Annotated in this window: 119 protein-coding genes and 1 pseudogene (2 of these 120 only partly in view); 38 read left to right on the plus strand and 82 right to left on the minus strand. The window is 39.6% G+C overall.

The genetic code is table 11. The features are described 5' to 3' along the window. The 5 genes from AY601_RS10610 to AY601_RS10630 form a co-directional block, all read right to left on the minus strand. Positions 1-1211 carry the start of a non-ribosomal peptide synthetase gene (locus AY601_RS10610; RefSeq protein WP_068400407.1) on the minus strand. Its footprint begins 6247 nt before the window's first position, so only the first 1211 of its 7458 coding nucleotides appear in the window; it begins with the start codon at positions 1209-1211; its stop codon lies beyond the left edge, outside the window. A 25-nt stretch (positions 1212-1236) separates the two neighbouring features. After that, a complete protein-coding gene (locus AY601_RS10615; protein ID WP_084359206.1) occupies positions 1237-10857 on the minus strand; it encodes a non-ribosomal peptide synthetase in 9621 nt (3206 codons plus the stop codon). A gap of 86 nt (positions 10858-10943) precedes the next feature. Continuing rightward, the gene (locus tag AY601_RS10620) at positions 10944-12542 is read right to left on the minus strand and encodes an MBL fold metallo-hydrolase (protein ID WP_068400414.1); all 1599 of its coding nucleotides are present in this window, start codon (positions 12540-12542) and stop codon (positions 10944-10946) included. Between the two features lie 562 nt (positions 12543-13104). Then, positions 13105-13800 (minus strand): GNAT family N-acetyltransferase, encoded by a 696-nt coding sequence (locus AY601_RS10625; protein ID WP_068400418.1) that lies wholly within the window; start codon positions 13798-13800, stop codon positions 13105-13107. 30 nt (positions 13801-13830) lie between these two features. Next, positions 13831-14325 carry a MarR family winged helix-turn-helix transcriptional regulator gene (locus AY601_RS10630; RefSeq protein ID WP_068400419.1) on the minus strand — a complete coding sequence of 165 codons (495 nt, stop codon included), beginning with the start codon at positions 14323-14325 and terminating at the stop codon, positions 13831-13833. A 300-nt stretch (positions 14326-14625) separates the two neighbouring features. On the opposite strand from AY601_RS10630, the gene AY601_RS10635 reads away from it, so the two are divergent. The 3 genes from AY601_RS10635 (at position 14626) to AY601_RS10645 (ending at position 16355) form a co-directional block, all read left to right on the plus strand. Next, complete coding sequence (locus AY601_RS10635; RefSeq protein ID WP_068400425.1) at positions 14626-15210, plus strand: Crp/Fnr family transcriptional regulator; 585 nt, start codon at positions 14626-14628, stop codon at positions 15208-15210. A gap of 194 nt (positions 15211-15404) precedes the next feature. Then, positions 15405-15842 (plus strand): MauE/DoxX family redox-associated membrane protein, encoded by a 438-nt coding sequence (locus AY601_RS10640; RefSeq protein WP_068400426.1) that lies wholly within the window; start codon positions 15405-15407, stop codon positions 15840-15842. Positions 15843-16025: 183 nt separating this feature from the next. Then, complete coding sequence (locus AY601_RS10645) at positions 16026-16355, plus strand: hypothetical protein (RefSeq protein WP_068400429.1); 330 nt, start codon at positions 16026-16028, stop codon at positions 16353-16355. A 54-nt stretch (positions 16356-16409) separates the two neighbouring features. Here the strand turns inward: AY601_RS10645 and AY601_RS10650 are convergent, their stop codons facing one another. Genes AY601_RS10650 through AY601_RS10660 form a run of 3 tightly spaced genes read right to left on the minus strand, consistent with a single transcriptional unit; the run spans position 16410 to position 22289 of the window. Next, positions 16410-17786, minus strand: coding sequence for a RagB/SusD family nutrient uptake outer membrane protein (locus AY601_RS10650; RefSeq protein ID WP_068400432.1), 1377 nt, complete (start codon positions 17784-17786; stop codon positions 16410-16412). A 7-nt stretch (positions 17787-17793) separates the two neighbouring features. Then, entirely contained in the window at positions 17794-20988 is a 3195-nt protein-coding gene (locus AY601_RS10655; protein WP_084359208.1) for a SusC/RagA family TonB-linked outer membrane protein, read from the minus strand. Between the two features lie 5 nt (positions 20989-20993). Continuing rightward, positions 20994-22289, minus strand: a complete 1296-nt coding sequence (locus AY601_RS10660; protein ID WP_068400437.1) for a TlpA family protein disulfide reductase — start codon at positions 22287-22289, stop codon at positions 20994-20996. 326 nt (positions 22290-22615) lie between these two features. Here AY601_RS10660 and AY601_RS10665 point away from each other — a divergent pair, with 326 nt between their 5' ends. The 3 genes from AY601_RS10665 (at position 22616) to AY601_RS25925 (ending at position 25050) form a co-directional block, all read left to right on the plus strand. Then, complete coding sequence (locus AY601_RS10665) at positions 22616-23164, plus strand: helix-turn-helix transcriptional regulator (RefSeq protein WP_068400438.1); 549 nt, start codon at positions 22616-22618, stop codon at positions 23162-23164. A gap of 365 nt (positions 23165-23529) precedes the next feature. After that, positions 23530-24402 carry a DUF6892 domain-containing protein gene (locus AY601_RS10675; RefSeq protein WP_068400440.1) on the plus strand — a complete coding sequence of 291 codons (873 nt, stop codon included), beginning with the start codon at positions 23530-23532 and terminating at the stop codon, positions 24400-24402. Positions 24403-24813: 411 nt separating this feature from the next. Then, entirely contained in the window at positions 24814-25050 is a 237-nt protein-coding gene (locus AY601_RS25925; RefSeq protein WP_068400441.1) for a hypothetical protein, read from the plus strand. Positions 25051-25349: 299 nt separating this feature from the next. Here the strand turns inward: AY601_RS25925 and AY601_RS10685 are convergent, their stop codons facing one another. Continuing rightward, positions 25350-25562 carry a hypothetical protein gene (locus tag AY601_RS10685; RefSeq protein ID WP_198163667.1) on the minus strand — a complete coding sequence of 71 codons (213 nt, stop codon included), beginning with the start codon at positions 25560-25562 and terminating at the stop codon, positions 25350-25352. Between the two features lie 233 nt (positions 25563-25795). Here AY601_RS10685 and AY601_RS10690 point away from each other — a divergent pair, with 233 nt between their 5' ends. Continuing rightward, on the plus strand, positions 25796-26887 hold the full coding sequence (locus AY601_RS10690; RefSeq protein ID WP_084359210.1) for a TIM barrel protein: 1092 nt from the start codon (positions 25796-25798) through the stop codon (positions 26885-26887). On the opposite strand, the gene AY601_RS25315 is transcribed toward AY601_RS10690, so the two are convergent. Continuing rightward, positions 26798-27250 (minus strand): PA2169 family four-helix-bundle protein, encoded by a 453-nt coding sequence (locus tag AY601_RS25315; protein WP_084359543.1) that lies wholly within the window; start codon positions 27248-27250, stop codon positions 26798-26800. The two genes, AY601_RS10690 and AY601_RS25315, sit on opposite strands and share 90 nt — an antisense overlap. 175 nt (positions 27251-27425) lie before the next feature. Here AY601_RS25315 and AY601_RS10695 point away from each other — a divergent pair, with 175 nt between their 5' ends. The 5 genes from AY601_RS10695 to AY601_RS10715 are packed head-to-tail and all read left to right on the plus strand — an operon-like array spanning position 27426 to position 31199. Then, positions 27426-28034, plus strand: coding sequence for a Crp/Fnr family transcriptional regulator (locus AY601_RS10695; protein WP_068400443.1), 609 nt, complete (start codon positions 27426-27428; stop codon positions 28032-28034). Between the two features lie 49 nt (positions 28035-28083). Beyond that, the gene (locus tag AY601_RS10700; protein WP_232324732.1) at positions 28084-28881 is read left to right on the plus strand and encodes a sulfite exporter TauE/SafE family protein; all 798 of its coding nucleotides are present in this window, start codon (positions 28084-28086) and stop codon (positions 28879-28881) included. 1 nt (position 28882) lies between these two features. Next, on the plus strand, positions 28883-29443 hold the full coding sequence (locus tag AY601_RS10705; RefSeq protein ID WP_068400445.1) for a YeeE/YedE family protein: 561 nt from the start codon (positions 28883-28885) through the stop codon (positions 29441-29443). Continuing rightward, positions 29440-29850 carry a DUF6691 family protein gene (locus AY601_RS10710; protein WP_198163668.1) on the plus strand — a complete coding sequence of 137 codons (411 nt, stop codon included), beginning with the start codon at positions 29440-29442 and terminating at the stop codon, positions 29848-29850. The genes AY601_RS10705 and AY601_RS10710 overlap by 4 nt, the downstream gene beginning before the upstream one ends. A 2-nt stretch (positions 29851-29852) precedes the next feature. After that, complete coding sequence (locus AY601_RS10715; protein ID WP_068400448.1) at positions 29853-31199, plus strand: MBL fold metallo-hydrolase; 1347 nt, start codon at positions 29853-29855, stop codon at positions 31197-31199. Positions 31200-31334: 135 nt separating this feature from the next. Here AY601_RS10715 and AY601_RS10720 read toward each other — a convergent pair whose 3' ends face one another. Then, the gene (locus tag AY601_RS10720; RefSeq protein ID WP_068400451.1) at positions 31335-31754 is read right to left on the minus strand and encodes a hypothetical protein; all 420 of its coding nucleotides are present in this window, start codon (positions 31752-31754) and stop codon (positions 31335-31337) included. Between the two features lie 651 nt (positions 31755-32405). On the opposite strand from AY601_RS10720, the gene AY601_RS10725 reads away from it, so the two are divergent. Further along, positions 32406-32780 carry a putative quinol monooxygenase gene (locus AY601_RS10725; RefSeq protein ID WP_232324733.1) on the plus strand — a complete coding sequence of 125 codons (375 nt, stop codon included), beginning with the start codon at positions 32406-32408 and terminating at the stop codon, positions 32778-32780. A 90-nt stretch (positions 32781-32870) separates the two neighbouring features. Here the strand turns inward: AY601_RS10725 and AY601_RS10730 are convergent, their stop codons facing one another. The 5 genes from AY601_RS10730 to AY601_RS10750 all read right to left on the minus strand — a co-directional run bounded on the left by AY601_RS10730 (position 32871) and on the right by AY601_RS10750 (position 35609). After that, complete coding sequence (locus tag AY601_RS10730; RefSeq protein ID WP_068400458.1) at positions 32871-33560, minus strand: hypothetical protein; 690 nt, start codon at positions 33558-33560, stop codon at positions 32871-32873. A 67-nt stretch (positions 33561-33627) separates the two neighbouring features. Continuing rightward, positions 33628-33921: a hypothetical protein gene (locus tag AY601_RS25930; protein WP_198163669.1), complete on the minus strand. Its 294-nt coding sequence runs from the start codon at positions 33919-33921 to the stop codon at positions 33628-33630. Between the two features lie 76 nt (positions 33922-33997). Beyond that, positions 33998-34495 carry an SRPBCC family protein gene (locus AY601_RS10740; protein ID WP_068400464.1) on the minus strand — a complete coding sequence of 166 codons (498 nt, stop codon included), beginning with the start codon at positions 34493-34495 and terminating at the stop codon, positions 33998-34000. 165 nt (positions 34496-34660) lie between these two features. Continuing rightward, on the minus strand, positions 34661-34738 hold the full coding sequence (locus tag AY601_RS26255; protein WP_335340592.1) for a hypothetical protein: 78 nt from the start codon (positions 34736-34738) through the stop codon (positions 34661-34663). A gap of 295 nt (positions 34739-35033) precedes the next feature. Continuing rightward, the gene (locus AY601_RS10750) at positions 35034-35609 is read right to left on the minus strand and encodes a hypothetical protein (protein ID WP_068400467.1); all 576 of its coding nucleotides are present in this window, start codon (positions 35607-35609) and stop codon (positions 35034-35036) included. A gap of 105 nt (positions 35610-35714) precedes the next feature. On the opposite strand from AY601_RS10750, the gene AY601_RS10755 reads away from it, so the two are divergent. Further along, the gene (locus tag AY601_RS10755) at positions 35715-36860 is read left to right on the plus strand and encodes a DUF4932 domain-containing protein (RefSeq protein WP_068400470.1); all 1146 of its coding nucleotides are present in this window, start codon (positions 35715-35717) and stop codon (positions 36858-36860) included. A 23-nt stretch (positions 36861-36883) separates the two neighbouring features. Here AY601_RS10755 and AY601_RS10760 read toward each other — a convergent pair whose 3' ends face one another. The 3 genes from AY601_RS10760 to AY601_RS10770 all read right to left on the minus strand — a co-directional run bounded on the left by AY601_RS10760 (position 36884) and on the right by AY601_RS10770 (position 38478). Further along, positions 36884-37297 (minus strand): hypothetical protein, encoded by a 414-nt coding sequence (locus AY601_RS10760; RefSeq protein WP_068400472.1) that lies wholly within the window; start codon positions 37295-37297, stop codon positions 36884-36886. Between the two features lie 119 nt (positions 37298-37416). Continuing rightward, entirely contained in the window at positions 37417-37860 is a 444-nt protein-coding gene (locus AY601_RS10765; RefSeq protein ID WP_068400473.1) for an acyl-CoA thioesterase, read from the minus strand. A 66-nt stretch (positions 37861-37926) separates the two neighbouring features. Then, positions 37927-38478 carry a Crp/Fnr family transcriptional regulator gene (locus AY601_RS10770; RefSeq protein ID WP_068400475.1) on the minus strand — a complete coding sequence of 184 codons (552 nt, stop codon included), beginning with the start codon at positions 38476-38478 and terminating at the stop codon, positions 37927-37929. Positions 38479-38631: 153 nt separating this feature from the next. Between AY601_RS10770 and AY601_RS10775 the strand changes: the two genes are divergently transcribed. Continuing rightward, complete coding sequence (locus AY601_RS10775; RefSeq protein ID WP_068400484.1) at positions 38632-39129, plus strand: ankyrin repeat domain-containing protein; 498 nt, start codon at positions 38632-38634, stop codon at positions 39127-39129. An 80-nt stretch (positions 39130-39209) separates the two neighbouring features. Here the strand turns inward: AY601_RS10775 and katE are convergent, their stop codons facing one another. Next, positions 39210-41357 carry a catalase HPII gene (gene katE, locus AY601_RS10780; RefSeq protein WP_068400485.1) on the minus strand — a complete coding sequence of 716 codons (2148 nt, stop codon included), beginning with the start codon at positions 41355-41357 and terminating at the stop codon, positions 39210-39212. A 224-nt stretch (positions 41358-41581) separates the two neighbouring features. Here katE and efp point away from each other — a divergent pair, with 224 nt between their 5' ends. Further along, positions 41582-42142: an elongation factor P gene (gene efp, locus AY601_RS10785; protein WP_068400487.1), complete on the plus strand. Its 561-nt coding sequence runs from the start codon at positions 41582-41584 to the stop codon at positions 42140-42142. Positions 42143-42214: 72 nt separating this feature from the next. On the opposite strand, the gene AY601_RS10790 is transcribed toward efp, so the two are convergent. From AY601_RS10790 to AY601_RS10800, 3 genes are all read right to left on the minus strand, one after another. After that, positions 42215-43153 (minus strand): carbohydrate kinase family protein, encoded by a 939-nt coding sequence (locus tag AY601_RS10790; protein ID WP_068400488.1) that lies wholly within the window; start codon positions 43151-43153, stop codon positions 42215-42217. A 48-nt stretch (positions 43154-43201) separates the two neighbouring features. Further along, positions 43202-44224, minus strand: a complete 1023-nt coding sequence (locus AY601_RS10795) for a LacI family DNA-binding transcriptional regulator (RefSeq protein WP_068400492.1) — start codon at positions 44222-44224, stop codon at positions 43202-43204. A 312-nt stretch (positions 44225-44536) separates the two neighbouring features. Further along, the gene (locus tag AY601_RS10800) at positions 44537-45238 is read right to left on the minus strand and encodes a toxin-antitoxin system YwqK family antitoxin (RefSeq protein ID WP_068400495.1); all 702 of its coding nucleotides are present in this window, start codon (positions 45236-45238) and stop codon (positions 44537-44539) included. 187 nt (positions 45239-45425) lie between these two features. Between AY601_RS10800 and AY601_RS10805 the strand changes: the two genes are divergently transcribed. Continuing rightward, the gene (locus AY601_RS10805) at positions 45426-46802 is read left to right on the plus strand and encodes an aspartate kinase (protein WP_068400502.1); all 1377 of its coding nucleotides are present in this window, start codon (positions 45426-45428) and stop codon (positions 46800-46802) included. 48 nt (positions 46803-46850) lie between these two features. Here AY601_RS10805 and AY601_RS26215 read toward each other — a convergent pair whose 3' ends face one another. Both AY601_RS26215 and AY601_RS10810 read right to left on the minus strand, forming a co-directional pair. After that, entirely contained in the window at positions 46851-46979 is a 129-nt protein-coding gene (locus tag AY601_RS26215) for a hypothetical protein (RefSeq protein WP_257722241.1), read from the minus strand. A gap of 270 nt (positions 46980-47249) precedes the next feature. Then, positions 47250-48851, minus strand: coding sequence for a glycoside hydrolase family 71/99-like protein (locus AY601_RS10810; RefSeq protein WP_157287854.1), 1602 nt, complete (start codon positions 48849-48851; stop codon positions 47250-47252). A gap of 250 nt (positions 48852-49101) precedes the next feature. Here AY601_RS10810 and AY601_RS10815 point away from each other — a divergent pair, with 250 nt between their 5' ends. Then, positions 49102-50700, plus strand: a complete 1599-nt coding sequence (locus tag AY601_RS10815) for a DUF6377 domain-containing protein (RefSeq protein ID WP_232324734.1) — start codon at positions 49102-49104, stop codon at positions 50698-50700. Between the two features lie 238 nt (positions 50701-50938). Beyond that, positions 50939-51697: a rhamnogalacturonan acetylesterase gene (locus AY601_RS10820; protein WP_068400514.1), complete on the plus strand. Its 759-nt coding sequence runs from the start codon at positions 50939-50941 to the stop codon at positions 51695-51697. 189 nt (positions 51698-51886) lie between these two features. On the opposite strand, the gene AY601_RS10825 is transcribed toward AY601_RS10820, so the two are convergent. Beyond that, on the minus strand, positions 51887-53311 hold the full coding sequence (locus AY601_RS10825; protein WP_068400517.1) for a hypothetical protein: 1425 nt from the start codon (positions 53309-53311) through the stop codon (positions 51887-51889). A gap of 723 nt (positions 53312-54034) precedes the next feature. Here AY601_RS10825 and AY601_RS10830 point away from each other — a divergent pair. Beyond that, entirely contained in the window at positions 54035-54913 is an 879-nt protein-coding gene (locus AY601_RS10830; protein WP_068400520.1) for an Rpn family recombination-promoting nuclease/putative transposase, read from the plus strand. A 119-nt stretch (positions 54914-55032) separates the two neighbouring features. On the opposite strand, the gene AY601_RS10835 is transcribed toward AY601_RS10830, so the two are convergent. The 8 genes from AY601_RS10835 to AY601_RS10870 form a co-directional block, all read right to left on the minus strand. Further along, positions 55033-55935 (minus strand): NmrA family NAD(P)-binding protein, encoded by a 903-nt coding sequence (locus AY601_RS10835; RefSeq protein WP_068400524.1) that lies wholly within the window; start codon positions 55933-55935, stop codon positions 55033-55035. Between the two features lie 126 nt (positions 55936-56061). Further along, entirely contained in the window at positions 56062-56478 is a 417-nt protein-coding gene (locus tag AY601_RS10840; protein ID WP_068400526.1) for a winged helix-turn-helix transcriptional regulator, read from the minus strand. Between the two features lie 193 nt (positions 56479-56671). Next, complete coding sequence (locus AY601_RS10845) at positions 56672-57829, minus strand: aldose epimerase family protein (RefSeq protein WP_068400527.1); 1158 nt, start codon at positions 57827-57829, stop codon at positions 56672-56674. Positions 57830-57902: 73 nt separating this feature from the next. After that, entirely contained in the window at positions 57903-60395 is a 2493-nt protein-coding gene (locus tag AY601_RS10850; protein ID WP_068400532.1) for a glutaminase family protein, read from the minus strand. A gap of 29 nt (positions 60396-60424) precedes the next feature. Then, a complete protein-coding gene (locus AY601_RS10855; RefSeq protein ID WP_232324735.1) occupies positions 60425-62266 on the minus strand; it encodes a glycoside hydrolase family 2 protein in 1842 nt (613 codons plus the stop codon). A 94-nt stretch (positions 62267-62360) separates the two neighbouring features. Next, positions 62361-63056 carry a DUF3823 domain-containing protein gene (locus AY601_RS10860; protein WP_068400535.1) on the minus strand — a complete coding sequence of 232 codons (696 nt, stop codon included), beginning with the start codon at positions 63054-63056 and terminating at the stop codon, positions 62361-62363. A gap of 23 nt (positions 63057-63079) precedes the next feature. Then, a complete protein-coding gene (locus AY601_RS10865) occupies positions 63080-64981 on the minus strand; it encodes a RagB/SusD family nutrient uptake outer membrane protein (RefSeq protein WP_232324736.1) in 1902 nt (633 codons plus the stop codon). Between the two features lie 4 nt (positions 64982-64985). Continuing rightward, a complete protein-coding gene (locus AY601_RS10870) occupies positions 64986-68165 on the minus strand; it encodes a SusC/RagA family TonB-linked outer membrane protein (RefSeq protein WP_068400537.1) in 3180 nt (1059 codons plus the stop codon). 200 nt (positions 68166-68365) lie between these two features. Between AY601_RS10870 and AY601_RS10875 the strand changes: the two genes are divergently transcribed. Next, positions 68366-71554, plus strand: coding sequence for a ligand-binding sensor domain-containing protein (locus AY601_RS10875; RefSeq protein WP_068400539.1), 3189 nt, complete (start codon positions 68366-68368; stop codon positions 71552-71554). Further along, a complete protein-coding gene (locus AY601_RS10880) occupies positions 71539-72366 on the plus strand; it encodes a response regulator (RefSeq protein ID WP_068400542.1) in 828 nt (275 codons plus the stop codon). Before AY601_RS10875 ends, AY601_RS10880 begins: the two co-directional genes overlap by 16 nt. 94 nt (positions 72367-72460) lie before the next feature. Here AY601_RS10880 and AY601_RS10885 read toward each other — a convergent pair whose 3' ends face one another. Further along, on the minus strand, positions 72461-74473 hold the full coding sequence (locus AY601_RS10885) for a GxGYxYP domain-containing protein (RefSeq protein ID WP_068400549.1): 2013 nt from the start codon (positions 74471-74473) through the stop codon (positions 72461-72463). A gap of 388 nt (positions 74474-74861) precedes the next feature. On the opposite strand from AY601_RS10885, the gene AY601_RS10890 reads away from it, so the two are divergent. After that, entirely contained in the window at positions 74862-75512 is a 651-nt protein-coding gene (locus AY601_RS10890; RefSeq protein WP_068400552.1) for a DUF6266 family protein, read from the plus strand. Between the two features lie 10 nt (positions 75513-75522). Here the strand turns inward: AY601_RS10890 and AY601_RS10895 are convergent, their stop codons facing one another. The 3 genes from AY601_RS10895 to AY601_RS10905 form a co-directional block, all read right to left on the minus strand. Further along, positions 75523-75732, minus strand: coding sequence for a hypothetical protein (locus AY601_RS10895; RefSeq protein WP_068400558.1), 210 nt, complete (start codon positions 75730-75732; stop codon positions 75523-75525). A 346-nt stretch (positions 75733-76078) separates the two neighbouring features. Further along, positions 76079-76744: a response regulator gene (locus AY601_RS10900; protein ID WP_068400560.1), complete on the minus strand. Its 666-nt coding sequence runs from the start codon at positions 76742-76744 to the stop codon at positions 76079-76081. Between the two features lie 12 nt (positions 76745-76756). Further along, the gene (locus AY601_RS10905) at positions 76757-78424 is read right to left on the minus strand and encodes a tetratricopeptide repeat-containing sensor histidine kinase (protein ID WP_198163670.1); all 1668 of its coding nucleotides are present in this window, start codon (positions 78422-78424) and stop codon (positions 76757-76759) included. A 727-nt stretch (positions 78425-79151) separates the two neighbouring features. Here AY601_RS10905 and AY601_RS10910 point away from each other — a divergent pair. Beyond that, complete coding sequence (locus AY601_RS10910) at positions 79152-80255, plus strand: hypothetical protein (protein ID WP_068400568.1); 1104 nt, start codon at positions 79152-79154, stop codon at positions 80253-80255. 228 nt (positions 80256-80483) lie between these two features. Here the strand turns inward: AY601_RS10910 and AY601_RS10915 are convergent, their stop codons facing one another. The 15 genes from AY601_RS10915 to AY601_RS10985 form a co-directional block, all read right to left on the minus strand. Next, positions 80484-84896, minus strand: coding sequence for a non-ribosomal peptide synthetase (locus AY601_RS10915; protein ID WP_068400570.1), 4413 nt, complete (start codon positions 84894-84896; stop codon positions 80484-80486). Positions 84897-84948: 52 nt separating this feature from the next. Next, complete coding sequence (locus AY601_RS10920; protein ID WP_068400572.1) at positions 84949-86334, minus strand: FAD-binding oxidoreductase; 1386 nt, start codon at positions 86332-86334, stop codon at positions 84949-84951. Positions 86335-86339: 5 nt separating this feature from the next. Continuing rightward, on the minus strand, positions 86340-87452 hold the full coding sequence (locus AY601_RS10925) for a VOC family protein (RefSeq protein WP_068400574.1): 1113 nt from the start codon (positions 87450-87452) through the stop codon (positions 86340-86342). Positions 87453-87503: 51 nt separating this feature from the next. Further along, on the minus strand, positions 87504-89372 hold the full coding sequence (locus AY601_RS10930) for a CocE/NonD family hydrolase (protein ID WP_068400576.1): 1869 nt from the start codon (positions 89370-89372) through the stop codon (positions 87504-87506). A gap of 172 nt (positions 89373-89544) precedes the next feature. Then, positions 89545-90840, minus strand: a complete 1296-nt coding sequence (locus AY601_RS10935; RefSeq protein ID WP_068400579.1) for a PLP-dependent aminotransferase family protein — start codon at positions 90838-90840, stop codon at positions 89545-89547. Continuing rightward, on the minus strand, positions 90840-95087 hold the full coding sequence (locus AY601_RS10940; protein WP_068400582.1) for a non-ribosomal peptide synthetase: 4248 nt from the start codon (positions 95085-95087) through the stop codon (positions 90840-90842). Before AY601_RS10940 ends, AY601_RS10935 begins: the two co-directional genes overlap by 1 nt. Next, positions 95084-102973 carry a non-ribosomal peptide synthetase gene (locus AY601_RS10945; protein ID WP_068400584.1) on the minus strand — a complete coding sequence of 2630 codons (7890 nt, stop codon included), beginning with the start codon at positions 102971-102973 and terminating at the stop codon, positions 95084-95086. The genes AY601_RS10940 and AY601_RS10945 overlap by 4 nt, the downstream gene beginning before the upstream one ends. Before the next feature lie 2 nt (positions 102974-102975). Continuing rightward, positions 102976-104808, minus strand: coding sequence for a non-ribosomal peptide synthetase (locus AY601_RS10950; RefSeq protein ID WP_068400590.1), 1833 nt, complete (start codon positions 104806-104808; stop codon positions 102976-102978). Then, positions 104801-112756, minus strand: a complete 7956-nt coding sequence (locus AY601_RS10955; RefSeq protein WP_198163671.1) for a non-ribosomal peptide synthetase — start codon at positions 112754-112756, stop codon at positions 104801-104803. Before AY601_RS10955 ends, AY601_RS10950 begins: the two co-directional genes overlap by 8 nt. A gap of 16 nt (positions 112757-112772) precedes the next feature. Further along, positions 112773-113720 carry a TauD/TfdA family dioxygenase gene (locus AY601_RS10960; RefSeq protein ID WP_068400603.1) on the minus strand — a complete coding sequence of 316 codons (948 nt, stop codon included), beginning with the start codon at positions 113718-113720 and terminating at the stop codon, positions 112773-112775. Positions 113721-113722: 2 nt separating this feature from the next. Next, entirely contained in the window at positions 113723-118378 is a 4656-nt protein-coding gene (locus AY601_RS10965; protein ID WP_068400605.1) for a non-ribosomal peptide synthetase, read from the minus strand. Positions 118379-118407: 29 nt separating this feature from the next. Further along, complete coding sequence (locus tag AY601_RS10970; RefSeq protein ID WP_068400607.1) at positions 118408-119265, minus strand: hypothetical protein; 858 nt, start codon at positions 119263-119265, stop codon at positions 118408-118410. Between the two features lie 36 nt (positions 119266-119301). Continuing rightward, on the minus strand, positions 119302-121041 hold the full coding sequence (locus AY601_RS10975) for a carbamoyltransferase N-terminal domain-containing protein (RefSeq protein ID WP_068400608.1): 1740 nt from the start codon (positions 121039-121041) through the stop codon (positions 119302-119304). A gap of 11 nt (positions 121042-121052) precedes the next feature. Beyond that, the gene (locus tag AY601_RS10980) at positions 121053-130052 is read right to left on the minus strand and encodes a non-ribosomal peptide synthetase (protein ID WP_068400609.1); all 9000 of its coding nucleotides are present in this window, start codon (positions 130050-130052) and stop codon (positions 121053-121055) included. A 282-nt stretch (positions 130053-130334) separates the two neighbouring features. After that, positions 130335-132200 (minus strand): aminoglycoside 6-adenylyltransferase, encoded by a 1866-nt coding sequence (locus AY601_RS10985; RefSeq protein WP_068400610.1) that lies wholly within the window; start codon positions 132198-132200, stop codon positions 130335-130337. A 256-nt stretch (positions 132201-132456) separates the two neighbouring features. Between AY601_RS10985 and AY601_RS10990 the strand changes: the two genes are divergently transcribed. Continuing rightward, positions 132457-134901, plus strand: coding sequence for an outer membrane beta-barrel family protein (locus AY601_RS10990; protein ID WP_068400612.1), 2445 nt, complete (start codon positions 132457-132459; stop codon positions 134899-134901). Between the two features lie 74 nt (positions 134902-134975). Here the strand turns inward: AY601_RS10990 and AY601_RS10995 are convergent, their stop codons facing one another. The 7 genes from AY601_RS10995 to AY601_RS11025 all read right to left on the minus strand — a co-directional run bounded on the left by AY601_RS10995 (position 134976) and on the right by AY601_RS11025 (position 191998). Continuing rightward, the gene (locus AY601_RS10995; RefSeq protein ID WP_068400615.1) at positions 134976-136745 is read right to left on the minus strand and encodes an ABC transporter ATP-binding protein; all 1770 of its coding nucleotides are present in this window, start codon (positions 136743-136745) and stop codon (positions 134976-134978) included. A gap of 59 nt (positions 136746-136804) precedes the next feature. Then, positions 136805-154735: a non-ribosomal peptide synthetase gene (locus tag AY601_RS11000; protein WP_068400619.1), complete on the minus strand. Its 17931-nt coding sequence runs from the start codon at positions 154733-154735 to the stop codon at positions 136805-136807. Between the two features lie 32 nt (positions 154736-154767). Then, complete coding sequence (locus AY601_RS11005) at positions 154768-188472, minus strand: non-ribosomal peptide synthetase (protein ID WP_068400621.1); 33705 nt, start codon at positions 188470-188472, stop codon at positions 154768-154770. Positions 188473-188706: 234 nt separating this feature from the next. Next, complete coding sequence (locus tag AY601_RS11010; RefSeq protein WP_068400625.1) at positions 188707-189684, minus strand: pyridoxal-phosphate dependent enzyme; 978 nt, start codon at positions 189682-189684, stop codon at positions 188707-188709. A 48-nt stretch (positions 189685-189732) separates the two neighbouring features. After that, positions 189733-190236, minus strand: a complete 504-nt coding sequence (locus AY601_RS11015; protein ID WP_068400628.1) for a hypothetical protein — start codon at positions 190234-190236, stop codon at positions 189733-189735. Positions 190237-190282: 46 nt separating this feature from the next. Beyond that, the gene (locus AY601_RS11020) at positions 190283-190909 is read right to left on the minus strand and encodes an RNA polymerase sigma factor (RefSeq protein WP_068400630.1); all 627 of its coding nucleotides are present in this window, start codon (positions 190907-190909) and stop codon (positions 190283-190285) included. A 702-nt stretch (positions 190910-191611) separates the two neighbouring features. Then, the gene (locus AY601_RS11025) at positions 191612-191998 is read right to left on the minus strand and encodes a hypothetical protein (RefSeq protein ID WP_068400633.1); all 387 of its coding nucleotides are present in this window, start codon (positions 191996-191998) and stop codon (positions 191612-191614) included. Positions 191999-192454: 456 nt separating this feature from the next. Here AY601_RS11025 and AY601_RS11030 point away from each other — a divergent pair, with 456 nt between their 5' ends. From AY601_RS11030 to AY601_RS11040, 3 genes and pseudogenes are all read left to right on the plus strand, one after another. Continuing rightward, positions 192455-194227 (plus strand): tetratricopeptide repeat-containing sensor histidine kinase, encoded by a 1773-nt coding sequence (locus tag AY601_RS11030; protein ID WP_198163672.1) that lies wholly within the window; start codon positions 192455-192457, stop codon positions 194225-194227. 248 nt (positions 194228-194475) lie between these two features. Next, positions 194476-196011: pseudogene (locus AY601_RS11035) on the plus strand (DNA translocase FtsK); the annotation flags it as partial. Between the two features lie 212 nt (positions 196012-196223). Beyond that, a complete protein-coding gene (locus tag AY601_RS11040; RefSeq protein ID WP_068400641.1) occupies positions 196224-196880 on the plus strand; it encodes a potassium channel family protein in 657 nt (218 codons plus the stop codon). A gap of 393 nt (positions 196881-197273) precedes the next feature. On the opposite strand, the gene AY601_RS11045 is transcribed toward AY601_RS11040, so the two are convergent. From AY601_RS11045 to AY601_RS11055, 3 genes are all read right to left on the minus strand, one after another. Beyond that, positions 197274-197720, minus strand: coding sequence for a GNAT family N-acetyltransferase (locus AY601_RS11045; RefSeq protein WP_068400646.1), 447 nt, complete (start codon positions 197718-197720; stop codon positions 197274-197276). Positions 197721-198173: 453 nt separating this feature from the next. After that, the gene (locus AY601_RS11050; protein WP_068400650.1) at positions 198174-199073 is read right to left on the minus strand and encodes a dihydrodipicolinate synthase family protein; all 900 of its coding nucleotides are present in this window, start codon (positions 199071-199073) and stop codon (positions 198174-198176) included. A 20-nt stretch (positions 199074-199093) separates the two neighbouring features. Continuing rightward, the gene (locus tag AY601_RS11055) at positions 199094-199582 is read right to left on the minus strand and encodes a cupin domain-containing protein (protein WP_068400653.1); all 489 of its coding nucleotides are present in this window, start codon (positions 199580-199582) and stop codon (positions 199094-199096) included. A gap of 99 nt (positions 199583-199681) precedes the next feature. Between AY601_RS11055 and AY601_RS11060 the strand changes: the two genes are divergently transcribed. Continuing rightward, a complete protein-coding gene (locus AY601_RS11060) occupies positions 199682-201103 on the plus strand; it encodes a PLP-dependent aminotransferase family protein (RefSeq protein ID WP_068400656.1) in 1422 nt (473 codons plus the stop codon). Between the two features lie 154 nt (positions 201104-201257). On the opposite strand, the gene AY601_RS26050 is transcribed toward AY601_RS11060, so the two are convergent. The 3 genes from AY601_RS26050 to mnmE form a co-directional block, all read right to left on the minus strand. Beyond that, entirely contained in the window at positions 201258-201755 is a 498-nt protein-coding gene (locus tag AY601_RS26050; protein WP_084359214.1) for a PDDEXK nuclease domain-containing protein, read from the minus strand. A 3-nt stretch (positions 201756-201758) separates the two neighbouring features. Continuing rightward, a complete protein-coding gene (locus tag AY601_RS26055; RefSeq protein ID WP_157287856.1) occupies positions 201759-202070 on the minus strand; it encodes a helix-turn-helix domain-containing protein in 312 nt (103 codons plus the stop codon). Between the two features lie 318 nt (positions 202071-202388). After that, entirely contained in the window at positions 202389-203759 is a 1371-nt protein-coding gene (gene mnmE / locus AY601_RS11070; protein ID WP_068400661.1) for a tRNA uridine-5-carboxymethylaminomethyl(34) synthesis GTPase MnmE, read from the minus strand. Between the two features lie 95 nt (positions 203760-203854). Here mnmE and AY601_RS11075 point away from each other — a divergent pair, with 95 nt between their 5' ends. Beyond that, the gene (locus AY601_RS11075) at positions 203855-204976 is read left to right on the plus strand and encodes an AI-2E family transporter (protein WP_068400665.1); all 1122 of its coding nucleotides are present in this window, start codon (positions 203855-203857) and stop codon (positions 204974-204976) included. 75 nt (positions 204977-205051) lie between these two features. Here the strand turns inward: AY601_RS11075 and AY601_RS11080 are convergent, their stop codons facing one another. The 3 genes from AY601_RS11080 to rocF all read right to left on the minus strand — a co-directional run bounded on the left by AY601_RS11080 (position 205052) and on the right by rocF (position 209269). After that, a complete protein-coding gene (locus AY601_RS11080) occupies positions 205052-206395 on the minus strand; it encodes a deoxyguanosinetriphosphate triphosphohydrolase (RefSeq protein ID WP_068400668.1) in 1344 nt (447 codons plus the stop codon). 137 nt (positions 206396-206532) lie between these two features. Beyond that, on the minus strand, positions 206533-208314 hold the full coding sequence (gene argS / locus AY601_RS11085) for an arginine--tRNA ligase (RefSeq protein ID WP_068407423.1): 1782 nt from the start codon (positions 208312-208314) through the stop codon (positions 206533-206535). A gap of 4 nt (positions 208315-208318) precedes the next feature. Beyond that, on the minus strand, positions 208319-209269 hold the full coding sequence (rocF, locus tag AY601_RS11090; RefSeq protein WP_068400671.1) for an arginase: 951 nt from the start codon (positions 209267-209269) through the stop codon (positions 208319-208321). A 102-nt stretch (positions 209270-209371) separates the two neighbouring features. Here rocF and AY601_RS11095 point away from each other — a divergent pair, with 102 nt between their 5' ends. Beyond that, on the plus strand, positions 209372-210763 hold the full coding sequence (locus AY601_RS11095) for an arginine decarboxylase (protein ID WP_041885712.1): 1392 nt from the start codon (positions 209372-209374) through the stop codon (positions 210761-210763). A 390-nt stretch (positions 210764-211153) separates the two neighbouring features. On the opposite strand, the gene AY601_RS11100 is transcribed toward AY601_RS11095, so the two are convergent. After that, positions 211154-211588, minus strand: a complete 435-nt coding sequence (locus AY601_RS11100) for an Hsp20/alpha crystallin family protein (protein ID WP_068400673.1) — start codon at positions 211586-211588, stop codon at positions 211154-211156. A gap of 76 nt (positions 211589-211664) precedes the next feature. On the opposite strand from AY601_RS11100, the gene AY601_RS11105 reads away from it, so the two are divergent. Beyond that, a complete protein-coding gene (locus tag AY601_RS11105; protein ID WP_068400678.1) occupies positions 211665-212147 on the plus strand; it encodes an acyl-CoA thioesterase in 483 nt (160 codons plus the stop codon). An 86-nt stretch (positions 212148-212233) separates the two neighbouring features. On the opposite strand, the gene AY601_RS11110 is transcribed toward AY601_RS11105, so the two are convergent. Then, entirely contained in the window at positions 212234-213643 is a 1410-nt protein-coding gene (locus AY601_RS11110; protein WP_068400681.1) for an FAD-binding oxidoreductase, read from the minus strand. A 21-nt stretch (positions 213644-213664) separates the two neighbouring features. Then, entirely contained in the window at positions 213665-214033 is a 369-nt protein-coding gene (locus AY601_RS11115; RefSeq protein WP_068400684.1) for a dihydroneopterin aldolase, read from the minus strand. Positions 214034-214191: 158 nt separating this feature from the next. Here AY601_RS11115 and AY601_RS11120 point away from each other — a divergent pair, with 158 nt between their 5' ends. From AY601_RS11120 to AY601_RS11135, 4 genes are all read left to right on the plus strand, one after another. Further along, positions 214192-215382 (plus strand): acyl-CoA dehydrogenase family protein, encoded by a 1191-nt coding sequence (locus tag AY601_RS11120; protein WP_068400687.1) that lies wholly within the window; start codon positions 214192-214194, stop codon positions 215380-215382. Between the two features lie 53 nt (positions 215383-215435). Beyond that, positions 215436-215819, plus strand: coding sequence for an SRPBCC domain-containing protein (locus tag AY601_RS11125; protein ID WP_068400689.1), 384 nt, complete (start codon positions 215436-215438; stop codon positions 215817-215819). Positions 215820-215987: 168 nt separating this feature from the next. Further along, positions 215988-216440 (plus strand): GNAT family N-acetyltransferase, encoded by a 453-nt coding sequence (locus AY601_RS11130; protein ID WP_068400696.1) that lies wholly within the window; start codon positions 215988-215990, stop codon positions 216438-216440. A 48-nt stretch (positions 216441-216488) separates the two neighbouring features. Further along, positions 216489-217316, plus strand: coding sequence for an ion transporter (locus AY601_RS11135; protein ID WP_068400699.1), 828 nt, complete (start codon positions 216489-216491; stop codon positions 217314-217316). Positions 217317-217614: 298 nt separating this feature from the next. On the opposite strand, the gene AY601_RS11140 is transcribed toward AY601_RS11135, so the two are convergent. The 6 genes from AY601_RS11140 to AY601_RS25670 all read right to left on the minus strand — a co-directional run bounded on the left by AY601_RS11140 (position 217615) and on the right by AY601_RS25670 (position 222385). Then, entirely contained in the window at positions 217615-218688 is a 1074-nt protein-coding gene (locus AY601_RS11140) for a type I restriction endonuclease (RefSeq protein ID WP_068400702.1), read from the minus strand. 287 nt (positions 218689-218975) lie between these two features. Beyond that, complete coding sequence (gene yidD / locus AY601_RS26345) at positions 218976-219293, minus strand: membrane protein insertion efficiency factor YidD (RefSeq protein WP_068400708.1); 318 nt, start codon at positions 219291-219293, stop codon at positions 218976-218978. Between the two features lie 2 nt (positions 219294-219295). After that, positions 219296-219526 carry a hypothetical protein gene (locus tag AY601_RS11155; protein ID WP_068400711.1) on the minus strand — a complete coding sequence of 77 codons (231 nt, stop codon included), beginning with the start codon at positions 219524-219526 and terminating at the stop codon, positions 219296-219298. A 276-nt stretch (positions 219527-219802) separates the two neighbouring features. After that, entirely contained in the window at positions 219803-220468 is a 666-nt protein-coding gene (locus AY601_RS11160) for a response regulator (RefSeq protein ID WP_068400715.1), read from the minus strand. 11 nt (positions 220469-220479) lie between these two features. Continuing rightward, entirely contained in the window at positions 220480-221964 is a 1485-nt protein-coding gene (locus AY601_RS11165) for a tetratricopeptide repeat-containing sensor histidine kinase (protein WP_157287860.1), read from the minus strand. Positions 221965-222238: 274 nt separating this feature from the next. Beyond that, complete coding sequence (locus tag AY601_RS25670) at positions 222239-222385, minus strand: hypothetical protein (RefSeq protein WP_157287863.1); 147 nt, start codon at positions 222383-222385, stop codon at positions 222239-222241. Positions 222386-222803: 418 nt separating this feature from the next. Between AY601_RS25670 and AY601_RS11170 the strand changes: the two genes are divergently transcribed. Beyond that, positions 222804-224033, plus strand: a complete 1230-nt coding sequence (locus tag AY601_RS11170; RefSeq protein ID WP_068400719.1) for a hypothetical protein — start codon at positions 222804-222806, stop codon at positions 224031-224033. A 141-nt stretch (positions 224034-224174) separates the two neighbouring features. On the opposite strand, the gene AY601_RS11175 is transcribed toward AY601_RS11170, so the two are convergent. The 4 genes from AY601_RS11175 to AY601_RS11190 form a co-directional block, all read right to left on the minus strand. Then, positions 224175-224630, minus strand: a complete 456-nt coding sequence (locus AY601_RS11175) for an NTF2 fold immunity protein (RefSeq protein WP_068400722.1) — start codon at positions 224628-224630, stop codon at positions 224175-224177. A 27-nt stretch (positions 224631-224657) separates the two neighbouring features. Beyond that, complete coding sequence (locus AY601_RS11180) at positions 224658-225563, minus strand: PD40 domain-containing protein (RefSeq protein ID WP_068400726.1); 906 nt, start codon at positions 225561-225563, stop codon at positions 224658-224660. Positions 225564-226638: 1075 nt separating this feature from the next. Then, positions 226639-227793, minus strand: a complete 1155-nt coding sequence (gene lysA / locus AY601_RS11185; RefSeq protein WP_068400729.1) for a diaminopimelate decarboxylase — start codon at positions 227791-227793, stop codon at positions 226639-226641. A 186-nt stretch (positions 227794-227979) separates the two neighbouring features. Continuing rightward, positions 227980-229293, minus strand: a complete 1314-nt coding sequence (locus AY601_RS11190; protein WP_068400731.1) for an aspartate kinase — start codon at positions 229291-229293, stop codon at positions 227980-227982. Between the two features lie 248 nt (positions 229294-229541). Here AY601_RS11190 and AY601_RS11195 point away from each other — a divergent pair, with 248 nt between their 5' ends. Then, on the plus strand, positions 229542-230686 hold the 5' portion of the coding sequence (locus AY601_RS11195) for a phospho-sugar mutase (protein WP_068400734.1). Its footprint extends 589 nt past the window's final position; only the first 1145 of its 1734 coding nucleotides appear in the window; its start codon is at positions 229542-229544; its stop codon lies beyond the right edge, outside the window.

Raw genomic sequence — 230686 nt, forward strand, 5'->3', positions numbered from 1 at the left:
CGTTCAAAAGGTACATCCTGATTTTCATAGGCACCCAAAGTCGTCTCTTTGACTTGCTGTAGCAAGTCCAGAAAAGAAGGATTACCACTCAGATTACTTCTCAAAGCCAGTGTATTGGCAAAAAAGCCAATTAAATCTTCTAATTCCTGACGTGTCCGTCCTGCAATCACACTGCCTACACAAATATCATCCTGCCCGCTGTAACGGTAAAACAAAACTTTAATGGCAGCTAACATCACCATATGCAGTGTAGCACCTTGCTGGCGGGACAATAATTGTAAGCCCGCAGAAAGTTTTGCTCCAAGCGGGAATACTGCCATCGCGCCCCTTGTACTTTGTATGGCTGGCCGCGGATAATCACCAGGCAGTTCCAGTGGACTGATACCTACCAGACGATCCTTCCAATAAGCGATCCGGCGGCCCCAGTGTAACTCTTCTTGCGCACGCTGCCAGATGGAATAATCTCCATATTGCAATCCTGGTGCAGGAAGTATGGTTTTTTCACCTCCTGTATTCATTTGGTAAAGAGAAACCAGTTCCCTGATCAGTATCGAAAGAGACCAGCCATCTGCTGCAATATGATGCAGAAGAATGACCAGCACATGTTCCTGATCCGAGATGCGGATCAAATGTCCGCGCAGCATATGATCTGTCCGGAGATCTATACGGGCTGCCGTTATCGAAGCCAGCAGTGTAGTGAGCCCCGCATCTCCTCCCTGATAATCGGCTATCCTGTTTAAAGACCAGCGATCTTCCTCTAAAATAACCTGAAGAGGATGACCTGCAGCATTCTGCCGGATTACCGTCCGCAAAATTTCATGGCGGTTCACCACTTCTTTAATGGCCAGCTCCAGTGCATCTGCATTAAATTTCCCTGACAAGCGGAAGTACATTGGCATGTGATAATGCGTACTTCCATTGAGCTGGTCAATCATCCAGAGGCCCTTTTGGCCATAAGACAATGGAATCTCCTCATGCCCCGCTCTGACTGGAATTGGTGAATGATCAAAATCATCAACAGCAGACAGGTCATTACGTAAAAACTCAATGATATCCTGTTTATGTTTTTTTATTTCCTCCAGCAGTTCAGGATCAATCTGCGTCTGCTCCCCTAAGTCAAGTTTAAGATTATCTTGTTCAAGAAAAACAGAAACACCGTTATTTCTTGCTTTTTTCAACACACCGACAACCTCGTTAAAATCCGTATTCATAGCTATTTATTTAGGTTATATTGGTTTAAAGGCTAATTACATTGACTCCAAGCCGAACAGTTTTGTTCTGGAGTTCTTCTATATAGGCTGCTAGTTTAGCTATGCTTTTGCATTGAAATATACTTTTCACCGGAACATTGACCTCCAGCTCTTTTTGTATACTACTGCTTACCCGCATTGCCAGTAAAGAGTGCCCGCCCAGTTCAAAGAAACTGTCATGGATTCCTATAGGAGAGAGCTGAAGCAGCTCTTCCCAAATACCGACAAGAGCAGATTCCAGCGCTGTATCAGCAGGGACATAATTCCTGCTCAGCTGTCCTTTAGTATCTGCTGAAGGCAACGCCTTTTTATCCAGTTTACCATGGGAAGTCAATGGAATCGATTCCATCTCTATAAATACACGGGGCACCATATATTCCGGTAATTGAGTTTCCAGGTAAGCCATCAGATTCTCTCTTAAAAAAACACCTGAAGAAACCACATAACAAATCAATTGATGATGACCCGCATCCTCTGCTTGCGCCATCACAATACACTGGCTCACTAAACCGCTTTGCTGAATGGCACTTTCTATCTCTCCGAGCTCAATACGATACCCACGTACCTTAACCTGATCATCTATACGGCCTATAAATTCGATGTTCCCATCTGGAAGCCACCTGCCTGTATCACCTGTTTTATACAAACGGCCTTCACCAAAAGTATTGGCAACGAAACGTCCCGCAGTTAATTCTTCGCGGTTCAGATAACCACGGGCAACTCCCGCGCCTGCAATACAAATCTCTCCCGGTACACCTGCAGGCAACAAATTACCCCCGTTATCCAGGATATGTATTTGCACATTTCCAACCGGCTTACCAATAGAAAGGTATTCGCCGTCTTTTCTGTTTTTATCGTAAGCATAGACCGTAGCCGTGATCGTACATTCCGTTGGGCCGTAAGCATTATAAAAATCTAATGCTGCATCCTGCGTCCAGCGCTGTGCAAGCGAAGTGGCACAACGTTCGCCTCCGGCAATCACATGTTTTAAATCTTTTAATCCCTCATCCCGGTTTAACCCACTTAAGAAACTTGGCGTTACATCCAAATAGGTAATCTTTTCAGCCGCAACAACTTCCATCAGTTTATTGGCATCCATTTGTACTTCTTTGGATATAATGACTAATCCTGCGCCATTTAGTAAAGCCATAAAAAGCTGTTCAACAAATGGATCAAAAGTGTAATTGGAGAATAAAAGTACCCGGTCGCTGGTCTTGAATTTCAACGACCGCTGGCGGTCACAGATTAAGTTAACCACGCCTCGATGTTCTATCAATACGCCTTTGGGCTGACCGGTAGATCCTGAGGTATAAATCACATAACATAAATGAGCAGGATGAAGCGCAGTCGGTACAGGTGTAGTGGACTCCTTTTGGATTAATTCCAGTTCTTCATCCAGTGAAATCACTAAAACTCCCTGTTCATCCAGTAGTTCACGGTGTTGTGCACTGCTCAAAGCAATACTTGCCCTGAGATCCGAAAGCATATAGTTAATCCTTTCCTGTGGATATTCCGGATCTATTGGTACATAAGCACCTCCTGCTTTCAAAATCCCCAGTATACCAATAATCATGTCCATAGAACGCGCGATACAAATTGGCACCAGGGTATCTTCCTGAACTCCTGCCGAACGTAAATAATGTCCCAGCTGGTTACTCTTGATATCGAGTTCTTTATAAGTTAAATGCTGATCATCCTCAATCAGCGCTACTGCATCTGGGTATTGAGCGGCCTGAGTGGCAAATAGATCAACGAGTGTCTGCTGATCAGGATAAGCTGCTGTTGTTGCATTAAATGCACTTAATAAGTCAAGCTCCTGTGCAGGTAATATCGGAACATCAGCAATGCGCTGCTCGTCATGCTCCAGGTAAGCTTCGAGTACACGATCAAAATAAGCGTGAATGTCAGCCAGTGTTTTACCACTTTTGAGGTCTCTGGTGCGATGATAACTGACTACCAGGATATCACCGGTCACACTAACCGAACAATCCAGGTAGGTATTCGTAGCTTCATAGCCGCCAGAAGCATTTTTCTCTTCCTCTTCTTCTAACTGAAAATGCCCTTGCTTTGCAAATAAGCCTTCTTCTGTATCCATCTGACCATATACATGGAAATTAATATAGTTGAACAGCGTATCAAAGAATGGATTACCACTGGAAGATTGTTCGCCGGTTAACTGGGCAATTTCCATTAAAGGCATCCTGTCCCGCTCTTTGAGTGAAGTCAGCTGTTGCTCAATACGTTCAAAATACGCTTTCCAGGTGAGCTCAGTGTCACCACCGATAAAGCGGAAAGGAATAGTATTTAAAAAGCAACCCAGTACTTTATCTCCATCTTCAGTAAGCGGACGTCCATTGGTTACCACGCCCAGGGTTACTTCCTGTTCTGCAGTCAACATATTCAGCATATACTGATAAGCGCCAAGGAACATCCCTTTCAAACTTAATCCATCTGCTTTGGTCTTGTCTTTTAAGCGTTGCAGATAATCCAGCTCATAGGCTTTTGCCCAATTGTCATCCGCAACCGTTTCTGTAAACATATCCAACCGTTTATAATCGGTTAATGACTCTGCCCAGTAAGTCCGGTTATCCTGATTGCGTTTTTCTGAGATACTCTCGATCACAAAATCACGATAGCTCGCTTTTAGCGGAGTTACCTGAATTTGCGGTCCATTGGCCAGGATCGCCAAATACAGATTATTCAACTCGGTTGTAAATGAAGCAACGCTCCAGCCATCAAACATGGCATGATGAAACTGAAACACCAGGATATAATCTTTCAATGTCTGTAATAAACTGATCCGCCATAACTTACCCCGATGTGCAACAAAAGGAATAGCGCGTTCTGCTGTCAGATAATTATTTAAATAAGCGCCAGACCCATTTTCAGTAAATGAACGAATATCGCGGAATACCAATTCAGGATCTCCTTGCTTATAAACAACTTGTACATCTCCAGTATAAACATCCAGATCAAACCTGGTCCGCAAAATGGAATGTTTGGCAACCAGTAATTTTAAAGCTTGTTCAAAAATATCTCTGTTCAGTGTTAATGGCATTTTAAAAGTCAACTGATCATGATAAACGGCTTGCTCAGGGTTTAGCTGAGAGGCATAAATCATTCCGCTTTGAATATCGCTCATCGGATAAACGTCTTCTATCTCTGATTCATCTTCAAACTCTGGCAGCAAACGTGAGCGCAGAGATTCCAGCTCAGCAACTACCGCATCACGAACTGTATGTCCTTTATCTTCAGCAACAACCTCATGTCCTGAATCGATCAACGCTGATAAACGGTTGATCGTTGAACATTCATACAGGTCATATAAGCGAATACTATCATTAAATGCTTTGCGCAAGCGGCTGATGACCCCAATGGCAATGATAGAATCACCACCAAGCTTAAAGAAATCATCATGGATTCCTAAATCTTCAAGTTCAAGGGACAGCGCCCAGATATCTTTTACTTTTTGTTCAGTTTCTGTGAGTAAATCCTCGGAATCCACTCTGCTCAAGTGAATAGCATTTGCGTCTGGCAAAGCTTTTTTATCCAGTTTACCATTCGCAGTTAACGGAAAAACTTCCATCTCCATGAATACATGCGGCACCATATAATCTGGTAACCGCGTTTCCAGATACGTGACCAATCCGTCTCTGTCAAATCTCTGTTCACCAGGAATCACATAACCTACCAGGTGTTTCTGCCCGGATTCATCGGCTGGTGCCAGCACTACGCATTGCCCTGCAAAACCACTTTGCTGAATAGTACTTTCAATCTCTCCCAGTTCGATACGGTAACCCCTGATTTTCACCTGGTCATCTACCCGGCCTATAAACTCTATATTTCCATTGGAAAGCCATCTGCCAATGTCACCTGTTTTATACAAACGGTTACCAATGACAAAAGGATCTTTGATAAATCGTGCCAGGGTCAGTTCTTCCTGATTCAGATAACCACGTGCGACTCCTGCCCCGCCTACATAAATCTCCCCGGCTACCCCAATTGGTACTGGCTGTGCGAAATTATCCAGTATATAAGCCTGGCGGTTATTCAGCGGACGACCCAAAGGAATACTTCCTGTTGACTCCATCTCCTGGATAGGGTAACAAATAGAGAAAGTTGTATTTTCAGTTGGGCCATAGCCATTGATAATAGTTTTATCCGGATAGCATTCCCTGAAACGATTGATATGTGCAACTGATAGTTTTTCGCCACCAACCATAACTGCTGATAAGCCTTCAAATAAATCGATATCCACATCAACAAGCAGGTTAAACCAACCTGCTGTAAACCACATCACCGTGATTTTATTTTCTTGCAATACTTCTTTGAATAAATTGTTATCCAGCAAACTATCAGCAGGACATAAGACCAGACGCCCGCCATTCAGCAACATGCTCCAATACTCAAATGTTGTGGCATCAAAAGAGGCAGAGCCGGCAGATAATAATGCATCACGGGAACTTAGCTTAATATAATTTGCACCTGAAATCAAACTGGTCACATTGCGATGGGTAACCAGAACGCCTTTCGGCTGCCCGGTAGAGCCAGAGGTATACATGACATAGCATAAATGAGCTGGACGAAGAGTTGCAGGCACAGCCGATGCTGGCTCTTTTGTAATAGCTTCATGTTCTCCGTCTAATGAAATAACGCGGATATGGGTATGCTGCGTAAAAAGCAATGGTTTGCTGAGCTCATTGCTTACCACGATAGCTGCCTGGGTATCAGTTAAGATATAACGAATACGCTCTTGTGGATATTCCGGATCAATTGGCACATAAGCACCACCAGATTTCAGGATACCTAATATTCCAACCATCATCTCTATAGAGCGTGTGATACAGATTGGAACCAGTGTATCTTCTCTGACCCCTGCACTGCGCAGATAATGCCCAAGCTGATTACTTTGTTCGTCAAGCGCTTTATAAGTTAAAGTCTGATCCAGATAAACCAATGCAATTGCATCAGGAGTCTGAGCTGCCTGCCAGCTAAATAAATCTATTAAAGTCTGTTCGTGCGGATAAGCAACTGCCGTATTGTTGAAATCAAAAAGCAGTTCTTGCAGTTCTGGTTTACGCAACATGGGCAACTGCGCTATTGTTTGTGCCGGAGCGGCTAAAATAGATTCAAGCAGTTGTTGATAATTACCGAACATGCGGTCTATTGTTTCTTCTTTAAACAAATCAGTACAGTATTCTACACTGATTTCAATTCCTGCTGCAGCGGCTACGACAGAAACATTCAGGTCAAACTGACTGGTTGTACGCCCTGTTTTCTGCGCTTTAAAAACAGCTTCTCCCAAGCGGAACTCTGGTACCTCCGGAATATTCTGTACTGTAAAAATGACCTGGTATAAAGGGTTACGGCTTTTATCTCTTTCCTGGCCAACAGCTTCTACAACACGTTCAAAAGGAACATCCTGATATTCATATGCGCTCATTGCAGTTTCTTTTAGCTGCTGCAGCAAATCCAGAAATGAAGGATTGCCGCCAAGGTTACTTCTCAAAGCCAGTGTATTGGCAAAAAAGCCGATTAACCCTTCCAATTCCTGACGTGTCCGTCCTGCAATCACGCTTCCGACACAAATATCATCCTGACCACTGTAGCGGTGCAGCAGAATCTTGAATGCCGACAATAGGGTCATGTGTAAGGTAGCTCCATGCGCTGTTGCTAAAAATTGCAATCCTGCCGATAGTTCTGAATTCAATGTAAATACAGCTATGGCGCCTTTTGTACTTTGTATTAATGGACGTGGATAATCTGCAGGCAATTCCAGCTGACTAGTCCCCTCCAGTTGGTTTTTCCAGTAGGTAATACCACCACCCCATTGAGATTCTTCTTGTGCACGCTGCCAGATGGAATAATCTCCATATTGTAAAGGAAGTGCAGGTAGTGCTGCTGTTGAGCTTGTGGTCTGCATTTGATAGAAAGAAACCAGCTCCCAGATCAATACCGAAACCGACCAGCCGTCGGCTGCGATGTGGTGAAGTATCATTACCAGTACCTGGTCCTGGTCCGAAATCCGGATCAGATGGCCACGCAGCATATGATCTGTATGTAGCGCTATGGCTGCTGAGGAAAGCTCAGATAGCAAATCATCCAGTGCGCTTTCGCTATCCGGAACATCATTTATTCTATCCAGTGACCAGGTATCTTTTTCTAAAACGAACTGGAAAGGTTGCCCTTCGGCATCCTGACGGATCACTGTTCTTAAAATTTCGTGACGGTTCACGACTTCATTGATTGCTTGTTCAAGTGCAGCTGTATTTAGTGTTCCCGACAAACGGAAATACATTGGCATATGATACTGCTTACTTCCACTAAGCTGGTCTATCCGCCAAAGGCCTTCCTGACCATAAGACAATGGAACTCGCCCATTTCTTTGCGTCATTGGAATAGCAGAATGCGTTGGACTACTGCCTTTATGTTCAGCCACATAGGCTGCAAGTTGTGCTATATTTTTACATTGGAAGATCTTTTTTACCGGAACATTTACACCAAATTCCTTGTGTATACAACCACTTACCCGCATGGCTTGCAGAGAATGTCCGCCCAGTTCGAAGAAATTATCATGGATTCCTATAGGATTAAGCTGAAGCAACTCTTCCCAGATACTGACTAGTCTTAACTCTAATTCGTTGCCTGCTGCTACATAATCTCTACTCAATTGCTTTTTAATATCTGCTGCAGGCAATGCTTTTTTATCCAGTTTACCATGAGCAGTGAGTGGAAAAGCAGCCATTTCTACAAAAACATGGGGTACCATATAGGCTGGCAACTGAGTTTCCAGATAAGAGATCAGACTTTGTTTGTCAAAATCCTCTTTTGGGATTAAATAACAAACCAGTTGATTGTTGCCAGATTCATCTTCTATAGCGCGCATAACAGTCTGGGCTGCCTGACCACTTTGCTGAACGGCATTTTCAATCTCTCCGAGTTCAATACGGTAACCACGCACCTTAACCTGGTCATCTTTACGGCCAACAAATTCAATGTTCCCATCCGGAAGCCAATACCCGATATCACCCGTTTTATATAAACGACCTCCATTTGTGTTTCCGAAAATATCCGGAATAAATTGCTCAGCTGTTAATTCTTCACGGTTCAGATAACCCCGGGCTACACCGGCACCTCCTATCCAAATTTCCCCCGGTTCACCTAAAGGAAGTAAATTACCATTAGCATCTACGATATGTATTTGTTGATTCCGTGTGGGTTTACCGATAGGAAGGTATTTTCCTTCTTCGTAATCTTTAGTATATAAATAGATAGTAGAAGTTACCGTACATTCGGTAGGGCCATAAGCGACATAAAACCGCAAATCAGGAAGCTGTCCGGTCCATTGTTGTGCCAATAAGGTTGTACAGCGCTCTCCGCCAACCATTACCGCTTTTAAACTCCGGAGTGCTTTGTCAAAAGGTACATTCCTTAAAACCCCCGGGGTATTCAATATATAAGTAACTTGTTCCTTATTCAGCACGGCAATTAGCGCCTCGGCATCCAGTTGTACTTCTTTTGAAATCAATACCAATCCTGCACCATTTAGTAAAGCCATAAATAACTGTTCTACAAAAGGGTCAAAAGTATAACTGGTAAATGAAGCTACCCGGTCATTATTGTCAAGCTTTAAAAGCTCCTGACGATCATAAAATAAGTTCACGACATTCCGGTGTTCCACCATTACACCCTTAGGCTGGCCAGTAGAACCAGAAGTATAAATTACATAGCATAATTGCTCAGGACGCAGCTCATTGGCTAAGGAAGAAACAGGTTGCTGCGCAATTTCTTCCCAGTCTGCATCCATTGAAATGACACGAATATCCGCATGATGTTCAAACAGTTTCTGTTGTGCTGTACTGCTCACTACAATGGTAGCTTCGGTATCTGTCAGCAGAAAGTTCACTCTTTCTTGTGGATATTCCGGATCAATAGGAACATAGGCCCCTCCTGCTTTCAAAATACCCAGTATGCCAATTATCATCTCTGCTGAACGGTCTATACAAATTGGCACCAGCGTATTTTCCTGCACCCCTGCATGACGCAAATAATGTCCGAGCTGATTACTTTTTTGATCCAGCTCACTATAAGTTAATTGCTCATCTTGCGCTAGCACGGCGATCGCATCCGGATGAAGGTTTGCTTGTGTAGTAAATAGCTGTACAAGATGCTCGTCCAATGGATAATCTGCTGCTGTAGCATTGAAAATTTCCAGGGTTGCCAATTCCTCTGCTGTAATCTCTACCTTATTTTTCTCTTTTACAAATGCAGGTATCCCTGCCTCAGTATCCACCTCAATTTCTTCAACATTAAGCTGAAGAGCTGGTGTAAACTGTTTCATGATGGCTAATAACTGTTCAGTAAATAAGGCGATTTCTGTTTCCCGGAAGTATTCATGCCGGAATCCAATGACCAGTTGTAAAGGTTGATCTTCTCCGTGATCAAGCCACATAATTTCCAGTGGAGTTTGTTGATGTGTGCTAAACCTCACCTCATGAGCGGTTTGAATACCTGCTCCTAAATTAAATGATAAATCAAACACGATATGATTAATCACAAAATCAAAGAAAGGCCCTGCCAAAGGATCATGCTTAAAATGTCTGCTCAAATCTCCGGCGATGTAATCAAGATGCCGGTAATCTTCTTTTTGAGATTGGGCTATAGCCTGAATGAAATCAATTAATTTATTGCCCGGCTGATAATTACCTTCAAATGGAGCAACCCCGGAAAACATTCCTAATATTTCCCGCTGCTTTTTTTGATTTCGTTTATGGGCAGCTGTACCAAAAAGAGAACGTTCTAACCCATACATTTTAGCCAGGTAAATCACCATTGCGGCCATAGTTAAATGTTGCAAACGCGCTTGGCTGGCCGTGGCCAATTGAGACAACTGTATTTGCTCCTCTTTTTCCAAAATGCGTGTATAGCACTTGCTTTCTTTCCCCAATTCATCCAATGCATCGTAAACTGGCTGAAGAACAGAAGCTGGCTTCGTCTTTATTTTTGCTTCCCAGTAGGCAGCACTAACCTGATAGGCGTCAGATCCATGATTTGCCACTGCTTTTTCCACCTCCTGCAAATAAGAAGGTGAAACAAAAACTTCCTGATCATTATTTAATAAGCTTTTATATTTACTGGAAATATAATTCGCCCACACCCGGACACTGTATCCATCAAAAATCAGGTGATGAAACTTAAAATAATAATAATGCGCATTGTCAGCTGCTTTAAGGATATACTGTTCTACAGGCAAGCTTGATTTTTCTAATAAAATCGGCTTGTCTTTCTGATTTTCTATCCACTGGAGAATCAGCTCTGCTGGATGGTCGTCCCTGCTAAAATCTATAAACTGAACAGCGAGTTCGCGTTCGTGCTCAGTAATCTGGTAACCGGGATTAAAATCAGCTGTAGCAATCGCCATTTTAAAAACATCAAAAACCGCAGCAGAGGAAACGATAGCACTGACAAATTTATCAATGTCTAATGCGCCTGTAATTTTGAAATAGTTATTGATATTGTAATGGGGACTGTTGATATTAATCAGCTGATCAATAAAGACATCCTGTTGTGCAGGATGCATAGGAAAGGTGTTGGATGAGAGTTTCATGCAAGGTTAGATTAGTTACTCTTATACGATTTACGCATAGGAGTAAGTAGTAAGAAAGCTATAAGGTGATTGTTAATTTTAATCAGTTATTTATTATAGAGTATTTCTCTTTCACCAAATAGACGTTCTGCGGCAATTCCTTTTTCCCTGCACTCTTCTATTAGCCTGTTGGACTGAACAATAGGATTTGACTCATCGGTATATTTAATACTGCTGATAAATTCAACCCAGGGCTCTTGTCCCATGGCATAAACATAAACTTCTTTAGGATGGAAGATATCAACTAAGGACATACCTTTTTTACAGTCAGATCCTGATAACCTGCGGCTGTTGTCCTGATCTCTTGGTAATTTCTGAGGCAATAGCTGTCCATATAACCAGGATAAAGGAGCTCCATCACATTCCATTCCCAGAAAAACAACGTCTACATCCCCTATTTTTCGCTGGATATGTGCGTATAGTTCCGGTTCCATTATTCTTGAATCTGCAAAAAATGCCAGTTTAAAATCCCCTATCTGTACAAAATAGCAAGACTTTGTTAAAATATTCAGATCACTGTGTTCTCCTGTGAATGGTACTCCGGTAATCATGGCATCCGCAAATTTCACCGATTCCATTTCATTGATCGAGATCACATTGTTAAAACCAATATGATTGAACATCAGCTTTAAATCAGGGTCCTGAAGCTTACCGCTGCAGGTATTGGGCACAATAATATTTTTGATTTTATGGCGTAAGGGCAATAAGGTCTCAAATAGAATATGATCCTGATGGTTGTGCGTGATCAAAACATAATCGATGGTATCAGGAAGATCCACATCCGAAAAATGATCTACTTCTGAGGCATAGCCGTAATAACTGATCAGCGGATCAACCAGGATACTGATGTCTTTGGTTTCAATTAAAATACAGGCATGGCCGAAATAGCGCATACGGATTTTATCGCCTGCGTACTTTTCATAAGCAGGAGGAACATCAGTCGTAAAAAATGTTTCAAAAAGTGCCGATTGATCTTCGGTTATGCCCAGTTTTTCTTTGATATAATCAAGGGTCTGTGGTACTCTTTTCATTCTGGCCAGTTCATCAATGCCAGGATGATCAAAGGGGATCTCTAAATGCAGTGTATTTTCATCATTCAGCTTCGGCGTACTCAGGCAAAATGGTCTGTGGTCATTGTCAGTAATCCATAAAGCTAAACTTTGAGAATTTTTGTTATAGTAAGCACTATCATATAAAAGAGGTTCAAAGAATCTGAATCCACCGTTGTTGTTGCGGTCATAATAGAGTTCGACATAACCTTTAAGTTCTTCAGGTACACGTGCGTATATTTCTTCCATCGCAAAACCTTTCGCATCGGCTTTCAGCAGCTTATCTAATTTATTCACTGCTTTTGAAAATTCCAATACTGGCTGTTGCTTCAACAGCGTATCTTCATAAATTGCTTTGACTTCACCCGCTCTTTCTACGGGTATATCCATAAAGGGGCCTCCCCTTAACTTTGGATTCAGGACAGCTTCTGCATGAAGCTCTGGTGCCATTAAATAGGATTCCATGATCGTCATATGTCGCCCAACAATATTCATTGCAGCTGTTGCAGGAGAGATCAAATGGCTCCAGGCATACCATTTATCGACTAAGGGTTCCATGACTAAATTCGGCTTCAGGTATACTTCAGTGTTTTTCATTGGTATATTAATTGTAGGTTAATTTCACTTTAAGATAAACTATATGACATTTATTTATATTTATGCACTTATTTGACTAATAAAACCATCTTCACATTCTTTAAAATGGTTTTATTTACATTATTTATATTTATAATAGCAAATCGATAAATACAATTTCAGCACGAAAAATCAAAAAAACAAATTTTAATTACACATAATTAAAGTTTATTCAAAAAACGGCGTTTAAACCATTATTTATAGGAAAAATGAATATCTATTTATTTTCATTTAAATACTAAAAATCGTTAATTTTAACCTAAAAGAAATCAAAAGAATAATCATGTTACCATAAGAATGGTTTTAGCGTAACAGAAATTCTTTGCTAATTGATGTTGTTGATCAGAAGATAAGCTGGAGCTAAAGAAGAACTCTTCAGCTAGTAGAAGTAGTCGGTGTTGAGAAGGGGTTGGTAAGGCCATTGGCCTTACCAACCCCTTCTCAACACCGACCACAATATGATGCAGGATAAACCTTGCAAAGGTTTGTTTTATTTAGTGCGGTATGAATCGGGGTTTTGTAATTAAACCTTGCCCAGGTATCTCAATTTGATCAGCGGGAAATCTATTCTGGTTTTAAAGTCTAAGTGCTCATAAATTTTTATAGCTCTTGTATTTGTATCAACAACATGCAAAAAGGGGGTATTTCCCTGTATTAAGTTTTTGCTGCACAATACATTTAATAACCTCTGTGCGTAGCTGTTACCGGTATGATCGGGATGTGTGCAAACCGCACTTAATTCGGTAAAACCTGTTAACTTAAATCGCTCTCCAGCCACTGCAACTAATTTATTGTCTTTTTTAATTCCATAATAATTTCCCAGTGAGGAAGTTCTTTCTTTAAAAAAGCCAGGTTGTACCAGATTAACCAGGTCTGATAATTCCAAGGCATCATGCACAGAAAGCTTGACTATTCCTTCCATATTCACCGCTTTAGGCAGTGCAGGTATATAGATCATCTGCAAGCAGTTTAACCGGGTCACCAATGCCCATTCTTTCGGAATATCCTCCACTTCATCCTTTAAAAACACTTCTTCGTTCACTTTAAAATAAGGTGCTATTTGAGTTAATAATTTGCCATTTGGATGAGCCATTCCCATAAATGGAATTGTGCCTTCGTTATATCTTTTGATGACCTGATTACCAGTTGAGAAATCCTGATGAACTGTTTCCAATGCATTCCAGATTGGGTTATCCAATAGAGATGAATACTTTTCCATTTATCTTGTAATTTTATACTATTCTTTTTTTTAATCTATCTTTTTTGAAGCTTGCAGACTATGATATCTTTGATAATAGGTTTTCTCTTTCAGCATTTCTTCCAGCTTTTGAATATGCTGTAAAAGCTGTACCTCCTGCTCAAATAGCTCTTGATTCAAAGCCATAATGTCAGCCCAGAGTATCCGGTATTTCGCCAAATCTTTCTGCCCCTTTTTTGTTAATTTCAAGAGGCGTTTTCTGCTGTCACTAACTGATTTTTCAGATTCGATATACCCTATTCTTTCTAGACTCTTTGCAATATGGATCACAGCAGGATGAGTTAAGTTCAGTTCTTTTGCAATCTCTGAAATACTTATGCTACTGCGTTTACTCACTAAATAATAAAGAATAAAATCCTTTGTTTCCAGCGGTAAGCCTTGTTCCTGATAAATCAGCGTCATATCACTAGTTAGTGATTCATACAATCTGCGTAATCTGGCACCAATAGCAAAAGAGCCGGATTCATTAATAATATTTGATATCATTGTATATATTTACGTAAAAGTTTACGTAAATATATACAATGATTGGATTATTCCATAAATATTTCAATTCTGAGAAATCATTGGGTTTAATCCGGAAGTAAATACGAGCAGAACAAGTATGATTGTAAAATAAAAGAAGCAGGAGCGAGATACTTCATAATAAATTAAAAAAATAAACTTATTAACACAAATATTAAACTTAATAATAATTAGTTATATTAGTAAATAACTACCTGAAGCGTTCATCTCCTCTTATTGTAGCCGGATCTTAAACTTCACGATTAGTCCAATCAAAAGATAATGGCGGTAAGTTCTCCTATATTTCAGCAGTTGATTCAAGTATTAGAAAAAATAATGCCGCTTTCTTCTGTGGTCAAAATGATGCTGATGGAGATGGTGTTTGAAGAATTTGGCAAAAAAGGAACCCGAATTCTCTATCAGAGGGAAATACAAGGGAGATTGTGGTTCATCATTGAAGGCTCTGCAAGGGAATTTAAAGAAGATAAGAATGCTGATATTCAGGAGCAAACTTCATGGTTCTTATTTAGTGGAGATTTACTTTACACCATTCCAGGTTTTTTCAGCCAAACCCCGGCGCCAAGTTCTATTGAACTTTTAGAGGACAGCCATTTAGTATATCTGAACGTTGAAGATTACTTAAGATTGGAACAAGAAATGAATTTCTTGTTCACGAAAATCCGGGATCACTATGATGCGGTAAGACAGAACTATGAGTTCAATCGACTTCATTTAAGTGGTCGACAGAAGTATCTGCAATTGTTCACTGCGCATCCTTCTCTGTTTAACAGTGCAAAAATGAAGGATATTGCCTGCTTTTTAGGAATAAGCCCTAATTCCTTATCAAGGTTTAGAAAAGATAACTGATTAATTTTTAATGCCCATTGACAATTGGAATCTCATGAAATGACAATTCTCATCTCACCAAATGACAATTCTCATCTCACCAAATGTATATTATGAATGTAACATTTGGTAGATACGAATCCACTAAAAAGCAACAGTAACAGCATCCGATCCTTCCGACATTTAATTTATACTCCATAAGGAGACCAGTCAGGATGAGAAGAGAAATTATATTACAAGGAATTGCGACTGCAATTGCTTTGTTATTTTGTTATGCAGCTTTGAGTAAGTTAACAAACTTTGCAACAAGCAGATCGGAAATGCTTAACCAGGTATTTCCTGAATCTATTGCATTGATTTTGGTATGGGTGGTACCTATCACTGAGCTTTTTATCGTGGCGCTGTTACTTTATAAGCCATTAAGATTAATGGGATTTTATGCTTCTTTAATTTTGCTTAGCTTATTTACTATTTATATCGCGATCACGATGACAGGTGTGTTTGGCAGAATTCCTTGCAGTTGTGGTGGTATACTTAAGCACATGAGCTACAGTGTACATCTGATTTTCAATGTCTTTTTCCTTTTACTTGCGCTTGCGGGCATCCTCCTGAAAAGAAATATGACTATAAATAGTCATATTTCTCTTAATTAATAGAATGTTGAACGATCAAAAAGAAAGGAGAACCGCCGGAGGTTGAAGAAATATCAATTACAGCAAATAAGCTCAGCTGCAGAAAAATAAGTTAAGATTTAGCCCGAAGGAATGGAGCTTCCAGGTTTCTGAACGGTAATCAAGGCGGGGCATTATGAATGCCCAGTCGTCATACGCATAACGATGAATAAATTCTTTAAAAATGTAAATACATTCGGATTAACCGTAGTAGTGATAGCAGGCGGATTAATATTTACGCAGAGTGCTTTTAAAAGTGCAAATCCGAACCGGTTTGACACGTCCTATTTTTTCAATGGTGCTGACAACACAATGTTAAAAAATCCAGCAAAATGGAGCACACAATTAGATGATGAATTTGTATGCGCAGGCCAAACAAAAACACCCTGCGAACTTATTGTCCCAGCAGGTCAAACATTAGATAGCTATCTTTTTAATCACACTCCGCAACAGATTAACAATGCTGCTGTTAAAAGGAGATCTATTAAACTATAATTAAAAACTCCATGGATAAGCCTTAAAAAGCAATTATCCATGGAGTTCTTATAATCATCTTTTATTCTGAATCATTCCAGATAAAGCAATTACATCTTCAGGAATAGGTAAAGCAAACCTCAAATCATTTGGTTGAAGTTTATAGGTCTGACCCTTCAACGTTCTGGTCAACATAATATTTCCTCCTTCCTTATTCAAACGTTTAATATCCATCCACCTTAATCCTGTCATCAATAATTCTTTTCTCCGTTCTTGCAAAACTATATTTAAAGCTTCATTAGCGTCCGCAGCAAAATAGGGTGTATAAACTTTAGTTTTATCCCAGCGTTCAGCTAATAATGCATTCAATACTTTTATACTTTCAGTAATCTTACCCGCTCTTGCAAGACATTCTGCTTTGATTAAAAAAATCTCATTTGTAGCGACCCCACAAAATAATCCCAATCTTCCTCCATAGCTCCCGCTAAACCAATAAGTTTCGTCTTCTTCATTCTTTTTAAAAAATGCTTGTTTTCTCAAGTCATTAGCATTATAGGAGCCGTATGTTTCAGGGATTACAATAGGCATAGTTTCATAAATAATATCTGTTGCATTCATAAACCTGAAGTATATTACTTCAGTATTATTAGCAACGGTGAAGGGATAATTACTTTCGAGTTTAAGTGTATTATAATCCAATAGGGTGGAATTTAAAGACAAACAAGAATCTGCATAGACATAAGCATTATCATAATCCCGCATTGATAAGTAGGTTCTGGCTAATAATCCATAGGCAGCAGATTTTGAAGGACGAAATTTAGATAGCGGCACGAGTGGTAATAAAGCTACCGAGCTTTTAACATCTTCAATAATCTGTTCATAAGTCTGCTGAACGCTGGATCTGACAGAAACTTCACTAAAATTTGTATTCAAACGCAATGGCAAACCTAAATCTGATGATGAACTTTGCTTATCATAAGCCAGGCTCCAGATAATTACAGCATCCAGATAATTATTTCCTCTGCAATAAAGGGCCTGACCTTTTACATTATTCCATTCTGTCGCATTTGATCCGGTTCTGGTTAATTTATCTACCCCTGCTACGACAGTGTTACAGAAATAAATTGCCTGATAAATATCGGCCCATTCATTAGAATCCGCAGCGAATAAGTTATCTTTTGCCCAGATATACTTCCTTCGTTCATTTTCATCTGCCAATGATTCCCATTTTTCATCAGTCAGATAGTAACTATCTGAACTTATTTCACCAGCACTGGGTGAGTTATAATTTATCTTTAATGGATTATCAAGCAAAGCCTGGAAATCCATTAAAGTATTAGGAACAGCCAGTTTTCTACTTGTTTTTTCATCAAGAAATTTCTTACATCCTACTGCGTTTGTCAAGCAGCCTATTACCAGAACCGCTGCTATAATTTTATATAATTTATTCATCGTCCGTTTAGTTTAAATTAGCACGCACTCCAAGGGAAAAAGTTTTTGAAGGCTTAAATACATTTGGCAATTGGTAATCAGGATCAAGATGATCTTTATTGGCCGTCCATATCAAGCCCAAATTGGCTGCATTGATATAGATGGACATACTTTTAAAAGGCAAAAATTTCATTTTATCCTGACGTAAATCATAAGATAGATTCACAAATTGCAGGCGAATATGATCTGCCCTATCTACCAACACTTCTGACCCCGTGTAAAAGACATCTCTTAAAGTATTATTTGGATAAGCTAAAGAAGGAACGTTAGTGGACAACTCGTCTCCAGACTTCTGCCATCGCGCTCCATAATCAGCATGTCCAACGAAATTATTAATCAGATCTCCATAATTGATTGAAGATTTCCTGAAATAATACCCCAGTTTATAGGTGAATCTCACAGCAAGACTAATCCCTTTATAAGTAAAAGTATTACCAAGAGACCCATAAAATACAGGTATAGCAGAACCATGATAATTCAGGTCTTTTAGCTTGATACTACTTCCTGTTAGTAAGTTGTAATCATCACTTATAGCTCCATTTACGTAACCTCTTGGATTACCGTTCAAAGGATCAAGGCCGGCCCATTTATAAGAATAAATTGCAAGAACTGGTTTACCAGCAATACCAGATATTGAAGGTGTTAAACTGACATAATTACTTGCCTGCATATCAGGCAAATAATAATTCACTACCTGATCTTTATAGAAACTAGCATTCAGATTACTTGTCCAGCTAAAACTACCAGCAGCAAGATTAAAACTATTCAACTCCAGGTCCATACCGTTTCCTTTTGTACTTGCTGCATTTTTTAGAATCATAGACCCAATTCCGCCAGTATAATCAATCAGCTCGTTCCCAAAAAGATTAGTTCCTTTTTTATTAAAATATTCAATACTGCCAGAAAGCCTGTTTCCTTTAAATCTAAAATCAAGCGCCATATTCAACATTGCTGAACGTTCCCAAGTCAAATCCGGATTATAGAAATTACGAAACTGTGCCGTGGGCGATGGCGTGTATTCTGAGTTTCCAAAATAAGCAATTGTAGTTACAGCAGTCATATAAGGGTCTACATTGCCACTAACACCATAAGTTGATCTCAATCTTAGATAAGGAAGCAACGGCAAATGATAAAAGTCTTCTTTACTGATTTCCCACGAAACTCCTGCAGACCATAAAGGATTCCACTTATCATTGGTTTTTAGCCCAAACAAATTTGAAGCATCGCTCCTTGCACTCATAGATGCGGTATACTTACCATCATAAGTGTATGAACCATTCGCGTAAACAGAAACAAAGCGGTTTACAATTTCATCCAGACTCCTGTTGTCAGAAATATAGCTTCTTGCACCAGTTTTAAAATCAGGAAAAGAAGTCAGATAATCCACATTCCCATAATTCATCAAGAGGTCATCATATCCATAAACCCGGCTCTGATCAGACAAAGTCTTTGAATCTCTGCGTTCACCACCAGCAATAATATTGACTTCGTTTTTACCCCAATTATTATTATAATTCAACTGCCCTCTTAAATTATGTGACTGCAATATGCTATTAGCTAAATCCAGTATACCTCCTTTTGGAACCTTATAAATTACCTCATTTGCGTTTGGGAGTTGTGTGTAAGTATTCACCAGGTTTCTTGCAAAATAGCTATCCTTATCACTCAGGTTTCTTCCATTTGTTTGCTGCCTTTCAAACTGATACTTAATATCCAGAGATAAACCATTTATCAACCGATAATTCAATCCGGTACTAATCAGCAGATCATTGACAGATATTGTATTGATTAAGTGTTTATAATCATCCAGCGGATAATACTTCCAATCCAATAACCTACCCCTACCAGCCGTATCAATGTATCCTATACGATTATTCTTCATAATAGACAGTGGATTCCCCTGATCATCAGCAAAACGCGCATAGGGGTACAGATCTGAACCAGACCTGATCCTCCCATACGCTGGTCTACCAGAACTACTTTTACTCTGCGTATAGAAAATTGCATTAGTTATTTCTAATTTTTTAACAGGACGGATTGTATTTTGGAAGCGCATATTAAATCTGTTATACTTTTCATCCAATACAGAAGAATTCTGATCATATCCTGTAGATAAGTTCCAGCCCTGATTGGCTGTCCCACCATTTAAACTTAAGGCATATTGCTGATTTAAACCCTGTTTGTAGATATACCTGGCATACTGATCCCTTATATCAATTTTTTCTAAATCAGCTTTTATTGAATTGTATACATTATTAGATATTTCGCCCTTATCTTTCCTGATCAATAGCTCCACAATTGGTGTAAGTCCTCTTTTACTGATGGAATTAATATCATTCTTATACCTTCCTTTCGTATATAATAATTCTTCAACAGCTATAAAATCGGGCGAAGACATCTGTCTCAGATAACCAAAATCAGGTTTGGTTATAATTGTACTATTTACATTAAAATCTATAGCTAAAGGCTGATTAAATTTCCCTCTTTTCGTGGTAATGACAATAACTCCATTTCCAGCTCTCGCTCCCCAGATAGAAGTTGCTGCTGCATCCTTTAGCACAGTGATATTTTCAATATCATTTGGATTCAGGTTATCCAAATCACCTTCGTAGGGAAAATTATCCAATACAATTAATGCACCTTTAGGTCCACGGATTGTACTCGGCCCTCTTACAACCAGATTACTACTACCTCCTATGCTACTTCTATCTGCAAAAACACCATTTGCTACAGCTTCTAATCTGCTTAAAACAGTTGTTCCCACTTGCTGATTGAAAGTTTTCTCACCGATAAAACTAAAAGAACCCGTCGCCCTTTCTTTAGATAACTTCTGATAACCAGATGAAACAATACTCACTTCTTCCAAAACTTGTTCTACAGGTTCCATCTTTATCAATAGAGGTTCACCATGATAGACACGCATTCTTTTTTTTCTATAACCTAAATGAGAACATTCGAGCGTATCCTTTTCAGAATTTAACTGAAGCAAAAACAAACCATTCTCATCTGTATAAACAGTAAGATTTGTACTACTAATTTTGACCGTCACCCCACTTAAAGTTTCACCAGTCACAGCAGATATCACTTTACCGTTAACATGTTGCTGGCCATTCACACTAAGTGTAAAAAAAGTCAGCACTATTATTATGACTAAGTTTCTCATTTTCTTTATTTCTTATCCCGTAATACGAACATATCAAGCTCTCTGACCGCTTCAACCAGCTCGAGGTTATAAATTTTAAGCTCCTCTCTTAAAGTTGGAAGACTGGTCTTTTCAGACAAAGAAATATCAACATTAAAAGTATACCCGGTTTCATCCAATAAAGGGACTTTGATGAAGGGCAGCCCCATCAGACTTACAAAAAAATATTTAAAAGGATAATTAATTATTTTAGAGTCTGTATTTAGAAAAAGAGTATTCTGAGAGGCACCACCTTTGGTTTTCATCTTATCAACACGCCCCCGACGTCTCAATAGCAGACACTTAACTTTAGTTTTTTCTATACTTCCTATGTAATCAGTATATCGGTTCAGATCTTCCAGTACGTATTCGTACAGTGGGGATTTTTTAAGTTCAGGTACATTGCACCCATAGGTATAGCGTTCAACCTTATTATGATCAGCATAGCCACTATCCATAAACAAAGCAGTATCCTTTAGGAGAATAATATTCCTGCTCTCAGAATATCTCTGACCCATTTGGTCGAATTTAGTATACATGATATAACTATACATATCATATAATGATATATTAGTCATTGCTAATCCCTTTTGAACACCAGCCTCATTCTTTAAAAGAGAGACTCCTGAACCCAGGCCATCATACGGACCTTTTAAAAAAATTGAATAATGTTTTAACTCATTATTTTTCAAAAGTTCATTAGTCAAAAAAAGCGGTTTAGAATCATCTAAATCAATTTTTGTGCGCATGTTTCCAATACTATCATTGCTTAAAAACCGGTCAATATTTGCTACAGTGAGCTGATCACCATTAGTTGTGGCAAGCACATTACCAGACTGATCCAACCACACATAGTGAGGAATATAGAGGTGAGGAAACAACTCATGCAATATCTTGTCATCAGTAACTACAGGAATCACTGAAGGCTTATCCTTATGGAATTTCTCCAGAAAAGGTAATACCAGGGCCTTCGGCTGATAAGCTACTTTAATAAACTGGACCTCTTCTCCATATTTCTTTTGCAGTTCTTCTATTTTTGGAAAATTAGCCAGACAGGATGTACACCAGGTCGCCCAGAAATCAAGAATAATCAGTTTAGCCTTAAAATCAGAAAGATTAGTTTGAGTAGTCTTATAATTATAAATATTAGTCAACGTTACATCAGGGATTCTATCCCCTATTTTAACAGGTTTATAAGTTGGTTTCGTTACCTGAACCTGAGCCTTTACACTTAAAAAAAGGCAAAGCGTGGCCATAGCGATTATTGAGATCGTTTTTTTCATGTTTATTCGTTAGTGATGATTAAAAATTAATGAGCAATACCAATTCTTATCAGAATGGATTGATCGGCACTCAAAAAGGATTTAGGTTACGGTTTTAGGTTTCTGTGCATATAGAATGCATCACGACAATTGTCGGAAGGAAGGATAAATAATCTTAAAGTATAGGAATAAGCCGCTGTTTAATAAACATATGATAAATAAAACCATCATACAATATTTCTCTGATTGAGATATCTATTAAACCATAGTGTAAATATATAATTCTGAATTCAGAATAACAACTATTTCATTAATAATGAAGACAGATTTATATCTCTTTTTGATTTATGACCAAAGAGAATGAACATCTGAGTGCTGAACTGGTAGGAAAACAACTTGCATCTTTACTTGATCAGAGTGGCATTAGTGTAACTGGATTAGCCAGTGCTACAGAAATCTCGGTGAATCATCTGCGAACTATAAAGAATGGGAAGGCCTCTATTTCAAGCAAAACAGCCGGAAAAATAGCGAAATTCTTTGGAGTAGAAATTGATGTGATTTTCTCAGCTAAACTCTTTAAGCTAAAAAAATGGGAGATGATAGAAACTATCAAAAATTTCTATGATGAAAATGTCAATAATCCTCAGTTTTTCATCGCCAGACAAGGAGAAGAAAGCATCGCGTATTTTATAAAAAAGGAATTAATTCCAACAATGTTCTTTGCTGAACACAGAGAAGTTAATTATGTCAGAAAATATATTAAAAAAGAGTACAAGCGGGATTTCAGCAGCAAAGAAATATCAAGGCAGCTCAATAGGTTAACAGAGTCGGGCGTTTTATCTAAAAAAGATAAAACAGGAAATAAAAGTATATACTTATATAAGATTAAATCGTAAAAAGAGCTGTTAATAAGATTTTCAAATTTATTCAACCAGTCATCTTCAAACTCTCAATTAAGTGTGAGTTTGAAGACCAGTGATAAAATGGTTTCCAACTACGAAATTAATTGCCAATTCTCCAACTAAATCATATTTTATCAAACAAGTAGAATGACTTTATAAAAAATTTCAAAGGTACCTTAACGCTATCCTGAATTGCACTGTTAAGTACCAGCTCTTTCTCTTTCAAGTCCCTTAAAATTTCGGAAACAAATACAGTTATCAGTATTTCAAATTTTAGCCTTCCTGTATTAAAATCTTTATCCAATTCATTTAAACACAAAAAACAATCATATTTTTGGCAATCATAAAAATAAGATGACATGGGAGCTGATGCTAAAAATATAATTGTTCAATGCGACAGAGACAACGTAACCATCAACGGAATTTCAATTGTATTTCCAATAAATATGGAAACACTTGTCAAAATATTAGGTGAGCCATCCTTTCAAATATATGACAATGGATGGAATGTTCGCTGGGACCAATATGGTGTTTATGTTGAATATTTTTCATCAGATAATATATTAGATTTAAGGTTCTTGATTAGAAAAGAGCCTGACTTAAAACATTTACCACAAAATATTTTTACAGGAAATTTATACGTTAACGGTCAAAACATAACTGAGCTTGACAATAATGTTTTTGTGCTAGAACGCTTACAGCTCATAAAAATGAGATATGGAAAAGAAGAAGATGTCTACGCTTATGTGCTTATGAAAAACTATAGTTTCAAAGAAGAAACTTCCGGATACAGCACATCAGTACCGGTAAAAAATGCTATTGATTTTAAAGATTTCAACTTTAAGCTGTTAGTCATTGAAGAATTGATGTTTAACAAAGAATTACTGAAACCTAAATTTGATGTTTATGAATTTGCCACACTTTACGATAAACGGAAAATAGACATTGAAGAAGAAGGTTACAACATCATTCCAGAAGTTATCTCCTATTTTGAAAGCCTTAAAATAGACATTGAATTTGCCGGAACAATAACTGAATTGTATCAGGATGGAGGAAATTCAATTTACGGACAACTTTATCCATTTTGGGATGGTGAGGACAATACCTTTGAAATTGAATCTTTTGAAGATATCAATTATTTCGCTAATTTAAAAAAAATGACGTTGTTCAATTCAGACCCTAAAGTATATGATGAGTTGAAGTCAAAGGGAATACATGCAGAAAGGCTATAAACATACAGATTACCCTATCTGGCAACCTGTATGTTTTAACTTTATTTTACCGCAGGCAAATCAACTTGCTCAATAACAGGATCGGTGGCTTAGAAATTCAGGAGCTTTAGCCATGAGAGTGGCAAGTTGATTAGATAGAAATTATTGTTATGCAGGATAGTACAGGACGTAGTTTCAGTAAGTTTAGCAGATATTTACTACTTATGAAACACAAGATTTGTATTAACTTCATCATTATATTCACAGCAATTTTCTGTAACTCATTGTGTATAGGACAGACTAGAAAAATATAAAGGCAATTCCGAGCCAAAAATAATTAACATCGTAAATTTTATTCGTGATATTGAACCGCGTGAGGCCAATGTAACAAAGGACGTACTCTATCAAACAGTGGTGAAGCAAATAGAATTGATGAAAAAAAATCATCTTGGTGGCACCTTTTTATTGCAATACGATGCTTTGATTGATCCCCGGTATCAGGCATTATTGAAAGCTTTACCTAAAAATAAATTTGAGATTGGTGCCTGGTGGGAACTTCCGCAACAGTTGATAGAAAAGGCTGGTATAATCCAGGTCTTCAAACTGCTGAAGTACTCTGGCCATCTGATTCAGGAACTTTCCAGATTGAACTTAAAGAGAAAACGCTAAAAATAACCTGTAATAATAATTTAAATAGTGACTGGTTTTTGGATTTAAATATTGCTCAGTCTGCTCAAACCCCTATAAAAAGTATAACTAGTGAAAGCGTCATTTATGAATTTGACGGGCACACCTACAAGTTAAGTGCATCAAAAGGCGTTTTCGAGAAACCTCGCAAGGGGGCTGCCTATCGTTTAAGGCCTAAGGGCCAGACTATCTTATTGTCAATGAACGAGCAATAATTATCTGGTAATCAATAGGCATATCCTCTATTTTAAAAGTGAAACAATTGATGGTATAAAACGCCATCATATTTGTCCTCCCAGATGCGCTTTGCGTCCATCCTCAGTCTCAAATGTATCAAAGATTCCAAAAGTAGACGGACCAAGCTTTAACGCATACCAATTGATAGTTTGCTCTTCCCCCTGTGCCAAAGGCAATGCACCTTTAATAAAGTCTGCAACTTCGTTTTCCTTCCTTGGTTTTACCTCAAGGCGTATCAGCAATGCCAATTTTTCCATATGTATTTGTTTATTGTAAGGGTAATAATCAATGAGATAATATCTGCTACAGACCTGGTCGTTATTTAATTAAATGTACGAATATTTGTATAGGATGTAAGGGAAACTTACAGTGGCCAGCAAGTAAACAATGCTGCTCCCAGCTTCAAATCAACCACTGTAACAATTTTGTTGCTTAATTGATTTATCTGTTCAATGCATTAGATTTAGTTAAACAACTAATCTATTAACCAATGACATCAAGAAGATCATTCCTGAAAAGCAGTGCTGTGCTATCAGCAGGTTTGTTAATGGCTCCCAAATTATTTGCAGCCCCTAAAAAAAGATATATAGGCGTACAACTTTACACTGTACGTGATGCTATGGCTAAAGACCCGGTTGGCACTCTTGCTAAGGTAGCTAAAGTAGGTTTCAATTCGGTTGAAGGGGCTACCTATACAGGCAGCCAGAAATTCTACGGAATGGCTCCCGCCGAGTTTAAAAAAGTATTAAATGATAATGGCCTGATTATGCCGAGTGCCCACTTTATGCTCGGAGAAGGAATGCCAGATACCAAAGGAACTATTATCAACGATTGGCAAAAAGCAGTTGACGATGCAAGTGAGGCAGGTATTAAATATATGGTTTGTGCCTATTTACTTGACAGTGAACGCGGAACACTTGACCATTATAAACAAACTGCAGAGAAGCTAAACAAAGCCGGCGAAATTACCAGGAAAGCAGGTATACAACTTTGCTACCATAACCACGATTTTGAATTCAAATCGGAAGATGGTCATTATCCATATGATATATTACTTAACAGTACTGATGCCGGCCTTGTGAAAATGGAAATGGATATTTATTGGATGTATAAAGCCAAACAAGACCCTATCGCGATGTTTAAGAAGCATCCCGGACGTTTCCCGCTATGGCATGTAAAAGATATGGATAACACCCCAAAACAAATGTTTACAGAGGTTGGTAATGGCGTTATCCCGTTCAAGAAAGTTTTTGCACATGCTGAAACAGCTGGTTTAAAGTATTTCTTTAATGAGCAGGATATTTGTCCGGGAGATCCGTTTGTGAGTATCACTAAAAGTTACATTATATCAAAGCAAATAATTTGCACGTATAAATCCTCAAGTAATTTGAAATGTATAGCCAGCTCTATCAAAAAAGAGCTGGCTATATTCCTCCTGAAAATCTGTTGCCAGTTTTTCAGGTTCAGACAGCTTTTTATATTAAAGAATAAGTTATTTATACTTTTGCCCGAGTACTTCAATTTCTTTCAAAGCATCAGCAATTCCGTTTCTTTGTTCTGTCAGCATATTCAAATGGTCTGAATGAAGCTTATGGTCATGGATTGCCTGATCATATTTTGCAAGGGCAGCATTTTCTCCGGTAACCACAGCACCAAGCAGTGCAGTTTCACTTTTGCCAGTCAATGTCTCTTTAATGTCAATCCAGGTTCGGTGTATGGCACCAAGTATCCCCCCATCATCATTATCAGATTCCCCGCCATGCTTAGCAATATGAGCTTTCAGAGCAACTTCATAGACTTTACGTTCTGCTGCATATTTTAAAAATACAGCCTTCAATTCAAGGTTGTCTGTAGCTTCAGATGCAGAAAGATACCCTTCTTTTCCATCATTAATTATGTGGATTAAACCTTTAAGGTCTGAAATAATCTCTTTATTATTTTCCATAGTTATTTTTTTATAAATACTATAACCTAAAAATGCCTGCATAAGTTTTAACTTTAATAGTTATGACTTTAAACCCGTATTATTCTCCATTCATTGATGGTAAATGATCTACTGCATTTTCATCAAATTATTAAAATGAGCAGTGGGGTATCTTCCATCATTGTATCTTAGTGAAATGAAATTATTCAGTCCATTACTGGAAGAAGAACTGCAAGCGATCAGCCAACGCAGAACGCTAACTGCTGGCACGGTCATGATGCCTTCAAATAGTTATGTTCGTTCCATTCCTATTGTTCTTAAGGGTAGTATGCGGGTAATACGTGAGGATAATGACGGCCGTGAAGTATTGCTCTATTATATCAAACCTGGAGAAAGCTGTATCATGTCCTTCCTTGCTGGCATACACGAGGATACGAGTAAGGTTAAACTCGTTGTTGAAGAAGATTCAGAAGTTTTAATGATCCCCATATCCAAAGCCAGCGAATGGATAAAAGTATACCCGGAATGGGCAGATTTCATCTTTAAACTGTACCACATTCGTTTTGAAGAGCTACTGGATGTGATCAATGCAGTTTCATTTCAGAAATTAGATGACCGCATCGTTTCTCTGCTAAAAAGAAAGGCAAGCATTTATCAATCCAATGATCTTAGTATAACTCACCAGCAACTTGCCGAAGAATTAGGAACTACCCCCGAAGTTATTTCCAGGCTCCTGAAGCAGATGGAAAAACAAAAAATGGTCATCCTTTCCCGCAATAAGATTACACTAAATCCCACTACGTAACATAGGTCACCAACTGCTTGCTTTTTAGCCAATACCTTTGTTTCTTAATATGAATATTTTGGAAATAGCAGGGTACATGGCTTCGGTTTTAATTGGTTTGTCTTTGGGGTTAATTGGTGGTGGTGGATCTATACTTACCGTACCTATTTTGGTTTATTTTTTTAAACTTGACACCATACTGGCAACTACCTATTCCTTATTTACTGTGGGTTTAACCAGTTCTGTGGGCGCAGTAATCCATTATCAAAAAGGTAATGTGAATTTTAAAATTGCATTAATATTTGGTATCCCTTCACTGGTAGCTGTATTTGTAATGCGTAAATGGGTAATGCCAGCCATTCCTCCTCATTTGTTAACTATCGGGCATTTTGAACTCACCAGAAGTATCTTGCTAATGCTGTTATTCGCTATTTTAATGTTGGCAGCGTCAATAGCCATGATCCGTAAAAAAAAGGCACATTCAGCAAAGGAACAGCAGATAAATTATACCAAACTGGTTCTTCAAAGTATTGCTATGGGTCTGGTTACAGGTTTAGTGGGTGTTGGTGGTGGGTTCCTTATCATTCCTTCTTTGCTGATGTTTGCAGGACTAGAGATGAAAAAAGCGATAGCTACCTCACTAATGATAATGACTACCAGTTCATTATTAGGCGTCTTAGGCGATGTATCCAGCCAGATAATGATCGATTATTCTTTTCTGTTCACGTTCTCGGCCTTTACTATAGCCGGTATTATTGCCGGAAGCTATCTCACTAAATATATAAATGACGCTAAACTAAAGCCAGCATTTGGTTGGTTCGTTTTGATCATGGGCTTATTTGTACTACTAAACACTTTAAATAGATAATATGGAAATCATCAAACAACCATGGCCCTGGTATATAGCTGGCCCATTGATTGGACTGGTCATACCAGCTTTGCTGATATTAGGCAATAGAGCTTTCGGTATTTCCTCAGCGCTTCGTCATATCTGCGCCGCATGTTTGCCTGGCACTATCCCTTTTTTCAACTACGACTGGAAAAAAGAGAGCTGGAACTTGTTTTTTACCGCAGGTATAGTCATTGGTGGATTTATCGCTAGTTATTGGTTAGCTACATCCGAAGCAGTCAGTATTAACCCACACACCATTACCTCACTAAAAAGGCAGGGAGTTAAGGATTTCAGCAGTTTATTGCCAGGAGATGTTTTCAGTTTCAGCCAGCTTTTCACTTTACGTGGCGCTGTGTTCATGGTATTAGGCGGGTTCCTGGTAGGTTTTGGCAGCCGTTATGCTGGTGGTTGTACATCGGGTCACGCTATTATGGGCATATCATCCCTGCAATGGCCATCGCTGGTAGCTACTTGTTGTTTTATGATCGGGGGCTTTACCATGACCTGGCTCATTTTACCTTACTTATTACAGTTATGAGAAATATCAAATTTTTAATCACCGGTGTTTTGTTCGGAATCATACTGGTCAAATCGCAGGTGGTATCCTGGTTCCGGATACAGGAAATGTTCCGCTTTGAGGCATTTCATATGTACGGTGTGATTGGCAGCGCCATTGTAGTTGGAATGAGCTCAGTTTGGTTTATTAAACGTTTTGAGCTTAAAACTATTAGCCATGAGCCGATCGTAATTTCCGAAAAAAAATTCCATTGGGGCAATGTCTTCGGCGGGCTGATATTTGGATTGGGCTGGGCTATCACAGGTGCCTGTCCAGGCCCTTTATTCGCACAAATTGGGAGCGGCTACCTGGTCGTACTGGTTACCTTACTGAGCGCTATTGCCGGTACCTGGGTATATGGTTTATTACGTAAAAAATTACCTCATTAATTATGAAAATTGAACAATTTAAAGACAACGGACTTTCGCATTATTCATTCGCGATACTAAGTGAGTGTGAAAATAAAATAGTGCTTATTGACCCGGCCAGGGATATTGCACCTTATCTTTCTTACGCTAAAAAACATGCGGCTACAATTATCGGTGTAATCGAAACGCACCCGCATGCTGATTTTGTAAGTGGTCACCTCGAACTGCATCAACAAACTGGGGCTACGATTTATTGTTCTCAATTATCAGGTGCACTATACCCCCATCAAACATTTGACAGCGGTGATACGATTGAATTTGGCAACATCAAACTCAAAGCGCTGAACACGCCGGGGCATTCAATGGATAGCATCAGTATCGTATTGGAGCATCAGGGAAAAGATAAGGTGGTATTTACGGGCGATACTTTATTTATCGGAGATTGCGGCAGACCAGACCTGCGTGAAAAAGCTGGTAACCAGACCGCTAAGCGAGAGGAACAAGCTAAACAAATGTACCATTCGCTACGCGAAAAATTAATGTTACTCGATGATGAGGTATGGGTTTATCCCGCACACGGCGCCGGAACCTTATGTGGCAAGGCTTTGAGCGAAGCTGATCGCAGCACGATAGGTGCAGAAAAAAGGAGTAATTGGTCTTTACAGGAAATGACTGAGGAACAATTCGTTAAAACCTTATTGAAAGAGCAGCCTTTTATACCTTCATATTTTGCTTATGATGTTGAGCTCAATAGACATGGAGCGAAGAATTTGCAAGCTTCGTTTAACAACTTTCCGATTGGGCTACCCTATAAAATCAATACTAATATATTTATTGTTGACACCCGTCCCGAAAAAGATTTTAAGAATGGTCATTTGCCGAAGTCGGTCAATATTCAGAATGGTGGTAAATTTGAGACCTGGCTAGGGAGTATTTTCGTGCCCGAAGAATTCTTTTACCTGGTTGCAGAGAGTGACGAGATGTTAAAGGAGGTGATTGGTAAAACTGCCAAAATCGGTTACGAGTTATTTATCGAAGCGGCTTTTGTGATTGAAACAGGAAATGAAAAAGCAGCACAGCTGGATTTAGATAACTTTAAAATTCAACAAGAAAATTATACCATCATAGATGTGCGCAATAAGGGCGAAGTGCAGGCATATCCTTACTTTGATCAGGCGATTAATATTCCTTTATATGAGCTAAGAACCAGGCTAGCCGAAATACCTTCCAATAAACCTATTTTGGTACATTGCGCAGGAGGTTACCGCAGTGCTGCCGGCAGTAGTATTATTGAGAATGCGTTCGACGGTAAAACTGAAGTATACAATCTAGGTGAGGCTATAAGCAATTCATTTAGGCAGGATTTATAAAGAAACATGTTAGAAATACAGTTAACCTGATTGGTTACTTATCTCTAACATGTGATTGGAAATGCTTTTTCATACAAACGGCGTTGTATTGATTTTTCTTTTAAAAGATGATACAGGATTTTTGGAATCAAGGAACTAATTCACCCTGATAAAAGAAACTTTTCCGTCTAAGTTGCCATTTTTAAATTTTTGAACTTTTACTTCATTGTCCTCAAATGAGGTTTCAAATGATCCGATAACCTTATGTGAAACTAATTGTTTTACAGTAATTACACAATAGTCATCACTTGCATCCCCATTTGGTGAATCATAAACTGTTAAAACAGCTCCGACCCTAACATTTTCCATTACAACAGACCTCGCTTCGTCATTTTTACCAATACTATTTCTATCTTTTAGATTGTATGCCTGCCCAGGGGCATCTGTAATATTAGCTACAATGTTTTGAGAGCCATTATTACCTTCTCTAAAAATCAGAGTGCCTGATTGTGCATTCGCTTTGGCTGCAAACGAAAATAACGCTGCTACCATTAATGTTCTTAAGAGTGCTTTCATAATCTTTAATTTTGTTTCTACAAGTTATAGATAGAATACCAAAAAAAACAAAATAAATTACGAATCTATAAAAAAAATACCCGCTTTATCAGTTATCACCTCTATTTGTAGAGTAGCTTCAAGAACTAAAAGTTTTTTTTAAACTTTCATCAAGTTTAATATACACTTGATTATCCGAGCCCCTTACCATTTAAAAAAATTGGATTTGTCCTCTTATTACATTTGCCATGCCCACATTATCCTTAGCCTGATTTTTTTTTATTCTTATATTTCTTTCTGAAAAATTCGCTTGTTCTGTCATAACCATAACGCTCCTAATAATAGAGATCAATTTTCAATCCATCAATGAATTTTCTCGAAACATTGGGATGTTTATTTACTACCAGTCCAGTGACAAGTTGCTTGAGACTATCTCTTTTTAATCGGACTTTTTGTTCATTGATTATAAACCCCTGCTCCTGAATAATCCGTCGAATCTCTTAAAAAAAAGATGATTCATTTTGATAAACATGATGAAGAGATGAGAACGTAATATCATCTGCATATCTAGAATATTCAGCCCAAAACGCCTACATGTGCCTGGTCTATGCTGTGAAAAAATCTTTTAAGTCAATATTGCAGATGTAATAATTTCCGGAATGAAAAGCCGAATTGTCAATAATTGACGGAGGACTTCCACTTCTTGCAAGCGTTGACAAAGACATGATGGTGCGCATTTCTGAGATCGAAATCATACCCGAATATTTATCAGCGCACAATACCATACTGAAAGAAGAAGCCGCCGCTTCGTTTAACATTGAACCCGGGGTATTGGCAATTTCCCCAATGTACTTAAAGGAAAATCCAAACCAGATCAGGATTATAAAAATCTATGCCAACAAGCTGGCCTATCAATTGCATTTAACAACGCCTCATTTTCAGCATTATAAAACCACCACACTTAAAATGGTTAAGGATTTAAAACTGGTAGATATGGAAAGTCTGGATAGGGAAACAATGGTAGGGATTTTTAAAAAGCTGAAATAATGAAGACAAGAATGCGAGGACGTTAAAACTTACAAGGCCGCGATACCAGCAAATCAATGAATGTATTGGTGATCGATGGTATATCAAGGATTAAAAACTACACGGTTCCTTTTGTTTCATCCATTTATTTCCTACCTGGATTTTACGGGTCAAACGGTAGATCGCATAGATACCTGGGATCATCGGCAAAATAGCAGTATACATACCAGCAAAGTAGTAATGCCCGGTGGTCTTGACGTAATAATTGGGCATGTCTGCAATCCTGGTTCCATTGATTGTCCTTGTAATTGCGTGGAAATTTTCAGGATCAAGTTTGGGCTCAATCAATGGAAATATAAAGTGGGTAAACTCCATCACACCCGGTCCAATAAAGATAAACCAGGCTATAAAGCCTGCAATTGGTATCCGGTAATAAAGGCCAAGTGAGGTCAGGGTATAGATAGTTGGGCCGACCAGAGCAAATACCATCAAAAAACTCTTTTCGCTCCATGGAATATCAAAAAGCCTGCTCATTGCCGGACCAAAGCCACTTTGGTACTCCTCAATGATATGGATCTGCAAAAGTGCCACAGTAAAGACGAACAAAGGCAGGATGATCCTGGGATCTGCCGGTTTTTTAAGGTAGGTAAAGTACCAGAAGAAAAAACCGATAATAGCCGAACTACCAACAATAATCACGGGCGGTAATCCGATCTTCAAATAGCCTGCTGTCGGCGCAATTACACAAAAGGCAATAACGGGGATCAGGTTCAGTACCCTGGTCTTTTTTGATGTTTCCATAAGTATGATTTTTTATAGGCTAAGTTCCAAAAATCCAGGTAGAATATTTTTTACAAATGTTAAAAAATCAACCTTTCGCCCGAATCCGGCTAAGTGTCACCTGGCTGATGCCAAGATAACTTGCCACATCTCCCAAACTCACCCTTTGCAGCAGGGATTGGTTTTCCTTAACAAAACTATGGTAATGCGCAGTCGCATCCTCTTCCAGCATATCGCTTACCCGCCGGGTCAGGCAATTCGCATTCGACCAACCTAATATTGCTTTATTATATTTCCCTTTTGTATGGCTGCCTTGCTGCATAGTGCCCATTGTATTACTGTCACATCTGGTAGCGATAAAACGACTGATCAATCGCGCCATTTAATTTGATATACCCTGAACATTTTAATATTTAAGGCTTTGAGAGTGCCAAATTAAATGCTCAGGGTATATTCAATTATAAATTTTCCAGATATTCATCAAGGTTATTCAATCCTGCAGTAAAGCCGCCTTCAAAGCCCATTTTCAGAAGCAACTCCATATTAGTTGTTTGCTCAAAAGTGATTTCAACATCTACTTGGGTAAGCTTACTATCCTGCTGGCTGAATTCCTTTTTCCAGTTTACTTTGGGAAAGTCCGGATTTTCATTGCCCTGTGCATCACAAAACACCACCATACTGGTGATACTCTTTTGTGGATCAATAGTATGATAATCAACCCTGCACCAGGTTTTATCACCTTCTGGCCCCACCATACAATAAAGCCATTGTCCGCCTTCGCGAAAATCCATATGCCCGGTTTCCGCTTTGTAAGGTTTGGGAGCCCACCACTGATCAAGGATTTCTGCTGTTGTCCAGGCTTTCCATACTTGCGCCAGCGGAGCATCAAATAACCTGACTACGCTAACTTTTTTGTTTTCCATGTCCTTTGAAAAGACCGCTTCTCTTTTTGTCATGATTGTTTATGGTTTTGGTTTTTCAATAGTTCATCCAATTGGTCAAAACGGCTTTCCTATTGTACACGTAATTGTGCTACCCAGGTATCCACTTCTTTCATCTTTTGAGGATTAAAATGACAGTGTATTTCATGACCGGACTGCTCCTGATTAACGAGCTGACATTCAGTAAGTATTATTAATGTGTTTGGATATCGCTTGCCTGCTGCTGTCAAAATGCTCAGCAATAGCATTGGGAGTCATCGCATGAAGGGCTAATAAAGCCAGGATAATTCTGCGGCTAGGATCGGCAATAGCCTGAAATACATCTCTTCTCCTAATAATTTACGCAATCGATCAGTTGCAAATATACATGCAACCGATCAATTGCGTAAATTATTTATTAGATTTTTATTTCTTGACCAGACGGAACAGGTTGGTTTCATGCGAATTAATATTATCCTTCCAGCTTTTCCTTGTTCCGATAACTTTCACCGGAATAAAACTATAAGTGAACTGGTAGAAATAGAATGGGGAATCCGTTAATTTACGTAACAGGTTAGCTATATTTTAATGAACTGTCATAAGTATCATCAATCACTTTGTCTTTCCACTCTTCCTTTCTTTCCGCCAGTAATTCGGCAATTCTTTCTGCGCTTAAGCCTGCCGCGCTGTTATAGCTAGCAATATAAACTGATAATTTTTCTTCTATTGCTTTGATACTGTTGGTAAAATCTACAAAATCTTTGATCATGCGTTTACGTCCACCGTGCGAAGAGAACAATACATCGTTAAATCTGAAGTACCGATGTGCAAGATTATTTCTCAATAACAACACTTCTCTAAACTCTTCCATATCAATATCACTAATCTGATAGGCCTCTTGTAATAACGTAGTCATTACCCCTACCATCATTTTACTGTGGTCATATTTAGCCCAGATAGCCTCATAGGAATCTTGTGAATCAGGTTTAGTTTTAACGATATCATCTATAGCTAACATATTGATGGTTTGCTGTTCCAAGACCTGCCCCATATAGATTGCTCTGCCATAATGTGCATAAAGCAATAAAGCCTGTTCATTTTCTTTTAACTCGTATTCTTCGATCGCTTCCTGATAGGTTGTATGCTTCATTTTACTGTTTTTATAGGTTTTTAATCGTTATAACGCTTATGATGGGGATTATGTTCTGTTTTATTTTTTTATAACTTCGGTTATTCAGATTTTAACGCGTATCGAATGAAATTAACTATTACTTTTCTGCTGCTATTGACTTTTTCTTTTACAAATACAAAAGCTTTTCCAAAACAACACACTATTCTTAACTCAAATAAGATTGTTGAATCAACAGTAGATAGAAGAGTAGAGTTACTAAGTATTGTCTTCAGGCTTGCGGGCAATCCTGAATATAATATGAATTTTGCCAGGCAATATGTGAAAGATATTAATGCCTATTTTGGAAAATATAAGGAGCAGCCGGTGGTTAGTTTTGCAAAGAAGCTCAGCGCAGAAAAAGGAATGGGTTTTTCAAGAGTTATGTTCCTTGCTGCAAATCTTGAATTCAAAAATAATCAATTCTCTTTGATTAAGGTTTCAAAAAGCAGTATAGCTGGCAAGTGGGAAATGGAAGATGCGCTAAAATTTATTGAGCTGCTGAATAAATTTCATAAAATTTCTGCATTTGAAGTATTCTTTAAAAATCATCAGGAGGTTTATAAGGTAGCCACATCCCGGTTTAATCAAGCGGCGGCAACCTTCGATTCTGACTGGTATTTAGCTTATTATGGTGATCATAGTGTAGTTTACAAAACTGTTGTAGGGCTTGCAAATGGCGGTGCTAATTATGGTCCAAGTGCATTTCCTGCCGGGCAGAAAAAAATTGTTTATGCAATTATGGGTTCCTGGACTTATGACGGGGCTGGTCAACCGCTATTCTCCACTGCAGATTATTTGCCGACCTTAATTCACGAGTTTAACCATTCATTTGTGAATCATATTCTGGAAGAGGATGGCAATGAAAAATTACTCGAAACCAGTGGTGAAATCTTGCTGGATTCACAGCGGATTGAGATGGAGCGCGAAGCTTATGAGGATTGGCAAACTGTAATTAACGAATCTTTGGTAAGAGCCTGTGTAGTAAGATATTTAATTGACCATCAAAGTGATGATCAGGTTGTAAAAGCTGAAATTCAGGAACAGATAAATAAGGGTTTCCTCTGGACTAATGAATTAGTTTCACTGTTAGGGGAATACGAATCTTCAAGGGCTCAGTATCCTGCATTCAAAAGTTTTTACCCAAAAATTATTACTTTTTTCAATCAAACGGCAGAAAATATCAAAGAAATCAAGGCCTCTCATACTACTAAAAAATTGCATAAAAATTGATTCTTAACAATTTTCCAAACAGGCTATTTTTTTCGCCATGCTGTCCAGGCTCCTGTACTCCACAATGCCCAGATCACCAGTACAGGTTGAAATAATAACCTGATGCCACGCAGTAAATCTGTATTCAGCCCAAAAGCAGCTGTATGCGTGATCAGTTGAGAAATATTGCCAGGAAAAACGAGTACAAAAAACAAGGCAGCAATCCAGCCAATCTTGATGCGCTGACTGGTCCAGAATACTAAAGAAAGCCCCATGGAAATCTCCACAATTCCAGACAGAATAACAACAAGATCTTTATCAACCGGGACCCAATCCGGCACTTGTGCAAGGAATTCTACTCTTGCCCAGCTCAGGTGGCCAATTCCTGCAATTAGCAGAATCAGACCTAAGATGATACGACCTATATTTTGTGTCTTGCTGGTTTGATGTAATCTCATTTCTTTATTCGCTTAATAACAACTGGAGAACAGCAAGGCTGTCAAAAAGTTTCGTTTGCTCAGCTATTAGCTTAAGCCTTGCTCCTTTTCATTTCTTTGCTTTGTAATACTGGTATAAACTAAAAACTATCGTTTAATGTCTTTTCTATTTTCGGCAACAGGTTAAAAGCATCCTGAGCAACCTGAGGTACAGGTCTGGCCAATTTTCGTAATTTGGTATCTATCCAGGAACCTTCGACGGTAAGAATAGCTCTCACCTTATTTTGCTCGTCAGTAAATTCTTGTAAGATGGACCATTTTGAGCCATCAGCACTCATCTTCTCGACTTTAATATTGATGTTGATCTGGTCTTCCGATTTGATTTCTCTGATAAATGTGCAGGATTCTTTGAAGATTACGGGACCAAAATGCTGTTCTTGCATCACGATCATTGTCAGGCCAAGTTCGCCCAGAATTTCTAACCGGGACTGAGCGGCAAGGTCGTAATAACTACTATGTCTGAGGTGAAAGTTGGGATCTAAATCGGCCCAGCGTAATGCTAATCTTTTTTGAAAATGTACCATGATCTCTACGGATTATTTATAGCGACAAAGGTAAACGATAGTGCTTTTCGAATATACTGATCTATGTTAGGAAATTGTTTTACGGAGTCTGCTCAGGCTTTCGGGATGGATTCCCAGGTACCTGGCAATACGGTGAACAGGTATTTCTTTGATCATTTCGGGCCTGTATTTAATCAGCTCCAGATATCTTTGTTCCGCATTTTTAGTAAGTGCATCTTTTTCTTTCCGTACTCTTTTCATGTAAAGTCCTTCGGTTGCCAGCCTGCCAAATTGATTAGCCAGCAATGAGGTTTTATAGGCCTCATTTAACTGTGCATAGGGCACAATTTCCACGATACAATCTGTTAAACAGTAGAGATATACGTCTGATGTCTCTTGCGCTAAAAAGGAGGTATAAGAAGAAACCAGATCGTTAGAAAAACAGAAGTCTATGATTTTATTTCCGATTTCGGTTTCCATACCTATTTCTATAATTCCTTCTTTCAGGAAATAGATATTTCTTTCTACCTGCCCTATACTGGTCATGACAGATTTTCTGGAATACGCTGCAGTAACGGTAGGAAATGGCAAAGTTCCAGCTGTACACAGCATTTCAGCAATGTATTCATTCAATGTCATAGCTTGTTTTTCCTGGTGATCTTCAAAACTAATAATTTTCTGGCGAAGGGCCGCAATAAGAGAATCTTAAACGGTTTTGAGCTTTTTAATAAACCATTTCTGGATTCTGGTGTTCCTATTACTCATTAATACGGAACTTAATCAGATCAACAAATGGATAATCAAACTAATACGCTTATCAATGCTGCAAGAACAGGTGACCTTGAGCAATTAAAAACATTGCTGCAAGACAATCCCGATTTAAATGGTCAGGATGAAAAGGGTTATTCCCCGCTTATTATCGCAGCTTATAATAACAAGTATGAGGCTGTAAAATTATTAGTGGATGCGGGTGCTGACGTGAATGCCCAGGATTTTGGTGGAAATACGGCGTTAATGGGCGTATCATTTAAGGGTTATCCTGATATTGCTGAGCTGTTGATTAACAATGGGGCCGATCTGAATCTTCAGCATGGAAATGGTGGAACTGCTTTGATGTTTGCAGCCATGTTCGGAAGGAATGAACTGGTCAGATTGCTGTTAAGTTATGGGGCGGATAAGACGATATTGGATTCCAGAGGTTTATCTGTTTTTGATCTGGCAGCGCAGCAGGGAAATGAGGCTGGGATTGCATTGCTGGAACAAGAAGACCTAAGTGGTCAAACAAATTGAGTTTAAAAACTGCTTTTAGTCTATATTAAAAAAGGCGTGATCAATAATATGACCACGCCTTTTTCATGCTTCAAAAGAAATTAAGCTGGTATCTTCCCTTTTTTCTCCCGTTCCCAGAAACGGTGTTGTTGTATTGCTTTTTCAAACTCTTTAGCTGTTTGGTTGAGCAATAATCCTTCAACCGATTCTTTTTCATCTTTAACAGGGATGTTAGAAAGCAGAATGAAATCCACACCTTCTTCATTAGCAGCGATAGCTTTGCAGTGTCTGAAAGCTTCTTCCACAAAATGAACTGCATCAGCTTCTGCCGTTAAGGCTTCAATTGATTTTTCACCGCCCGGTACATATACCGCATCAAATAAAACAGATGCAGTGGTCAGGAAAGTAAAATCTACTTTAACTAATTTCCCGGAATCATCTTTAATATGTCCGTCGTGAGTAGCCACGATTTTTGTTACTGCTCCAGCGGCTTCCAGTACTTTTTTATACGCATCAAGCTGGTTCCCATTTACACCGTCAGTAGCGAGAATAGCTATTTTCCTGGTTTTAATAGTGTCTTTCGGCGTATCTTTCATGCTCAGTGCTGCACTCGATTTCAACGTACTTTTCACAATTTTGGGTTCGTAACTTTGTTGATCGGCATCTGCAGGAACACCATGGTTAACTGGCTTTTCAGGGCCTGAAGGTACTTCCAAACCTAAACCATCGGCTACGCGTTTGGCAAGTGTAAGGTCTACTTGTGTTAAAATACCCACCATACGTTTTCTAATATCCTCAATTTCCACTTTCCCAAGTTCAAATTTTAATGCATCAACGAGGTGATTCTTTTCTGTTTCAGACTGACTGTTATAGAAAAGTGTAGCCTGAGAAAAATGATCAAAGAAACTATCACTGCGTGCCCTGATTTTTTTGGCATCAATTCTTTCCTGATAAGAGCTGAAACCACCTTCTGAAACCTTAGCCTGCAATGGTGAATTATCATTGATACTATTAGGCTGATAACTGGTACGTCCGGTATTGATCGTTTGACGCATGTGCCCGTCTCTTTGATTGTTGTGTACTGGTGAGACTGGCCTGTTAATTGGAATCTCATGAAAATTCGGGCCTCCTAACCTTGAAAGCTGCGTATCGGTATAAGAAAACAGACGCCCTTGTAAAAGCGGGTCATTGGTAAAATCAATACCCGGGACCAAATGACCAGGGTGAAAAGCAACTTGCTCTGTTTCTGCAAAAAAGTTATCAGGATTCCTGTTCAGCGTCATCTTTCCAATTCTTTGTACAGGTACCAACTCTTCTGGAACTAATTTAGTTGGATCAAGCAAGTCAAATTCGAATTTATGTTCATCTTCTTCCGGGATTACCTGAATCCCTAATTCCCATTCAGGAAATGCGCCTGCTTCAATGGCTTCCCAAAGGTCACGTCTGTGAAAATCCGGATCATTTCCTGAGATCTTCAAAGCTTCATTCCAGACTACTGAATGTACGCCAAGCAGTGGTTTCCAGTGGAATTTAACAAAGTGCGATTTTCCTTCTTCATTAATCAGGCGGAAAGTATGTACACCAAATCCCTCCATCATTCTGTAACTGCGTGGAATTGCACGGTCTGACATGAGCCACATAATCATATGGGACGATTCTGGCATCAGTGAAATGAAATCCCAAAAAGTATCATGCGCAGATGCTGCCTGTGGCATTTCATGGTGCGGCTCAGGTTTTACAGCATGGATAAGGTCTGGAAATTTAATCGCATCCTGAATAAAGAAAACAGGCATGTTGTTACCAACGAAATCATAAATACCTTCCTGCGTATAAAATTTAACAGAAAAACCCCTTACATCTCTGGCCAGGTCTGTAGAACCTCTGGAACCAGCAACAGTCGAAAATCTGACGAAAACAGGAGTTTGTATGGTCGTATCATTTAAAAATCCGGCCTTTGTATATTCTGCCTGAGATTTATACAATTCAAATACACCATGTGCGCCCGATCCTCTGGCATGTACAATACGCTCAGGAATTCTTTCATGGTCAAAATGAGTGATCTTTTCTCTGAGAATAAAGTCTTCCAGCAGTGTAGCCCCACGCTCACCTGCTTTCAATGAATTTTGATCATCGTTGACTTTTAATCCCTGATTAGTGGTCAGCAATTGACCTGACCCGTCTTCCCTATTGGTTTGAAGGTCTTCATTCTTTGAAATTACTTTCGATGGAGATACTGCTGGTTTTTTCATAATCCGATATTTTATCTTTAGTAGTTACACCCTTTTAAGGATAAGAGTCAACTCATTTTTAGTTGATTCGCAACCAGAACAAACCGTTTTATGAAATGTTTTAAATTAAAATATACTATTAAATGCGGCTTTTGTGAGTAAGAAAGGATAAGATGTTATGAATTGAACTATAAATACACAAAAAAAGCACATATATTTGAACTCAAATTTTACAACTATATTTTATGGCAAAGGCATCCGAAATCAAAGTAGGAAATATTTTACGTTTCAACGGCGAATTGGTAACAGTTACAGAAATCCTGCATCGTACACCAGGTAAAGGTGGAGCTTTCTACTTAGGAAAGTTTCGTAATATTAAAACCGGGAAAATTGTAGAGGCCCGTTTAGCAACTGACGAGCAGGTTGAAATTTGCCGCGTAGAAACTAGTGATTTCCAATATTTATATGAAGAAGGTGACTACTTTGTAGTGATGGATAATGTTACTTTTGAGCAATTCAGTGTGGCTAAAGCATTGTTCGGCCCAGCGGCTAAGTTTATCAAAGAAGGAATGGATGTTATCGTTTCTTTTGAAAGTGAAGAACCGATTATGGCTCAGGCACCAAACTTTGTTGAATTAGCAATTACTTATGCTGAACCAGCTGTTAAAGGAGATACTTCTTCTGGTGCATTAAAATATGCAACTACAGAAATTGGCTTTGAAATCAAAGTCCCTTTATTTGTAAATGAAGGTGATAAAGTAAAAATCGACACACGTACAGGTGAATACGTTGAACGTGTAAAATAAGGTAATTGTGCCATCCCATGGCTTATCATATTCTTTTGAATAAAAAAGCAGCTTATAAGCTGCTTTTTTATGTTATACAGGATTTGCCCAACGGGCAACACTCCACTCCTTTTTATAAGTTCTGATAAATTTATTCACATCTGCTATTTTGTAAGGAGGGCAAGCCCCCTCTTTTGTAGTGATGAAAGCGCTTAACCCTACTGCAAAATCTAAAGTATCATTAATGTATTCGTTTGATAATTTCATAGCCAGTAAGCCCGCTAAGAAAGAATCTCCGCTACCTACAGTATCTGCAACCTCAATTGCATAAGCCGACCAGTGATGTTCGGTTTGATCTCCATAGTAAGAAGCTCCTTTACTACCTTTTGTGACCACAATCTCCGGAATACTAAATTTGTTTCTAAGGAGTTCTATACGCGCCGTTTCTGTTTGACAATCCTGGCTGAACCAATCACTGATAATCGTTAATTCTTCCAGATTTAATTTAAGCAAATCCGTTTGATACAGCAGCGTCGAAATATAATCCGGATCATAATCGGGTGCACGCAGGTTAACATCCATCACTTTATAAGAAGCCAGTGCTAACAATTGTGCCAGCGTCGCTCTGCTGGTTTCACAGCGACCAGACAGACTTCCATAAACCAACGCATCGGCCTGTGCTACCAAACGGATATGCGGGTTTTCAAATGCGATATAATCCCAGGCAACTGGCTTCACAATCTCATAACGGACTTCATTATCCTGATCGGTAGTGACTTCCACAGTGGAAGTTTTATGTTCCTGATCCAACTGAACAAATGTAGTGTCTACACCTGAATCTTTCATCACCGCCAGGAGTTCTGTCCCATTCTGATCAGCACCAACGCTACTGATTAAATGACTGTTCACACCCAGAGTCTTTAAATGATAGGCTACATTCATGACTGCACCACCGGGCTTTTTACCAGAGGGAAAGTTGTCCCACAATACTTCCCCAAAACATACTACCTGAAGACTATTTTTCCTATTCATATCTTGTTAATATTGATCAATTATACTGATTAATTTGCCAGACCTTATTTAAATATATTTTTGAGATGATTTTTGAATGATCAGTTCTGCTTCGAGTGTAATGTTATTTGTACTCCGCTCCTGATTTCCGATGCTTTCAATTAATAATTTAACTGCTGCCTGCCCCAATTTGGCAAGTGGCTGCCGGATATAAGTGATCGGGCAATAAAATAGATTGTAGGCATTCGACTCATCAAAGCATACAATAGCTAAATCTTCAGGAATACGGATATTCAAACTCCGGATATGAATCAATCCTTCAATCGCTAAGTTATTGTTGCCAAAAAAGATTGCCTGGATTGGTTCCGGCTGGTTTAAAAGTTCATTGATAGCCTGATGAACTTCTGCAATCATATTTTTTTCCTCTACTTCTTTAAGATTTTTTCCTTCTTTTTTCTGGCCAGCCTGAGTAAGTGCCGCCTTATATCCTCTGGAACGCTCTGTCAAGTGGAAAAGATCTGCTTTTAAATTAATCATTCCGATTTCACTAAACCCTTGTTCCAACAAATGATTGGTAGCCTCAGCGGAGGCTTGAAAATTATTGATAGTTACGGTATTCACGTGCAGCTCCGGAAAATAGCGATCAATCAGAACAAATGGAATATCCTGTTTTTTAAGCGAACTTAAAAGCTCTTCTGAGCCCTCGGGGGCAGCAATAATAAAACCATCCACACGTCTGCTCATCAAAGTACGGATCAGGTCTTCTGACTTGTGAGCACTTTCATCGGCACTGCCAAAAATCACTGTATATTTATGTTTCTTTGCTTCATCTTCAATAATCCTGGCCAGGCTCGCAGCGAAAGGATTTGAAATATCAGCAAGAATTAAACCGATAGTCAGCGTTTTATTGATCTTTAGACTTTTAGCTACGTGGTTAGGCCGGTAACCCAATTCTTCAGCTAAGCTTTTAATCTTTTGCGCAGTGTCTTTATTGATTCTGTCTTCTAACTGGCCATTAAGAACATAGGATACCAATGCTGTTGAAACTCCCAATCGCTGGGCAATATCTTTCATTGAAACGTTCTTTTTCATTCGAATATATTTGTTTTTTCCTGAAGTATTTATTTCAAATACAGGTTTGGAACTGCTAATATTCTATTTAAACGTTTAAATCACAAATTATTTAACATATATTTTTCTTAAACCGGCGTGTCCTATTGATAGATTTCGGTTATTTATCGCCTTTTAAGACCTAATAAAGCGCTATTTAAGTATAATTATACTTTTTTTAACCTACTAAAACACCCTATTGTATTTTCCATACAATAGGGTGCAAATAGCTTATTTTCAGCATTAATTGTTTAAACGTTTAAACTAAACTTGAATTGTTTAATAAACGGCTGATCAGAGCTGTTTATTCTCCTGTTCCTGACCATCTATGAAAAAACGCGTAGCAGAAACTCTCATTGGATTAAATTCAAATTCGATCATGGTCCCGTTGTTGGGATTGCCATATAAATCAAAGACCAATTCTCCCAAAAGTTTCCCATCAGCACCATAATACTTAGCAGTACCTTCGTTTAAAAAGGACTCCTGCCGCATCCCTTTTGGATTACCATCATAGATAATCTGTTTAACGCGTTCCTCTTTTTCAAAAATGGTAATCAGATCATATACGGAAGGAACACCTTCTATTTCAGTCCCTTTATAGGTGTAAAGTGTAGCCGTTTGCTCTTCTCCGTTTTTGTATAGCGCATCTTGCCGCAGTCTTCCGTCTTCAAAGAATGTTTTCACCGAGCCATTTAAAACTCCATTTTTAAACACAGATGTTCCGCTGATTTTACCGTTTTCTCCGTAATATTTAACTTCTCCTTCAAATTTCTCTTCGGTTTTAGATAAGGAGTAGCCTGTAAATTGAGGCTTACCTGATTTGTAATAATCCTTGAAAAGATATTTTCCATTTACAGCTTTAGGCTCGGGCCTGTAATAGACCATATCTTCTTTAGCAACTGGAATCCAGTTTTCATCAAAGTATTGTGTTTTTACCTGTGCAAAGGTAGTAGTGAACGCGAATAGCAAAGCGAGCAAAATGGTATTCTTTTTCATCTGACAGCGATTTAATTAACCTTGTAAATTTATGAAAATAATTATTATGTAGCTTAAGGATGGTTTGAATAACCGTTTCCTTGATTCTATTGAACTGGGAGTAGAAAAACTATCAAAATAATCCTGTATTTTAGGCCGGAAACTAAACAAAAGAACCAGCACAATCCTGGTATAATTAATATATTAGATGTTAACAGTAGAAAAAATTGGCGGCACTTCTATGAGTGCCTTGCAGGATGTCATTAAAAATATAGTTCTATTTGAACGTACAGGTGATCAGTTATATAACAGGATATTTGTAGTATCAGCTTTCTCGGGTGTTACAGACTTGTTGCTTGAAAACAAGAAAACAGGAGCTCCGGGTGTCTATCACCGCATTGCTAAACACCAGAATTTCCATCGCCCGCTCAAAGATTTAATTGTCAAATTAAAAGCTATTAATAAAAAATACGTTGATCTGGGGTTAGATCTTGCTATTGCAGATCAGTTCATTGAAAATCATGTCAATCAGGCTCAGAAATATCTCGAGAATTTAGCGAATATCCTGGCTTCTGGTTATGTCAGTAAAGAAGGGATATTGCAAGCGGCACGTGAAATACTAGCTTCTATTGGGGAGAGCCATTCAGCATTTAACTTTACCAATATCCTGCAGAACATGAATATCAATACTGCACTGGTTGACCTGAGTGGTTTTAATGATCACCGCGCTTTTACGATTGATCAGCGGATCAAACATGCTTTTAAAGATATAGAACTCAAAAAGACACTCTGCATTGTGACCGGTTATGCGAAGGGTACTGAGGGGATTATGCGTGAGTTTGACAGAGGTTATTCTGAGGTTACTTTTAGTAAAATTGCCGAGTTTTTAAAACCTGCAGAAGCTATTATTCACAAGGAGTATCATTTGTCTACTGCCGATCCTGCGCTAGTAGGACTGGAAAACTGTACACCAGTTGGGTATACGAATTATGATATTGCTGATCAGCTGGCAGATGTAGGTATGGAAGCGATCCATCCAAAGGCTTCAAAACCACTGGAGGTTAGCGGTATCAATCTGCGGATTAAAAACACATTTGAACCATCCCATCCGGGTACATTAATTACCCGCGAGTTTGTTTGTGAACATAAACGCGTAGAGGTCATTACCGGAACGGATAAGTTATTAATGATTGATGTTTATGATCCTTCTATGGTTGGCAATGTTGGGAGTGATTTACAGATCATGCAGGCATTTTATGATCATAAGGTAAGTTATACTTTTAAAGCAACCAGCGCAAACAGTATTTCTATTGTAATATGGGCGCGCGACTTTAATAAAAAACTGATCAGTAAACTCGAAGATGATTTTGAGAAGGTTACGATAGAGAAAGTAGCTATGGTTTGCTTGCTGGGCACAAATATGGATCAGCCTGGCTTATTGGCTAAAAGCGCTAATGCATTAACCGAAAACAATATAAATATCAAAAGTGCAGGCTTTGCATTAAGAAAAGTAAATATTCAGTTTCTGATTGCACCAGAACAATTTAAACTAGCTATCATCGCCTTGAATAAAGCGATGAAGTAAAACTGGTAAAGACTAAAAAGTCTCTCCATAAGGAGAGACTTTTTAGTCTTAAGCTTCTTTTTCATCAAAAGAAACGATACCAAAATTCTTTTTGTTTAATTTTTTCAATTTACGTGGTATACGAACTACATCACCACCTTTTACAACTTTATCCTGTGCTTTTACTGCTTTACTCATGATTTCAATTTACTATTGTTCAGTCTTGAATTAGACATCCCGTTTCTATTTTCGGCAATTTAAACATATTCTGCCGCAATGCGACATTCTTCATTGATAAAAGGTATTAAATCAGCAAATGGTACTCCCATTTTTTGGTTAACATGTAAATTTATAGTATCCAGCGCTCTTTTCCAGCACATCTTTCTCTATCGTTAAAGGCGAAAGCATTTTGATCACTTTATCTTGAGCTATAATTTATTCCTATTCCTAAAGAATACTGTTAAAATATTAATTTATCGTCCACTGGCTGCTCTCAGCAGTAGCATTAATAGCCGTAGCCTGGGCAAACCCGCTCTTATTTTCTAAATTCAGATAAGTGTTTTTCCATTCACTTTTTATCCTTTTAAAGCCATTGTAATCTTCGATTACCCAATAACTGCTATAAAAAGTATCAGGGACTACAGAACTTTCTGCATAGCTGTACAAATGTTCAATATTCAGGTAATGATTGGTACTTACATTTTTAATCCTGGTATGCCCATTTACCTGTTCCAAAACCCATTTTGAACGGGCATCAGTATTAGCAGTACCATATTTAACCTGCCCATTTTCTTCAAACAGAAAAGTATTCAACCATTTATTTTTAATAGTGATACCTGTTCCTGTTGGCGGCGGTGTAGTTCCTCCTCCAATACTATTCAATAAGCCCTCAGCATTGCTAACCTGCTGCGCAGCAAAGTAACTAAAAACCTGGTTTAGTTGCTGCTGAACGCCAGAATTACCTCTATACTGTTTGCGATATTGATATAAACGATAAATCAATTCCAATTCATGCTGCCCATAAGACACGCCCAGTTTTTGCTGCATGATCGTCAAAAATCCGTAGCCGAATTCAGCAGTAGGCTCAATCATCGTTCCCTCTCCGTAATCATTCCAGGTTGCAAACTGAATAATCCCTACACTGGAAGCCAATGCCTTATCCAGCAAAGTTGAAAAAGTGCCAGTTCCATTATAGGCAATTTGCCAGGTAGGCCCATCAGCTCCACCAGCCTGATAAAAAGAATTGAAACCAGGATAAACCACACCGATTGAAATCGGGAAATTAGCAGCCTGTGCATAATAGTTATTCACCACGGTAGGATGGTCTTGATAAATCCATGGAAACTCTCCTCCGGCATTATTTGACCCCACCTGGTTTGTATTCCCATATAATGGAATCACCTTGGGTTTTGGATTAAGACCTGCAAGGATCTGGTCCCATTCTGAAGGCTGATGGAAAGTAATAGGGCCAAAGTTTAAAACTACAGGCACATTATTCACCTTCAAGTAATTACTCTGATTAAAATAATTATTCTGCATATAAACGAAATCACCATTTGCTCCGCTGGTTTGTCCGGCGTCCCAATTCCGGTCTTCATGCACAATACTGAATTGTAATCCAAGCGCATTTAATTTTGAAATCAGCGCGTTAGCGTTTGCCAGATTATCCGGATAATCATAACGTGCCCTTGTACCCGGCCAATCAATCATCACCCCATCAACACCCGAATACTTCATCAGTAATAACTGATATTCGATAATATCAGGATCTCCTGAGGCATATGGGCCTGTTTTCGGATAAGCATAAGCCGCAATCTGACGTTTACCGTTTGTGATTACATCCGGATTCTGCGTGTTCATTTTCCAATGATAACCCCAAGCCCCTCTTGAATCCGGCGTTTCAAACCAGGGCATCCAGTGCATAAAAATTTTCTTGGAGGTTGATTTTGAGATTGCATTCGCTGCAGTAAGCGATTTGGATGTACCCAGCTCCTCATGTTGCGGGGTCACTGACTTCTTACAGCCCAGGCAAGCGATGGCTATAAGTAAGTAAATAGTTAAGTGTTTCATAAGTAGAATATTTGGTTATCTGCCCTACGCTTTGTGCATCGGGTATTTCTACAAATGACAGCAGTATATTCAGCTAATTAAAGCAATCTCAGTTCTGGGAGAAATAATATAAACTCATTTTCGCAAACAAAACACACAACAAACTAACAGACAACTATTTAAGAAAACAAAAATACGAATACCTTTCAGAAGAATATAAACCAGAATTTAATTAGTAGCTTAATTAAGTTCAAAATTCCATTCAAATACTATGAAATTCCTGGTGCTTAATCTTCTCTTGTTATTTATCGGTTGTCTTAACTGTACCGCCCAATCTCCTATAAGGGAGCTGGAAAAACTTAAACTTGTTTTAAAAGAAAAATCAAAGCTGGATGCTCAAAAACACAGGCGTATAGATTTCCTGAAAGCTTCACTGGCACAAAAGGACTTGAATTTAAAGGATGAATATCTTATTTACCTGAAATTATATAACGAATATAAATCTTTCCAGTACGACAAAGCATTTTATTACGCCCATCAGTTACAACGGATCAGTGGCCAACTAAAAGATCCAGCCAAAATTGCTTATGCTAAATTAAAGCTGGGCTTCATCTTACTTTCTTCAGGAATGTTTAAAGAGACATTCGATTCCTTAAGCACCTTAAAAATCAAGCACCTTCCTGATTCGGTAAAAAGAGAATATTATTTGCTGAATGCCAGAACTTATTATGATCTGGCAGATTTTGATCAGGATGATTATTACACCAGGATCTATACGACAAAAGCCAGCTTTTATGTAGACTCAGCGCTTAAACTCTGCGATATCCATTCTTTTGAATACTCCTATTATAGCGGATTGAAATTAATTAAAGTTGGTGATCTTGGACATGCTATCCCTAAGCTCAAATCACTGATCAACAGCAAACGGCTATCTTACCATCAATATGCTATCACAGCCTCTACTTTAAGTGATATATATATTCGGCATCAGCAAAACCATATTGCTGTAAGACTGCTTATTAATGCTTCTATCGCTGACATAAAATCAGCTACAAAAGAAGCTGCGGCGATGTTAAATTTAGCACAGCTATTAAATAAAAATAACAATACAGAAGATGCTTATCTTTTTATCAAAGCAGCCATGGATGATGCAGTTAATTATGGCGCGAGACAGCGGAAAGTACAAGTAAGCGCTATTTTACTGGTCATTGCCAGTGCCAAAATCTTAAGGGAGCAGGAGCAAAAACAAATGTTGTTTTTTTACTCCGCACTGCTGACTATCTTATCGATCATAATTATTGTTTTTGCCATTATCGTTTACAAACAACTCAAAAGGATCAAAGCAGCTGACAAACTGGTTTTAGAGGCAAATGCAAGACTGAGAAATACGATAGAAAAGCTGAACGAGGCAGAAAAGATCAAAGAAGAATATATAGGATACTATCTTCATATCATTTCTGATTACCTGAATAAACTGGAAAAGATTAAAAGTTCCATTACACAAAGGCTTACGACCAAAAAATTTGATGAAATCAAGGTATTGGTAGGCAATATCAATCTAAAAAAAGAACGCGAAGAATTATTCAGCAACTTTGATAAAGCATTCCTAAAACTCTTCCCGAACTTCCTTACTGAATTCAATACCCTTTTCCCGGTTGAATATCAGGTCAGACTGCTCCCCCATCAGTTATTAAACACAGATTTAAGAATATTTGCCCTTATTCGTTTGGGCGTGAATGACCCGGATAAACTGGCCCGTATACTGGAATATTCGCTAAATACAATTTATAATTACCGGACAAGGATTAAGAATAAATCGAATAATCCAGAAGGATTTGAGGTTGCTATTTTGAATATAAGGGCTATATAAATTGATCAGAACATCAGTTCGATTCCACTCCTTACGTCTAAGCAGCAGCGAGCTGATCTGGCTTATGCTTTTTTCCATGTATTATTACATTTGATTCTTAAAGGTTATCTCTCAGATAACCTTTAAATAAATCCATTTGGCAACGATTGCACATTTTTAAGATCCACATCTTTCGATTACCCTGTCTGCTAATCGTAATTTCATTTTCTGAAACCTAATATTTAGCAACTTAAACTGTATGAAAAGATTACTACAGCCCATAATTTATCTGCTGACCATTACTTCGTTAATGTTAATGATGTCTTTTTACTGGCCTGCTAAAAACATCACTATTTATCTTGCAGGGGATTCGACAATGTCTGAAAAAAATATAAGAACCTATCCTGAAACTGGCTGGGGTATGCCTTTTGCGTTATTCTTTGATTCCACGGTTACCGTAAAAAATATCGCCAAAAATGGCAGAAGCACTAAAACTTTCATCACTGAAGGTTTATGGAAGCAAATTACAAATCAGTTAAAAGCAGATGATTATGTATTTATTCAATTTGGGCATAACGATGAATCGCCAACAAAAGCCAGCTATACCCCTGAAGCGGCTTATAAAAATAACCTGCGGCTGTTTATTAAAGAAACAAGGGAAAAAAATGCAATTCCAATATTAATTACGCCTGTATCTCGACGTAGATTTAATGCCGCTGGCCAAATTGAAGAAACCCATGAAGTTTATTCTGGATTAGTACGCACTGTTGCACAAGAACAAAACGTAAAGTTAATTGATCTTGACAATGAAAGCCGGGCACTATTTCAGGAATTAGGTCCAGAGAATTCAAAAATGCTTTTTAATCAGTTAAAAGCTGGAGAGAACCCCAATTACCCGGAAGGAAAAACGGATAATACACACTTCAACGAAATGGGTGCCCGTAAGATTGCAGAAATTATCTTACGTGAAATCAAAAAACAGAAGCTAAGTTTGGCAGACCGGATTTATAAAAAATAGCCACCCCAGAAAGAGGCAGCTATAAGAGAGACGCTATTTAAAATTTTAAGACCAGATTGTACCGGTTTGACTGTTGCTCAGCCATGGTTTACCCCTGCAACTTGTCCCTGGATGCGCTTTAAGACAAGCTTTCACAAATGCAGCACCAATTGCATGACTTTTTAGTTTTTCTGAACATTGGAAATTACTTTAAACAGCCCCCGGATAACTGGTTTCTGCACCAAGAACCCATGCTCTTGAACTTTCGTTCGTACCAGCAACCTTATCAGCAGGAGGATCCAATTTGATAGTCACTGTTGAGGATGAACTGCTTGAACTGGCGGCGTGCAAATAAGCAGACTCAGATCCACCGCCTAAAGGTATGCCAAGGAATGAAACCCCTAAAGAAACTGTTTGTTCAATAGTTTTTTCAATGTTCTCATAAGATTCACTATGTACAGTGATTTCAATAGATGGATAATTACTAATCGCAACTCCTGTTAAAAAGCTGAAAGGACCGCCTTCAGAGAAATCAATATTAGGTTTCGGAGAGAATACAAAACCTGAAACATCTGTAGAACCATTTCTGATCGCATCAGTGATCGGGTTCATCCATGACCAATTTAAACCAGTAGCGATATTAAATAAAGCAGGGCCATAATTAACCAGGGTAACACCGGTAAAAGTCATACTCACGCTAATCGTATTCGAAGAAGCCGCAATAATATCTGAAAAATAATTCTCGCTCGCATCTACTGATAAAGTGAGAAAAGAAGCAATAGGAATTTCAAAACTTGCCCCACCTTCAATACTTATTTTCACTTCAATGTCACTGGAACGGGTAACGGTCATGTTTAACTCAATCTTATTATTGGTTGCACTTAAACCATTAATGATATCGGATAATGGCGTACTTACAGCATAAGCTGGGTTATAAGTAGTAGCACTATTATCTAATAACATCCCACCGTTAGCAGCAGCAGCATTCTGTACATTATGTAATGCTGTGCTCAAATACCCGGTGTTCATTGTGATTGCATTTTGCAAAGAGATACTGCCGCCCAGTGCAATCAGATAATTGGCGAGAGCCGGTAATACAGGCTGACCACTTGCCGGTGTATGATTTAACAATTGAAATAAATTTTCAGCTCTTTGAGCCATATAAAGATCGATAGCAGGTACTGCCCAGGTTGTTGCAATAGTACTCATAATAATATCTATTGGCCGTTGTTTACTCGTTGCTGCTACCGGACCATAAATGACTGTCCAAATATTCAAGAGTTCCATTTGCTGATTGGCTGCCTCTAGCTGTGCGCTGTTAAGTATTGCCTGATCTGCATTTGACAGCCTATAAGTTACGTTGGCTAATGCTTCAGTATAAATATGAACAAATGGCTCGCCAAGTGTCACAGGAGTTGCATCTGCTGTTAAAGCATTACTGATCCATCCATAAGTCGTTGCATTGAATTGCAGATTATCAGGATTCAGGTAGTAATAAGGAAAGTTTCCTAAAGCGGTTACGCCAAAATCTGTTAAAGGCTCTTTTAATACGGATGATAAAAGTGCTGAAGCCTGTTCTTTTAAAGAATCGATAATTTCTGATGCTGCTGAAGCAACGTTTAATTCGGTATTCATGGTCGTAAAGTTTTTAAAGGAGCTGTTTACCTACTCTGTTAAGGCTTTTCGGTTTCTGCCTTTATCGTTTTAAATCAGTCAGGGTCAGAATTTCTTTCCTGTTCAGGGAAATAATGGAGGCAAATTGTCCCATTGTAATATTTGATTTAGATTAAAATACCTACTCTTTTATGGCTTTTCAGTTTATGCCTTATTGTTATTGAGAATGGCTAATTTATTCCAAAAAAATGAGTTGTAACGAGATAGAAATACCCGATTATTTAGGGTGTTTTCGCCTTTTTATCTTTAACTGTTTTTCAGTATAAAAGACAAGGTTTCGTGCGTATGAGATTAAACGCTGATCGCTTTGATGACATCATTGACAATCCTTACCGTTTGGTATAAGGGGATAAGCTCTTCCAGGAGTGGTGGAAAAGCAATGAGCTGATCTTAATAAGATGGTCGTAAAAACCTCTTCAACAACCATATTCTACTGTTTTTAAGAATTAAATATATGCAGATCAAATATTTACAACAGGAAAAAACACAACTAAAATCAACTTTTAGAACTAGATTTTGGCTATAGATAAAAAATAATATATTAAAAAGAGCCCGTTCATGGTTTATGATATAAACTATTTTCTTTGGCTATTTTTACTATTTAAGATTATTTATTCACAAAAACGATATTTATTACCTTTTATATATAAAATGGGAGTAGCTTGACCTAAATCATTAAGAATTATGTCAGCTAATACAAATAAATACATTGATCCATTATCAGATTTTGGATTCAAACATCTTTTCGGCGGTGAACCTAATAAAGAGATTATGATTGCCTTTTTAAACGCCTTGTTTGAGGGGGAAAAATACATTACCGATCTTATCTACAATCCAACTGAACTTGCCGGGGATGACAGTAAGCATAAAAAGGTCAGTTTCGATTTGTTGTGTACCGGAGACAAAGGCGAGCAATTCATTGTAGAAATGCAGCGGGCAGATCATGATAATTTTGAGGACCGCTGTATTTTTTACCTGAGCAGGCTGATCCATCAGCAAAAGCTAAAAAGTAACCGGCACTGGGAAGTAAAATTGAAAGAAGTTTTCCTGGTTGCAATCCTGGATTTTAACATGAAAAATTGCCTGAGTGACCATTATTTGCAAAGTATTTCACTGGTCAATACCGGTACAGGTAAAATATTCCACAATGGACTGGGATTTAAGTTTTTGGAACTGCCTAAATTTGACAAGAAAGAAGATGAACTGGAAAATGAGCTGGACAAATGGGTGTATATGCTTAAACACATGCACAGCCTGGATCAGATTCCTAAGTATCTGGATAAACGTGTTTTTGAAAAAATATTTAATATCGCTGAAATGGGCAGACTATCACCAGAACAACAATTTGTATATGATTCGATTTTACAGCGGGAAGAAGACGATTACAGCCGGCTTAAATCTGCAGAACGCAGAGGAATAAAGGAAGGGATAGAAAAGGGTTTAGAAAAAGGTAAACATGAAACTGCGCTGGCCATCGCAAGAAAAATGAAGGAAGAGAATTTTGATAATGATAAAATTGCCGGTTTTACTACACTTTCAATTGAAGAAATAGAAAGCCTGTAAATTGAAGAAGGCTGAGTCAATATGAAGTGCCTCCAAATAGCGTCTAACCATTTGGAAGTACTTCATATTGACTCAGCCTCTTATCAAGAGGCTATAATACGGTTTTTATTTTTCACACCTCACTCCTGCAACCGGTCATAGGCCGGTACAAAAGATTCTTCCAGGAAATTCTCAAAAGAAGTTGAGGTTGTAGATGCTATTGTCCGTTTTTGCGAGGTAGTGATATGTTTGCTATTTATACCAATAACGACCTCCTCCATTAATGCGACAACATTTGCCGAAAATCCAGCAGCTATCAAATCTGATTTAAATCCCTGAATTGTATTTTGCTGATAAACCAACCCGGGTTTTCCAATTGCATTGCCAATCATTGCTGTTGCTTCACGTATACTCAAATCACGCTGACCATGCAATTCCTGCACAAGTTTCCCTTTAAAAGTAAGGTTAATCAAAGCCTTCGCAGCCATATATCCAACATCTTTAGTCGCGATAAATGGCAAAAGTATATTCTGATCAAAAGGCCCTGAAACCTTTCCATTTTTCAGAATAGATGGCAGATAAGAAAGCGTATTTTCCATAAAATAACCAGCTCTTAAATGAAGTAGATTTTGAATAGACAACGTATTCATGACTTGTTCCATTTGATGTAAACCAAGAACAGGACCGGAACCACTTTCCAGATCAGCACCCCAGCTACTTAATGTAACGGCATACTCGAGAGGATTTGCTGTAATGGCCTGCGCAATAGCATCCGTAACCTGGGCCTGATATCCCGTAAAATCAGCACTGTCAGCAATGTAATTTGGCTGAAGCATTATCCAGGCAGCCTTTGCGCCTTTAAAAGCCTGAATTAAAGCTTGCGCATCGGTAGGCCCGGCAACGAAAGCTTCTGCTCCCCTGTTAAGGAAAGGGGCCATTTTTTCTAAACTCCGGCCAATCACCCTAACCTTTTTTCCTGCGTCTAACAATTGATGTGCAACAACACTTCCAGTGTTGCTGGTAGAACCTGTAACTATATACATATGCTTTTAAATTTTTCTCAAACCTATAAAGTATAGTATTGAAAAAAGATAAGGCACCTGCTGGCTCCCTACTAACCATCAGGATACAATCCTGACAATCAACCAGTTTAATTATCCTTATTAGATTTAGATTACAATTGGTTTTTTAGCTTTCTCATCAAAAACACTACGTGCCATTTTGAAATCGTCCGACTGATCCAGTACCCATGTCCATAGCGGAAGAATCTGGATTAGCAATCCACGCCCCAATTCAGTCAGTTCATATTCCACCCTTGGCGGAACTTCCAGGAACATAGTTCTGGTAATTAACCCATCTCTTTCCAGATCCCGAAGACTTTTCGTTAGCATTTTCTGACTTATTCCTTTCACCTGCTCCTGCAAACGGGAGAAACGGAGCTTACCATTAACGCCAAGCATCTGGATAATCAAAAGCGACCAGGTATTACCTAAATGGCCTAAAACATCTCTTTTAAGGCCATCTTCTTCTGCTGAAAGGGCATCACAAATGGCCTGTGATGCTTTAATAATTTCGGTATCGGTCATGTATTATTCGTCTGATTTTACAAATTAATCAAATAATCATCATTTCCCCGATATACTTATGGATAAATAACAATCCTTCAAAACACATAAAATGCCCCAATGTTAGCTGAACTGTCTACATAAGGTGTCTAACATTTTGTGGCAGTCCAGGACAAACCTGGGGCATTCTATGGCATAAAAAGTAATTTATATTTTAAAGACCCGAAAACTTATAAATTGAACTCGTTTTATAAGTTTGTCCGGGCTTAAGTACCGTCGAAGGAAAAGCAGCCTGATTAGGAGAATCCGGAAAATGCTGTGTTTCCAATGCTATTGCCGTTCTAAAATCATCTCTTGAACCACCTTTAAAGGTATTTTTACCTTGCATGAAGTTACCGCTATAAAACTGCAATCCAGGTTCAGTGGTATAAACATCCATGACAATACCTGATTTATCTCCTCTGACAGTAGCTGCATGGAACATGCCCATTCCTTTCGTTTTATTCAACACAAAGTTATGGTCATAACCTTTACCATAATCTAACTGCTGGTTTTTGTCATTAATCCTTGAACCTATAGTTAATGATTTAGAGAAATCAAACGGAGTTCCAGCCACCTTTTCGATCTTACCAGTGGGGATCAAAGTAGAATCAACAGGGGTATATCCATCTGCATAAATCTGTAACTGATGGCCTAAAATCGTACCGCTTCCTTCTCCATTCAGGTTAAAGAAAGCATGGTTGGTTAAATTCACTACAGTTGGTTGATCAGTTGTAGCCACATAATCCATTTTCAATTCATTTTCCTCTGTTAATGTATAAGTTACCGTAACAGCTAAATTACCCGGAAACCCCTCTTCCATATCTTTTGATATATATTTAAATTCCACCTGATGTGCATCCGGTTGCTTTGCATCCCAAACTACAGATTGATAGCCCTTTTTACCACCATGCAAAGTATTCTGACCATTGTTAGTAAATAAAGTATAGGACTTACCGTCCAAACTAAATTTACCCTTGGCAATCCGGTTACCATAACGTCCGATTGTTGCTCCGAAATAAGGTTCTGTAGACTTTTCATACGCATTCACACTATTAAAACCGACCACTACATCTGTTAATTTTCCTGATTTATCCGGAATCAGCAAACTAACCAGCCGCCCGCCATAATTGGTAAATACAGCTTCTGCGTTTTTAGAATTCTTCAGGATATAAAGCCCAGTTTCCCGGCCATCTGTAGTCCTTTTAAAAGAATCTGCAGCAAGCTTAACCGTTTGCGCGCTATCTGATACCTGCGTTGATTTAGTTTCTGAATTACAGGAAGCAAAAGCTGTCCCTGCAATTGCTAAAATAGTGATGTAATTAACCTTCATATGCTTCTATAATCAATTGGAAGTCTTGCCTGACAATCCATCAGGACAAGACGCACCAAACCAAATTTAACTTTTATTTACCATGTAGCTTATAGTCCAGCAATTTCATCGCATAGCCCGCTACTACACTTCGCGCCTGGAAGCCCACCTGTTTACCATCCGTTGTTTCATGCCAGTCGTTTAGCGGAACTCTGCTTGGCGTTTCTATCGCAAACTTATATATCGGATCTATAAACTTTTCAAAATCAGCACGGTTATCCGTCAACGTTGCTGTCCACATAATCCAATCTGATTTGGTATAACTGCGGCGGCTATCCAGTGGCAAACCAAAAGCATTTTGCTTGGTCAGATAATACTTAATTTCTTTTTTGAAAACCTCCTTTGGAAAGATATCCATATCCAGTACTTTATCCCAAACCATGTTATATTTCTGGCTCCACGTATTTTTCTGATCAAAAGTTAATGCATAATGATCTCCATCGTTTGCCATTTCCATCCATTTAACCGACATCTGTTTAGCCATCTGTTTATATTTCACGGCCTCAGCTTTCATTCCAAGTTTATCCGCAAGCATTCCATATCCACCCAGCGCAACAATTGCTTTAACGGATAAGTTAGCATTGCGCGCCATATGGCCGGCAAAATCATCTGTACAAAGCTGATTAGCCGGATCAAATCCTTCTTTACTCAAGTAATCTGCCCAAATAGAAAGTGTTTTCCAATGTTTTTTAGCATAATCTGCATTGCCCTCCACCCTGGCGATTGCTGCAGCCAGAATAATCATATTACCAGCTTCTTCAACCGGCATATCTTCTCCGTAAGTCTGTCCGTTGGCTAAAGGATAAGTTCCCAGATCGTGCGCAGGAAACGGTTTTTTCCATTTGCCACTTTCACTATAATAAAAGATCCCGTTTAACATCCCTTTTAGTAAATCAGGGTTATACACAAGAAATAGTGGTGCCGAAGGATAAGTTATATCCACCGTATTGATAGAACCATTACTAAAGTTTTCTTTAGAAAGAAAAAGAAGTTCTCCTTGCGGACTTTCTACCAATTTATGCGCAGAGATGGCCTGACGGTAAGAAAGATCTAAAAGATCAGCATATTTTGCTCCCCCTGCTTTGAGATTATCGGCATGAAACCTTTGATCAAAATCATTACTTTTTTTCAATACAGTTGTGTATTCTGTATTTGCCATTTCCAGTTGCTTTTCTATCGTCTGGTCATTTTTCCGGTTCCACCAGGGTTTTAAATTCTGACCAAAATATTGAACGGAATACAAATCATCATAACCTATTAAAATATGTTTTTCAACTGCCGATGCCCCTACCTGATTAAAAGGCAGCACCGTAGAGAGCACTAGTTTTTTCCCATCCATACTGGTCTTCCCTGTTGTTTTACCTGTTGTAAATGCAGTTAAAGCTTCCTCAGCAGCGCCAGTGTACTGCTTTGCCTGGGCGTTCTGTGGAGCAGCGACATATAAATACCCCCAATCAATACGAACATCGTCACCTTTCTTTTTCAATATGGCCTGCTCTTTTGTACCCGCTTTCAAAACTGACAATTGCCCTGTTTTATACTGTTTAGCAGTCACTTCCTGAAATTCTGTATTGACCACTAACCCGGTGCTTGCTCCAAAATAAACTTCAGCATTATGCTTTTTACCATCTTTAGCTTTCACCTTAAAGGATACATAAGAAACCGGACGGGACAATAGATTCAAATCATTCATTAGCAGTGGTGAAGTAAAGTCCACATCCAGATTTACCTTACCACATTCAAAACTATAAGAAGTTTGAGTTGCAGTGATTCCAACCTTAGTTTGTTTAGCCAGCAAAACAGTTGAATTGCCCGCAACAGGTTTATCGTATACCAGCCCTGCATCCAGCCATTGACCACCCACATTATTTTTAACATGTACCGCTAATAGATTTTGTCCTTTTTTCAAAAGCTTAGTATCTACCGGCACATAAATAAACTTACCATTGAAACACTCACAGGCAAAAATCCGGGTTCCGTTTAAATAGACCTCGGCATCATCATCATTCATCAATTTAAGTTTCAAACCTTTAAAATCTGTTTGTTCCAAATTAAATGTCCTGCGCATCCAAAGGTCTTTAGTTCTCCATTGCGTGGTTGCAGCACCGTCTCCAAAAGGAGCTGTTCCGGTTTTCCAGCTGGTTTCTGTAAACCCTGCCTGATTCCAACCCTTTTCAGGCTCAGATTCTACATATTTTGCAGTATATACTTTTTCATCAGAAGCAGGCAGTAACGTCTGGTAGCTTTCCTCCTGTCCACCCAAAAAGCGGTAAACCTGTCCATCTACTTTTAACAAACCTGTCAGTGACTGATTTGCTCCGGTCCAGTGTTTGGTCGCTGAAGTATTTAATCCGTCTGTAAATGACCAGACACTAAAATAAGGATCGTGCGTAAGCAATGGATATGCCGGAGCAATACGCTGCTGCTGAACTGAAGAATGTTGCTGCTGAACTGAAGAGTGCTGTTGCTGGGCTGAAGCTTTGAGCAGCAAACCCGCTAAAGCTAAAGAGATAAATAATCGTTTCATGCTATGTATATTGTGTTAAAATGCTATAATTAAGGAGCAGGTATCAAATAAAGTTTACCGTTAACGCGTTTCAAATCTTCTACTGGCATCTTAATTACTTTCCTATCGTAAGTCATGAAGCCATTTATTTCACCTTCTACGTCAGTTGTCTGCGTATATACCGCAGCCGACAGCCCTAATGGGATTAATTCCTCTATCCTTTTAGTGAAAGCTGCATATTTGGCAAACAGCTCACCAGGAGTTTTGAAAGACTGATAACCCCAGTTATTTTTTTGCTGCCAGGTATGTCCATCAACTGGTAAACCCAATCCACCGAACTCACCCAAAACAAGGATATGATCCTTACCAAATAAATCTGGTCTTGGCATAGCCGGATGCGGATAATTGTGCAGATCGACCATATGTCCAGTGATATAAAAATTACCGCCGCTTGCACTATTGACTAAACGGGAAGGATCTTTTTTCATCGTCCATTCTGTAATTTCAACAGTTTTAAATTGTCCCCAGGCTTCATTAAACGGCACCCAAACCACAATTGAAGGGAAATTATGTAAGCTGTTCATGATCGCATCCCATTCTTTACGGTAATATCCTTCAGATTCAGCTGTTCTGTTTTTGTCTGTAGCACGATCTAATACTCCAGGATTGTTTTCCCATCCATTGCCCAGATCGCCACTTGGCATATCCTGCCACAATAACATTCCAACTTTGTCACAATAGTTGTAATACCTTGCCGGCTCCACTTTAATATGTTTGCGGATCATGTTAAACCCCATTTTTTTGAGTTCGTCAATATCGTATACCATCGCCTCTTCTGTAGGTGCTGTATATAAACCATCCGGCCACCAACCCTGATCCAGCGGGCCATATTGAAATACAAATTTGTTGTTCAGCAACATCCGTTGAATACCTTTGGAATCCGGCCCCATAGAAATTTTACGCATAGCGAAATAGCTTTTTATTTCATCTACAGGCTTCCCATTTCGCAGCAGCGTGATCTTCAGTTCATATAAAAACGGATGTTCCGGAGACCATAACTTTTCATTTTTAACCGGAATCTCAACTGTAGCATTCACAGCGACCTTTTCCTCGGCAACTACAGTAATACCATCTAATATACTGATTTTCAACTGATCACCAGGCTGACTATTTTGAACTGCCGCACTTACAGAAATATGGTGTGCATCAATATCGGGTGTTTGTCTGGTAGATAGAATATAAGATTTTGGCACAGCTTCCAACCAAACCGTTTGCCAGATGCCCGTTACCGGAGTATACCAGATATTTTCAGGCTTTTTCACCTGCTTACCCCTTGGTTGAGGCCCCTGATCGGTTGGATCCCATACCCGCACTTTAATTTCCTGCTTATTCCCTTTTTTGAGCAATGAGGTAATATTCAAAGAAAAAGGATCAAACCCGCCTTCATGTTTACCTGCACTTTTGCCGTTGACAAAAATCTCTGCCTGCCAGTCAACTGCTCCAAAATGCAGTAACACATCTTTACCGTTCACTGCTACCGGCATTGTAATCGTATTTTTATACCACAATACACTGTCTTTACCTACGGTTTTACCAACTCCCGATAAAGCCGATTCTATAGCAAATGGCACCAGGATATTGCCCTGATATTTAGCAGGTTCTTGCTGGTCTTTTGGTATAATCGCATATTCCCAAAGCCCGTTCAGGTTTTTCCAGTTATCATTACGCACAAGCTGCGGTCTCGGATATTCCGGCAAAGGGGCAGCTGGGTTTACCTTTTCTGCCCATGGAGAAACAATTTTGTCTTTTATTAAAGCCCATTTTGCCTGCTGTGCATTTGCAGAATAGCTTAATATTAAAAGCATTGTTCCCGTTAGAATTTTCTTCATCATCTTATTAATTTATGGTTACAATTGGTATTTCGTATTTAAAACTGGTATTCGTAGTTACAATTGATATTGAGTGGTTACAACTTGTATTTTGTAGTTACAACTGGATTTTTTGAAGAGGCGAAAATACCATATCCTCGACTCCTTCTATTTTCACCCCTATACGTGCGAAAACATAATGCTGAACCGGAACAATTGCCGGGACAGTAACTTTAAGTGTTAATGCAGTGGGATCAGTTATAGCCCCACCTGATAGTTCTGAACTGGCAATATTGTCCGAACCGGATACAAACTGAGTTTTATTGACGTATAAATTAATACGTTCAATATTTTTAGCAGTATTCCCTGTGATAATCTGATCTGCACGGAATGTAGCAGTCAGGTCAGTTCCGGACACTTTATAAACAGCATTCCTGATCAGGTAATAAGGAATCGCCTGCAAGTCCAGCGTCTGATTCCCATTCACCGTCACTGCTAAAGTATCATTGACACCAGCTGCATTTTGATGCCATTTAAAAGGTCCTTGTCCGTTAGGGATAATCAGTTTATAATTACCATCAGAAAAAAGCACCGAATAACTTCCATCCTGAGCGAAACTCGCTGTCATCGCCCCCTTTTTTCCAAAACCCGTTTGATAAAATTCCAGCGGGACACGGTCATATTCCAATCCGATTTCTTCAGTGTTATAAAGGATCCTGCCTTTTAAGGTAGTGGAGGGCTCCTTATAATTATCCTTTTTACAGGAGAAAACCGGAAGGAAAAGTAACAGGATATATATAGGTTTTAATTTCATAATTGCTTGTTTGAAAACCAGGACTACTGGTTTGGTTGTTTAACAATTTTCGGGTTCGCAGCTAAAACATTATTGTCGATATTCGAATAATAATTCCCCATCTGGAACATGTTTGCTCCTGTAACTGCTGTAGGCAGTACCTCTTTAAAGAGCCATTTACCATGATTTGGATTTCCGGGATTGTAGTACTTATATGGCCAGAGTCCATAAGGCTGGGTATTTTTCTTCGTAGACAACCCGATATTACTGACCAACTGGCTCACAGACATTTGACTTCCGTCCCAAACGATATGCGCTAAACGCCATCTTTTCATATCAAATAAAGTATGGCCTTCAAAAACCAACTCTACCCGGCGTTCATGAACAATCTGATCAAACGTAACTCCTTGTATAGCTTTGGTTAAGCCGGCCCTTGCACGAACCTGGTTAATGTACCCATCGGCAACACCACCCATCCCCAGCTCGAAAGCAGCTTCGGCAGCATTCAATAAAACCTCTGCATAACGGTAACGGATAAAAGCGACATCACTCTGTCTTCCTCTTCTTCCGGAACCTACCTGAGGATCTAAATATTTACGGATATAAAAACCTGTTTGTGATCTGAATTCCTGTCCGTTGACCGGTCCATCTTTCCCGACTACCTGCACAGCAACATCAGTTCCGGGTAGTTTAGCCAGATGACTGGCGTCATCACTCGTTAAAATACTACCATCGGCTAATTGATAACCAGCCCATACGTCAACATTCTTACCTTTGAAAGCCCCGTTAGGAAGCAAGATAGTCCCTGCTAACCTGGCATCCCTGCCCGCAAATGCATCCAGTTGATTGGTGTAATAGACAGGATTGCCTTGTCCATCTTTCGTAGCAATTGGTGCATAAGTATTATCCAGTTTTTCAAAAGCCTGTACCAGATTTAAAGAAGGGTTCAGACGGCCGGCATCCAGCCCTTCATCAGAAATAGAAAATGGCTGATTATTGGTCGTAAAACCATGAACCTTCGCAGAATTTACTTTAAAATCTTCAATAAAAATAGATTCCTGATTGACACTGCTTTTATCCAGGAACACTGCTGCAAAGTTATCTGAAAGATCAGGTAAAACTTTATACAGCTGATAAGCCCCGGCCTGCCCATTGATGATTTCTTGTGCTGCTGAGAGGGCTTTTTGGTAATAACCGCCAGCCAAACCAGCAGCTATCCCCACTTCAGCACCTGGTAAAGTAACCTGCGGAGTTTTAAAACCATATTTAGCAATAGACCCTGCATATAAGGCCGCCCGTGCTTCCATCGCCAGTGCAGCCCCTTTAGATGCTCTCGATTTCTGGTTCACATCTTTTGGTAATATATCTTTTATGGCTTCGGCCTCACTGATCACAAAATCATAAATCTCCGATTCTTTTGACCTTGGAACCTGTAAATTAGTTACATTACCCGAATAATCATATTGCATTGGCTCTGTAATCAGGGGCACTCCCCCCATCCGCTTAACCAGCTCAAAATAAAAATTAGCTCTGAGAAAACGGGCTTCCGCAATAAACCTGGCCTTATCTGTTTCGGTAAGTTTGGTCGCTGCAGTGGCCCGCTTTATAAAAAGATTCATATCGCGGATATAGCCATAATCCCAGTTCCCCCATTCTCCATAACCCCAGCCTGTACGCTGAACAATATTATAACTTCCATTTTCAGAAGGAAAAGCTTCACTAAAATCAACGAATGACCGCCAGCCATCTCCATCCAGACTTGAAAAATCCAGTTGCCGGTTATATAAATCCCCTAAAACAGAAAGTACTAAAGCCGGATCCGAAAAAGCAACTTCTTCGGGAATGATCTGTTTAGGAGGTACATCTAAAAATGCACTGTCTTTTTTACAAGCCCCGGTAAGTAAAAGGGCAGCAAAGGTGAGTACTGTATATATGTTCTTCATCATGTTGTTAAAAGGTTAAATTAAGACCTACGTTAACCACCTTATTCTGTGGAAATTGAAGACCATTGTCATCCGCAACTTCCGGGTCAACGTTATACTGTTTCATATTATCTATAGAGAACAGGTTGTATCCGTTCACATAGAACCTTGCGCGCTTGACCTTGATTTTGGCTAGCATTGCAGCTGGTAAACTGTACCCAAACTCTATCGTTCTTGCCCTGATATATTTGACGCTGTGCAGCCAGAATGTAGAGTTACGATTGTTGCTATGTCCACCATCATTATACCGGTTCGCGGGATACTTGCCCGGAATCCATTCACTATTTAAATCAAATGGATCAGCCCTGTGCCACCTGTCTTCAAAAATGCTGTTCAGGTTGCCATTGTTCTGAAAGGCCCACCTGGTCTCATAATTCTGGAACCAGGTATAGCCCGCACCTCCAGAAAAATCTGCGTGAAAATCAAAAGATTTATAACTTGCGCCAAAGCTTAAACCAAAATTAATATTAGGCTGCTTGCCATAACCAAAGCCAATTGGCCGTTCGTCGTACCCATCTATTTTACCATCTCCATTCTGGTCCTTATAGATCAGATCGCCGGGCAAAAGGGTCCTGTTTCCTTTACCATCAATATTTACCGGATAATTGTTGATCTGTTCCTGAGAAGTAAACTGGCCAATAACCACCTGCCCCCAATCGATATTGGTATACCTGTTTTCGGACGAGTTGCGGTATTGATCCCAGGAATTAAAGAATAATGGGTTATAAGATTGCAAGTTTTCAGAACGGGTATAGGAGAAATTACCCCCGATATTAAAGTTAACCTGTCCAACTTTACTGCTATAATTTAAAGAGATCTCCTGACCATACTGCGCGTCACTGTTCACATTTTCATCTGGCAGTTTGTAACCCAATTCAACAGGAATAATGATGTCATTTCTTCCACCCAGTAATCCGGTACGTTTTCTATAGAAATAGTCTACCGTACCCGATAGCTTATTGTTGAACATACTGAAATCTGCACCTACATCAAAAGTCCGGCTCTTCAACCAAGATATCCTGTTTAAAGGAATCCCTTTATCTCTGGAAACAATCACCGGGTTTCCGTCCAGGATAACTGTTCCCTGATTGTAGTTATAGCCTGGAAGATAGGCATATGGAGATACAATAGGCTGATTGGGATCATTAGGATTCCGGTCATCTCCGAGTATCCCATAAGAAGCACGGAACTTCAGATCACCCAGGATCTTTTTATCTCCCACAATATTTTTCATAAACCCTTCCTCCGTAATTCTCCATCCCGCAGAAACTCCGGGAAAATAACCTACACGTTTATCAGGCGCAAATAAATAAGAGGCATCCCGTCTTGCAGAAGCTTCCAGGTAATATTTATTGTTGTAATTATAATTTAACCTGGCAATATAACCGATACGCGCTTCGTCATCATCAACGTCATCATACCTGTCGGCAGTTGGAAAATAGATTAAAGGCAGGTTATTGGAAATTGGTGAAGAGTGTATATAATTCCGCTGATGCTTCAGGTTAATCCTTTCTGCAACCAGCGTAGCACCCACCGTATGTTTACCAAAAGTGTTGTTATAATTTAACTGACCCTGAAAAGTAGTCGCAAATTCTTTTTTCTGCTCCCGTTCCCGGTATGGGTTATTACTCCCACCTGTAATATTGTAAGCACCAGTAGCAGGACGGTAAGTATAGGTGTTATAAGTATACTCATGATTGTTAAGTACATAATCAGCTACATAATAAGAATATACGGCTTTGGCAACCAGCCCTTTTATACCCGGGATCTGGTATTCGGCATTGAAATTGGTTTGTAAAACACGCCAGTCGTTACGGTATATGCCTGAAAGTTTCTTGTTTAAAAAGGCATAATTGGTTTCCGTATGCCCGATATCATTCAGATAGTCTGGATTATCATTGGCATATGGGCGTTCCAAAGGATTGTTCCGCAGCACCGCCAAACGGGCCAGCAAATAATCATCTGTACCCGGAACCCCAGGATTCTCACGGCTTTCAATCCTTCCATTAATGTTTACCCCTACTTTAAGGCCACTGGCTACTGTTGCCGTAATGTTAGATTGGATGTTAGTTCGTTTAAATTCATATTCTTTTCCCAAGACAGAATTCTGATACAGATTTGTCGCGGAAACATAATAACTCATTTTATCCGTTCCGCCTGTAAAGTTCACATTGACCGAATTCTGAGGGGCATTGTTATTACTTTTCAGGATATAATCCCGCCAATCAAAACTCCTATAAGCCGGATCGGTCCCGAGTTTGTATTTCTCCAGTTCTGCCGGTGTGATACTCGTACTCCCATTCTTGTTAATCTCCGCATCTGCCTTATAACGCATATAATCATAAGAAGTACGCACTACATCAGGGAACCTCGACCAGTTCTGGAACCCAAGGTAAGCGTCTACATTAATCCGGCTTTCACCAGTTGTTCCTTTTTTAGTCGTCACGACCACTACCCCATTCGCTGCACGTACGCCATAAATAGCTGCAGAAGCATCTTTTAGTACAGATATACTTTCAATATCGTTCGGTGCAATGTTGTTAAACTGCGCTTCGTCCTGCTGAATTCCGTCAATAACATAAAGCGGACGCCCCATATTACGGATTTGTATACTTGCACTGGCGCCTGGCCGGCCATCTGTCATCCGGAAAGTAACCCCGGGAATCTTTCCTGCCAGGGCTGTACTTACCGTTGATCCTCCATGTACCCGCTCTATATCCTTGCTGGTTACAGAAGAAATAGCCCCGGTAATTGATTCTCTTTTTTGCGAACCGTAACCTGTAACCACAATTTCCTGCAGGTCATTGTCGTAATCTTTTAGTTTTACGGTTAGTTCAGTTTGCCCGTTTAAAGGGACTTCCTGCGTAGTGTATCCGATGTAAGCAAATACTAAAATGGCATTTTTATCCAGAACGGTAATTTTAAATTTTCCGTTTGCATCAGACATTCCGCCGCTTTTTGTGTTTTTAATTTTTACTGTGACACCGATCAGTGTCTGTCCTTTATCGTCCGTTACGGTTCCACTGACAGTGCTCGTTTGCGCGGTACTGGTTAGGGACAAAAGAAGGAAAATGCAAAAGGTAAAAGCTTTAAGCATATACTGCTTTAAGCGCACACTTCTGCAATAAGCAGGTAGACTTTTTTCCATAAAGATTTATATTTGGTTAGGTATACCCGGATGATCAGCTCGTTCTATCCAGGTATAATCAAATATTAGTTTTTTAGCTTTTGGTTGTTGCACGCGTTTGTATCAATAATTCTTCAATTTGTCTCTATTTTTTATTCAGGACAGTTAGAGAAGGTTTAGTTATAAAATCGATTCAGCTTTATAATTATTGATATATTTGAATGAACGATACAACCAAATTGAGAATTCTAACCTTATTTTTTTTATTGCTGTCTGCTACAGTATTGCAGGCACAGCCGTACTACTTTAAGCACTACCAGGTAGAGAATGCCCTCTCCAACAATAGTGTCTTTTGCAGTACTCAGGACCGTAGTGGTTTTATGTGGATGGGGACAAAAGATGGGCTGAACAGATTTGACGGTTATTCTTTCAAAACCTACCGTCATGACCCTGCGAATCAAAAAAGCCTGGGCAATGACAAGGTACATTCCCTGGTCAGCGACAAACCAGCCAGCTTATGGATAGGCACAGATCAGGGCTTATACCACTACAACGCAGTCAACGAATCTTTTACGCTGGTTGAAGAAACAAAAAATATGGGTATAGCTGTGCTCACGCTCGATCATGAGGGTAAGCTATGGATCCTCTCTTCTGGAAAAGTTTATACGTATAATCCGGTTCAGAAAAAGTTTGCTCTGGTATTGCAGGACAAGTCATTTACACCCACTTATATTTATTGCCGTCCAAATGGCGAAATTCTGGTGAGCAGCCCTGATGGCTATATTGCCAGATACGACAAGACATCCGAGACTTTTAAAACCCTTTATTTAACAGCTAAAAAAAAGCCTGTAGCCATTGGCTGGATCTCCTCAATCGAAGAAACCAGTGATCAGCAGCTCATTATTGGAACCACCAACCAGGGAATCAAATTATTTGATCTTAAAACAAATGTTTTGACAGATCTGATCGTAATGAACAAAGACAAAACCCACATTTTTGTCCGGGCTATAAAAAAGCTGAATGATCAGGAGTATTGGATCGGCACAGAGTCCGGGCTGTATATTTATAACCATCAAAGCAGGAAACTGGTTCACTTGCAAAAGCAAAATAGCAACCCCTATTCCCTATCTGACAACGCTATTTATTCAATTTGCCGCGATACAGAAGGTGGCATGTGGGCCGGAACTTATTTTGGTGGAATGAATTATTATGCTCCCCAATCTTCCATTTTCACCAAATACTTTCCTACGGAACAGGAAAATTCTATCAGCGGAAATGATATCAGGGAAATCTGTAAAGATCAGAACGGTAATTTGTGGATTGGAACCGAAGATGCAGGATTGAATAAATTAACGCCCGGAAGTGGCAAATTCAACTCTTATTTTCCTGATGGCAGTAAACAGACCATCGCCCATTATAACATTCATGGCCTGCTTGCTGATGGCGATAAACTTTGGATCGGTACTTTTGAACATGGGCTGGATGTGATGAACATCAATACAGGTTTAATCACCAAACATTACCATATGCGTAAGGGAAGTTTACTCCGGTCAGATTTCATTTTAAGTTTGTATAAGACCAGGGCTGGTGATCTGCTGATTGCAACTACAGCAGGCATTTATACTTATAACCGCAAAAGAGATGACTTTGATCCTGTTCCTGGTTTACCCTTTCTGTTCTTTAACACGATCAAAGAAGATGCGGACGGAACAATATGGGCAGGTACTTTCAACGATGGATTGTTCAGCTTCGGGCTCGGTAACAGCAATTATAAGAATTACAGGAATATTGGTGAGGATGGTCATAGTCTACCTAACAACACTGTAAACTGTATTTTTCAGGATAGTAAAAAGAGGATGTGGGTGACGACAGATGGTGGTGGCTTATCTCTTTTCGACAAAAAAACAGGTGGTTTTAAATCCTATACTGTAAAAAATGGAATGCCCAGTAATTTCCTTTTTAATATCCTGGAAGATAATCAGTATAAATTATGGATCAGCAGTACCCGCGGATTGGTGAGCTTTGACCCGCTTAAAAAGACTGTTAAGGTTTACACAAAAACTGATGGTTTACTCACCGATCAGTTCAACTATAGCTCTTCTTATAAAGATACTGATGGCAGGATGTATTTCGGAAGTGTAAAAGGCTTGATCAGCTTTCTCCCAAATCAACTACATACCAATGCTAAGACAGCCCCTTTATTTTTAACGGGTTTTAAGATTGACAATACAGAACTACAGCCGAAAAAGGAAGATTCGGTACTCCAGCAATCCATCTCCTACACGGATCAAATTATATTGAATAACAGTCAATCTTCTTTTAATATTGATTTTGCTGCATTAAGTTATTTTTCTCCGGAAAAAACTGAATATGCTTATAAAATAAGCGGGCTATATAACAACTGGCAATACCTAAAGACTAACCGGAAAATATACTTCACAAAACTTGCTCCGGGAGAATATGTATTTGAAGCGAAAGCAATGATCCAGGGCAGTAAAAAATGGAGTAAAAACAACATCAAGCTATTTATTGTTGTACTGCCACCATTTTGGAAAAGTCCGGTTGCCTGGTTACTCTACGCCATGCTCTTTATTGGTTTAACAGCCTTGCTCATCAGACAATACCATCAAACTATCCAGCGTAAAAACAAAAGGCGTATGGAAATCTTTGAACATAAAAAGGAAAAGGAAATTTATCAGGCAAAAATTGAATTCTTTACGAATGTCGCTCACGAGATAAGAACACCGCTTACCTTGATTAAAGGGCCTATGGAAAAAATGATCAAAGCCGCTGGAGAAGTTCCTGCCATGGAGAAAAATCTGAAGATTATGGACCGCAATACTGACCGTTTGCTGAACCTGACTAATCAACTTCTGGATTTCAGAAAAACGGAGGTCCATGGTTTTTCTTTAAACTTTGTTAAAGCAAATATCTCTGAAATCCTCCATGATGTGAATTTACAATTCCTGCTGGCTGCTGAACAGAAAGAGCTTGTTTACGAAACCTTTTTACCCGCAGAACCGCTGTATGCTTATATCGACCTGGAGGCCTTTTATAAAATAATGAGTAATTTGGTGGATAACGCCATTAAATACGGAAAACAGATTGTGAAGGTGACACTGACTGTAAATGAACAACAGGATCAGTTTATTGTGGCTATTCTGAATGATGGAAATAAAATTACACCCGAACTGAAACATAAGATTTTCGAACCTTTTTTCCGGACAAAAGAAGCCGAAATGAAACAGGGAACGGGCATCGGCTTGTCTATTGCAAAATCACTTGCTGAACTACATAAAGGTTCTCTTAAACTAGAAGATAGTCATAGTGATTATAATATACTCGTAGCTACATTCCCTATTCATCACATGATAGAGTTCAACTTAAAAGGAAAATGGAAAAAGATTTAAACTTCGGACCAAATATAGTAACTGATATGCAGGAGAAACCGGTTATTCTTGTGGTAGACGATCATGAAGAAATTCTTGATTTTATTGCAGACGACCTGAGCGAAAAGTTTAAAGTCCTGATGGCATCGAATGGACTTGAAGGCCTTGCAATTTTAGAGAAAGAGATTGTTCATCTGGTTATCAGTGATGTGATGATGCCGAAAATGGACGGTTTTGAATTTTGCAGAAGGATCAAATCAGGCATAGAATTCAGCCATATACCGGTTATCCTGCTAACGGCTAAAAATAGCTTGCAGTCTAAGATTGAAGGATTGGAGCTTGGTGCAGATGTTTATATTGAAAAACCATTTTCCCCGGAATTTTTACAAGTACAGGCTGCGAGCTTAATTGCCAACCGCAATAAAATTAAAGCCTATTTTTCAAGTTCTCCACTGCTTCATATCAAGAGCCTCGCCTACTCTAAGGCAGATGAATTATTCTTAAAGAAAATACAGGTAATTATAGATCAGGAGATTAGTAACCCACAATTAGACGTTGATCTTTTAACAGATCACATGAATATGAGCAGGCCAACCCTGTACCGGAAAATAAAATCGATTTCCAATCTTTCCCCGAATGAATTGATTAACCTGGCCCGGTTAAAAAAAGCAGCAGAGTTGCTGAATGAAGGGATCCTTAAAATCTACGAGATCGCAGAAATGGTTGGTTATAGTTCTCAAACTCATTTTGGCCGGGTGTTCGCTAAACAGTTTGGAATGTCACCGACCGATTATGCAGCCAGTATGCATGCAAATCAGAAAAAGAAGGTTTAAATGATTTAAAAAAGCCATGCAAAAAGGATAACCTTTTTGCATGGCAATGCTGTTTAATCAAGTTTAGGTATGAACTCAATTATAATTTATCAGCTCAATGAGATTTCGCAGGCAAACCGGTTGAAAGACCTTTTGATTCACGGATAAGCTGAAAAATATGATCCGGACGCACCACCACATAATCTGCGTTAAGGGAACTAGCGACATTCTTAAAACTTGTTGGCCTCGCATTATTCCAGGGTTGCGCTTGTATAATCACAAAACGCGGTGAATTATGATCCCACCCTGCGGCGGCAGAAGCAATATGATCTTTCATATTCTGTTCATCGCTGCAGTAGTTACAGGAAAGTGCCATCCCAGGAAGGCTGTTATTGTAAATAGTTAATCCTCCGCCAGTATTCTGGCCCGTTAATCCAAGTAAAGTTGGTGCGTGGCTGGCAAAGGTTTGTCCAACATTCTGACTGATATCACCAGTGATTGTATTCCAAATTGTAATGACCCGCAAGCCAGCACGTTTATTGTAATCTTCGGTTTTAGCAACGAATTGTTCCAGTGCATTTTGATTCGTCCAGCTGTTCGGATAGGTATAGCCATAACCCGATGGGCCGGAAATCAGGTTATCATTATCGGTAGCAGTTTGCCAGAAGTAATTGAGTGCCCCGGGCATAGCATCGAGCATTGCAGGTGATAACGTCCATCCTATGGGAACTGAACCGCGATCGGGGTTAGACCAAAGTTTGCGCATCAAATGTTCGACGTATTGTAAATTGTCACCATCACTTAAAATGAAAGCCACATAAATCTTATTTTGTAATGCGGGTTTAGGTGGTATGGGTTTAATATTTACTGTTCTGGATGTGCCGCTATGTACGGTCAGATTAGTACACCAGTCACTCGCAATAGTTGTCAGTCCATATTTTGAGGCCCTTTCTACACCTGCTGCCTCTTCAGGCCACCATCCCATGAAGTTTGCACCAGCTGGCATGGAGGATAAAAAGCTGTTTAGCAATTCACTTTCACCGGCAATATCAGGATCGAGCCAGACAACCGCTGCCCCTAGTGCCGTCGCATATTCTCTTAAAGCAGCTTTATGTGCTTCAGGATTTAATCCGATTAATAACCGGTGATCAATGGTCGGCCAATAGGTATTATATAAAGTTTGGTACACTTGCAGCTTACTGGTGAATTGTCCGCGCATATCAACCAAAATAGGCAGATTATATGGAGCGGAGGTTAAGCGGGATAACAGTAATGGAGAGACGATCAGGGCTTGTTTGTTTTTTGCAAGCATCGTGGCCAAATTAACGGTATGTATTTGTGCAGGGTCGTAAACGATTAAACCGGATATTTCACTACGGTATTTGGTAATCAGATCCCATTTGTCTGCTGGTTCAGACCAGCCCAAACCTAAAGATTGCAACCAGGTATAGGGCCCTTCTGCAAATGCATCACCTTCATAAGAGAAAATACGGGGCTTTGTTTTGTTAATAATCCCTTTTAAGGATGCAAAAAGGTACATTTCTGCGGAGGAACTATTTTGATCTACACTCACCCAGTCTACTTTGATGTAACTGGTTCCCCGCCAGAATATACGCAATTCAATGGATTGGTTATCTGCTGGCATAGTAAAGGGTAACCTAAAACTGGTATAGTTTGCAGCTATAGCAAACTGCTGACGGGTAATTGTTTGTGTGGTCAGCAACTGTCCTGTGGTAGCATTGACGACTTCAAGATCTACTATCGGATCGTTGTTGACAGTATTGTTATCAATTTTCATCCGAAACTCAGCTACGTTAGGCCCTGCTGGAATGGTTTTGTCATAAGGTCCATAAACCATATGGAGATTGGGAAGGTCAATCCCGGTCTGGCAGAGCCAGCCATCGGTTTCTGGTCTTCCGGTCTTGTGACTGATTGCTGAACCTTCAGCTTCCCAACGGGAAGATGTTTCGCGAAGCGTAATTAAATCCTGTGTTTGTGCTGGAGAAGCAAATGAAGGAAGAAGTTGATTAGCCGGCCAGGTAATCTGAGCCTTGGCGTGCAGCGTGTAAAACTGTAGTAAAAGTAAGAGCTTTAACACGTTTTTAATTGAATTAAACGATTTAGTCATCGGTAAGAGTTTAATTTATAAAGGTTTAATATTTGGTTATATACAGGAAGTTATCATATTTATTGCGTCCGTCCAAAATATTTAAGAAATAAGATGGTGAAAATAAGGTTTTCAATAACGAAAATGAAGGGTTGATATTGCCCGCAAAACAATAGATAATGAGATGAAAAAAGAGGTAAAAATGATATCCACAATACCCTGACAATCAATGTAGTTTACCTATCTTGTTCAGATGATGTCCAGAGACCACTCACAAGCTCTTCAAACTTCAGTCAACCGGTATAGAAAAACAACTAAACTTAAGGTGAATTATTTTTTTAAATAAAAAACAATTACTACACTATTCATTAATATTTATGTATAGTTTTGAAACTAACCAGACAAGATTATGGCAATTTTACAGGAAGGCTCTTTATTAGCAGGTATCAGAGGAAGAATAGGAAACATTGTGATCTATCAATGGAAAAACAAGGTATGTGCCCGCACATTACCAGCAAAGCCCCATAAAAAAAGGGCCAGAACAATTCCTCAGCAGGCGCAGAATGCTAAAATGAAGGTATTGACCCCTTTCTTAAAACAGGTTAAACCCTTCCTGAGAACAGGATTTAAACATATAGCCGAAGAACGGAACATCACTGCAAACAATGCCGCTAAATCTGTTAACCTGCTGCATGCAGTTAAGGGAGAATTTCCAAACCAGGAGATTAATTGGGATGCTGTGTTAGTGGCAGACGGAGGGTTGCTTAAACCTGAAAATGTAAAGGTTATTATATCTGAAAACGCCTTTAACTTTACCTGGGATAAGGATATTACAGCTATAGGTAATCCAACTGACCGGGTTATTATTTTATTGTATAACAAAAATTTTGGGCGTGTACATGCCAATTACAGCGGTGCACAAAGAGAAGAACTCAGCCATACTTTCCCCATGAAACCTGGTTACATCAAGAATAACACTTATGAAGTATTCATCGCTTTTAAAGACATCATGAATGATGAAGTCTCCAAAAGCGTGTATTGCGGGAGGTTTACAAATTAAAAACCTTTCCTTATTTTTCCCATTTGCATAAAGTTTTGCCCTCTTTTACAGCTTTATCCAGGCTAATTTTCAAGAGCTTATACTGGCAATTTTTTAATCCGCGGCAATCTTGTTTATAGTGGTATTTTTTTGAAGTACCACTGCTACAGATATATACTGCATTTGGTTGTGAGAAATTCGTCTGTGTAAAAAAAATGATTAAGAGTAAAAGTGTTTTCATTCATTTAGATTTTATGTGAAGGATTTAATTATATCAGATAATTTATGTGGTGTGACATAAATTCGAACAAATCTTACAGCCGTTTGTAGTAGTATATATATTTTTTGCTGTAATTACTGCCCCAATACAAGAAGAGAATTCGCCCAGGTAGGTCCTGTTATCGACTTTCGGCAGATATATACAGTCTTCGGCGTGAACTTCATGATCGCCGTTACCCTAGGCATTTTTGTTTACATAGTACTTTTTCATAATCCAATTTTTAGTGAATAGATATGACAAAAGTATCCAGCCCGAAAGTCTTTATATTACGGATAACCGTAAAGTGTTTATTTTTGATCCTGAGCTATCAGATAATCTTTTTATCCTTACAATAAGCAACCAGCTGTTCATTACTGGAAATATTCAATGTGGTTTTGATCGCATTTAATCGTTTTTCAACGCTGCTCAGACCAGATGGTTTAATATTATTTTCCTGCAAATAACCTGGGATATTTTTTTGCGGCATTCCACTGCAGAGTAACTTGATAATCTCGATATCAAAAGCTTTAAAATCATAAGAATTCTCTATTCTTTTATTGTGCATTAAACTGGCAGAACGGTATTTTTTATTACTGGAAACTGCATCTATCGCTTTCCTGAGGTCTTCTGCATCATGGCGGGCTTTACGTACGTAAGCGTCAATGCCATGGTCATCAAACAATTCATCAACCATGTTGATATTATTTTCAAGGGAGAAAACGATTATTTTCAAACTCGGTTGTAATTGTCTTACTGCTTTAATAAGCTCCCTGCCTCCTGCAATTTGCTGTATGTTTTTGTCTTCTTCAAAGGAAAGATCAGTAATCAATAAATCAAAGGGCTGCTCCTGACGCATTGCGGCCTGCAGGAGTGTGAGCGCATCATCACAATAATATCTAAACTCTTTCTGGATTGTACCGAGATCTTCAAGGGTTTTGCGCACGGAAATATTAACGTGTTCGTGGTCTTCTGCTATAAGTACTTTTTTGAACATTATTCTTAAGTTTTACGAAAAAGGGAATGAGAGCTGAATTTCAAGTTCTTTCTCCTGTCTATTGTCAAATGTAATCGTACCGCGGATACTTTTTATACGGTTTTCCGTATTCGTTAAACCGTTTTTCTGAATAGCATCTTTCATTCCGATTCCATCGTCCGAATACGAGATATTGATATCCATTTCGTTCCGGTTAAATTTCAAGACCACAGTTTCCGCCTGGCTATGCTTTTTCATATTGGTCATCAGTTCTTGCATGATATAAAAAACCTCAGCCTTTGCTTCTGGATTTACGCCTTCCCATAATTCTTGTTCGTTCCCGATAATAAAAATTTGCCTGGTTTCGCCCGAATAGGATTTTAGCATTTTCGCCAGCTCCTGGTCATAGTTTTTTCCCATATTCAATTCCTTACTATCGTAAGAAATATCTCTTGAAATATTATAAAGGCTTTCCAGTTTGTCCAGCAAAGTATCCCTGTCAACTTCCGGGATGTTTTCTACTTCTGACATTAACTGGTACACTTTATTCGCTACCCGGTCATGAATTTTCTTTACATATTTGATCTCTGTATTTTTGACTTCTATTACTTTTTCCTGCTCCAATCCTTTTTTTCTCTTTCTATACCACCAATAACCAGCTAATAAGAGTAAGAAGAGAATGCCAAGGGCGAAATTCTTTCGTAGAATATTATTCTGTTTCTGAATATTTTCAGACTGAACTTTTAGAAAATCTGCCTTAATTTTCTCGGTTTCAAAGCGAATAAGCGCAAACCGATTTGTAGACATATTACGTGTAGTTTGCACGCTGTCACCCAAACTTTGATAGGCCGCAAAATATTGCTGAGTTGCTTTGGGCGGACTTACCTGAATCAATCTTCTGAGCGCTGATAATCTGTCATCAACGCTATTTAACTGGGTAGCTACCTGGTACATTTTCTGCGCATAAAAGAAGGCAGAATCTTTTGTTTTTCTTGCATAAAAATCAGAAAGGTGTGAAAAACTGGAATTCAGACCTAAGAGATCTTTTTCTCTTTCTCGAATATGTAACGCTTTTAAGTAATCCGGCAAGGCATTATAGTTGGGGTTCTGCAGCCATTTGGTGGCAGAAATGTTAGTTAGTGCCTTGGCATATGTTTTACTATTTATATTTACATCTTTTAAGATGTGGTCATATATTTTCAAAGCAGCATTGTAATCACCAACCTTCTGATAAATTGTAGCTTTATTGTTCAGATAAAGACTAATATGCGAAGAATCTGTTGAAAATTTGATTGCATTGTTATAAAATTTCAATGCTTCTTCATAATTTCCCAATTGAGCAGTTACAATCCCAAGATTATTATAATTGGAATTAATGTAAGCGTATTGATCTTTCTTTTTCTGATCAAAATAAGAGATAGCATTTAAAGAGAACTCTTGTGCTCCGTAATAATCTCCCTTGCCTGCTAAAAAAATTGCCATGTTGATTAAACACTTTCCTGCATTCAGTGTATCTTTTTGTTGCAAGAATAGGTCTTTAGCTTTAATGAAGTAAAAAAAGGCACTGTCAGGCATATTTTTTTCCCGGAATTCAAAAGCCTTATCATAAAACAAATTGTCTGCTTTCTTTTTTTTCTCTGCATGGTTCATACAGGAGTAAAGAAACATAATGGAAATGGAGAGTAAATAGAGATATTTCAAGAGCTTATTTTTATCCAAAATAAAGAAAAAATTCATCTCTTTTACCAAAAAAAAAATATTATTATATATTTTAAAGAAAAAGAATTGATCAATTAATAACATAGACCAATAGCTTTATATAAAAAGGCAGGGCGAAATGAGAGCGCCCCCACCCTGTTTTTTGGGACGCTGCATTTCTGCCCTGCCGGATTGTTGTGATTTAATTAGTCCTATTTTGGTGGAGGATTCTGGCCTGTATCACCTCCTGTAATAGGCTCCGTTTCGCCTTGTGTGATCGTAGTATCACCTTGTGTATGATAAGTTGTGTTTGTATTTGATGGGCATACCAATCCCAGGAACATAGTTATTAAAAAATGGAAAAACATGACTCAAAAATTTAGAATATGATTACTATGTAGTCCCCCACGAACCATTCGTGGGGACTGCTACGGTTGTTAATCAGAAGGCCTTCTGAAATTTTTGGGAAGTGTGAGAATCAAACGCGGAAACTAATAACTGCTTCCCAAACCGGTCATTAACCACCGCGCTTTCCTCTCTTTATGAAATCTGTTTTGTACATTTAAACTCTGATAGCAAATCAAAGTCTGAACTGATTTCTGATACAAACATACAGGGATGTAACCGACTAGCTATCAAAGGATTCCGAAGATTCCAATGATTCTGTTAGAATTCCGAAAATTCCTTAGAGATTCCGAAAATTCCATTTAATAATTATCAGTTAGTTGATTTGAAAAGGATTGAAGATTATAAGCAAGAAGTAATTCTGGCTTATAAAAAGAGAAAAGATGAGGGATCATTACCTCTTAATTTGCAATATCATACACCTGCAAATCTGAGAAAGGAATGTCTGGCTGTTTTTCATAAGCGATATTCCAAAAAGGATGAAGAGACTTTCAAGTTATTACTCGATGAGGAAAGGAATAGTGCAGAAGAATATTTTAAAAAGATCCAAATAACGAGTGCTGATAAGTTCAAACCGTTAGACAACTTTTTAAAAGGAAATACAGGTGATACAAAAGTTAAGAATATTGAGCTTTTAGCCTGGCTCATAGATTTTCAGCCAAGACCACATGTCTATGCAGATATGTATGATCTGGTGAATATTGATAGAGAATTATCAGTTCAGAAGGAGAAAGAATTAAGTGGAGAGGGATCAGTTACCACAGAAATCGTGGCTAAAACAGCAGGCACTATTGGCATACTACAGCCGGAATTTCCGGAATCTGCGTCAATTCCGGCAGATAACAACCTGTTAAACAGCACAGAACAGAAAGAAGCAAACAAAACAATAAAAGAAGATTTTTCACAATCGTCCACTGTACCACTACCTAATGGATTTTCAGGTAACAGTCCATTAGGTAGCGATTCACCAGATAACAGTTCATTAGTTAGCGGTTCACCAGGTAACAGTTCATTGGATAATGTCCAAAAAATTGGCAAAGGAAAATTTGGCATTCCTTCTAAATTCAATACAGCAGTTCTTTCATTTATCGCTGTCCTGATTATTGTTGGTGGGTCCTATTTCTTTTATGATACCAATACCCAGTGTATGTACTGGAATGGCGATGAATATCAATCCGTAACTTGTACTCAAAATATACAAGGAGCTCATATTATTCCGAAGGATGCTTCCAGATTAAAGCTGGTAAAAAGAATAAAAAATATTGCAGAGATCACCCGGGAGGACATTGGAAAAGTTCATTATTCAAAAGTGAATGGTCAGGTTGAATTCTATACCGCTGGGGGTGAAAATCCTGCAGATAGCCGTAAGAGGTTATTGCCAATGTCTGAACATATGTTTATTGAATATATTGAGGGCAACAAGCAATAAAAGACTTCAGAGGAAAACTTTCGGCAGACTCGCCAAAAGCTATCAGATTTTGCGAAATTGTAAGCCCTTCGACTGACAATCGAACACAAGTTACCGACATTCGGATACGTTTATGCTTATCGTATTCCCAATCTTTTGTAGTCTAACTTATCACGTATGTAAAGATGAAAGTAACACTAATAACAGGTGCATCAGGGGAATTGGAGAAGCCATTGCAGTAAGATTTAACTAAAAATCAAAGTCTATGTCAATACCTTTGTTTTTTTCAATCTCCAGTACAATATCATAAGTGCTGATAAACTGATCAGGATTGCTGGTAAGCTGAGGAATCAGCATTAAAAACTTTTCCCAAATCAGGTGGATAGTTTCAGGTTCGTACAAACTGGCATCATAATCAACTTCACAGCTTATTTTTCCAGGTCCTTCATAAAAATTAAAGGTCATCGGTAATCTGGCCACAATTTCTTCCTGCGCAAGCAATTGCAGGGAAAAATCACCATACTGGATGTGCTCCTGGATTAAGAACCCCGGATCCTGGAAAACCAGGACAATATCAAAATAACTATTGCCGGTTACTTCAGGAATTACGTCCTGATGCTCATCAATCAGTAATAAAGTATGGTGTGTATTTTCAACCAGCGCTCTAAAATTATACTCAGGGGCTATAACTGTACGGACAGGTAAGGTTTTAACGAACATCCCAATTTTCTGGTCCAGTTCAAATACGTTTCTTCCACTAAAAACTGTTCCAACACAAAAATCCTGTAAACCTGTATCTTTAAAAATCAGCAGGTTAAAAGTCGCAAACAACATGGAAAAAATTGTTGAATTATAAGTGGCTGCACTCTTTTTTAAATCGTCCAGTACATTTCCTGAAAGCTCATAGGTCACCCTTCTCCCCTTTGAACTGCCATTTTCCAAAAAGTCTTTTTGAAAAATCCCTTTTCTTTGATAACCTGACAAATAATCATTCCAGAACTCCTGATGATCAAGTTGCGTTGTAATCCTGTTATTGTACCATTCAGCATAATCTTTAAATTGAATTTCAGGCTCAACAGGCGTAATACCATTCAGGGCATGGAGAAAATCCTTCACAAAAAACTTAAAGGAGATACCATCCATAATCAGATGGTGAGTAAGAAATATTAAACCGCTTTCCCCTGTCACTTTATTTACTACACCAATTTTTAACAGTAAATCATTAGCAAGATCAAATTCATATTCTACATAGGCTTTGATCAGCATTGCCGCCTCTTCTGCCGATACAGCATCATTTACATGAACTTCAAATTTCAGCCTGTCTATATCCTGTATATTTTGATACACTTCCCCATTAATTTCTTTGAAATTAGTTCTTAGGATTTCATGCTTGCCGATTAAACTGAGTATTGCCTGCTCAATTTTTACTTTATCCGGAATTCCATTAATCTTAAAAATGGCGCTCATATTATAGGCCACCAGCAAATCTGTGTTCAAACAGGCCTGCCAGATACTCTGTTGTGCAGGAGTTGATTTATAATATGTCTTCTCTGATGCCTTTTCTATGCTATGGATTATTGCAGGATTTAAACTATCAATATATTTTCCCAGTAAAGAAATACTGGGCTTCGTAAAAACATCCTTCATGGTAAGCCGGATGTTAAATATCCGGTAGATAGCGGATGTCATTTGCACAGCCATCAGAGAATGTCCGCCCAAAGAAAAGAAGTTATCATGGATATTCATCAGCCGATCAAGATTCAATTCTTCCTTCCAGATTTTTAAAAGCTTTTCCTCCGTGGCTGTTTTGATACCAGTATCAATTATGGCTGTAGCAGGCAGCTCAAACTTCATCGCTAACAGCGCTTTTCTATCTATTTTCTGATTAGCTGTGAGCGGGAAGCTTTCCACCTGAACAAATACCTCAGGTATCATATAGCCTGGCAGATAATTTTGTAAAAATTCTTTAGCCAGGGGAACGATATTGTCAGCTGTCTGTTTTGGGATATAAGCAACCAGTACACCTGTTGAACTATTCAGTTCAGCGCTTAAGATAACGGTATTATCACATTTCAAAAATCTGTTCAGCTGAGTTTCAATCTCTCCTGGCTCAATTCTGTAACCTCTTATTTTTAACTGGTAATCATTTCTTCCACAAAATTCAATTTCTCCTTCAGTAGTCCATTTGCCCAGGTCTCCGGTTTCATAAAGCTGATCGCCTGGAATAAATGGACTCGATATAAATTTAGCTGCGGTCAATTCTTCATTTTGACAATAACCTTTACTCAAGCCGGGGCCTCCGATAAAAATCCTGCCAATAGTTCCTGCAGGTACAATTTGCAGCTCATGGTCTACAATATAAAACCGCATATTAGAGATAGGCCTTCCAATATTCGAAGCTTGGTCAGGCCGTTCAATTTTTTTCAGGGCAGACCAGACAGTTGTTTCTGTAGGGCCATACATATTCCACAATTCCGCAACGTTTGAAAGTAGTTTTTCAACCAGCGCTTTGCTTAATTGATCACCGCCACAAAGAATTCTTACCGCTTTATCGCCTTCCCAGCCTGCATTAAAAATCAATTGGAAAAAGCCAGGCGTAGCCTGAAGAACCGTTGGTTTTACCCTCCTTATTTCTGCCAGTAATTTTTGAGGTTCAGCAAGAACCTCTTTTTTCACCACATAAGCTGTTCCACCTGAAATTAAAGGGCCAAAAAATTCAAGAATTGAGATATCAAAGGAAATTGTCGTGATTGAGAATACCAGGTCAGCAGGAGATAAACCAGGTTTTCTACGCATGCTTATTAAAAAATTCGCTAAAGAGTTATGCCTGATTTCTACCCCTTTAGGACGACCAGTAGATCCGGAAGTATAAATAATATAAGCACTGTCTGCAGCTTTCGCCCGATTGATCTTTAATTGTTCTGGCGTAGTATAGGCAAAAACATCAGCGATATGAATCCGCTTGACATCCGCTATAGTTATCGCATCATTTTCACAAATAATTGTTTTTGCTTTACAATTTTCTACAATAAATGCAATCCTGTCTTCGGGGAAATCAGGATCAATGGGAACATATGATTTACCTGCTTTGAATATACCCATCAATAATACCGGCAAGTCAGCAGAGCGGTTCACTAAAATGGCAATAGCTTCATTGCCCTCTCCCAATTGCGCCAGAAGCCAGGCAGCAATAGCATTTGATTTTTGTGAAGCTTCGAGGTAGGTATATTCTTTCAATGAATCTCTTACTACAACATGATCCGGATCATTTTCGACTTGCTCTTCAAAGAGATCCACAACTGTCTGAGCTGAAGGATAGGGATAAGCCGTCTGATTCAGCCCGGTAATCAAAAATTCCTTTTCCGCAATACCAAGAAAATCAAGCTTGCTCAGTTTTTTATGGGGATTTGCTAAAATGTCTTCAAGCAGGAATTGAAAATGAGTTATAAAATTTGTGACTTGTGTGCCTTCAAAATATTCAAGGCTATAATCAAAGTCAATCCTCACATCTTCTGCATTGTCAAATTCACGGACATATAAAGCCAGCGCTACTCTTTCTGCCTGGTGAGTTAATGGAACGACATGTGTAAGGGTATGCTTAAAATGTACAGAATAGTCCTGTTTTTCATAAGATAAGGTGATATCGAAAAGCTTTTGCTCCTGATCAAATAAGTTTAGTTCCTGGATGAGCTTACCCAGGGGAAATCTTTGATGCCGGTAATCCTGTTTTAACTCCTGCCTGATATTGCTGACCAGCGCTGCAAAGGAATCTTCAAAATCAAGGTTAATCCTCAGGGGTATTATGCCGGTGAATAAACCAGCTGTTTTTTTAAAAGCAGCTCCAGAGCGGTTTAACATAGGTATGCCCACAGCAAAATCGCTGATACTTTTTATCCTGCCAAAATAAGTATAGGCAATTGCCAGCAAAAGATGAAAAGTGGTAGCCTGCAGCTGAACAGCCAGTTCATTTAGCTGATCATACTGTGCACGTTTTATCAACCATTCTTTTCTTCTGCTCCCCTCCTTTTTCGGTTGGCTATTATTTTTGACAAATACGTTTTCAGGTAAAGCAGAGAACTTCGCAGTCCAGTAAGATTTATCCAGCTGATAGGTTTCACTGGCACGGTATTTTGCATCATCTTTGGCAAATTCCGTATAAGAATAGGGATAAACAGACTGAATAGTCCCATGACTGCTCAATTCATTGTAGTTTTGCACCAGCCGGCGAAACATCAATGAAGTTCCCCAGCCATCTGTAATCAAATGATGGTATACAGAAAATAAATAATGAAAATCATCTGCTATTTTTAACAGGATAATTTTGTGTAAAAAAGTCTGGTCGTTAAGTCTGAACGGTTCAAGAAAACGAGACTGCATGTAGGAAATCGCATCGTTTACAGGATCTGCATGGAAAGAAAAATCTATCAATTCAAGATCGGCGGTATCAGTATCCAGGATACAAAATTCAGGTGAATCATTTTTAACCGTTAATACACTACGACAAATATCGTGTTGACTGATCATTCCAATATATGCTTTATTGAAGGCGGCGAAGTCTATTTTACCCCTTATTTCAGTGCGGGCACCTATATTATAAACGGGTCTGTCAGGATAAAGCAATTGCTCAAAATAAATATCTTCCTGTGGTAAAGTTAATCTCATCCTGTTGTAGCTTGTTCGTTAGAATATCTTATTTGTTAGAATATGTTACTCGTTAGAATATATTGCCCGAATTCATAATATGGTTAGGGTCTAAAAGCTGCTTAATGTCTTTCATCAGCTTGATTTTTGTATTTTCATTAAAGCGTGAATAAACTTCCCGGTTGTAAGTACCAATACCGTGCTCACCGGAAATTTCCCCGCCAAGCCGGACTGCTGCTTCAAATAATAAGTCTGCACATTCATTGATGACCGCTTTCCATCTTTGCGCATCCATATTTTTATCCCTGAAAACATTGATATGAAAATTCCCATCTCCAATATGGGCAATCACAAGATATTGAAGCCCCATTTGGGTACATACCGAATCTATATGCTGATACATCAAGTCTATGTGCGACCTGAGTACGACGAGGTCAAAGTCTTTAAATTCACCGGTACTTACAGCAACCGACCCGATATTTTTCCTGAATTCCCACAAACGGGAAATTTCGGCTGGTGTCTGAGCCACAAAAATTTCTTCCTTAGTATATTCACCAAGCATTTCAGCCCAATTGAGCAGTATAGCCGATCCATGGGATTCTTGATCAGCTTCAAATTCAATCCACAGCAATCCCTGGGTATCTTCACTGATCGCATACCTTTTCTCCATTGCACCAGCAGCTAATCTGAACCCATTTTTATCCATAAACTCTAGTCCGGATGGATTAAAGCCAGAGCGGAAGAGCTTTTTAACAAAACTGAATAGTCTTTCTGAAGACAAAAACGGCACGAGTATGAGGATTTCATGCTGTGGGGTAACCAACTGTATAACCGCCTTGGTGATAATGCCAAGTGTCCCCTCACTGCCTGTAAAAAGCTGAGTCAGGTTATAGCCGGAAGCATTTTTTCTTACATTTTTCCCTGTCCATAGTATCTCTCCATTAGGAAGTACAACCTCCAGATTGAGCACATAGTTTTTTGTAGGGCCATATTTTACTGATTTCGGGCTTCCGCTTGATACGGCTATATTTCCCCCAATCAAACTGCCATAAGCGCTGCTGATGTTCTGAGGAAATTTAAGCCCGGCCTCCAATACGCTTTTTTCCAACTCCAGCGTATTTACACCTGCCTCCAGAATCACAAATCTATCTACCTGGTTAATCTCAAGAATGCGGTTAAGCCGCTCCATAGAAAGCACAATACTTTTTTGATCCGGTATCGAGCCACCACTAACTCCTGTTCCTCCCGATCTGACTATCACTCTGGTTTGGTGCAGGTTGCAAAACTTTAAAATCTCTGCAATCTCCTCCGCATTTCCTGGTTTGACAATACACAAGGATTTATAGGATTTACCCGAGCTGCAATCTTGTGTATAGCTAAATTGGGCTTCTGCGCTGATGATAATATTATGATTACCAACAAGAGCCGATAATGCAGCTATAGTTTCAGCATCTTTCATTCATACTAGTTTAAGGTCAGTTTTTTTTCTCTTTCAACGGCTTCAAACAAAGCTTTAATATTATCAAGACCAAAGCCTTCATAATTATTGACGCGCTGTATGATTTCGTAAAAAAAAGTTGGTCTGTCACCAATTGGTGTAGTAAAAACCTGAAGGAGTAGAGAATCGCCTATAATATCACATAAAACGCCGTATTTCTTAAATTTAGCGACATCAAGTGCCGGATATTTCTCTTTTAGTTCTGTATAATAAGAATCCGGATACGAGGAGAATCTAACGCCGTTTTTTCTGAGTACCTCAACTGTGTTGAATATGTTGGAGGATGTAAAAGCAACATGCTGAATTCCTGAACCGTAATTTTTATCCAGGAACAACTGTACCTGTGTACTTTTATGCCGGTCGGGTTCTACCAGGACATTATTCATTTGCTTGCCTTCAGTCTGTAAGACTTTAAGCAACATCCCGATTTTTTCCTCTTCTCCATTTTGTCTATGGTCAAAACATTTGACTGTTTTAGATTGAAAAATAGTATTGAAATAACGCTCCCACATACTCATCTCATTAATCCTCATTGCACTGGCAATGTGGTCAATTCCGGTCAGGCAGGAATCCTCTTCATTAAAATCCCAATCCTCTTCTACCGGTTTATAACCAGGCAGAAATATGCCGTTATACTCAGAAGTATCCACAAACATGATTTCATTGTCATCAAATATTTTGATTGAAGCGGTGACCACCTTTCCATTACTATCAGTTACGGTTGAAGGAAATTTGACAGGAATTGCCCCCTTTCCTAGTATATCAACATAAAAATCATCAATATTTTTAATCGCAATCCCTATCCTTTTTATTCCATTTCCATGCAGGTCTACAAAAGAGACGATGTCGTGTGAACTCGGTTGTGAGGCTGCGGTGATCACGATTTTAATATTATTCTTAACTAAATAATAAGAACATTTTTCCTGCTGTCCTTTTTCTGGCCCATAATAGGCCATCACTTTGAAGCCTAATGCTTTTACATGCCAGTAAACAACCATTTTAGCCATTCCAACATAGTACTCTATAAAATCATATTCTACATTTAGAAAATCCGATTCAATTAATTCGTCTTTATACATATTCAAGGTTAAAAGGGCTGATTTTCATTTTTTGATGAATTCAGAGATGATTTATTGTACTGTTAATTGTGGTAAAACAATTTTGCTTCCCGAATAAATCCGGTGATTTGCTTTTACAAAATCACTATCCTCGGCTTTAAAAATATTTGGCACATAATTCTGTGGATTTCTGTCAAACATCGGGAATAGACTGCTCTGAATCTGAACCATGATTTTATGCCCTTTTTTGAAAGTATGGTTGATATTCAGCAGTTCTACATTTACATTGGTCACTACGCCAGGTACAAAAGGTTTTGGCGCAGAAAAATCATCCCGGTAACGTCCGCGGATATAACCACTTCTGATCATTTGCTGGTAACCATTCATTTTAATTCCGGGCTTGTCGGTTTTCTGAGGCTTCAGGTCCATTGGTAAAACATCGATTAATTTGACAATGATATCTGCATCAGTATGATCCGTTGAGAATTTAAGCAAAGCTTCAATCTTTCCGGTAATCGTTAAATCATCTGCTAGTGCTTCGGTAGAAAAAGTAAGCACATCCGGTCTTTTATAGGCAAACCGCTGGTCATCAGTCATAAAACTCTTCGCCACAAAAAGGTTATAATTATCCTGTTCAATGTAAGGAACAGGTTTTTTAGGATCACTCAGGTATTCGAAAAACACATCTTTTTGTCCCCCTCCCGGATCTTGGGCTGCCAGCTTTTCATCTGAGGAAAAGAAGAAATCTTTTTCAACTGTTTTCGGCAACTTTTCATAGTAAGCCCATTCCTTTTTCCCAGTATCAAAAAATGAGATGTTAGCCAGAGGCTGCTGAGTTTTATGGTTAAGATAATGTTCAAAAAAATCGAACTCTTCCTTTAAATAACCACTATTGATATTCCGTCCATAATAAATATTGCCCACATAAGTTAAACTATCATTATGAACATAATCACCATGGCTCCAGGGACCTACAATATATTTGGTTGACTTCTTGTTATTTTTTGCTACTGCGTCATACGAATTTACAATACCATATAAATTTTGTTCATCATTCCATCCCCCGACAATCAAAACCGGACAATTTATATCCTTGATATATTGAACGGTATTGTGTTCTTGCCTGGCCTTGTCATAATCAGGATGATTTTTAAGATATCTCCAGAAATAGTTTTTATCAGAAAGTAAATCTCCATAGTTCTTAAGCGCTCCTTTTTTCAGGAAAAATTCATAGCTGTCTTTATCCAGTTTATTCGCGTAGTTTTCATAAAAAGAGAAATATTCCAAATTACGTTTCCACCATGGCCCTTCATTTCTGGCCGTTTTAGGGGTTCCAAACCAGTCTATAATTGGGGTATAGGCTAAACTAAAAAGTCCATAACGTGTAAAATCCTCAAAATAATCATTGATAGAAGGTGCACCAATCTGGACTGCTTTGAGTGCAGGATGTCTGCTTAAACTCCCCATTAAGGCTGTCCATCCTCTGTAAGAATTGCCATACATCCCAACATTTCCATTATTATTCTCTACATTCTTAATCAGCCAGTCCAGGGTGTCATAGGTGTCTGTAACGTCATCTGTTTTAATCTTATTTTTCTGACTGAATACAGGTTTCAAATTTATCATATCCTCTCCGTCACTCATTGATCTTCCTCTGATGTCCTGATAAACAAAAATATAGCCCTTGCGAACCAATAAGTCATTATACATCAGTTCATCGGGCATTTCTTTACCATAAGGGTTGGAGCCATAGGGTGTTCTGGTTAATAAAACAGGATATTTTACAGTATTATCTTTAGGCTGATAAATGGCGGTATACAATTCTACACCATCCCTTGTCTTAATATATACTTCCTTTTTTTTATAATCTTTAACCGTAAAATCCTGTGCACTAAGGAAGTTACTGATCAGCATAAATAATAATAAAGTTCTTTGTCTCATGGTTGATATTTTCTTTTATTGTAACACAAGCAGTTATCCGATTTATAATATATCGGATAACCATAAGCAATATAAATAAATTTTAAAAATAGTATTCATATTGAGCTATTAATTCCACTTTATTTACAAAAGCATATCGTTTTTGATCGCTTTAATTTCAAAAATAAAATCATCAGGCGCCCACATGAATCATTTCTTGCTTAAAGAAATCAAATAAATAGCCAACTCCTTTTACAATCTTCTCTTTGCTGGGTTTGCTGAAGGACAACCTTATTGAATTCGTTTTGACCACACTATCTTTATGGTAAAAAAACCACATTGGACAAAAAATAACATTATAGGTATTGATCGCGCATTCTAATTGTTCTTTACTCACCTGAAAAGGGATAAATAATTCAAGGAAAAAACCACCTTCGGGAATACGGTAATGCATGGGTAGCGGAAATTCATTGATGTGCCTGTCCAGTTCCCTTAACATTACATCTCTTTTTTCTTTAAATGCCAATACTTTATCACGGTTATATTTTTTCATAGAATAGGCATTCTGAAGTAATATACCGGCTACCAACGCCTGGTCCAGGGTAGGGTTGTTTACCGAAACATAAGCCTTCAGCTCAGCTAAAACATCAGATTTTTTTAAATCAACCTCATTAAACCGGAGATTTCCGCTGGCATACATAATTGCCAGACGTACAGAAGGAAACACTGATTTTGAAAAAGATTCTACGTAAATCACCCTGTTAGCATGATCAAGTTCTTTCAGACTCGGCAAGTCTGTTCCTTCGTACCGGAATATTTTATAGGCATTATCCTCTACAATTAAAAAATCCCATTCATCTGCCAGTTCAATTAGTTTTTTCCTTTTCTCAAGTGGCATTACTGCTCCCGTAGGATTATGAAAATCCGGATTGATATAGACTAACCTTACTGGCTTACCCAGCTCATTTGAAGTCTGTAACTGTAACAGGAGTTTTTGAATGTTAATTCCACCTGCTTCGTCAACTGGAATATAATGGACATCATATCCGCTGAGTCCTGCAAATGAATTAAAACCAATATAAGACGGAGTTTCCGTGACCACAGTATGCTTATCCTGCTCACAGAATCTTAATATAGCCAGCATAAAAGCTTCCTGCGCGCCAACAGTCAAAATAATATCGTTCTCATCAACATCTTTAAAACTATAATCTGTTTCCAGGTAAGTCTTGATGATATTGGGAATGATACCTTTCACATGGGTGTATTGACCAATCCTGGAATAAACTTCCAATTCATCAAGCCCCTGAGACTTCAGGTAATTAAAGTAATAATCAATATTTGTCAAGGCGCCTTGCAGGTCAAAATAACTTTCGTCAGGTTTCCCTGAACCAAAAGAAATAATCTCTTTACTTTTCAGATCAGTCTGTCCCAAAAAGGACATAATATCTTCTTCAAGAAACCTGTCTGTATTTATCTTTAACTCGTTCATTAAAATTTAGTTAGTGTGGCTATAATTTGTTCAATATGGGGCGGCTTCATCATACTGCCATGTCCACCTGTTATTTCTTCTTCCTGGAAAGGAGATTTTGTCAGCTCTCTCCAGAATAATCCATGTTCTTTAGCAGAGTGCTTCGCTTTAAAATAAATCAGATTTGTTTCCTGAACCGGATCATGGTGCGGAGTTGGAATATTTAATCCTATGGTCCTGAGCTGATTGATTTTTTCTATACAATGAGCCAGATCAGTTCCAGGGTATACCTTCTGAAAATAATCTTTCCAGAATTCAGGAATAATAAAATCATAATGCTGCAAGGCAACTTTCTTCGCTACCTCTTTCCAGAATAAGTCTATCTCCTGAATTTCAGCTAAATCACTGATATCCAGCTGTGGACAAATATCCAGGATCAACTTCCTTTCCAGCTCAATTGACAACTCATAATTTGCTGTAAAATATTCCTTTTTATAATCACCGTTATAATCAGGATTGATGTAGTTAGGACTGTCGATCATGATCAATCGAATTGGCGCCTTTGCCCGCTGTTCGAAATAGTTTGTAACCAGGTAGGCAATATATCCTCCGTAACTCCAGCCCAGCAAATGGATTTGACCAGGGTCACCGAACTTTTCTAAAATCGTTTTTGCATAAAGCGCTGCCATCTCCATCGGATTAACAGCTGTAGGTGAGCATACCGCTTTATCAAACTTAAAGGCCCAGATATTAAAATGAGATTTCAATCCGTCAAAAAGATGCCTGTAGCCTAGTATTTCACCTGTTCCTTCGTGGAATACAATTAAATTGGGCTTTTGAACCGCAATGAAATTGTAATTTGAAAGGACAGCAAATTCAAGTTGACATTCCTCAGTTAAATGGGACACTTTATCCTTTCCTGTTGCTGATCTGACCAGCAGCTGATCGGGAGAAATCTCCTTTTGCAGGATAGAAATTTTAGTCATCCGGGTAGCGATATCTCTTAAAACTGGTGTATGCAGGATATCAGCAAGTTTAAGTATATATCCATTCTGTTTAAGCCGGGATACTATTTGTATGGATTTAATGGAATCACCTCCCAGATTAAAAAAGCTACTGCTAATACTTATCTGCTCAATTTTCAAGATATCCTGACATACGGTAATCAAGGCTTTTTCGTTAGCCGTTTCTGGTGGTATATAAGTTGTTCCCTGATGTGCATAGGCTCCGGCAAGGCCAGGAAGGTTCTTCTTATCTGTTTTTCCGCTAATGGTGAGTGGAATTTTATCTATTTGAATAAAATAAGCCGGGACCATGTATTCAGGAAGGCAGGTTAACAAATATTCACGAATACCCTGAACATCAATTTCCGCAGCAGCAACAATGTAGGCCGCAAGTTCTTCCATTCCCGAACTGGATTTGATGTTAATGACAACTGCATCTATAAGCTGAGGATTCATTAAGAGCGCGTGTTCTACTTCTTTCAGTTCAATTCTATGGCCCCTTATTTTTACCTGATCGTCTATCCTTCCTTTAAATTCAATATTTCCATCCGGCAACCAGCGGCCTAAGTCGCCTGTATTATAGAGATACCCCCCTGCTTTAAATGGATGCGCGATAAATTTCTCAGCAGTAAGATCAGCTCTGCCCAGATATCCCTTTGAAACCCCTCTGCCTCCAATATAAATTTCCCCGCTCACATATAAGGGTTGTAACTGCTGCAGTTCGTTCAGGATATAAATTTGCTCATTGGCCAACGGTTTGCCAATAAGTGGCTTTATTCCATCTTTAAGATTAAACACGGTGCTATATATGGTAGTTTCTGTAGGCCCGTAGGCATTCAGGGAAATGAATGGCTCTTTGCGGAGTTTATCAAAAAGAACAGTACTCAATGGTTCCCCGCCTGCAATTAAAACTTTAAGACCTGCAGGAAGATACGCAGTGAGCTCATAAAGTTGCATCAATCTGGATGGTGTGGCTAGCATTCCCTCAATTTTACCAGTAGCAAGCCGCTCTAAAAACAGGAAAGGGTCTTGTAATTCTTCATCTGAAAAAAGATGAGCTTCCTTACCCGTACACAGTGCACCAAGAATTTCAAGTATAGAAAGATCAAAAGTAAGGCTGGTGGATAAGCCAAAACTCTTAAGCTGTGAAAAATGGAAAGCGCCATCCAGGTTCACTAAAAAGGACATCAGGTTTTCAAGGGTAACCATCACTCCCTTCGGGATGCCTGTAGATCCTGACGTATAAAGAACATAAGCCAGGTCTTTTAGCGAGACAGTGCTATATAGCGCTTGTTTAGCATAAAGCGCTTGTTTTGAAGCAAATCTTCTCAGCTCATCACTATCTATACATACTTTACAGTTGCAATCTTTTTTGATGTATTCAATTCGTTGTTCGGGATAATTAGTGTCGATAGCAACATAAGCGCCTCCGGCTTTTAAAATACCCAGCATAGAGATGATCATCCACTCCGTTCTGTTTAATTTAATCCCGACAATATCATTTGGCCCGACAGCATAATTTTCCTGCAGGTAATGAGCCAGCTGATTTGAGCTTTCATCAAGCTCTTGGTAGGTAATCTTGGTATTTTCAAAGACAATAGCCACATGGTCCGGATGTTTTAAAACCTGCGCACTAAAAAGGTCAACAACTGTTTTCTCTTCTGCGTATTTTACCAGAGTATCATTGAAATTGTAAAGCAAAGTGTTTTTTTGGAGATCAGTTAAAAAATCAGCCTCACCTAGTTTTTGAGCAGGATGTCTTAATAAAACAGACATCAGCCGCATATAATACGCCATTAAGGTCTTGATTTCTTCTGTGTCAAAGAGGTCTGTGTTATAATTTATACTAAAGAACAATCCACCACCAGTTTCTTTAAATTCTATATCGAGATCATATTTCGGAATGCTGACTCCTTTTTTAGCGATTATCCTGTCTTGAAAATCTATCGTATCCTGCGTAGTCCCCGCTATTTCTCCTGCTGTATTTTGAAGGATAAGCAGTATATCAAACAAGGGGCTCCGTCCAGTATCTTTAATTAAATCAAGCTCTGCTATCAAATGGTCAAAAGGGTAATTCTGGTATTCAAAATCTGACAGTACTGCCTTTTTAACTTTCTCATAAAAAGAGAAAAAATCTTCCTGTGGATCTACCTGGTTCCGCAAGGGAAGCAGATTCAAATAAAATCCGATCTGGTTTTCCAGGTCCGGGTGGTTCCGGCCTGCTACAGGCGTACCAATAATGATATCCTTTTGAGCAGTACATCTAAAAATCAAAACGTTCCATAAAGCCAGCAGGCCGACAAATAAACTCCCATCCTGACCAGTACAAAATAACTTCAGGGTTGTGGTCAGTTCTGGTGAGATCCAGGTACTCAGATTACTTCCCTGATAAGATTTTATCTTTGGCCTGTTTTTCTGAAAGGGTAAAGTCACTGCTGGTAGTTCTCCCGATAATTTTTCCAGCCAGTACTTCCGGTGATTCCGGAGTTCATGTATACCCGATTTCTCCTGTTGCCATAAGGTATAGTCTTTATACTGTATCCTCATCTCCGGCAATTGCAGTCCCACTCCTTCATTATAAAAGTTATAATAGGCCAGAATGTCATTTTTCAATACGCCAAGAGACCATCCATCACAAATTATATGGTGTAATACGTAATAAAAAGTACAAGTATCAGCCGAAGTCTGTAAAATAGCGGTACGTAATAATGGCCCATTTTCAAGATCAAATGGTTTGCAAATATCCTGATTCAGATATTCCTGAACTAACTTTTCCGGATCTGCTGCAGTACTGAAGTCCCTGTAATCTGTTTTAAATGCCAGCTCCCGGACAGACTGTATACTTTGTCTGACCACTCCTTCTGTATTCGCAAAAAACACGGTCCGCAAACTCTCATGTCTTTCAATTACTGAGAGAATAGCTTTTTCAAGATGCGCAATATTTCCTTTAAAGGTTAAAGAATAAGGCATGTTACTGCTGATATTGCTATCCTCAAACCTGCTAAGTATCCACATCCGGATTTGAGCGCTTGAAGCCATAAAATCAGCTGCGTAAGGTGCCACAGGAATCTCTGAATAATTATTGTTGTTAATTCCGGAACTCAGATTCTCAGACAGGTAGGCGATAATATCCTCTTTTTTAGCTTTTATTTCGTTCAGCAAATCAGGATCAAGATTTTCATTTTCGGTGAAGAGTTTTAACTTTCCGTCGACAAAATCTATTAAAATACCTTGCTGTGCAATTTTATTTAAAAATCTGATCATAAATCTATCTCCCTGAAAGCAGCTCCTTTTGCTCTGACTTCTTTTTGCTTTTGTATAAAGTCTATAAATACTGACAGGTCCTCAATTACAGGATAGTGAAATACATTTTTAATATTCATGTCCAGGTTAAATTCCTTGTTTATTTTTGATAAAATATTCATAGCCTTAATACTGTGCCCCCCCAATTCAAAGAAGTTGGCTGTAATACTTATTTTGTCTTTTTTCAAAACACTCTCCCAGATCTTTACTAGCCTGACTTGTATATCGTTTCCGGGAGCAACATAAGTTTTACCAGTAATCTCTGTGTTTTTTAATTGAGCAAGCGCATGTTTATCAACCTTACCATTGGTATTTAATGGAATTTCCTCTACCTGGAAAAAATAAGCAGGAATCATGTAATCCGGAAGTGCATCTTTTAAAAATTGCTTAATTTCTGAAGGATCAGTTTCCGTGTTTGAGGTAAAATAGACAGCCAGTTCTATTTCATCAGTTCCCTGTTCTTTTATGGCTAGCACAACTGCATCTGTTATTTGCTCATTTTTTAAAACAGAATATTCAATTTCAGCCAGCTCAATTCTATGCCCCCTGATTTTTACCTGGTTATCCTTTCTTCCGGAATACACAAGGTTTCCGTCTGGCATCCATTTCCCAAGATCACCAGTTTTATAGAGGAATGCTGAAGGCTCAAAAGGACTGCGGACAAATTTATCTTCTCCTTGTTCCTGATGCAGGTATCCTGAGGAGACAACAGTCCCTGAAATACAAATTTCACCTGGAACCCCTATCGGTAAAGGCCTTAGCCATTGATCCAGAATATATATTTTTGAATTGGCTATTGGTTTTCCAATAGGAACACTATCGGAAGAGGAAACTATTACATCAGCATTGTTGTAAGCAATTGTGTCATAATAGGTCGCATCTGCGGTAACTTCGGTCGACCCGTATATATTAATTAAATGGGCGTTTTCATTTTGAACTGTATCATAAAACTGCTGCACAAGCTGAAGCTTAAGTTCTTCACCACTACAAGACCATAAGCAGATATTTTGCAGTTTATCTTTGAATAAAGCAGGATAACTCAGCATCGCTTTTAGCAATGAGGGTACCAGTAATAGTCTCGTGATCTTATGCGTATGAAGGCTGTTTATAAAATATTTTATATCCAATAATTGCTCCCGGGGGTAAAGTACTAAGGGGATCCCTTTTAATAAAGGCCCGAATAATTCACAAATATGATCCACAAAACTTATGGATGTTTTTGCACAGCAAACCTCCCCTTTTTGAAAAGGATATGCTTCCCACATCCAGTTCAACCTGTTCATCAAACCAGACGCTGTAAGCAGTACACCTTTAGGCAGGCCTGTTGATCCGGAAGTGTAAATAATAAACCCGGGATCTTCTGTTAGGATCAGCAAAGTATCTTGTACAGGATTAGCAGAATTCTTTAAGTCTGCAAGGGCCAGCGTATTTGTGTCTATCAATGCAGCACTGTCACTATCTTTATAAATAAAAGCAATTCGTTCTGCCGGGGTTACAGGGTCAACAGGAACACTAACAGCCCCAATTTTATTCACGGCCAGTAAAACTGCAACCAAATGCTGATCATGAGTTAAAGAGATCAGCATGCGATCTCCTGTTTTTATTTTTAGCGTATGGACGAAATAGGCGGAGTAGCTTTGACGTAACAGATTCAGTGCACTAAATGTAAAATCACCGTCTGCAGTTATCAATGCAATTCCATCCGGGTTGATTTTAACCTGCTCTTCAAAAAGATCAGTTATCCGCTTATTTTGATGAAATAATTTCTGAGTATTGTTAAATTGCTCAATAAGCTGGTATTTTTCATCTTCAGCAAGCAGCGCTATTGCATCCAGCGAACTATTGGGATTGTTTGCAAACTGAGAGATTATAGATTCCAGATGTCCGGTCAGTTCCTGCATTCCCTTTTCCAGGTAAATATTACTATTGTATTTAAATTGAATAGACAATGTATTTTCTAATGGAACAACCACAACATTTAAGTCATAATTGGTTTGTTCAAATGCATCCGCAGCAATGATACTGAGTTCCTGATTTTCATTTTTCAGCTCCAGGTCTTCTTTCAGCAAATCAGCAATCGGATAGTTCTCAAAGATCATAATGTGGTTGATCAGCTGGGCTTTCAGCTCACTAACAGATTGAATTTCAGATAAATTAATATAATGATGCTCATTACCTGTTATGGCTTCTCTATTCAGCTTTTTTAGCAGTTCTGCTGGTGTTTCTATGTCCTGATAATTCACTCTGACAGGAATTGTATTGATAAATAAACCAACCATGTCTTCTACGCCAGACAGACTCGCAGGTCTTCCTGAAACCACAGCGCCGAAAACCACATCTTCAACATCATTGTATCTGGAGAGCAGGTATCCCCAGGCTCCCTGGATAAAAGTATTTTGTGTAATTCCCAGTTCGTTACAAAAGGACTGTAGCTGAGTATAAGCGTCACCTTCAATTTTAAGGATTTGTTTTGCTTGTTGATAGACAGGTTGCGCTACAGCGGTTTTTTGATAAGGAACCCCAGCTATTTTAGTATACCCCGATAAATAATTTTCCCAATAACGCCGTGACTTTTGCTCGTCTATCTGATTCAGCCAGCTAATATATCCGGAATAAGGTACGGGTGTTGGTAAATCTGGCGGCAGATTGTGGTCTAATGCATTTAAGAGTTGATAGAAATCTTTGATCAGCACGCCCATACACCATCCGTCAATGATAATATGATGGTTACTCCAGATAAATTCATAGTCTTCATTTCCATGAGCAATCACCAGAAGCCTCATCTGAGAGCTGGATTCCAGGTTGAACCCCAATTCCCTGTCATTTAATTTTTCCTGTTCAATAAAGGCAGCCGCAGGTATTCCTGCCGGGATTTCCTTGAAAGTGAAATTGCTGGGTGCATATTTCCATACGATTTGCAAAGGTTCTTCACGCAGGTCATTTCTGAAACCTGTTCTCAGCACTCCATGTCTTTCCACCAGTTTATCATAGGCCTTTCTTACAGATTCAATATTCAATCCGGGAGCTTTAATGCGATAAGACATTTGCTCAAAGTACATGGGTGAAAACTGATCTGCCAGGCAATGGTAATAAATTCCCTGTTGTAATGGAGAAAGGCTATAAATATCTTCTACATTATTATCCTTATTGATTTCCGCCAGCTCTTCCATACTCAAATCTTTGAAGGTCAGATCCCACGGAGTAACCTTTGGCTGTAAAGTATTTGCTAGATGATCGATAAGACCGATAAGCGCTTCTTTATAACTGGCTGAAAGCCTTTCTATAGTATGGGCATGATAGGTGTTTGAAGCATACCCCAGAGACATCGTCAGCTCGCCAGCAACCAACATTCCTGAGACACTGAGCAAGATATCGTCTGTAGCCTCCTCCATATTGTTGCGCCCTATATATTCACTGGAAAACTCCAGCGCTGAGTCTTTATCCTCTGGCAGGGTATTGTCAAAATCGCCCAGATAATTAAATAAAACAGCTGCATCCATAGGATGATGAAAATCATCTCTGAGATAGTTAAGCATCCCATATCCGATTCCTTTGTTGGGTATTCGTCTCAGGTCTTCTTTAACTTTGACCAGACTATCTTGCGCATGAGTTGAGCCTGATACTGCTAAGACATAAGGATACATTGTTGTAAACCAGCCTACTGTCCTGCTGATATCAGCATCCTGTAAAATTTGTTCTCTACCATGTCCCTCCATTTTCACCCTGCTTTTAGCTATCCCAAAGACTTTTTTTATGGCAATAGCCAGGCAGCTCAATAAAATATCGTTGATTTCTGTATTGTAAGCATGGTGCACACCAGACTTAAGTATTTCTGTGATTGACCTGTCCAGGCTAAAAGTTATATGGCGATCTATACGTGCAGACTGAGCAGTATCAATATCTTTTGGAAAGGGCATAACAAATTGGTTAAGAACCTGTTCCCAATATTCCTTCTCTGGTTCAAATTGCTCAGATCTGGCCATTTCCTGTAGTAGAAATGCCCAGCGTTGAAAAGAGTCAGTCTTTAAGGGTAATACATGATTTTCAGACTTTATATAACTGCTGTAAAGGAGTGCAAGATCTTCGAGTAAAATCCTCCAGGACATTCCATCCACTACTAAATGATGAATAATAAGCACAACCCTGTCCCCATCATTTAAGCTGAAATGCCCTGCAGTGATTAGTGGCCCTGTTTCCAGCTGAAAACCTGCCTGCAGTTTTTCAGCTATGGTACCCATTTCAGCTACCCCATTTTCATGCTCCCTTAAATCAGTATATAGTATAGTAAAATTGTCACCATAGACATCCTGATTGAACTGTTCCCATTTGTCATTTTGCTTCTTGAAAACCATACGCAAAGCATCGTGATGGTTTGCGAGTTCAACCATACATTTCCTGAGCAGTGCAGTATCCAGCCGCTGTGTACTTTTCAAGACGACTGATTGATTGTAATGCTGATAATTATTCAGCTTCTGGCTAAAAAAATAGTGCTGTACAGGGGTCATTACTACCGGACCAAGGATCACTGACTGGTCAGCTATTGTCTCTTCCTGATTCATGAATCCAGCCATTCTCTCCAGTACGGGAAATCCCAGAACATGTTCTATTTTCAATTGATATCCCTTCTGTTTCAGACGAGATACAATTTGTATCGATTTGATGGAGTCGCCCCCTGAATTATAAAAATCGTCTCTTATTCCTATTCTATTTTTTTTGAGGACATCTTCCCATACACTGATCAATATCCGCTCTTGCGCTGTTCTGGCATCTACAAAAGAGGGATTGTGCGCATCATCTGGTAAAGTACTGTTGTCAGGATCCGGCAGTGCTTTTTTATCCACTTTTCCGTTAGGGGTCAATGGAAGTTCTGTCAGTGCCACAAAATGAGAAGGAAGCATATACCTAGGTAAGATTTCCAGCAAATGTCTTCTCAGTTCATAAATGTCTGGCTGCTTGTCGGAAACGATATAGGCAACAAGCTCTTTATCCCCTGTTTCTGAGGTCTTAACCACAAGCACGGCATCATTGACTTCAGGACTGGAAAGAATAGCATGTTCCACTTCTCCTAATTCTATCCGGTATCCTCTGATTTTTACCTGTTCATCTTTTCTTCCTAAGAATTCAAGATCGCCATTTCTGAGCCTTCTCACTAAATCGCCTGTTTTATACAGACGCCCGCCTTTTTCAAAAGGATTAGGGATGAATTGTTTAGCGGTCAGTTCTTCTTTATTTAAATAGCCTGATGCTACACCATCCCCGCCAATGTACAATTCCCCGCATACCCAATCCGGTACAGTTTGCAGATAATCATCCAGGATATAGACAATATAACCGGTAACAGGCTGACCGATGATCTTTCCATTTAAATGCTGCTGATCGTCCGGACCAACCGGATATGTTTTTTTAGTACACCAGATCGTTGTTTCTGTAGGCCCATATAATTCATGGATTACGGCATGTTCAAAATATTTTTTGATGTTGAGCAAATGTAAAGTTTGCACAGCATCACCACCAATATGAATATGCCTGATAGCAGTAAAGGCTTTGATTCTATCTTGCTCAGGAACCGAACCGATCAGCTGTTCTAAAAATGAAGGGATAATCTGGATATGGGTAGTTTTTGATAAAATAGCCATTTGGTTTTCCCCGCCCAGGATGTCAAAACGGTTAATGATAATCAGTTCCCCTCCTGAAAGCAGCGGTGGAAGTATTTCAAACAAGGAGATGTCAAATGAATAAGATGCATGGTTCAGCATTTTAATCTGATCAGGAAAATCTTTGATATGTCCGAGGATCACCTGCGTATGCCTGCTTAAATTCTGATGTGTTAATAAGACACCTTTAGGATTTCCTGTCGTCCCTGAGGTATAAATTACGTAGGCAAGATCAGTCATTCCGACCGCTTCAGGTTTTCCAGGTAAATAGGTAGCTCTTGTGGACAGAAATTGGTGGATTATCTCTTCATTGATCAGAAATTTACTATTGCAATCCTTCAGGATATAGTCTATTCTGGATGCAGGGTACCCTGGATCAACCGGAACATATACTGCTCCAATTCTTAAAACAGAAAGAAAGCTCCAGATAGCCGGAATAGAATGCGGAAGGCTGATTGCTACAAAATCACCTTTTTTAACCTCACCATATTCTTTCAGATAAGTTCCAAACTGATCTGCCAGCTGATATAATTGATGGTAAGTCAACTGTTCCTCTCCATGCGAAACAGCAATATTTTCTGCTGAAACTTCTTTCTGGGCGTCCAGCAGAGCTAAAGTAGCTACGGGAATATTTGCTATAGCTGAATCCTGTTCTTTGACTGGTGTCAGGTAATTGATGCGCGAAACTGGTAAGTGATCCTTTTCAATAAGGCCCGACAAAAGGGTGATTAAATGAGCTGCCAGCTGCAAGATAAATGAATGCTCAAAAAGATCTGTCCGGTATTCGATGTTTAAAACTAAATGGTCTGCTTTTTTTGCAAAATTAAAAATGATATCAAGCCTGGAAACATCATGGGTTATTCCCATGGCAGTAATCGTGAGCTCATCTTCAAAATTCAGTTCCTTTGTTTGATGCATAAAGTCTTCCCTTAAAGAGACCATGATGTCAAATAACGGAGAGCGGCTTAGTTCCTTTTTAATCCCAAGATTTTCAACAATCAAATCAAAAGGGTAATATTGATGTTCAAACGTAATATTTGTACTGGCTTTAATTTCCTTAAGGATACCTGAGAAAGATTTTTCAGGATCTATATCCACCTTTAAGGGCAATAAATTCAAATAAGGTCCAATCTGATTTTCCAGCTCCACATGATTTCTTCCTGCCACGGGCGTACCCAAAACGAATTCTCTTTGTGCAGTGTATCTGTACAGCAATACCGATACGCCGGCAAACAGGACATTAAATAAACTACATTGATTGAGCTGAGCGTAAGCTATCAATTTTTCAACGAAGTCTGTTTGGAGTTCACGGCTTTCTATCTTACCTTGATTCGATTGAACAGCCGGACGTGAATATTGAGAAGGAAGATCAAATAAAGGAATCCCGTTCTCGAATGTTTTCTTCCAGTATTCCCGGGATTGAGTTCCATTTTCGGATGCCAGATATTTAAGCTGCCAGTCCGCAAAATCTTTGTATTGAATATTCAATGCTGGCAGCGTACTGAAGGTTTCAATATCCCGATAACCAAATATCAATTCTCTGATGAGTATTTCCATTGACCAGCCATCACTGATAATGTGGTGCATGGAAAAATAAAGGTGCCATTGATTGTCAGCTAAGCTGAATAAACCAATCCGGATGAGTGGTAACTGGTCTAACTGGAATTTATCTTTTATCCTTTCTTCAATCTTATTTTTAGAAGCCGCTGCCGGGTCTTTGGCTGCAGAGAAGTCAGCTAACTCTAGCTGATAGTTTGCCGCATGAAAAGGAATTACTTGCTGACAGGCATTCCCATCTTTATCTTTTAGAAAAATAGTTCTTAAAATTTCATGCCTCTGGACCAGCACATGGAAGGAGTTCTCCAGCTTTCCTGCGTCTAAAGCTCCTTTTAATAAAAATGCACCTGAAATCAGATGTGTACTTGCTTTAGCTTCAAGATTTTCACTTATCCAAAACCTCTTTTGAGAGTGTGCTAAAGGATAACTGCTGGAAATTGCCGTTTTCGGAATTCCAGCATAATATTTCTTAGCTAAGGAAGATTTTAAATTCAGGAGTATAGCTTCCTTATTTAATTTAATTTCCTTTAATAATTCAGGAGTGACTGTACCTTTTGGTGCTTCAATTTGCAAGTCATCATTAATTACTGATAATTTGATTTTCTTTTCACTGAGCTGTTTTAAAAAAAACTCCATAGTTATATTGAAAATATTTCTTTTTCCTGATCATCATTATTATCCTCAGTTTCATTTGCTGAGTTTAATAAGACTTTATTTATTTCATCGGCAATATGGCGAATGGTAAAATCACCCAATAAGTTCCCCAATGGCAAACTAAGTCCAAAAACTTCATTGACTTCATTCATGATACTTATAGACTTCAGGCTGTTCCCGCCTATTTCAAATAGATTATGATCAATACCTAATCCTGAAATACCTAGTTTTTTATACCATATTTCCAGAACCTTCTCATCAACAGTATCTCTTGGGGCAATTTTTTGACGCGGGTTGACAGAAAGGAGTGCATATTTTTCCAGTAACAGCTTTTCATCCAGTTTTCCATTACTATTCAAGATGATTTCTTCTAGCTGGATATAATGAAGCGGAATCATATGGCCGGGCAATTTATTTTTCAGAAACTCTGCAAGCTCATCTGCATGCTCTGTGAAGGCACTGATTAGAAAAACCAACAATTCGCTTTGGCCATTTTCCTGATCAGTCGTTGTAATTCTTACATAAGATATTCCAGGTTTAGTCAACAAAGCCAGCTCAATTTCAGAAAGTTCTATTCTGTGTCCCCGGATCTTAACCTGCCTATCTTTTCTTCCTACGTAAATCAGCTCACCATCTGGTAGCTTTTTCACAATATCACCTGTGAGGTATAATTTATCCTCTTTGTTTTCACTATAAGGGTTATCAATATATTTTTCATGTGTCAGGGTTTCATTGTTCAGATAGCTGCATGAAAGACCTGCCCCACCAACAGCGAGTTCCCCTTCTGTACCAAATGGAAGTTTTTCCCTGTGTTTCCCTAAAACATAGCAGAAATAACCAGGTAGTGCTTTTCCAATATTGCTGGTATTGTTATCGATCTCTCTGTCAGTAATTAATTTAGCGGTTACATGGATGGTTGTTTCTGTAGTTCCATAAAGATTAAGGAAATTTAATTCAGGGTATGCTGAATGCCACCAGGAAAGTTGCATAGGAGATAATGCTTCTCCCCCAAAAAAGATATAGCGAAGTTTATTTTCTTTAAATGCGGATTTAAATGCCGGAGTCAACATATAGAAAGACGATGGCGTTTGACTAAACATAGTTACACCGTAATCTTCAATAACCTGTTTCACCTGAACAGGGTCGCGGACAAGCGCATGATCGAGTACAATCAGGGTACCGCCAGTGAGTAACGGGCAAAAGATTTCCCAGACCGAAAAATCAAAACAATGAGAATGGAACATAGTCCAGACGTCAGAAGATTTCAAATCGAAAGGTGTTCCCGGAGCAAATAACAGGTTAATCAGGTTACGATGCGAGATCACTACCCCTTTAGGGTTACCAGTGGTACCGGATGTGTAGATCACATAAGCGGTAGCATCCGGAGAAATCACAGTTTCCAATTTTTGATTGTTTCGGGGACTGCTTAGTGCCTTTTCTAATTCATTTTTATCGAATATAAACTTACAATTGCTGTCATTCTCAATAAATTGTATGCGCTGAGCCGGATAACCAGGATCAATGGGTACATAAGCGCATCCTGATTTTATAACCGCCAGAATAACAGCAATCAGGTATTCACTTTTTTCTAACTTGACGCCGATGTAATCACCGGCATTAATTTCGTTTCTGCTGTGCATATAGTTTGCCAGCTGATCAGAAAGTTGATCTAATTCCTCATAATTAAGTGAGTTGCCTTGATAGATTACTGCAGTTTTTTGGCTGAATTTCTCTTTGATAAGCTTAAAAAAGCTGATAATTGTTTGATGATTTATAAATAGACCATTCAGTTCTTCTGAATCCTGATTCTTATTCATAGTTTTTCTCCTCCGGGGTTAAATAGTCTAAAGTGTATAATGCATCTTCTTCTTTTGCTAATGCAGCGGCTAAGAATTCAGCAAGATGGGTAGCCATTCTTTGGATAGTTGAGTGTGCGTACAAACTGGTATTAAATTCAATTTTCGAACTGATAAAATCTTTATTTTCTACAAAACCAAAAGTGATATCAAACTGAGCAGTTTTTTTCTCCAGATTTAAGGCTTCCATCTCTGAAAAATTGAGTTCCTGTTCATAATTTTCATAGGTAACCACCACATCAAATAATGGTGATCTGGATGGGTCGCGCGCTACTTGCAGTTCATCAATGAGTTCATCAAGGGCATAGGCCTGGAAATTAAAATTCTGTAAGACGAGATGCTGAATTTCCTTACACAAATGCCCAAATCCTTTTTTTGGATCCAGCTGTGTCCTCAAAGGAAGCGTATTTACAAAAAATCCTATTTGCTGATCAATATCAGGATGTCCTCTGCCTTCGGTTACCATTCCTATCAGGATGTCTTCTTGTTGCGTGTAGCGGTAAAACAGCCCATTTATTGCAGCTACCAAAACAGTAAATGGGGTTACCCCGTAGCTTAGTGATTTACGTCTCACTAAGGTGCACAATGCGGCAGGTATTTCGTAAGTATAAGTATTTCCTGTATAAGTTTTGAGCAAAGGACGCTGGTAATCAGCAGGAAGGTTCAGGAGCTCAAAATCACTCAGTAGTTCTTTATAGTATACGCTGGCTGGTATTTGAATACGATGTTTAGCTTTCTGAAGCCAGGCCGAATAATCTTTATACTGAAGCTTTAATGGCGTAATGGTTGATTCAAGATTCTCATTCAGGTATTGATACTGGTTCCAGAGATCACGGGCAAAAATTTTCATAGATCTCAGGTCACTGATGATATGGTGAAAGCAGTATGAAAATATAAAGTGATCTGTAGCAACCTGAAAGAGTCTGATCCGCAGCAACAGGTCATCAGCTAGTTTAAAAGGCTTGTTATTGAATGCTATGAGCGCATCTTTGATTTCTTCCTGCGTCTGATCGGCAACGTTAATTATTTCCAGCTCGAAATCCAATAGTTCATCAGGCCGGATAATTTGACGGACCTCTCCTTTCTCCGTCCAGATAAAATTAGTTCTTAAGGATTCGTGCCTTTTGATAACTTCCCGGATGGCAGCGTTGAACTTTGCAGTATTTAATGCCTTATGTATTGTCATTGCGCCACTCATATGGTAAGCGCGTGAGGAATCCGCTGTTTGGCTCAATGTCCAGATGCGTCTTTGTCCGTCAGAAACTGGATAAGTATCACTTTCTGCTACTTTTTCTATTGGAGCCATTGGATTTTTGTCCAGGTTTCGGATTAAACCGGCATGACCTTCTATGGTTGTGGTCAGGAACAGATCCTGCATTTTAACCTGAACATGGAAAGCTTTATGGTAATACTGAATCAGTTTCATCAGACTGAGACTATGTCCGCCGATCGCAAAGAAATCAGCTCTTACGGATAGTTCCTTCTGGTTAAAGATCAGCTTCCATAAATCATAAACCTGCTGTTCCAGGTCATTTTCCGGAAGAATCCGTGCCACATTTTCAGTAAGCACTGTCCCTATTTCTGCATGCAGTGCTTTTCTGTTAATTTTCCCATTGGTAAGTTTAGGAAAATCTTTAATCCACACAAATTCATTGGGGATCATATAGGCTGGCAGGATTTCTTTTAACATCAGCCGCAGTACTGAAAGGTCAGGAATAGTAGCTGCACTCACGAATGCAGTTAATTTCTGATCATTAAAAATAACCAGCGCCTGGTCAATCCCCGATAATTGTGCAATGGTTTCTTCTATCGAATTGGTATTGATCCGGTTTCCTCTTACTTTATATTGAAAATCTCTCCGGCCGATATAAATAATTTCCCCTTCAACTGTCCATTTTCCAACATCATCAGTCCGGAATAAAATTTCTCCCGGCTTGAATGGGTTTTCAATAAATTTATCACCTGTTAATTCTTCGTCACCAAGGTATCCATCCGTAATATTTTCACCACCGATATAAATGATTCCTTCTAAACCAACAGGAAGCAATTGCAGATGATCATCCAGTATGTACACTTTTACATTGGCTATAGGTTTACCGATACTGGTATTCGTATGAACCGTAAAGTTACTGTTGTAATTTTGCTGTTCCGTGTTGATGCCTAGTGTATGGTCTAATTCGGCCGCAATATCAAGCTGTTCCTGAAGAATTTCTTTCAGGACTTTTTGCGTGGTGTTCGGATTTGAAAAAACAGTGCGGAAAAACACATGTTGTAAAGAGTCACGGTCGTAATTACGAACCAGTGTATAAGAGACAAATGAATTTCCTCTTTCAAATTGAGTTTTCTGAATCTGCTCGTTCAGGTCGTTGATCAACAGCAAATCCTGATCGGTCAATACCGTTTTATTCCTGAGAGAGAACGGAACATAACGGTATAAAACGATATTAAGCTTTGGAGATTCAAATAATTCAAAAGCATTATTCTGATGGATTAAATCTGCAAATGTCCTTGATAATTCATGGTTATAATCGATAACCTCTGCTAAACCTTTTTTACCAAAAACACTAAATAACCCATGTAATATCAGGGAGTTGAAATTACGTGTGCCTTCGATTGTAAATTTCCCCAGGTCATAGGAGTTTTTCCTTGCCTGGTAATTGGTATTGTTTTCTGAATTTTTAACAAACCCAGGATCTGCAAATAAGCAAAAACTACTACCAACTGGAACATGAAGTTGTTTATGTGCACATAAGGTCACAGAATCAGCTTTATTGATACCATCTAATAAGTGACTATATTTTTCTGAGAGGATATATGCACCTCCAAAAGCTGCATCAACATGGTAGTGTATAGCTTGTTCCTTTGCCAGCTCACCTAGTAAATTCAAAGGTTCTACTGCACCGGATTCAGTGGTTCCGGCTACTCCGATGATACTGAGAATCAATACATTTTGCGCTTTTAAATCCAGTATCTGCTGCGTAACTTTCTTGCGGATATCTGCTTCATTTCCCTGATCTACAATAATTTCTCTGAAAGAGTCTTTACCTAGTCCAAATAATTTCAATGCCTTTCCAACAGAATAATGACACCATCTGCTACCCAGAATAACGACATCCTTATAACCATAATGCAAAAGCCCCTTTATCAGGCCTGAATTTCCATATCCCTGATACGATCCATGGGGTGCCAGACAGTTATTGAGTGCATAAAATAAGGCTGTGATATTAGACAGCGTTCCACCATTGGTAAAAATCCCCGGAATCCCTTCATTTTTGTGGGATAATCCGCTGTAAAAAGCGTCGCTCCTATTAAATACAGCCTGATGAAATCTTTTGATCACTTCGATTTCAATCATTGTCGCTGCAAGAGAGGTTTCAATCTTCACCAGATTCTGGTTAAGCCTGTTAACCAGGCTACTCAGACTTAAAGAAAAATTTGGCAGGGGCCCTGTCATGTGCCCGATATATTTATTGGAAGAAATATTAATTATGTTTGGAAGCAGTCGCTGTTCAAGGTATTTCAAATATTCTTCTGGCGAGGTAACTGATTCAAATTCAATATTTTTAAAGCCAGATAAAATACGATCTGGTTGATCAGCTGCAAAAATATGGTCTGCATGATCGTAATTTTCAATCAGGCCCGGGATATCTATGTCCGTATTAAATAAAGCAAGGATAGTTTTATTTTGTTTAAAATCTATGGAAGTATCGTGACAGGTTGCATCCGCTGTAACTTCGGTCGAACCGTAAATGTTAAGCAGTTTATATTTCCGGCTATCAAATATTTCATAGAATTTCTGCACCAGTATCCCTGGCAGGTCTTCACCGCTGCTGGTCCAGTATGTTAGTGCAGACAGCTGTGCTCTGCAAGCTTCAGGATAGGCAAGGATTTCTTTTAACAGACTTGGCACCAGGACAATTCTGGTCACTTTAAACTTATTCAACAGGCCGATTAAATGTGGTATATCTGAGATATCATTGTTATGGAGACAAACCAGAGGTATTCCTTTTAACAATGGCCCAAATAGTTCCCACAAGTGGTCTACAAAACTTATAGCTGTTTTTAAGACACAAACTTCATCAGGATGAAATGCATATTCTGACCACATCCATTCCAGGCGATTGACAATATTGCTGTTTTTAATGATTACACCTTTTGGCTTTCCTGTAGAACCAGTGGTATAGATAATAGTAATGATATCATTTTTAGGATTCACAGCAGCGGATTCTCCTGCAGGATAATTAATTGCATCCGGTTCTTCTGCTGCGTAGTGATCTGCTACAGCTATGAATTTTTCCAGAAATACTTCATCAATAACATGTTTGCACCCTGCTTCTTCTATAATTCTTTCCTGGAAAAGTTTTGGAGCCCCTGGTTCAACAGGGATATAGACAGCATTCAGTTTTAGTATACCCAAAATAGCGATGGGCAACCACTGATTACGTTCCAAAGAAACAATTAGTCTGTCATTTTTACCAACCGCATATTCCTGGTAAAGATAATGCGCGAATTGATTGCTTAACCGCTCTACAAAACCATAGCTGTATGTTTTATCCTGATTAATAAATGCGGTATTGGAAGAATGATGCTTTACATGCTGCCCAAATAGTCTGGTCAGGCTTTGGACAGCTTTTTTTGGAGAATTGGTAGGATTGAAGACTTCCAGTACTTTTTTCTTTTCCTTGTCTGAGAGATAGGGAATATACGACAGGTTAGTTTCAGGCTGCACAAGGAGGCTTTTTGCCAGATTAAGGAAGTTATCCAGCAAATCCTGCATAAATTCCCTGGTAAATAAGCCTGTATTATAAATAAGCATCAGCTTGGTATGTCCCTGCTGGTCGTAAAAATAAAAGGAGAAATCAAACTTTGATTTAATCTGAGGAAAATCAAATTTCTCTATGGAAAGATTTTCAGGAAGATCAGCAGTTGATTTAATTTCCTGAGGAGTTTGAAAATTCACCATCACACTGAACAGTGGGTTGAGACTTAAGTCTCTGGCGATATCCAGATTTTCAATCAATTTTTCAAAAGGATAGTTTTTATGCTGGTTTCCTTCAATAACCATATTTTTGATTGTATGCAGCAGGGTATTGAAAGAATCATCGTCTTTGATTGCAGCACGATAAGCAATCGTGTTTACGTAAAGTCCAATTTGATTTTTCAATTCAGGATTATCCCGGTTAGCAACCGGACTGCCTAAAACAATATCTTTTTGCCCGGTATATCTGTAAAGCAAAGTATAGAGCACGGTTAACAATCCACTGAAATAAGTAGCGTTTTGAGTTTTACAGCTATTCCTTAAACCTTGTACTGTTTCCTGAGGAATATCGATACTGATAGAATCTCCGGCATAGTGCTGCACTGCAGGACGCGAAAAGTTCAGCGGAAAGTTTAATACAGGTAAATTACCGCTGAATTGAGCAAGCCAGTATTTTTCAGCTGCTGCTAGTTCACTGTTTCTCTGGTTATCCCAGGCTGCATAATCTTTATATTGCAGTTTTAGTGGTGCCAGCAGGTTGTTGGGTGTAGCTAGTTTTCCCTTATAAATATGCAGCAGGTCACTGATTAAGACTTCTAAAGACCATCCATCGGAGATGATATGGTGCATACAATAATAAAGAATGTATTCTCCATCTTTTTCTATTAAACCGGCACGTAACAAAAGATCTTTTGTTAAATCGAAAGCGTAAGAAAATGCAGTCTGCAGAAAATCGTGCCCTGCTCCTGCCGAATGGATTTGAGTTATTCCAAGTTTAAAATCTACTGCTTCGACAGGTAGTATTCTTTGAAAAAAACCGCCTTCATCATCTTTTACAAAACAGGTCCTTAGTGCTTCATGTCTGCTGATCAGTTCTTTAAATGATTCCTCTAAAATCTGGTAATTTAACTGGCCCTTGATGGTATAAGCTCCCTGGATATTGTATACTGAGCTGTTTCCGGTAATTTCATTCAGCAGAAACATGAGTTTCTGTGCATTCGAAACCTGATAAAATGCCTGGGTTGGTACAAGCTTGATCTCTTCGTTTGTTTGCGCTTGCTTTTTATCGTGATTTTGTTGTGTATGCTGATTTTGTTGTTGATTCTGACCCTGTTGTTGATCCTGATTTTGCATCTGCAATTGTGAGATCACTGCTGCAAAACTGCTGATCGTTGGATTATTGAAAAAACTTGTAATCTCAAAGCGTATACCCAGTTTCTTGAAAACTTTTGAAACAATCACTAATCCATTGAGTGAATGTCCTCCTATTTCAAAAAAGTTATCATGCAGCCCAATTTTTTCTTTTTTTAGAACCTCTGCCCAGATTTCAAAGATGAATTGCTCTAATTCAGAGAACTGTTCAGCAACTGCCTCATTTGTAATAATTTGCTCAGGTATACCAGTTTGCTCAGTTAACAGTTGTGCTAATGCAACCCTGTCTATTTTCCCGTTTTGGTTATAAGGAAAGTTATCCAGTGTAATAAATTGAGCTGGAATCATTGGCTGTGGCAAATAATCCTTCAAAAACAGCCGCAGTTCTTCCTTTATTAGCTGCTCATCAGAAATGATAAAAGCACTAAGCGCGGTTTTTGAATATTCAGTATAAAGCACTGCGCATTTTTTGACACCTTGATATTTCAATAGCGTGGATTCAATTTCGCTGATCTCTATCCGCAAGCCATTGATTTTTATCTGTGCATCAATTCTGCCATGATACTCCAGGTTACCCTCCTCATTGAGTTTCCCAAGATCGCCGGTCTTATACGCCTTCCCTCCTGCATAGTCAATAAATTTACCTGCATTCAATTCTTCTCCAAGATAACCAAGCGAGCAAAATTCAGTATGAATGATAATTTCCCCTATGGTGCCTGCTTCAACTGGCTGGCCTTTTTCATCAAATAACAACATTGTGGTGTCTGAAATAGCTTTACCTAAAGGAATAATACCTCCTTTAAGCAAATCCTGCGCTGTTAGCTGATGATGAAATTTGGCAAGTGTGGTTTCTGTTGGCCCGTACAGATTAATCAACAGCGTACTTTCAGGCAACTGCACTTTCCATTTGCTCACTCTTTCTGCGTACAGTGGTTCTCCTGCAAAAAAGATATGGCTGAGTTCTATTTTGTTTTTATGCTGGCCCAGTAATTCCAACTCATCGTGGATCTTCTCATAAACAGAAGGAACGATATGTATCAGGTTAATTTTTTCTTCAATCAGCCACCTTAAGCGTTCTGAAAAATCGATGTTTTCCTGATTTGGTATAACCAGTATACCTCCGTTAAATAGCGGAACTAATATATCCCGTAAAGAAGGATCAAAAGTGGTTGGAGTCATTGCGCCAACTCTAATCTGATGGTTTAGCTGATAAGTATTGCTTTCCCAGATTATAAAATGGGCCAGACTTTTGTGATTGCCCAGAATTGCTTTTGGCACTCCTGTACTACCAGAAGTGAAAAATATATACACGGGGTCGTCCCCGTCAATTAATAATTCAGGAAGCAGTCTGGAAAAATTATACCAGGGAATAATATCAGCCTCTTCAGTTTGACGAACAGCTGAAGTACTGAATATAAGAGAATTAGGTATGATTTTTTCTCTGTTATTTTCAAGGATCAGTACTGGTTTAGCGATATCCAGTATTTGTTCAAGTCTTTTGGCTGGACCAGTGATTTGGAGTGGTAAAAATACGGCACCAGCTTTCATGATAGCCAGCATGGCAATCACATAATCAATGGAAAGGCTCATACCTACGCCAATCACCTCCTTTTTTTTTATCCCTTTGCTGAGAAAAAAGTTCGCCAGCTGGTTAGATTTCTCATTCAGTTCTTTATAGGTGATGTGCTGGTTGAGGAAAGAAATTGCAAGCTGATCGCTTTCTTTTAGTTTAATTGTCCCCAGTATATCCGGACTTACCCAATTTAAAGTTGTATTCATAGGATGAATTATTTGCTTAAGCCATTGATAATAAGATTTCCCTTTTGCCGGAAAAAGGATTCCGGCCATGTAAAACAGACATATTGTCAAACAACATGATGTCTTCTTTTTCCCATGGAAGCGCGATTAAGTTTGCTCTTGAAACACTTCGTATGTGTTCAAAAATCGACTCAGGAATTTCACTTCCATCTTCATAAGTCACATATAATGGAAATTCGTCTTCTTCATAAAGATATTTCATAGCTTCATAAACCTCAGGTGGATTATTGGATGGATGAAATTGATCTGCCTGGTTAAACCAGATCTTCCTGCCAGATTTAGGATGTTCCAGCACAGCTGGCCTCACCTGTTCTAATCTGAGTGAATTATTTTCTTTCCAGCTTATTTTTATCTCATTTTCTAAACAGAAAGCTTCAATAAATGCTTTATCATCAGACTCAAAAGTTTCCTGCCAGGATGCGCCAATTCCACTCCCACCATGAAGATTTCTAATGTATTTTATGTTTCTGTCAAAAAAATCACCCATAATAGCTGGATCAAGTTTCTCCAAAAGTGAGTAGCCATTCAAAGCAGTGGTCTCCCCTCCTTCTTCTGCCGGAGTAAGACAGAAAAAGAAGATTTTCTTAGGAAAATAATTCGAATAAGACAATTCATTGTGCATAGAAATAAAGACCTCAGCAGGATATTCTGTAGAAGTATAAATCTTTGAAGACTTTTTAGTCCTGGGTGAATTTCCATCAATATAATCGAGTGGTTTGATGTTAATCTCTGCTATGAATTTTTGGAAGTCAACATTTGTCTTCAGCCCGGTTTTTTTAAATCGGATTACACCATATTTGACTAAGTACTGCTCAATTTCTTCTTCATGATGGTTAAACCATTCAATAAATTCTTCTGGACCAGCCCAGCTTTCCTCAATAATTCCGAAAAAATCTTCTTCTTTATTTATAATTTCCAAATTCATAGTTACACTCCTGTCTTTATGTTTTTTCCTAAATCACTATATTTAAAATTGAGGTCTTTAATCGTCATTGAGAGAACATTTTCAGCTTCCTCAAGCAAACTTTTTGTCAGATCAAGCAAACTTTCAATCTTAATGGCATTGTATTTTTGTGCATTAAAGGCACAACTGAAATAAAATTTATCAGACTTATAAAGATCTATGGTCAGATCTGTTCTGAAACGTTTTTTATGTGGCGTTTGTAAAGGCGTAATGGTTAATTTCCCCTGGTTAAAACTATCACTTTCAACATTGATAAACTCTTTGCTAATGACATTAAACGACAGCGTATTGATGTGCTTTGCTAATCCTGGAATTTCATCAATTAGCTTTTCAAAAGGATAATCGAGTTGTTCTACAGCATCAAGGGCTTGTTTTTGCAATGAGCTGATAAACGCCAAAACATCTTCTTCATCACCGGTGCGGATCCTTAAAATCATAATCTGATAAAATAACCCTATGATATTTTGAAGCTGTGCATTTTTCCTACCCAGATAAGGAAAATTACACAAGTAATCTTCCTGATTGAAAACAGCGCTATAGGCCAGAGAGAATAAACCCAAAAACAAATAAGCCTCATCCAGTTGATTATCGAGACATATTTTCCTTAATTTATGGCTGCTGAATTCATCAATTTCGAAAAATTTCACAGCAGAGACATCATTTGCATCAGTTAATTTACGCTCATTTTGAGCAGGTAACTCTTTAAGCAACTCTTCCCAGTAATTCAGCTGTGAGGCAAAAACCCCTTTTTCTATTCCATCCCGCTGCCAGAAGGCAAAATGCTTGAACTGTATTTCTAAAGGTTCCGGCTGTACTGCCGATGCTAAGAATTGCCTGAATTCATTATACAAAGTGTGTATTGACCAGGCGTCATAAGCAATATGATGCAATTTTATCCATATAAATGCCTGCTTTTTGGAAACCGCAATGATTTTTATCCTTATAGGAGGGTCTTCAATGAGCTCAAAATAATTCCCAGTTTGTTCCTGATCATAATTTTGCACATCAAAGGCCTCCTCTTTGTTCCAGCTGATCAGCTCAAAAATTTTAGCTGTTGATTCGGCTGTAGTCAATACCTTTTGCATTGGCTCCCCTTCTTCAAAGGGAAAAACAGATCTGAGCAGGTGATGTCTATCAATAATATGACGAAATGCAGCAAACAGTTCTTCTGTAACGTATTCTCCACGCAGTTCAAATGTATTTGCAGTGGAATAAGTTGCATTTCCGGGGTGCAGCTGGTTATTGATCCACATCCGGTTCTGAGCAAGTGTTAATGGGTAGTATATGGCCTCAACAGGTTTAATAATTGTTGTCCCGGCTGATTCCGCGCTGGAGTCCAGGAATTTCGCCAGGCTTGCTACACTGGAATTTTGATATAAATCCCTGATTGTAATCTTCTTCCCGAATTTCGCTGCAATTCTGGATAACAAGGTAATAGAAGTCAGGCTGTAACCTCCCAGTTCAAAAAAATCATCGTTCCTTCCGGCCTGCTCCAATTTGAGTACTTCTTTAAACAAGCCGATGACTTTTTCTTCTGTTGCTGTTGATGCCGGCACAAAATAAGTACTGGCTGCCTGATCTGTTAGCGCTGAATCCGTTGCCAGCAGCATCGCACGATCCACCTTTCCATTATGCGAAAGTGGAATGGAGGGTACGCATACAAATGAATTAGGAATCATAAAATCTGCAAGTGATTTTTTCAATTCCTCTTTAATCTCCCTGATATCCGCAGCTACTGCGCAAACCAGGTAAGCAATGATTTTCTTTTCTCCATATACTGTTTTTACCAGTACCACCGCTTGTTTAACCGTTCCTATTTTACAAAGACTGTTTTCTATTTCAGTAGTATCAATAAAGCGGCCCCTAATCTTGACCATATCATCTTTCCTGCCCAGAAATTCAATATTACCATCAGGTAGCCAGCGGGCTGAATCTCCTGAATTGTACATGAGTTTACCCGCTTTAAATGGGTTAACTATGAACTTTTCTGCAGTGAGTTCCGGTTTATTATAGTAACCTGGTGCAAGCCCGTCACCAGCTACATATAAAGTTCCAACCACACCTACCGGCTGTGGAATCAAGGCCTCATTTAATATATATACTTGACTGTTATTTAAAGGCTTACCAATAGATATTGTACCTTCAGGTAAACTATCTACCTGATAAAAAGTAGAAAAAGTGGTATTTTCAGTAGGTCCGTATCCATTGATAATCTTCAAATCCGGATACAACCCCTTCAATAGCCCGACATGTCTTGAGGATACAATATCGCCTCCGGATATAAATTGTTTCAAGCCTCTAAAAAGATCCGGGTCATTTTCAACAATATGCTGAAACCAGGAGGCAGTTAACCAAAGGGTATTCACCTGGTGTCTTTGCAGAATATCTTTAAAGATTACATAGTCTAATAATTCTTTTCTTTCAGCCAGGATAACCTGTCCGCCTTTTGCCAGAACCGTCCAGAATTCTGTATTCGTGGTATCAAAAGAGATGGATACTGTTGAAAGTAAGATTGTATGTTCATTAAGATCAAGACAGCCAGAATGTTCAATTAATCTGACTATGTTTTTATGCGTAAGCATCACTCCTTTAGGATTTCCGGTTGTTCCGGAAGTAAACATCACATGAAAAAGACAATCTGCTGTAATGCTGACCAGCGGCATGTCTGTCCGGATCGTGTTTTGAACGGATAAAAACCTGGATAACAGCGCATCATCTACTACAATCTTACAATTCACAGATTCCTTCAAATACTGTATTCTTTCTTCAGGATAAGTAATATCAATCGGTACATAAGCAGCTCCGGTTTTCAAAATACCAAGAAGTACAGGGATAATGAGGATTGATTTTTCCTGCACCACGCCTATAAGCTCTTCTTTTTCTATATTAAAATGATCCAGCAGAAAGTTTGCAAACTGATTTGAAACCGTATCAATTTCCTGATAAGTCAAAGACTGATCATGGAAAAAAACAGCTTTTTTACCGGGATTCAGCGTCACACTTTCCTGAAGAAGTTCAATCACATTTTTTTCTTTCGGATAGCCGGTCTCCGTATCGTTAAAGGTTTCTATTAATTGTACCTTTTCTTCTTCAGTAAGATAATTCAGGTGATCGACTGTAACTTGATGGTCTTTAAAAATTTCATCCAATAAATTCTCAAAGTGAGCGATTAATCTGTTGATGAATGCAGCTTCAAAAATATCTGAATTATAATCTACACTGATCATCAGCCCTTCTTTGGTTTCGAAAAATTCAAAGAGCAAGTCAAACTTACTGGATTTCCTTTCATGGGAGTTCCGCGGCTCTACAACTAAAGAAGAAAAAGTTTTCGTGGTTTCTTTTAAATAGGCATCTCCCTGAAAGACAACCATCACATCAAACAAGGGTGATCTTCCCGGATTTGCTTTCAGATTCAGCTCCGTAATCCAAAGATCTAATGGATATAGATTATTGGAATAACCATCCAGAAATACCTTTTCTACTGTTCGCAGTGTTTGTTCTACGGTATGAGCTCCTTGAAACCTAGTTCTGAGCGCTAAGGTATTTTGGTATATGCCCACTTGATTTTCGAGTTCTTTTCTAAACCTTGTGGTTACCGGTGTCCCGATAATAATATCATTTTGATTGGTGTAACGGTACAGTAATATGTTAATTCCAGTTAAAATAGCGGTAAAAACAGATACTCCCTGGTCGCTGGAGAATTTCTTTAGCCGATTGCTGAATTCTTTTGAATAAGCATGACTTATATTTCTGCCGGAAAAAGATTTATAGATTGGTCTTTTATGTGATTCTGGTAATTCGAGTACCGGGATCTCTCCTGAAAACTGGCTTAACCAATATTGTCTTTGTTTTTGTAATTCAGGAGACTTGATGATACTGTTTTGCCAAACTGCAAAATCTTTATATTGGAAAGGTAATTCAACTATTGTGGTTGTTTTATTCAATACCAGCCTGCTGTATACTTCCATAATTTCATGGAACAGAATCTGCGAGGACCAACCGTCAATAATGATATGGTGCATTAAAGCATACATGATATGATGGTCATGTCCGGTTTTTACCACTGCTATTCTGAATAAAACGGAATCAAAGCTAAAAGGTATGTCAAAAGATGCACTAAACAATTGTTCAAATGTTTCTTCTGGATTTTCCTGGCTACTGAAATCATGGAATAGAACATCAAAATTAAATGCAGCAGCAGGAATAACGTGCTGTCTGACCTGTTCATAAGTATTCCCGCTAAAATTGGTCCTCAGTATCTCGTGTTTGTCTGCTACTTTTGCTATAGCTTGGTGAAGAAGCACTAAATCCAATGCTCCCCGCAGATCAAAAGCGATATAAATCACATAAGCCTTATTTCCTTCATCTGTCTGGCTTAGCAACCAAATACGGCGTTGTTCAAATGAAAGCGTATAATTATCCTGTAAAGGAGCCAGTGGAATTGTATCGGTATCATTTTTACTAAACAAACGAATAATTTCACTTTTATGCTCCTTGAATTCACTGATCAGTTCTTTGGTCATTACCCCCTTTGGCGAACTTATTTTTAAATCCCCGCTTTCTATAGTTACAGTGATCCCTTTACTTTGAATTTTTTTTATAAAATCGGTAATATTCATTTGTAATATTTTATTTGATTGAAAACCAATTACGTCCAGTAAACCACCTTGTTTTCAGCAGCATATCCAATAAACCGACCTAGAGAAATTCGTTTATTCTCTTTTTGTTTAGAAACTGCATGTATATAGTTTGCATTGATGAAATATAAATCGCCAGGATAAGTTTTCAGAGTCAGGTAATCTATTCCTTCTAATAATTCCAGCGCATACGGATATCCGGTATTTTCCAGTCCAAGGCTTACTTTCGACTCCATATCTGGTGCAATATTCCACAAAATCAATTCTGCACCGTTGGAATTCTCTACGCATAAATTCAGTGCAATGACTTGTTTGACATTGCAGATTTCATACTGATCTATTGCGGCGACAAGAAGTTGTGAAGAGTCTTCATGGGCCAATAATGAAAGTTCAGTATTGTTATTCCATCTTCTTGCGGTCATCATATTACAGAATTTACCAGCATAAGAAGAAGGTCTGAAATCTATGTTCTTATGCGAATAATAAGTTTTAAAGGTATACTCAAACATAAAGTCATTTCTCGCTTTATCATCCTTTACTACAGCAATCAGCCGGTTGATATCGGCGCTGCTGCGTTCACATTCTTCGAAATATTCGAGCGTCGTTTTTTTGAACTGTGTAGAACCAATCTGATGTACTTTTACAAATTCTTCTATTCTGTTCCCTCCTAAAGTTTCGTCAATGATCTCGCAGAAAGCATCTTTAATATAATTACAGTCCTCTTGATTATAGTAGTTCCTGACTACATAAACCGGGACATTATATGGTCCTTTTCCTGTAAGCATAGCATCGATGATTTCCATATCAGGAGCATCACTTTCAATTATTTTGAAGCTGCCTTCCGGATAGGCATTACCATTTAACTTCATAGTTGTAAAAATTAATAAAATACTAAAACATACGGTTTACAGTTTAATCTCCTCGAATTCATATTCTGAGCTTAGTTCCAATTGAGCTACTTTAGAATAGAGGGTGTGGTTACTCCAGATGTAATTTAATTTGCCCCATTGTATGGCACTTTTCACATCCGGAAAAAATCCGCTTCCATTTAAATTAGCACTGGTATTACATAATAATGGGATACCAGATATCTTTTTATATTCTTCAAGTAATGTTCTGATTTCATGGGCAGGCGAGTCTGCCGCCACACTTTGTAAGCGTGCCGAGCCATCAAGGTGACATATAGCCGGAACCCGATCTTTCCAAGAGTCTTGTACCTGATGTTCAAAAAGCATATAGGGATCCGCGCATCCAGGATCAAATATATCTGCTGCATCTTCTTGCAGACAGATAGGTGCGACAGGTCTGAATGCCTCCCGTTGTTTTACTTCATTCAGGCAATCTTTTATCTTGTTTTTTGTTGCAATAGCCAGCAAACTTCGGTTTCCGAGTGCTCTTGGGCCAATTTCTGCACAACCACTCAAAAAAACAACTGGTTCCTCCGTCTGGTGCAAAAGCATAGCTAATTCTTTCAAATTGCAGGCTTCTGTTTTCCATCCGTTTTCCGCAAGCTCACTTTCAATAAGAGATGGCCCTGAATAAACATTCCATTTCAGAGCAATAAAGTCAGTATTGGCCCACATTGCTGCACAAGCCGTACCTATAGCACTACCTGAATCATTTGGAAAGGGTGGGATATAGATCTCTTTAAAAATTCCGGAAGCCCTGATTGCACTGTTCCATTTTATATTTAAAGCCGACCCGCCGCAAAAACAAAAATTAGATTCTGCATACCCATCAGCGGCAATTTTTCTGGAAAGACTTTGAATTAATAAATTTTGCAGATAACTATGGATAGTCAGTAATATATCCGCATCTGTACAAGATTTATCCGCTGTAAATTCCTGAATGGCCTGACAAAATTTGTGCTCAAACAGGTTGGAAATTTCAAATACAGATTTGTAAAGTTCAGGTAGTTCTTTTAACAATTCATGATCAATACTGCCTTCTGCGATATAAGACATGATTTTTCCCGCTACAGAAAGTCCTCCAAAATATCCATTCAACTCCATTTCTTTACGATCTTCGGCTAAGGCTTCGGCAGTCTTTTTATAAGGGCCAAAATATTGCCCCATAATTCCGTAAATAGTGCCCATTAAAAAGAAAAGCGGCCCTTTATTGACAATGGTCTTTTCTGCAGCATTGATATAATATAATCTTGGATATTGTCCGCCATCCCAAACCAGCACATAACTATCTTCTGCGCTGGCAGAAAATGGGCTAGTGCAATAAGCTCCCAGAATATGTCCGGTTACATGCCTGAAGCTTTGATATGGATAAGAGATCTGATCGATCAGTAATCCTTCGGAATAATTTTGTCCTGCAGTATTATCGTCTGCTAAATTTTCTTCGTTATAATAAGCAACTGGTATTTTAATTTCTGTTCCATCTGTTGGTACGGTTATATGGGAGACACCTTTCCAGTTGTCATCGCTTCCATGCCAGCCGTCAACAACAAAAAGATCAATCTGATCCATCCTGTAACCTTTTGATTGGAGCAGGGATTTAATTTCAGCTAAATCAGCTATTCCGGCATAGCGGTGATTGTTATTTATTTTTTCAAGCTCAATACTAAAAATCAGCTTTCCATTTTCAATCAGTGCTATCCCTCCATCATGAGTTATTTTTATTCCACAAATAATCATAAATATATATTCTAAATTGTTATTTCATCAAAGTCTAAATCGTGTGCTGATGCAGCATTGGTCAGAGAAATCAATTCTGCCAGGTCCTTTAAAGTGACCATCTTAAAAAACAAACTAACGTCTATAGCACAGCTGAATTCAGTATTGATCCTGTTCACGATATTTAAAGCCAGCAAGCTATGACCGCCCAGTTCAAAGAAGTTATCATTTGTGCCCACTTCTGTAATCTGCAGCACTTCTTTCCAGATTTCAACAAGTTTTTCTTCTGCTGGGGTTACCGGGGCTATATGGTTTTTAATTGCCAGATCAGCCCATGAAATATCGGGCAATGCCTTTCTGTTTACTTTCCCATTTGAAGTCAGAGGAATTTCATCTATATCGATAAGCAATGAAGGAATCATGATGTAGGGCAAGTGATTGCCGAGATATTTCCGGATTTCTAAATGGGTCAGTTCACCGGATGAGACTATAAAAGCAATGATTTTTTTGTTGCCATCTTTAGCTTCTTTAAGTTGAACAATAGCCGCTTCCACACCAGGAACCTGAATGAGACAAGCTTCAATTTCTCCTGGCTCAATACGGTGTCCAAATAACTTGACCTGATCATCAATTCTGTTCCTGAATACGATATCTCCATTGGGCTGCATAACTACAAGGTCACCTGTTCTGTATAATTTGCTCCCATCTCCCCGAAAAACATCAGGGATAAATTTTTCAAGCGTTAGTTCCGGGTTATTTAAATAGCCGGTTGATATTCCATCACCTCCTAATACTAATTCTCCGGCAATACCAACGGGGCATAAAGCCAGGTTGGTATCCACCACATAGGCTTGTGTATTCGAAAATGGTTTTCCTACCGGAATTTTGTCATAATTGGCTTTCGGATCTATAAGGTGCAATAATTTCCCAATTGTTGTTTCAGTCGGGCCATAGTGGTTGACGACAATCAAATCCGGATTTTCTGTATAGATCTTTTTAACTGTTTCTGTTGACAGCGTTTCGCCACCAAAAATCAACAGCTGTTTTGGGTATGGAAATTTCCCTTTTAATTCGAGAGATTTCCAGTACGAAGGGACAATTTTTATACAATCAATTTCGTGTGTACTAAAATATTCCTGTATATAATCAGTATCCCTGAGCCTATTTTTAGAAAACAGGTGAATGGTTTTGCCAAAGATCAGGGAGCTGAACAAAACTGTATTGCCCAGATCTGTAGCGATTGTAGACATTAATCCAAAAGTTCTGTTCTTTGCTATCGGGATACTGGATGCCAATCCAAACAGATAATCCATCAGATTCCTGTGGTTTATAACAACTCCTTTTGGTAACCCGGTTGATCCTGACGTGAAAATAACATAAGCAGGATGACTTGGAGCTATAAGTATTTGCGGCATCGGATCTGTTTCCTGATCCCAGTCCTTTTGATCGAGTAAGATTTTATTTATAGAGATACCTGTAAGTACTGGGAAGTCTTGACTATGACTAACTATAAATTCTGCTTTTGTATTTTCAATAATATAATTGATCCTGTCTTTTGGATAGTCAACATCTATAGGAACATAAGCAGCGCCAGACTTTAATATCCCCAGCATACCTACAAGAGCCATTTCGAGATGACTATCAAAACATAAGATGACAAGCGTATCTTTACCTGCTCCGCGTCGTTTCAAATAAGAGGAAAGCTGGTTTGCTTTATCATTCAACTCTTTATAGGTAAGTGAACCGTTTTCGCAAACTACAGCGATATGGTCAGGTATAAGATCTGCTTGTTCCTGGAACAGGTCAACAATGGTCTTTTCTTCGGGATACTCAGTTTCAGCCTGGTTAAATTCTACCACTAACTGATGGGTTTCATTTTCCGGAAGATAGTCTATTGTTGTAATCGGAACATCTGGGTGTTCCATGGCTTTTGTCAGCAGGTTTTCCAGGTGTGTAAATATCCTGGATACCCAGATCCCATCATAATTATCAGTATTGTATTTAATCGTCAGTTCCAACCCTTCTGATTGTGATTGTAATCCTGATTTTGATGGTAATTGTGATTCTGCAAAGTCAAAACTCAGGTCTATTTTAGCCGTAGGATTTTTAAAGTTGTGAGTGGTGATCTTCAGTTCATCTATCAGGTCTGTTTGCCCATAACTGCTCAGCTGCTGCTCGTTATGCAAGACGACCATCACATCAAACAGGGCTGAACGCCCTATATCCCGTTTTAGTTTTAACTTGCTGACCAGCAAATCAAAGGGATAGTGCTGATGCTCATAAGCTGTAGTTAAGTTCTCTTTCTGCTGATCCAATAGTGCTGAAAAACTACTATTTTCTGCTATGCCCGACCTGATGGCCAGCGTATTCAGGTAGAGTCCGATTTGATTTTCCAGATCCGGATGTACCCTACCTGCAATTGGCGTACCTATAACCAGGTCGTCCTGACCAGTATACCGGTGAAGTAATGCGGTTATCCCAGCCATTAAAGTCATGAAAACAGTAGCTCCATGACTACTTGAAAAATGTTTCAGCTTTTCCAGGAATACAGCTGAATAGTGATGTACAACGCTGTCTCCCCGATAGGTCTGGACTGCCGAACGGGTCTTGAACCCAGGCAGGTCAATTACCGGAAGATCGCCCTGAAAACGGGATAGCCAGTAAGCTTCTGAGGCTAAATAGGCAGGTTCCTGAATTTCCTGGTTATGCCATAAGGCATAGTCTTTATACTGGATCGCCAGTTCCGGAAGCTGAATCTCTTTTCCGCTGATTAGCCCGTTATAAATCCGGATCACTTCATCAATCAGAATACCCATAGACCAGCCGTCTCCGGCTATATGATGCATATTCAGAAAAAACACGTGTTCTTCTGTACCCAATTTCAACAGTTCTGCACGCAGCAATGGTGCTTTGCTCAGTTCAAATGGTTCCTGGTTACTTTTTACCAGGTAAGCTGCAACGAGCAGATCTGTGTTAATACTTGTGTTTGTATTAGTGCCTGTATTATCTTCTGTATGTGCATTGTCTTGTGTATGTGTATCTTGCGTATCCGCCTGTGTGCTAAAGTCTTTTATCTTTAGCTTAAAATTCAATGCAGACCAGGGAACTACATGTTGCAGAACTTCTCGCTGCTCGTTCTCTTTAAAATATGTTCTTAAGATTTCATGCCGCTCCATCAGCCTGGCAAAACTGGCTTCCAATACTACCGGGTTTAATGGCCCGCTCAACCGCAGCGCTGCAGGCATATGGTAGGCCTGTGATCCGCCCGAAAGCTGACTTAATAACCAGATCCTGCTTTGAGAAGAACTTAGCGGATAACCCGAAGCATCCGCTGCTTTGGGAATCGCCTGGTAATCTCTTACATGAAATTGTCTGCTGATCCCCTCAATCGTTGGGTTCGACAAAAAAGAACTAAAGCTTATTGTTTTGCCGAAACGTTTATGCGTCCGGTTAATGACCTGGGAAACAATCAGGCTATGACCGCCCAGATCAAAAAAATTGTCTGTTACGCCTATACGTTCTATTCCCAGTACTTCCTGCCAGATCGCTGTCAGCTGTTGCTCAGTTTCATTTGCTGGTGCCTGATATAAGTTATGGAGCATATCTTCCTGTCCAATTCCAGGCAAGGCTTTCCGGTCAGTTTTCCCGTTCGGGGTGAGCGGCATTGCGGCCAGCTGCACATAAAAAGCGGGTACCATATACTCAGGAAGTTTCTGCTGCAGGTAGGTTTTCAAGGCAGAACGGTCAAGCTGAGCTGCTGAAACTATATAAGCAACCAGCACTTTCTCTGAGTTGAATACAATTACCTCTACAATGACCTGTGATTCAGCCTCAAGGTATTCCAGCAATACATTTTCTATTTCTCCGGGTTCTATCCGGTAGCCACGGATCTTTACCTGATGGTCACTCCTGCCTGCAAATTGCAGGTTGCCATCTGGCAGCCACAGTCCAAGGTCGCCCGTATCATACATCCTGGTTCCCGGTACAAATGGATTGGTAATAAACTTCTCTGCGCTAAGGCTTTCATTTTTATAATACCCAATGGCCAATCCGTCGCCCGCAAGATAGATTTTCCCTCTTGCGCCTAATGGCAATAGCTTTAAATTATCGTCCAGTATATAAACTGCTGTATTAGCGATCGGCTTTCCGATATGGAGATGCTCACTGGCTGTTTTTAGTTTTTTTCCAGTAGACCAGATTGTAGTTTCGGTAGGCCCATAAAGATGCCAGGCTTCCAAACAATGTGCAATTAGCTTTTCTGCTAGTTTTTCTTGTAATAAATCTCCGCCACAGACTATTTTCAGTTGATTACTTCCTGTCCATCCTGCTTTGAAAAGCATTTGATAAAAAGCTGGTGTAGCCTGAAGAACAGTTGGCTGTAATACTGCCAGTTTATGAATGATAAGCTCTGGATCAGACAATATTTCAGCACTGGCTATATATAAGCTTGCACCATTGATGATCGGAAGAAAAAAATCAACTACAGAAACATCAAATGAATAAGTGGTTACAGAAAACAGCTGATCAGCCGGATTGATCTTTAACTTTTCACCGACAGACAGCAGTACATTAGTTAGTGACTGATGACTAATCTCAACTCCTTTAGGTACTCCTGTTGAGCCTGATGTATAAATAACATAGGCTGTATCTGTTGATGAAATTTCTACAGACGGCTTGTTTCCGGATAATAATGCCCCTTCCAGCAGGTCTTCAGGATCAATGCTGAATAATCCGCCTATCTCCTGAAACGAATGCCGCTTCTCTGCTACAAGGTTCTTTATTCCACTATTTTTAATAATAAAATCTAAACGATTGCGTGGAAAATCAGGATCTAAAGGAACATATGCCCTTCCTGCTTTTAAGATTCCCAGTAAAACTGCCAGCATAGCTGCCGAACGGTTCATTAGAACGCCAATAGCAGATTTATCCTGGGCATTAGAATTCTGTACGAAAAAGGCGGCAATATGATCAGTTATTTTATCAAATCCGGAATACGAATATTCACGATTTTCATCGTAGACAGCAATATGATTTGGTACCCTTTTTACTTGTTCCTGAAACAGGTCAACAATTGTTTTTTCTTTAGCATAGGTGGTCTCAGTCTCGTTAAATTCTACCACCAACTGATGGGTTTCATTTTCCGGAAGATAGTCTATTGCTGTAATCGGAATATCAGGGTAATCCATGGCTTTTGTCAGCAGATTTTCCAGATGTGCAAATATCCTGGATACCCAGACCCCTTCATAATTGTCTGTATTGTATTTAATAGTCAGTTCCAGCCCCTCTGATGCTGAGTCTGACTGTGGTTGTGGTTGTGATTCTGATTGTAATTCTGAATGTGATTCTGCGAATTCAAAGCTCAGATCTATTTTTGCCGTAGCATCTTTAAAATTGTGAGTTGTGATCTTCAGTTCATCTATCAGGGCTGTTTGCCCATAACTGTTCAACTGCTGCTGGTTATGCAAAACGACCATCACATCAAACAGGGCTGAACGCCCTATATCCCGTTTCAGTTTTAACTTACTGACCAGTAAATCAAATGGATAGTACTGATGTTCATAGGCTGCAGCTAAATTCTCTTTCTGCTGATCCAATAGTGCTGAAAAACTACTGTTGTCTGCTATGCCCGACCTGATGGCCAGTGTATTCAGGTAGAGTCCGATTTGGTTCTCCAGATCTGGGTGTACCCTACCCGCAATTGGGGTACCTATAACCAGGTCGTCCTGGCCGGTATACCGGTGAAGCAATGCGGTTATCCCGGTCATTAAAGTCATGAAAACAGTAGCTCCATGACTACTTGAAAAATGTTTCAGCTTTTCCAGGAATACAGCTGGATAATGATGTACAACGCTGTCTCCCCGATAGGTCTGAACTGCCGAACGGGTCTTGAATCCAGGCAGGTCAATTACTGGAAGATCACCTTGAAAACGGGATAGCCAGTAAGCTTCTGAGGCTAAATAGGCAGGCTTTCGGATTTCCTGGTTATGCCATAAGGCATAGTCTTTATACTGGATCGCCAGCTCCGGAAGCCGAATTTCTTTTCCGTTGATTAGTCCGTTATAAATCCGGATCACTTCATTAATCAGGATACCCATTGACCAGCCATCTCCGGCTATATGATGGATATTCAGAAAAAACACATGTTCTTCTGCATTCAATTTCAAGAGTTCTGCACGCAGCAATGGTGCTGTGCTCAGTTCAAAGGGTTCCTGGTTACTTTGTACCAGGTAAGCTGCAACGAGCAGATCTGTATCCGCATTGCCTTGCCTATCTGTACCCTGCATACCTGCCTGCGCGCTAAGGTCTTTGATCTTTAGCTTAAAATTCAATGCAGACCAGGGAACGACATATTGCAGAACTTCTCCCTGCGCATTCTCTTTAAAATATGTTCTTAAGATTTCATGCCGCTCCATCAGCCTGGCAAAACTGGCTTCCAATACTACCGGGTTTAATGGCCCGGTCAGCCGCAGCGCTGCAGGCATATGGTAGGCCTGTGATCCGCCCGAAAGCTGACTTAATAACCAGATCCTGCTTTGAGAAGAACTTAGCGGATAACCCGAAGCATCCGCTGCTTTGGGAATCGCCTGGTAATCTCTTACATGAAATTGTCTGCTGATCCCCTCAATCGTTGGGTTCGACAAAAAAGAACTAAAGCTTATTGTTTTGCCGAAACGTTTATGCGTCCGGTTAATGACCTGGGAAACAATCAGGCTATGACCGCCCAGATCAAAAAAATTGTCTGTTACGCCTATACGTTCTATTCCCAGTACTTCCTGCCAGATCGCTGTCAGCTGTTGCTCAGTTTCATTTGCTGGTGCCTGATATAAGTTATGGAGCATATCTTCCTGTCCAATTCCAGGCAAGGCTTTCCGGTCAGTTTTCCCGTTCGGGGTGAGCGGCATTGCGGCCAGCTGCACATAAAAAGCGGGTACCATATACTCAGGAAGTTTCTGCTGCAGGTAGGTTTTCAAGGCAGAACGGTCAAGCTGAGCTGCTGAAACTATATAAGCAACCAGCACTTTCTCTGAGTTGAATACAATTACCTCTACAATGACCTGTGATTCAGGCTCAAGGTATTCCAGCAATACATTTTCTATTTCTCCGGGTTCTATCCGGTATCCACGGATCTTTACCTGGTGGTCACTCCTGCCTGCAAATTGCAGGTTACCATCAGGAAGCCACAGTCCAAGGTCGCCCGTATCATACATCCTGGTTCCCGGTACAAATGGATTGGCAATAAACTTCTCTGCACTAAGGCTTTCATTTTTATAATACCCGATAGCCAGTCCGTCACCGGCAAGATAAATTTTACCTCTTGCGCCTAATGGCAATAACTGTAAATTCTCGTCCAGTATATAAACTGCTGTATTAGCGATCGGCTTTCCGATAGGAACAGCGGAATTCTCCAGAAGCAGATTGAAATTGTAAATGGTTGCACATACAGCGTATTCGGTTGGCCCATAAGCATTAAAACAATCTATTCCCGTTAAAGCTATCTCCATAGCTTTAACGCTGCTTATAACTTCTCCGGCAGTAATGATACACCTCAAATCAGTCAAATCTGTTACTGAAATCAAATTCAAATATCCAGGTGTAAAGGTGACAACGGTGGTTTCTGAAGTTTGTATAAACCTGGTAAACTGCTTTACATCTTTAATGGTCTTTTCTTCTGGAATGATCAATTTTGCACCAGAATAGGCTGCCATCATGATTTCAGAAATAGAAGCGTCAAACGACACAGAAGCAAACCATAAAACACCATCAGTTTCCGTGATGGAAAAAGTCTTGATCTGGTCTAATGACATATTTATATTACTTCCGTGTCTGATCAGCACACCTTTTGGGGTTCCGGTTGATCCTGAAGTATAGATCAGATAAGCAGGATCAGTATTCAAGATATCCTTGTTCAGATTTTCATCCTGATAGTCAATGAATGATACTTCAGAAAGGTTTAAGATAGTTGCAGTTAACGCTAATGATGTAGAGGGCTCATTAATACTGATCACCAATTTTACTTCGCTATCCTTAAAAATTTGCCTGATTCTGTCTTCAGGATATGCGGGATCTACTGGCAAATAGACAGCACCCAATTTCATAATTGCAAAAAGTGACCGTATAGATTCCAGTGATTTCGGCATCAGGACACCGATTACCTGTCCCTTTTTGATAACATAATGAGCTGCAATAAAATTTGCGAGTTGATTTATTTCTGCGTTGAGTTGTTTGTAACTGAGTTTTCTTTCCGCATAAATTACCGCGGTATTTCCAGGTGTTTTTTTTACCTGTTCTTCAAATAAGGAAACGATTGTATGATTTTTGGGATAATCTGCCTTTGTATCGTTGAATCCGTCTAATAGCAACTGTTTTTCTGATTCATTGAGTAAAGGAAAATCCAATAGTCCGGTATTTAGATATATCTCCAGACTGCAGAGTAATAGTCTAAAATTATTTAAAAAATGGAGGAGTAAATGTTCATCAGCAAATCCTTCGAGATAAGAGATAGTTAATCTCAAATTCATATCTGCTTCAGTTTTAATTGCAATAAATAACCCTTTACATAATTCAGCAGAATCGCTGTTGTCTGTGCTTATCCCATAGGGTGTATATTGATCCAGCCTGCCATCAATTTTACTGGCTATATTTTCAGGTTCATAATCAGCAAATGAAAGGGTTGCTGCAATTTCAGTTTTCAGCTCTTGCAATTTATCTTTCAGGCTCCTGTTCAGAATAGAAACGTCCAGATCAAAAAGTAGTGGTGTTGCCGGATTGTTATTTATATAAGCTGTGATGCAGCCATCATAATCCTCAAAATATCTTTTTAAAAAAACAGAATAGATAGTGGTCAGCAGTGTAAACTGTGCGAGATCATTTCCTTTACTTATTTTATAAAACCAGGATAAATCTTTTTGTTCAATAGTGATGAAAGGTAATGTTTTCACTTTTCCATCCGATAAAGAAATCTTCCTTTTACCAGATACCCTTTTCACCCAAAACTGCTCAGTAATTTTTTTATCGAGATCTTTTAACCTCATAATTAATGTGAATCAATTTAAAAAGATTTTACAAAAAATAAATCATCAGACTACCTCTGATAAGGCAGTTCAATATTTCCTGGCTGTTATTCTTTAGATTCGCAATCTATAATTTTTTATAGAGATATTACTACACAACAAAAAATAGTTAATAAAAAAATTAACTCTCATATCAAATAAAGTCTTTAAAGACGTCATTATCTGTTCATTTACAATAAAAAGGCAACTATTGACGATGCAGTTCTTAATTACCATAAGTAGTTACTTACACAAGTAAAATGATTAATTTGATTTTAGTAATTCATTGTTTACCAGCTCATAGACTTGTACTTGAAGTGCAATATCCAGTTCTATACCCAAGGCTTCCGAGACCTGAACTGATACTTCTTTATAAAGTTCCATCGAATTCATTATAGCTCTTTTCATTTCTTCAATGTTGCTGTGTGGAAGTGTAAGCATTAATTTATCCTGCATTTCATTAATGCACCATTCTTTTATCGGGTGTATATCAGCAGCCAGTTTAGCAGGCTGATCCTCATCCAGATGTGACCATTTAACCATTTCCAAGAGGTATTTTTTCACTGCATGATCTAAGATTACAATTGCATAAAAGAAATCTTTTCTATGGAGCTTTACCATGAGTTTATAGGAATTTTGCCAGAAACAATGGTAGTTTTTATAAAACATGGCTGTTGTGGGCCTTCCCTTTTCAGAACTGGTTATTTTGTAGCGCATAACCTCAAAAAAATCGGATCCGGCAATAGTATCTTTCAAAACAGTATATCCTTTTTTAAGATCTTGTTTAAGGAAATCATTTTTTTGAGTGGCATACTTTTTATGCCTCTGGCTTATAAAAAAGGAAGGAAAACCTTTCTTCAAATAGAAAATTCTTTTGAGCGCATATAAATCTTTCACTTTCTCCAATTTCAGCTGGATCAGTTGCCCGTTATTTAGTAAAATTTCAACCGAATTTCTAATGGAACTTTTGCGAATAACTATAGACAAGATATTCCCAAATATATTCTCCCAGGTTTCCTCATTCAGGTATTTTTCAAGATTATCGACATAAAATATCCTATTGATTTCCAGAGCGTCCATTGTCTCTATTGATCCGTTAACGTTATAGCTGAGAACAATTTTCACATCTTCGTGGTTATTGATCATTGCAGTTAACTGATCAGGATAAACCATTTTATCCGTTTCATTAAACTTGAATGACATCTGTATACTTTTAATAACGAACTGCTCAAGGGTATTAATTATTTCATAGTTTTTCTTTGTCGAGATCTCCTGTGACAATTGCTGATATAGCTTTATAGTATTTAGGATTGACTTCCTCATCTCCTCTACATTTCGATGAGGAAATATATCATATAAACGCTGAATGATAGTTTCATCACACCATTCGTTTAATTTGGCTCCGTAATAAAATATATCTTTCTGCTCATTCTTAAATAATAAGGTATGCCAGTTTACTACCTGGATTAAGTTGACTTTAATCATGTGGTCAAGCATTAGCTTTGCACAAAGAGGATCATTTATAGCCAATTTTAAGTGGAAGTGATAACAGCCCTGCCAGAATTGATGATAATTATTAAAGAAACGTTTATGATCTAAAATATTCAGTTCTTCGTCCTTAATATCTTGTCTATAAAGCTCAAATATAGTAGTTACTATTTGTTGAAGATTCATTGAGTCATACAATATGGTATGTCCTCTTTTTAGAAAATAATAAAAGGAATGGATATTGGTATCAATATACTTTTTAATCTTATTTGGCAGTAAACCGGATAAATGATGCTTTTTTAGAAAGAGGTAATATTTAGTTTTTGAGAATTCGCTAATATTTACAGTAATAATATCCAGACCTGTCCCATCTTTCAGCATAAGTTTAATGACCATTACATGGTCAACAAAATCTTTTACAACAACCCTTGATAAAATCTCTCCCAAATAACCTTTTAACAGGTCATTATTTTCATCGGCTAAATATTTTTCAGGATTACTTGTAAAAAGAAATATATCAAGATCTGAGTATTTATCTTTTGTCTTACGATTTGAGGAGCCAAAAGAAATAACGCCATAAATATCTTTGCTATTTCGGGCAAGGGCAATAATATCCTCTGTAACTCTATTCAGATCACCCATTTACACTAAGCTTCATACTGCTATTTTCAATATTAATTACACAAATTGCTAATATATGTTTTTATTTGAAAACCAAATATCAAATTAGCAGCTAAGAAAATTATAATATAAAAAATACAATAATATTTAAATTTAAAATATTATTAATTATAACATATTATTATAAACTAATTAACAATTCAGAACATTTATGTTAAAAAGCATTCAAACAATTAAAAAAAACTCTACTTTCAGTCGATAAAACATAATCATCTGTATGAAAAAAAACTTCTGCTACTTATTTGTTCTGATCTTTTATTTAAGCATCTCTGCTAATAGCGGATTTTCACAGGAAAAGCCCATTTTTTTTGAATTAAAAGGAAAATTAATCAGTGATCAAAATCAAAAAATTGATGAGGTTACCCTTCATCTGTTGAATACCAATGATAAAAAATTAGTTAAAATAGAATACGTTACCCAATCCGGACAGTTCACCTTTGATAAGATCCCTAAAGGGAATTATATACTCGTGACACAAAGTATGGCTTATATTAAATATCAGTCAGCTCCAATTGAGCTCAATAAGAATACTGACTTGGGCACCATCAGGCTCAGTCCGTTAAGTAATAATTTAAAAGAGGTTTCTATTGCAGCAGTTAAACCATTTATCCAGCAGCAATATGATAAAACGGTAATCAATGTATCAAGTTCTATAGCGGCGGTAGGAAGTACAGCTTTAGAGGTGCTGGAGAAGGCACCTGGTATTACCATTGATCAGAATGATAATATAGCGATGCGGGGACGGCAAGGCGTACTGGTTATGATTGACGGAAAACTCGTTCCAATGTCAGGACAGGATCTTGCAAATATGCTGAGAAGTATGTCAGCCAATCAAATAGAGAAAATAGATTTGATCACCAATCCTTCTTCGAAGTACGATGCTTCGGGTAATTCTGGTATTATCGATATTAGATTGAAAAAAGGCAAAAATGATGGGCTGAATGGTAATGTCACGATGAGTTATAGCCAGGGAATTTATCCGAAGTTAAATCCTTCTATCAATATCAATCATAAGGTCAAAAACCTGAATATATTCGCTTCTTATAATTATTCTTTCCGGGAGGACATGACCAACCTTAAGATCTTCAGAAATTTCTATAACGCTTCTGATCAGGTAACAGGTGGTAATGACTTTGATAACTTTTTTAAGTTTACATCCAATAGTCATAATGGCCGTATAGGCGCCGATTACAATCTGGGAAAAAACACGATTATTGGCTTTGCTGCAAATGGAATATTCACTAATGGAAGTGTCCAATCGGCTAGTAATACCAATGATTTTAATGCAACTCATGAGCTTAACGGATCTTTAGCTACAAATGGTAAAACGCATCCTGTACGTAATAATGGAAGTATCAATTTTAACTTTAAGCAGGTCTTGGATACTGCGGGAAGAGAGCTGACAGCAGATTTTGATTATGCACGTTACCTCAACAACGATATTCAAAATTATCATACGCGGTATTTTGGCGTAGATGGTCTGCAGAGTAAAGATCCTTACACACTTTTTGGTGATCTGAAAGGCAAATTAAATATTAAATCTTTTAAAGTTGATTATACCCATCCTGTGAAAAGTATCGGAGCTAATCTGGAGGCGGGTATAAAGGCCAGCTGGGTAGAAGCTGATAATGATGTCGCATTTTTTGACAGAAGCAATGGCGGGAACATTCCGGATCTGGGAAAAAGTAATCGGTTCCTTTATGATGAGCAAATTAATGCAGCTTATATTAATGCATCAAAAAAATGGACGAAACTACACCTTCAACTGGGCTTAAGATTAGAAAATACCATTGCGAAAGGTACGCAAGTAACCAATAATGATAATTTTGATAAAAATTATACGCAGTTATTCCCAAGCGGCTATTTAGGGTATAAATTCAACAAGCAGAATGATCTTGGGATTTCTGTAAGCAGAAGAATTGACAGACCTTCCTACAGACAATTGAATCCTTTCAAAATATTTCTGAATCCATTAACTTATGCAGCAGGCAATCCATTTTTGAACCCGGAAATCACCACTTCAACGGAGTTGACCTATACCTTTCTTCAAAAATATACAACCAAATTGGGATATAGCAGAACAACAGATAATATTCTCAATGTATTGTCTCCGGACGTAGAACCAGGTACTGTAATTCAAACTTTCAGGAACCTGGCCAAATTCGACTATTATAATTTGAGTTTCAGTTTTCCAGTTACGATTGGCAAATGGTTTAATAGCAGTAATACGGCTTTGATGTATTATGGCGAATACAAAGGAAATCTGGTGAATACCAATTTAAATGCAAGCAGGCTTTCGTTCAATTTTAACTCCAGTAATTCGATCATTATTGATAACAATACCAGTTTGGAGGTTCTTGGGAGTTATCAGTCTAAGTCTACTTACGGGTTCTTGGAGGTAGGAAAATTCTGGTCTGCTGGCCTTGGTGCCCAGAGACAATTATGGAATAAGAAGGCTTCAGTTAAATTGAATATAAGTGATATATTTTATACCACTAAAATAGAAGGTGTTACCAAATTAACAGGTTATGGGGAACATTTCTTCCAGAAAAGAGATTCGAGAGTAGGCACTATCAGCTTTAATTACAGATTTGGCGGCCAGGGAATTGGTTCCAAAAGAAAAACAGGAGGTGCTGAGGAAGAGAAACGCAGGGCAAATTAAGAGGGATGAAAGGGATGATGCAGTGCCCTCAAAAAGTTAGATACTTTTTGAGGGCACTGCATCAGGATACACCCTCAATTTGTAAACTGCATTTCACTCAGGTTCTTGTACAACCCTCCGGTAACGCCAATCAGCTCACGGTGAGTCCCCTCCTCTACAATCTGTCCTTGATGAAGCACGATAATTTTATCGGCTTGCCTTACCGTAGCCAGGCGATGCGCGATCACGATAGAAGTACGTCCTTCCATCAATTTATCTAAAGCATCCTGTACCAGGCGCTCTGACTCTGAATCCAGTGCAGAAGTGGCTTCATCCAGGATCAGAATACGCGGTGCTTTAAGTACCGCACGGGCAATAGCAATCCGCTGACGCTGTCCACCAGAAAGCTGTATTCCACGTTCTCCTACTATCGTCTCCAATCCAAGCGGAAAACGCTGAATAAATTCCCAGGCATTGGCCTTTTCTGCTGCAGCAATAATTTCATCTTCAGAAGCTCCTCTTCTACCATAGCCGATATTTTCAGCTATCGTACCCCCAAAAAGAAAAACATCTTGCGGAACCACAGCAATCTGTGCCCTGAGCTCAGATAAAGGAATAGTCGCGCTGTCTCTGCCATCAAAAAATACGCCCCCCTCAACCGGATCATACAATCTCAACAATAATGACACTATCGTACTTTTACCAGCACCACTTGAACCTACAATCGCAACTTTCTGATTGGAAAAAGCCTCAAAAGACACGCCTTGCAATACATGAATATTTTCTCTGGTTGGATAATGAAAATGGATATTGCAGAAATTAATCTTTCCATGCAACTGATTCTCCGGCGCTATGGTTTTGAAGTCTGTAAGTGCTTCCACCGGCTCTTCCAGCAAATCAAAAAGATGGGTAGTTGCTCCAATACTTTTCTGTAAAGAGGTATAGACTTCCGCTAAACCGGTAATTGAACTGGCAATATATACAGCGTACAATAAAAAGGAAAGAAGTTCTCCTGAAGCTACCCCTGTTGTTACCCCCCGGTAAATCACCGCCACCAATGTCCCGAAGATTCCTACAATAACAAAAGCATCGAACAAGCCCCTATACTTGCCACCCCTCATGCCCAGTCTGGCCATTTCATTCGTTTGTCCGCGATAACGGCTTATTTCGAAAAACTCACTGACAAAAGCCTTTACACTGAAAATGCCCTGTAATGTTTCTTCTACAATCGTATTGGAAACCGCAACTTTATCCTGTACCTGCATCGCATATTTATTGATGAAACGGCCAAATACCTCAGCCAGCACTACCATAACAGGTAATAACAATAACATGAAAACAGTCAGTTGAAAAGAAGTAATCATCAGTAAAACTAAACCGCCAACGATAATAACCAGCTGCCGTACCAATTCTGCCAGTGTATTGTTAAATATTTCCTGCAATAGCGTCACATCTGCCGAAATTCTGCTGCTCAGCTCCCCTACACGTTTGTGAAGAAAAACATGCATTGGCATTTTCACCAGGTGGCTGTAGACCGTTTGCCTTAATGCTGCCAGTGTTTTTTCGGTAACATTCACAAAAAACACTACTCTGAAAAAAGAGAATATAGCCTGAATTGCCAGAATGCCCAATAATAACCACGCAATGTAGGTTGTTGCCCCCGAATCTATTCCCTGTTTACCACCATCAATTAATTGTCCGAGCAACTTAGGCAGGGCAAGACCAGATACGCTTGCAATCAGCAACAGGAACAGGCCCATGCCAAATTCCAGCCGGTATGGTTTTACATAATGGAGTAAACGAAATAAGGATTTAAGGGAATTACCCTTACGCTCTTTGTCTTTAACGAATGTCGAATTCTGCATTTTAAAAGCTTATAAATAGTTAATAGATTAGCCCGCCATATGGCGGGCTATATCCTTCTTTATCCCTTAAATTGTTGCAAGTATGCTGTTAATTCAGCTCCCAATACCTGTACGTGCGCATTTCCTACCAGTGAATCATGATCCCCCGGCACAGTAATAGCCTGCGTTGCCGCCGCAAAATTTTCCCAGCCCAGAGTCAAGCTATTTTCCTCCCACAGGGTTTCTTCGGCTTTTACAATGAAAAGACTGGCATTAATCTGCCCGGTAACTGTATATTCCAGAAAAGCATTGCTGATCACCAGGTTGAGTATCCTTAAAATAAAACTGGTATAATGCTGGTTGTTCCCAATATTCTCCAGAACAATTGGAGTAATTGCAGGCATTATTTTTTCCCGATCTGCCAAAGAAAATCCCTCTTTCAATTTCCAGATCCACTCAGGATAAGGTTTAGTGACGATACTTCCCAGTTCAAATACCAGCATGGCCAGTCTGAAAAGTACTTCCCCATTGTCATCACCTCCATGAAAAGAACTTTCCGTAGTCGTGTCTTTATCCAGAATGATCCCTGCTTGCACCTGTTCTCCAGCGGCTTCAAGCTGTTTGGTCATTTCGTGGATCAGGATTCCTCCCAATGAGTGGCCGATAAAACGGTACGGGCCAACCGGCTGTACTTCTTTCATCCATGAAATATTACGGCCAGCAATCACAGTCAGCTCTTGTTCAGGAGCTTCTCCTTCAAATACCCCCGGCATCTGCAATCCATAAAGCGCACAGGTTTCATTAAGCGCCTGCCCTAAAGCACTGTACACTTCACAAACCCCAGCTGCTCCCGGCAGCATAAATACAGGGAATGAAACCGGGCCGTCATTCAATAAGACCACGTGATCACTGTAGCGTTGGGCATCAGGCTGTATTCCGGTAGTTGCGCCGGAATCTTCTGTACGAAGCTGAATAAATTCAGCAAGCTGATGTATAGTTGGGTAATTGAAAATATCCTTTACCTGAACTTTCACGCCGATTTCCTTTTTGATCACAGAGATCAAGCCAATCACCAGCAATGAAAGCCCGCCAAGCTCAAAGAAATTATCATAAATACCGATTCTTGGAATGCCCAGCATATGTTGCCAGATCTCCGCCAGTTCTCCCTGCAAATGATTACGCGGGGCTACATATGCAGTGGTCAGCAATTCATTGGTATCCGGATCAGGCAGTGCTTTCTTGTCTATCTTTCCATTAGGCGTCAATGGAAGTTCTGCAAGTGTGATAAAGAACGAAGGCACCATATATTCCGGTAAAACTCCTTTTAACCAGCTCAGCATTGAATCTTTATCGTATGCCGGTTTTGTCGCCAGATAAGCTACCAGACGTTTATTTCCGTTTGCATCGTCCTTAACCACTACAACCGCCTGGTTGATCTCTTCGTATTGTTGCAATACATTTTCGATTTCTCCTAGCTCAATACGGAATCCACGAACCTTCACCTGATCATCCATACGGCCAAGATATTCGATATTTCCATCTGGCAGCCAGCGGCCAAGATCCCCTGTACGGTACATTTTGCCTGCTGCATGAAAAGGATTGGGAATAAACTTGGCAGCAGTCAAATCAGGACGGTTTAAATAACCTCTGGAAACCCCGATTCCTGCTACGCAGATTTCACCAGTCACCCCAATCGGACAAAGATTTAATTCATTATTCAATACATAAACCTGCAGATTTTGTATCGGACTACCCAGCGGGATATTAAGCTGTGCAGGAGTTTCATACATTATATAGTGACAAATATCATCCGAAGCCTCTGTAGGCCCATAAGCATTCACTACCGGGATACGTCCAAAATCAGGATGTCCGAACCACTGCGCAAGCAATGGCTGGCTAACCGTTTCTCCGGTAACCAGCAGATATTGCAGTTTTTCCAGCTTAGTGGTCAGCTCTTCACGCAGAACAGCAGTCAGGTAAGAAGGAACCAATTCTAAAATAGTTACCCCGTTCTCTTCTACCTTATCCAGCAATGCTGCAGGTTGTAACAACAATTCTGAAGGATAAATAATGGTATGCCCTCCGCTTAAGAGCGCCGAGAAGATCTGCCACACCGAGATATCAAAAGTGTACGAAGCTGTAAAAGCAACCACACTTTCTGCATTCAGCTGCAGGTCATTCACTTTGGCATACAAGTGATTCAGCATCCCTGCATGCTCCACCATCACCCCTTTTGGCTGTCCTGTAGAACCGGAAGTATAAATAACATAAGCCAGATCCCCTGGTTTTACTTCTCCTGCTGCGATCGCAACCGGATACCTGTCTATAATTGCAATATCCTGGTCAAGCAAGACCAGCGGGATATCGGATACCGTATAAATCCGGCTACTGATAGCTGCCGTAGTAATCACCATCGAGGCCTTCGTATCTCCCAGGATATAACTGATCCTTTCTGCCGGATAAGTCGTGTCCAGCGGCACATAAGCACCACCGGCTTTCATCACACCTAAAATAGCAATCACCATTTCTGCTGATCTTTCCAGGAAAAGCGGAACCAGTGTATCAGTTTTCACACCTTTACTACGCAGATAATTAGCCAGTTTCCCGGATGCTTCATCCAGCTTGCGGTAAGACCAGGTTTGCTGCTCAAACACGATTGCCGGGGTATCAGGCATAGTAGCAGCCTGCCCGATAAACAGCCCGACTAAAGTCTGTGTAGCTGGATAAGCAACGACTTTATTATTAAAAGTAACCAGCAATTGCTCCGCTTCCTGAGCGGTCATCAATTCGACTTCTTTCCAGGTCTTCACTCCTTTTTCCACCAGTTGCAGCAACACCTGTTTGAAATGCCCCATCATCCTGTCCACAGCCCGTGTATCCAGCAATTCATCATTATGAACAAATAGCAGGTTAGTCTCTCTGCCTGTAATCACGTTAATAGTGAGCGGATAATTGGTTTGCGGATGCACCACAAGATCACTGACTTCAAGTTCTCCGCCTTTTTGCAGATCAGATTCACTCACAGGATAGTTTTGGAAAACAATGGACGTATCAAAAAGATCACCTTTGATATTTGTCAGCCGCTGTATATCATTCAGGGTAGTATACTGATACTCCCTGCTTTCCAATTGGCCCTGCTGTATTTTCTGCAACCAGATACTGATATCCATTGACAGATCCACGCTGATATAAAGCGGCAACGTATTGATATACATGCCCACTTTTCTTTCGATACCTGGCAAATCTTCAGGACGTCCCGATACAGTAACCCCATAAATTACGTCAGTACGGCCGGTATAGCGATATAAAAGATAAGCCCATACCCCTTGCATCAGAGAATTAACCGTTAAATGTTGTTGTTTTGCATAAGTTGAAATCTGTTCAGTCATGACCACATCAAACGTGGTGATACTTTCGTTCATCCCAACTCCGCGGGTACGGTCTGCTGTTGCGCTTACAAAAGGAAGCAAACATCCTTCTTCTATTGGGGCCAGATAATTTCTCCAGTAACCTGCGGTTTGTTCTTTATCCTGCTTTTCGATAAAACGGATATAATCTTCATATCGGTCTGCTGGTTGCTCTTCTACAGGTTTTTCTGCCTCCAATTGTTCATAATTAGCAAACAATTCAGCTAACAGCACAGGTACAGACCAGCCATCCAGCAGAATATGGTGGAAGCTCCAAAGCATTCTGTATTGCGTATCAGAAAGCCGGATCAGACAGATCCTCATCAGTGGAGCCGCTTTCAGGTCAAATCCTTTAAGACGGTCTGCCTGCTCAAATTCTGCTATCGCTTTTTCCTGCTCCGCTGCACTCTTGCCGCGATAATCCAGCAGTGTTGATAAAAGCGCTGCCTCTTGATAAACACACTGTACAGGGATAGAGAATACATCATGGTAAAAACCTGTCCTTAAAATACTATGCTGCTTAATCAGGATTTCCCAGCTCCGGATAAATTTGTCCGTTTGTAAGTTTATCAGGTCACAGGAAAGCTGTTCTGTAAATGCCCCCTGTTCGTTGTACAACTCATGGAACAACATTCCTTCCTGTAAACCACCCAAACGGTACAGACTTTCCAGCCTTGCTTTTCTTGGCACACCCTGATCATCCTCTTCCAGAAACTTGTCCAGTTCGTTTACCGTAACCAAACCATTCAGCCCATAATCAAACGGCGTAAAGGCTGGTGAGACCTGTTCAGCGCAATGGCTGATCAGATTTTGCAATTGCTCCATGTACAAGTCAACGAGTATATCAATATTAGCTTCGTCATAATGTTTGGTGCTATAACTCCAGTCAAATAACAATTCACCACCCTGGATCATCGTATTGACAGACAATTTATCGGTAGCCGGGTAATCTGCAGAAACACTGTCACCCGCCTGTTCGTTAGCCATTCCGATTTCTCCCTGTTCACTGACCATGTTATCCAATTGCCCAAGGTAGTTGAATACAATATTCCAGGAACCCTGCCCTTGCAAGGCAGGTAATTTCTCTATATATTTCAATACACCAAAGCCAATTCCTTTTGCTGGTATTTTTCTTAATTGCTCTTTAACTGATTTCAGCGCATACCCGATATCTCTGCCTGCTTCTGTTTCAAGGGATACAGGATAAAGATTTGTAAACCAGCCTACAGTGCGGCTGGTATCGATACCCGCCATAATATCTTCGCGTCCGTGCCCTTCCAGTCCGATTGAAATTCGTGAAATCCCACTCCATTTTGATAAAGCTACAGCCAGTGCACTTAAAAGTACGTCATTGATTTCTGCATGATAAGCCTGTAATACCTCCTGCAATAAACGCTGTGTGACTATATTATTCAGCCTGGTCACTTTAGTCCCCATATCATTCAGCGTTAAACGCCCTGTGTAGTCATGGTCTTCTGGCAATGGAACATAATTTGCTGCAACATCTATCCAGTAGGCATGTTGTTTGGAGATCGTTTTTCCATAGCCTTCCAGTGCCTGATACCATTGACGGTACGAAGCACTTTTACTGCCCAGAACAGACACTGCATTTTTGCCCGGCTGTTTGATCAGCAATCCAAGGTCTTCCAGTAAAATCCGCCACGAAACCCCGTCTACTGCAAGGTGATGCACAAGAAGTAACAAACGGTTATCCTGATCTTTTTCGGGAGTTAAAAACAATAAACTCCGGAAAATGATACCCTGTTCAATATCCAGACTGCATTGTGCCTCCTGGCCAAATTGTTTGATTGCAGCAGCTGCGTCTGCCGTGGTCATTTCTCCCAGATCTATGGTTTCCATTGCCCCGGTATAACTTCCGTAAGCTTGCTCCCAATGGTTCTCATTTTTAGTATAAGTAAACCTTAACGCATCATGATAATAGGCTAGCTGCAATACCGCATCAGAGATTACAGCAGGATTTATCTGCTTGGAAACCGTTAACAACACATGCTGATTAAAGTGCGATACAGCAGGAGTTTCCAAATCAAAGTACCATTGCTGAATAGGCAATAACCCACTGTTACCAGTAAGGAAGCCCTCTTCAGCGTAAGAAACCACATGCGCTCTTTCTTGCAGTAACTTAGATAATCCGGCTATAGTTTGCTGTACAAATAAATCTTTTGGCTGGAATTCATAACCAGCTCTTTTTGCCCGGCTTACTACCTGGATCGTAATGATGGAGTCCCCACCCAATTCAAAGAAATTGTCATGGATACCAACCTGTTCCAGACGAAGCAGATCCTGCCAGATTTCTACCAGCGCTTGTTCTGCCGGCGTGCTTGGCGATGCATAACTTTCAGTCAGTAAAGTACTGATATCCGGCTCAGGCAACATTTTCTTGTCTACTTTACCATTGCTGGTTAAAGGAAGCTGATCAAGAGACACCCATAATGCAGGAACCATATAATCCGGTAAACGATCTTTCAGATAAGCGATCAGCCCACCTTTATCAAAGGGACCCTCCGGTACAATATAACCCACCAGTTGTTTATGCCCGCGGTCATCAGATTTAACTAAAACCACTACATGTTTCACCCCTGCATTTTGTTGTAATACATTTTCGATCTCCCCTAATTCAATCCGGTAACCCCGTATTTTCACTTGATCATCAATACGGCCAAGGTATTCAATATTGCCATCCGGTAACCAGCGTGCAAGATCTCCGCTGCGGTACATCCGGCCTCCGTAATTGGTGCTAAAAGGATTCGTTACAAATTTCTCTTCCGTTAGCGACTCCCGGTTCAGATAACCAGTTGCAAGCCCCACACCGCTGATACAAAGCTCTCCAGGTACACCAACAGGACTAATTTTATTGGCTGCATTCAAAATATAAAGCTGTGTATGGCTCACCGGAATACCAATCGGAGGTGCAGATTCACTATATTCAGCAGAGAGTTCATAACTCGTTGTCACCACACTATTTTCTGTCGGACCATAATTATTGATGATCTTATAACTTAAGCCATCCATATTTACAGCAGCCAGTTTATCACCTCCCGCAAGCAAATATTTTAATTCCAGCACGCGGTTTCTACTCGCTTCAATAAACTCGGGAATCAGGATCGTAGACAGGAAACTATGCGTAATACCCTGCTCCATATAATAATCCACGAGCCCGGATGGTGATAACCTTTGTTCATCATCCACCACATAAAGCGCTGCTCCTATACTTAATGCCGGCCATATTTCCCATCCAAAAGCATCAAAACCCACTCCTGCCGCAGTTGTAGTTTTACTATCCCTGGTGAGGTGATAACGTTCATGGTGCCAGTTAATCAAATTGGAAAGTCCCGCATGCGTGATCTTCACGCCTTTAGGCTGACCTGTAGAACCGGAAGTATAAATTACATAAACCAGGTCTTCCAGCCCAATATGGAGCAACGGAGCTGTAACCGGATACTGTTTAAGTTCGGCTGTTAAATCTTCGGGATGAATAAATTCAAGCCCTTTAACGCTCCCTAAAGCAGCTGATATTTTAGCGTTACAAATCAATAAATCAGCGCCGCTATCCGCAAGTATATACTGAATCCGGTCTGCCGGATAACCCGGATCGATAGGAACATAAGCCCCGCCCGCCTTCAGAATAGCCAGCATAGTCACTATAATACCAGCCGATCGTTCCTGGCAAACCGGTACTAATGTGCCTTTGGTTACCCCTTTTTTACGCAGGTAATGCGCAAAACGTGAAGATTGTTCATTTAGTTCGCGATAACTCATCACCTCAGTTCCTGTAATTACAGCAGGATGGTTAACTTGTGTGGCTGCCGCTAAGGCAAAAAGCTCAACAACACTCTCAGAAGGTAAAAGAGAGATGTTTTTAGCGTTAAAATCATATAGAATCTGCTGTTGTTCTCCAGCAGTCAGTAAATTAAGTTCTCCAACTTTCAACGGTTTAACTGCCGAAGCGATTTGCTCCAGTATAGTCTTCAAATGATTTGCGATCGATTTTACATAATGCTGTGTGATCAGGTTATTATGACTTAAAAGGAAGTCAATCTGTTTTCCAGCCATGATGATCACACTTAATGGATAATTAGTATGCTCTTCGGAGGATACATTTTCCAGTTGTAATTTCCATGGTTTGGTGTTCAGTGTCTCACTTACCGGATAATTCTCAAACACCAGCAGCGTATCAAACAGATCACCCGTAATCCCCGACAGACGCTGTATTTCACTCAGACTATTGTATTGATAGGCTCTGCTTTCTAATTGCTCAGATTGAATCTGTTGTAATCCCGCAGCAAAATCTTGTGTCAAGTCAATTTTCCCGTGTAATGGTAAGGTATTGATATACATACCGACCGCACTTTCTACACCAGCCAGGTTCTCAGGACGCCCTGAAACGACCACACCGAAGGCTACATTTTTTCTGCCCGTATAACAAGACAACAAATAAGACCAGACACCTTGCATCAGCGTATTGATCGTTACCCGGTTTTGCTGCGCATACCGTGTTAAGCGTGATGTAAATTCGGCATCCAGCTGAAACATCTCTTCCCCATAACCGCTATGGCTTTTTGTCCGGTCGGCTGAGTTCATTACAAAAGGTAATAAACTGGCTTCTTCCAATCCATTCAGATAGTTCCGCCAGTAAGTGGTTGCCTGCTCTTTATCCTGACGCTCAATGTAACGGATATAATCTTCATAACGGTCTGCGGCAAGCACTGGCATTGGCTTTCCACTAACCAGGTTTTCATAATTAGTGAGCAGTTCTTCCATCACAATTGGCATAGACCAGCCATCCAGCAGCACATGGTGATGGCTCCATAACATATAATAACGTTCATTATCCAGTTTAATAAAACAGATGCGCATCAATGGAGCTGCTGTAAAATCAAAACCTTTCTTAAGATCAGCTGCTTCATAATCACCAACATACTGTTCTTGCTCAGTACTATTCAGCTGACTGCAATCCAGTATGTCTACTGGTATTTTCACTTCATGGTAAACGCATTGTACAGGTATTTTAAATTCATTGTAATTGAATCCGCTGCGCAGGATACTATGACGTTTTAAGATCCCATACCAGCTTTGTACAAATGCATCTATATCGGGTTTGATCAGTATACAAGAAAACTGTTTACTGTAAGCTCCAGCCTGATCGTCGTATAAACTATGAAACAACATTCCTTCCTGTAAACCACTTAAACGTGATATACTTTCTAATTGTAAACGGCGTGGAGCCCCGTTGTAAGTTGCATCCAGAAACTTGTCCAGCTCTTCATTAGTAATCTCTTCACCCAGGTTATAATCTGAAGGCGTAGACACAGGAAGTTCTACAGCAACCGCATGGGTAATCAGTTTTTTCAGATTTTCAAGATAGGAATCAGCTATTTCAGTTAAAGCAGCTGCTGTGAAATGACGGTTGCTATAACTCCAGTTCATCCTTAATTCCCCACCCTGTATCATACTGTTAACAGACAGCAATTCTCTGACCGGATAACTCTCAGCGGTCGAACTGCCTGTAGCTTCAGTGGCACCAGACAAGTTCGTATTTCCTTCTTCCTGAACCAGGTTATCCAGCTGACCGAGATAGTTAAATTCTACTTGCCATGGATCAACTCCCTGTAAAGAAGGGACCCGGTCAATATATTTTAAAACACCAAAGCCCAGACCTTTATCTGGTATCTGGCGAAGTTGTTCTTTAACATTTTTCAAATGTGAGCCATAATCTGCACCGGCAGCAACAGACAGCATAACAGGGTATAGATTAGTAAACCAGCCAACCGTACGGCTAATATCAATACCAGGAATAAAGTCTTCCCTGCCATGACCTTCCAGCCCTATGATCACCTGTGCATGCGCGTTCCATTGCGTTAAAGTCAATGCCAATGCAGTTAACAATACATCATTAATTACAGTATGGTAAGCACGGGGCACATCTTGTAACAACTGGCGGGTAAGCGCCGCATCCAATACAACAGTATGCTGCTCAATATCCGCGCCCGTCAGTATTCCTGACCATTCCTGAACGGTACGCATGGGTTGAGCGGCTGCAACTGTGTGCTCCCAATACCGGCGTTGCTGCTGTACCGATTGACGCGCGCCATAGGTGACCAATGCCTGGTACCACTGGCGGTAAGAAGTAGTTTTATAAGATGGAAGGGATTCTTTTGACAATAACAATTCCAAATCTTCCAACAGAATACGCCATGAAACCACATCTACAGCAAGATGGTGCACCACAAGCAATAACCTGTTTTTCAACTCTGTATCAGGAGTCAATAACAACACAGTACGCAAAACAATACCTGTAGTAAGTTCCAGACTGGTTTGATACTGTGCATTGTGTTCCGCAATGACAACAGGTAAGTCTGCAGCCGGGATATGGCGCAGGTCACAGATTTCAAGCGCTCCGGCATAATTGCCATAAACCTGTTTCCAGCCATCGGTGGTTTGTTCATAACTAAACCGCAATACATCATGTGCTGCGATCAGCTGACTGATGGCAGAGGATACCACCTCTACCGGCACATTCTTTCCGATAGAAAGCAATACATCCTGGTTGTAATGAGAAATTTCAGTAACCCCGGATTCAAAATAATGTTGCTGAATTGGCAGCAAACCACTCTCTCCTTCTAACAGCCCTTGTTCACCGGATGCTGCACTTTCTGCTTCAGTTAAAAGACTGGCCGATAATCCTGCAATCGTCTGGTGAACAAACAAATCACGCGGATGCAAGCTGAAACCTGCGCGGCGTGCCCTACTGACCACTTGAATCGTAATAATCGAGTCTCCACCCAGTTCAAAGAAATTATCATAGATCCCAACTTTCGGGATATGCAATAGTTCTTGCCAGATCGTAGCCAGAATCGTCTCCTGTTCATTACGCGGAGCGGTATAAGTACCCGTCTGTAAAGAACCCATATCCGGATCAGGTAGACCTTTACGGTCTATTTTACCATTCCCCGTTAACGGCAACTCATCAAGCGCAACAAAAAGACCAGGAACCATGTACTCCGGTAAGTGATTTTTAAGCCAGCTTACCGTGGCTTCTCTGTCGAAATCACCTTCAGTAACGACATAAGCGACTAAACGTTTATTGCCACTCTCATCAGTTTTCACAATTACCGCAGCCTGCACGATCGCATCGTGCTGCTGTAAGACATTTTCAATCTCTCCAAGCTCGATACGGAAACCACGGATTTTAACCTGGTCATCGATACGGCCAAGATATTCAACCGTTCCATCAGGTAACCAGCGCCCTAAGTCTCCCGTGCGGTACATCCTGCCAGTTGCTTCAAAAGGCGTGCGTACAAAGCGCGAAGCAGTCAGGTCTGCCCTGTTCAGATAACCCCTGGACACCCCGATTCCTGATACGCAGATCTCACCCGGTACCCCCACTGGGCAAAGCTGATCACCAGAAGACAACACATAAATGCGCATATTCTGTACCGGTTTTCCTACCGGGACATTGATCCTTGAGGGCGTTTCATACATGATATGGTGACAGATATCATCTGATGCTTCAGTAGGCCCGTAAGCATTGACAACCGGGATACGCCCGTAATGCGGATGCGCAAACCATTGCGCCAATAAAGGCTGGCTGACCGCTTCACCTGTCACTAATAAGTAAGACAATTTGTTTAACTGAGCCAATGTATTCTCCTGCAAGACAGCATTTAAATACGAAGGAACCAATTCTAAAATGGTAATTTCATCAGTTTCTACTGCATCAATCAGAATTGCAGGCTCCAGGATTCTTGCTGAAGAATAGATTACGGTTTTACCTCCGCAAAGCAAGGCTGAGAACAGCTGCCATACCGAAATATCAAAAGTATAAGAAGCCGTAAAGGCAACTACCGTTTCTGCTGTTAATTGTAAATCATTGATTTTCGCATAAAGGTGATTCAGCATACCAGCATGCTCTACCATTACCCCTTTCGGTTTCCCGGTAGAACCAGAAGTATAAATCACATAAGCCAGATCACCAGGTTTTGCAGGGTTCAATGGTGCAGTCGCTGCCCATGTACTGATCTTATCCCAATCGGTATCTAGCAAAATAGTATCTGCTGAAGCAAATGCCCCGATACTTGTTTTCAAATCGCTGCTGGTCACTACAACCAAAGCGTTGGTATCTTCCAGCATGAAACTGATCCTTTCTTCCGGATATCCAGGATCAACCGGAACGTAAGCTCCGCCGGCTTTCAGCACACCCAGGATAGCTACGGCCATCTCTGCCGAACGTGCTAAACAAATCGGCACTAAGGTATCAATAACCACTCCTTTGCTGCGCAGATAACCTGCAAGCTGATTAGAACGCTCATCTAATTCCTGATAAGTATAAACTGTGTCTTCAAAAACGATAGCAGGTGATAACGGATAGTTTAAAACCCGCGCTTCAAAAATGTCTATCACAGTTTGCTCCTGCGGATAAACGCGGTCCGTATCGTTAAAGGTTTTGAGCAGCTGCTCACTTTCCTGTGCATTGAGCAATTCAATAGCTGCCAGTGTACCTGTTTCATGAATCAGCAATTGCTGTAACACCTGTTCACAGTGGCCTGCGATAGCTTCTACATAATTTTTCTCTATTAAACTGCTGTTATAGCTGAACATGATCCCCAATTCTTCTCCAGCCGAAACAATCAGGCTCAGCGGATAATTTGTCTGTTCCTGCATAGCTGCATTTTCCAGTTCCAGATGACCAGAAGATCCTTCTACAACTTTACTGGGCGGATAATTTTCAAATACAATTAAACTGTCAAAAAGATCACCCTCTACTTTAGCCCAGCGCTGAGTAACATTTAGTGGGGTATGCTGATACTCCCTGCTTTGCAGCTGGTTCATCTGCAACTCCTGTAACCATTGTGCAATTCCAGCCGTAATATCTACTGAAGTATACAAAGGCAGCGTATTGATATACATCCCTATGGCCCATTCTACGCCAGGAAGATCTTCCGGACGACCAGAAACCGTAACCCCGAAAATCACATCAGGACGGCCGGTATACCGGTACAAAAGATAAGCCCACACCCCTTGCATCAGGGTATTTGTAGTGATACGGTTTCTTTGCGCAAAATGGAAAAGTTTAGCAGAGCTCGCAGCATCTAACCTGAAAGGTAATTCGCGGTACACCCCAATTCCTTTGTTCCGGTTTACTGTTGTATTGACAAAAGGTAATAAACAACCTTCACTCACCCCTTTCAGGTAATTGCTCCAATAAAGCATCTCCTGTTCCTGATCACGGCGCTCTGTATAACGGATATAATCCTCATAGCTATCTTTTGAGATCACCGGTAATGGATCACCCGCAAACAAAGCTTCATAAGCCATCAATAACTTCTCCAGCAAAATAGGGATAGACCAGCCATCGAGCAGCATATGATGAAAATTCCAGAGTAAACGGTGACGTTTATCATCCAGGCGCATCAGTGTAATACTGATCAATGGCGCTGTTTCAAAGTCAAATCCTTTTAATTTACTATCAGCCTCATAAGTTATAATCGCCTGATTTTGTGCATCTTCATCAAGACCACTATAATCAAGCAGGGTAACTGGTAAAGCAACTTCACGGTACACACACTGTATAGGAACTGAAAATCTATCATAATAAAATCCAGTTCTCAAAATACTGTGGTGATGTAAAAGATATTCCCAGCTTTTCAAAAATGCAGGAACATCCAGGTTCAGTAACTCCCCTGTAAACTGCTCAATGTAAGCACCTGCCTGTCCATCATAGATACTATGGAACAACATTCCTTCCTGTAAACCACTCAAACGGTAAATACTTTCAACATTAGTGTGGCGTGGAGAACCGTTATAGTCTTCTTCCAGGAAATTATCCAGCTCTTCATTCGTAATTTCACCCCCAAGATTATAATCAGACGGTGTAAAAGAAGCATGTGGCTTATCTGCACAATGCGCAATCAGCTTTTCAAGATTTGACACATAAGAATCCGACAAAGACTGAATCCCCTGCGCAGTAAAATACTGTGTACTGTAAGTCCAGGTTATAGCCAGCTTACCGCCCTGAACAATACTATTTAAAGATAGTTTTTCACGCACAGGATAAGTTTCGTGTACATCCGTACCTGAATTTTCATTAGCCCCATCCAAAAGATCTTCTGTGCTGACCACATTGTCCATCTGGCCCAGGTAATTAAAAATAATATCCCAGGGTTCTTTTCCACTTAGTGAAGATACCTTGTTGATATATTTAAGTACACCATACCCAATCCCTTTGTCCGGAACCAGGCGAAGCTGCTCTTTTACAGACTTTAACAAGCTTCCTAAATCAGCACTGTCCTCTACTTCCAGTAAAATCGGGTACATACTGGTAAACCAGCCAATGGTACGGCTGGTGTCTATACCCTCCGCAATATCTTCACGCCCATGTCCTTCCAGTCCGATAGAAACCTTGCGATTGCTGTTCCATGCGGAAAGTGTAAGTGCAAGTGCACACAGTAATATGTCGTTAATCTCTGTATGATAAGCTCTTGGAGAGTCTTGCAACAACCGCTTGGTCATCGCCTGATCTAAAGAGACCGTATAACTCGTGGTATCGGCCAAAGTAAGGCCTCCATCTGATTCTTTTTCAGTTCTTAAAGGATAATATTCAGTCCTTGCATTTTCCCAGTAAGCTTGCTGATTCAGCAAGCGGCCGCGCTGCCCATACTCTTCCAACGCACTGTACCACTGGCGATAGGAACTACTTTTGTGACTTAATACAATAGCCGCAGGCTGTCCCGGATGTAACAACAATAATCTCAGGTCTTCGAGCAGAATACGCCATGACACCCCATCAATAGCAAGGTGATGACTCACAAATAAGAGCCGGTGATTGTTGTCTGTTGCTGGTGTTAACAGCAGAACAGCTTTAAAAAGCACGCCCTTTTCTATAGCAAGACTGCCCTGTACCTGTTCACAGCTGTCTTCTATAGCCGTAGAAAGTTCCGATGCCGGCAATTGCTGTAAGTCAACAATTTCCAGCTGACCTGCCTCATGGCCATATATTTGTTCCCAGCCGTTGGTACCTGAAGCATAAGAAAAACGAAGTGTATCATGGAATTCTACCAGCTGTGTCACCGCATCCGAAAGAGATCCAACATCTGTATCCTTATCTATAGTCAATAAGATATGCTGATTAAAATGAGATGGAAAAGGGCCTGTCTGTTCAAAGAACCATTGCTGGATAGGCAATAAACCTGCTATTCCACTCAATTTCCCTTGTTCGGCTGTAATCTCAGTGTTTTTACGCGCTAAAAGTAGTGCAGCAAGTTTTTCAATAGTCTGATAAATAAACAGATCCTTCGGCTGTAATTCATAACCAGCCCGTTTGGCCCTGCTTACTGCCTGAATAGTAATAATGGAATCGCCCCCTAACTCAAAAAAGTTATCATGGATCCCTACCTGCGGTACACTCAGTAAATCCTGCCAGATACCAGCGATAGTCTGCTCCATCAAATTGCGGGGCGCAGCGTAAGCATTGGAAGAAACAAGGATATCTGATGGTTCAGGCAAAGCCTTTTTATCGGTCTTACCGTTAGCTGTAAGCGGCATTTCTGTTAACGGGATCCACAATGCCGGCACCATATATTCCGGCAGTTTATCTTTCAGATAAGTCATAAACTGATCCCGGTCAAAAACATGGGCCGGTACCACATAACCGATCAGACGCTTATTTCCCAGCTGATCAGCTTTGGCCAAAACTACGGCTTGTTTAACTAAACCGCTATTTTCCAAAGCACTCTCTATTTCTCCCAATTCTATCCGGTAACCGCGAATCTTCACCTGGTCATCAATTCTGCCCAGAAATTCAACGTTACCATCTGCTAACCAGCAACCCAGGTCACCAGTTCTATAAAGCATTTCTCCTTCATTAAAAGGATTGGCTACAAATTTCTCCGCAGTCAGTTCAGGGCGATTCAAATAACCACGCGATAAACCCGACCCACCCAAATAGATTTCACCACGCACGCCTGCCGGCACCGGGTGTAAATAGTGATCAAGGATATAAACCGTACGGTTATCCAATGGACGGCCGATAGGGATACTGCCTCTGTTATCAATAGTATAAGTTAGGGAGAAAGTGGTGTTTTCCGTTGGGCCATAACCGTTAATCAGCTGAATATCAGGATAAGTCTCCTTCATCTTGCTGACGTGTTTATCCGATAATTTCTCTCCTCCGGCCATGATCACCGAAAGTCCCTCAAAAACACTAATATCTGTGTCTATCAACTGGTTAAACCAGCTGGACGTGAACCACATTTTAGTAACCCCGTGAATCCGTATTTCTTCTTTCAGTAAGCTGCTGTCCAGTAATTTATTTTCCGGACAAAGTATCAATCTGCCGCCATTAAGCAGCATACTCCAATATTCAAACGTGGTGGCATCAAAGGATGGTGAGCCCGTTGACAGTAAAACATCCTCCTTGCTTAAAGAAACATAAGTCACATTTTTGACCAGGCTTACGATATTACCATGCATCACCAGCACCCCTTTAGGCATACCGGTCGAACCTGAAGTATAAATAACATAAGCCAGATTTTCTGCTGTAAGGCTGAGGTTAAGCGGCCTTTTTGAATGTGCCCCGATCTCCTGCCAGTCCTGATCTAAAAGGATTACCTCCACATGATCTGCCAGCTGTATTAATTTGGCCTTACTGCTGTTGTCTGCAATAATTACACTGGCAGCGGTATCCGTTAAGATATAGCTGATCCTGGTATCCGGATATTCAGGATCTATAGGCACATAAGCAGCGCCTGCCTTTAGTATTCCAAGAATACCTGTCATCATTTCCAATGACCTGCTCAGACAGACAGGTACCAGCGTTTCAGTGGTTACCCCTTTAATCTGCAGGTAATGAGCCAATTGATTCGCCTGCTCATCTAATTCTTTATAGGTCATCGACCGGTCTTCAAAAACGATAGCAATCGCGTCTGGTGTAGCCGCAACCTGCGCACTGAAATGATCCAGTACAGTTGCGCCATCTGGTTTTAACAGGCTATCTGCTGCTGAGAAAGAAAAAAGCAATTGTTTTTTTTCAGCAGCATCCAGCATTTGTAAATTGCTGATTCTTTCAGCAGGTGTCTCCACAATAGCCTGTAACAGCTGTTTAAAGTGGACCACCATGCGCGCAATCGTTTCTTCGCGGTAAAGATCTGTACAGTATTCAATCGCACCAGAAAACCCTTCTGCTGTTTCACGAAGGGTGAGCGTAAAATCAAACTGTACCTTAGTCTGCTCCATCGGCTCTGCTGAAAGTACCACATCCTGTAGCTCCAAATCACCGTCTCCAGGGATATTCAACAGGGTAAAACAAACCTGGAATAGTGGGTTACGGCTCAAATCACGTTCTTTCACCACAGCTTCCACTATTTTTTCCAGTGGAAGATCCTGATGCTGATAAGCATTCAGCGTTGTATCTTTTACCTGTTGCAGTAAAGCTTCAAAGGAAGGATTTTCCCCAAGATCACTGCGCAAGGCCAGCGTATTCACAAAAAAACCAACTAAACCTTCTAATTCCTGCTGCGTCCTTCCTGCTGTAGGTGAACCAACGCAGATATCATGCTGACCCGTATACCGGTACAACAAGACCTTAAACGCAGTAAGCAAGGTCATAAACAGCGTTGAATCATGCTTGCGGGATAAAACATTTAGTCTATCTGCCAGACCAAGGTCCATCACAAACTCAATAACTGCACCTTTTGAACTTTGAACTGCCGGACGTATAAAATCAGCAGGCAAAAACAATGTAGTTACCTCACTAAGTTTCTTTTTCCAGTAATCCAGGTGGAATTTCTCTACCTGTTCAGAAACCTGTTCCCGCTGCCAAACCGCATAATCTGCATATTGTATGTCAAGCTTAGGGAGCTCAACCGGTCTTTTTTCTATACCCGCATTATACCCCTCAATCAATTCATTTACAATAATCCCCAGAGACCAGCCATCCGAAGAAATATGGTGCATCGTCACTGACAATACAAACTCTTCTTCTCCAAGGACGAACAGATAAGCACGTAACATATGGTCAGCCGCCAAGTTAAAAGGCGCATCTGTCAGCTCTTTAATCCCTGTTCGTAAAGCATTTGCATCATTTATGTAAAGAGGACTGTCAACGACAGCCAGCTTCCATTTATTTGCTGGTAAAATATGCTGATATGGTTTGCCATCTTCTGTAAGTATCACGGTTCTTAATACTTCATGACGATTTACGACCCCTTTCAGCGCCAGTTCCAGCACTTTTTTATCCAGCTTACCCTTCAGCCTTAAAATAGTTGGAATATGATACGCAGTACTGCCTTCCAATTGATCCAGGAACCAAAGACGTTCCTGACCAGATGAAAGTGGAATATGTTTGATTGTCCCCCTTTTAAAAGGTACAATATTATTTTCATCAGCAACAACTGTGGCGGCGCTATGCTTTTTGAAATAAGTGATCAGGTGTTCTTTCCTCAGCTTCAATTCATCCATCAAACTGCTGTCTATCACCTGATCTTTGTGCATTTTAATTTTTAGCCGGTCGTCATCTAAAGTAATCTTGATACCAACATTATTCGCTTTATTCAGCAGCTCTACAACATCTATTAAATTAAAATTGGGCATAATTATGTTTTTTATAGGTAAGGTTCTTAGGTTTATAATTCTATTGTTGTGGAATCTTCATCATCCAGGTCATCGTTATTGATATTGATATATTTAGCCAGTGCATCGATCGTGGTGAGCTCAAATAGCGTCCTTACAGACACTTCTACCTGCAATTCTTTACGGATAGCTGAAATCATCCGCATCACCTGCAACGAATGCCCGCCCAGTTCAAAGAAGTTATCATGGACACCAACCTGTACCAAACCGAGCAGTTCCTGCCAGATCGCAGCCAGATTTTGTTCAATTTCATTTCTTGGGGCAACATATTCGCTCGCTGTCATTGCATTCATATCAGGTTCAGGGAGCGCTCTTTTGTCGATTTTACCATTACTGGTTAAAGGAAGCTGATCCAATACCACCCATAAAGCTGGAACCATGTAATCAGGCAATCTGCTTTTCAGGAACATGACTACGCCCTCCTGATCAAAAGCCCCGTTTTCAGGAACTACGTAACCAACAAGCCGTTTATTGCCATAATCATCCTGTCTGGCCAGCACAGTCCCCTGAGCAACCAGAATACTCTGTTCCAGCGCATTAACGATCTCACCCAGTTCAATTCTGAAACCGCGTATTTTTACCTGATCATCATTACGGCCTACATAAGTCAGGTTACCGTCCGGCAGTAACCGGCAGAGATCTCCTGTTTTATACATGCGTTCTCCGCTTACAAAAGGATCAGCCATAAAGCTCGCAGCAGTTTGTTCAGGAAGGTTTAAATAACCTCTGGTCACCTGTACACCAGCGATATACAGCTCTCCTGTTACCCCCGATGGAACCAGGCGCAATTGTTCATCCAGCAGATAAGCCCTGGTATTCCCTACAGGCCGGCCAATCGGTACTCCATCCTGATGCGGTACATCATTTTTAGGATATTCATACCTGATCGCTACAATCGATGTTTCTGTAGGCCCGTATTCGTTATAGAACGCTACATAAGGCTTCCATTTTTCTGCGAGTGAAACACGGCAGTATTCACCACCTGAAACGATACGTTTAAGCCCGCCATAACTGCCAGCATTCATAGTTTCCAGGAATCCTGGAGTTGCATCAATGTGTGTGATTTTTTCACGGATCAGCAGATTTTCAAGTGCTGAAGGATCAAGACGGGTTGCTTCATCCAGCTGCACCACAGTACCACCATTAAATAAAGCAAGGAAGATCTGCTCTACCGAAGCATCAAAATTATAGTTAGAGAACTGCAGGACTTTATCGCTGTCGTCCATCTTATATTTTTCACCCAGATAGCTCAGCAGATTGACTACTCCACCATGCTCTACCAACACCCCTTTTGGTAAGCCCGTTGAACCAGAAGTATAGATCACATAAGCCAGATCAGAAGGTAAACGCTCCACGGATGGTGTTGTTAAAGCATATTCGGCAAGTACTGATTCCCTGTCATCCAATAAGATAACCGGCAACCCTGTTTCCGGTAAGAAAACGGTACTTTCTGTACTGCTCAGCACCATAGCTGCCCCTATATCCGAAAGGATATAAGCCGTACGTTCTGCCGGAGAATCCGGTAGAATAGGTACATAAGCCGCTCCTGCCTTCATAATCGCAAGCATTCCCACAATCATTTCAGGAGACCTTTCTATAAACAGCGGGATCAGCATATCAAGTTTTGCCCCCATACTAACCAGGTGATTAGCCAATTGATTAGAAAGCTCATTCAATTGACTGTAAGTAAGCTTTCTGTCTTCAAAAATTACTGCAGCTGCAGAAGGTGAGCGAAGTACTTGTTCTTCAAAAAGATCAATCATTGTTTTATCCGAAGGATAAGCAAACGAATGTGCTGAGCCTTTCAGCAACTCAGATCTTTCTGCTGCTGAGCTTATTTCAATGTCGTTTAAAGTCGCATTTTCTTGTGCGATGATAGACAATATTGCCGCTTTAAAATGTCCGGCGATAGCTGTTGCATAGGTTGTATCCAGCAGCGTGCTGTTGTAATTTAAAGTAATATTGGTCTCTTCACCTGTACCTATAACTAAACTGAGCGGATAATTACCTTGTTCGTTCATGCTGACACTTTCTGTTCCAAGTTGCCATGACTGTGCAGACAGCACTTTATCTACAGGGTAATTCTCAAACACCAGCAAACTATCAAATAATTCGCCTGATACCGCAGACCATCTGCGGATATCATTTAACGTGGTATACTGATAGTTACGACTACTGATCTGATCAGCCTGCAGCTCTTGTAACCACGTAGAAACAGGTTTTAAAGCGTCTGTAGCAGCACGCAACGGCAAGGTATTGATATACATGCCAACTCTTTGTTCTACTCCTGGCAGATCATCCGGCCGGCCGGAAACAATGACACCATACACCACGTCTTTATTTCCTGTATAACGGGATAATAGGTATGCCCAAACCCCTTGCATCAACGTATTCAGCGTAATATGGTTACGCTGTGCATAACGGGTAATGCTGGCTGTTATTTCACGGTCAAGATGCAGATTTTCATCTTTATACAAACCGATTCCTTTGGTACGGTCTGCATTCATACTGATGAAAGGCAGCAAGCTTGGTTCATCCAGACCAGCCAGATATTTTTTCCAGTAAGCCGTTGCCTCTTCTTTATCCTGACGTTCGATATAACGTATATAATCTTCATAACGGTCTTCCAGAACCGGTAACAACGTTTTTCCAGTAATCAGTTGTTCATAAACCTGGAGCAATCCGCCCAGCAAAACAGCCAGTGACCAGCCATCGAGCAGTACGTGATGATAGGTCCAGAATAACCGGTAACGCTTCTCTCCCAAACGGATCAGGCAGATACGCATCAATGGTGCAGCAGTCAGATCAAAGGCTTTTAAACGGTCAGCCTGTTCATAATTATCAATAAACAGTTCCTGTTCTTCTTTGCTCATCCCGCTGCAATCCACCATATTGATTGGTGTTTTCGCATCACGATAAACGCATTGTACAGGTATTTTAAATTCATTATAATAGAATGCACTGCGCAATACGCTATGGTTCTTCAATAACTGATCCCAGCTTTTAGCAAATATTTCTGGTTCAACACCGGTAAGTACAGTCGTGAATTGCTCGATATAAGCACCTGCATGCTCATCATATAAACTATGGAAAAGCATGCCTTCCTGCAAACCGCTCAGACGGGATATACTTTCCAGCTGCAATTTCCGTGGCGAACCATGATGGTCTGCATCCAGGAATTTATCCAGCTCCTGGTTCGTGATTTCTTCACCCAGATTATAGTCTGACGGCGTAAATACCGGAGTCTCTACAGTGATACAATGTGCAATCAGATTTTCCAGATTTTCCAGGTAAGCCGATGAGATTTCCGCGATGGCATCCGTGGTAAAATGACGGCTGCTAAAGCTCCAGTTTACCTGCAATTCTCCACCCTGGACCAAGCTGTTTACCGACAACAACTCCCTGACAGGATGACTGCCGGAGATCGCTTTACCCGAAGATTCGGAGGCACCTGACAGCCATGAATTGTCTTCTTCTTTAACCAGGTTGTCCAGTTGTCCGAGGTAATTGAACTCTACTTGCCATGGATCCGTCCCCTGTAAGGCGGCAACCTGAGCTATATATTTTAAAATTCCGTAACCCAGACCTTTATCAGGAACTAAGCGAAGTTGTTCTTTAATATGTTTCAACTGTAAACCAGCTTTCGCATCTGGAATAACGGACAGCATAACCGGGTATAAGCTGGTGAACCAGCCAACGGTACGACTAATGTCAACACCCGGAATAAAGTCTTCCCTGCCATGTCCTTCCAGACCGACAACGATAGTGGAATGTTTATTCCAAACAGCCAAAGTCTGTGCTAGTGCGGTTAGTAATAAATCATTGATCACCGTATGGTATGCACGGGGTACATCCTGCAATAACCGGCGTGTAGCTAAGGCATCCAGCTTCGTGGTATACTGCTGTATTTCTGCACCAGTTATCGTTCCCGGCCACGCATGAACTGTACGCATTGGTCTTGCTGCTGCCACTACATTTTCCCAGTACCCGAGTTGATTCAGTACGCTATTTTTAGTACTGTAATTCAACAATGCCTGGTACCACTGACGGTAAGAAGCAGTCTTAAATTGCGGTAATGTTTTTTGTGCTAACAATTGTTCAAAGTCTTCCAGCAGGATACGCCATGAAACTCCATCTACTGCAAGGTGGTGAACCACGAGCAATAAGCGGTTTTGTGGTGTGGTATCCGGAGTCAGGATCAACACCGCACGTAAAAGTGTCCCTTTCAGGATATCCAGACTAGCCTGGTACCTGTCATTATGTATAGCAATAGTTTGTGCCAGTTCTGCCGATTTTAAGCTTCTCAGATCGTTTATCTCAAGCGGTCCGGCATCATTACCATAAACTTGTCTCCAACCCTCTCCTGTGTGCTCATATGCAAAACGCAGGGCATCATGTGCTGCGACTAGCTGACTGATGATTTCATTTAACCTTGATGAGGTAATGCTTTTGTCAATACTTAAGAAAACACTCTGGTTATAATGAGAAAGCGCTGTACTTCCAGATTCAAAATAATGTTGCTGAATTGGTAGTAAACCGCTCTCCCCTTCCAGTAGACCTTGTTCACCAGATGAAGCACTGGCTGCTTCCGCCGCCATACATGCAGATAAACCAGCAATGGTCTGATGGATAAACAAGTCACGCGGATGCAGGCTGAAACCTGCACGGCGCACACGGCTAACCACCTGAATCGTAATAATCGAGTCTCCACCCAGTTCAAAGAAATTATCATAGATCCCAACTTTCGGGATATGCAGTAATTCTTGCCAGATCGTAGCCAGAATCGTCTCCTGTTCATTACGCGGAGCGGTATAAGTACCCGTCTGTAAAGAACCCATATCCGGATCAGGTAGACCTTTACGGTCTATTTTACCATTCCCCGTTAAAGGCAACTCATCAAGCGCAACAAAAAGACCAGGAACCATGTACTCCGGTAAGTGATTTTTAAGCCAGCTTACCGTGGCTTCTCTGTCGAAATCACCTTCAGTAACGACATAAGCGACTAAACGTTTATTTCCACTCTCATCAGTTTTCACAATTACCGCAGCCTGCACGATCGCATCGTGCTGCTGTAAGACATTTTCAATCTCTCCAAGCTCGATACGGAAACCACGGATTTTAACCTGGTCATCGATACGGCCAAGATATTCAACCGTTCCATCAGGTAACCAGCGCCCTAAGTCTCCTGTTCGGTACATCCTGCCAGTTGCTTCAAAAGGCGTGCGTACAAAGCGCGAAGCAGTCAGGTCTCCCCTGTTCAGATAACCCCTGGACACCCCGATTCCTGATACGCAGATCTCACCCGGTACCCCCACTGGGCAAAGCTGATCACCAGAAGACAACACATAAATGCGCATATTCTGTACCGGTTTTCCTACCGGGACATTGATCCTTGAGGGCGTTTCATACATGATATGGTGACAGATATCATCTGATGCTTCAGTAGGCCCGTAAGCATTGACAACCGGGATCCGCGCGTAATGCGGATGCGCAAACCATTGCGCCAATAAAGGCTGGCTGACCGCTTCACCTGTCACTAATAAGTAAGACAATTTGTTTAACTGAGCCAATGTATTCTCCTGCAAGACAGCATTTAAATACGAAGGAACCAATTCTAAAATGGTAATTCCATCAGTTTCTACTGCATCAATCAGAATTGCAGGCTCCAGGATTCTTGCTGAAGAATAGATCACGGTTTTACCTCCGCAAAGCAAGGCTGAGAACAGCTGCCAAACAGAAATATCAAAAGTATAAGAAGCAGTAAAGGCAACTACTGTTTCTGCTGTTAATTGTAAATCATTGATTTTCGCATAAAGGTGATTCAGCATACCTGCATGCTCTACCATTACCCCTTTCGGTTTCCCGGTAGAACCAGAAGTATAAATCACATAAGCCAGATCACCAGGTTTTGCAGGGTTCAATGGCGCAGTCGCTGCCCATGTACTGATCTTACCCCAGTCCGTATCCAGTAAAACAGTATCTGCTGAAGCAAAAGCTCCGATACTTATTTTCAAATCGCTGCTGGTCACTACAACCAAAGCGTTGGTATCTTCCAGCATGAAACTGATCCTTTCTTCCGGATATCCAGGATCAACCGGAACATAAGCTCCGCCGGCTTTCAGCACACCCAGGATAGCTACGGCCATCTCTGCCGAACGCGCTAAACAAATCGGCACTAAGACATCAATCGAGACTCCTTTGTCTCGCAGATAGCCCGCAAGCTGATTAGAACGCTCATCTAATTCCTGATAAGTATAAACCGTGTCTTCAAAAACGATAGCAGGTGACCCAGGGTATCTTAAAACCTGTGCCTCAAAAATGTGTATGGCAGTTTGCTCCTGCGGGTAGGCAGTTACCGTATCATTAAACACATTCAGCAGCTGATGCTCCTCTGTATTGGTCAGCATTGAAAGTTCTCCTAAAAGACTATCAGACGAGCTAATTACAGCATTCAGTAAAGTTTCAAAATGTATACCTAAGCGTTCAATAGTAGCTTCACTATACAGATCAGTACAATAAGTGATATACCCGTTTAACTGTCCGTTGCTTTCCAGCAGATTCACTGTCAGATCAAACTGAGCAGTGACTGCATTGATATCTTCTTGTGAAACAGCAACTTCTCCAAGGTTCAGTTCTGGCATTTCAGGCGTGTTATGCAATTCAAACATGACCTGGAATAAAGGCGTACGGCTCAGATCCCTTTCTTTCACTACCGCCTCCACTACTTTTTCAAATGGCAGCTCCTGATTTTCATAAGCATCCAGTGTAGTTCCCTTTACCTGCTGCAGGAAGTTTTCGAAAGAGCTATTCATATCAGTATGACTGCGAAGCGCTAACGTATTCACAAAGAACCCGATCAGGTTTTCAGTTTCCTGCTGTACCCTGCCTGCAATAGAAGTCCCTACACAAATATCTTCCTGTCCGCTATAGCGTGACAGCAACACTTTGAACACAGCTAACAACGTCATAAACAGCGTTGCATCCTGTTTGCGTGAAAGCAAATGAAGCTGTTCCAGTATTTCAGGTTTAATCACAAAAGCATAACTCGCGGCATTTTTACCCTGCATGGCCGGGCGTTGGAAATCTGCCGGCAATTGAAGAGGCGCTGTACCGCTCAATTGTTTTTTCCAGTAACTTAACTGTTTATCCAGTAATACAGGGGCCATCTGCTCCCGCTGCCAGATTGCAAAATCTGCATATTGAATAGTCAATTCAGGCAATTGAAGCGTTTTACCAGAAGTAAAGGCCTCATAATAAGCTGCAAGCTCATTGATCAATATACTTACAGACCAGCCATCGGCAGCAATATGATGCATGGTCAGTACCAATATTGAAATATCAGTGTCCAGTAAGATTAAGTTTGCACGCAGCATATGATCTTTAGCCAGATCAAATGGCACCATAATTAACCCGCGGATATCATCGTGTAATGAACCAGCAGACTTACCAATCAGATCAGTCACCTGTAAGTGCCATAAATATTCTGCCATTACATGCTGACGGGCTTTTCCATCTTCTTCCAGCAGAACGGTACGCAATACCTCATGTCTGTTGACCAGCTGACGTATAGCCTGTTCCAGCGCAACGCTATTGAGCTGCCCTTTCAATCTCAGTGCAGCCGGAATATGATAATGAATACTTCCCTCTAACTGGTCGATAAACCAAAGTCTTTCCTGATTGAAAGAGAGCGGGATATTTTCAGGTCTTGGTTTTTTCTCAATAGCCGTTCTGACCGTATGCGGATCCTGCTGGCTGATAAAGGCAGCTAATTCTGCTATTGTTTTATTTATAAATAAGGTTTTAACTGTTACCTCGGCCTGTAATGTCTTACGAAGTGCCGAAATAACGCGCATAGCAAGCAGTGAATGACCGCCAAGCTCAAAAAAGTCATCATGTATACCGACTCTTGATATGGACAATAAATCCTGCCAGATCAATGCAAGGCTTTCTTCCAGTGTATTTCGCGGAGCAACATAATTACCCGCTGTCAAAGCATTGTTATCCGGTTCAGGAAGTGCTTTTCTATCGACTTTACCGTTTGGTGTCAAAGGTATTTTATCGATAGACAACAGGATTCCCGGTACCATATGCTCAGGCAGTTTTTCTTTCATATAAGCAGTAATCGCTTCTTTGTCAAAATCACCCTCAGGAATGATATAACCTATCAGCCTGCTGTTGCCGCCGCGATCTGATTTAACAGCAACCACAGCGGTATTGACCAGATCACATAATTGTAACTCTGCTTCAATTTCTCCGAGTTCAATCCGGAAGCCTCTTACCTTTACCTGATCATCTATACGGCCAAGATATTCAATATTACCATCCGGCAGGAACCGCGCAAAGTCACCTGTACGGTACAAACGAGATCCTGGTTTTCCTGAATAGTGATCAGGAATGAATTTCTCTGCTGTCAGCTCAGGGCGGTTCAGATAACCACGGGCTACACCTGCCCCACCCACACATAACTCTCCGGCAACACCCACAGGGCATAACCTGCCTTGTTCACTCTGAATATAAATCTGTACATTTTCTATCGGCTTACCGATCACAACCACATTATCTTTTAAGATTGGCTCATCAGTTAAACTGGTGCAAACCGTATTTTCTGTAGGTCCGTAGGCATTAACCACACGAACCCCTGTAGTTTTAATATAACGCGCATCTTCACGGTTTAATGACTCTCCTGCAGATACTACGGTCGTAACAGGGCCGAGCACATCTTTCACCAGATGCTGATAAGAAGGCGGTAAAGTAACCACTTCCACCTGATGCCTTTCAACCATAGCCCCAAAATTCTCTGCTGAAAGCAAGTCTTCTTTTTGTGGTAAGACCAGTACACCGCCACTCAGCAGGGTATTGAACACTTCGTAACAAGATGCATCAAAACCAAAAGAAGCAAATTGCAGGAACCTTGTTCCAGGAATTAAATGCAATGCATTTCGCTGGCTCATCGCCAGGTTAACGACTCCGCTATGCGCTATCATCACCCCTTTCGGTTTACCTGTAGAACCAGAAGTATAAATTACATAAGCCAGATCTTTTGCGCTTAATGCAGTATGAGTATAGCTAGTGTATGAATTGATTAATTCCCATTCTATATCCGGCTGAATCACTTTAATACCATTTACAGGTAGTGAACCAGCACATTTACTACTGCTGACCATGACAGTTGCAGCAGTATCTTCCAGCATAAAACGGATTCTGTCTTGCGGATAATCAGGGTCTATTGGTACATAAGCTGCTCCTGCTTTGAGAATTGCCATGATACTGATCACCATTTCCGGAGACCTTTCCAAACATACCGGAACCAGTGTTCCTGCTCCAACGCCCTGAGCACGAAGGTAACCAGCCAGACGGCCTGCCTGCTGATCCAGTTCCTGATAAGTCATTTCTACCTGATCAGTCACAAATGCCAGCGCACCTGGCCTGATGTCTACCTGTAAATTGAACTGCGTGATAATCGTGTCAGTTTCCGGAAAAACTGATGCAGTATCATTGAAAGTATGGATCAATTGCTCTTTTTCAAGTACAGAAAGTATTTCAATATCTTTCAGCAAGAGGTTATCTGTACTTGTCATACTGCGTATGGCCTGTTCAAAATGCCCTGCAATTGCTTCCATATAACCCGCAGTAAGCAATGAAGTATTGTAACTGAAATACACCGTGATCTCTTCTGCAACCATTACGGCTACACCAAGCGGGTAATTGGTATGTTCTTCTTTTCGTACGTTATCAACCTGTAAACTCAGCGAAGCTGCAGTCATCGGGTTACTTGGATAATTTTCGTAAACCAGTAAGCTATCAAAAAGATCTCCAGGGATACCTGCCCAGCGCTGAATCTCATTCAAAGCGATATGCTGATATTCGCGACTTTCCAGCTGCTCTGTTTGTATCGTCTGTAACCAGGTTTTAACAGCCTGTGATTCAGAAATCTGAGAACAGAATGGTAATGTATTGATATACATCCCCACCGCATGTTCTACACCCGGCAGGCTATCAGGTCTTCCTGATACAGTAACTCCATAAGTCACTTCAGTACGGCCGGTATATCGGTATAAAAGATATGCCCACACCCCTTGTACCAGCGTATTCATCGTAATACGGTGACGTTGTGCGTATGCTGATAAATGCGAAGTCGTTTCAGTATCCAATACCAGGTGATGTGTGCCGTATTTACCTATTCCTTTATTCCTGCCGGTGGTTGCACTGATAAACGGCAGCAAAGTACCTTCCCTAACCTTCCCTAAATAATTACGCCAGTAGTCTTCTCCTTTATCCGCATCACGGTTTTCGATATAGCGGATATAGTCTTCATAACGGTCGGCTACAGGCAATGGTAATGGTTTACCAGCTGACAATAACGCATAAGCCTTTAACAGTTCTCCCATCAATACCGGCATAGACCATCCGTCGAGCAAAATATGGTGATAAGTCCAGCAAAGGTGATATTTGGTCTCGCTCAGTTTGATCAATAAGATACGCATCAGCGGAGCCGTGGTAAAGTCAAATCCTTTTTCAAGATCCGCTTTTTCATGTTCACGGATAGCCTTCTGCTGTTGCTTAGCAGTTTTACCACTGTAATCAACCAGCGTAACCGGCATTTCAACTTCTTTGTAAACACATTGAACCGGGATATCAAAAGCATTGGCATAGAAACCACTTCTAAGGATGCTATGTTGTTTCAGCAGATGATTCCAGCTTCCTATAAAAGCGGTGGTGTCAAGCTCAGTTAATTCTCCTGAGAACTGCTCTACATAAGTGTTAGTCTGCGCATCAAATATTCCGTGGAACAGCATTCCTTCCTGTAAACCGCTCAGCCTGTAAACACTTTCTACTTGCGCTCTGCGAGGTTTGCCATTGAATTCTTCGTCCAGGAACTGGTCTAATTCTTCAATACTCACCTCACCTGCCAATCCAAAATCGGCAGGGGTATACTGCGTTGTTTGCTGGGCTGCAACACAATGGTTAATCAGTGATTCCAGGTTTTCAAGATAAGCCGCAGCCATTTTTTCTACGCTTTCGCTGTTGAAATGTTTGTTGCTGTAACTCCAGTATAACACCAGTTGTTCATCCTGAATAATTCCCGCCACAGAAAGCGGTTGAGCAACAGGCGTCTGCTCACTCATTGCCGAACCAAATGTCTCCCATCTCGGCTGTACCAGCTTACCAATAACCTTGCCCGCACCAGCTTGCCCCAGGTAATTAAATTGCACATCCCAGGGGTCATTAGCCTGTAAAACAATATCCTGGTTGATATATTTCAGTATACCATACCCCAATCCTTTACCAGGTATTTGTCTTAATGTTTCTTTGACCTTTTTAATGAGCTGACCATAATCATTTGCGGTTTCCAGCAGAACGGGATAAATGGTGGTAAACCAACCTACTGTACGACTGGTATCAATGTCTGCTGTAATTTGTTCACGGCCATGGCCTTCCAGTCCGATAGAAACTTTTGAAGTTTTGTTCCAGTCTGATAAGGTAAGCGCCAATGCACTTAACAGGATATCATTGATTTCTGTATGGTAAACTAAGGAAACGTCATGGAGCAGTTTGCCAGTAGCTAAACTACCCAATTGAACCGTTGTTGTGTCCATATCCGCAATACGCAAAGGCCCTTCAGGGTTATGGTCGGTTCTTAAAGGCACAAATTGGTGAGTAATCTTTTCCCAGTAATCCTGCTGACGCTGTAAACCACGGCTATTGCCATAGGTTGTTAATGCTGCGTACCATTGACGGTAAGAACTTGTTTTAGCACCCAATACCGCATTAGCCGGCTGTCCAGGATGCTGTAACAGTAATTCAAGATCATCCGAAAGGATACGCCATGAAACCCCATCTACCGCAAGGTGATGGATAATAAATAATAACTGATGTTCTGCTAATGGCGATAAAAACAACACTGCACGGAATAAAATACCTTTTTCAAGATCAAGGCTTTCCTGGTAACGGGCCGTTTGTTCAGCTAAGGCCAGTTCAAATTCTCCTGCTTCTTTATTTTGCAGATCAATAACTTCAAGCACCGTAGCCTGAGCAGTATAGACCTGCTCCCACCCTGCTGCTGTTTGCTGATAAGCAAAGCGAACCGCATCATGATAAACTGAAAGCTCAGCAATTGCTGCTGATAAAGTCTCTATAGCTATGTCTTTATTTACCCCATAAGTGATATGGTGATTATAGAATGATTTGACAGGATTAATGCTATTCAGGAATTTTTGCTGGATTGGCAGCAATCCGCTGTTCCCTGAAAGCGTTTCCTGCGCTGCATTTACTTTATTGCTTTCCTGTACAGCCAATTGCGCCGCTAAACGTGCAACGGTCTGACAGGTAAATATATCTTTAGGTGACAACACATAACCGCTTCTCCTGCTTCTGCTGACTACCTGAATCGTAATAATTGAATCTCCCCCCAGTTCAAAGAAGTTATCGTGCACACCTATTTTGTCCAGACGTAATACTTCCTGCCAGATGGCAATCAATGTATTTTCTGTTTCGTTACGCGGTGCTACATAAGCATTTGCTTTTAATGAATTTATATCAGGCTCAGGTAAAGCACGTTTATCAACTTTTCCATTTGCAGTCAGCGGAAGTTTTTCCAATTCCACAAAAAGCAGTGGGACCATATAATCCGGCAACCTGTTTTTCAGATAAGCGACAATCGAATCTTTGTTATACTCACCTTTAGGGACGATATACCCCACTAAACGTTTATTTCCTGCATCGTCAGCTCTTGCCAGCACAACCGCCTGATGAACGTAATCAGTACATCCGGCCAGTGCACTTTCTACTTCCCCAAGCTCGATACGGTAACCTCTGATTTTAACCTGATCATCACCACGTCCGATAAACAGGATATTCCCATCGGCTAAATATTTAACCGTATCCCCTGTACGATAGAAACGGGTACCACTTGTTGCCGAGAATGGATCATTAATGAATTTCTCTGCGGATAATGCTGTATTGTTCAGATATCCCGAAGCCACACCATCTCCGCCAATCAGTAATTCTCCCGGTACACCTACAGGACATAATTGTCCGCTGGCATTCACTACATATACTTTGGTATTAGAGAATGGTTTACCTACCGGGATGTTTTCCTGGTATACGTAACCCTCTTTGACCACGTGTAATAATTTACCAATAGTGGTTTCTGTAGGCCCGTAATGGTTCACAACAGTACAGTTGCATCCATAGGCCCTGATTTTATAAATCAACTCTGCCGAAAGTGCCTCTCCTCCAAAAATGAGCAGTTTTTCTGGCAATACTAAGTAATCAGGCATCGAAAGCGCTTTCCAGTGTGACGGCACAATTTTGATACAGTCTATTGGATGTTCAGCAAGATAAGCTTTCAGCTGATAAGGATCAGTGATCGCAGCTTTAGAGAACACATGTAAAGCACCGCCATTCAGAAACGCGGTAAACAATACGGTATTTCCAAGATCGGTTGCGATACTGGACATTAAACCAAATGACTGGCATTCTGCTATCGGAAGAGCATCCTGTAAACCTGCCAGATAATCTGTCAGGTTACGGTGCGTCAGGATTACTCCTTTTGATTGACCCGTACTTCCGGAAGTATAAATTACATACACCGGGCTGGAAGCATCAACTGTTGCGTTTATCGCGGTCACTGGATAGGCGGCCAGGATGGCCGCATCCAATGTAACCAGCTCAGCAAGACTTTCGGTCAATAAATTCAGGCAAGTACTGCTGGTCACAATGACTTTTGCAGCGGTGTCGGCCAGCATATGGTTAATCCGGTCTTGCGGAAAATCAGGGTCAACGGGTACATAAGCAGCACCAGCTTTTAAGATCCCGATCAGCCCGGTAATCATATCCAGAGAACGTTCCATACACAAAGGCACAAACGATCCTGCTCCTACACCTTTAATCCGCAGACAATGTGCCAGCTGATTCGCGCGTTCATCCAATTCCTGATAAGTCACGGAATCATTTTCATAAACCAGTGCAATTGCTTCAGGCGTGCGGATAACTTGCGCGGCAAACAGGCTGACAAAGGTTTCTTCCTTCGCATAAGGAACTACCTTACTGTTAAACAAAGCAAGTTCCTCCTGTTCGTCAGCAGTTAACAAAACAAGATCTCCCGGCACAATAACCTCAGCAGTTGCCAGTTGCAACAAGACCTGGTTGAAATGACCGGCAATCCTGCTCACCTGTTTCTCCTCCAGTAAATCAGTATTGTATTCAAAACGGACATTGATTTCCGCTCCAGCCATAATCACCAGCCATAAAGGATAATTGGTTTGCGAAGTAATCTCAGCATCATCCAATTGCAGTTTCCAGGTACGTGCAGCTAAAACTTCGCTGACAGGATAGTTTTCAAAAACCAATAAGGTATCAAACAATTCTCCTTCAACAGCAGCCCAGCGTTTCACCTCATTCAATGGGGTATACTGATATTCCCGGTTATCCAGTTGAGCTGCCTGTATAGCTTGCAACCAGTCTGATAAAGGCGAATCATTGACTGTAGCGGTTAACAATAACGTATTGATATACATCCCTACGGCATGTTCTATGCCTGGTAATGCTTCTGGACGACCTGATACGGTTACGCCATAAGCTACCTCGTTACGGCCTGTATATTGTGACAATAAATACGCCCAGACCCCCTGCATTAAGGTATTTAGGGTAATGTGATTGCGCTGCGCATAAGCTGCTAACAGCGAAGTTGTTTCTGCATTCACAGCCAGTTGTTTCAGGCTGTAAGCCCCGATTCCTTTGGTACGGTCGGCTTTGGTATTTACAAAAGGAAGTAAACTACCTTCTGTTATCGGTTGTAAATAGTTTTTCCAGTGTGCTTCTGCTTTTCCATTATCGTCCTGCTGAATATAGTGGATATAGTCTTCATAGCGGTCTTCGGTTAATACAGGTACTGGCTGATTGCCCGCCAGCGCCTCATATACTTCCAGTAATTCCTGTAATAAGATCGGCACAGACCATCCATCCAGTAAAATATGGTGGAACGTCCAAAGCAGATGGGTACGGTTATCGTCCAGTTTCGACAAACAAACACGCATCAGTGGAGCTGTTGTAAAATCAAAACCTGCTAAACGATCCGCAGCAGCATACTCCTGAATCGTCTTTTCTTGTGCCAGCGCATCCATAATACGGTAATCAAAAACCGTTAACGGCATGGCTACTTCTTTATAAACACATTGCACAGGGACATTAAACGCATCCGGATAAAATGCACTGCGCAAAATTGTATGTCTTTGCATTACCCAGTCCCAGCTTTTCATAAAAATCGCTTCGTCCACAAAGTTGAGGACTGAGGTAAACTGTTCTACATAATTACCTGCTTCACCATCATAAAGACCGTGAAATAACATACCAGACTGTAAACCGCTCAATGGATAAATGCGTTCTACCTCATTTCTGCGTATTTTCTGAAGATAAGTATCATCCAGAAAGTCATCCAGCTGCTGATAAGTAACGGCATCGCCCAGCCCATAATCTGAAGGTGTAAAAGCAGTAGTCCTTTGCGCTGCACAATGCGCAATGAGGCTTTGTAAATGCGCAAGATAAGATTCACCTATTTGCTGAATTCCTGCTGTAGTAAAGTGTTTCGCGCTGTAACCGAAGTCAATCGCCAATTCGCCATTGCGAACTGAACTATTGATGGCCAGTTTATCGCGGAAAATGAAATCATCCCCTACAGTAGCTCCTGTATCTTCTTTGGCAGCTGATAAATGCCCGGTACCACCCGCAGCATTGTCCCATTGTCCAAGGTAGTTAAATACCACATCCCACGGGTCTTTGCTTTGCAGGAATGAAGCCTTATTGATATATTTCAATACGCCATAACCAATCCCTTTTACCGGGATCTGGCGCAATTGTTCTTTAATATTTTTGATGACGTGAGCCGGTTCTTTTGCTGTTCCAACTTCCAGCAATACTGGATAAAGCGTCGTAAACCAGCCAATAGTATGACTGGTATCACTATCCGCATCAATGTTTTCACGGCCGTGGCCTTCCAATCCTATGGACACTTTACTCTGCCCATTCCATGCTGATAAAGTAAGGGCTAATGCACTTAACAGGATATCATTGATTTCGGTATGGTATGCTTTTGGGACTTCCTGTAATAAACGCTGTGTTTGTTCAGCATCTAAAGTCACGATATAGTTTGCCGTGTCCTCAGCCCTGATTTCAGCTGTATACACTTGCTCCGTTTTTAGAGGAATATATTGTTGTACAGCTGTTTTCCAGTAAGATTCCTGAGCTAACAGGCTCCGGCTTTGACCATAAGCCACCAGTGATTCCTGCCACTGTCTGTAAGAATGACTTTTAGCAACTGTTAAACCTTGTTGTGGTTTTTGCAGTAATAAAGTCAGCTCTTCTAAAAAGATGCGCCAGGAAACGCCATCTACCGCAAGGTGATGTACCACAACCAGTAAACGGTTATAAGCTTCATTTTCTGGTGTCTGCATCAAAACAGTCCGGATCAATATCCCCTGTTCAATATCCAAACTGTGCTGCGCCAGGTTACATTCAGTTGTAATGGCATCAGCTAACAAATTATCGGGGGTTTGCGTCAGATCTGCGACCTTCAGTTCCCCTCTGTAATCTCCATAACGCTGTTCCCAGCCATTTTCGGTCTGCTGATATACAAAACGCAGGGCATCATGGTAAGCGATTAATTGTTTAAGCGCGTCTTCAAGTATGGCATGATCGGTCTGCTTATCCAGGTTTAATAAAATCTGCTGATTGAAATGAGAACTTACCGTACCCCCATCCGCAAAAAACCACGACTGAATTGGTAACAGTCCGCTATTTCCACATAAAGTGCCTTCTTCTCCTTTAACCAGCTGCGCTTTCGCATTTTGTGAAATTGCTGCTAAACGGGCTATAGTCTGGTGAACAAATAAATCTTTCGGCTGAAATTCTAAACCAGCTCTTTTTGCACGGCTAACCGCTTGTATAGTAATAATAGAATCACCCCCCAATTCAAAGAAATTGTCATGGATACCAACCTGTTCTGCGCGCAATAGCTCTTGCCAGATTTCTACCAGTATTTGTTCTGCCGTATTTCGTGGTGCAACATAGTTCAAACTCAGCAAGCTGCTGACCGCTACTTCAGGCAACATTTTCTTATCTACCTTACCATTACTGGTCATTGGCAGTTTTTCTAAAGAAACCCATAATGCAGGAACCATATAATCAGGCAACCTGTCTTTCAGATAACTGATCATGCTTTCTTTATCAAAAACATGTTCTGGTACAATATAACCGACTAATTGTTTATTGCCCCTATCATCAGTTTTAGCAATTACTACCGCCTGTTTTACTGCTGAATTTTGCTGAAGGACATTTTCAATCTCTCCTAATTCTATCCGGTAACCCCGGATTTTAACCTGGTCATCTATACGGCCAAGATATTCGATATTTCCATCCGGTAACCATCGCGCCAAATCCCCGCTTCGGTATATTCGCCCGCCCGGGTTCTGATCGAATGGATTAACTGTAAATTTCTCCTGAGTCAGTGCTTCGCGGTTCAGGTAGCCTGTAGCTACACCAACACCACTGATACACAGTTCTCCGGCTACACCTACCGGACTTAGTTTGTTTTCTGCGTTCAGAATATACACTTGTGTATTGCTCACCGGGATACCAATTGGAGGCGCAGTTTCACCATCCACAGTTGAAAGCAGGTAACTTGTAGTAACGACACTGTTTTCTGTTGGCCCATAATTATTCACGATCTGATACCCTAAACCATGCACATCGACTGCAGCTAACTTATCTCCACCCGCAAGCAGGTATTTTAAAGCTAAGGCGCGATTTCTGCTGGCTGCTATAAATTCAGGGATTAAAACCGTAGAAAGGAAACTATGCGTAATGCCTTCCTGAAGATAATAAGCAGCTAAACCTGAGGGTGACAATCTTTGTTCATCAGTAATGATATATAATGCAGCACCCGCACTCAGGGCAGGCCATATTTCCCAGCCGAAAGCATCGAAACCAATCCCGGCTGCAGCAGTAGTTTTACTTTCGCTGTGCAGTTCGTAACGTTCCAGATGCCAGCTTACTAAATTAGAAAGCCCCGCATGGGTAATCTGTACCCCTTTTGGCTGGCCTGTAGATCCTGAAGTATAAATTACATAAACCAGATCTGCTAAACCAACAGGGAAAACTGGTGCAGTAACCGGATACGCATCCAGTTCCAGATTTTCAGGGTTAATCAATTCCAGTTCCTTAATTTCTGGCAAACCAGCCCATACTTTCTCGTTGGCGATCAGTAAACCTGCACCAGTATCTGCTAACATATACTGAATACGTTCTGCCGGATACCCCGGATCAACCGGGACATACACACCCCCTGCTTTTGCAATGGCGAGTATAGAGATCACAATACTTGCTGATCTTTCCTGGCAAACCGGTACTAAAGTACCTCTGGTTACCCCTTTCTCCACCAGGTAATGCGCAAAACGGGATGATTGCTCATCCAGTTCACGATAACTCAGCGAAGCTGTTCCGGAGATGATAGCCGGACGATCAGCTTGCAACAATGCCTGTGCAGCAAAACGGGTAATTACTGTCTGAACAGGTATTGGTGAAATACTTGTTGCATTGAAATCAATTAACAATTGTGTTTGTTCCTGCCTGGTCAGCAAATTAAGATCTCCGAAATTTAGCTTTCCTGAAGAAATTACCTGATTCAGCACCTGTTTGAAGTGACCAGCGATGAGTTGGATATAGTTTTCAGCTAACAGGTCATTGTAACTGAAATGGATAGCTATTTCTTTGCCAGCCATCACAATAATGCTTAACGGATAATTGGTATGCTGCGCGCCAACATCCAGGTTATTGATTTGTAAACTCCAGGGCTGTGCCGCTAAAGCCTGGCTAACCGGATAGTTTTCAAAAACCATTAAGGTATCAAACAGATTTCCGCTAATCCCAGACAGGCGTTGAATCTCACTCAGACTGGTATATTGGTAAGCCCTGCTTTCGAGTTGCTGCGCTTGTATTTTCTGTAATCCTGCGGCAATATCTTGTGATAAATCAAGCTGACCGTGAAACGGTAAAGTATTGATGTACATCCCTATGGCACTTTCTACGCCCGGTAAATCTTCCGGACGACCAGAAACAACAATACCAAAGGAAATGTCTTTTCTGCCTGTATAGTTGTAAAGCAGGTAAGACCAGATTCCCTGCATCAGGGTGTTGATGGTAACCCGGTTTTGCTGCGCGTAACGCGTTAAACGCGCCGTAAATTCGACATCAAGCTCGAAGATTTCTTCCCTATATTCATGGTTACTATGAGTACGGTCTGATAAATTGTTGATGAAAGGCAGTAAAGTTGCTTCTTCCAATCCATCAAGATAATTACGCCAGTAAGAAGCAGCCGCCTCTTTATCCTGACGTGCGATATAACGGATATAATTTTCATAACGGTCTTCTGCGACAACTGGTATCGCTTTTTGATGGACCAGGTATTCGTAATTAGTCAGCAGTTCTTCCATCAATACTGGCATCGACCAGCCATCTAATAAAATATGATGATGGGTTAAACAGAATTGATAACGCGCTGCATCCAGCTGAATCAGACAAATACGCATCAGCGGAGCTGAAGTAAAATCAAAACCTTGAATAAGGTCTTCTTTTTTATACTCCTGAATGGCCTGTTCCTGCTGTTCAGCACTTAACCCCTGTAAGTCCAGTTGAGTTACCGTTAGCTGTGCTTCTTTGTAAACACATTGCACCGGGACCTGGAAAACGTCGTAGTAAAACGCACTTCTTAAAATACTATGTTGTTTGAGCAATTGCTGCCAGCTCTGTGTAAAAGCAAGGATATCTGCATCTTTCAATTCACCAGTAAACTGCTGGATATAGGCTCCGGCATTTTGATCATACAAACTATGGAACAGCATTCCTTCTTGTAAACCACTTAAACGGAAAATACTTTCCAGTTGCAATTTCCTTTGTTTACCGTTATAATTATCATCCAGAAATTGATCCAGTTCATTATAACTGATCACCTCACCCAATCCATAATCAGAAGGAGTAAATGACGTGGTACCTTTTCCAATGCAATGTTGGATACTATCTTCGAGATGAGACAGGTAACTTGCCGCCAGCTGATGAATAGTTTCCGCATCAAAATGACGGTTGCTGTAACTCCAGTATAAAACCAGCTCGTCATCAATGATCATACTATTGACAGCCAGTTTTCCTTCAACCGGGAAATCACGACCTGCTGATGAGCCAAATAATTCCCATTGCGGGACGGTATATGCGCCTTCAGTTGCGGTTTGACCCGATTGTCCAAGATAGTTAAATAGCACTTCCCAAGAATCTTTTCCTTGTAAGGATTCAGCTTTATTGATGTATTTCAGTAAACCGTAACCAATTCCTTTGCCCGGTACTTGTCTTAATTGTTCTTTGATATTTTTAAGCTGCTGTCCTTTGCCCGCTCCTGTTTCTACTTCCAGCAAAACAGGGAACATACTGGTCAGCCAGCCAACAGTACGGCTGGTATCAGCATCTGCTGCTAAATCTTCACGGCCATGCCCTTCCATGCCCACCAATACCTTATTCTTATGATTGTGTGCTGCAAGTGTAAGTGCCAGTGCATTTAAAAGTATATCATTAATTTCGGTGTGGTAAGCTTTAGGCACATCCTTCAATAGATTTGAGGTTGCGCTACTCCCTAATTTCACCGTATAGTGCTGTATATCTGCTATAGTTATAACTTCATTAAAGGTATGATCCGTCCGCAGTGGAACTAATTCCTGTTTAGTTTTTTTCCAGTACGCCTCCTGATCCTGCAGGTCCGCGCGTTTGCCATAGGCCTCCATCGTGTTATACCATTGACGGACAGCGCTTGTTTTACTACCTAATACAGCTAAAACAGGTTGATCTTGCTGTTGAAGCAATAATTCAAGGTCATCAGTCAGGATACGCCACGACACTCCATCTACAGCAAGATGATGAACAACCAGCAACAAATGATTCGCTGGTTCAGTTGCAGGAGCAATCAATAAGGCTGCCTGTACCAGGTTTCCTTGTTCGATAGCCACCTGTACATCTAAAAGATCCAGCTTGGTTTGGATAGCTCCTGACCATTCTTCTGGCTTTTTAGTATAATCAAAGACTTCAATTTTTGGTTGATGATCACTATAAGTTTGTTCCCAATCCTCTGCTGACAATTGATAAGCAAAACGGAGCGCATCATGGTGATTCACGAGTTTATCCAGTGCAACTTGCAATTGCCCGGCACTGATGCTTTTAGCAACTGTTAAAACAATATGCTGATTATAAGGAGAAAGTGTAGGGGTTTCTGTTTCCAGAAACCATTGCTGAATAGGGAGTAACCCGCTATTTCCGGTTAAAATACCTTGTTCAGCATGTACCTTAACTTCCTGTTGTAAATCCATAAATGCCGCAAGACGAGAAATAGTCTGACAGGTAAATAAGTCACGGGGATTGAGTCCGTATCCTGCACGTCTGGCACGGCTGACGACCTGAATGGTAATAATAGAATCACCTCCCAGTTCAAAGAAATTATCATGAACGCCTACTTGTGTTAAGCCTAACAATTCCTGCCAGATAACAGCCAGCGTTTGTTCCAGTTGATTTGCCGGAGCAACGTACTCCTGTGTGGTCAAATCATTTGCACCTGGATCTGGCAATGCTTTTTTATCAATCTTACCATTGCCGGTAAGCGGCAGCTGCGCTAAAACTACCCACCATCCCGGAACCATATATTCTGGTAAACGTGTTTTCAGGAAGGCAATGAGTCCTTCTTTGTCAAATAGTCCGGTTTCCTGCGCTGGAACAACATAACCAACCAGGCGTTTATTGCCCTGATCGTCAGTTCTCGCTAAAACTACGCCCTGAGAAACCTGGGTGCTTTGTGCTAATATATTTTCTATTTCACCGAGTTCAATCCGGTAACCACGAACTTTGACCTGCTCATCGTTACGGCCTATATAAGTCAGATTTCCATCTGGCAGTAATTTACAGATATCGCCTGTTTTGTACATGCGCTCTCCGCTTACAAATGGATCTGCAAAGAAACTCTGTGCTGTTTGCTCCGGACGGTTTAAATAACCTCTTGCCACTTGTACACCTCCGATATACAGTTCACCAGCAACTCCGGCTGCAACCGGACGCAATTGTGCATCCAGCAGGTAAGTACGGATATTCCCCAGACCGCGGCCAATTGGCACACTATCTTGTCCGGTTGCTGCTGAAGAAGATGGATATTGATATTCAAGCGCTGTTACTGTAGTTTCAGTAGGTCCGTATTCGTTATAAAATGTGGCAAATGGTTTCCATTTTTCCGCGAGTGAAACACGGCAATATTCACCACCCGAGATTACACGTCTAAGCCCTCCGTAATTACCCGCATTGATGGTTTCAAGGAAACCCGGTGTGGCATGAAGATGCGTAATTTGCTCTTTTAGCAATAGGTTTTCTAATGCAGATGGATCTAAACGGGTAGTTTCATCCAGTATAACCAGCGATGCACCATTCAATAGCGCCAGGAAAATCTGTTCTACTGCCGCATCAAAATTATAGTTTGAGAACTGAAGGATCTTCTCTGTCTGATCGATGCCAAATTTATTCCCCTGATAATTGATCAGGTTAACAACACTGCGGTGTTCTACCAGTACCCCTTTAGGTTGACCTGTAGAACCCGAAGTATAGATTACGTAAGCCAGATCTGATGGGTAATATTCCAGGACAGGCGCTGTTGAAACCCCTCCCGAATGTAATTTATTGTCCAGTAAAATGACCGGCAAATCAGTTTCAGGTAAAAACTCAGCGCTGGCCCGGCTGCTTAAGATGAATGGCGCTGCAATATCCGAAAGAATAAAAGCAATACGTTCAGCAGGATAATCCGGATGAATAGGTACATAAGCTGCTCCTGCTTTCAACATACCCAGTATACCCACAATCATTTCGGGAGATCGCTCTATGAATATTGGCAGCAGCGTATTTCTTTTAACACCAAAACTTAACAGTGTATGGGCCAGCTCATTGGAAAGCGCATCAAGTTCAGCATAAGTAAGTTCCTGATCTTCAAAGCGAACAGCCGTTGCCAAAGGAGATTGTACTACCTGTGCTGCAAAAAGACTAACCAGGGTCTGATCTGCAGGATAAGTGAATTGATCCGAATTTAAACCTGTAATTAACCACTGTTTTTCTTCAGCGGTCAGGATATTTATATTTTCAAGTTTTGGTGATTTCTGGGTAATAATATGGAACAGGGCAGTTTCAAAGTGTCCGGCTATCCGGCTTACCGCTTCGCCAGCCAACAATTCCGTGTTGTATTCAAAGCGGATATTAATTTCTTCCGCCGCCATTACTGTAATACTGAGCGGATAGTTGGTCTGTTCTTTTACATCTGCTCCGGATAATTGTAGTTTCCAGGTTTGAGCTAATAAAACTTCATCTACGGGATAATTTTCAAAGACCAGGATACTATCAAATAATTCGCCCGAAACGGAACTCTGACGCTGAATTTCATGCAGTGCAGCATACTGGAATTCACGACTGCGCAGTTGATCGGCTTGTAATTGTTGTAGCCATGCTGATACTTCCTGAGCGGGTTCAATCTGAGTGAACAAAGGCAGCGTATTAATATACATACCTACTGCACGCTCTACGTCTGCCAGATCTTCGGGACGACCAGACACAGTTACCCCATAAACTACATCAGCACGGCCGGTATAATGGTGTAACAGATAGGCCCAAACGCCCTGTACAAGTGTATTCAGGGTAATCCGGTTACGCTGCGTGTAAGCGGTAAGACTTGCAGTAATTGTTTTATCGAGCTGTATAGTCTCTATCTCAAATTGTCCTTTGCTGTGTTCTGCTGCAACTGTTTTGATAAATGGCAGTTTACTGCTTTCGGTAAGCGGTTTCAGGTAGTTAAACCAGTATTCTTTTTCTTCCTGTTTAGGGCGGCGGCTGAGGTAACGGATATAGTTTTCGTAACGATCTGTTGCTGCAATAAGAACCGGCTGACCATTGATCAGCGACTCATAAGTTTGCAAAAGCTCTTCAATAAGCACTGGCAACGACCAACCATCTAAAAGGATGTGATGGAAACTCCATAATAACTTGTACTGGTGATCTGCCAGGCGGAACAGACAGATCCGCAGCAATGGTGCTGCAGCAAAATCAAAACCAAGGACCCGGTCTTTGGCTGTATATTTCTGAATAGCTTTCTGTTGTGCCTTTTTACTGAGTCCGCGGTAATCCTGAACCTCAATTGGTAATTTAACATCCTTCAATACGCATTGTACAGGGATATTGAAAACATCGTAATAAATCGCGCTACGTAATATAGTGTGCTGTTTCAACAGATATTCCCAGCTTTGAGCAAATAATTGTTCGTCCAAAGCCTTGATATCAGCAGTCAGCTGTTCTACATAAGAACCAGTCTGGGTATCTGCTAATCCGTGGAAAAGCATCCCAGCCTGCAACCCGCTAAGCGGATAAATGCTTTCGATTTGTTTTCTGCGTTCTCCATCTCCATGATCCAGAAATGCATCCAGTTCAGCATAACCGATCACATTTCCAAGACCGTAATCTGAAGGGGTGAAAGCCGTTTCCGGACACGAAATGCAATGGTCAATCAGTGTTTCCAGGTGAGCGATAAATGCCGTTGATAAATGCTGAATACTTGCAGAAGAGAAATGACAAGGACTATATCTCCAGTCAATTTCCAGTTCATCATTTTTAATGCTGCTATTGATATAAAGTTTATCAGGCAGCTGGAAAGTCTGGCCTACTGAGCTTCCTGCCTCCTCTTCTGCTGTCCCCAGAATTCCATTACCGTCCAGCATATTATTCATCTGACCTAAGTAGTTGAATACGATATCGCCATCAGGGTGCTGTAACGCTGGTTCTTTATTGATGTATTTAAGAATACCATAACCAAGGCCTTTTCCCGGGATCTGGCGCAATTGTTCTTTCACGCTTTTCACCACATCACCTGTCAGCAGATTTGGTGAGATTTCAAGGGATACCGGATACAAACTTGTAAACCAGCCAATGGTACGGCTGGTATCTATGCTATTTGATATATCTTCACGCCCATGACCTTCCATTTTGAGCGTAACGGTTTGATTTCCGTTCCATTCAGTCAGCGTCATCGCTAACGCAGATAGTAAGATATCGTTGATTTCTGTATGGTAGGCTTTGGGTACTTCTTGTAAAAGACGACGCGTCTGTTTGCTGTTTAATTTTAAGATCTGGCTGGTGGTATCGCCATAAGTAACTATACCCGGATAATCAAAATCCGTTTTTAACCTGCCAGCTTGTTGTACTGTTTTTTCCCAGTAAGGTAATTGCGCGGTTAAATCGCTATTTTTTGAATAGACTGTCAGTGCATTATACCATTGACGAACAGCACTGCTTTTCTTACCTAATACTGCTGTGACTGATTTGCTGTTTGCGATTGACTTATCCGTATTTTCAACTGATTGCGTTGTATTATTTTCAATTGATTGCGCTATACTATTTTCAAGCAGCAATTGCAGATCTTCAACCAAAATACGCCATGAAACACCGTCTACTGCAAGGTGATGCACGATAATCAGCAAACGATGCTGTGCTTCTTCTTCTGTTGTAAGCATCAGTACCGCACGCAGTAATATTCCTTTTTCAATATCCAGACTACGCTGATATTTTTCACCGGTCAGCAAAATGGCTTCCTGTAATTGAGCCGGTGCAACCTCGTTTAAATCTGCTATATCGAGTTGACCTTCATAAGTCCCATATCCCTGTACCCATCCGCTTTCACCAGAACCATAGGTAAAACGAAGGGCATCATGGTATTGAACCAACGCACAGATGGCTTCTTCTATTTTCTGCTGCGGGATATCTTTAGTTATAGTCAGTAAAACATGCTGGTTAAAATGCGATTCGTTTTGAGCAGTAATTTCAAAAAACCATTGCTGAATAGGAAGTAAACCACTATGACCTTTTAAAATTCCCTGTTCTGCTAAAGAGCCAGCTTCCATTTCACCTTTAATCAGCGCAGCGGCCAATGCCGCAATGGTCTGACAAACGAACAAATCTCGCGGATGCAGGTTATACCCCATTCGTTTCGCACGGCTGACCACCTGTATCGTAACAATAGAATCCCCACCTAGTTCAAAGAAGTTATCATGAATACCTACTCTTGGGATCCGCAATAAATCCTGCCAGATGGTAACCAGATCCTGCTCCATGGTATTGCGCGGAGCTTCGTAATTTGCTGTAAACAGCGAACCGGTATCTGCATCTGGTAAGGCTTTTTTATCCACTTTACCGTTTTTGGTCAGTGGTAATTTATCCAGTTCGACCCACACCGCAGGGATCATATATTCTGGTAAACGGCTTTTCAGGAAGACAACAATATGGTCTCTGTCAAACCCGCCTTCGGGTACGACATAACCAATCAGGCGTTTAGTCCCATTTTCTTCTTTAACCAGAACCACTGCCTGGTTAACCAGTTCACTTTGTTGCAAGACATTTTCTATCTCCCCCAGTTCGATACGGTAACCACGGATTTTCACCTGATCATCTATACGTCCCTGGTATTCAATATTGCCATCCGGAAGCCAGCGGCCAACATCTCCGGTTTTATATATTTTCCCTCCTTTAGCAAAAGGATGATTGATAAACCTTTCTGCGGTAAGATCAGGACGGTTGAGGTATCCAAGAGATAAACCAGCACCTCCCAAATATATTTCACCGGGCACACCTGCTGGTAATAATCTCAATTGTGCATCTAATATATAGGCAGAACGGCTATCCAGTGGTTTTCCAATTGGAATAGAGTCCCTGTCATCAATCGTAAATGTAAGGGAGAAAGTCGTATTCTCTGTCGGGCCATACCCATTGATCACGGTTAGTTCAGGATAAGTATTCCTGATTTTAAATACATGCTCATCTGATAATTTCTCCCCACCAGCCAAGACAACCGAAAGCCCTTCAAATATGCTGATGTCGGTATCGATCAGCTGGTTGAACCAACTGGAAGTAAACCACATTTTCGTCACTTTGTGCAGCTGTATTTGTTCCTTTAGCAAACTGCTATCCAATAAACTATCATCAGGACAAAGGATCAGTTTACCGCCATTCAGCAGCATTCCCCAATATTCAAAAGTAGTCGCATCAAAAGAAGGTGAACCTGTTGACAGCAAGACATCATGTTCGTTTAAGTCCACATAGCTGATATCTTTTACCAAACTAACTACGTTACGCTGTGTAACCAGTACTCCTTTCGGCTGACCTGTAGAACCTGAGGTATAAATAACATAAGCAGGACTGTCAGGGGCCGTTGTATTGACCAGGACTTCTGGGGTAGTTATACTGACCTGAACCTCGTTCTCTATTTCGGTTAATTCTAATTTATCCAGGCAAATAAATTCCAGCTCAGGCGCTAAATCAGTAAACAGGGAAAACCATTCACTGTCTGTGATGGCTATTTTTCCTGCTGTATCTTTCAACATGAATGCAATCCTTTCTTGCGGATAATCAGGGTCTATAGGCACATAAGCCGCCCCTGCTTTCAAAATAGCCAGGATACCAACCATCATGTCCAAACTGCGTTTAGTCGCTACAGGAACCAATGCTCCAGGCTTTAAACCTTTGCCTATCAAAGCCTGTGCAAGCATTTCAGAACGTTTAGCCAATTCACGGTAAGTCAATGAAGCGGACCCGAAAACAATCGCAGTGTTTTCTGGCGTAAGGACAACCTGCGCATTAAAAGCATTGACAATCGTTAATGGTGCTTGCAGGTAAGGATCTGAACTGTCATTAAATGTTTCCAATAACAGGCTTCGTTCCCGGTCAGATAGTATTTCTACGGATGACAACAAGCCTTGCCCTATAGTCATGAATTGCTTTAACACCTGTTCAAAGTGTGCCGAAATAGATACCGCATATTCAGGTGACAATAAGCTTGAATTATAGCCAAAATCAATTTGAATAGTATCTGTAGCCAGGATGACTATATTGAATGGATAATTGGTATGTTCATGTAAACCTATATTTTCCAAACGCAATTCCCATGGCTTTTCATTCAGTACTTTACTAACCGGATAGTTTTCAAAAACCAGTAAACTATCAAAGATATCTCCTGAGATATCTGATAAACGCTGTATTTCATTCAGGGTGGTATACTGATGTTCTCTGCTTTCCAGCTGATTGATTTGCAAGGCCTGTAACCAACCGGTTAAAGATTGATCTTCATCCACTGCAATGTGTAAAGGAAGCGTATTGATATACATACCTACCCCTCTTTCTACACCCGGTAAATCTTCTGGTCTGCCGGATACGATTACCCCATAAGTGACTTCAGTTTTGCCGGTATAACGGTGAAGTAAATAAGCCCATGCACCTTGCATTAAAGTATTCAGTGTAATATGATTGCGCTGTGCAAATTGCGTCAGAGAAGCTGTGACAGCACTATCCAGCTGTAATTTCACCTTTTCATAAACGCCTTTTCCTTTATTGCGGTCTGCTGTAGCACTGATGAAATTCAATAAGGTGCCCTCACTTACGCCTTGCATATATTTACGCCAGTAATTACTGGCTGCGTCTTTATCCTTGCGGTAAATGTACCGGATGTAATCATCGTAACGCGCATGCGGTAAAACAGGTAAGGCTGTTGCTGTTACCTGCGCTTCATAAGCATGTAATAATTCTTCCAGAATGATTGGAAGTGACCAGCCATCCAAAAGAATATGATGGTAACTCCAGATCAAATGATAGTAATTATCACGCAGCTGGATCAAACAAAGACGCATCAGCGGTAAGACTGTAAAGTCAAAACCTTGTAAACGATCTGATACCTCAAATTCGCGGATTGCATTTTCCTGTTCAGTACTGCTTAAATGACGGTAATCTACTAAGGTAACCGGCATTTCTGCTGCTTTGTAAACACATTGAACAGGCACACTGAACACATCGTGGTAAAATCCGCTGCGCAAAATACTGTGCTGGCTAATGAGCTGCTGCCAGCTCTTTACAAATTTGTCTACCTCAAGATTTTCCAGCGTGCAATAAAACTGCTGGATATAAGTACCTGCCTCATCGTCATAAAGGCCATGAAACAACATCCCCTCCTGTAATCCGCTTAACCTGGCCAAACCTTCTATCTGGTCTTTTCTTGGTGAACCATTGCTCGTTTCTTCCAGAAATTCATCCAGCTCGGTTACACTGATTACTCCTGCGAGTTCATAATCTGCTGGAGTAGGTGACGAAGCTGTCTGGGCCACACAATGGTTAATGATTTCTTCCAATGCGGAAACATAACCCGTTGCAAGCTCTTTTACAGCCTTTTTATTCAAATCCAGTGTACTATAGTCCCATTGAATTTCCAGCACACCTTGTGTGATAAATGCATTGACAGCTATTTTCTCTCTTAAAGGATAAGCATCAGCAACAGAAAGTCCAAATGTTTCCCATAAAGGATTAATTACCGCAGCAGCGTTCTCACCAGGATCGAGTTTACCTAAATAGTTAAACACGATATCCCAGGGGTCACGGGTTTGCAGCGCGTCTGCTTTATTAAGATATTTCAATACCCCAAAACCAATTCCTTTTTCCGGAACCTGTCTTAACTGTTCTTTAATATTTTTCAGGATAAAGCCTATATCTGCACCTTCTTTAACCTCCAGTAAAACCGGATATAAGCTCGTAAACCAGCCTATAGTATGACTGGTATCTATTTGTGCCGAAATATCTTCACGTCCATGGCCTTCTAAACCGATGGAAACTTTCTGGTTATTGTTCCAGTCTGAGAGTGTAATGGCAAGTGCACTAAGTAAAACATCATTGATCTCGGTACGATAGGCCTGAGAAACTTCCTGCAATAATTGTTTGGTCAGTTTTTTATTCAGGCTTACTTTAAGGGTACCTGCATCAGCTGTGCTTGCTATCAATTGATTATCCGCAGAGGTACGCAGCGGTATATATTGCTGTACTGCATTTTCCCAATAAGGCAACTGGTTGAGTAGCTGTTGTTCCTGGCTATATGCCGTTAATGCATCGTACCATTGGTAATATGCAATGGTTTTATCTCCTGCAATTTCTTGAAGCGATTTCGTTTCCTGCTGTTCTAAAAGCAAAGTCAGGTCATCAAGCAGGATACGCCATGATACCCCATCAACAGCAAGGTGATGGATGACTAACAATAAGCGGTGATGTGATTCATTTTCAGGTGTCTGCAAGAAAACGGCACGCATTAAAATCCCTTGTTCCAGATCCAGGCCTTGCTGATAATCAGCAGTAATCACTGCTAATTCTTCCGCTGATCCTGAAAATCCTGCTGTTTCAAGCGAAATTTCATAATGGCCATAAACCTGTGCTGTCCCTTGCTGTTCCCTGTGGTAAGAGAAACGCAACGCATCATGATATTTGACCAGTTCGCTAATCGCGGCTGCTAATTTTTCATGGCTGATTTGTTTAGCAACCTTTAATAAAAGATGTTGATTGTAGTGCGAAAAGTCTTTCGTCCGGGCTTCAAAGAAATGCTGTTGTACTGGTAATAAACCACTGCTTACAGTCAGAAACCCCTGTGCAGCTTGCGCAGTTGAAACGATTTGTAAAGCTAATAAAGTGGATAGGGAAGAAATTGTATAATTCATAAACAAGTCCCGGGGTTGCAGGCTGATTCCAGCTCTTCTTGCACGGCTTGATACTTGTATCGTTGTAATTGAATCCCCGCCCAGTTCAAAGAAGTTGTCATAGATACCAACGCGCTGTACACCCAGCAAATCCTGCCAGATATTCGCTAATTCCTGCTCTGTTTCGTTTCTTGGTGCTACATATGCTGTAGTCAGCAAGGCAGCTGCATCTGGATCAGGTAATGCTTTTTTATCTACTTTACCATTATCAGTTAATGGTAGACTTTCCAGCGCTATAAAGAATGTCGGAATCATGTATTCCGGCAATTTTTCCTTCAGACGTAAGCCTATACGTTCTTTGTCAAAATCACTGTTAACGACAACATAACCAACCAAACGTTTATTCCCGTTATCATCTGTTTTCACCAAAACTACAGCCTGGATAACCTCATCGCATTGTTGTAATGCAGCTTCTATTTCACCTAGTTCAATACGAAAACCCCTGATTTTAACCTGATCGTCAATACGGCCAAGATATTCTATATTTCCATCAGGCAGCCATCGGCCAAGATCACCAGTATGGTACATCAGGTACTCAGAACCGGGATCAAAAGGATTTTTAATAAACTTCTCTGCGGTGAGCTCAGGGCGGTTCAAATAACCTCTTGATACACAAATACCAGCAACACCAATCTCTCCTGGTACTCCAATCGGGCATAACTGCCCGTTATTGTCAATGACATATAATTGTGTGTTTTGGATAGGTGATCCCAATGGCACATTTGTACTCATCGGGGTATCGTGCATGATATAATGACAAATATCATCTGAGGCTTCGGTTGGCCCGTAGGCATTAACGACCGGAATTCTGCCGTAAAAAGCATGTTCAAACCATTGCGCCAATATTGGCTGACTGACTGCTTCACCTGTAACCAGCAAATATTTTAGTGCAGTTAGTGACGCAACAAATTGCTCCTGTAATACCGCAGCAAGATAAGAAGGCACTACTTCCCAGATCGTAACTTTATCTTTGTCAATGGCACGGATCAGTTCAACTGGTTGCAGAATTAGTGCAGTAGTATAGATGATAGTTGTTCCACCACATAACATGGCAGAGAAGAGTTGCCATACAGAGATATCAAAAGTATAAGAAGCTGTAAAAGCGACAATAGAGCTACTATCGAGTTTCAGATCATTGACTTTTGAATACAGGTGATTCAGCATTCCTCCATGCGCAACCATTACCCCTTTAGGTTTACCCGTAGATCCCGAAGTATAAATGACATAAGACAGATCAACCGCGTGTATCTTATTGGCCGGATTAAGAATTGATTGCGTGGCAATAGCTTCCTTGTCAGCATCAAGCTGAATCACTTCAACCGCATTAAATTTTTCTGCCAATGCTGCGGTTGTGACCACTATTTTTGCCCCTGTATCTTCGAGCATATAGCTGATCCTGTCTTCAGGATAACCGGGATCAATAGGTACATAAGCCGCACCCGCTTTCATGATTCCCAGAATAGCGGCCACCATATCTATAGATCGGTCAAAACAAACCGGGACTAAGGTATCTCGTTTTACCCCCTTTGTTTGAAGGTAATGTGCCAGCTGGTTAGCCTTTATATTTAATGCTTCATAACTATACCGCTGATTTTCGAATTGAAGCGCAATTACCCCAGGTGTTGCAACTGCATGTTCAGTGAAAATTTCCACCAGGTTTTTAGTATCCGGATAAGCAACGGTTACGTCATTGAAATGCGCCAGTAATTGTAATTCTGATGGTGGAATAATCTCTATTTCACTTGATTTACTATCCAGCTGCGTACTGAATTGTTTCAGAATAAACAGAAGTCTTTGTGCTATCAGCTCCATTTCTTCAGCAGAAAAAAACTGGAGCTGGTAATCAATACTTAACTGTAATGGCTGCTGTTTTCCTAAATCTTTCCACCAGATCTCAATCGGGTAACGACCGTAACCACTCGGAAGTTCATAAAATCCGGCTTGCATACCTTCTCCAAAATCAAGTGAAAAATTAATAACTGCGTAGTTGATCACTATTTCAAGCAAATATTCTTCTACTGCATTAATTTTGAAATAACGACTTAAATCGCCTATCTGGTAATTACTATAACGGTAATCTTCACGCTGAGATGCAGTGGTATGTTTGATCAGTTCACTTACGGAAAGGTCTGGCTGATAGGCTCCTTTAAAAGGAAGAATACCAGTAAACATCCCTACTATATCACGAACTTTTTTATTTTTTCTTTTGTGTAATGGGGTACCAAAAATAAACTCCTGCTTATCAGAAGTTTTACCAAAGTAAATCATCAGGGCAGCAATGGTTAATTGCTGCATACTAGACTTTGTTTTTTTCTGTAAATCTTCCAGGAGCGCGATATCTTCAGGCAATAGATTGACTATGATAGTTCCACATTTCTTTTGGTCCTGACTACTGTCAAGAAATTTTCTTTGTAATAACTGTTGTGGTTTTTTCTCAATCTTATCTTTCCAGTATTTACCTTCTTCTGCATATTCATCAGAATGATAATAGGCATCAGCTTTTACAGCTTCATCTTTATAGGAAAGATAAGAGAAGTCTGTTTCTTCATTATTGACCAGTGCTGTATATTTTTTAGCTATATAATGATTTTGTGAGGACAAACCCACCCCATCTGATATTAAATGATGATATTTAAAAAAATACAGATGTTCTTCATTTGGGAGTTTAACCAGGTAATGTTCAAAAAGAACATGAGTTTTTTTAATTTCAAATGGCCTGCTGAACTGTTCTTTCATCCAAGCCTGCAATAGCTCTTCTCCATCCTGATGCATACTATAATCAAGTTCTATGATTTCCAGCTGCTGATAGGAATCATCAAAATAGATCTGAGGAGTATGTTCATCAATATCAAACCTCATCCGGTAGGCATCAAATACTTCGGGCAATGAATTGACAGCAGCAATGAATGTTGTCCTGATCAGTGGACCTTTGATCCTGGTGTATCCACCGATATTATAATAAGGATTACTTACGTTTATCAATTGATCCAGATAAACATCTTTTTGTGCTGGGTGAAGCGGAGATTTATTAATTGGCATAATTTACGAGTAATTTTAAATGCAACTGTTTGGATTTGTAAAGACAGTTTGCCATAAATAATGAACATAGCAGATCAGGCAGCGCAGCATTTGATTAAGCATGCTGCCACATAATCTGAATGGCATAATTTGGTTTAGGAGGTAAATAGATGAGAGACATTTTGGATAATCCCATGTTACATACCCACGATATTTGGTGATCGTTGATAGCTAACATGATTGTTATTTTACGGCTTAAAAATTATTGGAAAGAACTTCTTCATTTAATTTAGCAGCAAGTTGACAGCCCCATTCTTCATTATAAATAGTATCTAAATAGGTATGCCCTTTATCTGGAAATATTAACAGAGAGGTAGCCCTTGATTCTTCGATATCATTCAGTCTGAAATAGTTTTTAGCAGCCAGGTAAACAGCTCCCGATGAAGCCCCGGCAAAAATTGCCTGCTCATTCAGCAGTTCAGTACATCCTCTGATAATACTCATTTGAGACATAATCACTACGTCATCAATGATGGCATTTTTCATGATCGGAGGAACCTGGCTCGCTCCTATTCCTGAGATATAACGTTTAACAGGTTTATCACTAAAAATGACAGAACCTTCTACGTCAACGCCTACAATTTTCACTTCCGGTTTTTTCCTTTTGATGAAATCTGAAATACCTGTGATTGCACCGCTTGAACTTACCGCAACAAAAATGTAGTCAAGCTTTTCAAAAGAGGAAATAATCTCTTCTCCCAGACCGTAATAACCTTTATAATTATTTGGATCACCGTACTGGTCTGCAATAAAAGCATCAGGAGTAGCTGCATGCAGCGCATTGACCACATTGATCCGGGTTAAAAGATATCCTCCTGTATGATCTCTTTCAGCGACTTTGACCACATGGTGAGACATCAGGTTTAACAATGTTTCGTAAGATGAATTAATATTCGGATCGATTACAGGAATGAAGCGTAATTTCAACCTTTTGCAGATCGAAGCTACAGCGATAGCCAGATTGCCGGAACTGGACGCAATGATGGTGGTATTTTCTGAAATCCTCCCGGATTTGATACCGTTGTAGATAATGCTGAATGCAGCTCTGTCCTTTGAGCTGCCAGAGAAGTTATTGTATTCTAACTTCGCAAAGAGGTTGGCATCGTTATTTTTTAGTTCAATAAGAGGCGTATTGCCTATAAAGGCAGCCAGTTTTTCTAGTTCTTTTAACATAGGTAGGTAAGTTTAAAGATGAGATGTGATAATTTATATTTTCTTTTTTTACTTGATCGCGTGGATCTGGTTCATAGACGCGTAGTCGTCGGGGCGATATTTAACAGAATATATTAAAGAGTTTTCCGGGTGGTCTGCCGGGTTATGGAGTTTAGTATTTTTAACACAACAACTGTCTAAGAACCGAGCCGCGTTTATTCGATCTTTAATAGATTCATCGGTGAGCCCGTAAAAAAAGATTAGCATCGGCAGGATGATTATTGCTGCGGCGGAGCTGATCCAGGAGAAGAGGAAAAGTATATATCTTTTTTTCATCTCATATCCCTGATTAATCAATGCACGTAATTTCAGATAATTCTGTTCAATTGCTTTTTGTCCTGCATGATGGCCTATGGATAAAACAATAGCTTTTAATTCTTCAAGCTTTGCCTTAGTTTCCGGGTGTTCTTTTATCCGGTTTTCCCAGTCACTGACATCCTGTTCATTCCTCCTCAAACAGTAATTAATGAATGTTTCATTTTTCAACAGTTCATTCAAATATTTCTCTGGCATCTGATTAATTATTTTTCTTAATAGAGCAGAAAACTTTATTTTTTCACTACTGTATTTGAAAAAATAATAAAAATAAGATCATTGTGCCGATTGCGATTAAAAGATAGGTTTCCTGTTCTTTGGTAATCGCCGATTTCAATTTATCAATTGCTTTATAAATAGTATTGTAAACAGTATGAATAGAAACCTTATTCGTAATAGCTATTTCCTGATAAGATAATCCAAGATAAAATTTCTGATAAACCATATTCCGCTGCTTGTCAGCAAGCTGATTGATATGCGCCTTAACAATCTGAATCACCGTACCATTCATTCCTTGTTGAATATATAGATCTTCTACAGAGGGAGATAGCAGCGAAACAGGGGCTTCAATAACTTCTACTGTTTCTTTGGGTACGTTTATATTTTTGCGATATAATTTTCTCACAAAGCAAGTAATTATATAGTTATGGTAATTATCCACTTTCTGAAGAGCGGACTTATTTTCCCAAAGATACAGGAAAACGTCGTTAATTGCATCCTTAACGATATCTTCAGAAAAATATCTTTTATAACCTATATAACTCAGGTAATGATGATAATGAGAATATATAATATAAAAATCGTCTTCTCTCTGTGACAATGTAAAAGATTTCCAGATATGTTTTAGGTTCTTCCCTTTTAGCGTAACCATATATTGACTAATTATTATATTAATATTTTTTTATAAAAATAAAGCAATATGTATTAATATAAAACCAACTAATCAACTACAAATTATTAATTAATTATATCAACAAGAACAAAAGACAAATAAGAAATCAGCCATAAAGAGTTCTTAATTACAGTTTCACGGTTAAAATTTTTGAAATACAGCAATTTTATGATTTTATTAAAAAACATAAAATGTTAGTAATAATTCATATTAATTGAATACAAACCAGAAACCTCAAACTATTAAAAAAACTTTAAAACTAATCTTGCTCGTAAATTATTTTTAAGCTTTATATCCAATCAGCGCATACAGGATCAACCACTTACATAAAAATTATTTTTTATAATAACTTTCAAGAAAAATGAAATTAACCCTGATAACCAATAGATTCCTTAAAATTAAATTATAAAAAATTAATTCCAATTATTATTACACCAAATGCAGATTGCTCTAGGTGAACGTACTCGGATTGGTCACCAGGTGGTGATATAAAAAAAGGGATATTTACACGGTGGGAATAAGATGCTGAAAGCCCGATTTATGGGGCAATCGATTTGTAGTGTACTATTTACACATTATTGGAGAACTGATGAGCCCTGGTATTTTAAGCCTGAAAGACCATCAAAACGTTTACTATGGATTTTAGACTAAAAGGCCTGTCAATGACAAGCTTTTTGACAATTAGCGTTGTGCTCTGGTTGCTTTATCAAAGGATAATACCAGATTCTTCTGATCGATCTCTTTTAAAGGAATTTCACGGGAATTTTTACCAAGACCGGCAGAAAAATAAAGAGGTGCCTTAACTATCTTCCCTCTTTCCAGGCCTTCTTCAAATAAAGCAATCCCAAATAAAGTACTATCGACTTTAGAAGAGGCAATAATGCTTACCGTACCTAAATCATATTTACCATTATTTTTCAAGGTTATGATTCCAGATTTATAAGTATAGCTGAGCCCCTTAACAGTCCCAAGATAGGTCTTGTCCTTGCTGGTCACAGGCTGGTAGGTCTGTGCATATCCTGAGATCCCAGCTATTAATAAAAGTGAAGCCAATAAGATTTTCTTCATGTGTTTTTGTCTTTTAGGTTTACACAAAAATAGTTTACAGGGTGAATATTTCAAAAGGGAGTTTGTATCATTATTAGTATAAGAGCTCAACAAGTTAGGTGTAAAGTGATTTTAGGAAATTAAATCATATTCGATTTTTAACTGCGTTTGAACCTCATCAGGGCAGTTTTATAGTATGAATTATAGGATAAAAGCCAGTTTTGAATAAGATTTTTATATCGCTTTTAGCAGTAAACTATTACCTTTGCCAGCTGCCCTGTCCTGGTAATTCTTATGTCAATTTTGCGTACGTCCCTTATCTGTTTCTTACTCTCATGCTGTTTTCATTCGTTATATGGCTTTCAAGAACCTGTAAAGTCTAATCCTTCTGTACTGGATATTAGTGCCTATGAAAAATTAATTGTTCATTACCGCTATGATAAGCCTGATTCAGCCTTGTTTTTTGTAAGCCTTGGGATGAAGCTTGCAAAAAAGACTAAGGACGAAGAAGGTGTAGCAAGGATGCTCAACCAGATGGGTATGATCGATGATAATTCAGGGAATGCAGTGTCTTCAAGACAACGCTATCTGGAGGCACTTGAAATCTATAAGCGCCTGAATAATTATAAAGGGATCATTAAAGAGAATATCCGGCTGGGTGTGGTAGAAAACAGGAAAGGCAATTCAGCAACAGCAATCCCTTATTTTCTTCAGGCATTAAAGATAAGTGAGCAAAACAAGGATAAGGGTGGAATTATGGAGTCCTATATTACTCTTGGTGAAGTGTATGCTTTCCGCCATGATTATCAACGTGCAATCTCTTATTACAAAAAAGCTGAGGCGATTGGCACTACACTCCCCTTTTCAAGTTTGAAGCTAAATACTTGTCTGAACTTTGGAATTGCCTACAGGGAGACTGGTGAAATGTCCAAAGCTATTTACTACTTTGAAAAAGGTATCAGCCAAAGTAATTATCCTGAGATGATGGGATTAAATATTTCACTGACGAACGGGCTGGCGCAGGTATACGCAAAATCAGGAGAAACGGCAAAAGCCATTGAGCTTCAAAAGGGAGCTTTGTTAAAATCGAGAAAGATCAATAATAGCATCCGGGAGTTTCAGAGTTTAATGGCATTGGCAGAGAGCTACGAAACTTCGAACAGTGCAATAGCACTAAATTACCTTCAGCAAGCATTGAAAGTTGCGGAAACAAAAAAAGCCAATAAGCAGCTACTTGAGGCTTTAGCTCATATCACTGCGCTCTATGAGAAATCAGGAAATTATAAAGCAGCTTATCAGTCAAGGACAAGACAATATAGTATCGCTGATAGTTTTTACTACAAAGATATATCACTTAAAATATCTAATCTGCAGGCCCAGTATGAACTTACGAAGTCTCAGGCCAGAGTGGCACAGCTAAAGTTTGTGAACAATCAACAGTCGCTTGAACAAAGAATTATGTTCTGGATAATATTTGGTGGTACAGCCTTAATGCTGGTCCTGGGTTTTTACTTTTTTAAAATCAGGAATTTGAACCGGCTAATGAACAAGGCTAATGAAGATCTTGTAAAGTCGAACAATGTAAAAGACAAGTTATTTTCAATTCTTGGGCACGATTTGAAGGCTCCGCTGGCTTCAATCCTAAACCTTCTTGTACTGATCAACAGAGGCTGGTTATCTGACCAGGAAAAGGCGCTCATGCTTGGAAAACTGGAATTGCAGTGTAATGCTACACTGGAGACGCTGAACCTTATTTTGCACTGGGGGCAAATGCAGTTAAAAGGGGTTATGATTAATCAGAGCGATGTCAGTCCGGAAAAGAAAATTAAACGCAATGTTTTGCTGCTGAAGGAAATGGCCGCCCAGAAATCAATTACTATTGCGCAGGATATTGAACCGGATTTAAGGGTTTTTTGTGATGCAGATCATCTGGATTTTCTGGTTCGTAATATTCTGTCCAATGCGATAAAGTTTACTCCCGTTGGAGGGGTTATCCGTATAGCGGTAAAGGCTGATCAGGATAAGGTAATTTGCTCTTTTAAGGATAGCGGAATCGGGATAGAGCGTTCACGTTTAGCATCTATATTTAGCGTGAATAATGTGAGTACGATGGGTACGAACAATGAAAAAGGGACGAGTCTTGGTTTGGTTATTTGTAAAGAGTTCATCAATGCGAATGAGGGGAATATCTGGGTGGAAAGCGTGGTTAGTGAAGGGTCTGAGTTCTTTTTTACGCTGAAGAGGAAATAGAGGGTTAGTGATATTCTAATTGTTTCATAGCCTCTATTTACCTTCCAGGATTTCTATGAAGTAGTATATATGGATATTTCTACATATTCCGGTTTCCCGTAAAAACAATAACACAATCTTGTATAATTTTGAATATCAGGCAATGAATATATATTATAAATATATGAATTACAGAATATTACAATGATAAACCTGTTATATTATCATTACATTTAGTTAACCTCTCGGACAAATAGTAAATGGATATTGAAAACAAACCTGTTGAACCGTTTTCTGAAGCAGAAGTGCATTTTGGTAACTTTGACCCGAATCTTGATCTTTCAAGTTATGTATTTCCAACGCTAGATTTACTAGAAAACTATGCTGATAGCACTACTATTGATGCGGAAACAATTGAAATAAACAAGAATAAAATAGTAGAAACTTTCAGCTTTAGCCAGATTGAGATAGATGCCATAAGAGCTATAGTTGGGCCATCACTTACTTTATATGAGTTTATTCCAGCGCCAGGTGCCCGGGTTTCAAAGATCAAAAGCCTGAAAGACGACCTTGCACTAATTCTGGCTGCAGAGATTAATATTATTGGACCGATTCCTGGTAAAGGAACTATGGGTATCGAAGTACCCCATGCGGCCCATGCTTTTGTATCAATCCGTTCAATATTAGCAACTCAAGAATTCCAAACTTGTGATTTTGACTTGCCTATCGCTTTGGGCAAAACGATGGGCAATGATGTGTCCCTCATAGAGCTGACTAAACTACCCCATCTATTAATAGCGGGCGCAACTGGTCAGGGCAAATCTGTTTGTTTAAATGCGATACTATTCTCGCTTCTTTATAAAAAGCATCCTTCGCAATTAAAGTTAGTATTGATAGATACCAATAATTTAGAATTGGGTCTTTTCCGAAATATTGAACGTCATTTTTTAGCAAAACTACCCGGCGAGACTGATGCCATTGTCAGTGATAAATTGAAAGCAATCGTTACACTCAATGGTTTGGTTATTGAATTAGATCAACGATATGACTTATTAAATTATGCTGGTGTACGTCAGATTAAAGAATACAATCAAAAGTTCATAGAGCGCAAATTAAATCCTGCTGAAAACCATCGCTTCCTTCCTTTTATTGTAGTCGTGATTGATGAATTTGCAGAATTACTAACGGACAATAAAGAGATAGAATTAGTAATTAGCCGTTTGGCACAGTTGGGAAGAGCTGCGGGTATTCATTTGATCATCTCCACTCAGCGGCCTTCTGTAAAAATTATCACAGGGATTATTAAAGCAAACTTCGCCGGCAGGATAGCATTCCGCGTGACATCTGCTATTGATTCCCGTACAATATTGGATAATAGTGGTGCCGAATTATTAAATGGATATGGCGACATGTTACTATCAACTGGAACTGAGATCATTCATCTTCAGGGAGCATATACAGATACATCTGAAGTAGATAGATTGAGTGAATTTATTGGCAACCAACGAGGATATTCTAGTGCATATATGTTACCTGAATATAGAATGATGAATACGCCGACTATAGATTTTAACACTGATAGAATTGATCCCATGTTTGAGGACGCTGCACGTCTGATCGTTATGCATCAGCAAGGCTCAACTTCTCTTATACAAAGAAAACTAAAGTTGGGTTATAATCGTGCAGGCCAAATTATCGATCAATTGGAGGCAGCCGGAATAGTCGGGCCTTTTGAAGGAAGTAAAGCAAGAGAAGTAAGTCTGCAAGACGGTTATGCACTTGAAATGTTCTTAAAAAGTTTAAGATCAGGCAAGCAATCCCCTATTATACCGAAAAAGATAATAGTAGATGAAGTAGATCCTGACCAAACAAAAAACAAGTCAACTAATTTAGTTGCGAACCCTGCACCTCCTGGTAAGCTCAAGTCTAAATCAAACAAAAAAAGCTTTTGGGATTGGTTGTTTAAATAAGTCCTATAAAGTCATCCTTCATCACTTATATTCCTCATCCTGCCTTCATGACTACAAATCCTATTAATGAAAATCAACTTGGGTTACTCAATCTGGTTGTATTTGTATTATCAATCTACGTTCTACTGGCGATCCTGGTAGACACAGTTTTAGTGCTCCCAAAAGAGACATCAATTCTACTGACATATATCGATAATACTATCTGTGTGTTTTTCTTCGCAGAGTTTTGCTTTCGTTTCTACAAAGCCAAAAATAAGCAAGCTTTTATGAAGTGGGGTTGGATCGACTTGATTTCCAGCGTGCCGGCAGTAAGTTATTTGAGGGCAGGCCGTATTCTTAGGCTGATCAGATTATTACGGCTTATCCGTGCTTTCCGTTCTACACAAATGTTTGTCAAACATGTTTTCAGGAACAAAGCGAGGGGAGCTTTCACTTCAGTAACCATACTTGCTATATTGCTGATCATATTTTCTTCAATTGCTATTCTTCAGGTGGAGAAAGATCCTGATAGTAATATTAAAACTGCTGAAGATGCCATATGGTGGGCTTATGTAACTATCACAACTGTAGGTTATGGTGATAAATTCCCCGTAACTACCGAAGGACGGATAATTGCAGCGGTATTGATGACTGCTGGAGTTGGACTATTCGGTACTTTTACTGCATATGTGTCCAGCTGGTTTGCAATAGTGAAAGAGGAATAAATTACGAGGCCTGTATTTTGTTCAGCAAACCGATGGCATACTTTAGTTATTAAAAATCAATAGTATAAGTCAGCGCAGTGAGGAGCTACCTGTTTATGTTGACCACAAATTCTATGAATTATACTCTCCACGACGTATATATCTTTCCAGACGACTTGAATCTTTCATGCAATCATTTTACTTATTTCAAAAATACATAAATAGAATCAAACGTTTAAATATTTCGGAAAATTTCATGCAATGACAGCTTCAATAGTGTAACTTGTTTCTTGCCATCTGTAAAGCTAAATATGTTTAAGACCATTTAAGAATTTTCGCTACCCTAGACAGTCTGATTTTTAGGAAGGGTTACAATTTATTAAAACGGCGAACTGGTGTAGATCGCCGTTTATGTTACTTCCACCAATAGTAATAATTGTGATTACCGTCATATTCAAAACCGCAACGTGGATAGAGCTTGTTCCCTATGTCGTTTGTCTTTTCTGTTTCAAGCATCAGTCCGCAAGCTCCCGTTTCTATGCACCATTGTTTACTATAGTCTATCAATGCTATCGAAAGTCCTTTGCCTCTGTAATCGGGATGAACGAATAAATCGCTCAATAGCCATTGCTTTTGTAATTTGATGTAATGGTAGAGTTTGTACAACTGAACAAAGCCAACAGCATTTCCCTCCAAATAAACAAGGAAAATGTTAGATTGCTCATTGTCCAACCGTTCCTGAATAAACTTTTTGCATTTTTCGTAATCGTCTGCCTGACGGTAAAACACCCGATAATCGTTGAATAATGCTGCTGCTGTGTCCAGGTCTTCCAAACCTGCTTTCTTAATTTTGTAACCCATTGTTTAAATTATTTTGATTAATAGTGTAAAGGTAAATGATAACAGGATTAGCCGAATGGTACAGTTTCAGGATAATCAGGTAGTCCAGATAAACTCTTATTACTTCTTCTGTTTACACCATTATCTTTTACTGATTTGGTAGCAAAAGGTCAATCGTGATGTTTCCGTCTGTATAAGTTACTAGCTGTTCAGCAGTTTTATCTGCACCTATTCGCTCAATGGTAACCTGCGAACGGATAGTGTTTGCCCCGATATGGAAATTTTGGCCAGTTTAATTCTTCTTTCAGGTGCATTTTATATTTCCTTGTTTTTTATTACTTATCACTGAAATAGTAATGTACAAAGCCCGAAACTTTTTACTGCTTTCGGGCCTTTAGATTGTGGTTACTTTACATTTTCTATTGAAGCATTAAAATCGATAGGTAACACATTGCCATTGTTTTAAAACTATGGTTAATACTGATAAATTTCACTCTTAATAGCTGAAAGTATACCATCCAGTTCTGATGTCTCATTTTCAGTAAGCGGTTTCAGAGGACTTTTGAAACCACCACCGTCTATTCCCAATAGGTCTAAACCTGTTTTTATCGCACGTGGCAAACCTTTCGCTACAATGAATTTCAGTAAATCTACCTGCTTGTAAAATAGTCTTCGGGCTTGATCCAGATCATTTTCCTGTACAGCATCGTAAAGAGCAATATTGAGTTCGGGTATAAGGTTCGCAGCAGCGGTGCACCAACCGGTAGCACCTGCGGAGAAGGCTGCCAATGCTAAAGGATTAGAGCCGTTAAAAAATGTTACTTCTTCCCCCAACTCTTTTCTCAAATAGTGCATACGCTGAATATCGCCTGTACTTTCCTTAATCATCGTAACATTAGGGATCTGCAATAGACGTTTCAGCAATGCAGGCGACATATCTACACCAGCTGTTGCTGGATTGTTATATGCCATTATAGGAATTGAAATTTTTGAAGCAACGGTATCGTAATGTTTCACAATTTCGTCGTCGGTAAGTTTCCAATAGCTCATCGGACTAATCATGACAGCTGTTGCACCTGCTTTTTCGGCAAATTGTGAGTGATAAACGGTTTTCTCTGTTGTAAGATTAGAAACACCTACCAATATAGGAACCCGATTTGCTACCTGTTGTATGGTGGCTTCTGTCATAGCTTCCTTTTCTGCATCAGTAAGGTAAGGCATTACACCAGTACTTCCCAATGGAGCGATACCGTGAGAACCTGCCGAAACCAAGCGTTCTACATGTTTTTTGAATAATGGAATATCAATGCTTTCGTTGTTGTCAAACGGCGTAACCGGATAAGCGACTACCCCTTTAAATGGTGCTTTTTTCATTTTTTATATTGCTTTAAAAGTTAAAAATCTCTGTTCTCTTCCTCGCGTAATGCTACACCCAGGTTTTGCAGTTGCGGCGCATTTTCGCAAGCAAAATATTTCGCAGGTTCACTATCGCTTAGGTTTTGATGCTGATGCCACGCCCAAGACGGAATATAAACGGCATCACCTGCTTCCCACTCTACTATATCATCTTCTACTCGTGTCCAACCTTTACCCTCGATGACATATAGAACGGTTTCGTAAGTATGGCGGTGCAGGTTCGTTTTTTGTCCGGGTAACAGACCGCCAATAGTCATACTTACATTTTTACTTGGTAAGTCAACAAAGAAAACTGGGTGCTTTCTTTCTTCGGAAAACTGGTTGTGTACCCCCGCATTTTCAACGTTCTTGTGAATGAAGTGTGAGGGTTTGACATATGTTGGTCTTGCGAATGTTTGATGAAAATCTTTAGAGTTGAATTGCTTTTGCTCTGCGTGGATTTTTTTATTAACTCCTGTTTCTAACATAACTGAAATTTTTTATGATTTTTGCATTATTGCGACACAAAAGTATCATACCTTTGGACTACACTCATGATACAGTTTTAATAAAAATAGATAGTCCAGATGCTAAGAGGTTGGAAATTTGAAGTACAGTTAGACGAACAATCGGATAAAGCCATTTATCTGCAAATAGCCGATGCTATAATAAAAGACATTCATTCGGGCAGATTAAAGCCAGGCGATGCTTTGCCCGGCAGTAGAAATCTTGCACAACTTTTAAAAATAAACAGGAATACAGTTGTAGAAGCACTTAATGTACTGCTTATTGAGGGTTGGCTGGTTTCTAAAGAACGGCAGGGGACTTTTGTTTCTGATACATTGCCCGATTTCAAAAAAGCGCAAAACAGCAGTCTTGCAACCTCTGCCATAAAAAATGCGACAAGCAAACATTATCATATACAGTTTGACGACGGAAGCCCCGACAGTAAAATTGCGCCCATTACTGAATTGGCAAGGGCATACCGCCAAATATTCAATCAAAAAGCAAGATGGCAGATGATGGGCTACGGCAGCGAGTTGGGCGAATTGGAATTTAGAAAAAATATTGTTCAAATGCTCAATCATCAAAGAGGAATGCAGGTTGATGAACACAGCATTTGCATTACCCGAGGCAGTCAAATGGCGATGTATCTGACAGCACAATGCTTGTTTACAAAAGATGATTATTTAATGATTGAAAATCCAGGATATAAACCTGCCTGGAAGGCATTTGAAAATGCGGGTGCAAAGCTGTTGGCTGTAAGAGTAGATAAAGATGGTTTACTGATTGAAGATGTTATTTCTTATCTAAAATCAAGTAAGAAGATAAAGGCAATTTACCTCACGCCACATCGCCAATATCCGACTACTGCAACGTTAAGCCTAAAAAGAAGATTGGAATTAATAAGATTGTCTAACAAATATGGTTTTATGATTATTGAAGATGATTATGATAATGAGTTTCATTTTGGTTATCGTCCGATTTTACCATTGTCAAGTTTTACAGAACTGAAAAACTATGTTTACATTGGTACAATGAGCAAGGTTGTTGCACCAGCTCTGCGTATTGGTTATTTGGCAAGCAATGACAGCTCTTTGATTGAAAGAGTGGGCAATTTGCGGAAAATTATTGATGTGCAGGGTGATAGTATAATGGAGCAGGCAATTCTGCAACTTATCAAAGATGGTACAATAAAACGCCATATAAAAAAATCAACTCATCATTATAAAGCCAAAAGAGACTTCACGGTAACATTGCTGAACAAATATATGCAGGACAAAGCAACTTATGTTATTCCCGATGGCGGTTTGGCTTTTTGGGTTGTTCCTAATCAGCATGTAGATTGGTTAAAGGTTTCCAAAAAACTGCAAGCCAAAGGCATCAAAATTATTACACCTGACACCTATAGCTTTGATGAAACTGTCAATGGTATAAGATTAGGCTACGGGTCGCTTTCTGAAAAAGAATTGGAAGAGGGGATAATTGCTTTGGCAGAAATGTTGTAAAATGCGCCGAAACGAAGGCAAGCCTTCTTCTGCAAGGGATTGTCTGATAAAATCAATCCGATGAAATATTGACCATCATTAATGCAAAAAAAACTAATTCATTTTTTATAATTCGGACATAATACACCGATCCCAAAAATCAAGCCCTATCTTTCTATGTCATTATCAAGGTCAAATCTATTCTATCTTGTTCTATTAATTCTTTCAGCTCATCTTCATTCGGCAGGTATAAACGATACTTACTTGCAAATAATTTTTCATTTTCTGCTAGAATGGAATATTTAACAATTGTTTCATCTTTTTCTGTGCAAAGTATCATGCCAATAGTTGGATTATCACCCTCACCTTTCTTCAAATCATTATACATCCTGACATACATATCCATCTGTCCAATTGCACCATGAGTTAGTTCATCAGTTTTCAGATCAATCAGCACAAAGCACTTCAAGTAATAGTTGTAAAAAACCAAATCAATAAAAAAGTCAGAAGTATCAGTAACAATATGTTGTTGTCTTGCTATAAAAGCAAACGCCTTTCCCAATTCCATTAAAAATTGCTGTAGGTGATTAATCAATGCTGTTTCTATTTTATTTTCTGATGTCTTTACATTTATAGGCAAGCCCAAAAATTCAAATATATAACGATCATTTATTAATTATTCATCTCTAGGAGCTTCACCTTTGATTTTACCGCTTTGCAGAATGTTGTATAGGGTTTTGGTGCAGATTCCTAAGAGTTTGGATGCTTGTTTAATAGTTAAGAACTCTAATAAGACAGGGTGGTTTATAACCGAGATTAGATTTTCTTTAACCTGTGTCTCCGATACTTTAATCTTTAAGTCACGGATCTTTTGTTTGGCGTGTCTGCCATTACATATCGTACCACAGAACCTCGTTACGGTAGTTTTTGCACGAAACGGTTTTACGCAGTGTTCACAGATTCTTTGGATGTTGATGTTTGAACTCATTGCCTTGTTTTTTGTTCCTTTTCATTATCCCTGTAGGCACCTTTTTACTGCTTAAATCATCGGTAGTTATCTCGCCACTTTTTAGCCCTTTTTAGGGTAATTAAGGAGAAATAAGAGGAATTAAGGGTAATTAAGCGCCATTAAGCGCAATGTTTTACCCTGTATTTTTTTGAGGGTAAAATTTTGTGCTTGAGGAACAAATGTGTGAAAAACTGTGGCAATTACCCAAGAATTTGGACAAAAGAAATCCACATAACTTATTAACAATAAGCTATTTACTATTCAATATTTAACATGATTATTCGTAATTATACAGGGTTACTTCCCAATACAAAACTTACTAAATATATTATCCAACAAATCATCGGTAGTAACCTTCCCAGTAATTTCCCCTAAATAATACAGCGCCTGCTTAATATCAGTTGCCAAAAAATCCGAAGTAACCGGGTTAATCAACCCTTGCGAAACGCTATCCAACGACTCCTGCGTCTTCCTTAACGCTTCCACATGTCTAATATTCGTAACCATGGTATGATTCTCCGACAACTTATCCCCTATCACAGTCTCATACAACAACTCCTTCAACTCCTCCACATTTTGATTTTCCTTCGCGGATATCCCGATAAACTTAATCTCTGAAGGTAAATTCAACTCCTTCAACCTGTCACTAAATGACAAATCAATCTTATTCGCTACTGCAATAAAAGCCAACCCAGGTTTATATAAACTTGCGATATCATCCCTAATCTCGTTCGCTGTCAAATTCAGCACATCGAACAAATAAACTAAAACAGCAGACTGACTAATCTTTAACATCGTCTTCTCTACTCCGATCGCTTCTATCGTGTCTGTCGCTTCGCGTATGCCCGCCGTATCAATTAATCGAAAGTTGATACCATTGATATTTAAAACTTCCTCTATTGTATCCCTTGTCGTTCCTGCGATCTCACTGACAATTGCCCTATCTTCATTTAACAACGCATTCAACAAAGTAGATTTACCCGCATTCGGTCTGCCTGCAATCACCGTATTGATACCTTCCTTAATCACATTACCCAATTCAAAAGAACGGATCAGCTTATTCAATACTATCGTGATCTTATTAATTAATTCCTGCAATTGATCTCTGTTTGCAAACTCCACATCCTCCTCAGAAAAATCAAGCTCCAATTCAATCATGGAAGCAAAATGGATCAGCTGTTCACGCAAAACATTTAATTCCGTACTGAAACCTCCCCTTAACTGATTCATTGCAACACTATGTGCAGCCTGTGAATCTGAAGAAATCAAGTCCGCTACAGCTTCTGCCTGAGATAAATCCATCGCACCATTCAAAAACGCTCTTAAAGTGAATTCTCCAGGTTTCGCTGCTGAAGCACCTTTTTTTATCAATAAATTAATAATCTGCTGAATGATATAATTTGATCCGTGGCAAGAGATCTCTACCACGTTTTCTTTCGTGTAAGATTTTGGGCCTACGAACAAACTTACCACCACTTCATCAATCACGATGTCACCATCTTTAATCAATCCAAAATGCAGTGTATGTGTAGGTTGGCTCAACAGATCCTTTCCGCTAAATACGGAATTTGCGATCGCAATAGCATCTTTCCCAGATAAACGGATCACGCCAATGGCACCCGCTCCAGGTGGGGTTGATAAAGCTACTATTGTTTCATTTGTAATCATAACGGACAGAACTTAGTTTAAGATTGCGCAAAAATACCCAAACATTTGCTATCTTTTCATGTTTAACCCTTGAAAATTAACATTTACATTACAATATGAAAGAATTACCGCTCACCGTAAAGCGATCAATTGAGTTACTAGGTTTGGTGCTTATCGGTGCCTTATTCGTAGTTGCCAGTGATATTATCATGCCTGTTATCATGGCATTCTTTATCAGTATCATGCTGTTGCCTGTTTATCGCTGGCTAAGAAAATATAAGGTTCCGGAAATCATTGCGATCGTCTTTCCTATTTTATTGGTTATAATTTTCATCGGTATCATTGCCTGGTTTTTTACCTCGCAAGTTGGGAATCTGGTTTCAGATTTTCCTGAAATCAAGAAAAACGTGGCCCAGCATCTAAAATCATTAAGCGAGTGGGTGAGCAATATCAGCCATTATTCACCTACCGAACAACTTAATTTTATCAATAAAAAAAGTAATGACCTCTTAAATATGGCCGGGGGAATGGCAAGTGGTGCAGCGTTAACGCTCAGTTCCGTATTTGTATTTGTCGGTCTTCTTCCCATCTACATTTACCTGATGCTTTTTTATAAAGATATCCTGTTACGCTTCGTATTTATGTGGTTTAAAACTACAGATCACCCGAAAGTTAAAGAGGCTATCTACGAAACTGAATCTATTATCAAAAACTACCTGGTAGGTTTATTGATACAAATCACTTATATGACTATCCTTTTAGGAGGTCTGCTGATGCTTTTCGGTATTCAACACGCGCTATTAATTGGAATTATCTTTGCTATTCTGAACCTGATCCCTTATGTAGGGGCATTAATCGGAAATATTATCGGTGTACTTCTAACCATAACCGCTTCCACTTCCCTTACTCCCGTAATTACTGTTTTAGCTGTAATTGCAGCCGTTCAATTTCTGGATAACAATATCCTGATGCCAAGGATTGTGGGTTCAAAAGTGAAGATCAATGCTTTAATGGCGATCTTAGGTGTAGTAGTTGGAGGCAGTATTGCTGGAGTTTCAGGAATGTTCCTGGCCATGCCACTTATTGCAGTCCTTAAAGTTATTTTCGACCGGACAGAATCCTTTAAACAATGGGGTGTATTATTTGGAGACGAAAGACCTGCGAAAAGTCCAATGACTTTTCCTATCTTCAGACGCAAAGGAAATGTAAAACTGACCTCTGGAACACAAAAAGATTAAATAATGATATTAAAATTTGTTGCTAAATTTTAAAAATAAGAAACCCCGGGAGTGAATGCCCCGGGGTTTTCTTTTTTAACTCATTGAAGGAAAAGAGATTCCCTTTATTTTTCTAAACATCTCAACGGCGTATATATCCGTCATACCAGATACGAAATCCAGCACACATAGTATCTTTGTATAATCATCAGTAGCCTTGGTCTTGAACTGATTTGGAATTAATTCTACTAATTTCTTGTGATATTTTGATTCATTATTCAAATAAGCAGGAATAAATTCTTCCAGCAACCCGCCCATTACTTTATAACCAGCAACCTCTATCTGTACCACAGAAGAATAATTGTAAATCTTTTTAATGGAGATCCGCTCGATATACTTCATGATAGACAAGAATGGCTCTTGAATAGCATCCAGCAAACTCTTGTTGAAATCACCACTCAAAATCGCTTCCTGATTGTTATAAAATACCTGCGAACATTGTCCGATTAACGTACTGATCGATTTTGCCCGCATCAGCGTAATTTTAGCATCATCATCTTCCATCTCCGATAAACGCTCAGGCAATTTAACATCATTACATAGCGGCAATAATAAATTCTCTACCTCCTGATAAGTCAGGATTTTCAAACGATGCGCATCTTCCAGATCAATGATATTATAACAGATATCATCCGCAGCTTCTACCAGGTAAACCAAAGGGTGACGCTTATAAACTAACGGCTCATCCGAAACTTTGATCAGCCCCATTTCATCTGCTATCTTTTTAAACCCGCATTGTTCCGCCTGAAAGAAACCATACTTCTTCGTATTGATATTCGTTTTATCGTGACCAGCGATAGAAGCGCAAGGATATTTCGCAATAGAAGCCAGTGTCGCATAAGTCAATGCAAAACCTCCGGTTCCTTTTCCGGCAAAAGCATGGGTCAATATCCTTAAAGCATTCGCGTTCCCTTCAAAATTGATCAGATCCTGCCATTCAGCTTCAGTTACCCTATCCTGATAAACCTTTCCATCCCCCGTCGTAAAATAATGAGAAATAGCAGATTCTCCGGAATGTCCAAAAGCCGGGTTTCCAAGATCATGTGCCAGACAAGCCGAAGCGATAATATTACCAATTTCGGCAAGCAGTGGAATAGTCTCATCTACATTCGGATCAATTTCTTTAATCCTGTTGTAAAAGATAGTACCCAATGAACGGCCTACACTTGCAACTTCTAAACTATGAGTCAGCCTGTTATGTACAAATACACTACCTGGTAAAGGAAATACCTGTGTTTTATTTTGCAGCCTTCTGAAAGGAGAAGAAAAGATAATCCTGTCATAATCACGTTGAAACTCAGATCTGGCTTCCTTTTCATTGCCAGCAAAACGATCTTCATTTCCCCACCGTTTGGCAGATAATAATTTTTTCCAATTCATAAATTGATCAAATGATTAGCTGCAATATTACAGCAAATTATATCGCAAAAAAGAGAGAGACTGCTAAAACAGTCCCTCTCTTATATAGTTTATTCAAATTATGCAGTAATTGCATAATTACTAGTAAAAATAGCTGATTACATTCTTTCAGGAACTTCAATTCCTAAAATACGCATACCAGATTTAAGGACATTTGCAGTTACCCAGCTCAGATTTAACCGATGTTGTTTAAGCGCTTCATCTTCTTCCTTCACAATTGGCGGGATTTCATGATAAAACTTGTTAAACATCTTGGCCACCTCATAAATATAGTTCGCTAAAGTAGCCGGACTAAACGCTTTAGCAGAAGAAGCAATTTCAGCAGGATATCTTGATAATAATATGATCATTTCCAGCTCAGTAGCCGATAAAGCAATATTATTAGCCACGTGCTGTCCATTCTTATATTCAGCTTTGCTTAACAGCGATTTAATCCTCGCATGTGTATATTGGATAAAAGGCCCTGTATTTCCCTGGAAATCGATAGATTCAGCAGGATCAAATAACAAACGTTTCTTAGGTTCAACCTTCAGCAAAAAGTATTTCAAAGCACCCATTCCAATTTTATAGTAAAGGCTTTCTTTCTCTTCCTCACTGAAATGATCTACCTTACCCAGTGCTTCAGTTTTCTGTTTAGCTGTAGCGATCATTTCCGCTATCAAATCATCCGCATCCACTACAGTACCTTCACGTGATTTCATTTTACCACTTGGCAGATCTACCATTCCATAAGATAAATGATATAATCCTTTCGCCCAGCTCTTCCCTAACTTATCTAAAATCAGGAACAGCACCTTAAAATGATAGTCCTGCTCATTACCCACTACATAAATAGACTCATCCATTTTGAAATCATCATATTTCATTTGTGCAGTACCCAGATCCTGAGTGATGTAAACTGAAGTTCCATCTGCACGAAGTACTAATTTCTGATCTAATCCATCTGCTGTCAAATCGATCCAGACAGAGCCATCTGGTTTCTTAAAGAAAACTCCTTTAGTTAAACCTTCTTCAACCGTATCTTTTCCTAATAAATACGTATTACTTTCATAATAATACTGATCAAAATCAACACCAAGATTCTTATAACTTACAGCGAAGCCGTCATAAACCCATCCGTTCATTTTTTTCCATAAAGAGATAACCTCTTCATCACCAGCTTCCCAGGCTAATAACATCGCTTGAGCTTCTTTGATTAAAGGCGCATTCTTTTTGCCTTCATCCTCAGTCTGACCAGCTTCCTTTAATGCTTCGATTTCCTTTTTATATTCTTTATCGAAAATCACATAATACTTACCAACCAGGTGATCGCCCTTTAAGCCAGAGCTTTCAGGTGTTTCGCCATTTCCCCATTTCTGCCAGGCCAGCATAGACTTACAGATATGGATTCCTCTGTCGTTGACCAGGTTAACTTTATATACCTCTGATCCACTAGCTTTTAACAGCTCAGAAACAGAATAACCTAATAGGTTGTTACGAACGTGTCCAAGGTGAAGTGGTTTATTGGTATTTGGCGAAGAATATTCGACCATTACTTTTTTACCATTCGATGGAATAGTGCCAAAACTTTCTTTCAGCAAGTCAGTCTGGAAAAGATCAATCCAGTAAGAGCTGACGATACTCAGGTTTAGGAACCCCTTAACGACATTAAACGCAGTTATTTCTTCAATATGTTCCTTAAGATATTCCCCGAGATCATTCGCCGTTGCTTCAGGTGATTTTTTTGAAAAGCGGACTACAGGAAACACAACAATGGTAATTTCTCCTTCAAATTCGCTGCGCGTATCCTGAAGGTTAACTTGTGCTTCTGGTAAATCCTGATTGTATAGTTCTTTGACCGCATTGATGGTCGCAGTAGTAATATGTTGTTGGATATTCATAATTCTATTCGTTTCTAAAGGCATTCGTTGCCTTAATTAAAATTTCAAATGCATGCTCAGCCATTTGATTCTCCCTGTCAAGGGTCGGGTTAACTTCTACTATCTCAAAACAACATACCTTTTGATAAGCAAGGAATCTGGACATCAGTCCACCAGCCTCACGCTCAGTAAGCCCCTGAGCTACGGGAGTTCCGGTACCTCTTGAAGCAGTCGGGTCCATAGAGTCCACATCAAATGATACATAAATCAAATCGCACTGATCCAGATATTGCATGGTTTCAATGACGATTCTTTCTACCCCTCTTTTCCGGACTTCAGCAGTGGTGTAAAGCTTTACCTTATTTTTCTTCAGTAAATTCTCTTCCGGTTTCTCCATATCCCGCGCAGAAATCAGCACAAGATCGCTATAACTAATCTTCGGTGCAATTTTACCGACGTTTTTTAATTGATACCAGTAATTAAGAGTTTCCTGGTCAAGTTCATTAACTTTAGCATCAAGATTGTCCTCATCAAGTACCATTGCAAGCGGCATTCCGTGCATATTTCCAGACGGAGTAGTGTAAGGAGAGTGCATATCTGAGTGTGCATCGATCCAAATTACCCCTAATTTTGATTTAGGAAAAGCTTTTTTTATTCCTGTGATCGTTCCCGCAGCGGTACTGTGGTCACCTGCCAGCACAATCGGGAATTCATTTCTGCCTAACGTTTCAGTTACTTCGTCCGCAACTCTTTCTACCATCGTTAAAATGCCAGAAATCCGCTTGGCGAATGGACTACCCGTATTTTCAAGCAATAAATGGTTCTCATTCGGGACCTCAACCGACTTATGTTTTTTAAAAAATCTACTCCCAAAATCCAGGGCGGCAATCTTAATCGCGTCAACGCCCAGGCTGGCACCACGTGTACCTGCGCCCAACTCCGACTTAACTTCTATAATCTTTAAGCTCTTCGTCATAAAATAAAATTACCAGTGTATTTTAAAGTGTTTATCTTTGGCACCAAAATTAACTCATTTTAATTTGTCAACCCTTTAAATAATTGTTCAAAAATATAAAAAATGCAGAGTTACTCCGAATTTCTTGATCTAAGTGTAGGTTTTCCTCAAGAAGGATACAGTGTCATCGATGACGAACTATACTTTCAGGATCTGAATTTAATGGAAATGATTGAGACTTATGGTACGCCATTACGTTTCACTTATCTTCCGATGATCACTAAAAAAATCCAACAGGCGAAACTGTTGTTTCAGACCGCGATCATCAAGAACAATTACCGTGGAGATTATAAGTATTGCTATTGCACAAAAAGTTCACACTTCAGACACATCGTTGAAGAGGCTTTAAAAAATGGCATCCACTTAGAGACCTCGTCCGCGTTCGATATGCCGATGATTGAGGCCCTTGAGAAAAAAGGCGCCCTTACCAAAGACATTACCGTTATCTGTAACGGTTTTAAAACTTATCAGTATAAACAATATATCATTGATATGTTGCATGATGGGTACAAAAACATCATCCCTGTATTAGACAACAAAGAGGAATTTAACCTTTTTGATGACGAAGTAGAGTTGGAAACACCTTGTAATTTAGGTATCCGTATTGCGGCAGAAGAGCAGCCGGACTCACAATTCTATACTTCACGTTTAGGCGTACGTATGGAAGATGTAATTGAGTTCTATAACAACAAAATCTCTGCTAACCCTAACTTCAGGGTTAAATTACTGCATTTCTTCATCAATTCAGGAATCACGGATTCTCCGTATTACTGGAATGAACTGGAGAAATATGTAACCTTATACTGTAAATTCAAGAAAATTAATCCTGAGCTGGATACTTTAGACATTGGTGGTGGTATGCCATTCAAAGATTCTCTGGTATTTGATTTTGATTATGAATATATGGTGAACGAAATCGTTAAACGTATCAAAGAAATTTGTGCAGAACATGATGTAGTAGAACCAGATATCATTACTGAATTCGGTAAATACACAGTAGCAGAAGCTTCCGGTATCCTGTACAAAGTATTGGGACGTAAACAACAAAATGACCGTGAAAAATGGTTAATGCTGGATGGTTCTTTCATTACGAACCTTCCTGATGTATGGGCTTTAAACCAAAAATACATCCTTTTACCAATCAACAACTGGGATGCTGAGTACGAGAGAGTGAATCTTGGGGGTATTACCTGCGATGGTCAGGATTATTACAATCAGGAAGCACATATGAACTCCGTGTTTATGCCGAAAACGCGTAAAGTACAATACCTTGGTTTCTTCAATACTGGAGCTTATCAGGAAGTACTGAGTGGGTATGGTGGAATTCATCACTGTCTGTTGCCAAGCCCTAAACATGTGATTATCCGTCGCAACCGTGACGAGACGTTCAACTTTGAAGTATTTGGAGAAGAGCAAAACAGTAAGCAAGTATTAAAGATCCTGGGTTACACCTAGCCCCGGATTACGCTAAGAAATACCAAATCCCGTTCGCAAGAGCGGGATTTTTTTTTACACAGCACTCTCATTAATTATTATTAAAACATAATCCTGGTGTGTCACTCGTTAGGAGCATTTTATGTCACCATCTATGCTGCAAGAAATCCTGAAAAAGTAAAAGCCGGGACTCCGCCATTGGATGATCAAATAGCTATTGAAGGATAGAAAGATGGGACTACGCATTATGTCGGTGCAGATAACCCGCAATTAGTGATCAACGAAATTATCAAATCATATAAAGCAACAGGATCAGGATTGCCAGTAGAAAAATAAACGTAGGCAAGCGTTTATTTTTCTAACGAAAAAAAGGGGATATCTTTCGACATCCCCTCTTAAACCAACCAAAAATTACAAAACTTTAATCTCTTTATTTTCTTCCTTCACCTCAACCTTTTTGCCAATTGCAATAGTTAATATCCCATTCACATATTCAGCAGATATCTTTTCCGCATCTACACTTTCAGGAAGCGTAAACGACCTTGCAAAAGACAAATAATCAAACTCTTTTCTACTGTAATTTTTCTTTACCTCACCATCAGCAACTTTTTTCTCTGCCCAAACAGAAAGCGTATCTTTTTTCAAGTTGATCTGAAAATCGCTTTTCTCTAAACCAGGTGCCGCCAATTCGATCGTATATTCAGTTTCCGATTCTAAAATATTCACACCGGGAACTTTATTAATAGTATAATTTTTATTTAGCGCTTCACTGAACAAAGAGTCAAAAACATTGTTAAAGTAAGGTGCGTGGCTTCTTGTACGATTGTTAAAATTTACTAATGTCATAGCTATAATCTCCTTTAATTTTTTATTTTTAAATTATACAACGACCTGTTCAACTCTCATACCAACCCAATAATCTATGATATTTAAGACATTTTGGCGCACAAAAACAAAACAGACAGACAAAAAGTCAGTAACAGTAGGAACTTTAGACAGTTTCAAATATAAAACGCAGATTGAAACCCGGTTTGCAGATTTCGACATGCTCGGCCATGTGAACAATGCAGTTTACTTTACTTATCTTGAAATTGCGCGTACAAAATACTGGAATAGCGCTATATCCTGGAACTGGAAAGAAACAGGCGTAGTCATTGCACAAGCCTCTATGGACTATATCAGCCCAATATTAATAGAAGATAAAGTAAGTATATATGTGCGGACTTCCAGAATTGGGAACACCAGTTTTGATCTCGATTATACGATCGTTAAACACGTTCTGGGTAAAGAAGAAATCTGTACTAAAGGAAAAACCGTTTGTGTATCCTTTTCACATACCAGTAAAAAAGCAATTCCTATCCCTGAAAGTGAAAAAGCAAAAATGGTTGCTTTCGAACAATTGTAACCCGAAAAATCACAAAAAATCGTTAAACAAGGGCAAGGTGCAGATCAATGATTAAAACAATCCCCTTGTTTAACGCAATCCTTTAACTAAAAAATCTTTCCAGGATTCAATATCCCGTTCGGATCGAAAACTTGTTTAATCCCTCTCATTAAATTGAGATTGATCTCACTATATTTAATAGACATAAATTCTTTCTGGACAAGTCCGATGCCATGCTCACCAGAAATAGTCCCACCTAAACTTGCTGTTAACTGGAACAATTCCACAATTCCATCCTTCAGCTTATTTTTCCAGTCTTCATCACTCATCCCCGCTTTGATAATATTGATATGTAAATTACCATCGCCGGCATGCCCATAACATACACTCTCAAAACCATATCTGGAACCAATCTCTTTGATTCCGTTAATTAATTTTGGAAGCGCTGCCCTTGGCACAACCGTATCTTCCTCCTTATAAACAGAATTAGACTTTACTGATTCAGCCATGGTTCTGCGCATACGCCATAATTCTTCCTTCTGTCCGGCCGTATCTGCAAAAAGAACTGCTGTACAACCGAACTCTTCCAATACCGTATTTACCTTTTCACAATCTTTGAATATCGTATCCAGATCGTCTCCATCAAATTCTATCATCAGATAAGCATTTACCCCATCCTTAATATCAAATTTAATAGCATCATACTGAACCACCCACTCTACTCCTCTGCGTTCCATAAACTCTAAAGCAGATGGAGTGACACCAGCTCTGAAAATCGCAGAAACCGCTGCACAAGCCTGTTCATTCTCAGCAAAAGAGCCTAACATCAATACACTGTTCTGTACTTTGGGAATTAGTTTAGTTACAATTTTAGTTACCACCCCTAAAGTACCCTCAGAACCAATCATCAATTGCGTCAGGTTATAACCCGAAGCATATTTAAGCGTATTCGCGCCAGTCCAGATCACTTCGCCAGTTGGCAAAACAATTTCCAGGTTTAATATATACTCTCTTATTGTCCCATATTTCACGACCCTTGGCCCACCAGAACCATGTGCCACATTCCCGCCGATAAAACAAGAGCCCTTACTGGACGGGTCAACAGGATATAACAGACCGTGTTCCGCTACCGCATTCATGAACTCTTCTGTAATTACGCCCGGTTCGACCGTAGCCTGCAGATTTTCAGTATCAATAGAAATAATGGACTTGAAACGCTCCATCGAAAGCAATACACCACCATAAACAGGCAAAGCACCGCCACTCAGACCAGTTCCACCACCCCTGGGTGTAACCGGAACATGATGCGTATTACAAAGCTTCAATAATGCAGAAACTGCAGCTGTATCAACCGGTTTTACGACTACTTCTGGTTCATAATGAAGATCTTCTGTCTCATCATGGCTATAATCCACTAGCGAAACTTCATCAGAAAATACATTTTTCGCCCCTAAAATGGTGACCAGCTGGGCTAAAAACCCCGAATCTATCTTTGTATAAGCAGGAATTGCAGACATATCTATTTTAATAATTCTATTTTAGTGTTTCTTTTCCGAAGTATAAGACAATTGAACAAAAGAATGGTCAATCTCTCCTGGCATAGGTGGGTGCATCTTTTTTATTCCGGCAACTGCAGTCAGAACAAAAGGAAAAGAAGAAATTGTCCTGTCCAGAATAAGCTTAACTACAGATTCCAGCATCTTTTTAGTATTTCTCATTTCTTCCAGAATAATCGTATTCAGCACTTCATAATTAACGGTCCGCTGTAAGTCTTCCGTATCGCCCGAAGGGATAAAAGTGACCTCAACACTCACCAGAAATTCGGTTCCTGTAAGTTGCTCTTCCGGATAGAACCCATGCAGCGCAAAACATTTGACATCATTTAAAGCAACAGTTTGTAAGTACATAATGATCTGATTAGTGCAACAAAATTAAATTTTTGATTGGTTTTAGCCAGCCATTACACGAAATTATTACCTTTGAAAACAAGGTTCGGATAATAGTTATATAATAATACGAAAAGATCCGAAGCACAAAGCCAGCTCAACCAAATATAGTGTAAACCATGAACAAATCAGGAAAGAAAGACCTTTATGAAGCACCCGATTATTATCTGTTAGACGAATTATTGTCTGAAGAGCATAAACTGATAAGGTCAACAGTCCGGGACTGGGTGAAGAAAGAAATCAGTCCGGTGATAGAAGATTACGCACAAAAAGCTGAATTCCCTAAACACTTAATCAAGGGTCTTGGTGAAATTGGTGCCTTTGGCCCTACTATTCCAGTTGAATATGGTGGAGCAGGATTAGATTATACCGCTTATGGCATCATCATGCAGGAATTAGAGCGTGGAGATTCAGGCATTCGTTCTACGGCTTCGGTACAGGGATCTTTGGTGATGTATCCTATTTATGCTTATGGTTCTGAGGAACAGCGCCGTAAATACTTACCTAAGTTAGCCACGGGAGAAATGATGGGCTGTTTTGGTTTAACTGAGCCGGACCATGGATCAAATCCAAGCGGTATGGTCACTCATATTAAAGATAAAGGTGATCATTACTTGTTAAATGGTGCTAAAATGTGGATCTCTAATGCGCCATTTGCTGATATCGCTGTAGTTTGGGCTAAGGATGAAGCTGGAAAAATCAGAGGAATGGTAGTTGAACGTGGAATGGAGGGTTTTTCAACTCCAGAAACACACAATAAATGGAGCCTGCGTGCTTCTGCTACCGGAGAATTGGTATTTGACAATGTGAAGGTTCCCAAGGAAAATATATTCCCGGAAATCTCTGGTCTTAAGGGGCCGCTGGGCTGTTTAAATCAGGCGAGATATGGTATTGCCTGGGGAGCTTTGGGTGCAGCAATGGATTGTTATGATACGGCTTTACGTTATTCTAAAGAGCGTATTCAGTTCGGAAAACCAATTGGTGGATTTCAATTGCAACAAAAGAAGCTTGCTGAAATGATTACTGAAATCACTAAAGGTCAGTTATTAGTCTGGAGACTGGGTGTATTGAAAAGTGAGAACAGGGCAACCGCCGAACAAATTTCAATGGCGAAAAGAAACAGTGTTGAAATTGCGCTGGACATTGCCAGAAATGCAAGGCAAATGTTGGGTGGAATGGGAATTACTGGTGAATATTCAATTATGCGCCATATGATGAACCTGGAATCTGTGGTCACTTATGAAGGTACACACGATATTCATTTGCTGATTACAGGGATGGATGTAACGGGTATAAATGCTTTTAAATAAAGAAGAGACCATGATTGTTTTATGGTCGTTATATAATAAACAATAGATTACGAATGAAGACTTTTAAAAAATACTACTATCTTCCTGCTCCGCCTGAAGAGGTTTATCTGGCAATGACCAAAGCACAAAGTATACAGTTATGGACTGGTGCTGAAGTTGAGTTTACGGATCAGCCGGATACAGAGTTCTCTTTATGGGAAGGAGATATCATTGGAAAGAACCTGGAGTTCGAGTATGGTAAAAAAATTGTACAACAATGGTACTTTGGTGAAGATAATGAGCCTTCAATCGTGACGATTAAGTTCCATGCAGATAAAAAGGGTACCTCTCTGGAGTTCGTACAAACGAATATCCCAGATGAGGATTATGAAGATTTTACGGCTGGTTTGAACGAATACTACATTGGAGGATTGCAAGATTTCTTCGAAGAAGAGTAATTCATTCAGAACCGCAATATCAATAAAATAAGGCAGCGTATGTTCTATAACTTATTCATCTTTTATGAATGACGACTGGAACATACGCTGCTTTATTTTATTTTACGCCCTATTTAAAACTATTGGAGGCTCCAATTGTCTCATGATCAGACCATCAAAAAAATACCAATGAAAATTATATCTATAAGGGAGAACCCTGAATATTTGAAAAAAGCGATTACCTACTTCCAAACCTGCTGGTCTGAAGTAGAGCCGATCATTTATGAAGATTGCTTAACGCATTGTATCGGTGCAGAGGGTTCATTTCCTCAATGGTATTTACTGGAAAAAGAAGATGAAATTATTGGCTGTGCAGGACTTATCCCTAATGATTTTATTAGTAGAATGGATTTATACCCTTGGGTGTGTGCTTTATATGTGGACGAAAAACACAGAGGAAAAGCCTATAGTAAATTACTCTTGGATAAAGCAAAAGAAGATACTATACAAGCAGGATTTGATAATTTATACTTGTGTACTGATCATGTTGGATTATATGAGAAATATGGTTATCAATATATAGGAATGGGATATCACCCATGGGAAGAGGAATCCAGAATTTATGGGTTAAAACTCAAATAGCATCAAATTAATTTCTGTAAAGCATGGAAATAGATTAACCTTGTATACATGGCTATTAGAAGTAACGACATCTTAAGAAAGAAGCTCTCTACCATTATCTTCGAATCAGATACCAAAGCGGGTAAATTATTTGATCTGGTTTTACTATGGGTAATTCTGTTAAGCATTTTGTCTGTTTTTCTGGAAAGTGTAGCTAGTTTCAGAGCTCAATACCTGATTTATATCCGTACTGTGGAATGGATTTTCACCCTATTCTTTACCTTGGAATATGCAGTTCGTATTTACAGCAGTGCTAAACCATCAAAGTATATCTTCAGCTTTTATGGCCTGATAGACATTATCGCCTTTTTACCAACTTATCTGAGTTTATTTCTTGCAGGAGCACATTATCTGGTTGTTATCCGGGCATTTAGATTGCTTAGAGTTTTCCGGATCTTAAAGCTGAGCCGTTTTACAAGTGAAGGTAATATATTAAGAAACGCGCTTAAAAACAGTTTATATAAAATCACCGTATTCCTGGCAAGTGTTGTTACACTGGTAACCATTATAGGTACACTCATGTATATTATAGAAGGGGACGCAAGTGGTTTCACAAGCATCCCTGTTTCTATATACTGGGCAATAGTTACGATTACGACTGTTGGCTATGGAGACATCTCTCCACAAAGCCCTTTGGGCCAGCTCCTGGCAAGTATACTGATGATTATCGGTTATGGCATTATTGCTGTCCCTACCGGTATTGTATCTGTAGAAATGGCAAGGGCTACAGATGAAGCCAAGGAGAAATGTCCGGTATGCTATGCTCCTGTTTATCCGGCAAATGCAAGATTTTGTTCCAGATGCGGAAAAGAATTAAAAGAACTTGAAAAGCCTTAATTTTCAGCGCTGCTGCAGAGGAAAAGAATATCAATAGCAAATCTTACAAGGCTTATACCCTCTTTTAACTGCTTCGTTTAGGGTGACTTGTTTTCTTTCATGCGTACAACGTTTAAATCCATGGCAGACATGACTGTGATACTTTTCACTCCCTTTACTGATACAGATATATACCAGTTGGGGTGCTTCTGTGCACGATGCTTTAAAAGCAATTGTACCTGTAATAAAAACAAAAATTAAGATCAGGGATCTTTTCATGATAAATTCAAAGTGTATTAACTCTAATAGCCCATTGATACTATTTTTTCTGCAATTCCAGTTTCAGGATCACCTCTTTTAAGGTATCAGCAAAAGTATATAAGTCATCAATTGATTGGATTTCATGCTTGATTTCTTTTTTGTTTTCGTCAAGCACGACCAGGTACTTTTTTGTGTTGAGATAAAGCCTGCAAATGGTCTTTCTATTGTTATCATCCAAAAGGATAGCAAAGTAGGAAAGAGCGTCTCTGTAGGTTATTCTTTTAGGTTCTAATACTTCTCTAAGGATAGATTTCACTATAAAAAACCCTTCTATTTCTTCTTCGGTAGTTACGATTCCAGAAGCGGCCTCAACTATTATTCCTTCTTCTATTTTGATAGATTCAGCAGCATCAATCTGTTTCTCCTGATTAAGTGCGGATTTAAGACGTTCATTAATTGCATCACTTATCAATTGATTAAACGAGCGCTTGATGATTGGGGTAAATTGTTCTTTCACTTTTGCAGTAATCATATTAGGATAGATCTGTTTAGTGAAAAAGGTAACGAAGCTCTCTGACGGATCAGCAATTTCTCTATGAAGCAAAGTCTTGAGTTCATTTAAATACTTAAGCTCACTTGCCGTATTTGTGATATTATCTACATCAAAATAAGATTTATGGAATTTTTTAAGTTCAGCTAACTCAGCTTCTTTAATTTCAGTTATTCTGAATTCAAAAAACGGAGTGCTATCCATTTTATTTTTTTCTACCAAATCGGTATAAAAACGATATACTAAACCATTGGTCAGCAAACCAAACTTAGCTTTTGTGGTATGAAAATATCTGAATAACTGTGAATTATGTGGATCCAGATTCTCCAAATGATGTTTACATTCTATCAGAATTGTAGGATCACCATCTTTTATAATGGCATAATCAACTTTTTCTCCTTTTTTAATACCCAAATCAGCAATGTATTCAGGATTCACCTCAAAAGGATTAAATACATCATATCCCATAATTTGGATAAATGGCATCACCAAAGCATTTTTCGTAGCTTCTTCTGTTTGTATTTGAGGCAGCATCTTCTCTACCCGGGATGCTAATTGTGTAATCTGATCTTTAAAGTCCATTGCGCATTTTGATTTAATAATTAGTAAGTTTTATAGCGGATATACAAAATTTCATAGTGATACTATTTTTCCCATTTACAGAGCGTCCTGTTTTTACCTTTCATTTTTGCCAGCGTTGTTTTTATAATCCTGTAATTACAATTACTAAGGCCCCGGCAATTTGATTTATAGTGGTACTTTTTAGTATTACTGTTACCACAGATGTAAACCGTTTTTGGTTTTTCAAGGATGATGGTATTAAAAAAAAGAAAGCTTAACAATAAAATTATCTTCATATCAGATGATTGTTAAAATTTTGGTGTTGTGAGTACGTTTTGATAAGCTCTTTTGATAAACCTTTCTGAAATCTCCTCTTCTGTAAGTACCTGACCATTTTGCAGAATCATGGATTTGCGGCCATCAATTGGGTTTTCAAAGATGTGAAAGCCATTTCTACAGTTTTGAAATCTGTACCGAAGTGCCTTTAAGCCTTTACGAAAACCTTCTTTTTTTGCGGTATGATATACATGCTGAGAACAGCTTGTTCTGAATATACATTTGCGTCTTTTGCTTTCAGGAAAAACGTACCAATAAAATCTAATGACCAGAATAAGTAGAATTTCCATGATTACCCTCTACTGAAAACAATCATTTGATATGCTGTCAAGTGTCCGGGAGTTCCACCCCCAAAACATCCTGAAACCGGCTGGACATAAGTTGAGACACTTTCTAACCTGACGTATTCCCATCCTTGATGATTAAACTGTCCGATTAAGTTTTCTAATTGTTCGGCAACGGCACTTATCGTTTCCTTCTGCTGATTTAGAGTCGCTGTGAATGGTACTACTTTATATTCCATGATAATCCATATTTAGGTTGAGTATTATCTTTTAATTATTCAACATATCAAAAGTATAGAGGACAGGAGTAATTTTCTTACGGGAACCCGTAAGCTGATCAATTATTTGAGAAAGTTTTGATATGCTCAATTCAGATCCGATCAGGCCCCGTCTATGGATTTTAAAATCCCAGAAAAGTCTAAAAGGAGATATTTCAGAAAGAGCATAGCCGGCCAGACTGTGATCAGCTAGCTATTTATATAAATTAGAATATTTTAGTTGTTTAAACAGCGTAGTTAAATGATGCCCATGTCTTTACAATAAGCGATCAATTGTTCATTGTTGGAGAATTCCAATACTTCTCTCATGAGGTTAAAACGTTTTTCAACACTGCTCAAACCAGACGGTTTAATATTATTTTCCTGCAAATAAATCGGAATATCTTTTTGAATCACTCCTTTAGAAAGCAGGGAGATAATAGTGATATCATATTCTGTTAATTCATAAGAGTTCTTCTCCTTGATATTTTGCCTTAAATCTACAGAAGTATAAGGTTTATTCTTATAAACACTATCTATAGCTATTTTAAGTTGTTTGGCATCATTACGCGCCTTACGTACATATCCATTGATATTCAAATCTTTAAAAAGTGCAGCAATAACCGCTTGCTTATTTTCTGCTGAAAAAACAATAACTTTCAGCCCAGGCTGTTCTTTTCTCACTGCTGTTATAAGTGCAGTACCTTCTGAAATTTTTTGGTGCTGATCATCCTCTTCGAAAGAAAGATCTGTAATCAGCAAATCATAAGGATCATGGGTTTTTAGCGCCTTTTGTATGCGTGTCAATGCATGATCGCAATAAAATACATAGTCAGCAGGTGGTATTCCAAGATCTACCAGTGTTTTTCTCAGAGAAATATTTGCACTTTCGTGGTCTTCGGCTATTAATACTTTTTTGAACATCGTTTATCAATTTAAGAAACAGGAAAAGAAATTTTTATTTTCAATCCTTTTTCGGCTTTTATGTCAAAGATAATTTCCCCCTGGATGTTATTCATACGGTTTCCCGTATTTGTTAGTCCATTATTAAATTGAGTTCCTTCTGAAATTCCAATTCCATTATCAGCATAATAAACGTTTATATGATTATCGGTGTGTTCAAATCTAACAGCAACATTATTTGCCTCACTATGTTTACTCATATTTACCATGAGCTCCTGAAGAACATGCTCAAGCTCATATTTTACATCTCCACTAACTTTTGTCCATAGCTCTGCGGTATTGCCCATGTATACGACCACCTTGGTAGTTTCAGTAGCAAAGGACTGCAAAAGGTCAGATATTTTCTCCTGAAAATTCTGATCTGCAAGCTGTGGTTCTTCATAAGATATGTCACGTGATTTTTCGTACATAACTTCTAGTTTATCCAGGATATGATCCTTGTTTAAGCCATCTTGATTTTCAATCTCTGCCATTACCCGATACAATCCATTCGCAACTACATCATGAACCTTTTTTGATGTTTTCAATTTATTTTCACGAATCGTATTTTGTGCTTCCAATTCCAGCCTTTGTTTTCTTTTTTTATACCAAATAGAGCTGATGACAGAACCCATAAGAATTAATAAAACTGTAAAAGCCAATAATATTCTTTGTTTAATGATCTGGTAATTTTTCTCCACATTATCCTTCTGAAGAATTAAATTATCCGCTTTATTTTTCTCAGCCTCATATCGGACAAGTGCAAATTGATTTTTGGCAGCATTCCGTGCAGTCTGTAAGCTATCGTCCAGTTTCCGATAGGTTGCAAAATACTGCTTTATTTGATTGGGTGGCACAAGTTCTATTAGTTTTTGCAGCGCTTCAATTTTATCATCAGGGCTATTTAATTTCTTCGCCACCTGATACATTTTACCAGCATAGCGCAGCGCAGAATCTGGTTGCGTTTGCTGATAGTATTCCATAAGATGGGAATAACTGGCATTCAGCCCCCAGAGATCATTCTCTGTTTCGCGGATACTCAGCGCTTTAAGAAAATCAGGAGCTGCATTATAACCGGAATTCTGAAGCCATTTTGTTTTAGCAATATTTGATAAAACTCTTGCATACTCTTCCTGATTTTTACTCTTTTCAGGGATAAGTTCATTATAAATCTTAAGGGCCTGCGCATACTTTTTCGCTTTTTGATAAGCCAATGCTTTATTATTTAGAATAGTCAGATTAAATCCAGTATTCTTTGAAAGTTTTATGCCTTTATTATAATAAAATAATGCTTTATCATAATAGATTAATGCAAGCTCATATCTTTTCAAATTGATACTGTTCAATCCCAGTTCATTATAATCTGAAGATAAACAGGCAAAGTCTTTTTCCTTTTCCCCATCTAAAAATTTCAAGGACAGCATTAAACTTTCCTGAGCACCAAAATAGTCACCCGCACCAGATTGTATGATCGACATGAAGTTATAAGACCTAGCTATGTGCAAACTATCCCTGGAGTTTGTTACAACCTTATTAAAATAATAAAAGGCTGAGTCATTGTTATTTTTATTAAACAATGACTCAGCCTTATCAAAAATGATTTCCTTAATAGGAATGATGGTATTTTTCTTTTTATTGCAAGCAATAATGCCAAGAATAAAAACTAAGAAGAGGAGCGTTTTTTTCAAGAATAATAGTATTTGCTCAAATATAAAGAAAGTAAGGCAGTAAAAACTGCCTTACTTTTATCGGCTATGGATATTTAGATGGAATATGTCCACCTTCTCCGCCTGTATCAGGCTGGTCACTGTCCATTGTTGTACTTTGATGAGTAGTATCCTGATTATCAGGAGTAGTATTATATCCTGGGCATGCCAATCCCATTAAAAAGGCAATCATTAATTCAAACATCTTTTAAAAATTTAAAGGTTAAATACGCTGTAGTTCCCCGGGAAACCGATCAGGGGGAGAGCTACAATTGAAATAAGAAGCGCTTCTTAAATTTTTGGGAAGTGTGTGAGAATCAATTGCGGGAGCTAATAACTGCTTCCCAAACCGGATAATAGTCCCCGCTATTTCATCTCATTTAGCAATCAATCTTTTGCATTAACTCCGATAGCTAAACGAAGCTTCGATTGATTGCTGAGACAAATGTATAGGGACGTAATCAACTAATTATCAAATGATTCCGTCATTTCCGATCATTCCGTTGAATTCCGGAAATGGGTTATTTAAATTCCGGAAATGCGATTTGGGTTTCTGAAATGATTATGGGATTCCGTAAATTCCGGTTGATTTTATTTAACATTTTTGGAGAATGTTCGATGACTACAGAGAAAAAGTAATCCTTACTTATGAGGAGAAGAAAAAAGCCAATGCTATTTCTCTTAATTTATTGCACCTAACTCCTGGAAATATAAGGGAAGAGTGTATTAAAGTTTATGAGGAAAGACCATTGAAGAAGGATGAAAATTTGTTAAGATCATTTTTTGAGTCAAAAGGAGATACAACTAACTATAGTAGTAACATCAAGGCTACTGATATTGACAAATTCAGACCTTTAATAAATTTTATAAGAGGAAAAACGGTCATCCCAGAAAGCAAAAATGTTGAGCTTCTTGCCTGGTTGATAGATTTTGAGCCAAGACCTTATAAAGGTGATTTTGATTATGTGAATATGCCTCTATCTGGAGGAGGAAATATTCCGGTTCTACCGGAAGGCCTAGGTACCTCACTTCCACCAACTTCAGTTCCGGTTATGGTGCCAGTTCCCGTAACAGTGCCAGCCCCTGTAACAGTTCCTCCAGAAGAATCAGGGCAACCAATCTCACTAACTCCAATTCCTGAACCTGTTTCCTCAGAAAAATCAGGGTCACCAGTTTCACCAACTCCAATTCCTGAACCAATTTCCCCAGAAAAATCAGGGCAACCAATTTCACCAACTCCAGCCCCTGTAACAGTTCCTCCAGAAGACTCAGAGCCACCAGTTTCACCAACTCCAATTCCTGAATCTATTTCCCCAGAAAACTCACAGTCAGAAATTCCAACTACGGTTACAATTTCTGCAAACGACTTACCTCCTGGTGAAAGGAAAGTGAATAAGTCAACTATAATTCAGAAAATCCTGGCTTTCATTAGAAAATTTGAGTGGTTAAAACATGCTATTCCTAAATCAAAAAAAGAAAAAGCTGCAATTTCATTAATAATCATATTTACCATAGCTAGTATTACTTATCTAATAATTATAAATAATAAGAAGTGTATGTACTGGACCGGCGAACATTACGAAGCGATTTCCTGTGAACAAACAGTCGGTGACGTTGCTATAATTGCTAAGGATACCGTGAAATTAAATCATTTAAAAAAAATCATGCACCCGGACACACTTACACAAAATTCTTTAGGTAAAGTGTGGTATGTAAAAACCTATGAGGGATTAGAATTTTATACCTCAGATGGTTTTCATCCCATCTACAGTGAGAGAAGACTGAGACCAATTACAATGCGTATTCTAAATAAGTATATCTTAAAAAATCAGTCTTATTAACTATGTATAAAACCTTCTTGAAATGCCCTAAACAAAAAAAAGCAACAGGTAATATTTCTGACTTTATTCCTGGTTCTGGAATGCCGGCAGAAATATTACCTGTTGCTTTTTTATAGTTGGAGAACTAACCCCGCAACCTCTCTAAAGTATATCAAACTCCCACACACCGTTCCCACTTAAACTCTCCACCCCATCTATCTTCCAAACCTGTCCCTGCTTCACCACTAAATACCTTTTAGCAGGTGAAAAATTTTTAATCTTTTCCGTCTGAATCATCACTTCATTTTTATACAGCTCCGTACAACTTTCAATTGCTGTCCCCCCTTTATAAGTACCACCATAAAAAAAGTATCCTGTACCAGTCCGATGATACTGTCTATTCTTTGAAGTACAATATTTTTTATAAATCTCCTTTAAAGTTTCTCTTGCAACACTACCCTGTGGAGTTAGCTCATTCAATTTCTCCCGATCATCAACGATTAGATTATGGCACTCCTTAGCCCATCTATTGTAAACAATTACAAATTCAGTCACCGTTTCCTCAGCCGTACGCTCAGCATCAGGTATACTATCAAAAGTATATTTTTCTATGTTCATAAGATCAAACCGGATAATAACTAAGCTCTAATTAGCAGTTGGATTATTCCCCTTATCTACTACAACTTTGATATCACTTCCTGATAAATCAGTAGCATATATTTTAGAAACCTTAAACGGCTTCTCCATACCACTATAAATAACCTTATCATTTCCAGTAACAAAAAGAGATGGTACAGTCATACCTTCCGGAGAAATTCGTTTAACCTGTTTTGAAGCAAGGTCCAGTACATAAACAGCTTCACCCGGCCCGGTTAAACCCGGTAAAATATCCTTGTTACCTGCATTAAAAACCAATTTCTTTCCATCCTTACTATAAAAGAAACTATGATTACTGGCAATTGAAAAATCCTTTCCAATCAGATCCGTGATACTTACCGATTCTACCATTTTCCCCATCAAATCAAATGTGTAAAGTTTTTGAAGATCCTGAGCTATAAGCTGATTCTCATTCTTCCACGTTGGTGCATTAACATTAAGCTTAGACACACTATCTAACATCACATATCCAGAATTATCCGTCTTAATTACCCCTACCTTCCAAAGATATTTTTTATTAAAAATACTAAAAGCGACCATACCTCCCGAAGGAGACCACACGGCCCGATAATAATTTTTACTCCTCACATTTAACTGAATCTGGCTTTTGCTGACCATATCCGCAACCCAGATAGACCTGCCCCCTAAACTATCACTCACCGTATAAGCTAACTTATTTCCGTCCGGGGAGATTGCCGGATCAGTAGCCCCACCAAAAGAAATCTGTTTAGACGTATCTGCATTTGCCGCCACAATTTTCCCCTCCAGCTGATAAGCCAGTGAATATTTATTATCGACAACCTTTGGTGTTTCAACCTTATTAGAATTACTGTTAGAATTACAAGCCACTACGAAAAGCGATAGCGCTGGAATTAAAAATTTAAACGATCTCATATATTGTATCTAATATTATTTATAGTGCTAAACTTAATTTAGCAAATATTCAAGTATTTATTGGACTCAACCAATCAGAAAACCAACCAACTTTCTATTGACCCTCAGCTAATGAAATCCCGGCTCCAAGATTACTGAATAATCCAATTATAGATGTAATAGAAAAAGCATTTTTATCCGGCACAAACTAAAACCTGCCTCCTGAATATAGAGATAAGTCCATCATCCTATTGTGGTCTAGGTTGGTAAGGGGTTGGTAAGGCTATTGGCCTTACCAACCCCTTACCAACCTAGACCACTTATATACGCAGAACAGTTCACGACATCAAACGTTTCATTTCAAAGCCAACCAAACCTTTTCTCCTCAACGCCAACCAAACCTTTCTCCTCAAAGCCAATCAAAATTTTTCTCTTCAACGCTAACCAAACCTTTCTCCTCAACGCCAACCAAACCTTTTCTCCTCAAAGCCAATCTAAATTTTTCTCCTCAACGCTAACCAAACCTTGCTCCTCAAAGCCAATCTAAATTTTTCTCCTCAACGCTAACCAAACCTTGCTCCTCAAAGCCAATCTAAATCTTTCTCCTCAACGCTAACCAAACATTTTCTCCTCAAAGCCAATCTAAATTTTTCTCCTCAACGCCAACCAAACCTTTTCTCCTCAAAGCCAATCTAAATTTTTCTCCTCAACGCCAACCAAACCTTTCTCCTCAACGCTAACCAAACCTTTCTCCTCAAAGCCAATCTAAATTTTTCTCCTCAGCGCTAACCAAACCTTTCACCTCCTAACCAATCTAAATTTTTCTCCTCAACGCTAACCAAACCTTTCACCTCCTAACCAATCTAAATTTTTCTCCTCAACGCTAACCAAACCTTTCTCCTCCTAACCACCCCCACCCCTTTCACAATTATTATTCTGGCTTAAATGAAAGCGTGTCCTTTTAGCTGTAGGTAATACCAATTCTAAAAAACCAGTGAATAAAAAAAAGCAACAGGCCATATTTCTGACCTTATTCCTAATTCAGGAATGCCGGCAGAAATATGGCCTGTTGCTTTTTTTATACTATATGGAGAAACTATCTTTCACTAAAAGCCACCCTTACATTTTCCCTCAGATTATAATGTGAACTCATCACCTCACCATAAGCCCCAGTACTCCTGATCCCTATTAAATCACCCCTCACCGTCTCCTGTAACAAAACCTCTTTCCCAAAACAATCCGTACTCTCGCAAATCGGGCCCACCACATCATACTTCACACTCGCTTCCCCATCCTGCTTACTCAAATTCTCGATCTGGTGATAAGCCTGATAAAGAGCCGGTCTCATTAACTCCGTCATCCCAGCATCCAGAATTATGAAATTCTTGCTCTTCCCATTCTTCACATAAAGCACTCTGCTAATCAACGAAGAACACTGCCCAACAATCGCTCTTCCCAGCTCAAAATGAACCTCCTGATTAGGCCTCTTCTCTAAAAAGTCATTAAATATCTTAAAATAAGCTGCAAAATCAGGAATCTGCTGCTCAGGATTCTGATAGTCAATACCCAATCCACCACCAACATTTAACACCTTTACTGGAAACCCACGCTCCTCGAACCATTTCGCAAACTCATTGATCCTTACACAAAGATTCTTAAAAACATCCAAATTCGTGATCTGTGAACCAATATGGAAATGTATCCCTATGAATTCTAAATTTGCAGAAACCTTTAAAACTTCCGCACAATCAGGAAGATCCCATGAATTTACACCGAACTTATTCTCATCCAGTCCGGTTGTAATATTATGATGCGTATGTGCATCGACATTAGGATTAATACGGATCGCAACCTTAGCCACTTTACCCCTTTTCTCAGCAAGTTCATTGATCACCGCTAACTCCTGAACAGACTCCACATTAAAGCAGAAAATATCCAGATCCAGTGCACCATTGATTTCCTTGTCCGACTTACCTACACCAGCAAATACGACCTTTTTTTTATCAAAACCTACTTCAATAGCCTTCTTCACCTCATTGCCACTTACACAATCAGCGCCCAAACCGGCCTCTTTAATTTTTTTCAGCAGCGTATCATTAAAATTCGCTTTCATTGCATAATGCACGTGAAAATCATATACCTTAGCCGCTTCAACACAAGCACTTAAGCTGCGCTGCAATAAACTCAGGTCATAATAATAAAAAGGTGTTTCTAAATCTGCAAACTGTGCTATATCTTTGTTCGAAAACATAATGTTTAAATATCTTATTGTATTTTGTCTAATTGGACTACTGTTGATCTACCTGGGCAACTATTTCGATCTTCAGCGTCAGAAAATCAACAAAAAAGAATACGACAGAAGAGTCAGACTCTTTATCGTACTCATTTTTATTATTATAGCAGTCCTCACTTACCTCAAAAAGAGATAAACCGATTTTTATTCAAAAATACGGTTATGTAAACTTCTCAGTACCTCTGTTTTATCTCCAGTATTAATTAATAGAGAGATATTATAATTACTTCCCCCATAAGAGATCATTCTGATTGGGATATGCTTGATAGCATCAAGTACTCTTGATGCAAAACCATGTTTGCTCGCACCAAAATCACCGACTACACAAACAATCGTCTGTTCTCTGTCAATCTCTACAGAACCAAAAGCATGCAGCTCTTCTACAATTTTATCCAGGTTATCTGTGAAATCAATCGTTAAAGAAACAGCAACCTCCGAAGTAGTAATCATATCAATTGGCGTCTTATAACGCTCAAAAATCTCAAATACTCTTCTTAAGAAACCATAAGCCAAAAGCATGCGACTAGACTGGACCCGTATAGCAATCAAACCATCCTTAGCAGCGATAGATTTGATTTTGCCCTTCTCACTCTCCGCAGAAATCAATGTTCCCGCAGCAGAAGGCTCCATCGTATTTAATAATCTTACTGGAATCTTGTATTTTTGTGCCGGGAATACCGACTGAGGATGAAGAATTTTAGCTCCGAAATAAGCAAGCTCCGCAGCCTCATCAAAAGAAAGATGAGAAATTGGTTTCGTACCTTTCACAATTCTTGGATCATTATTGTGCATCCCATCAATATCAGTCCAGATCTGTACTTCCTCCGCTAAAATAGCAGCACCAATCAGAGAAGCTGTATAATCACTTCCACCGCGGCGAAGATTATCTACTTCACCAAAGCTGTTTCTACAGATAAAACCCTGTGTAATAAATAATTTACTGCCTTTATGTTTCTCTAGCAAAGGCATAAGATTTGCCGTTGCAAAAGAAATATCAGGTTCATTATCCTCATCAATCTTCATGAAATCAAGCGCAGGTAATAATACCGAAGGCACGCCAATAGATTTCAAATAAATATGGTAAAGTGTAGTTGACAGTAATTCGCCTTGCGCTAAAACTACCTTCTCTTCAACTGGGGTGAAAATATTATTGACCAGGGTAGTTAAGAATTGAAAATGGTAATCCACTACTTCCTGACCCTGCTCCCTGAAATCACCCTCAGGAAGAAGCTCAATAACAAATTCATTATATTTTTGATTTAGGGCGCTAATTAAAATTAACGCCCCCTGTTTATCTTCCTTTAAAAGTTTGCCTGAAATTTCTACTAAACCATTGGTTGTACCAGACACTGCTGATAAAACTACAATTTGCTCTTCAGCCGGATTGATAATATCCAGCAATTTCGTCATCCGCTCGGGGCTTCCGACAGAAGTTCCGCCAAACTTTAATATCTTCATGTTTCTAAATTGGGTTAACAATTAAACTAAAATCCCCGTCTGCAGTTAATTTATTTGTAGCAGGTATTTTTAATTCAATTAATTTGGTATATAATTGCATTAGGGCGTGAAATTAATAAAACGCGCTTAATAATCATGCTATAAACAAAATTAAATTTGGAGGGTCTGAAATTTAAAAACAGATCTTAAAAACATCCATAGCCTTTGTTTTGTTTATAGACCAGAATAATCAAATATTAACGGAGAACATGCAATTAGAAGCAGCAATACAAAACACCATTAACGAGTGGCTTAATGGCAATTATGACCAACAAACAAAAGAAGAAATCCAAAAGCTAATAGACAGTGAAGCGTCTACAGAATTAGTAGATTCCTTTTACAGAAGTCTGGAATTTGGTACAGGTGGACTCCGCGGTATTATGGGAGCTGGTTCTAACAGGATTAATAAATACACGATTGGTACAGCCACACAAGGCCTGAGTAACTATCTGCTGAAAAAATATCCGGGAGAGCAAATTAAAGTAGCGATTGCCCATGATAGCAGAAATCAATCAGACTTTTTCGCTAAAATCACCGCTGATGTATTTTCTGCGAATGGAATTCATGTCTATTTCTTCAAAGAATTACGCCCTACTCCTGAACTTTCATTCGCGATCAGACACTTAGGCTGCCGCAGCGGTGTAATGCTTACTGCTTCACACAATCCTAAAGAATATAATGGGTACAAAGCTTATGGTGCTGACGGAGGACAATTTACTTCTCCAGATGATAACATGGTGATGGATGAAGTTGCCAATATCAAAAGCATCGATGAGGTTAAATTTGAACGTAATGATAAACTTGTCGAATTGATCGGTGAGGAAATCGACACCTTATATCTTGATCAGATTACTGCGCTTTCAGTTTCTCCGGAAGCAATCGCCAGACAAAAAGACCTTAAAATAGTTTACTCTCCGATTCACGGTACAGGAATCACTTTAGTTCCTAAGGCATTAGCGCAATTTGGATTCACCAATTTAACTTTAGTTAAAGAACAAAGTACACCAGATGGAAACTTCCCTACCGTGGTTTATCCTAATCCGGAAGAAAAAGAAGCAATGACCTTAGCTTTGAATAAAGCGAAAGAAATTGATGCGGACCTGGTTCTGGCAACTGACCCTGATGCGGATCGTGTTGGTATTGCAGTTAAAAATAGCGATGGAGAATTTGTATTGCTTAACGGAAACCAGACTGGTAGTTTATTAATCAACTATCTGCTTACTGCATGGCAGGAAAAAGGCAAGTTAGATGGTAACCAATATATCGTTAAAACTATCGTAACCACTAACCTTGTTGAAGAAATTGCCAAAGCTAAAAACGTTGAATACTTTAATACACTGACCGGATTTAAACA

Origin of the sequence: Pedobacter cryoconitis (assembly GCF_001590605.1) — a bacterium.
GTDB lineage: Bacteria > Bacteroidota > Bacteroidia > Sphingobacteriales > Sphingobacteriaceae > Pedobacter > Pedobacter cryoconitis_A.

What these genes read in the sequence shown, in the direction of transcription:
- AY601_RS26055 (WP_157287856.1), bottom strand. Translation starts at nt 202,070, where the DNA reads ATGAGTTCAAACATCAACATCCAAAGAATCTGTGAACACTGCGTAAAA.
- AY601_RS25930 (WP_198163669.1), bottom strand. Translation starts at nt 33,921, where the DNA reads ATGGCGCGATTGATCAGTCGTTTTATCGCTACCAGATGTGACAGTAAT.
- AY601_RS10720 (WP_068400451.1), bottom strand. Translation starts at nt 31,754, where the DNA reads ATGAAAGCACTCTTAAGAACATTAATGGTAGCAGCGTTATTTTCGTTT.
- AY601_RS10935 (WP_068400579.1), bottom strand. Translation starts at nt 90,840, where the DNA reads ATGAACGAGTTAAAGATAAATACAGACAGGTTTCTTGAAGAAGATATT.
- AY601_RS10995 (WP_068400615.1), bottom strand. Translation starts at nt 136,745, where the DNA reads ATGCAGAATTCGACATTCGTTAAAGACAAAGAGCGTAAGGGTAATTCC.
- AY601_RS11080 (WP_068400668.1), bottom strand. Translation starts at nt 206,395, where the DNA reads ATGAATTGGAAAAAATTATTATCTGCCAAACGGTGGGGAAATGAAGAT.
- AY601_RS10650 (WP_068400432.1), bottom strand. Translation starts at nt 17,786, where the DNA reads ATGAATAAATTATATAAAATTATAGCAGCGGTTCTGGTAATAGGCTGC.
- AY601_RS10975 (WP_068400608.1), bottom strand. Translation starts at nt 121,041, where the DNA reads ATGATTATTTGTGGAATAAAAATAACTCATGATGGAGGGATAGCACTG.
- AY601_RS10920 (WP_068400572.1), bottom strand. Translation starts at nt 86,334, where the DNA reads ATGAAAGATGCTGAAACTATAGCTGCATTATCGGCTCTTGTTGGTAAT.
- AY601_RS10845 (WP_068400527.1), bottom strand. Translation starts at nt 57,829, where the DNA reads ATGAAGGTTAATTACATCACTATTTTAGCAATTGCAGGGACAGCTTTT.
- AY601_RS10660 (WP_068400437.1), bottom strand. Translation starts at nt 22,289, where the DNA reads ATGAAAAAAACGATCTCAATAATCGCTATGGCCACGCTTTGCCTTTTT.
- AY601_RS11130 (WP_068400696.1), top strand. Translation starts at nt 215,988, where the DNA reads ATGAAAATTATATCTATAAGGGAGAACCCTGAATATTTGAAAAAAGCG.
- AY601_RS11025 (WP_068400633.1), bottom strand. Translation starts at nt 191,998, where the DNA reads ATGAAGAAAATCTTATTGGCTTCACTTTTATTAATAGCTGGGATCTCA.
- AY601_RS10635 (WP_068400425.1), top strand. Translation starts at nt 14,626, where the DNA reads ATGGCGGTAAGTTCTCCTATATTTCAGCAGTTGATTCAAGTATTAGAA.
- AY601_RS11050 (WP_068400650.1), bottom strand. Translation starts at nt 199,073, where the DNA reads ATGAAAAAAGCACCATTTAAAGGGGTAGTCGCTTATCCGGTTACGCCG.
- AY601_RS11000 (WP_068400619.1), bottom strand. Translation starts at nt 154,735, where the DNA reads ATGCCCAATTTTAATTTAATAGATGTTGTAGAGCTGCTGAATAAAGCG.
- efp (WP_068400487.1), top strand. Translation starts at nt 41,582, where the DNA reads ATGGCAAAGGCATCCGAAATCAAAGTAGGAAATATTTTACGTTTCAAC.
- AY601_RS10870 (WP_068400537.1), bottom strand. Translation starts at nt 68,165, where the DNA reads ATGGAAAAAAGTCTACCTGCTTATTGCAGAAGTGTGCGCTTAAAGCAG.
- AY601_RS10895 (WP_068400558.1), bottom strand. Translation starts at nt 75,732, where the DNA reads ATGAAAACACTTTTACTCTTAATCATTTTTTTTACACAGACGAATTTC.
- AY601_RS10885 (WP_068400549.1), bottom strand. Translation starts at nt 74,473, where the DNA reads ATGACTAAATCGTTTAATTCAATTAAAAACGTGTTAAAGCTCTTACTT.
- AY601_RS10730 (WP_068400458.1), bottom strand. Translation starts at nt 33,560, where the DNA reads ATGGAAACATCAAAAAAGACCAGGGTACTGAACCTGATCCCCGTTATT.
- AY601_RS11115 (WP_068400684.1), bottom strand. Translation starts at nt 214,033, where the DNA reads ATGTACTTACAAACTGTTGCTTTAAATGATGTCAAATGTTTTGCGCTG.
- lysA (WP_068400729.1), bottom strand. Translation starts at nt 227,793, where the DNA reads ATGTTTTCGAACAAAGATATAGCACAGTTTGCAGATTTAGAAACACCT.
- AY601_RS11160 (WP_068400715.1), bottom strand. Translation starts at nt 220,468, where the DNA reads ATGTTCAAAAAAGTATTAATAGCCGAAGACCACGAAAGTGCAAATATT.
- AY601_RS10760 (WP_068400472.1), bottom strand. Translation starts at nt 37,297, where the DNA reads ATGAGATTACATCAAACCAGCAAGACACAAAATATAGGTCGTATCATC.
- AY601_RS10665 (WP_068400438.1), top strand. Translation starts at nt 22,616, where the DNA reads ATGACCAAAGAGAATGAACATCTGAGTGCTGAACTGGTAGGAAAACAA.
- AY601_RS10915 (WP_068400570.1), bottom strand. Translation starts at nt 84,896, where the DNA reads ATGAGATTAACTTTACCACAGGAAGATATTTATTTTGAGCAATTGCTT.
- rocF (WP_068400671.1), bottom strand. Translation starts at nt 209,269, where the DNA reads ATGACGAAGAGCTTAAAGATTATAGAAGTTAAGTCGGAGTTGGGCGCA.
- AY601_RS10840 (WP_068400526.1), bottom strand. Translation starts at nt 56,478, where the DNA reads ATGACCGATACCGAAATTATTAAAGCATCACAGGCCATTTGTGATGCC.
- AY601_RS11030 (WP_198163672.1), top strand. Translation starts at nt 192,455, where the DNA reads ATGAAGCTTGCAAAAAAGACTAAGGACGAAGAAGGTGTAGCAAGGATG.
- AY601_RS10700 (WP_232324732.1), top strand. Translation starts at nt 28,084, where the DNA reads ATGAATATTTTGGAAATAGCAGGGTACATGGCTTCGGTTTTAATTGGT.
- AY601_RS10970 (WP_068400607.1), bottom strand. Translation starts at nt 119,265, where the DNA reads ATGAAGTTAAATGGTAATGCCTATCCGGAAGGCAGCTTCAAAATAATT.
- AY601_RS10875 (WP_068400539.1), top strand. Translation starts at nt 68,366, where the DNA reads ATGAACGATACAACCAAATTGAGAATTCTAACCTTATTTTTTTTATTG.
- AY601_RS10925 (WP_068400574.1), bottom strand. Translation starts at nt 87,452, where the DNA reads ATGTATAAAGACGAATTAATTGAATCGGATTTTCTAAATGTAGAATAT.
- mnmE (WP_068400661.1), bottom strand. Translation starts at nt 203,759, where the DNA reads ATGATTACAAATGAAACAATAGTAGCTTTATCAACCCCACCTGGAGCG.
- AY601_RS10795 (WP_068400492.1), bottom strand. Translation starts at nt 44,224, where the DNA reads ATGAAAAAGAACGTTTCAATGAAAGATATTGCCCAGCGATTGGGAGTT.
- AY601_RS11055 (WP_068400653.1), bottom strand. Translation starts at nt 199,582, where the DNA reads ATGTTAGAAACAGGAGTTAATAAAAAAATCCACGCAGAGCAAAAGCAA.
- AY601_RS11020 (WP_068400630.1), bottom strand. Translation starts at nt 190,909, where the DNA reads ATGGTTACGCTAAAAGGGAAGAACCTAAAACATATCTGGAAATCTTTT.
- AY601_RS10750 (WP_068400467.1), bottom strand. Translation starts at nt 35,609, where the DNA reads ATGAAGCATACAACCTATCAGGAAGCGATCGAAGAATACGAGTTAAAA.
- AY601_RS10675 (WP_068400440.1), top strand. Translation starts at nt 23,530, where the DNA reads ATGGGAGCTGATGCTAAAAATATAATTGTTCAATGCGACAGAGACAAC.
- AY601_RS10645 (WP_068400429.1), top strand. Translation starts at nt 16,026, where the DNA reads ATGAATAAATTCTTTAAAAATGTAAATACATTCGGATTAACCGTAGTA.
- AY601_RS11045 (WP_068400646.1), bottom strand. Translation starts at nt 197,720, where the DNA reads ATGGGTTACAAAATTAAGAAAGCAGGTTTGGAAGACCTGGACACAGCA.
- AY601_RS10615 (WP_084359206.1), bottom strand. Translation starts at nt 10,857, where the DNA reads ATGAAACTCTCATCCAACACCTTTCCTATGCATCCTGCACAACAGGAT.
- AY601_RS10655 (WP_084359208.1), bottom strand. Translation starts at nt 20,988, where the DNA reads ATGAGAAACTTAGTCATAATAATAGTGCTGACTTTTTTTACACTTAGT.
- AY601_RS10765 (WP_068400473.1), bottom strand. Translation starts at nt 37,860, where the DNA reads ATGGTACATTTTCAAAAAAGATTAGCATTACGCTGGGCCGATTTAGAT.
- AY601_RS10855 (WP_232324735.1), bottom strand. Translation starts at nt 62,266, where the DNA reads ATGATGAAGAAAATTCTAACGGGAACAATGCTTTTAATATTAAGCTAT.
- AY601_RS11105 (WP_068400678.1), top strand. Translation starts at nt 211,665, where the DNA reads ATGATATTTAAGACATTTTGGCGCACAAAAACAAAACAGACAGACAAA.
- AY601_RS26255 (WP_335340592.1), bottom strand. Translation starts at nt 34,738, where the DNA reads ATGACTCCCAATGCTATTGCTGAGCATTTTGACAGCAGCAGGCAAGCG.
- AY601_RS10630 (WP_068400419.1), bottom strand. Translation starts at nt 14,325, where the DNA reads ATGATATCAAATATTATTAATGAATCCGGCTCTTTTGCTATTGGTGCC.
- AY601_RS10835 (WP_068400524.1), bottom strand. Translation starts at nt 55,935, where the DNA reads ATGTATATAGTTACAGGTTCTACCAGCAACACTGGAAGTGTTGTTGCA.
- AY601_RS10900 (WP_068400560.1), bottom strand. Translation starts at nt 76,744, where the DNA reads ATGTTCAAAAAAGTACTTATAGCAGAAGACCACGAACACGTTAATATT.
- AY601_RS10625 (WP_068400418.1), bottom strand. Translation starts at nt 13,800, where the DNA reads ATGGAAAAGTATTCATCTCTATTGGATAACCCAATCTGGAATGCATTG.
- AY601_RS10965 (WP_068400605.1), bottom strand. Translation starts at nt 118,378, where the DNA reads ATGAATATTACCGATTTTATAAAAAAAATTCAAAGTAAAGGGATCACT.
- AY601_RS10955 (WP_198163671.1), bottom strand. Translation starts at nt 112,756, where the DNA reads ATGAATACAACTTTAAATTGGGTAAGTCCGGATATACTGGGGACAATT.
- AY601_RS10825 (WP_068400517.1), bottom strand. Translation starts at nt 53,311, where the DNA reads ATGAATACCGAATTAAACGTTGCTTCAGCAGCATCAGAAATTATCGAT.
- AY601_RS10810 (WP_157287854.1), bottom strand. Translation starts at nt 48,851, where the DNA reads ATGAAACACTTAACTATTTACTTACTTATAGCCATCGCTTGCCTGGGC.
- AY601_RS11040 (WP_068400641.1), top strand. Translation starts at nt 196,224, where the DNA reads ATGACTACAAATCCTATTAATGAAAATCAACTTGGGTTACTCAATCTG.
- AY601_RS10685 (WP_198163667.1), bottom strand. Translation starts at nt 25,562, where the DNA reads ATGGAAAAATTGGCATTGCTGATACGCCTTGAGGTAAAACCAAGGAAG.
- yidD (WP_068400708.1), bottom strand. Translation starts at nt 219,293, where the DNA reads ATGGAAATTCTACTTATTCTGGTCATTAGATTTTATTGGTACGTTTTT.
- AY601_RS10740 (WP_068400464.1), bottom strand. Translation starts at nt 34,495, where the DNA reads ATGACAAAAAGAGAAGCGGTCTTTTCAAAGGACATGGAAAACAAAAAA.
- AY601_RS11175 (WP_068400722.1), bottom strand. Translation starts at nt 224,630, where the DNA reads ATGAACATAGAAAAATATACTTTTGATAGTATACCTGATGCTGAGCGT.
- AY601_RS11125 (WP_068400689.1), top strand. Translation starts at nt 215,436, where the DNA reads ATGAAGACTTTTAAAAAATACTACTATCTTCCTGCTCCGCCTGAAGAG.
- AY601_RS10950 (WP_068400590.1), bottom strand. Translation starts at nt 104,808, where the DNA reads ATGAATAAGAATCAGGATTCAGAAGAACTGAATGGTCTATTTATAAAT.
- AY601_RS25925 (WP_068400441.1), top strand. Translation starts at nt 24,814, where the DNA reads ATGAAAAAAAATCATCTTGGTGGCACCTTTTTATTGCAATACGATGCT.
- AY601_RS10710 (WP_198163668.1), top strand. Translation starts at nt 29,440, where the DNA reads ATGAGAAATATCAAATTTTTAATCACCGGTGTTTTGTTCGGAATCATA.
- AY601_RS11110 (WP_068400681.1), bottom strand. Translation starts at nt 213,643, where the DNA reads ATGTCTGCAATTCCTGCTTATACAAAGATAGATTCGGGGTTTTTAGCC.
- AY601_RS10695 (WP_068400443.1), top strand. Translation starts at nt 27,426, where the DNA reads ATGAAATTATTCAGTCCATTACTGGAAGAAGAACTGCAAGCGATCAGC.
- AY601_RS10755 (WP_068400470.1), top strand. Translation starts at nt 35,715, where the DNA reads ATGAAATTAACTATTACTTTTCTGCTGCTATTGACTTTTTCTTTTACA.
- AY601_RS10880 (WP_068400542.1), top strand. Translation starts at nt 71,539, where the DNA reads ATGGAAAAAGATTTAAACTTCGGACCAAATATAGTAACTGATATGCAG.
- AY601_RS11095 (WP_041885712.1), top strand. Translation starts at nt 209,372, where the DNA reads ATGCAGAGTTACTCCGAATTTCTTGATCTAAGTGTAGGTTTTCCTCAA.
- AY601_RS10775 (WP_068400484.1), top strand. Translation starts at nt 38,632, where the DNA reads ATGGATAATCAAACTAATACGCTTATCAATGCTGCAAGAACAGGTGAC.
- AY601_RS10820 (WP_068400514.1), top strand. Translation starts at nt 50,939, where the DNA reads ATGAAAAGATTACTACAGCCCATAATTTATCTGCTGACCATTACTTCG.
- AY601_RS11155 (WP_068400711.1), bottom strand. Translation starts at nt 219,526, where the DNA reads ATGGAATATAAAGTAGTACCATTCACAGCGACTCTAAATCAGCAGAAG.
- AY601_RS10985 (WP_068400610.1), bottom strand. Translation starts at nt 132,200, where the DNA reads ATGGGTGATCTGAATAGAGTTACAGAGGATATTATTGCCCTTGCCCGA.
- AY601_RS11015 (WP_068400628.1), bottom strand. Translation starts at nt 190,236, where the DNA reads ATGCCAGAGAAATATTTGAATGAACTGTTGAAAAATGAAACATTCATT.
- AY601_RS10980 (WP_068400609.1), bottom strand. Translation starts at nt 130,052, where the DNA reads ATGAGGTTAAAAGATCTCGATAAAAAAATTACTGAGCAGTTTTGGGTG.
- argS (WP_068407423.1), bottom strand. Translation starts at nt 208,314, where the DNA reads ATGAATATCCAACAACATATTACTACTGCGACCATCAATGCGGTCAAA.
- AY601_RS26215 (WP_257722241.1), bottom strand. Translation starts at nt 46,979, where the DNA reads ATGAGTAAAGCAGTAAAAGCACAGGATAAAGTTGTAAAAGGTGGTGAT.
- AY601_RS10890 (WP_068400552.1), top strand. Translation starts at nt 74,862, where the DNA reads ATGGCAATTTTACAGGAAGGCTCTTTATTAGCAGGTATCAGAGGAAGA.
- AY601_RS11100 (WP_068400673.1), bottom strand. Translation starts at nt 211,588, where the DNA reads ATGACATTAGTAAATTTTAACAATCGTACAAGAAGCCACGCACCTTAC.
- AY601_RS11010 (WP_068400625.1), bottom strand. Translation starts at nt 189,684, where the DNA reads ATGTTAAAAGAACTAGAAAAACTGGCTGCCTTTATAGGCAATACGCCT.
- katE (WP_068400485.1), bottom strand. Translation starts at nt 41,357, where the DNA reads ATGAAAAAACCAGCAGTATCTCCATCGAAAGTAATTTCAAAGAATGAA.
- AY601_RS10715 (WP_068400448.1), top strand. Translation starts at nt 29,853, where the DNA reads ATGAAAATTGAACAATTTAAAGACAACGGACTTTCGCATTATTCATTC.
- AY601_RS25670 (WP_157287863.1), bottom strand. Translation starts at nt 222,385, where the DNA reads ATGATTGCCTTTTTAATGGGATTGGCATGCCCAGGATATAATACTACT.
- AY601_RS10865 (WP_232324736.1), bottom strand. Translation starts at nt 64,981, where the DNA reads ATGATGAAGAACATATATACAGTACTCACCTTTGCTGCCCTTTTACTT.
- AY601_RS10790 (WP_068400488.1), bottom strand. Translation starts at nt 43,153, where the DNA reads ATGAATAGGAAAAATAGTCTTCAGGTAGTATGTTTTGGGGAAGTATTG.
- AY601_RS11180 (WP_068400726.1), bottom strand. Translation starts at nt 225,563, where the DNA reads ATGAGATCGTTTAAATTTTTAATTCCAGCGCTATCGCTTTTCGTAGTG.
- AY601_RS10705 (WP_068400445.1), top strand. Translation starts at nt 28,883, where the DNA reads ATGGAAATCATCAAACAACCATGGCCCTGGTATATAGCTGGCCCATTG.
- AY601_RS10990 (WP_068400612.1), top strand. Translation starts at nt 132,457, where the DNA reads ATGAAAAAAAACTTCTGCTACTTATTTGTTCTGATCTTTTATTTAAGC.
- AY601_RS10930 (WP_068400576.1), bottom strand. Translation starts at nt 89,372, where the DNA reads ATGAGACAAAGAACTTTATTATTATTTATGCTGATCAGTAACTTCCTT.
- AY601_RS11135 (WP_068400699.1), top strand. Translation starts at nt 216,489, where the DNA reads ATGGCTATTAGAAGTAACGACATCTTAAGAAAGAAGCTCTCTACCATT.
- AY601_RS10690 (WP_084359210.1), top strand. Translation starts at nt 25,796, where the DNA reads ATGACATCAAGAAGATCATTCCTGAAAAGCAGTGCTGTGCTATCAGCA.
- AY601_RS10620 (WP_068400414.1), bottom strand. Translation starts at nt 12,542, where the DNA reads ATGAAAAACACTGAAGTATACCTGAAGCCGAATTTAGTCATGGAACCC.
- AY601_RS10945 (WP_068400584.1), bottom strand. Translation starts at nt 102,973, where the DNA reads ATGGAGTTTTTTTTAAAACAGCTCAGTGAAAAGAAAATCAAATTATCA.
- AY601_RS10640 (WP_068400426.1), top strand. Translation starts at nt 15,405, where the DNA reads ATGAGAAGAGAAATTATATTACAAGGAATTGCGACTGCAATTGCTTTG.
- AY601_RS10805 (WP_068400502.1), top strand. Translation starts at nt 45,426, where the DNA reads ATGTTAACAGTAGAAAAAATTGGCGGCACTTCTATGAGTGCCTTGCAG.
- AY601_RS11190 (WP_068400731.1), bottom strand. Translation starts at nt 229,293, where the DNA reads ATGAAGATATTAAAGTTTGGCGGAACTTCTGTCGGAAGCCCCGAGCGG.
- AY601_RS11120 (WP_068400687.1), top strand. Translation starts at nt 214,192, where the DNA reads ATGAACAAATCAGGAAAGAAAGACCTTTATGAAGCACCCGATTATTAT.
- AY601_RS11165 (WP_157287860.1), bottom strand. Translation starts at nt 221,964, where the DNA reads ATGTCGATCATACAATCTGGTGCGGGTGACTATTTTGGTGCTCAGGAA.
- AY601_RS10960 (WP_068400603.1), bottom strand. Translation starts at nt 113,720, where the DNA reads ATGAATTTGGAAATTATAAATAAAGAAGAAGATTTTTTCGGAATTATT.
- AY601_RS11005 (WP_068400621.1), bottom strand. Translation starts at nt 188,472, where the DNA reads ATGCCAATTAATAAATCTCCGCTTCACCCAGCACAAAAAGATGTTTAT.
- AY601_RS10770 (WP_068400475.1), bottom strand. Translation starts at nt 38,478, where the DNA reads ATGACATTGAATGAATACATTGCTGAAATGCTGTGTACAGCTGGAACT.
- AY601_RS10850 (WP_068400532.1), bottom strand. Translation starts at nt 60,395, where the DNA reads ATGAAACGATTATTTATCTCTTTAGCTTTAGCGGGTTTGCTGCTCAAA.
- AY601_RS11075 (WP_068400665.1), top strand. Translation starts at nt 203,855, where the DNA reads ATGAAAGAATTACCGCTCACCGTAAAGCGATCAATTGAGTTACTAGGT.
- AY601_RS10815 (WP_232324734.1), top strand. Translation starts at nt 49,102, where the DNA reads ATGAAATTCCTGGTGCTTAATCTTCTCTTGTTATTTATCGGTTGTCTT.
- AY601_RS10830 (WP_068400520.1), top strand. Translation starts at nt 54,035, where the DNA reads ATGTCAGCTAATACAAATAAATACATTGATCCATTATCAGATTTTGGA.
- AY601_RS25315 (WP_084359543.1), bottom strand. Translation starts at nt 27,250, where the DNA reads ATGGAAAATAATAAAGAGATTATTTCAGACCTTAAAGGTTTAATCCAC.
- AY601_RS10800 (WP_068400495.1), bottom strand. Translation starts at nt 45,238, where the DNA reads ATGAAAAAGAATACCATTTTGCTCGCTTTGCTATTCGCGTTCACTACT.
- AY601_RS11060 (WP_068400656.1), top strand. Translation starts at nt 199,682, where the DNA reads ATGCTAAGAGGTTGGAAATTTGAAGTACAGTTAGACGAACAATCGGAT.
- AY601_RS10860 (WP_068400535.1), bottom strand. Translation starts at nt 63,056, where the DNA reads ATGAAATTAAAACCTATATATATCCTGTTACTTTTCCTTCCGGTTTTC.
- AY601_RS11140 (WP_068400702.1), bottom strand. Translation starts at nt 218,688, where the DNA reads ATGGACTTTAAAGATCAGATTACACAATTAGCATCCCGGGTAGAGAAG.
- AY601_RS10940 (WP_068400582.1), bottom strand. Translation starts at nt 95,087, where the DNA reads ATGATCAGATTTTTAAATAAAATTGCACAGCAAGGTATTTTAATAGAT.
- AY601_RS11170 (WP_068400719.1), top strand. Translation starts at nt 222,804, where the DNA reads ATGTTCGATGACTACAGAGAAAAAGTAATCCTTACTTATGAGGAGAAG.